Consider the following 230686-nt stretch of genomic DNA (forward strand, 5'->3'; position numbering starts at 1 on the left):
GTACAGAAAACATTAGTTCAATTGCCGGCTTTGCTGAAGCTGTAAAAATCGCTCAGCAACAAATGGAAGAGAAACAGAAAGTATATCGTGATTTTAAAATAAAGTTTATAGATATATTAACGGCACAACATGTTGATTTTCATATTAATGGATTTACTGATCATCATTCATTGCCCCATGTATTAAATATTAGCTTACCAGGTACTGATGTAGAAGCGATGCTCGTTAATTTGGACATAGCGGGAATTGCTGCTTCAAGTGGTTCTGCATGTACAGCAGGTTCAATTGAGCCATCACATGTTCTTGTAGCAATGTTTGGGAAAGAGTCGGAACGATTAAGAAATTCCATTCGATTTAGTTTTGGTTTAAATAATACGTGTGAAGAAATAGAAAAAGCTGCGAATGAAGTGGCAAAAATTGTTCAGCGTTTGAACAAGGTAAATAGAAAGTAGGGAAATGGTATGAAGAAAGCACCTCAAGATACGAGAGTTGTTGTAGGGATGTCAGGTGGTGTAGATTCATCTGTTGCTGCACTTTTATTAAAAGAGCAAGGGTATGATGTCATCGGTATTTTTATGAAAAATTGGGATGATACAGATGAATTTGGTGTATGTACAGCAACTGAAGACTATAATGATGTCATTCGTGTTTGTAATCAAATTGGTATCCCGTATTATGCAGTAAATTTCGAAAAACAATATTGGGATAAAGTATTTACTTATTTTCTTGATGAATATAAAGCAGGACGGACACCGAATCCTGATGTAATGTGTAATAAAGAAATTAAATTTAAAGCCTTTTTGGAGCATGCCATGAATCTTGGAGCAGATTATTTAGCAACAGGTCACTATGCTAGAGTTGCCTTTCAAGACGAGGAATACAAAATGTTACGTGGGTTAGATGAGAATAAAGATCAAACGTATTTCTTAAATCAGCTTACTCATGAGCAATTGGAAAAAGTTATGTTCCCAATAGGAGACATAGATAAAAAGCGCGTAAGAGAAATAGCACTTGAAGCAGGACTTGCTACCGCAAAGAAAAAAGACAGCACAGGTATTTGTTTTATTGGCGAAAGAAATTTCAAAGAATTTCTCAGCAATTATCTACCTGCTCAAAAAGGGGTAATGAAAACATTATCAGGTGAAAAAATGGGCGAGCATGATGGGTTAATGTATTATACAATTGGTCAACGCCATGGACTAGGAATTGGTGGATCAGGAGAACCGTGGTTTGTTGTCGGTAAAGATTTGAAAGAGAATGTTTTATTCGTTGAACAAGGATTTGATCATGATTCTCTTTATTCAAATTCCATCACTGCTGTGAATACGAGTTGGGTACAAAAACGCGAAATCAAAAATGAATTTACATGTACAGCTAAATTTCGTTATCGCCAGCCAGATAATAAAGTAACTGTTAGAGTATTAGACAATAATGAAGTAGAAGTTATTTTTGACGAGCCGATTCGTGCGGTCACACCTGGACAAGCAGTCGTCTTTTATGATGGAGAAGTATGTTTAGGAGGAGCAACAATCGATAAAGTTTTCAAAAATGATGAACAACTAATGTATGTTGGCTAATTAAAGCACCTCATCCCAAATATTATAGGGATGGGGTTTTTACTTTACAGCTAAAAAGGGAATAACTTATGTTATAATTTCGGTAGAAAATAATTGAGTTTTTGAGGTGTCATATTTTGGATAAAAACAAAAAAGGAATCGAATGTTTACAGGAAGGCAAATTTGAAGAGGCTATTAAATTTTTCTCGGAGGCGATTGAGGAAAATCCGAGCGACCCTGTTGCCTATATAAATTTTGGAAATGTTTTAATTGCAGTAAACGAAATGGAGCGAGCAGTGAAATTTTTTGAAAAAGCCATTGATCTGGATGACCAAGCATCTGCAGCTTATTATTGTTTAGGTAATTTATATTATGAACAAGAACAATATGAACAGGCAGTCACTTATTTTGAGAAAGCAAAGAACACAGGATTAAATAATAACGATATTTATTTCATGATTGGAATGTGCTTTGTGCAACTTGGAAACCCCAAATTAGCCATGCCCTATTTACAAAGAAGTGTAGAACTAAATGCGGAGGATGTAGAAGCTAGATTTCAATATGCATTAGTTTTGGCACAGTCTGAAGTATATGAAGAAGCCATTCAGCAATTCATCTCAGTTGTCAATCAAGATCCACAGCATGCCGACGCTTATTACAATTTAGGCGTAGCGTATCTTGGATATTATGAAGATTCAGAGAAGGCGGCAGAGTTTTTTAATCAAGCACTTGAGATTCAACCGGATCATGTATTATCAGGATATGGGATTAAAATGATTGAAAAAATGAGGGAAACGAACGAATAATATCCCGCTTTATAAGGGGGGCTCATGTTGGAGCAGCAAAATACACTTAATTTATTTGAAAATGATGAGAAATATGTAAAAGGCCGACATCTTGTCACGATTTTCCATAATGAACAAAACTTATATTCAGTTATTCGAATAAGAATTGATGAAACCAATTTAGAAACAGAAGAGAAAGAGGCAGTCATTACTGGACATTTCCCGAAAATACATGAGCAGGAAACCTATATTTTTTATGGGGATATGCAAGAACATCCTAAGTTCGGACCTCAATTTCAAGCCAAACATTTTAAAAAAGAAATCCCACAAACGAAACAAGGAATTATTACTTATCTTTCAAGTGAAATGTTCAGTGGAATCGGAAAAAAAACAGCAGAACGTATTGTAGATGTATTAGGAGAAAATGCAATAAGTAAAATTTTGGACCAACCATCCTTGCTTGATTCGATTCCCAAATTACCTCCTGAAAAAGCAAAAACATTATATGATAAATTAATTGAACATCAAGGACTAGAGCGAGTAATGATTGGTTTAAATCAATTAGGGTTTGGTCCCCAAATTTCAATGAAAATTTATCAAGTATATCAGGAACAATCATTAGACATTATTCAAAAGAATCCGTATCAATTAGTCGAATCAGTGGAAGGCATTGGATTTGGTCGTGCTGATGAAATAGGAAAGCAATTAGGTATTGTTGGGAATCATCCAGACAGAATAAAAGCGGGTTGTATGTATACGCTTGAGGTAGAATGTTTGCAAAATGGCCATGTCTATATGGAATCAAAAGAACTTTTGCCCCAAGTAAAATTATTGTTAGAGGAATCCCAACCTATTTCCATTGAATACTCAGATATTTCTAATGAGATTATCAAACTTGGCGAAGAGAGCAAAATTGTTGTAGAAAACAATAATGTATATATCCCTTCTTTATATTTTTCTGAAAAAGGTATTGTATCAAATATCCAGCGCATTTTGGCGCAGGAGGACTATAAGGATCAATTTCCAGAATCCGAATTTTTACTTGCCTTAGGGGAACTTGAAGACCGAATCGGTGTTCAATATGCCGCCTCGCAAAAGGAGGCAATTCAAACCGCATTAATGTCTCCAATGATGCTCCTAACGGGTGGACCGGGTACAGGGAAGACAACAGTAATCAAAGGAATTGTTGAATTGTATGCAGAGCTAAATGGTTGTTCATTAGAGCCGAAAGATTATAGTAAGGATAACCCTTTCCCGATTATTTTAACTGCCCCTACAGGTAGGGCAGCGAAAAGAATGTCTGAATCGACAGGGTTACCGGCCATGACGATTCACCGCCTTTTAGGTATGACTGGACAGGATGATGTTGGCGTAGATGAGGACAAACAAATTGATGGAAAAATTGTCATCGTCGATGAAATGTCGATGGTCGATACATGGCTGGCACATCAATTACTTAAAGCAATGCCAGAACAAATCCAAGTCATTTTAGTTGGAGATGAAGATCAACTTCCATCTGTTGGACCAGGTCAAGTGTTAAAAGATCTTTTACGATCAAAAGTGATTCCAACGGTTCAATTAACAGATATTTATCGTCAAGAAGGCGGTTCATCAATCATCGAATTAGCCCATGATATTAAAAATGGACGAATCCCGCAAGATGTGACAAAACAACAAAAGGATCGATCATTCATCCGCTGCACCACTCAGCAAATTCCGGAAGTAATTGAAAAAATTGTATCAAGTGCAAAGCGAAAAGGGTATACACAGAAGGATGTACAAGTATTAGCACCAATGTACAGAGGAGCAGCTGGTATTGATCGTTTGAATGTTTTATTACAGGAAATTTTTAACCCAAATGAAACGGGCGAGAGAAAAGAATTAAGTTTCGGGGATATTAAGTATCGTATTGGTGATAAAGTATTACAGCTTGTTAATCAACCGGAACAACATGTTTTCAATGGTGATATTGGTGAAATTGTATCGATTTTTTATGCGAAAGAAAATACTGAAAAACAAGATTTAATACTTATTTCATTTGATGGTATAGAAGTAACATATACACGACAGGATTTTAACCAGTTTACACATGCATACTGTTGTTCAATCCATAAATCACAAGGAAGCGAATTTCCGATCGTTATTCTGCCTGTTGTAAAAAGTTATTATAGGATGCTCAGAAGAAATTTATTATATACAGCAATCACGAGAAGCAAACAATCATTAATTATTTGTGGTGAACAAGAAGCTTTTCGATTAGGAATAGAACGGGTAGATGACCAATTAAGAAAAACAAATCTCTACGATAAATTGAAAATTTTAGCAGAAGTTACTGATGTTGAAAAGTTCATCGAATTATCAAGTGAAACCATTATGCAAATTGACCCAATGATAGGAATGGAAAACGTTACACCTTATGATTTTATGTAAATAACAGACACTATAAATGTTCGAAAAAGGTGGGGATGCTTTTTGAGAACATTGTCGCTTCTAAAGGGAATACCTGTTTATAATGCAGAGGGCCAAAAAAAGGGAGAGGTTTGCGACCTAGGTATTTCCGATACGGGGAAAATAAGTTGTCTGCTAATTAAATCGAAAAATTTATTTAGTACACTATACCGTTTGCCTATAACTGAAGTAGATGAATTTGGGGAGCAGGGGATCATTTTACGAAAAAGCAACAAGCTTCAAAAATACAAGGCAATAGACGAAGAATATACAATTTGTCATTCAAAGCCCCTATTAAAAAAATTAACAATTTCACGTAGTGGTGATCAGTTAGGGTTATTGGAAGACGTATATTTTTCAGAAGAAGTGGGCACAATCATAGGGTACGAACTAACAGATGGCTTCTTTACAGATATTATGGAAGGAAAGAAGATTGTCCATTCAGTTGGGCCCCCTAGGTTTGGAAAAGATGCCATCATCGTTTCGGTAAATCAAACGCGAGGTGGCGAAACCTATGATGAAGTGCCCCAATTGCCAAAGTAAAGATCTTGGTAAAATTGGTATCAACCAATATTATTGCTGGAACTGTTTTATCGAACTTTCGATTGGCAAAGATACAATTTTTACTCATCAAGTAGAAGAAGATGGAACATTAAGTTCATTAGATGATTTATTTGATGAAGAGTCGCGAAGATTAAGTTAAATGGAAGGGGTGCATTGTTTTGAATAAAACATTCGTCTCCTTGCTAGGCTTCGGAGCAGGGATAGCAGCAACAGCAATCTCTCAACGACAAGGATATTTTGATAATAAACAAATGAAAAAAATGACGAAACGTTTACGTAAGGCATTTCGTTAAATTATGGCTATCCCATTGTGGGATAGCTTTTTTTGTCGGATAAAAAACCGCATAATTCGAATACTAGAAAAAGGAGGGATGTATGTTGCAGAAACCCCGTTGGCATTGGCTTTTAAATCTTGGTATTCTATTACTTTTGATGATCATTTTGTATTTTTTTCTTCTTTTAAAACCATTTTGGATGCCTATACTAAAAATATTTTTATCTGCATTTATACCTTTGTTTATTGCTGCCTTCTTTACGTACTTATTACATCCTCTTGTGGAAAAACTACATGAGCTGGGTATACATAGAGGATTAGCAACCTTTTTAATTTATATCGTTTTTTTTGGCGGAATCGGATACATGATCTATTTAGGCATCCCTATCTTGATTGAACAGATTAAAGATTTATCAGACCATATTCCAGAATTTGCGAATCAATACCGTACGTGGGTAGAAAATTTACACGATTCAACCTCGAGATGGCCGGATGGAATCCAAGATCAGATTGAACAGCGAATCAATAAGTTTGAAGCTTGGTTAAGCGGTTTTCTTTCAAAAGCAATAAATTCGTTAATGAAAATTGTAAATTTCATATTTATTCTAGCAATTATCCCTTTTCTCTCTTTTTATTTACTAAAAGATATAGAAAAGGTAAAGCAAACAGCATGGTATTTTACTCCGAAGAGATGGCGCAACCAGGCGAAACTTATGGTAAAAGATGCGGATGAATCAATCGGGGGATATATAAGGGGTCAACTTTTAGTTTGTCTATTAGTTGGGACAATTTCTACAATAGCATTTTGGTTAATCGATATAAAATATCCCGTTCTATTAGGTTTAATTGTTGGAATTACGGATATTATTCCTTACTTTGGTCCAATTATCGGTGCAGTACCGGTGGCAATTATTGCAGCGACCATGTCAGTAAAATATTTAATTTATGTTCTTATCATAATTGTAGTATTACAATTTCTTGAAGGAAATATATTATCCCCTTTAATCGTTGGCAAGTCCTTACATATGCATCCGTTATTTATTATTCTTGCATTGACAATCGGAGGGGAAATCGGAGGAGTAGTCGGATTAATTATTGCTGTCCCTTCTTTAGCCATATTAAAAGTTATTTTAATTCATGTGAAAAATCATATTTCAACAAATATACATTCACAAGATTGACAAAGTATAATAAAGTTTTTTATAATTCGACTATAGAAGAAAAACAATGAAAATGTTGAAGGATCAAGTATGTTATAGTCCATCTAAGAGTAATTTACTCAATTAGAGAGGAATTTCCGCGGCTGAAAGAAATTCTAGATGAAGGATAACAGAAAGCTAATCCGGAGTGCAGGTAAAAACTGCCGTCTTGCCCCGTTATAGGCACCCAAGAGAAAGATAATAGGAATATTATCTTTAATCAGGGTGGTACCGCGAGTAAGTCTCTCGTCCCTGTCCAGGGATGGAGGCTTTTTTTATTTCTCAAAAATAATTTGGAGGTTTTAATATGAAAAATTTAACAGGCGAACAAATTCGCCAAATGTTTTTAGATTTTTTCCAAGAAAAAGGGCATAAGGTGGAACCCAGTGCTTCACTTGTTCCACATGATGACCCATCATTACTATGGATCAATAGTGGGGTAGCGACATTAAAAAAATATTTTGATGGACGTGTTATTCCAGAAAATCCACGTATTACGAATGCTCAAAAGGCGATACGTACAAATGATATTGAAAACGTTGGAAAAACAGCAAGACATCATACATTCTTTGAAATGCTCGGGAATTTTTCAATTGGCGATTATTTTAAAGAAGAAGCAATTGATTGGGCTTGGGAATTTCTTACTAGTCCGAAATGGATTGGCTTTGACCCTGATAAATTGTCCGTAACTATTCATCCTGAGGATGATGAAGCACATGAATTATGGAATAAAAAAATTGGTTTACCAGAAGAAAGAATTATTCGATTAGAAGAAAACTTTTGGGATATCGGAGAAGGGCCAAGTGGTCCAAATACGGAGATTTTCTATGACCGTGGACCAGAGTTTGGCAATGATGAAAATGATCCGGAATTATATCCCGGTGGCGAGAATGAAAGATATTTAGAAGTATGGAACCTTGTTTTTTCTCAGTTTAATCACAACCCTGATGGAACATACACTCCACTGCCAAAGAAAAATATTGATACTGGTATGGGATTAGAACGAATGGCGTCTGTTATTCAAGAAGTGCCAACGAATTTTGATACAGATTTGTTTATGCCAATTATTGGGGAAACAGAAAAGCTTTCAGGTGAGAAGTATCGTGTTGACACTGAAAAAGATGTTGCCTTTAAAGTGATCGCAGACCATATCCGTACCGTTTCATTCGCTGTAAGTGATGGGGCATTGCCGTCAAATGAAGGGCGTGGCTATGTTTTACGAAGACTTTTACGCAGGGCAGTAAGATATGCAAAAACAATTAATATTAACGAACCATTTATGTATAAATTAGTTCCCGTAGTAGCGGAAATCATGGTCGATTTTTACCCTCAAGTAAAAGAAAATACTGAATTCATACAAAAAGTAGTGAAAAATGAAGAAGAACGATTCCATGAAACTTTACACGAAGGTTTGGCTATTCTATCATCTGTTATGAATAAAGCAAAAGAAGAAGGTACAGGTATCATTGCAGGTGAAGATGTTTTCCGGTTATATGATACGTATGGTTTCCCAGTTGAACTTACTGAAGAGTACGCGGCTGAACAAGGATTAAAAATTGATCTTGAAGGTTTTGAAAGAGAAATGGAAAATCAACGTGAGCGTGCGCGTAATGCAAGACAAGACGTGGGTTCAATGCAGGTTCAAGGCGGAATACTAGGGGATATTAAAGAACCAAGTAAATTTGTTGGTTATGACATGTTAACTAAATCAACGAAAGTATCAGTCATCATTAAAGATGGTAAATTAGTTGATCAAGCAGTTAGTGGTGATGAAATTCAATTTATCCTTGAAGAAACACCTTTCTACGCTGAAAGTGGTGGTCAAATAGCTGATGAAGGGAAATTAGAAGCAGAAGGACTTCTCGTAATTGTTGCCGATGTTATAAAAGCGCCAAATGGCCAACATTTACAACGAGGAATCATTAAAGAAGGTACGCTAAAAACAGGTAATGAAGTAGTTGCATCAGTTAATGAAATAAGCAGAAACAAAACAATCAAAAATCACTCAGCTACCCATCTGCTTCATCAAGCATTAAAGGACGTATTAGGAACACATGTCAATCAGGCAGGGTCATTAGTAGAACCGAATAGACTACGTTTCGACTTCTCGCATTTCGGTCAAATTACTTCCGAGGAATTAGAAAAGATCGAAGAAATTGTAAACGAAAAGATTTGGGCTAGTATACCGGTCGTTATTCAAAATAAAAATATAGATGAAGCAAAAGCGATGGGGGCTATGGCATTATTCGGTGAAAAATATGGTCAAATCGTTCGCGTCGTTTCGATGGGCGATTATAGTTTAGAGTTATGTGGTGGTTGCCATGTTTCAAACACTTCATCGATTGGGATTTTTAAAATTGTTTCGGAAAGCGGCATTGGTGCAGGAACAAGACGGATTGAAGCAGTAACTGGGGAAGCTGCATATCATTTAATGAATGAACATATCCATCGTTTAAATGAGGCAGCAGCTAAGCTTAAAGCAAATCCAAAAGATTTAAGTACAAGAATCGACAATGTACTACAAGAACTTAAAGATTTACAAAAAGAAAATGAATCATTATCTGCAAAATTGTCGAATATTGAAGCAGGGAGCTTAGTCGACAATACAGTTATTGTAGAAGGAATAAATGTAATAGCGAGTAAAGTTCAAGGTGTAGACATGAATAATTTACGTAGTATGGTAGATGATCTGAAACAAAAATTAGAATCAGGTATTGTTGTACTAGGTTCTGTACAAGATGATAAAGTAAATATTATTGCTGGTGTCACGAAAGATTTAATTGAAAAAGGATACCATGCAGGAAAACTAGTAAAAGAAGTAGCATCCCGTTGCGGCGGCGGTGGCGGTGGCCGTCCCGATATGGCTCAAGCTGGCGGTAAAGATCCAGATAAACTAGATTCTGCACTAGAATTTGTGAGTGATTGGGTAAAATCCATTTGATTCAAACAAAAAGTGTTGTACAATAAAGAAAGGAAATAGTGCCTTGAAGGAAAAATGATAGATCCTATCATTTTTTCCTTCCTCCTAATGATCAACAACATATTATTTCTACGTCCGATTTCTTCTTATTTTAAGAAGGATTTATGTATGAATATTTATACGGAGGTTATTTTGAACGGGATTGCTATTGGTTGAGCTTTTGAATAGGTGCTAAGCAAAATAATGCTTGTTTAATTAGGACAAGCGGTTAAAGAGAGGTGCTGTATAATGAGCTCTTTTGACAAAACGATGCGATTTAATTTTTCGGAAGAACCTCTAGAGCATGATGTGAAAGAAGTAATATTGCAAGTATTTGAAGCATTGCAGGAAAAAGGGTATAATCCGATTAATCAAATCGTCGGTTACCTTCTATCTGGTGATCCGGCATATATTCCTCGCCATCAGGATGCACGTAACATCATCCGAAAGCTAGAACGTGATGAAATCATTGAAGTATTAGTGAAATCTTATTTGAAACAGCATCGTGGAGGCTATTAATTTGAGAGTTATGGGTCTTGATGTTGGTTCTAAAACAGTCGGAGTGGCCGTTAGTGATGAGCTTGGCTGGACAGCCCAAGGAATTGAAACCATTTCGATTGATGAAGAAAAAGAAAAATTTGGATTCGAACGTGTAGCAGAAATTGTTGGACTTTATGAAGTCCAAAAAATCATCGTCGGGTTTCCTAAAAATATGAATAACACAATAGGTCCGCGAGGAGAAGCATCAAAAGCATACGCAGACAAGCTAAAGGAACTTCTAGGTTTGCCTGTTATTATGTGGGACGAGCGATTAAGTACGATGGCAGCTGAAAGGGTTCTTTTGGAAGCAGATGTAAGTCGAAAAAAACGTAAAAAAGTTATTGATAAAATGGCTGCTAGTATGATCTTGCAAGGTTATCTTGATAGTCAAAATTAATGAGGTGAAGAGATGGAACATGGTGAAAAGCATATTACAGTAATTGACGAAGATGGAAATGAACAGCTTTTTGAGGTGTTATTTACATTCGATTCAGAGGAATTTGGAAAGTCTTATGTCTTATATTTCCCAGTAGGTGCGGAAGAAGATGAAAATGAAGAAATTGAAATTCATGCGTCTTCATTTATTCAAAAAGAAGATGGAGAAGAAGGCGATCTTCAACCAATCGAAACCGAATCAGAATGGGATATGATTGAGGAAATGTTAAATACATTCCTTGATGAACAAGAAGAAGAATAAGATTACTCCCTATAATCTACAATTATTACCTTTCCTGGTAACCGGGAAAGGTTTTTTTCTTAATTTAGCTAATCCACGTATTTTTTATTGCTTTTTTAAACAACATTAAGCGCACAGAGTGGATTGGAGCGGAAGGAGCTTGACTCCTGTGGGTTGAGCTGGACAGAGACCCAGCATGGAGCGAAGCGACGAGGTGTTAGAAAAGTAGAGGCGGCTTGTTTATCGACGTACAAACTGGAGGGCAGCGACTAAGATAAAGGAATCACGATGAACCCAAAGGGTGAATCGATGATGACTTATCGTAGGGAGGTGACCGGAAGTTTGCTAGTCGATAGCCGCCGGAACTAGACAGGCTCATCGCCAGCCCCACGGAAAGCAAGCTCCTGCAGCGGAAAGGAACGGACATCGTAATTCCCAAAACTACAAACTCCGCGAATCCTTTAATGATTCGAAGAAAAATAAGTAATAATAAAGAAAATATAGTATAATGTACTGGATAAAATGGACTACCCCATTTTGCTATTGGATTTATTGGTTGAAAGGGTGATGGATCAATTGACTGATCAAAAAGATAAGAAGAAAAACAAGGATGATGTATATAAAAAGTTGTTAGTTAAAAGTGATGAGGCAAAAACCATTCGTAAAATAGTTGCAATTATCTGTTTAACAATCGTATTAATTATTGCAGGAGGTATATTAGCTGCTTATTTATATATTCAATCAGCATTAAAGCCAGTTGACCCAAAAAGTACGAAAACAAAAGCAGTAGAAATTCCTATAGGATCTACTGTATCAACGATTGGCACAATTTTAGAAGATGACGGAATGATTAAAAATAAATTAATCTTCAAATACTATGTAAAATTAAATAACGAAACTGGCTTTCAAGCAGGTACATATAAATTATCGCCATCAATGGATTTAAAACAGATTATTACACAATTGAAAACGGGAACGGTGCTAAAAGAAGCAAAAGTAAAATTTACAATACCTGAAGGATTACAATTGAGCCAAATTACAACGATTATTGCAAAACATTCGGGAATTGATAAAAAAGAAATAGATAAAAAGCTTGATGACCCTAAGTATATTAAAAAACTTATTAAAAAATACCCATCACTGATCTCAAAAAAGGTGCTCGAAAAAGATGTACTACATCCACTAGAAGGATATTTATTCCCTGCAACATATTCATTCTATGAAAGTAAACCGACACTGGATCAAATGATAAACAAAATGCTAATAAAAACCAACTCAGTAATAGAAAAATATAGGGATCAAATCCAGAAGTCTAAATTTGACCTCTATGATATTCTAACGATGGCTTCATTAATCGAAGAAGAGGCTACAGAAAAGGCAGACCGACATAAAATCTCAAGTGTATTTTATAATCGTATAAAGGTAAATATGCCTTTACAAACTGACCCAACCGTTCTTTACTCCTTAGGAAAACATAAAAAACGAGTTACTTATGAAGACCTTAAAGTAGATTCACCATATAACACATATAAAATTCAAGGATTACCGCCAAGCCCTATAGCAAGTGCTGGAGAGATGTCTATAGAAGCAGCTATTAATCCGGCGAAAACGGAATATTTGTATTTTCTTGCAGCATCGAAAACAGGAACGATTTATTATTCAAAAACTCTAGCAGAACATAATGAGTTAAAAGAAAAATATATCACAAGTTCCAAAAAGTAATTAAGACCAAAATTAGCGTTTCATTTAAAATTATGCTAAAATAAACAACGTGTTTTTTACATTAACGAATCGATAACAACATAAAGAGTAGAAAGCGTATGTGTAAGCTTTCTACTTTTCATGTTAGCTCCTTTTCGCTAGGAGGAAAAAAATGAAAGAGGAAATTCATTCTTATATTGAATCCTTAATAAAAGAAAGAGATCCACTATTTCAAGAGATGGAGCAATTCGCTATTCAACACAATGTACCGATAATGGAGTTGGCCGGTATAGAAGTGCTGCTTCAGCTTCTACAAATGCAACGGCCAGCAAAAATATTAGAAATTGGTACTGCAATCGGGTATTCAGCTATGAGAATGGCGGCAGCTCTCCCTGAGGCGAAAATTGTCACGATTGAAAGAGATGATGAAAGATATGAGCAAGCTCTTTCAAATATCTCCAAATCTGAATATCTACATCAAATAAATATTCTAAAAGGCGATGCACTTGAAATAGTGAATGAAGTAAATGAGTTTGGTTCATTTGATGCAATATTTATTGATGCAGCAAAAGGTCAATATATGAAATTTTTCGAATTATATACTCCCTTACTTTCAAAAAATGGTTATGTATATACAGATAATGTCTTATTTAAGGGTCTGGTTGTTAATGATCATATTGAAAATAAACGAATTCGAAACCTTGTTAAGAAAATTAAAAATTATAATGAATGGTTAATGAATCATGATCAATATTCAACAACCATCATACCAGTCGGTGATGGCTTAGCCATCAGTCGAAAACAAAACTAATATTTAAACTTTTTTCTCATTTTTTGTAAACAGATTTGAAAGGGGAACAACCAGTCAATGAGAAGTAAGCCAGCAGTCATTGGTGTCGCAGGTGGATCAGGATCAGGAAAGACGAGTGTTACCAATGCAATATACGACCATTTTAAAGGGCATTCCATTCTTGTATTAGAACAAGATTATTACTATAAAGATCAGAGCAGTTTACCATTTGAAGAGAGATTAAAAACTAATTATGATCATCCACTTGCATTTGATAATGATTTATTAATTGAGCATATCGAGCAGCTTTTAAATTATCAATCGATTGAAAAGCCTGTGTATGACTATACAATACATACACGTTCCGACAAAACCATTATTGTGGATCCTAAGGATGTCATAATTTTAGAAGGAATATTAGTATTAGAAGATGAAAGATTGCGCAATTTAATGGATATCAAACTTTTTGTTGATACAGATGCCGATTTAAGAATCATCCGACGCATGTTAAGAGACATTGAAGATCGAGGCAGAACAATGAATTCTGTTATTGAACAATATACCAATGTTGTACGACCGATGCATAACCAATTTATTGAACCAACAAAACGCTATGCAGATGTAATTATTCCAGAAGGTGGCCAAAATCATGTAGCAATCGATTTAGTGGTTACCAAAATTCAAACAATTCTTGAACAAAAATCATTTTTGTAATACGATAGTCTAGATAATAAATATATTTCTAAGCGCGCGCCCTATTTATAGGACGCGCTATGATGTATTTTCTAACACCTTATACAAATAGAAAATTAGGAGTGAAGGGAATTGGCAGTAGAAAAAGTATTTCCTATGACACAAGCAGGAAAAGAAAAATTAGAACAAGAGCTTGAATATTTGAAAACGGTTAAACGTAAAGAAGTGGTTGAACGTATAAAAATTGCTCGTAGTTTCGGCGACTTATCCGAGAACTCTGAATATGACTCAGCGAAAGAGGAACAAGCTTTCGTTGAAGGACGTGTAACTACATTAGAGAATATGATTCGAAATGCAAAGATTATTGAAGATGATGGGTCAAATTCCGATACAGTATCACTTGGTAAATCAGTAACATTTATTGAATTACCAGATGGGGACGAAGAGACTTACGCAATTGTTGGAAGTGCTGAAGCCGATCCGTTTGAAGGGAAAATTTCAAACGATTCTCCAATTGCAAAAAGCCTGTTAGGCAAGAAAATAAATGAAGAGGTTACCGTACAAACTCCCGGTGGAGAAATGAAAGTGAAAATTATCTCAATTAAATAATAGATACCATCCAAAAAAGTCGAATTCCTTTGGAGAATTCGACTTTTTTAATTCGGATTTTGGGAAAATGGTTATGAATGACTATTTCCGTCAAGAATGAAAGAGTGAACGTGTGAGAATCGAGGTGAGCATATGCGAAGAAAAAGGTATGTTATTTTAGCCAGTTGTATTTTTTTGATTTTTAGCCTGCTAATAGCAAGACTTGTTCAACTTCAATTAGTAGATACAGAATCTTTTTCTAAACATCACATTAATCTTCTTGAAGATAGTGTAAGCCAAAGGACTCAAGAAATTATTATTGACGACGGACGAGGGCAATTTACTGATCGGAATGGAAACCCGTTAACTTATAAAGAAAAATCAGTATTGGTTCTTTTTCCTTTTTTAAAAACAATACAATGGAATTCTGAAAAAGTAGCAAGCATATTAAATATTTCGGAGGATCAACTTTTAGCAGAATTAGAAACTGCGAAAGCTCCATTCATATTTCATGGGAAAACTCCATATATATTATCGGACAAACAGTTAGATGAGATAAATATGTTGAAAATACCTGGCGTGTTTGCCGTGAGAAAAAAATATACCGAATCTGACATATCTGCTGCGCAGTTAATTGGAATAATTGGAGAAGATGCTGATAACTTTCTAAAGAGATACCCCGATAAAAAAGGAATGCAAAATCAAAAAATCGGAATTACAGGTTTACAAAGGCAATTTGACGAATTTTTATTACCTGAAGGCGAGTCAAAACTAGTCTTTCATGTAGATGCCATGGGTGGTCCTCTTTTTGGAATTAACGTTAAATATACAGGTTCCGGTAATTCAAACTACCCTGTTAATATACAAACAACTTTAAATAAAAATTTACAAGAACAAATTGACAAAAAAGTTGACGAGTATGAGATTAAAAAAGGTGGGGTTTTATTATTAGATATCGAAACCAATGAAATTCTAGCAAATATTTCACGTCCGAAAATGAATGTTAAGGACCCTTATAAAAACAATAGTGTGGAAAATGCCATGTTATCACAGCAAATCCCGGGATCAATTTTCAAAACCGTAGTTGCAGCAGCATCTATTGAAACGTCTATTGTAAATGATAATGAAAAATTCCCGTGTAACGAAGATTTGTATGGGAAGAAAGCTGAAAGGCAGCTTGGTGATCTTACATTTGATGAAAGTTTTGCCCAAAGTTGTAATCGGACATTTAGTGAACTAGCAAAAAGATTAAAAAATGAAAATCCTAATTTATTAGAGGAGTATGCTCGTAAGTTAGGCCTTATTGGACAAATTGGCTGGCATGGAGACGTTTTTCATTTTAAAGATTTTAAACAATTAAAGGAAGACGAGGGGCAAATTTTTGCTAAATTAGAAAGTAAGAAAGATGATAATTTAGTTTCTCAAACGGGAATAGGTCAACAAGAAGTACGGCTTACGCCTTTAGGAATTGCAAATATGATGGCTACTATCGCTAGAGGAGGAAAATTACAATCGGTCCAAGCTGTGTCCTCGATTAAATATCACGATGGGACAACAATGATTGATTTTTCAAGCCACGACCTACCTTATCAACCGATTTCAAAAATTACCGCAATGAAACTTCAAAAAATGCTAAGACATGTTGTAACAAATGAAAACGGTACTGGAAGATGGTTTAGGGATCTTCCTTATGAAGTGGCGGGAAAATCAGGTACCGCGGAAACTGGAATATATGCAAATAAAATACAATTACATAATAAATGGTTTGCCGGATATTTTCCATTTAACAATCCTAAATATGCATTAGTTGTTGTAAATTTAGGAGTCCCCGAAGATAAAGGCGGAATCAATCAACTATTTAGCGATATCGTTCAATTGATTCACGAAAATGACACAAACCAAAATAGTATCAACTAACAAATTATTTGCTTCATCTTTTCCTACGTTTAAAGTCATGTTATGATAGAGTCAATGTCTAAAAAGAGAAATCATTTGCATGGATACATTGATTAAACTTTTTGTTTTTAAAAAGGGGGATTTGAACATGGCAAATAATTTTGACAATCAATTTCGTTCCCGATCCGATCAAAGATCAAAACGTCGAAAAACAAACTTAATTTTAAATTCATTAATAGTAATCGTAGTCGTATTGATTATTGTTGTTGCTAGCACGATCTTTTATGGTGGTCGAAACGATGAGAAAAATGCTTCTGCAGCAAAAAACAAAGTATCTCAGCATACAAAAAATAATGATAAATCAACAACAAAAAATAATGATAGTCAAGATAATAAAGTAACAGATGAATCAACGAATGATAGTAATCAAGAAACCAATGAAGAAGCAAATGATGAAACTAAGCAAGACCTTGAAAGCAAAGATACTGTTGTTGAAGATAGCAATGAACCTAATGTCAAAAAATCGTATACGAACCCTAATTGGAAAAGCGTTGGAACTGAACAAACGAATGGTCATCAATATTCTTCCGATCAAAACTCTACTGATTGGAAAGAAAAAGAAATAGCCCTTTCCTATGCAACAGGTATTCCTGTTGATAATATGACTATTTGGTATTTAAGCCGAAATGGAACCGATAATGAAGTAGTTGGAACGATTACTCCAAAAGATCAATCAAAAGTTTATCGAGTATACCTTAGTTGGATCGATGGTCAAGGATGGAAGCCAACAAAAGTATTAGAACTGAAAGAAAATGATATGCGATAGAGAATAGCTATCTGTTCATTGAACAGATAGCTTTTTTTGTGGCAAGTGTATTTTTTTAGTACTTTATTTTATAATAAGATAGAAAAATTAAACGAAAGAGGTTTAGATTATATGAAAATTGCTATTATTGGTGCTATGGAAGAGGAAGTAGCCATATTAAGAGAAAATATAATCGATAGAGAAGTCGAAACAATTGCTGGATATGAGTTTACCACTGGGAAAATGAATGATAAAGAAGTAGTGCTTCTTCGTTCAGGAATTGGAAAAGTGAATGCTGCATTGTCTACTTCGATACTCTTACATCATTACAAACCGGATGCAGTTATTAATACCGGTTCTGCAGGAGGATTTAATCCTAACTTAACAGTTGGTGATGTTGTTATTTCTTCAGAAGTTCGTCATCATGATGTAGATGCAACGATTTTTGGCTATGAGTATGGACAAGTACCACAAATGCCCCCAGCATTTATTGCAAATGAGGAATTAATTAAGGTGGCAGAGGAATGTGCAAAAAATATAAAAGAGATTCAGGTAATAAAAGGATTAATTGCAACAGGTGATTCGTTTATGAATGATCCGGAAAGAGTTGAATTTGTACGTGGGAAGTTCCCGCAACTTCAAGCAGCCGAAATGGAGGCAGCAGCAATTGCACAAGTTGCTTACCAATTTAATATCCCATTTGTAATTATTCGTTCTTTATCAGATATTGCCGGGAAGGAATCGAATATTTCTTTTGATCAATTTTTAGAAACTGCTGCATTACATTCAGCCTCATTTGTTATGGATATCGTTAAACATATCAATTGATTAATTTTCTTCTTTTCCATATTTCCCTGTTATTACATGATAAAACACCTAATAATCTATGATAAAGTATTAATAGATTCATAGAGAAAGTTAGGTGTTACCATGGATAAAGCGAAATCACTTTTTGGAAAAATGAATGATTATAAAAGGTTTGGATTTTCTCTTATCGCATTATCAACTTTCTTATATTTAGGTGTCGTAATGCCTATTGCTGGAAAAACGGTTATGAAAGCATATATATTAATGGGTGGAACGCTCATCCTGTTACTAATAGCTACTATTTTCCTTTTCATTTCAATACGTTGTAAAAAGCTTCTTCTTGAATTAGAAGAAGGAAAAGAATAGTGCATATTTAAGAATAACGCAAAAAATGCGTTATTTTTTTGTTGACAAAAATATGTGTAAGTATGATATTATATTGTACGTTCATTTATTTCGTATACGAAATATTAAGTGAAGTAAATATTCCTTTAGTTAAAGATTGGATAAAAATTTGAAAGGGGAGGAAAATTATTGAGGAAGGTTTTTACCAATGGGTGCTAAAATCATTTTCTCAAATAAAGAATCCGATTGTATGGGCAATAAAAGGTTTAAGTATTTAAATAAAACAAGTTTTGTTGAAAAGTTACAAAAGGTTTGATGATTCATAAGCAAATTATTAATTAACTAGTTAGGGAGGAAAAAGTCATCTATGAATGCAAAACGAATGATTTTAGTTAACGTTATTTTACTAATTATTTTGGTTGGTGGGGGATTTACTGGTTATTACTTTTATAACCGCTCTGTAACTTACTTAAGTACAGATAATGCTCAAATTGCTGGACAACAAGTAAACATCGCTTCACCTGTGAGTGGAAAATTAGTTGATTGGAATGCAAAAAATGGGGATACATTTTCAAAAAATGATAAAATCGCAACTGTACAAACGGTAGGAGATAACGGTCCAGTTAATATGGACATTAAAGCGCCAGCAGATGGAACAATTGTACAAACTAGTGCAGTGAAAAATACAATCGTAGGTGCAGGTTCACCGCTTGCCATTTCTTATGATTTAAAAAAATTATGGGTAACAGCAAATATTGAGGAAACAAAAATTGATGATGTTGAAATTGGTCAAGATGTAGATATTTATGTTGATGCATTTCCTAATACGACAGTAAAAGGAAAAGTTCAAGAAATCGGTTTAGCAACAGCAGGAACTTTCTCATTATTACCAAGTAATAATGCTTCAGGGAATTATACGAAGGAAGTACAAGTAATTCCTGTCAAGATATCAATTGATAGCAATCTTGATTTAGTTCCTGGTATGAATGTGACTGTGCGAATTCATAAGTAGGTGATGACATGTCAATATATATCGCAGGTTATATTCTAATTTCAGTGATTGTATTGTTTGTGGCCAATTTCTTATTACGTAAGAAAAAAGCAAAGCCACAATTACCTGATCCACAAACAGTACGAACTGATATAGCGGAGAACCACCAATTACGAGAAGAGAATAAGAACAATAAAGTAACAGAAACCGATGAAATAATTAATGAAACCCTTCATTCATCTGCTAATACTGAACCAGCTTTAGAATATGTTACAGATCCGGACGGATTAGTAGATGATGAAGAAATTGAAGAAATTGAAGAAATAGTTGAAGATGAAGTTGAAGAAAAAACGGTTAAAAAACAAGAACAGCGTTCAGACCATGGGAGTACGCAGGCAAATCAATTTGAAGGTGTAAGAGGGAAAATTATTGCTGCAGTTATGCTCGGTGCATTTGTCGCCATTCTTAATCAAACACTTTTAAATGTTGCTATTCCGCATATAATGAATGATTTGAATGTTTCTGCAAATACAGTTCAATGGTTATCAACTGGCTACATGCTTACTAACGGAATTTTTATACCGATAACCGCTTTCTTAATTGCCAAGTTAGGAACCAAGAAATTATTGATTTTTGCCATGTTGGCATTTACCATTGGTTCGTTTGTTTGCTCGATCTCCACTAGTTTTTCTTTACTAATGGTTGGCCGTGTAATACAAGCAGCTGGAGCAGGTGTCATTATGCCATTATTAATGACCGTTATGCTGACTATTTTTCCGCCAGAAAAGCGGGGAGCAGCAATGGGAATCATGGGTGTAGCGATGATTTTTGCACCTGCCATTGGGCCGACACTTTCGGGGTGGTTGATTGGACACTACTCATGGCGCGTATTGTTTGATATAGTTGTTCCATTTGGTATTCTCGATCTAATCATTGCAACTGTATGGATGAAGGATGTTACGAAAGTAACTAATCCTAAATTTGATACAGCTGGGTTTATCTTTTCAGCAATCGGATTAGGTTTCCTTTTATACGGATTTAGTGAAGCAGGTAATGATGGTTGGGGCAGCGTTACGGTAATTGTTTCATTACTTGTTGGTATCATTGGCTTAATATTGTTTGTATGGAGAGAATTGACTACGGATAAACCGATGCTAGATCTTCGAGTGTTTAAATATGATATCTTTGCACTAACAACAGTAATTAGTATGGTCATCAATATGGCCATGTTTGCAGCGATGATTTTATTGCCGATCTATTTACAAAACATTCGTGGTTTCACAGCATTAGAATCAGGAATACTTATGTTGCCGGGTGCTATTGTAATGGGGATCATGTCTCCAATATCCGGTATGCTATTTGACCGTGTTGGCTCAAGACCCTTGGCCATTATTGGCTTAATTATTACGGTTCTTACAACATGGCAATTTACGCAATTAACGATGCAAACATCGTATGGACATATTATGCTTCTTTATGTTTTACGATCATTTGGGATGTCGTTCTTAATGACAACTGTAATGACAGAAGGGATGAATCAAATCCCATTACACTTAGCAAGCCATGGAACAGCGGCCTCCAACACTGCTAGGACGGTTGCAGGTAGTATTGGGACTGCCTTTTTAGTCACAGTGATGTCCACTCGTTCTTCTTATCACGAAGCTAATTTTGGAAATATTATTAGCAGTTCTAATGGATTTATAGCGAATAAGTTGAATGAGCTTGGTCAAGGATTAGCAAGTGTGAGTGGATTGCCTTCGCAGGTTGGTCATAGTTTAGCGACAAGTACCATTTATGGAAAGGTAATGCAGCTTTCGACTATAAGTGGAATCAATGACGCGTTTGTCGTGGCAACTGGAATTGCTGCTGTTGCATTAATACTTGCATTCTTTATTAAACGATCAAAACCATCTACAGGTAAATAAATAGAAAAAACCAAAGAAGACCTTTCTTTGGTTTTTTTATTTATTTTTTAAAATTTTAAAAATAATGTTTACAAGACCATTCATTTTGGATATACTTACCTATGTAAGAAAAATTTATTAAAAAGGGAGGTCGACTACTGTGAAAAAATTAGTTGCATTATTTGTTAGCAAAAACTTAATACGTTTAATTCATTCGACCTTGCCGAAATTAGTTGTGCAATAATTTAACTGATATTTTATGCCGCAGGATGAATGAATCCTGCGGCTTTTTGTTGCCATTTATTAGCTATTACCGCAGGAGATCATGTCTTCCTGTGGTTTTTTTATTTAATTAGTATCCCTTTAAAGGAGGTGAAAAGTTATGACATTGAATCTAATATTTATTACTGTAACGATTAAAAAGAGAAATAAAACAATTCAAGAGTGTCTTAATGAAGAAAGAGTTAATAAAATCATTGAACAAAACAAAATGAAGCATATTGAAATTTTTACAAGGGTTCTTTAATTTAAAAAAATATAAATAAGAAGGGAGAGTATGACGATGGTCACTTTTCAAATGACACTGGTCATTTTTCAAATTAAACGATTAAATTCTTTGTGGGTGGAGAAAGATTCCGCCTAGATAAAAATGATTAGGGGTGAATCAGTTGTTTCTGCAAATCATGCTATTAACGATATCATTTCATAAACGGAAAGAAAAAGTTGATCTATAATGGATCAGCTTTTTTTATCATCCACACAGGAATATATTTCCTAATAATTTTCTAAATGGGACAGACACGAACAACTAATGACTTACATAAGCATTAGTTATAGGCACTAGCCTAACGGAGGTGAGAAAAATGTCCGGAATCTTAACAGCTATAGGCTATCTCTTTAAAGAGCTCGTATTTCTTGTGTCTTATGTGAAAAATAATGCTTTTCCACAGCCACTCTCAGCCAGCGAAGAACGGAAATACTTAAAACAAATGGCTGGTGGAGATGAAGAAGCCCGGAACATTTTGATTGAGCACAATCTTCGACTCGTCGCCCATATTGTCAAAAAATTTGAAAATACAGGAGAGGATGTCGAGGATTTAATTTCAATTGGGACGATTGGGCTTATTAAAGCGATTGAAAGTTATTCGGAGGGAAAAGGAACCAAACTAGCCACATATGCCGCAAGATGTATTGAAAACGAAATACTCATGCATTTACGAGCTCTGAAAAAAACAAAAAAAGATGTGTCACTTCACGATCCAATTGGCCAGGACAAAGAAGGAAATGAAATTTCATTAATTGATGTACTAAAATCAGACACAGAAGATGTTTTCGATACGATTCAATTAAGTATGGAATTAGAAAAAGTAAAAGAATATATTGATGTTCTTGATATAAGGGAGAAAGAGGTTATTATCGGCAGATTTGGACTTGATTTACAAAAGGAAAAAACACAACGCGAGATAGCGAAGGAATTAGGTATCTCAAGGAGCTATGTGTCAAGGATCGAAAAAAGGGCATTGATGAAAATGTTTCATGAATTCTATCGTGCTGAAAAGGAAAAGAAGAAGAAACAACAAGAGTGAAGCAAGGCTGCTTTTTCGACAGCCTTGCTTCACTCTTTGTGAATTTAAGAGGGTGACTAATCACCCTTCCATTTCAACGGTGACTTCAGCACTAATAACTAAGGCAACAGCAGTACAAAGGACAAGACCGATAACGACAGCAAACATGTTTTTCACTCCTTCTTAAGTGATCCTTATTTAACTTAAATGTAACATACAAGGTCTTTTTTGGATGAGATAATATTGAACAGATCTTTTCGAATCGATGGCAAAATTGTGAATATTACATTTCGGTTATTGTGTCATTTCAAATATTAGAAAAATTCGGGTTTTTCGTTTATAATAGGAAGGTACGAATATACATACAAGGAGGAAATACTTTGACAACTACGGCATATTCATTAACTTGGGATTTAGATGTTTTCTTTAAGGGTGGAAGTCATTCTGTGGAATTTCAGAGTTTTTTAGATGAAATAAATGATTCTATGAAAGCATTTGAAGCAGAGGTAAAAAAATGGGACGTTTCAAACATATTACAAGAAAAAAATGATTTTCTTAAGCTTTTAAATTCTTTACAAACAAATTCCCAAATGTTGAGGCAAGCAGGGGCTTTTGTTAGCTGTTTGCAAGCTCAAAATATGCAAGATACGAAAGCTAACGAACTTCGAGGAAAGGTTTCGAATTATCTCGCACAACTAAATACCATATTAACGATTTTCGATGATAAATTAAAAACGATTAGTGAAGAAAGTTGGGTTCAGCTTCTTGAGACGGAGGAATTGAAAGATTTACACTTTGTTTTAAATGAGCGCAGAGAAATTGCCAAAGAAATGCTTCCAAAAGAACAAGAAGCGTTAATTAATGCTTTAAGTGTAGATGGGTATCACGGATGGGGCGAAATGTACGATACATTAGTTAGCCAAGTGAAAATACCTTATGAGGAAAATGGTGAGGTTTTCGAACTATCTGTAGGTCAAGCACATAATAAATTTTCACATCCAGATCGAAATGTGCGTGCAAAAATATTTGAAAGCTGGGAGAAAGCATGGGATGAAAAAGCTGAACTTTTTGCCGCTACCTTAAATCATTTAGCTGGTTTCCGTCTTTCCATATACGAAAGCAGGAATTGGGAAGAAGTTTTGAAAGAACCATTAAGCTATAACAGGATGCAGAAAGAAACATTAGAAAGTATGTGGAATGTCATTAGTGACTTTAAAAAGCCACTGACGGAGTATTTAAAAAGAAAGGCAGAGTTATTAGGTGTTCAAAAGCTCAGCTGGTATGATCTTGATGCTCCAATTGGAGATGTAAATAGTCATTTTAGTTATCAAGAAGGAGCAGAATTTATTATTCAGCATTTCAGTGAATTTGGAGACCAATTAGCTGAGTTTACGAAAAAAGCTTTTGAAGATCGCTGGATTGAAGCCGAAGATCGTTCAGGAAAACGCCCTGGTGGTTTTTGTACCTCATTCCCTGTAAGTGGCCAATCAAGAATATTTATGACCTATTCAGGTACGCCTTCCAATGTTTCAACACTTGCACATGAGCTTGGGCATGCATTTCATTCGTATGCATTAAAGAATGTTCATCCTTTAAATAGAAATTACGCAATGAACGTCGCTGAAACAGCATCTACTTTCGCTGAAATGATTGTTTCTGATGCTTCGGTTAAAAACGCTAAGAACGATGCAGAAAAACTAGCACTATTAGAAGATAAAGTTCAGCGAACAGTTGCTTTACTCATGAATATTCATGCCCGTTTCCTATTCGAAACTAAATTTTACGAAGAGCGTAAAAAAGGGATCGTTGGGAAAGACAGACTAAACGAGTTAATGTTAGAAGCGCAAAAAGAGGCATATGGCGATTGTCTTGAGGAATATCATCCATTATTTTGGGCCTCAAAACTTCATTTCTTTATAACTGGGGTCCCTTTTTATAATTTCCCATATACATTTGGCTATTTATTCTCATTAGGTATTTATGCGCAAGCACAAAAAGAAGGAAAGGGATATGAGGAAAAGTATATGGCGTTACTAAGAGATACTGGCTCGATGAAAGTTGAGGATCTCGCAAAGAAACATTTGAATGTTGACCTTTCTAAACGTGATTTTTGGGAAGAAGGAGTACAGCTTTGTATAAAAGATATTGAGGAATTTTTAGAAGCGACAAAAAACTAACAAAAAGCCGGCACTCACTGCCGGCTTTAAATTTGTCATTCTTAAAACTTTTTTAATTTGAATGAAGCAATCATAAAAAGTGCTAAAATAAGAATAATAAATAGGTATAAATGCGATGGAAGGATTGGTAATGCAAGATAACTTAATGTTGCAAGACAGCCTGCCGCTGTAATAGGTAGTCCAGTAAAATATCCATTGCTTTCAGTAATGTTAAAACGTGCTAAACGGAAAGCGCCACAGCCGATATAAAAAACTGTAAAAAATAAACCTGGATAGCCAAATGAATGCAATATTCCTTGATATAATAAAATAGCGGGAGCTACACCAAACGAAACAATATCACTCATGGAGTCTAATTGTTTACCTAAATCGGATTCTATATTTAATTTTCTTGCGATTAAACCATCAAAACGATCGGCAAGTGCTGCAGTAAATATTAAAATAACACTTAAATTTAATTGTCCATTTATGGCAACTAATGTTGCAAATCCACCTAATCCTAAATTTAATAGAGTTAGTAAATTTGCGGTTTGAGATCTTAGTTTTTTAATTGTTTGATCAATTACATTAGAATGAAACATTGTTTTCACCTCCTGTACAAATTAAAGGATTAACATTTTTCTATTTTATTATATAATAATATTTTATTATATAGTGAAAAGACCTTAAAGTTAAGAGGATATTTTAAAAAGTGGAGGAAAAGTTTTGAAAAAATGGATTTATCGTTCCTTGATTGAATTAACAAACCACCAATTTTTGTCAAATCTAATAAAGAATTTTACACAATCGAAAATAAGCAAGCCGTTCATTAAATCATATGCTAAATTGTATCAATTAAATCAAGATGAAATGATGGATGAATTACATACATATTCATCATTACATGATTTATTTACACGAAAATTAAAATTACATGCACGTGAAATTATTAAAGACACAAATGCTGTTACCAGTCCTGTAGACGGAGTAATCGAGGATTTTGGTGCCATAACAGCCAACAAAGAAATGATCGTAAAAGGAAAACCCTATTCTATACAGGAAATGATCGGTGAACATACAAATATTGATAAATATATTGATGGGATTTTTATCATCCTATATCTAAGTCCTAAACATTATCACCGGATACATAGTCCAGTGACAGGAGAACTTATTAAGCAATATGCTTTAGGGACGAAATCTTATCCAGTAAATAGGCTAGGGTTGAAATATGGACGATCTCCACTAGCCAAAAATTATCGGGTAGTATCTGAAGTAGAACATAATAAGGGAACCGTGCTTGTCGTTAAAGTTGGGGCGATGTTTATTAATTCTGTAGAATGCACCGCATTGTCGAATACATGGGTTAAAGGTGAGGAAATTGCTTATTTTTCCTTTGGTTCAACCGTTGTCCTATTATTTGAAAAGAACACATTTTCATTAAATAATGAAATTCAAACGCCTAAAGATGTGAAAATGGGTGAGCTTTTAGGGTATTTAACGGATAAATAATAGAAGTGATTTACATGAAAATATCCCTACATCATATGTAGGGATACATATTTACGAAGATATTTTCATGCGATTCGTTAAGGAACGTCGATGAATTTCTGTTTCAATGAGGCGTATAAAATCCTGGCTTAACTTTAATTCTTTTGCTTTAAAGTAGGATTCAATTAATAATTCATCTGATAATTTTCTCATTATAAGCCATCACCTCCAAAAAATTAGTTCTAAAATTAAATCCTTTTACATAAACTAGTATGTTTAACATGTTGTACCCTAACTCTAACAAAGATAAACGGATAGAACAAGCGTTCTTTTTATCCACAAATAAGAGTGGATAACCTGTGATTAACTTGTATATAAATCTTCTTAAGCTAGAAAAAACAATGTGAGTTTTGTGTATAAAGTTATCCACAATGTTGGGAATTGATGGATTTTGTCGAAATTTTTTAGTAATAAGTTTTCATATTTTATTTTTATTTTGAATCAGGAACCAAAATTGGTATGATAAAGTGTAATATAAATTGCTTTTTGTAGGACGTATGTTCGTTGACTATAGATTGGAGTGTCTATGATTGTTGTTGAAAAAATTTTTACCAAATGAGCATGTTAAAAATGTGTTTTTTATTAAGCCAGAATCGCTAAAAGAAAAAGGGATCAAAGCGATAATTACCGATTTAGATAATACATTAGTAGAATGGGACAGGCCGAATGCAACACCTAAGCTCATTCACTGGTTTGAAGAAATGAAAAAGCATAATATCCAAGTAACGATTGTATCGAATAATAATGAAAAACGAGTAAAGGAATTTGCGGACCCATTAGGGATTCCTTTTATCTTTTTAGCGAGAAAACCATTAACAAAAGCTTTTAATCGAGCAATAAAATTGATGGAAGTTAAAAAGGAAGAAACTGTCGTAATTGGAGATCAACTTCTTACAGACGTGCTTGGTGGGAATCGCAGTGGATTTTATACTATCCTTGTCATTCCTGTGGCACAATCAGATGGATTCATGACTCGTTTTAATCGGAAAATAGAAAGACGAATCATGTCATCTTTTAAGCGAAAAGGATTAATTAATTGGGAGGATTAACATTGACAGAATATATTTGTATTGGGTGCGGAGTAGCCGTTCAAACAGAAAATCCGAATGGACTTGGCTACGCTCCACCATCCAGCTTAAATAAGGAAACATTAATTTGCCAACGGTGTTTCCGTTTAAAACATTATAATGAGGTACAGGATGTATCGCTTACCGACGACGATTTTTTGAAAATATTAAATGGACTCGGAAAAGTGGACGGGTTAATTGTAAAAATTGTCGATATCTTCGATTTTAATGGCAGCTGGTTACCTGGACTTCATCGTTTTGTTGGAAAAAATCCTATCCTTCTTATAGGAAATAAAGAAGATTTATTGCCTAAATCTGTTAAGCGTGCTAAGCTTACAAACTGGATGAAACAGCAGGCGAAACAATTAGGTCTTCAACCATTGGATGTTCTCCTTGTCAGTGCAACAAAAGGCCACTCCATTGATGAAGCAATGGAGGCAATCGATACCTATCGAGAAGGTAAGGATGTCTATGTTGTTGGGTGTACAAACGTCGGGAAATCCACGTTTATTAATCGAATAATAAAAAATGTTACTGGAGAAAATGAAGTGATTACAACATCTCATTTCCCGGGAACAACTCTCGATATGATCGAAATTCCACTAAGCGACGGCAGTGCATTGATTGATACACCGGGGATTATTAATCACCATCAAATGGCACATTTCGTTGATAAGAGAGACTTAAAGGTCATTACACCGAAAAAGGAAATTAAGCCAACCATTTTTCAATTAAATGAGGAACAGACATTATTTTTTGGTGGACTTGCCCGCTTAGACTATATAAGTGGTGGAAGAAGGTCACTCGTTTGTTATGTATCTAATGAATTAAAAATTCACCGGACGAAAGTAGAAAATGCTGATCAACTATATGAAAAACATGCCGGAGAAATGCTGCAGCCTCCAAGAAAAAATGACATGGATGAATTTCCTCAGTTAGTCCGTCATGAATTTATGATTAAAGAGGGGAAAACTGATATTGTCTTTTCAGGACTTGGGTGGGTAACCATCAATGAACCTGGAGCAAAGGTTGCTGCATACGTACCAAAAGGTGTTAACGTTATGCTCAGGCCTTCACTTATATAGATAAAAAATAAACTTAAAGGGAGTAATGGCTATGGGAAACTTGTATGGGGTTATCGGGGATCCAATTGCACATTCTTTGTCACCACTTATGCATAATGATGCATTTCGATCTTTACAATTAGATCATAATTATTATCCTTTTCATGTGACTCCTAGTCATTTACCGGATGCAGTAAAAGGAATGAAAGCACTTGGAGTGAATGGATTTAATGTGACAATTCCTCATAAAGTTACTATTCTTCCTTTACTAGACAAAATTGATTCATTAGCAAATGCGATTGGTGCAGTAAATACCGTTGTCCGAGAAAATAATGAATTAGTTGGTTATAACTCTGATGGACTAGGATTTATTCGTGCATTAAAAGAAGAATGGAAAGCTGATCTTGAAAATGAAAAGGTATTAATTATTGGGGCAGGAGGGGCAGCAAAAGCGATTTATTACTCGCTTGTTTATGATGGTGTGCAAACAATCGATATTTGTAATCGCACGCCTGAACGAGCTGTACAACTGGTTCAGTCCTGCCCTTATCCTTCGCAATCAAATGTGTTGCTGATGGAGGAAGCAGAAGAAAATTTGGGGGAATATACTTTACTAATCCAGACGACATCCATCGGGATGATTCCGAATATTACTGATTCACCTATTTCTGTACAAAATATAAAACCAGGTACACATGTCGTTGATATTATCTATAATCCTTTTGAAACAATGATTTTAAAGGAAGCAAAGCAAAAGGGTGCTACAACTAGTAATGGACTGGGAATGTTTATTTACCAGGGTGCAATCGCCTTTGAAAAATGGACTGGCCAAACACCAAATATTAATAGAATGAAAAATATAGTCGCAAATCATTTAGGAGGAAATTCTATATGCTAACAGGAAAACAAAAACGCTTTTTACGTTCAAAAGCTCATCATTTAAATCCAATTTTTCAAGTAGGAAAAGGCGGAGTGAATGATAATATGATTAAACAAATTTCAGAGGCACTTGAGGCCCGCGAATTAATCAAAATAAGTATTTTACAAAATTGTGATGAAGACCGAGATACTGTAGCAAAAAGTTTATCAGTGGGATCAAAAGCAGAGCTAGTTCAAATTATCGGAAACATGATTGTCCTTTATAAAGAATCAAAAGAAAACAAGCAAATAACGCTTCCGTAGGTCGTAAATATTATGAAGAAACGAGTCGGAATTTTAGGAGGCACTTTTGATCCACCGCATCTCGGGCATTTAATTGTTGCTAATGAAGTATGGCAGGCTTTAAAGTTAGATGAAGTACGATTTATGCCAAATCAAGAACCACCTCATAAAGATCGGAAAAGTAATGTGACCAATAAAGATCGAGAAATGATGCTATCAATGTCAATAAATGATCACCCCCATTTTTCAATTGAACTTATTGAATATGAAAGGGCAGGACGTTCATATACATACGATACGATGAAGCTGTTAAAGACACGTGAAAGCGATGTAGAATTTTTCTTTATTATTGGTGCGGATATGATTGAATATTTACCAAAATGGTACAATATTGAAAAGCTAAACGAGATAGTCCAATTTGTTGGAGTAAATAGACCTGGACACTCAGAAAAAACCCAATATCCAGTAATAAACGTTAGAATTCCAGATATTAATATATCCTCGACGATTATTCGTAATAAAATTCAAATGAAACAATCTATCAAATATTTAGTCAAAGATGAAGTCGTGGAATATATAAAGGAGCACGAATTATATGGAAAGGAATAAAGCTTTAGAATTAGTAGCGAAACAACTGACTGAAAAACGCTATATCCATACGTTGGGAGTGACAGAAACAGCGGTTCACTTAGCTGAAAAATATCGAGTGGACGAAAAAAAGGCTGAATTAGCGGCAATTTTTCATGATTATGCAAAATTTCGGCCACTCAATGAAATGAAACAAATTATTGTTCAGGAAAAATTTGATGAACTTTTACTACATTATAATCCTGAATTATGGCATGCACCTGTTGGGGCTTATTTAGTTCAACAAGAAGCTGGAATTCAAGATATAGAAATATTGGATGCCATTCGTTACCATACATCGGGCAGAAAAAATATGACTGATCTTGAAAAGGTCATTTATATTGCCGATTACATTGAACCTGGTCGAAGTTTTCCAGGAGTAGAGGAAGCAAGAAAAATAGCTGAAAAAGATTTGGATGAGGCATTATTGTTCTCAGTACGTAATACAATCCAATTTTTGATGGATAAACAACAAGCTGTATATCCAGATACGTTTGAATTATATAATGATATCGTAATGAAAAAGGAGAGATACATGCATGGAAAAAAATGAACTACTATTGACAGCAGTAAAAGCAGCAGATGATAAACGAGCAGAGGACATTGTTGTTCTAAATATGAATGGAATCTCACTAATTGCCGATTATTTTTTAATTTGTCATGGGAATTCAGATAAGCAAGTACAAGCAATTGCAAATGAGCTAAAAGACAAAGCTGAAGAAACAGGTTATCATGTAAGAAGAATGGAAGGCTATGATGAAGGGAAATGGGTATTAATCGATCTTGGAGATATAGTAGCCCATGTCTTCCATCGTGATGAACGTGCATACTATAATTTAGAACGCCTTTGGGGTGATGCACCAACAGTAGATATTCAAAGTGAGCTAACACCATGAGTTATGGGGACTTTGCTTATGTGTACGATTTTCTCATGCAAGATGTCCCATATGATAGATGGTTAGAATTCTTTCAAAGGAAGGCAGACGCATATAAATCTTCAGGGGAAAAAGTAATGGATTTGGCATGTGGTACAGGTGAATTGTCAATAAGATTGGCCAAATTAGGATATCAAGTTACCGGTGTTGATTTGTCTGAAGATATGTTAATGGTTTCCAGTGAAAAAGCAAATAAGGAAAACGTTCAACTAAGCTTATTTCAGCAAAATATGAGTCAGTTAGAGGGCCTGGGATTATATGATGTCATTACTGTTTTTTGTGATTCCTTAAACTACTTATCTTCTCCTCAAGAAGTACAAGAAACATTTAAAAGAATTCATGACCATTTACAGGAGAATGGATTGTTTTTATTTGACGTACATTCTATTTATAAGATGGAACATATTTTTTCTAATCAAACGTTTACGGAAATCGAGGATGAAGTTTCATACATATGGAATTGTTTTGAAGGGGAACATCAATATTCTGTTGAACATGAATTAACTTTTTTCGTATTGGATGAAAAAACTAGTCAATATTCACGATTTGATGAACTTCATAAACAAAGAACCTTTACTGAAAATGATTATCTTTTATGGTTGAATGAAGCGGGTTTTGATGTTCTTGAAGTCTCGGCAGACTTTTCAAATGAAAAGCCAAAAGAGGAATCGGAAAGAATTTTTTTTGTGTGTAAGAAAAAATAAACATGATTAAAAGTCGGTTTTCAAAATATTTATTGAAAACCGACTTTTTTTGAAGGAATTTCTCAATGATTGTCGAAAGTATTATTTAGTAAATTGTTTATTTACTATTTCTAAATCCTCTTTAAATTTCTCATGCGTCGCTTCAAAGAGTTTTTCGAATACATCGCCAAGCTCCGTTTCAAGAACTTTAATACCTTCTCCAGTAATTCCGCCTTTTACACAAACTTTTTCTTGTAAGGTTGGCAATGAATAGTACCCTTTTTTAAGTAATTCACCTAGCCCTACTAACATTTCACCCGTTAAGATTGTTGCTGTTGATTGATCAATATCCGTTTTTGCAACTGCACCATCAATAAACCGTTGACTAATGTAACTAAAAAAAGCTGGTCCGCAACTAACGATGTCTGATGACACCCTTGTAATCTTTTGGTCAATTTCTATAGGCGTAGAAATGAAGGAAAATAATTCTTGAATGTTTCTTTTCCAAAGATCATCGCATTTTTCACTATAAGTAAGTAAGGATACTCCCGATAACGCTCGATTAGTAATACTAGGTATTGCTCTTGCGCATGCTGTATCTAAAACGGAATCTAATTGTTCGACAGATATTGGACTCGTAATTGAAACAACACATTTATTAGCAGTAAATAATGGCTGATTTTGTTTTATTAATGGATAAATGTCATGCGGTTTAACACAAATAAAGATTAATTCTGCATGTTTAATAACATCGGCTGGATTTTCGCAAACATGTATCGTTGGATACTTATCATTAAGTGCCTCCGCTTTAGACCGAGTTCGATTAGTTATATAGAAATTGGAAGGTGAAATTGCCTTGCCATCTATAAATGATTCGACAAGTATACTCCCCATATTTCCAGTTCCAATGATACCTACTTTCATATTCAACACTCCTTGAGAGTTCTATAACCTATATCCTATAACCATCCAATTTAGTTATCTATTCATAAAACTTTATGTTTCCAAGGTCGTCTGTATTCATGAAATTAAAAATAGAGGTGATTAGTTTGAAAAAAATTGTTGTACAATATAAGTTTCCCCTTATTGTGATTGGAATTCTAGTTGTTGCATTTTATCTGTTTGTTCAGTCAAATGATGAGATAAACGACAGCAATGAATTTTCAAATTCACTTGTAGAAAAAGATAGTGAAAAGTCTCAAGAAGAAAATGGAACCAACAATGAAATTACTAGAATGGTTGTTGACGTTAAAGGAGAAGTAATGAATCCGGGAATATACGAAGCAAGTACTGATGAACGGATTCAAGATTTAATAACAAGAGCAGGCGGATTTAGGAAAAAAGCCGATCAATCGAAAGTGAATTTAGCACAAAAAATAAAGGACGAGATGGTAATTTATGTTCCGAAAATCGGTGATAAAACATCGGATATTTCTATAAATCCTACATCAGATTCAAGTAATGATACGGGAAAAGTGAACATAAATAATGCAACGAGTGAACAACTTCAAACGATATCGGGGATTGGTCCATCTAAAGCAGCCGCGATTATTGAGTATCGAGAAAAGCAAGGTTTATTTAAAGGAATAGAGGACATTAAAAATGTAACTGGCATAGGGGATAAAACATTTGAAAAGTTAAAAGATAGTATTACTGTCGATTAAGCCATTTCTTACCCATTATTTATTGTTTGACTATGAAAGATAGATGCCGCACACTATAGGTTATAGAGGAAATTTGTCGAATACTGACTTGAAAGGAAGGGAAATATGGAAAGAATTTCATGGCATCAATATTTTATGGCGCAAAGTCATCTATTATCCTATCGAAGTACATGTACTAGATTAACCGTAGGTGCGACAATTGTTCGTGATAAACGAATTATTGCGGGTGGCTATAATGGTTCAATTGCTGGCGGTGAGCATTGTATTGATGAGGGGTGTTATGTGATAGATAACCATTGTGTAAGAACGATTCATGCAGAAACAAATGCAATCTTGCAATGTGCAAAATTCGGTGTTCCTACTAATAATGCCGAAATTTATGTAACACATTATCCATGCTTGCAATGTTGTAAATCGATTATTCAAGCTGGGATTAAATCTGTCTATTATGCAGAGGATTACAAAAATCACCCATATGCAAGTGAATTATATGAAAAAGCGGGTGTACATGTCGAACAGGTTCCATTTGATAAATCTGTCTTTGCTAATATTGTGGCAAAATAAATCAACCTATCCTAAAAATAGGAGGTATTATGAGAGGTTATTGGGTGTTCTTGGCGATTGTAGCTCTTTGTGGTTGTTCTATTTCATTAGACATTCATTGGGGGCTCGTTATCCTTTTTCATTTAGTTTGGATTCGTATTTTCTTCCTTAGAAAACGATATTTAATTTATTCTTCAATTATTATTTATGTACTATTTATTTCTATTAGCTATTGGTTTAACGACCATCGAAAAACAGTTTTAAATCCCACCCAAACAATGTTTATCGTTTCATTTAATGAATCACCCTTAGTAGATGGTAATCAATTAAAATCAATAGTCAAAACGATACAAAATGAAAAAATTGTATTAAAATATAAAATTCAAACAGAAGAAGAAAAGGAAAGAATCTTAAATACAATAAAAAATGGACAATATTGTACGATATCAGGCGAGTTAATCCGACCTGATGTTAACAGAAATGAAAACCTATTTAATTATAAGGAATATTTATTTAGAAACAATATCCACTGGATATTAAATGGATCTATGATAACGGAATGTAAAGATTCGAATAAACATTTTATTACGAAGTTAAAACAACTGCGAGAACAAGGATTAAAAAATATAGATCGTTCATTCTCCGATGAAATTGCCCCTTATGCGAAGGCACTAATATTTGGTGATAGTAGCAGTTTTAGTGATGAAATCTATTCTTTATATCAGCGATTGGGGATTGTCCATTTATTGGCTATTTCCGGCCTTCACGTAGGAATAATCTCGGCAGCGATTTTTTACCTTCTTATTCGAATTGGGTTTTCACGAGAGTTTTCAAGCTATGTTTTACTTGCTCTTCTTCCTATTTATGCATTACTTACCGGTGTGAATCCTCCAGTAGTCCGAGCAGCATGTATGTCAATGCTAGTCATCGTTTCAATCCAAAAGAAATTCCCGTTCTCCTCTTTAGATGCACTTTCCATAAGCTTTATATTATTTCTTATAAGAGATCCTTTTATCCTTTTTAATATTGGCTTTCAATTATCATATACTGTTTGTTCCTCAATTATTTTAGCTTCTAAATCTATCCTTCCAATATATAAACATTATTTAGCAAAAACAATGATGGTTTCTTTCGTTTCTCAACTGGCTGCTATTCCGATTTTGTCCGTCCACTTTTTTGAGTTTTCGATTATAAGTATAATCAGCAATGTTCTTTATGTTCCCTTTTATACATTTATCGTCTTGCCATTATTAATCATCACGTACTTTTTTACATTTACACATAATGCCGTTTTCACTATTTTTGAAAGAGCATCCGGATGGATGATATTTCTATCGGAGAAGATAGGGCAAATGATTGATGTAAAAGGTACGGTTTTAGTTATTGGAAAGCCGGGTATAATCGTTTTAATATTATTTATCGTTGCAACACAATGGGTATTCTTTATGCTAGAAAAAGGCAATTCCGTCATAAAATCATTAGTTCCTCTCGTACTACTAATAGGGTTTATTAAAGTTTTCCAAATATATTCTCCGCAAGGGGAAGTGACATTTATAGATGTTGGTCAAGGAGATAGTATTCTAATTCGACTACCGTTTAATCGAGGAACTTACTTAATTGATACAGGTGGACAACTGGATTTTCAACAAGATGAATGGAAGAAGAAAATAAAGAAATTTGAAATCGGAAATGATATTATTATTCCTTTATTAAAAAGTAAAGGAATAACTGCGATTGACAAGATGGTATTAACTCATAGTGATGCAGATCATATTGGCGCTGCGAGTGAAGTAATGAAAAATCTTTCTGTAAAACAAATCCTTTTATCTCCTAACTCTTGGGAGAAGCCATTAATGAGTAATACATTAGATGTTGCGAAAAGTCTCGACGTCCCATTACGGGTCGTAAAAGCTGGAACCAAATGGACGAATTCGTCAGGAGTTTTTCAATTTGTCTCGCCATTTGATGATACGTATGAAGGGAATAATGATTCATTGGTGCTTTACGCGGAATTCGGAGGAAAACGATGGTTATTTACGGGAGACTTAGAGGAACAAGGTGAAACGGAACTTTTAAACAAATACCAATTTGAAATTGATGTGTTAAAAGTAGGACATCATGGAAGTATAAGCTCATCGTCCGAAAAATTTATTAATGTATTAAAACCTAAATATGCAATCATCTCTGCTGGTAAAAATAATCGATATGGCCACCCACGACCGGAAGTTCTGGACCTGTTGGCAATTCATCGTATCCAAATTTTTCGTACAGATCAACAAGGGGCAATTCAATATAAATTTTATCAAAATAATGGAACCTTTCATACCACTCTTCCATAGAATAAAGTACTTAAACATACTTAAAGGATACAACAATCAAGGTTCGTTAAATGAATGAGGGAGTTTGCAAAAGCAAACTCCCTCACAAATTCATCTTATTCGCCGACAAATTTGATGACAGTTGCGATGATGAACATAACAGCAAAAAGTGCAAATGAAACACCAAAGCCAACTCCTGAATCGATTGCATCGTTACGCTTTGACTGTACATTTTTTTCGAATTGGTTCACAACTACCCCTCCTATTTCCACTTTAGTATAGACTATTTGATTAAAAAAATCTATATATCAATCAAATGCCTACATTGACAAGAGTTAACACATATACTTTTTAAGTATTTCGGCGAAAATAGTATAAATAAAGGCTACCGTTGATAAAGAAGTTTCCTAGGCCTTTTTTATCAGCGTTAACTATAGATTTGGGGATTTGACTTCAGGATGGAGCGAGTCCCCTTTAATTTGTTCTCCCATAATACTTGTCAAAATCCATTTCCTTTTTTACGATAGTATATATAATTCCTTTTAGAAAGAAGGATTCAAAAGATGATTGACATATGGAAACAGATTGAGAAAATGCAATTTTCACCGATATATCTATTATATGGAATAGAAAGCTATTTAATCAATGAGACAAAGCAAAAATTAGTGAAGAATGTGTTAACAGATGAGGAAATGGACTTTAATTTAGCTAATTATGACCTTGAAGAGACCTCCATTGAAGTAGCGTTAGAGGATGCTGAAACGTTTCCATTTATGGGTGAAAAAAGATTAATTTTCTTACATAACGCTTTTTTTCTCACCTCAGAAAAAGGAAAACAACGCGTGGAACACAATTTATCAAAACTAGAGGAGTATATACAAAACCCGCCTCCCTACACGATTTTAGTTATTATTGCTCCTTATGAAAAACTTGATGAACGAAAAAAAATAACGAAACAATTAAAAAAACATGCATCCATACTAGAAGCTAAGAAATTAAATGAAATTGATCTGAAAAAATGGGTGCTACAAAAAGTGGCGGAAAATGAAGTTCATATAGATGACGATGCTGTTGACTTATTAATAACTTTGGCGGGAACAAATTTAATGATGCTTTCAGCTGAAATAGATAAACTCTCATTATTTGTAGGTGTTTCTAATTCAATTAAGGGCGAAACCGTAGAAAATCTTACCTCTCGCTCATTGGAACAAAATATTTTTTCTTTAGTAGACAAGGTAGTCCATCGAAAAATTAGTGAAGCGCTAAGAATTTATTATGATCTTTTAAAACAAAATGAAGAACCGATTAAAATATTATCGATATTAGCCAATCAATTTCGCCTTCTTTATCAAACGAAGGAACTCCAAAGAAGGGGATATGGACAACAACAAATGGCCACCTATCTAAAAGTCCATCCATTTAGAATAAAACTTGCCGCGGGACAAGCCAAACTATTTTCGGAGGAAGAGTTAAAAAGAATAATGTTATTATGCGCGGACAGTGATTATCAAATGAAGACAAGCGGCATGAATAAGATCATGATTATTGAAATGCTTCTTTTTAAACTGAGTAAAAGTGCATAAAAAAACGATCCTCGTTTAGGATCGTTTTTTTTGTTAGTTACAGACTAATTTATTATGCATTTACAGTGTTTAATTTTTTCATTAAACGTGCTTTTTGTCTGTCCGCAGTGTTTTTATGGATAAGACCTTTTGATGCTGCTTTATCAAGTTGACTAACAGCGGTAACTAATAGGTCTTTTGCGTTTTCATCTTTATTTACAACAGCAGCTTCGAATTTCTTCACAGCAGTACGCATAGTTGATTTCATAGCAGAGTTGTGTGCATTGCTTTCAGTGCTAGTTTTTACACGTTTGATTGCAGATTTGATATTTGGCATTTCTTTCACCTCCTACGAGTAACAAAACCATTACTCGACTTTCACAATCCTTAACAATAAGAACAAGTGATATTTTATCAAACGAACCTTGATAATGCAATACTTACAGCTGAAAAAAGAATTTCTAAAATGAAATCGCCATGAGATTTAATAGTGGCAATCACACAATAAATGAATGAATTTTTTTCGAATAGGAGAAGATAGACAGTATGTAAAAAATATTCCACCAATTGTTTATGTTTACATAGGGAGGTTATTTCAAATGGCAAAAGATCATCAACTTGATTTAAGTTTATATTCCGTACGAACCGATTTAGCTGTTGAAGCGAATGATTTGGCAGTTGAAGAGAAAGCAAAAAGAAATGAAGAAGGGACGGAAATTGAAGGTGTAATTATTAAGGAAAGGAATGAAGGAGGAATTAAAATCTCTAATGTTGAGATTACAAAACAAGGAGAACAAACAATTGGCAAAAAAGCAGGGAATTATTTAACAATAGAAGTGCAAGGAATCCGTCAACAAGACGCCGATCTGCAGCAACAAGTGGAAGAGGTATTTGCTAACGAATTTAGCCGTTTTTTACAATCTTCGAATATTCCCAGTGATGCAAGTTGTTTAATTGTAGGTTTAGGAAATTGGAACGTTACTCCCGACGCATTAGGTCCACTTGTTTGTGAAAATGTTATCGTAACTCGTCATTTATTCGCGTTACAGCCTGAGAATGTCGAAGAGGGCTATCGTTCGGTTAGCGCAATCGCACCCGGAGTAATGGGGTTAACAGGGATAGAAACGAGCGATATTATTTTTGGGGTAGTTGAAAAATCAAAACCTGACTTTATTATTGCCATTGATGCACTTGCATCTCGTTCAATCGAAAGAGTAAATGCAACAATTCAAATCTCTGATACTGGAATTCATCCTGGATCAGGTGTAGGAAATAAAAGGAAAGAACTAAGTAAAGAAACATTGGGAGTACCCGTCATTGCTATCGGTGTTCCGACAGTGGTAGATGCAGTCTCTATTACAAGTGATACGATTGACTATTTGTTAAAACATTTTGGCAGAGAAATGAAAGAAGGGAATCGGCCGTCTAGTTCATTAGCGCCATCGGGGATGACATTTGGAGAAAAACGTGTATTAACGGATGATGATCTACCTGGGGAACAGCATCGAAAAATGTTTATGGGGATCATTGGCACACTTGGTGAGGATGAAAAACGAACATTAATTCAAGAGGTGTTAGCCCCCCTCGGTCATAACTTAATGGTAACCCCAAAGGAAGTAGATGTTTTTATAGAGGATATGGCAAATCTATTAGCTACAGGCTTAAATTCAAGTCTCCACCATGCGGTGAATCAAGAAAATGTTGGCTATAAAACGAGATAGGAGTCTCGTAAGATTCATTATTTATTAGTATAAATATACTTCAAATTTGTTCTACTTTTCCTAGTAAAAACATACATTACTTATAAAATTACTAGAAAGGGTGGAACAATGAAATCCTATAAAAATCGTAGCTATGTGTTTACCGTTAATATTTCTACTGTTATTAAAGCGGGATTTATTTGTTTATTAACATTCCTTATCATGTTTTCTTTATCTGGCATTATCTCCTCGTTAAAACCGGGATTTCAGGTAAATTCGGCCATCATTCACAAAGCAACAAAGAACATATCGAGTAAACTATTATTTCAATTCTTGGCTGCAGATACTCAAATGATCAATGCGACAATTTTGTCAAGAGAGAAGCCCCCAAGCATTTTTACTATTTTGTTAAATTCAGCAACAAATATTAGCTTTAAGGATCCAAGAAGTTTTTTGGGCAGGGAGCTTCCTGGATTCACCTTTTTTGATAGCGAAATATTAGTTGCAGGCGAGGGGACAAATTTTACTAATCTTCCAATTGAATCGGTGCCATCGGACAAAGTTTTTAAATCAAAAAAAGATCCAAAATTAAAAAATACTTTAAATTTAGATGAAAAAGATCATAAACAAGACAATAAAGTTTTATCTAAAAGTGAGAAGCCTTCAGTGTTTATTTATTTTACACATACGCGTGAATCCTTCTTACCATATTTAGATGGAGTAGACGATCCAGATGCAGCACAACACTCCGTAGTTAACGTTACAAAATTGGGGAAAAAGTTAAAAGAACAATTAGAAGATCGAGGAATCGGAACGACGGTGGATAGTACGGATGTTCAAACTGAATTATTGGCAAAAGGATGGAAATATCCTCAATCCTATCAAGAATCTCGTGAATTAGTACAAACAGCGATGACTAATAACAGAAATCTTCATTATTTTATCGATATTCATCGGGATTCTCGCCGGAAAAAGGATACAACGATCACTATTAACGGTAAATCATATGCAAAAATCGCATTCGTAATTGGTGGAAATAACCCAAACTATGAAAAAAATGCACGATTAGCGAAACAATTAGATACTCGATTAAAGAAAAATTATAAGGGCTTATCCCGAGGGGTTATCAAAAAAGAAGGCGCATTAACGAATGGAAGGTTTAATCAGGACTTATCAGGCAATGCTTTCCTAATAGAGGTTGGTGGTGTGGACAACACTTTTGATGAGATGTACCGCACAACTGCTGCACTTGCAGATGTATTTAGTGAATATTATTGGCAAGCCGAAAAGGTTAATGGGAACCAGTCTGATCCTCCAGCAGCACAATAACGAAGAAATGAATATCTATCAAAGGGGTGATTTGCAAGTGAAACGTTTTATGCTGAAATGTGTGCTAATATGCGGAGCTTTATTTATTGGTGTGTTAATGGGAATGCAAAAAGCGAATGTTGGTATGGTTGAAATGAAAGGGTACCATGATGACAGCTTCAAATCACCCCTGACAATTGAAGAAAAAGGGGACGGGGAGGTAGAAGCATCTGTATTAGGGAAAAATATTTCTTCACATGATCTAGATAAGAAAAATGAAAAAATAAAAGAGATACAAGCTTTTAATTTTTTCTCATCCCTAGGAAAATCGATGGCAAATATTATTTCTAGTATTACCGAAAAGGTAATTCAACTGATTTCCTCTTTCATATAGTTTATTAAAGTGTATTCGAAAAGGAATACACTTTTTTATTTTCTTGATTCTCCAACATATAATTTCAATTGAATCTTATAATTCCTACTGATATAATCAAAAATAGTTTACATGTGGCGTTTAACAGGAGTGAATAAAACAATGAATAATGAAGATAGATTAAAAAGGCAGGAACGGATTCGAAACTTTTCTATTATTGCCCATATTGACCATGGTAAATCAACCTTGGCCGATCGTATATTAGAAAAAACGAATGCTCTGACTTCTCGTGAAATGAAAGCACAGTTGCTAGATTCTATGGATTTAGAACGGGAACGCGGGATTACAATAAAATTAAATGCAGTTCAATTAAAATATAAAGCAAAAGATGGAAATGAATATATATTACATTTAATCGATACACCTGGACATGTCGATTTTACGTACGAAGTTTCTCGAAGTCTTGCCGCTTGTGAAGGGGCAATCTTGGTTGTTGACGCTGCTCAAGGAATTGAAGCACAAACATTAGCAAATGTTTATCTTGCATTAGACAATAATCTAGAAATATTACCAGTAATTAATAAAATTGACTTGCCTGCTGCAGACCCTGAACGGGTACGTCAGGAGGTTGAAGATGTAATTGGCCTCGATGCATCTGATGCAGTATTAGCATCTGCTAAGGCGGGGATTGGGATTGAAGAAATATTAGAGCAGATTGTTGAAAAAGTCCCAGCCCCAACGGGTAATCCAGAAGCTCCATTAAAAGCATTGATATTTGATTCCTTATATGATGCATATCGAGGAGTAGTAGCCTATATTCGTGTTGTTGAAGGCACGGTTAAAGTCGGCGACAAAATAAAAATGATGGCTACAGGCAAGGAATTTGAAGTAACAGAAGTTGGGGTACATGATCCGAAACAAGTTCAATGTAAGGAACTAACTGTAGGTGATGTAGGATATTTAACTGCTTCGATTAAAAATGTTGGCGATACGCGAGTAGGGGATACAATTACAAGTGCGAAGAATCCGGCAACTGAAGCATTACCTGGTTATCGAAAACTTAATCCGATGGTATATTGCGGACTTTATCCAATTGATTCCGCTAAATTTAATGATTTAAGGGATGCGTTAGAAAAACTAGAATTGAATGATTCTGCCCTGCAATTTGAACCGGAAACATCACAAGCATTAGGGTTTGGTTTCCGCTGTGGTTTCCTTGGACTTCTCCATATGGAAATTATCCAAGAACGAATTGAACGTGAATTTAAAATCGATTTAATCACAACAGCACCGAGTGTTATTTATAAGGTTGCATTAACCGATGGTGAGGAAATTAATGTGGACAATCCGTCCAATATGCCTGATCCACAAAAAATTGAAAAAGTAGAAGAACCATATGTGCGAGCTTCAATTATGGTACCTAATGACTATGTCGGGGCAGTAATGGAGTTATCACAAGCAAAACGCGGAACATTTATCGATATGAAATACTTAGATGATATTCGCGTCAATGTCATCTACGAAATACCATTATCAGAAATTGTATATGACTTTTTTGATCAATTGAAATCTAGTACGAAGGGATATGCATCATTTGATTATGAGCTTATCGGATATAAACCTTCAAAATTGGTGAAAATGGATATATTATTAAATGCTGAGAAGGTAGATGCCTTAAGCTTTATCGTTCACCGTGATTTTGCCTATGAGCGCGGTAAGGTAATAGTAGAAAAGTTAAAGGAAATCATTCCAAGACAGCAATTTGAAGTTCCGGTTCAAGCTGCTATCGGACAAAAAATAGTTGCCCGTTCAACGATCAAAGCGATGCGGAAAAATGTCCTTGCTAAATGTTATGGCGGAGATATTTCACGTAAAAGAAAACTTCTTGAAAAACAAAAAGAAGGTAAAAAACGCATGAAGCAGGTTGGATCTGTAGAGGTTCCGCAGGAAGCATTCATGGCCGTTCTTAAAATGGATGATACAAACACGAAATAGAAAATACGAGGGAGTAAGCCTGATTAAGGTCATGCAAGCTCCCTCTTTTTCTTTCATTCTTAATAAACCAGGAGATGATTTCAATGCAGGTAGCATCTGCCTATATTCATATTCCTTTTTGCGAACATATTTGTTATTACTGTGACTTTAACAAAGTATTCTTAAAAGGACAGCCAGTCGATGATTACGTGGATATGCTGGTAGAAGAAATGAAATACACAATTGACCAATATCCAACCAATCAACTTAAGACAATTTTTGTAGGTGGTGGAACCCCTACTGTATTAAATGAAAATCAATTAAAAAAATTATGTGAAGGCATTCGTGCGAATCTTCCATTTGTTGATGGTGAATTTACCTTTGAAGCAAATCCAGGGGACCTTTCTATGGATAAGCTGAATATTTTAAAAGAATATGGTGTTAATCGATTAAGTTTTGGGGTCCAATCTTTTAATGATGATTTATTAAAGAAAATAGGGAGGACCCATACTTCTAAGGATGTTTATCAAACCATTCATAAAGCTCAAAGCGCGGGATTTACGAATATCAGTATCGATTTAATTTATAGTTTGCCTGGCCAAACAGAAGAAGACTTTAAAGAAACATTAAACAAAGCATTTGAATTAGAGCTTCCACATTATTCAAGTTATTCATTAATCGTCGAGCCGAAGACAATTTTTTATAACTTGATGAAAAAAGGGAAATTACATCTTCCTTCTGAAGAATCAGAAGCGAATATGTATAGCTTATTAATGAATGAAATGGAAAAACACGGATACGCACAATACGAAATTAGTAATTTTTCAAAGCCGGGGTATGAAAGTAAGCATAATCTCGTTTACTGGGATAATGAAGAATATTTTGGCTTTGGAGCAGGTGCCCATAGCTATTTAAGCGGTACCCGAAAATCAAATATTGGTCCAATAAAAAAATATATAGAAAAGATTCAGGATAAACAATTACCTATATTTGAAGAAAACGTTTTATCATCTGCTGAAAAGATGGAAGAGCATATGTTTTTAGGTCTCAGAAAAAACGAGGGTATAAGCATTGCTCAGTTCAATAATAGATATGATAAGCCCTTATTAACGGTCTTTGAAAAACCAATAAAAGCAATGGTTGAAAAAGGATGGTTAGAAATTAAAGAAGGATATGTACGTCTTACAAAAGAAGGTAGATTTTTTGGAAATGAAGTTTTTCAGTCATTTTTAGTATTGTGATATGTTTCTTTTGTCTTTTCTTAAATAAAAACTATTTCTAGGATAATAGAAACATGTGATAAGGGTAAAAATAATTGACACCGAAGTGTAGTTTTGATAATTTATTAATAGTATTAGCACTCGATGCTGATGAGTGCTAACAATTAGCACTCGGAATTATGAGTGCTAACAGAGGTGATGAAACTTGCTATCGGATCGTCAGCTTCTTATTTTACAAGTAATAATCGATGACTTTATTCGATCTGCACAACCTGTCGGCTCAAGAACACTTTCAAAAAAAGATGAGATTTCCTTAAGTTCTGCAACCATACGCAATGAGATGGCAGACTTGGAAGAATTAGGCTATATTGAAAAAACCCATACTTCTTCAGGTAGAATACCTTCTGAAAAAGGGTATAGATATTATGTTGATCATATATTAGCTCCTCAAAAGCTAAATTCAATAGAAATATCACGGATCCATTCCATTTTCGCAGAAAGAATTTATGAACTGGAGAAAATTGTTCAAAAATCGGCGAAAATTCTTTCTGAGTTAACGAATTATACAGCTATTTTATTGGGTCCGCGGGTAAAGGAAACAAAGCTTAAACGCCTTCAAATTGTGCCATTAAATAATGAAACAGCCGTAGCAATAATGATAACTGATACGGGACATGTTGAGAATCGGATATTTTCCATTCCGCTTGGATTTAATCTAAATGATTTTGAGAAAATGGTAAATATTTTGAATGAAAGACTAACCAATGTTCCTATTTCGGATTTGAAAGGCAAAATATATAAAGAAGTTGCTGTGTTGTTAAAACAGCATATTCAAAATTATGATGCCTTGCTTTATACACTTTTAGAAACAATTAGTGTAAAAGATCAAGAAAAATTATTTTTTGGTGGTAAAGCCAATATCTTAAATCAGCCAGAATTTCGTGACATCCAAAAAATACATTCCTTGATGGACATGATTGAACGTGAACACGGATTTTATGATTTAGTTAAACAAATACCACATGGGATCCATGTGAAAATTGGAAAAGAAAATGAAAGATCTGAAATGGAAAACTGTAGTTTAATAACTGCAACATATTCTATAGGAAATGAGCCTGTGGGCACCATTGCCATTTTAGGCCCGACGAGAATGGAATATTCAAGAGTCATTAGTTTATTGGATTTTTTAAGTACGGATATGTCAAAGGCATTGACCAATCTGTATCATAGTTAATGGAAGTGGATATATTGTTAATGGAGAACAACTGGAAATTAGCAATAAAATCTGCTGATTTCTAGTCTTTTTTCGTTAATAGATTATTTGGGTTATTGTACATGGTGTTACTTTAAGGGAGGTGAAAACAATGGCAGAAGAGAATAAACAGGCAAATCAACAGGAAGCAATTTTTGCTGAAGAAGAAACAACTTCTAATGAGCAAGTTGATTCGGTTGAAACAGAACATAATGAGAAAAATCCTGAAAATGAAATGATAAATGAACTTCAAGCTAAACTTGATGAATCAGAAAATCGTTACTTACGTTTGCGTGCTGATTTTGATAATTTCCGCAGAAGAGTTCAAATTGATAAAGAAGCAAATGAAAAATATAGAGCGCAAAATCTTGCGACCAATTTATTACCAGCCATTGATAATTTTGAACGTGCAATGCAAATAACACCTGAAAATGAACAAACAAAGCAATTAATGCAAGGTGTTGAGATGGTATATCGTAATATTATCGATGCATTGAAACAAGAAGGAATTGAAATTATCGAAGCGGTAGGAAAAGAATTTGATCCGAATTTTCATCAAGCAATCATGCAGGGTGAAGATGAAAACTACGGTTCCAATATTATCATCGAAGAATTCCAAAAAGGATATATTTTGAAGGATCGCGTCATTCGTCCTTCAATGGTGAAAGTGAATCAATAATAATATTTTGACTTTTTTTTCGTGTGAAAATAGAATTTACTTACATATGATAGTGGGAGGTTAATTAGTATGAGCAAAATCATTGGTATCGATTTAGGGACAACTAACTCATGTGTCGCTGTCCTTGAAGGTGGGGAACCAAAGGTCATTCCAAATCCGGAAGGTAACCGAACAACTCCTTCAGTAGTATCATTTAAAAACGGTGAACGACAAGTTGGGGAAGTAGCGAAACGTCAAGCAATTACAAATCCTAATACAATTATTTCAATTAAACGCCATATGGGGACGAACCATAAAGAAACAATTGAAGGAAAAGAATATACTCCACAAGAAGTATCGGCAATGATTCTTCAATATATTAAATCATATGCTGAAGAATATTTAGGTGAAACTGTTGATAAAGCGGTTATTACAGTACCAGCGTATTTTAATGATGCTGAACGTCAAGCAACAAAAGATGCCGGTAAAATTGCTGGATTAGAAGTTGAACGAATTATCAATGAACCAACTGCTGCTGCATTAGCATACGGTCTTGATAAAATGGATCAAGATCAAACAATCCTAGTATACGACCTTGGTGGTGGAACATTTGATGTGTCAATCCTTGAGTTAGGAGATGGCGTGTTTGAAGTTCGTGCTACTGCAGGGGATAATAAACTTGGCGGAGACGATTTTGACCAAGTGATTATTGATTATTTAGTAGCTGAATTCAAGAAAGAAAATGGCATTGATTTATCAAAAGATAAAATGGCAATGCAACGTCTTAAAGATGCTGCTGAAAAAGCGAAGAAGGATCTTTCTGGTGTTACATCAACACAAATTTCATTGCCATTCATCACAGCGGGAGAAGCTGGTCCATTACATTTAGAAGTAAACCTAACTCGTGCGAAATTTGATGAAATATCGGCAGATCTAGTTGAAAGAACAATGGGACCTACAAGACGCGCAATGCAAGATGCTGGATTATCACCAAGTGAAATCGATAAAGTAATTCTTGTGGGCGGTTCAACTCGTATTCCAGCTGTACAAGAAGCGATTCGTAAAGAAACAGGTAAAGATCCACATAAAGGGGTAAACCCAGACGAAGTTGTTGCAATGGGTGCTGCTATCCAAGGTGGAGTTCTAACTGGTGACGTAAAAGATGTAGTTTTATTAGACGTAACACCACTTTCTTTAGGTATTGAAACAATGGGTGGGGTATTCACAAAACTTATTGATCGTAACACAACTATTCCAACTTCTAAGTCACAAGTATTCTCTACTGCTGCGGATAACCAAACAGCTGTAGATATACACGTACTTCAAGGTGAACGACCAATGGCTGCAGATAACAAAACACTAGGTCGTTTCCAATTATCTGATATTCCACCGGCACCACGTGGAATTCCACAAATTGAAGTAAGCTTTGATATTGATAAAAACGGTATCGTAAATGTAAGTGCAAAAGATCTAGGAACCGGTAAACAACAAAATATTACAATTAAATCTTCTTCAGGATTATCTGATGATGAAATTGATCGCATGGTTAAAGAAGCCGAAGAAAATGCGGATGCGGATAAACAACGTAAAGAAGAAGTTGAATTACGCAACGAAGCGGATCAGCTAGTTTTCACTACTGAAAAGACGTTAAAGGATCTTGAAGGTAAAGTTGACGAAGCAGAAGTGAAAAAAGCGGAAGAAGCGAAAGATGCATTAAAGGCAGCAATTGAGAAAAACGAATTAGCTGAAATCCGTGAAAAGAAAGAAGCACTACAAGAAATCGTCCAAAACCTTTCAATGAAACTTTATGAAGAAGCTGCAAAGCAAGCACAAGCAGGGCAGCCAAATGCTGAAGGACAAGACGGAAAAAAAGACGATGATGTCGTAGATGCGGAATTCGAAGAAGTAAAAGACGATAAATAATAATTTACAGTAAAGATTTAATTTGAAAAAGTCAAAGTCAGGTACATTCTTGGCTTTGGCTTTTTGTCTTTTAGAATTGTTTCATTGTCTTTTTATTGATTGTTCCTGGTGTCAATGTTAAAATAACCTTTATGCGAAAGGATTCGGGAGTGTGGATGAATGAGTAAAAGGGACTATTATGAAGTATTAGGTCTGGAAAAAAATGCTTCAAAAGAAGAGATTAAAAAAGCATATCGAAAACTATCTAAAAAATACCATCCGGATATTAATAAAGAAGCGGATGCAGCTGATAAATTTAAAGAGGTAAAAGAAGCATACGAAGTTCTATCAGACGATCAAAAACGTGATCAATATGATCGTTTCGGCCATACTGATCCAAATCAAGGATTTGGTGGTTTTGGTGGGGACGGAGATTTCGGAGGATTTGGCGGCTTTGAAGATATCTTCAGTACGTTCTTTGGTGGTGGATCATCAAGAAGACGTGATCCAAATGCCCCTCGACAAGGCGCAGATCTTCAATACACGATGACATTAACATTCAAAGAAGCAGTGTTCGGAAAAGAAACTGAAATCGAAATTCCAAGAGAAGAAACATGTGACACATGTCATGGTTCAGGAGCGAAACCTGGAACACAACCAGAAACATGTTCACATTGTCATGGTTCCGGACAATTAAATACGGAGCAAAATACTCCGTTCGGAAAAATTGTTAATCGCCGTGTGTGCCATTATTGTAATGGTACAGGTAAGATGATAAAAAATAAATGTAAAACATGCGGCGGTACTGGAAAAGTGAAAAAACGTCGCAGAATCAATGTGAAAATTCCAGCTGGAGTAGATGATGGACAACAATTACGGGTTTCCGGTCAAGGTGAGCCGGGGGTAAATGGTGGACCTGCTGGAGATCTTTATGTAGTTTTCCACGTTAGAGAGCATGAATTCTTTGAACGTGATGGGGACGATATTTATTGTGAAATGCCAATCACATTCGCTCAAGCTGCATTAGGAGACGAGATCGAAGTACCAACCTTACATGGTAAAGTAAAATTAAAGGTTCCCGCTGGAACGCAAACGGGAACTAAGTTTAGACTTCGAGGCAAAGGTGTGCCAAATGTTAGGGGATATGGTACGGGAGATCAGCATATCCATGTGAAAGTGATTACACCAACAAAGTTAACAGATAAGCAAAAACAACTATTAAGGGAATTTTCAGAGACAGAAGGGTCGGCTCCAGATGAGCAGAACGAATCCTTCATCGATAAAATGAAGAAGGCTTTCAAAGGGGAATAATTTAAAATGGAGTTGGTAGAAAATGAAATGGTCTGAAATTATGATCCATACGACAAATGAAGCAATCGAACCAATCTCAAATATATTGCATGAGGCAGGTGCTAGCGGGGTTGTAATAGAAGACCCGTTTGATTTAGTAAAAGAAAGAGAAGATCAATTCGGTGAAATCTACCAACTCAATCCAGATGACTACCCTGAAGAAGGGGTAATTATTAAAGCTTATTTATCCGTTAACAGCTTTTTAGGTGAAACAGTTGAAGAGATTAAGCAAGCTATAAATAATCTAGCACTCTTCAATATAGACATTGGCCAAAATCATGTAACAATAAGTGAAGTGAATGAGGAAGAATGGGCAACAGCATGGAAAAAGTATTATAATCCCGTGAAAATATCAGAGAAATTCACTATAGTTCCAACATGGGAAAAATATGAAGCTGTTAGTAGCGATGAATTAATTATTGAATTGGATCCTGGGATGGCATTTGGAACAGGGACCCATCCTACTACGGTGATGTGTATCCAAGCGCTGGAAAGAACAGTGAAGCAAAATGACACCGTAATAGACGTAGGTACTGGTTCGGGAGTGCTTAGTATCGCTGCAGCACTTTTAGGAGCAGTACAAGTTACCGCTTTAGACTTAGATGAAGTTGCAGTGCAATCAGCCAAACTTAATGTGAAACTAAATAAAGTTCAAGATCAAGTTACCGTATCGAAAAATGATCTATTAAATGGGATGAATGGGCAGGTTGATGTTGTCGTATCGAATATTCTAGCCGAGGTTATCATGAGCTTTACCGATGATGTTGCTAAAGCTGTCAAACCGAATGGCTATTTTATCGCATCGGGGATTATTCAACAGAAGAAGGACCAAGTGAAAGAAGCGATTATTTCATCTGGGTTTAGCATTGAAGAAACTATCGTGATGGAAGACTGGATAGCTTTTATTGCAAAGCGTGGGTGATGAATAATGCAAAGATACTTCATTGGCAGTTCATATGAGGGAGAAGATGAAATTCGTTTAAAGGGTGATGTGTTTCATCATATATCCCATGTTATGCGGATGAAACGTAATGACGAATTTTACGTCGTTTTTACAGATAACAAAGCTGGAATTGCCAAAATAGAGGATATTACCAATGAAGAAATCATAGCTCATATTGTAAAATGGGAAGAAGCAAATAGAGAATTACCGGTTAAAGTGGCGATTGCAAGCGGACTGCCTAAAGGGGATAAATTGGAATATATTATTCAAAAGGGTACAGAGCTTGGAGCATATGAATTTGTCCCTTTTATTGCGGATCGCTCGATTGTGAAATGGGATTCAAAGAAAGAAAAGAAGAAACTTGATCGATGGCAAAAAATTGCTTTAGAAGCTGCTGAACAATCCCATCGACAGCATATGCCGATTATTCACGCCCCCCATACATTTAAATCTTTAATAGTCTTTAGTAATTCATTTAATCATAAAATCGTTGCATTTGAAGAAAGTGCTAAAAACGGGGAGACTTCCAATTTTGTGAGGACGATCAATCATTTTTCTCCGGGAGATTCTGTATTGATCGTATTTGGTCCGGAAGGTGGTCTTTCAGTTGATGAAGTTCGTCGTATGGAAGAAAGCGGATTTCAACTATGTGGACTAGGTCCTAGAATATTAAGAACTGAAACAGCGCCTTTATATGCTTTATCCGCGATATCTTACCAATTAGAATTAATGAGGTGATTGTAATGTCACAAGTGGCATTTCATACTTTAGGATGTAAAGTTAATCATTATGAAACAGAAGCCATCTGGCAGTTATTTAAAGCACAAGGTTATGAACGTGTCGATTTTGAATCGACAGCAGATGTGTACGTCATTAATACATGTACAGTTACGAACACGGGAGACAAAAAAAGTCGTCAAGTAATTAGACGAGCAGTCAGAAAAAATCCAGATGCAGTTATTTGTGTAACTGGTTGTTATGCGCAAACATCACCTGCAGAAATCATGGCTATACCGGGTGTTGACATCGTTGTAGGTACACAGGATCGTGTGAAAATGCTTGGGTACATTGAGCAATTTAAACAGGAACGTCAGCCAATTAATGGTGTTGGAAACATTATGAAGAATCGTGTATATGAAGAGTTAGATGTTCCTGCTTTTACCGATAGAACACGCGCTTCCTTAAAAATTCAAGAAGGTTGCAATAATTTTTGTACATTTTGTATCATTCCATGGGCGCGTGGGTTAATGCGTTCCCGTGATCCTAAGGAAGTTATCCGCCAAGCACAGCAATTAGTGGATGCCGGCTATAAAGAAATTGTATTGACAGGGATTCACACAGGCGGTTATGGACAAGATATGAAGGACTATAATTTGGCAATGCTCCTTAGTGATATGGAAGCACAAGTTAAAGGTTTAAAACGCATTCGTATTTCATCAATTGAAGCCAGTCAATTGACTGATGAAGTAATTGAAGTAATAAATAAATCAAAATTAATCGTTCGCCATATGCACATTCCTCTTCAATCTGGTTCGGATACCGTTCTAAAAAGAATGAGACGTAAGTACACGATGGCTGAATATGCTGAAAGACTAGTGAAATTGAAAAAAGCCTTACCTGGGCTTGCAGTAACATCTGATGTAATCGTTGGCTTCCCTGGTGAAACTGAAGAAGAATTTATGGAAACGTATAATTTTATTAAAGATCATAAGTTTTCTGAACTTCATGTTTTCCCGTATTCGAAACGTACAGGAACACCTGCTGCACGGATGGAAGATCAAATTGATGAAAATATAAAAAATGAACGTGTTCATCGGTTGATTTCATTATCAGATCAATTAGCAAAAGAATACGCTTCACGCTTTGAAAATGAAGTACTAGAAGTGATTCCGGAAGAAAAATATAAAGAAGATCCGTCTAGCGGTTTATATGAAGGATACACGGATAATTATTTGAAAGTCGTATTCCCTGCAACAGAAGATATGGTTGGTAAATTAGTGAAAGTAAAAATCACAAAATCTGGTTATCCATATAATGAGGGACAATTTGTCCGAGTCATCGACGATATTGAAGAAATTCAACAAGAAGCCATATAAAACTGCAGCTAAGCTGCAGTTTTTTTATTAATTGGAAATACTAAAATGACAATGGTATAGTATTAGAGGTACGTACAACATACATAAAAGGAGAATAAAAATGACAAATAATATTGCAAAAATGATTGATCATACATTACTTAAACCCGAAGCCACTCAACAACAAATTCAAACTTTATGCGAAGAAGCAAAGGAATATTCATTTGCGTCAGTTTGTGTTAATCCAGCATGGGTTGCATTAGCGGCTGAGAAATTAAAAGGAACAGATGTGAAAGTTTGTACCGTAATTGGTTTTCCTCTCGGGGCAACAACTTCTGAAACAAAAGCGTTTGAAACAAAAAATGCCATTGACAATGGAGCAACAGAAGTAGATATGGTCATCAATATAGGCGCCCTAAAAAGCGGGGATTATGACCTGGTAGAAAAAGATATCCGTGCTGTTACATCTGCTGCCCAAGGTAAAGCCCTAACAAAGGTTATTATTGAGACATGTCTTTTAACAGAAGAAGAAAAAGTTCGTGCATGTGAACTTTCTGTCAAAGCAGGGGCTGATTATGTAAAAACATCTACTGGCTTTTCTACGGGTGGTGCCACTGTCGAAGATATCGCCCTCATGAGGAAAACAGTTGGACCAGATAAGGGTGTAAAGGCTTCAGGTGGTGTCCGTAGTCCAGAGGATGCACAAAATATGATTAATGCGGGCGCAACACGTATTGGAGCAAGTTCAGGAGTGAAAATTGTTCAAGGATTATCAAGCGATAGTGATTATTAAACAAACGCAGTAAGCCCGGGGAGTATCCCGGGCTTTTTAAATCCTTTTTTTTCCGTGAAACCGAATGATAAAACGGCCGAATTTTGTTGCAAATGGTAGAACAAGTAAAGAGCAAACGACATTAAATACAACACTTGCATGTGCCAACTGGGTTTCGAGACTTGCTGTTAAAGCTTGGCTGACATCAGCTAGATAAGGAATGCAGGGAATAAAAAAAATTGCTCCTACTACATTGAGCCAAATATGAGCATATGCTGTTAATCTGGCTTCCTCTCCTGCACCAATACTTGCTAATAAGCCTGTAATGCACGTTCCAATATTTGCTCCTAACATAATGACTATTCCTGTTTCCAAAGGGAATATCCCAGCACTTAAAAAGCTCATGGCAATCCCGGTCATCACCGTACTTGATTGAATACAGGCAGTTAAAAGGATTGAAAATAAAAACCCGAAAAAAATATGATCATTCATTAGATAAAGAACCTTTTGGACAACATCTAATTGAGTTAAAGGTGCAGCTAACCACTCAAAAGCGCGCATTGCACTAATGATAATGGCAAAACCGGTTAAAATATATCCTAAACTTTTTAATTTTTCTTGTTTAAATAGTAAACAAAGTAAACCTAAAAAAAGAAACGGAATGATTATACTGGATAAATCATAGGATAAGAATTCTAAAGTAAAGGTTGTCCCGATATTGGTACCCAAAATAATTCCAATTGTTTGGGGAAATGATAATATTCTTGCAGCGACCAACCCGACAGTTATGACCATTACGGCTGAACTACTCTGCAATATTGCTGTCATAATTATACCGACGATCATCCCTTTAATCGGTGTATTAGTAACCTTTTTTAACCATTGTTCCATTGCCTTACCAGAAATATTAAACAAACCAACCCGCAACCAAGTCATTCCGATAAGAAAACTTCCTACTAATCCTACAAATAATCCAAAATAAAGCATGTCCCCACCTCTTAATTCATCATATGGTAAAAATGATGTAAAAATGACGAGAACATGTAAAATAACGTAAAGTTTATTGACCTGCTCATAAGTATATATTATAATTGCAAGGTACAGGTTTTCATGTGTCATCATGATACCGTAGTGTGTGTTCGGAGGGAGGGAAAGAGAGATGTCAAAAACAGTTGTTCGTAAAAACGAATCGCTTGAAGATGCTCTTCGCCGCTTCAAACGTACAGTTTCTAAAACGGGAACTTTACAAGAATATAGAAAGCGCGAATTTTATGAAAAACCAAGCGTAAAACGTAAGAAAAAATCTGAAGCTGCTAGAAAGCGTAAGTTCTAAGAGAGGGTGGAAGAATGGGTCTTCTCGAGCGTTTAAATGAAGATATGAAACAAGCGATGAAAAACAAAGAAAAAGAAAAACTCTCTGTTATCCGCATGCTTAAAGCTTCTTTACAAAATGAGGCGATTAGGCTTGGTAAGGATCAATTGTCAGAAGAAGAAGAACTGACAATCCTTTCTCGCGAAGTGAAGCAACGCAAAGACTCCCTCCAGGAATTTCAAAATGCAGGTCGTGAAGATCTCGTTGAAAAAATTCAGACGGAATTAACTTTTGTAGATATATATTTACCCGAACAGTTAACAGAAGAAGAACTAACAAAAATTGTTATAGAAACAATTAATGAAGTTGGTGCAACTTCAAAAGCTGAAATGGGAAAAGTGATGAGTGCCATCATGCCAAAAGTAAAAGTAAAAGGAAAAGCAGATGGTTCAACTGTAAATAATATCGTTAAGCAGCAACTATCCTAATAAAAGCCGGGAAGTATTTTACTTCCCGGCTTTTTTCATAGCAAGATAATACTACAAAAATAATGAAACTTTTGTTCTACTCAATCGTAAAATAATAAACAACATCTAAATTAGAAAGGGGTGAGAATTTGAAAAAGGGCCTGTTCTTTATTGGATGTTTCATATTAGTAGTTTTTTTCTCAATCCTCCCTGTTACAGCGAGTAATAATGAAAATACGGTAATCATTATTCCTATTGAAGAAGATGTAGAAAAAGGGTTACACGCTTTTTTAAAGAGAGCTGTCAAAACGGCAGAGGAAAAACACGCAGATATCATCATTTTTGATATTAATACACCAGGTGGTGCAGTGGATGCGGCAAGTGAGATTGGAAAACTGCTAAATAGTACTAAAATAAAGAAAATAGCTTTCGTCAATAATAAAGCTTTGTCTGCAGGTGCATATATTTCTCTATTTGCTGACCAAATTTATATGGTGCCAGATGGGACAATGGGCGCAGCGGCAATTATCGATCAAAAGGGAAACACTGCGGGAAAAAAGGCGGAAAGCTATTGGCGGTCTGCCATGAACGCAGCTGCTAGCCAACATGGACGTAATCCAATATACGCAGAAGCGATGGCTGTTGAAAACATTAATCTACCTGATTTAAAAGTTGAAAAGGGTGGGTTGCTGACACTTACTGCTGACCAAGCTGTTGAAGTTGGCTATTCCGAAGGAACCGTAAAAAATATTGATGAACTACTCGCGAAGATAGGTTATGAACATGCGAATATTGAACATATTAATAGTAGTTTTGCTGAAAAGGTTGCGAGATTTTTAACAAATCCTATTGTTGTACCTATATTGTTATCTATTGCCAGCCTTGGTTTAGTGATAGAATTGTATTCCCCTGGGTTCGGTATACCAGGTACAATGGGAATCATGGCACTTCTATTGTTTTTTTATGGACATTTAGTCGCAGGATTAGCGGGGTATGAATCTCTTATTTTGTTTATTATTGGTATTGTTCTTATTATTGCGGAGTTCTTCTTACCTGGAGCAATTGCAGGAATACTTGGTACTGCTGCGATAGTAGGTAGCTTACTAATGGCGGGTGGGAACATTTTTTACATGGGTATTTCCATCATCATTGCTATTTTAGTAGCAATAATTGGTATGATTATAATGGTAAAGGTGTTAGGAAAACGTATGAAACTATTTAAAAAGATTATCTTATCCGATTCTACTAGTACAGAAAAAGGTTATGTTTCAAATGTTAATCGTTTGGAGTTAGTAGGGAAAAATGGGGTTACAATGACACCGCTTCGACCTGCCGGTACAATGACAATCAATGATGAACGTTTAGACGTCGTAAGTGAAGGCGGGTACATCGATAAGGGAGTGAAAGTGAAGATAATCAAGGTAGAAGGATCGCGTATTGTAGTTAGAGAAGATAATTAGTCTTATTAAAGGGGGAAATAAAATGGCATTAGATCCAGGTACAATTCTCGTTTTATTGGCGATTGTTGCTGGTATTATTGTTCTAGCAATCTTATTAACTTTTGTTCCGGTTATGCTTTGGATATCTGCTCTTGCAGCAGGAGTTAAAATTGGAATTTTCACATTAATTGGAATGAGGCTTCGTCGAGTTATTCCGAGCCGTATTATTAATCCATTAATTAAAGCTCGGAAAGCGGGTATTGATGTAGGAATTAATCAACTTGAAAGTCACTATTTAGCTGGTGGTAATGTTGACCGTGTCGTAAATGCGTTAATCGCAGCGCATCGTGCGAATATTGAGCTAACATTCGAGCGCTGTGCAGCTATCGATTTAGCTGGCCGTAATGTGTTAGAAGCGGTTCAAATGAGTGTAAATCCAAAAGTAATTGAAACACCGTTTATTGCCGGTGTTGCAATGAATGGGATTGAGGTTAAGGCAAAAGCAAGAATTACAGTTCGTGCCAATATCGAAAGATTAGTCGGTGGAGCTGGTGAGGAGACAATTATTGCTCGTGTAGGTGAAGGAATTGTTAGTACAATTGGTTCATCAGACCATCACAAAAAAGTATTGGAAAATCCAGATCTTATATCCCAAACGGTATTAGCAAAGGGCTTAGATGCTGGTACAGCATTTGAAATTCTGTCCATCGATATTGCGGATGTTGATATCGGCAAAAACATCGGTGCGGAACTGCAAACAGAGCAAGCGGAAGCTGATAAAAAAATTGCTCAAGCAAAAGCGGAAGAACGCCGTGCAATGGCTGTAGCCTCTGAACAGGAAATGAAAGCCCGTGTACAAGAAATGAGAGCGAAAGTTGTAGAAGCAGAGGCAGATGTACCATTAGCGATGGCTGAAGCACTTCGTACAGGCAATATTGGTGTAATGGACTATATGAATTTTAAAAACATCGAATCTGATACAGATATGCGAGGCTCCATTGGAAAAATGACTACAGATAAAAAAGATCAACAAAAGCCAGAATAAAACCAAAGGTAAGGAGGAATTCCTTTGGAACTCATTATAGCAATAGTTGTAGGGATAATCGGCTTTATCGTAAAAAGGAAGACAGAAGGACAAGAAGCTGAAAAGAAATCAGCTTCTAGACCAGTTTTTTCGCCTGCAAAGCCTTCGGTTACAACGCAGCAAAAGGTGAAAAAAGTTGTTTCAACTATAGAGACATCTTATAAAAATGAAAAAGCTCCATTGCTTGAAAAAATGGAGAAAAATATAGAACGGACGAATGAAGCACAAATCATAAAAAAATACGAAGAAGTGACATCCTTTCAAAAAGATTATCATGAAGAAACGAAGAAAATTGATATTGATGAAAGCGATCTTTTAAAAGGAATCATATTAGCGGAAGTTCTTGGCCCTCCAAGAGCAAAAAAACCATTTAAAAGTAAATAATTTGTTATGAAACCGTATCATAAAAAAATGATACGGTTTTTCTTAATAATAAAGAAAGTATAATTTTTTATGTGTCTTCAGTCTTACTAAGTATCCTGCAATGTCCAGCTCCAGCGCCTATCGACTAGAAAACTTCAGGACTTTTCCCTACGATAAGTCAACATCGATTCGCCTTTCAGGCTCATCGTGTTTCCTTTATCTCCGTCGATGAGCAAGGCGCTTCCGCTTTTCTTATAAAAAAGTGTGCTGAATCCCCATTCTTGTTCATAAATATGAGATGAAAGGGGGTTCTTTTTTATGGCAAAAAATTGGAGCCGAATACTTCGAAGTTGGATGACGAATAAAATGGAGCTGCCTCAGGATGTCATGATGGATCTCCCTCGAATTACCATGATCGGACAAATTCATATTTATATAGAAAATCATCGCGGGTTGTTAACCTTTTCAGATCGTGAAGTGCGTTTATTACTTAAACAAGGGCAACTACTTATTAAAGGTCAATCCTTTGTTATTAAAACGATTTTACCAGAAGAGATCTTACTTGAAGGGAAAATTGATGAAGTAATTTATTTAAATGAGAAGGAGTGACTACTTTTGAAAAACCATTGGTTTACATTTTTTGGTGGAACGATTCTTGTTAAGGTTGAAGGAAAGGGGGTTGAGCGATTTATTAACCAGCTTACCCGTTCCAGTTTGATTGTATGGAATGTGAAACGACAAGGTTCTTCCGCTATTACATTTTATATTCGTCTCAAAGATGTGCATAAATTAAGACACCAAGTCCGCAAATTTGATTGTAAAATATCTTTTTTAAGTGGACAAGGGGCCCCTTTTTTATGGAAAAGAACATTAAAAAATGCAGGGTTTTTCGCAGGATTTCTACTTTTCTTTGTTGTTATTACGCTATTATCAAATATTGTATGGGGGATAAATATAAAAGGGGCGAGCCCGCAAATTGAGCATCAAATTCGAAAGGAATTAGATAATCTTGGTGTTCATGTAGGGAAACTCCAATTTTTTATTGATGATGTTGAAACCATTCAACGAAAATTAGAAGATCGTATTCCGAATATTACCTGGGTGGGTGTTGATTTAAACGGGACAACCTACCACTTTCAAGTTGTTGAAAAAAATATACCAGAGCAAGCTGAGAAGCAATCGCCACAAAATCTTGTAGCAAATAAAAAAGCGGTCATTGTTGACATGTTTGTCGAAAATGGGCAACCGGTGGTAAAGGTTAATCAGTATGTAAAAAAAGGACAACTTTTAGTTTCGGGAACAATTGGAAATGAACACAATGAAAAGAAAGTTGCGGCTATAGGAAAGGTAATAGGGAAAACGTGGTATAAAGTAGATGTGAATATGCCTTTTAAATCTGAATTCCAAGTATATACAGGGAATGAAAAGCGAAAATATTCTTTGGAAATTGGTTCTGTTAGTATTCCATTATGGGGATTTGGAAAAATAGAATATAAGGACTTTGATAAGGAAACCCAGTCGCACAATATCAAGTTTCTTAAATGGCAACTTCCGATAAAATATGAAAATACAACGATTAGAGAAAATGAAAAAGTGGAAAGGAATTATACAAAAAATGAAGCTATAAATGCTGCAAAAGAAATTGCTAAAAGTGATTTAAAAGCAAAGATTCCATCAGATGCAAAGATTATTGATGAATATGTTTTGCATCAAAAAGTTGAGAATGGTAAAGTGGATTTATCAATATATTTCCAAGTAACCGAAAATATTGCGAAAGCAAAACCAATTATTCAAGGAGACGCTGAATGACTGAAGATTCAATAACATCAAACCTTCAATTACAAAATACAAATGAAGCAATTGCTTTATTTGGTATATCAGATGTGAATTTGAAATTACTGGAACAAGAATACGAAGTATCAATCGTTACCCGTGGAGAAACGATAGATGTTTCGGGAAATGAAAGCAATGTGGAGAAAGTTTACCATATTTTGTTTCAACTGCTAAAAATAATTCGGCAATCTATCAATATTAGTCAACGTGATGTTGTCTATGCTATCCAAATGGAAAAGCAAGGAATACTCGAGTATTTTGCAGAAATATATGAAGAAGAAATCACTAAAAATGCAAAGGGCAAACCGATCCGAGTAAAAACATTAGGACAAAGACAATATATTGCTGCAATTAAAAAGAACGATTTAGTATTTGGAATTGGCCCCGCAGGCACAGGGAAGACATATTTAGCCGTTGTCATGGCAGTAAGTGCGTTAAAAAGCGGCCATGTCAAACGGATCATACTAACGAGACCTGCTGTAGAAGCGGGAGAAAGTTTGGGCTTCTTACCGGGTGATTTAAAGGAGAAAGTGGATCCCTACTTACGTCCACTGTACGATGCATTAAATGATGTATTGGGCAGTGAACATACAAACCGTTTAATTGAACGAGAAACAATTGAAATTGCGCCTCTCGCCTATATGAGAGGAAGAACATTAGACGATGCCTTTGTCATTCTTGATGAGGCACAGAACACAACACAAGCGCAAATGAAAATGTTTTTAACACGCTTAGGTTTTAATTCAAAGATGGTAATTACCGGGGATCGAACGCAGGTAGATTTACCAAAAGGAGTTCAATCCGGCCTCGTCGCCGCGGAAAAGATATTGGACAATGTCCAAGGCATCTCGTTTACGCATTTAGAACAAAGTGATGTTGTTAGACACCCGCTTGTTGCAAAAATTATTGATGCTTATAATCACCATTCCATTTAACCCGACCAAAAAATCGGGTTATTTTTTATTATTAATATTTATGAGTGCAATTTTGTACAAAAACTGATATGATTTTACATAATTAGGGAAGGAAACACCGCAAAACATAAAATTGGTGGTGGGAGTTTAATGAATCTTCAAGATTATATTAGCAAGATCCGCACTTTTTTAAGTTACAAAGTGTTTACAATCATTTGTTTTTTGTTATTAGCTATTGTTCTTTATGGTGTCCTTTTTTATAATGTAAAGCCGCAAACGTATGATGTAGAACTGTTTTCCGTTTCGGATAAAACGATTCGTTCCCCAAAAACAATTGTGGATGAGGAGAAAACGAAAGAAGAACAACAAAAAGCTGCTGATGCTGTTGAAAAGGTATATACGTTTAAAAAGGAAAAACAACAAAATCGTGTTTCTTTAATTGATTCCATTTTTGAATTTGTTCAGGATATTAATAAAGAAAACTTAATAGGTAAAGAAAAAACAGATGGAAAACCCGAAAGAAAGTCATTTGAAGAAAAACTTGAATTGTTGAAATCAAACTTGACAGCAAATGTTAATGAGGATGTTACAAAATCAATTCCGGATGAAGTATTCATGGCGTTATTAAAATCAAATCAAAATGATTTAGAACGTGCACGAACGATTGTAGTCGGACAAGTAGAGACGTTAATGAGTGAAAAGATTCGTGAAGAAAATGTTCCGCATTATAAAAATTTAATCTCCGATCGAATTGGACTTACAAGTTTACAAAGTAGTTTAAAAGATGCAAGTGTTGAACTTGGAAAATATGCAATTGTAGCAAATGATATTTATGATCCCGAACAAACAGAAGAAAGAAAAAAACAAGCAATCCAAAGTGTGGAACCGGTAAAGATTCTACAAGGACAGGTTATTGCGCAAGAAGGCCATCTTATCGATCATGAAACATATCATCAATTAGAACTACTCGGTTTACTAAAAAGTAATCCAAGTATAAAACCATACATAGGTCTCGGTATTTTTGTATTTTTAATTATCGGTTCTTTATATTTATACTTTGCAACTTTTCGGGTAAAAGAGGAAAAAAAGCAAAATTATTTAATTCTTTTAAGTTTTATTTTTATTATAAGTTTAATATTAATGGAAATTGTGGGAATTATTTCTGAGCTGGAATTGAATAATATTGGTTATATCTTTCCAGCTGCCATGGCTCCAATGCTTATAAGAATTATGCTCAATGAACGATTTGCATTTATATTAACCATTATTCTTGCTGCTTGTGGGAGTATAATTTTCCATGATGAAATCGCAGGATCAATCAATGTGGAAATCGCAATATATATTTTGTTCAGTGGGACTGCGGGTATTTTGCTATTAACCAACCGTAATCGCAGATCTAATATTTTGCAAACTGGTTTTTATGTATCGATTATTAATGTGTTAATTATTTTCTTTTTACTATTTCTTGGTAATGGACAATTAACTAAAATGGAGTATGTCTATTATTTAACTTTTGCTTTTGTTTCCGGATTATTATCTGCAATTTTAACAATTGGTTTATTGCCTTTCTTTGAGGCAGGTTTTGGGATTTTATCGACTTTAAAACTAATTGAACTCTCAAACCCTAATCATCCGTTACTGAAAAAGATATTAATGGAAGCTCCGGGAACATATCATCATAGTGTCATGGTTGCGAATTTAGCGGAATCTGCTTGTGAGGCGGTTGGTGCGAATGGTCTTTTAGCACGTGTGGGATGTTATTACCATGATATTGGTAAAACGAGAAGACCACAGTTTTTTATTGAGAATCAAATTAATATAGAGAATCCCCATAACCATATTTCACCTGAAACAAGTAGAGATATTATTATTGCCCACGCCAAGGATGGAGCTGAGATGCTTAAAAAGCACAAGCTTCCAAGAGAAATTGTAGATATAGCTGAACAACATCATGGGACAACTTTATTAAAATATTTTTATTATAAGGCTAAAGAAGAGGATGAAGAACTAAACGAATCAGACTTCCGCTATCCCGGACCGAAACCGCAAACAAAAGAAGCAGCAATTATTAGTATTGCGGATAGTGTGGAAGCCGCGGTTCGCTCGATGGCACGTCCAACACCGGAGCAAATTAAAGATGTCATCCAGTCCATTGTTCAAGACCGATTGCAGGATGATCAATTGAATGAATGTGATATTACTCTTAAAGAGTTAGAAGTAATTAAGAAAACGTTTTGTGAAACACTTAACGGGATTTTTCATTCTAGAATTGAATACCCAAATACAAAGTAAAGTAAAAAAGGATGTAATAATATGTTAATAATTGATTTTATTGATGAAACAAATGAGATTACCGAACAAAATAAAGAACTAATTGAAGATTTATTGAATTTTGCCTCCAAAAAATTAGAAATTGAAGACGGAAGTGAAATATCAGTAACCTTTGTAACCAATGAAAAAATCCAAGAAATCAATCGTGATTATCGTGGAAAAGATCAACCAACCGATGTTATTTCTTTCGCGATGGAAGAATTGGGAGAGGATGAACTAGTCATTCAAGGGATAGAAATGCCTAGAGTACTTGGTGATATTATCATTTCTGTGCCAAAAACGAAGGAGCAAGCTACTGAGTTTGGTCATTCGTTTGTGAGGGAATTAGGCTTTTTGGCGGTGCATTCATTATTGCATTTGATTGGATATGATCATATGACGGAAGAAGACGAAAAAGAAATGTTTGGATTACAAAGGGATATTCTTGATGAATACGGACTTAAAAGATAGAAGTAGTTTTTGGAGATCATTTACATTTGCCTTTCGTGGAATTTATCATGGATTCACGACAGAAAAAAATTTGCGTTTTCATTTTGCCGCTTCCATTGTAGTAATCATCTTTGGAATTGCATTAAATTTACGTTTAGTTGAATGGTTATTTGTGATAATATGTATTTTCGGTGTGATTTCATTAGAGTTAATAAATACAGCAATAGAAAGAATTGTTGATTTAGTTTCACCAACTTACCATCCATTAGCGAAACAAGCTAAAGACGTTGCTGCAGCAGCCGTCCTTTGTTTTTCTTTTATGGCAATAATCATTGGATGTCTCATATTTATTCCTAAGATTATTAATATTATAAGGCTATATTTAGGCTAGTAGCATTTTAATGCTACTAGCCTTTTCATACAAAAAAGTAAAGCATTTCATGTCTGTCCGGCCGCAGTAACTAGACCCTCGAGGTTAAATAAACTTCGCAATTAAAGTACTTGTCCGGGCTGATCAAGTCGCTTTCCGCTTTTCTAAGTTTGCAGAGAAATTCTCTTTACGGTAAAATATTTTCAAAGCTTGTTTAGTTCAAAGTTTAATTTTGAACTTTTAAAATTTTCTAAACAAAATAAAAATATTCCATAACTTTATGGTGAATTTGTAGTAAAATATAATTAAAGGGGAAGGCATAATGAAAATAGAGCAATTAATTAAGGAAGCCCAAGCTGCAAGAAATAAGGCGTACGTTCCATACTCAAAGTTCCCAGTAGGAGCTGCATTATTAACGGAGGATGGGAAGGTATACCATGGATGTAATATTGAAAATGCTGCTTATAGTGTAGGAAATTGTGCTGAACGTACAGCACTTTTTAAAGCGTATTCAGAAGGAGATACGAAGTTTTCAGCTTTAGTTGTAACAGCGAATACTGATAGACCTGTTCCACCATGTGGTGCTTGTCGTCAAGTTATCTCTGAATTATGTCCGAAAGATATGAAAGTAATCTTAACTAATCTAAATGGAGACATCAAGGAAATGACAGTAGAAGAGTTACTACCAGGAGCCTTTTCACCGGAGGATTTACATGCATAATCAGACCTCTGAACAACAGTTTAAATCTGGATTTGTCTCAATCATTGGCCGACCGAATGTCGGTAAATCCACTTATATTAATCAAGTGATCGGTCAAAAGATTGCTATTATGAGTGACAAACCGCAAACGACTAGAAACAAAGTACAAGGAGTATTGACAACAAATGATGCTCAATTAATACTGATTGATACTCCCGGGATTCATAAGCCAAAACATAAATTAGGCGATTTTATGATGCGTGTAGCTACTAATACATTAAGAGAAGTTGATTTAATTTTATTTATGATAAATGCAGTAGAAGGATACGGCAGAGGAGACGAATTTATCATTGAAAAACTTAAAGGCGTCCATACTCCAGTGTTCCTAGTTATAAATAAGATTGATCAAATTCATCCGGATCAATTACTGTCAATAATTGAACAATATAAAGGTTTATACGATTTTGCGGAAATTGTTCCAATTTCTGCATTAGAAGGTCAAAATACTGATCGTCTGCTTCAACAAATTAAAGAATATCTTCCAGAGGGGCCACAGTATTACCCCGCTGATCAAGTAACCGACCATCCGGAAAGATTTATTGTATCCGAGTTAATAAGGGAAAAAGTGTTGCATTTGACAAGGGAGGAAGTCCCTCATTCCATTGCAGTTGTTATTGAAAAAATGCAAACAAAGGAAGATAGTGGAAAAATCCATGTGATGGCAGCTATTATAGTAGAACGTTCCTCTCAAAAAGGCATAATCATTGGTAAGCAAGGTAGTATGTTAAAAGAAGTGGGGAAAAGAGCTAGGATAGACATAGAGAATTTACTAGGTTCGAAAGTGTATTTAGAACTTTGGGTGAAGGTCCAAAAAGATTGGAGAAATAAAATTACACAACTTCGTGATTTTGGCTTTAGAGAAGATGAATATTAAGTTTTTTGTTCATGAAAGATGATTATGCATCCTTTTTGATTAGCAATATTTACGTCACATGTTCCAAGAAGTCCTGGTAAAGCTATTTATTAAAGGCTTTACAAAATTATTTCATGATTTTTTTCAACATGAAAGGCGGGAATAATTATTATGATTGAATTTACCTGGAAAGTCTTTGCGGAAACTGGAAGTATTGATACGTATTTGCTATTTAAAGAGTTAGAAAAAGATCGTCAAGATGAGCCGTTAAAAACAGATCATGAATTTTCTGAATTGGATTTTCCCATTTCATAAACTTGGTTTGTTTTCACCCAAAGTATTTAGTGCTTTGGAAGGATGGAAATCATGCTGCAAAAATGTGAAGGCATTGTCATTAGGTCAACAGATTATGGTGAAACAAATAAAATAGTAACATTATATACACGTGAATTTGGGAAAATAGGAGTTATAGCAAGGGGGGCGAAAAAACCTAATAGTCGCCTCTCCGCTGTTTCTCAAATTTTTACATACGGTTATTTTTTAATTCAGACTAGTACTGGATTAGGTGTGATGCAACAGGGAGAAATGATCTCATCGATGCGCTCAATTCGTGAAGACATTTTTAGAACTGGTTATGCAGCATATATTGTTGATCTCTTAGATAAAGGTGCAGACGATAAAAATCCCAATCCCTTTCTTTTCGAGCTTTTACTGCAAACATTAAATTATATTAACGAAGATTATGATAACGAAATCATAACTAATATTTTTGAAATGAAGATGTTAAATGTTTTAGGTTTATATCCAGTAATGGATCAATGTACAATTTGCGGTAATCAAGATGGAAGATTTGCTTTTTCGATTCGGGAGAATGGACTTATTTGTCATCGCTGCTTTGCACGAGATCCTTATCGTATTACAATTTCCCAAAGTGCACTCAAATTGTTACGACTATTTTATTATTTTGATTTATCACGACTTGGACAAATTTCGGTAAAGGAAGAAACGAAAAAAGAATTACGCACAATTATTTCAATGTATTATGATGAATATTCAGGTTTACACTTGAAATCCAAAAAGTTTTTAGAGCAAATTGATAAATTTAAAGACATGTTTTGATAATCAAACTCTCGCTTAAACACAGTGTCGAGGGTTTTCTTTTTGGAATTTTAGCAAAAATCTTTTCAATATGTCTAAATAGTATATAATAATTAAAGTATAAGTATAACTCTTTAACGATTTTTATATGTTAGGTGGTGTAGAAAATAGAACTAAATAAAAGGCAGGAGACAATATTACAAATTGTTAAAGATAACGGTCCTATAACCGGCGAACATATTGCTGAGAAGTTAAATTTAACGAGAGCAACTCTAAGGCCGGATTTAGCGATCTTAACGATGGCAGGATATTTGGATGCAAGACCTAGAGTTGGTTATTTCTATACAGGAAAATCAAGTGCACAACTACTAACGGAAAATTTAAAGAAAATCATTGTGAAAGACTATCAGTCTATGCCGGTTGTTGTGAACGAAAATATTTCGGTTTATGATGCAATCGTTACGGTTTTTTTGGAAGACGTTGGTACACTATTTGTCGTTGATGAAAAGCTTTTATTAGTCGGAGTTCTTTCTCGAAAAGATTTGTTGCGGGCAAGTATCGGTAAACAAGAACTCTCTTCTTTACCAGTGAATATTATAATGACAAGAATGCCGAATATTACAATGTGCAAAAAAGATGATTTATTAATCGATGTTGCAAAAAAATTAATTGAAAAGCAAATCGATTCTATTCCAGTTGTAAAGGAAACGACCACTAATGGTTACGAGGTAATTGGCAGAATAACAAAAACAAATATAACAAAAGCATTTGTAGCACTTGCAGATGAAGATTTATAGTAAAGGATGGTGATCTTTAAATGACAAGACCAATTATATATGTAGTTTCTGATTCAGTCGGTGAAACAGCTGAATTAGTTACAAAGGCCGCCATTAGTCAATTTAATGGGAAAGATGCAGAAATTAAACGTTTTCCATATGTAGAGGATTACCAGCATATTGATGAGGTGGTTTCGTTAGCTAAGCTAAATCATGGAGTAATTATCCATACTTTAGTTAAGCCGCAAATGAGAGCATATCTAAAAAAACAAGCTATCGGTCAAAAAGTAAATGAAGTGGATATTATTGGTCCGTTAATGGATAAATTCCAAGAATTATATCATAAAGAACCGTTGTGTGAACCTGGATTAGTTAGAAAATTGGACGATGATTATTTTAAAAAGGTTGAAGCGATTGAATTTGCTGTAAAATATGATGATGGTAGAGATCCGAGAGGAATACTCCGTGCAGATATCGTTTTGGTAGGTGTTTCGAGAACATCTAAAACCCCATTATCGCAATATCTCGCACATAAACGCTTTAAAGTGGCTAATGTTCCGCTTGTTCCTGAAGTCGATCCGCCTGAAGAGCTTTTTCAAGTATCTCCTGAAAAATGCTTCGGGCTCAAAATTAGCCCGGAGAAACTTAATTTTATTCGAAAAGAACGACTTTTAGCTCTTGGTTTAAATGATGAGGCAAGTTATGCAAATATAAACCGGATTAAAACTGAAATAGATTATTTTGATTCAATTGTTTCTAAAATGGGCTGCAAAGTAATTGATGTAACGAATAAAGCGGTTGAAGAAACAGCAAATATTATTATAAATATGAAGCGGCTATAGAATTAGGAGGATGTCTTTAGAGTATTTCAATATGCTTTTGGACATCCTCGTAATTTTATAGCCGTCCAAAACAGAAGCTTTTAATACATCGACTAATAAAATAAAAGATATAAGTAAAAATATATGGTCAAGAAAGAGAAAATATACTATAATAAAAAATTGTGATAAAAATGTATTTAAAATAGGTTTAGAGTCATGAATAAAGGAATAAACTAACTATTGGGATATGTCAAGTTTCTAAGCCTAGAAAAATTCGACAAAAGTAAAAAAATACAATCAGAGTTTGGAAAAGAAAGAAGGATTCTGTGGAGTGATGTAGAATAGTTACTAATACAGAAAGAAATGGAACAACTATTTTTGTTGATGCGGATGCGTGTCCTGTAAAACAAGAAATCATATCTGCCGCAATGAAATATAGCTTGCCCTATATATTTATCGCTTCTTATGCGCATAAATCAAGTAAACATGATGAACGATGGATTTATGTAGATCCGGATAAAGAATCTGCAGATCTTTTTATAATGAATCATGTTCAAAAAAATGACATAGTTGTCACACAGGATATCGGGTTAGCAAGTCTCGTACTTCCTAAGCATGTATTCGCTATTTCTCCTAGAGGCAAGGAATATAAGGAAGAAGCGATTCAAACAGCACTTGACTTTCGGTATTTAGCTGCCAAAGCTAGACGCAGAGGGAAATATGAAAAAGGACCAAAACCCTTTACAGAACATGATAGGCAGTCCTTTATTAATAATTTTGAGGAGATTTTGTCGAATATTGTAATAAAGTAGAAATATTAAATTTAATTGGGGATGTTTTCGTGGTTGGAATTATTCCTGAGGATAAAATCAATGAAATACGTCAATCAATAGATATAGTAGATATTATCGGGGAATATGTACATCTAAAAAAACAGGGCAGAAATTATTTTGGCCTATGTCCCTTCCATGGTGAAAATACTCCATCCTTTTCGGTTTCAACCGATAAGCAAATATACCATTGTTTTGGTTGTGGTGCAGGTGGGAATGTTATTTCATTTTTAATGGATATTGATGGATTGAATTTTCAAGAAGCTGTAATTAAGCTTGCAGGAAAGGGAAACGTACATTTAGAACTTGAAAAAGGGCTAAATGACCATATTTCCAAATCAAAAGATACTTCAGAAGAGAAACAAATGAAAGAAGCATATGAGCTTCTTCAAAAGTTTTATCATCATTTATTGGTGAATACTACTGAAGGTCAACATGCATTAGAATATCTTATTGGGCGTGGTTTTTCAAAAAGCAGTATCGAAAAATTTCAAATAGGTTATTCTCTTCCAAGTTGGGACTTTACCGTGAAATGGTTAAACAAGCGTGGGTTCCAATTACCTCTATTAGAAAAAGCTGGTCTCATAATTCAAAGAGAAAATGATGATACATATTTTGATCGTTTTCGAAATAGAATTATGTTTCCAATCCAAAATTCAAAAGGGGAAACCATTGCTTTTGCCGGTAGAGCAATTGCAAAAGAAGATCAACCTAAATATTTAAACAGTCCTGAAACGATCCTTTTTAATAAAAGTAATATTTTATACAACTATTACCGTGCAAAAGGATTCATTAAGAAACAGCAGCAGGCAATTTTATTTGAAGGTTTTGCTGATGTAATATCTGCTGATTCAGCCGAAATATTTAATGGAATAGCTACAATGGGTACATCTTTAACCGAACAGCATGTTCAGCTAATTAGAAGAATGACAGATGCTGTAACGATTTGTTATGACTCAGATTTTGCAGGGATTGAAGCAGCTTATAGAGCCGGAAAAATGCTTACTGAGCAAAACTGCAATATTCGAATAGCAAGGATGCCCGAAGGATTAGACCCCGATGACTACATAAAAAAATACGGAGCTGAAAAGTTTCGTAAGGATGTAATAGGGGCAAGTTTAACGTTTATGTCCTTCAAAATGGAATATTTCCGATTAGGAAAAAATCTTCAAAATGAAGGAGAAAAACTACAATATATAGAAAAGATTATAGAAGAAATTACAAATCTCGATAGAGCAGTAGAAAGAGATCATTACTTAAGACAGCTGGCTGATGAGTTTTCAATATCTTTAGATGCGTTAAAGCAACAGCAGAAACAAATGTTTTATGCGACTAAAAAGAATCGGCATCAGCAAAAAGAGGTAAAAACGAGTAGATTTTATTCTGAACAAAAAAATCGTTTATTACCAGCTAATCAGACCGCAGAAAGACGTTTACTTGCCCACATGCTGCAAGATGCTGATGTAGCATTTAAAATAAAGGATCTATTAAATGGAATTATTCTATATTATGATGAACATCAAGCAATACTGACCTATTTACTTGGTTTTTATGAAGATGGAAATGAACCTGATACAAGTAAATTTTTACTAATTCTCCCAGATGAACAATTGCGGGGGATTGTAACTGAACTAGAAATGATGCCTTTAAATAGTGAAGTTACTGATCGAGAAATTGAAGACTATGTATATCAAGTGTTGAAACATCAAAAGATGTTAAAAATAAAGGAAAAAGAAAACTTGCAAAAGAAAGCAGAACAAGAAAATGATTGGAAAAAGGCGTTAAGCCTTGCAGTTGAAATCTTACAACTCCGGAAATCCTTATAAATTCTGCAGTTGCATGAAATACTTGGAAGGAGGGGGACATATGGCTGAAAAATCAGCTCGTTCCAAAGAAATTGAATCCGAATTAACTCTTGATCAAGCTAAAGAACAATTAGTTGAGCGTGGTAAAAAAAGAGGTATTTTGACATATGAAATAATCTCAGGTAAATTAAGTCATTTTGAATTAGATTCTGAGCAAATGGATGAGTTTTATGAATATTTAGGTGACCAAGGTATTGAAATAACAGAGGAAAATGATGATGAAGATGAGGATGCTCCAAACATTCATGAACTAGAGAAAGATGATGAAGAGTTTGACCTAAATGATTTAAGTGTTCCTCCAGGTGTAAAAATAAATGACCCTGTCAGAATGTATTTAAAGGAAATTGGCCGAGTAGACCTACTATCTGCTGAAGAAGAGATCTCCCTTGCAAAACGTATTGAACAAGGCGACGAAGAAGCGAAAAGAAGACTTGCAGAAGCCAATTTGCGATTAGTAGTTAGTATAGCAAAAAGATATGTTGGGCGTGGCATGCTTTTCTTGGATTTAATTCAAGAAGGTAATATGGGATTAATCAAAGCAGTTGAAAAATTTGATTATGATAAAGGCTTTAAATTTAGTACGTATGCAACTTGGTGGATTCGTCAAGCGATTACACGTGCGATTGCTGACCAAGCTCGTACCATTCGTATTCCGGTTCATATGGTTGAAACCATAAATAAACTTATCCGTGTTCAAAGACAGCTATTACAAGACTTAGGTCGTGAGCCTTCGCCCGAAGAAATAGCGGAAGAAATGGATTTAACTCCAGAAAAGGTTCGAGAAATCTTAAAAATCGCTCAAGAACCAGTTTCATTAGAAACTCCGATAGGTGAAGAGGATGATTCACATCTTGGTGATTTTATCGAAGATCAGGATGCAACTTCACCATCTGAACATGCAGCGTATGAATTATTAAAGGAACAATTAGAAGATGTTTTAGACACGTTAACTGATCGTGAAGAAAATGTTCTTCGACTTCGTTTTGGACTTGATGATGGCCGTACAAGAACCCTTGAGGAAGTAGGCAAAGTATTTGGTGTTACGCGAGAAAGAATACGTCAAATTGAAGCCAAAGCATTACGCAAACTTCGTCATCCAAGTAGAAGTAAACGATTAAAAGATTTCTTAGAATAATACTAAATTTGAAATAGTTTGCTTCCTTGGAGGTAAACTATTTTTTTTGAAAAGAAAAAAGGATTTTTTATTCTCTTTATCGAAAGATTTTAACAGGATGTGTTGCATATTGGACTCTTCACGAAAAGAAGTAATAATTAAAGAAATCATGTATTGGAAAGACCATAAAATGCTCCCAGACCATTATTGCGATTATTTACTTGCGTTGTATAGTGAGGGTGAGCTGAATAATGAACTAAGTAACGTAAACAAAAGAAAGCACGGAAAAAAATTTGGTATTTTTCTTTTCATTCTTTGTTTACTTGTCATCATATCATTCTTTGTCATTTATTTTACTGAATTAGCTTTTATTTTGCAAACGATGATTTTGACATGTTTTGTCGTATTTTTACTTATTTTAGGTTTTTATTATTCTAAAAAAGAATTTTGGTATCCTATTTTTTATATTGGTGCTGCCTTTTTATTTTTACTTTTATCTGTCCATATTATTGATAAGGAATTTAATAATAATCCATTAGCCCTTTATACTACGCTTTTTTTTAATTGTTTTATTTGGTTATTAACGGGCTGGCGGTTGAGACTGCTCTATTTTGTTATCTCGGGTGTATTAGGTCTTTTATTATTAATTATTTATATCGTAATATAACAGAGTAATTTTTAAAAACTTTAAAAAGTTGAGAATATTCCTCTATTTACATTATAATGGTTAATGTAAGCGTCTTCAAGAATAAAGGGGGATATGTACAATGGATTTTAGTCTTACAGCAGAACAAGCAATGATTCAGCGAACAATAAAAGAGTTTGCTGTGGAGGAAGTAGAAAAAGGGGCATTGGAAAGAGATAATAATAAAGAGTTCCCTAGGGAAATATTTAATAAATTATCGAATTTAGGGATGATGGGTCTTCCATTTCCTGAAGAATATGGCGGTGCAGGAGCAGATACGATAAGTTTTGCCATTGTGGTGGAGGAATTAAGTAAAGCTTGCGGATCAACAGGTATTACATACTCCGCTCATATATCTTTAGGTGGAGCACCGATTAATATGTTTGGCACAACAGCACAGAAGGAGAAATACTTAGTTCCAATTTGTTCAGGCGAATCGCTTGGTGCCTTTGGATTGACTGAACCAAGTGCTGGATCGGATGCTGGGGGAACACAAACCTCAGCAGTAGAGGACGGAGAAAACTTTGTAATTAATGGAAATAAGTGTTTTATTACAAATGCAAGCTATGCCAAATACTTGGCGTTAACTGCTATTACAGGAATGGAAAATAATAAAAAAGAAATAAGCGCGATTATTGTTCCGACTGATTCTGAAGGTTTTTCAGTAATAAATAATTATGAAAAAATGGGGCTTCATGCTTCAAATACAACAGAATTAGTTTTGGAAGAAGTTAGAGTACCTAAAGAAAACCTATTGGGTGAACGAGGACAGGGTTTTAAGCAATTTTTGGCTACGTTAGATGGTGGAAGAATAGGGATTGGTGCAATGGCAGTTGGTATTGCTCAAGCGGCTTATGAAAAAGCATTGCAATACGCAAAAGAAAGAAGGCAATTTGGGCGTTCTTTATCACAATTTCAAGTGACACAATTTAAAATTGCTGATATGGCTATGAAAATTGAACTTGCTAGAAATATGGTTTATAAGGCTGCTTGGCTTAAAGATCAAGGTAAACCGTATTCCAAAGAAGCTGCAATGTGTAAATTATATGCTTCGGAAATATGTATGGAGATAACTAATCAAGCGGTACAAATACATGGTGGTAACGGGTACATGAAAGATTATCATGTAGAGCGATTTATGAGAGATGCAAAACTTCTCGAAATTGGAGAAGGAACATCTGAAGTACAAAGAATGGTAATTTCGCGAGAGATTGGTTGTTATTGACAAAATTATTTCTTACCGGTCAAAAAATATCGATGTAAATAATATTTTTGCACATACTAAATAATGAAAAAGTTCAAAACTTCATCTAAATTTGATGGAGTTTTTGTCTAATTTCCGAAAAAATACGGAATCTTTCTCCTTAGGGCTTTCCCTCCCAATGTTTTTCGAGTAAAATAAAGTTGTTTGTATAATGTATTTATTTATTAGGTTTCTTACATAAGGAGGTATATCATGAAACGTAATCCAATAATTCCTTATCTTTTGATTTGTGTATTGGGAATTGTACTTGTTTTCTTTTTATCTGTTAAAGGATTAGGCGATGCAAAAGAAATCGCAAAAGAAAAAGAAAATGGGGGAAAAGAAAAGGTAACAGAAAAATTTGAACCAGAGGCATTTGCTAAACAAACATGTATTGGTTGCCATGGTAACAACTTAGAAGGTGGAGCTGGTCCGAATTTACACGGTCTTGGAGCAAAGCTTGGTAAAGATAAGGTGAAAGATGTTTTAACTAACGGTACTTCCGGCGGAATGCCTGGTGGACTAGTTAAACCTGAAAATATTGATGCAATGGCAGATTGGCTTGTAAAGCTTAAATAATTTGCCAATTGGCCAAGTTTGTTTGTAAAAAGAGTTCTTTGCATTGTGCAAGGAGCTTTTTTTTGTATATTATAGAAAGTGAATTTGATACATTTAATAAATAATTAAAGTGGTGAAAAGATGAATATAGACAAGCTTTCCAAAAGACTGGAGACGGTAAGTAATTACATAATTAGTAATTCTACTTTTGCTGACATTGGATCTGATCATGCATATCTTCCTTGTTATGCAATTAAAAATGGCCTAGCAAAGTCAGCAATTGCGGGTGAAATTGTCGAAGGACCCTATCAATCCGCGCTTCAACAAGTAAAAGAAGCGAAACTAGAAAACAATATTTCCGTTCGCAAAGGTGACGGACTTGAAGTAATTGAAGCTAATGAGGTTGATTGTATTACTATTGCTGGGATGGGTGGCGGACTGATTACTTCCATTCTTCAGAAAGGTGCAGATCGTTTAGAAGGAGTAAAGAGATTAATTCTTCAACCAAATATTGGTGCACATCATATCCGTAATTGGTGCGTACAAAATAATTGGGAACTGATAGCTGAGGTCATAATTGAAGAGGACGAAAAAATATATGAAATATTAGTTGCTAGCAAAATCCAAACGAATGAATTTTATAAACTTACTGATGCAAGTTTATTATTAGGACCGTTTCTTATGAAGGAAAAAAATAACGTGTTTAAAAAGAAATGGACAGAGGAATTAAAGCAATGGAAGACGATTTTAGAAAAAATGAACAAAGCCGAGAATCCTGATAAAATTTCTGAAAGAAAAGAGCAGTTAGAGAAAAACATACTGCTAGTGGAAGAGGTATTGAAATGAAAACAGCAAATGGTTATGAAATCATTCAATTGTTCGAAAGCTTTTCTCCGAAAAAGTATGCCATGGAAGGGGATCCAATTGGATTGCAAATTGGCAAATTAAATAAACCGGTTAAAAATGTAATGATAGCCCTAGATATATTGGAAGAGGTAGTCGATGAAGCGATTAAAAATGATGTCGATTTAATTATCGCACATCACCCAATCATCTTTCGTCCTTTGAAAAACTTGTTAACTGAGCGGACACAAGGGAAAATAATTGAAAAATTGATCAAACACGATATTGCTGTTTATGCTGCCCATACAAATTTAGATGTTGCGATTGGGGGTGTAAATGATTTGCTTGCGGAAGCCCTTCAATTGGAAAATACGGAAGTATTAGATCCTACATACGAGGACAAATTAAAAAAATTAGTTGTTTATGTCCCAGTGGATTATGAAGAAGAGGTACGGAATGCAATAGGTAAAGCAGGTGCGGGTGCGATCGGGCAATATAGCCATTGTTCGTTCTCTTCAGAAGGGACAGGACGTTTTCTGCCGAGTGAACATTCAACACCTTTTATAGGGGCGAGAGGAAAGTTAGAGTCTGTAAAAGAAAACAAAATTGAAACGATCATCCCTGAATCGATTGAAAAAAAAGTGATTACGGCGATGATAAAAGCACATCCATATGAAGAAGTAGCATATGATATATACCCAATAGAAAATAAGGGACAAATTTTAGGGTTAGGAAGAATTGGTATGTTAAAGGAAGAAATGTCACTTGAACAATTTGCAGAACATGTGAAGAAAACGTTAGAAGTGAGTACTGTAAGGGTTGTTGGTGATTTAAACGATCAAATTAATAAAGTAGCTGTATTAGGCGGCGATGGCAATAAATACTTTTCGAAGGCAAAGTTTAAAGGTGCGGATGTCTTTGTTACAGGTGACTTTTATTATCATAATGCACATGATGCGATGCAAATCGGACTCAATATTGTCGACCCCGGGCATAATGTTGAAAAGGTAATGAAAAAAGGGGTTGCTGAGAGATTAAGCAAAATGTGTGAGGATAAAGGTTATAGTGTTCAATTTATTCCGTCAACGATTCATACAGATCCATTTACATTTATATAAAAAAATAAAAATCCCAATAGGGATTTTTATTTTTGGGTTAATTTTTTTACCTTTGGCAGTATTTTATTTAAAGGTACCTTTTTTTCATGATGCCAAGTTTCTTCATCAGCTGGATCGAATTGATCGATAAAGGCGATTACTTCACGGACAATTGGTGTAGGAGTAGATGCACCGGCAGTGACAGCAACCTTTTTTGCATCTTTAATCCAATCAATTTGTATTTCAGATATATCGGCAATACGATATGCCTTCGTATGGGCAATTTGTTCGGAAACTTGTGCCAAACGGTTTGAATTATTGCTTTTTGGATCACCAACAACAATGAGAACATCCGCTTCTCCAGCTTGTTCGGCAACTGCTTCTTGTCTAACTTGAGTAGCCAGACAAATCTCTTTATGCTGCTCAACATGTGGGTATTTCTCTTGAACTTTCTCCATAATATCGAGAACATCCCATTGGCTCATTGTTGTTTGATTTGTAACAATCAATTTTTCGTTTTGAATATCTAACTGCGCTACATCCTCAAGAGTCTCAACTAAATGAACTATTTCAGGTGCAACTCCAACTGCTCCCTCTGGTTCCGGGTGTCCTTTTTTGCCAATATAGATCACATCATAGCCTTCAGCTTTTTTTTGACGGATAAGGTCATGTGTTTTCGTTACGTCTGGACATGTTGCATCAATGGTAACGAGTCCTTTTTTCTTGGCTATTTCTCTTACTTCCGGTGAAACACCGTGTGCAGTGAATATAACAGTACCTTTTTCTACTTTTTCAAGAATTTCTTTGCGATTTTTCCCATCTAACGTAATAATTCCTTCTTCTGCAAATGCATCTGTTACATGTTTATTATGAACTATCATACCCAATATATAGATTGGGCGTGGTAAAGTCTTATCTAAAGCAGCATTTCGTGCAATGACCATTGCATCGACAACACCATAGCAATATCCACGGGGTGAAATTTTCATTACCTCCATGTTTCATCCTCCTGACTAAAGGTATGTCATGTTTAACTAATACTATTTATCTAGTACATCCTTTACATTATATTAAAATTCCTTTGATATTACAAAAGAAAGTTAGAAAACAGCTGGAAATGAGAAAACCGCTACGAAAAAACTTCATTAGCGGCTGTAAAATAGATTAAATATATAATTTAGGTACTGATTCACCTGATGTATTTTTTTTAGGTATAGAAGTAGTCTTCGATTTAATTTTAATTGTTTGTGAATTAGTTTTTTTCTTCTTCCCTGTTTTACTTGATTTTGATTTTGACTCTTTTGCTACGAGGGTACTAGATTCTTCGTTAGATTCATTTTTATTTGTACTTTCATTTGTACTTTCATTTATTTCATCTTCAACATCATCAGCATCATCTTCTGTATCTGTACTATTTAGACCTTTGTACATTTTCCACATTGCAGGTAAATTTCTAACTAATGGTCCATATTGTTGTACCATAGGACCGATTTGCTGAGCCGTTCTGAGCACGTTTTGGGTATTATTTAAAAAAGTACCGATCTTACCCGGATTAGCAATACTCCCTATATTACTAAGAAGGCCTCCTCCACTGCCAGCACGTTGAAAACCCGCGGCTGCATTGGCTATATTGCCTGCTTGGGACGTTGCTCCGCGTTGAAACAAGCGTGAAAGTAATCCACCACCACTTGCAGGATTGGGACTACCACCGGGAAATCCCCCCATACCAAATGGAGATGAACGACCTATTGACTGCATGGGACCTTGAAACATACCGCCCAAATTCATTGGGGGTCGCGGCATGTTGCCTCCAAAAAATCCTGGTATTGGAGCATTATTCATCTGAGGAAATATACTTGGCGGCGGCAAAAGTTTTCCTCCTTTCTTATTAAATTTACTTCTATATTACAATATGCACGTTTTTATAAAACGTCTTTTACTTTTGTAGGAGTGGAAGTTTTAGTTATTGTCGATTATAATAACAAAATGGACTTTTATTTGTACGGTAGAGAAAAATGTCCTTTATAAAGGAGAGTGTAATATGAACGAAAATAAATTTTCGATGTTTAAGTTTAATCTCTATATAGATAAGGCGATAAATGAGTTAGGCTTTTATGAACCAACAGAAATTCAAAAAAAGATGATACCAACTATCTTACGTGGGGAAAGTGCGATTGGACAATCCCAAACAGGGACAGGAAAAACACATGCATACTTACTACCAATCATCCAATCGATTAATCCGGAAGAACAGGAGGTACAAGCAGTCATAACAGCTCCTACACGGGAGCTTGCTAATCAAATTTATCATGAAATTTTAAAGATAACGAAATTTTACGAGGACCAGTCGATTGTTTCCCGCTGTTTTATTGGTGGGACGGATAAACAACGTACGATCGAAAAGTTAAAAAACCAGCCACAAATTGTTGTAGGAACTCCTGGGAGAATTAATGACTTAATTCGAGAGCAGGCATTATTTGTCCATACAGCTAAAACACTCGTAGTAGATGAAGCTGATTTGATGTTAGATATGGGTTTCCTTTATGATGTCGATCAAATTGCGGGCCGTATGCCTAAAGAATTGCAAATTCTTGTTTTCTCAGCAACGATTCCGGAAAAACTTAAACCATTTCTTAAAAAGTATATGGAAAACCCAATATATGAACATGTTCAGCCGAAACATATATCTGCAGAAAATATTGAACATCTTTTAGTTCCCTTGCGCAGCAGAGAAAAAATCGATTTATTAACGGATATGTTAAAAACATATAATCCTTATTTGGCAATTGTATTTACGAATACGAAATCAATGGCAGATGAAGTGGCTGATAAATTAATAGAAAAAGGATTAAAAGTTGGTAGAATTCATGGAGATTTATCTCCGCGTGAACGGACCAAAATGATGAAACAGATAAGAAACCTTGATTATCAATATATCGTAGCAACAGATCTAGCAGCGCGTGGAATCGATATTGAAGGTGTTAGTCATGTAATTAATTATGAGCTTCCGCAAGACCTTGATTTTTATGTACACCGTGCCGGACGAACAGCAAGAGCAGGACATTCGGGTATATCAGCAACGATATATACACCTTCTGATGAAGATGCATTAAATAGGTTGGAAAAAATGGGAATCATTTTTGATAATAAAGATTTACAGAAAGGTGAATGGGTGACCATTACTGAAAGAAATAAAAGAAAGAATCGGAAAAAACAATCCGATGAAATTGATAATAAAGCAAGAAATTTAGTAAGGAAACCGAAAAAGGTAAAACCAGGATATAAAAAGAAAATTAATCAGCAGGTCGAGCAAATTAAAAAGCGAGAAAGAAAACTTCAAAAGCGCAAATAGTTTATTTTTAGGGAGTGTGGAGAATGTTAAAACTTGGATCACATGTATCAATGAGTGGTAAGAAAATGTTGCTTGGAGCAAGTGAAGAGGCTGTTTCTTATGGTGCAAATACGTTTATGATTTATACAGGAGCTCCACAAAATACACGGCGTAAAAAAATAGAAGATCTTAATATTGAAGCGGGAACTACTCATATGAAAGAAAACGGTATTGATGAAATTATTGTACATGCTCCATATATCATTAATATCGGTAATTCAGTAAATCCTTCTACTTATGAACTTGGAGTAAATTTCTTACGTTCTGAAATTGAAAGAACTGAAGCTATTGGTGCTAGACAAATTGTTCTTCATCCCGGTGCACATGTCGGTGAAGGAGCAGAAAAGGGCATTGAACAAATAATTAAAGGCCTAAATGAAGTTCTTACCGCCGACCAAAAAGTTCAAATTGCGCTTGAAACAATGGCTGGCAAAGGTTCGGAATGCGGTAGATCTTTTGAGGAACTCGCTACAATTATTGACGGTGTTCATTTTAATGATAAGTTATCTATTTGTTTTGATACCTGCCATACACATGATGCCGGATATGATATTATAAATAATTTTGATGGCGTCCTCGAAGAGTTTGATCGATTAATTGGGATTGATCGAATTAAAGTATTACACATAAACGACAGTAAAAATGTGACAGGGGCTAGAAAAGATAGACATGAGAATATTGGATTTGGACATATTGGATTCACGGCTTTAAACAATATTGTACACCATCCACAACTAGCTGATGTGCCGAAAATATTAGAAACTCCTTTTGTAGGAGAAGATAAGACAAATAAAAAAGCCCCATATAAGTATGAAATTGCAATGTTAAGAAATAAGCAGTTTAATGAGAATTTGCTTGAAGAAATTAATAATCAATAGAATTTAGCATTTACGCAATAAAGCATTGAGGGATTTCCCCCCTCAATGCTTTATTACTTTGTGAATTGGACAAATATTCGGTTGATTTCTTTGGCTGTTTCCGGCCCCGTAATTTTCGCCACTTCTTTTATCAGTTTGGTTCGTTGTTTATCGTCAAATATGTTATAAGATTTTCCTCGTAAATATGCAGCAATCTTATTTGCATCACTTTTAGATAGCCGGACATTAAATTGTTTTGCATATTTTAATAATTCTTCACCTGTGATTATGTTAATTTTGTAATTAATCACATTTTGTAGTAATTTCATCTGCACATCACTCCTCTTTTGATACATATGAAGTGGACAAACGAAATGTTCCAATCATTTGTGTTTTTTAGTTATATACAAGAGGGGGGTGTAAGTTTACATAAAGGAAAATCTCATGTATAATTTTTTTATGGAATAAATCGTAATCATTCTTAATAGCATTCATTAAAGTAGGTGTTATATAAAATGCATGTTACTAGTGCGATTCAAACATTGAAGGACAAAGGGTTTAAGCACACTGGAAAACGGGAACAAATGCTAGAATTATTTGCTGCTAATAACAAGTATTTAACAGCAAGGGACGTTCTAGAATATATGAAAGATGATTATCCAGGATTGAGCTTTGACACTATATATAGAAATTTATCTTTATTTGTTGAATTAGGGATTCTTGAAGCAACGGAATTATCGGGGGAAAAGAATTTTCGTTTTAGTTGTTCAACAACAAATCACCATCATCATTTTATCTGTCTGGAATGCGGGAAAACGAAAGAAATTCAAACGTGTCCGATGAATATTTTGGACGAAGATTTGGTAGGATATAATGTTTCGGGCCATAAATTTGAAATTTATGGAAAGTGCCCGGATTGTATGTAATAAAAAATCATAAGACCGGATCTTATGATTTTTTATTTGTTGTATTATTTAATATGTTGTGCATAGTTTGCTGCTTTACTTTGCGTCTTTAACCATTTATTTACCCATATTTCAGCCTCATGCCAATTCTTTACCCGAACGACTCCATCAGGAATAGGATCTTGATTATAAGGAGTATCGAATAAAATTACTGGTATTTGTAATTCTTCATGGATCATAACTGCATTGTCATGTTTATCCTCAAAAAAGAGATCTACCTGATATTTTTTAGCTGTTTCGACTTTGTTATGTGATCCGATTAATTCAATATGGTGGTAAAATAAATCATTGGTATTAAACCAATTTTCCGTAACGGTAATTAAATTCGAACTTCTTGCACTTATGAAATATAGTTGAAATTTTTCTTTCCACTCTGTTAAAACTTCTTTTGCTCCTTCAGCAAGCGGTGATTCACCATACATCTTAGGTTCGGTTCTAACAAACCACTCGTAAAAAACTTTTGGATCTACATCAATAACATTTGTAAGTTCATATTCCGTAATATCATCTAAAGTTAATTGTAGTTTAAACTCATCATTTATATAGGGAAGTAAAGAATTTGGATGGGTTACAGTTCCATCAATATCAATTCCAAATCTCATTTTCATAAAAAACTACTCCTTTTAAGCACAATAAAAATTTTCACTATAAAAAGTGTACCATACTATTATAAAACTGAACAAAAATTACATCATTCATTGTTGGAAAAGATTGTTATGATGAAACAATAACAATCGGCACACAATAATAATGCTCCTGCTCTTACGATTCGAAAGTGAGGGATATTATGAATGATGAAACACGTTATGACAAGCTAGAAGAAAATCATCATGATGAAAAAGATAATCATGATTATCACGAAGAAACGGCTGCTGAAATAGCTGCTCCTGTCTCGTGGGATCGTAGCCGCGATAACGATCGTGGTGAAGATAAGGATCATGAACATGCTCATGTAAGTGGTAAAGTTATCGGCTGGTCTGCTTTAGTGTTATCAGTTCTATCTCTATTTTTCTTACCTGTAGTATTAGGGGCTGTAGGGATCATTCTTGGTTTTGTTGCGAGAAGAAGGCATGCGACAACATTAGGGGCATGGAGCATAGGGATAGGTGTTGTTTCTCTTATAATTGGGATATTTGTACTACCATTTTTTTAATGGAAATATCTTAATCACTGTCATATGTGGGAGCTGTTATAAAAAGAAAAGTGCGGATCAAGTCCGCACTTTTCTATGCTTTTTGTTCACTCTGTTTTTGATAATATTCCTCAGCAATTAAATCAATTTCTTTTTTCAGTTCTTCTACCATTGTTTCCTCTGGAACTTTTCTTACGATTTTTCCTTTACGGAAGAGTAATCCTTCACCACGAGCCCCGGCGATGCCAATATCAGCTTCACGGGCTTCACCAGGACCGTTTACGGCACAGCCTAATACAGATACCTTAATCGGTGCTTTAATCGTTGAAATATATTCTTCAATCTCATTGGCAATACTAATTAAATCAATTTCGATTCTTCCGCAAGTAGGGCATGAAATCAATGTCGCTGCATTGGAGGATAAACCGAACACTTTTAACAATTCTCTAGCTACTTTTACCTCTTCAACTGGATCGGCACTTAAAGAAATACGTAAAGTATTACCGATACCTTTACTTAAGATTGCACCTAGACCAGCAGCACTTTTTACAGTACCGGAAAATAATGTTCCAGATTCGGTAATTCCCAAGTGTAATGGATAATCAAAAGCTCGAGCAGCCTTTTCATACGCCTCGATTGCAAGATTTACATCGGACGCTTTCATCGAGACGATGATATCATGGAAGTCAAGGTCTTCTAAAATTTTTATATGATGCAAAGCACTTTCAACCATACCATCAGCGGTTGGATATCCATACTTTTGTAAAAATTGTTTTTCAAGACTTCCTGCATTTACGCCAATGCGTATAGGTATACCTTTTGCTTTAGCAGCTTTAACAACCGCTTCTACTTTCTCGCGTTTCCCAATATTTCCCGGGTTAATGCGAATTTTATCTGCTCCCCCTTCAATTGCTTTTAAGGCGAGACGATAATCAAAATGAATATCAACGACTAATGGAATATTGATACGCTTTTTTATTTCGGGAATTGCTTCAGCAGCACGTTCGTCAGGACATGCAACCCGGACAACTTGGCAACCTGCTTCTTCCAAACGTTTAATTTGGTTTACTGTTGCTTCTACGTCATGTGTTTTTGTCGTTGTCATACTCTGAATAAAAAGTTCATTGCTTCCCCCGATAGTTAAATTTCCAACCTTAACGGGACGTGTTTTTGAACGATGTATAATTTCACCCAAGGGTAATTCGCTCCTTTATTAAGTACAAATGAGTTTTGTAATTTAATTATAACAAATGTATTGTATCAGTATTTGAAGGGAATTGACAAGGAAATGAGGTTAGTCATTATTATTTATATATTGGAAATTTATAAACCTGACCAATTTGAATTTCCTCCGGTGTGATATTATGATTAAATTTTTTGAAGTCGATGATTACTTGTTTTATAGGGATGGACAATGGAGATTTATTAATTTTTTCTACAATGGACAAAACGGTATCACCAGGAATCACTTTCTTATTTACATATGGGGCAGGCTTTTCTATCGTTACGTTCTTTTCTGATTTTACTGTTACTTGTGAAACTGCAGGGATTGTTCCAAAGTTGATATCAATATAGACACTATAAATAATGATAATTACTGCGACGAATGCTAGAAATTTTTTCAAGATTAGCGCCTCCTTTTTGTCATATTTATGCTTGTCCTTAAATGAATATGACTAAAAAGAAAAAAAACTGACATGTTTGCCAGTTTTTCGATTTAAATAGTTTATGCTATGTCTAGCCCAGCGTCTATCGACTAGCGTACTTCAGGACTTCTCCCTACGATAAGTCAACATCGATTCGCCTTGCAGGCTTATCGTGTTTCCTTTATCTCAGTCGAAGTCCCTCCAGTCTAGTACGTCGATGAGCAAGGCGCTTACGCTTTTCTATTAGGTTTCGGAATTTCTCTAATGGTTAAATAAAGAAAGATTAAACAAATAATCCAATTGATTAAAAGTCCGCCTGGAACGGCTGTTTTTAATGCATCCATTAATACGAAAAATACTGTCGGTAAGGTGATGCAGTGGGCAGCTATCCTCCAGCTGTTTCTGTATTGCAGGTTTCTATCAAATGTCCTTGCGAATAATATTCCAATGCCTGCGAAAATGGAAATTTTAATAAATCCCATTGCAGAAGTAAATAAATACATAATAATAAATACTATAGGTAAAACAATCCAAAGTACTCCGTGGATGGAGGACAAAAACTTATCAATATCCTTATTTTGTAATTTCATCCCTTCTAGTGCGGAATAAGGAAAGTTTTGTGTATTTCGATCTGCTATGACAACGAATTCGTTTTTAAGCAATGCGACTGCATTTCCTTCTTTTTCGATATCTTGTGTAGTAATCTTACCAGTTGGATCAAGTATGATATGAAAATCGGACTTTTCCAATGTAAAGGGTTCCTTAATATCTGATGTAAGGGTGCCATTTTCAATTTGAAAAGGAGGCAGTTCTTCCATAAAGATTTGTTTACCTTCATTTAGTGCAGTAATTGTCATTTTTGAAAAATGAAATAATCCAGGTAAGGTGGATAAAAACATAAGTAAAAAAACATACAATATGGTTTTGCCGATTCCTAAAAATCGATATTTTGCAATATCTTTAGGGGAATAAAGACTTTTAATAAAACGTTGAAAAATATTCAAAACTATCATCACTTCCTTTTATGCATTTTCCTTAATATGTACAACTATTTATCATTGTAGGTTTTTTTTCACTGAATGTCATTTGAAAATACTAAAAATCGTTGAGAAATAATGCATAATCTTTTTTCTCACGTCTATTCTTATAAGAAGAGGTGTTAATTATGGACTGGTTATACTGGACAATCATAATTTTAATGATGCTTGTTGCTTTTATTGGTTTAATTTATCCAGTGATTCCTAGTGTTCTTTTTCTATTTGGTTCCTTTTTATTATACGGCTTATTTTTTTCCTTTCATTCATTTAATTGGTTATTTTGGACGATTCAAATCTTATTTGTTATTTTACTTTTCGGAGCAGATTATTTGACCAATTTAATTGGAGTGAAAAAATTCGGAGGATCGAAAGCAGGGGTGTGGGGGAGTACAATTGGGTTGTTAATTGGGCCTTTTGTTATCCCGGTTATTGGAATTTTGATTGGCCCATTTTTAGGTGCTGTAATTGGAGAGTTAATTGTAAACCGTACATCATTTATCAAGGCGATGAAAATTGGATTGGGATCATTAATCGGCTTCATTAGCAGTGTGGTCGTAAAAGGGTTAATTCAAGTTATAATGGTTATTTACTTTTTTATTAGTATTAGGGGGTGAAATATTTTTAGAAAAACTAGGCAATTTATTTGCCTGCTACTTATAACTTTGGTAATCTTAAATTGAAATTACATGAATCACTTTGATTCAAACATTTACATAGGGAGGAATTTACCATGGCATTTGAATTACCACAATTACCTTATGCATATGATGCTCTTGAGCCTCATATTGACAAAGAAACAATGAATATCCATCACACAAAACATCATAACACATATGTAACGAACTTAAATGCAGCTCTTGAAGGAAATGAAGAACTTCTTAGTAAATCTGTTGAAGAAGTCATTGCGAATCTTGATGCAGTTCCTGAAGCAAAACGTACTGCTGTTCGTAATAATGGTGGCGGACATGCAAACCACTCATTATTCTGGAAACTTCTTTCACCAAATGGTGGAGGAGAACCAACAGGTGAATTAGCAGAAGCTATTAATAAAAAATTTGGCAGCCTAGACAAATTCAAAGAAGAATTTGCTGCTGCAGGTGCAAGTCGCTTTGGATCAGGTTGGGCTTGGTTAGTAGTTAATAATGGCGAACTAGAAGTAACTAGCACTCCAAACCAAGATAATCCATTAATGGAAGGAAAAACACCTATTCTTGGATTAGATGTATGGGAACATGCTTACTACTTAAACTATCAAAATCGTCGTCCTGACTACATTAAAGCTTTCTGGAATGTAGTAAACTGGGATGAAGTTGCAAAATTATACGCTGCAGCAAAATAATAGCAAACAAAAAGCATCGGGATATTCCGGTGCTTTTTTTGATTTAATTGCTGTCCATCTCTCAACATCTAACACCACGAGGTTTGCATATCTGGGCTGATGCGCTTTTAGCTTTTCATATAACAAAATAGAAATATGTATAATGTCACTCCTTTTTCAAAAGATATAAAGGATGAAAAAGGGGAGTTTATCATGATATTTCGAAAATTGTTAGGTGAAATTGAATTAACAAAAGACTTATCGTTATTATTGTATATTGGTGGAATTTATTCGCTTAGTGTGGCGTTATCGAATACATTTGTTAATATTTATTTATGGAAACAATCTGGCGAATTTATTGATTTAGCTATATACAATTTATCTGTCGTTGTTTTTCAGCCACTCACATTTATTATAGCCGGGAGATGGGCGAAAAAGGTTGACAGGGTCATTGTCCTGCGAATCGGGGTTATTTTTTTAGCATTGTTTTATTTATCTGTACTGTTTTTCGGTAGTCATGCATCACATTATTTAGTTGTATTAGGTGGTCTTTTAGGGATTGGATATGGTTTTTATTGGCTTGCATTTAATGTACTTACATTTGAAATAACTGAACCTGAAACGAGAGACTTTTTTAATGGGTTTTTAGGAAGTCTTACTTCATGTGGCGGTATGATCGGTCCGATTTTGGCCGGGTTTATTATTTCCCGTTTTACATCCAATATTGGATATACAATTGTTTTTGGGTTTTCCCTTACACTTTTTGCCTTAGCAGTTGTACTAAGCTTTTTTATTAAAAGGCGTCCTGCTCACGGAAGATATTTGCTTGCTCGGATTTTAGAAGAGAGAAAAAATAATCGAAATTGGCGATTAATAACGAATGCCCATTTTTTTCAAGGATTACGTGATGGAACATTTGCATTTATCATTTCTGTATTTGTATTTGTTTCAACTGGCAGTGAATTTGCATTGGGAACGTTTGGGCTGATTAATTCGGGTATATCATTTTTAGGATATTCTTTAGTTACACGACTAATTAAAAGTAAATATCGAAAAAGAGCGATTCTGTTAGGAGGACTTCTTTTATATGCGGGGATATTTATTATTGTATTTGACTTTAGTTATTCGAGATTATTGATTTATGCAGCCGTAATTGCGATTGCATATCCGATTATTCTAGTGCCGTATATTTCGATGACCTACGATGTCATTGGGAGAGGGTGGCAGGCTGCTGAAGCTAGAATTGAATATATTGTTGTACGTGAATTATTTTTAAATACTGGTCGAATTGTTTCAATTTTAGCTTTTATAGGAGCGATTACTTTTTTTCATGATAAGCAGAGCATTCCTTATTTGCTCATGATATTAGGTGCAGGGTATATTTGTGTTTCCTATCTTTTAAGGAAAGTGTCTACATAAATATTGTTTCGTAAAAAGGCATTGGTTAATGCCTTTTTTCTTCTTTTTTAAATTTTTGTACAATTCAACAGACTTTTCCTATACAATGAAAGAAAGGTAAATAGAGGAAAAGGGGAATATGTAATGAAAAAGAAGAAAAAAAGGCTAGTTGTTCCTTTTAGAATGAATATTATCTTTTTTGTTGTCTTTCTCTTATTTTCATCACTTATTTTTAGATTAGGTATTGTTCAAATCGTGCATGGAGAAAAGTATACAAATGAGATAAAGAGGACAAGTGATGTGACGGTTCAGATACCAGTTCCGCGGGGGAAGATAGTAGATAGAAACGGAAATTTAATCGTTGGAAATAAAGCATTAAAGGCGATTACATATACAAGGCCAACATCCATTAAACCTGATGAGATGCTAGAAATTGCTGAGCAATTGGCAAAATACATCAAAAAAGATACTAAAGAAGATATTAAAGCAATTACTGAAAGAGATCGGAAAGATTTTTGGATTTTGCATCATCAAAACAAAGCAAAAAGCAAAATTACAAAGGAAGATGAAAAAATATTAAAGCGCAAAAAATTAGCTGAAAAAGATTATGATAAGGAAATTTATCATCTCATGTTAGATAGAATTACTGAAAAAGAGTTGAATTCCTTTTCGAAGAATGATCTTGAAGTACTGGCCATTTATCGGGAAATGTTAAGCGGATATCCGCTGACACCACAAATTATTAAAAATAAAAATGTGACAAAAGAAGAAATAGCTATAATTGGAGAAAACTTAGATGTATTACCTGGGGTTGATATAACAACTGATTGGGATCGATATAATAGTTATAAGATTGATGGATTCGCCCCACTTGCATCCATTTTAGGGAAAATTACAACAGCTAAAGAAGGTTTGCCAAGTGAAAAAGCTGAATATTACACTGCTTTGGGCTATAGCCGAAATGATCGAGTTGGAAAAAGTTACTTAGAGTATCAATATGAAGATGTTCTTAGAGGGAAAAAAGAAAAAGTCGAAAATATAATGGATAAATCCGGGAAAGTGGTTGATTCGGTTGTTGTAAGAAAAGGACAACGTGGAAATGATTTAGTATTATCTGTTGATATGGAATTTCAGCAAAAGGTCGAAGAAATTATTACCAATAAATTATCCCATTTATCTCAACCTTATTTGGATCGAACATTTGTCACAGTAATGAATCCCAATACAGGTGAAATATTAGCGATGGCAGGAAAACTACGAGAAAAAAATGAAGAAACGGGTGTAAGAGAATATAATGATTTTGCTTTAGGAAATATGATTACCTCTTATGCGATGGGTTCGGCCGTAAAGGGAGCTATGGTTTTGACAGGCTACCAAACTGGGGCAATTACAATGAATAATAGGGTCATAAGAGATGAGCCATTAGTGTTTAAAGATACGAAATCAAAAAGTTCTTGGAGCACATCAGCTTTTGGAAATATTGATGACTTATATGCGTTAAAGAGATCTTCAAATGTTTATATGTTTAAATTAGCAATGAGAATTGGCGGCCAGCAATATTATATTCCTAATGGGCCACTTAGTATCGATAAGGTAAAAGCGATAGATACATTAAGGTATAATTTTGCGCAATTCGGATTAGGAGTCAAGACTGGCATCGATCTTCCTGGTGAGCAAGTCGGATTTGGTGGAAGAATCCCAGATTTCGCAGGTAATGTATTAGACTTCGGCATCGGACAATTTGATACGTATACACCATTACAATTAGTTCAATACATTTCTACGATTGCTAATGGCGGAAGTCGAATCAGGCCTCATTTAGTTAAAGAAATACGTGAGCCAAGTGATGATATCCATGAACTTGGTCCGGTAGCCCACGAACTTGGATCGAATGTATTAAATAAAATAGCGGCGAAAGAAGAGGAAATCGATCGTGTAAAAGAAGGTTTACGATTAGTTGTCTATGATCCGAACGGAACCGGTAAATCAATCAGGAATAAGCAATTAAAGATCGCAGGAAAAACAGGAACAGCGGAAGCCCTTTATGATGGTCCCGTTCCCCATAGTCCGGGGTTGATGCTTTGGAACTTGACATTTGCCGGCTATGCACCGTATGACAATCCTGAAGTCGCCCTCTCTGTTGTTGTTCCTTGGTCTACGACAGATAAAATGCACCCAAATTTAGACGTAGCAGATGCAGTGTTTAAAGCATATTTTGATTTAAAAAAGAAACGTGAGAAAAAGGATACGAATACTATTAATAAAAAAATAAATATAAAAAAGACTGAAAAACAACAAAATGAAGCAAATGATACAAATTCAGAATGAACCTATAACCCTTTTTAAGAGCTTATTTTTTCTAAGCTCTTTTCTTTTTAAATTATGAAACTTAAAATCTCTCTCTTTCCTTATATTTCTGCATTTAATTTATAGAAATTCTCTTCCTTTTCCGTTAAAATGTAGAGTGATGTAAAAAGTGGGAGGGTTTTGTCATTTGAAGAAAACGAAAAAGAAAAAAAGAGCGTTTGTCTCCTTACGAATGAATATATTATTTTTTGTTGTCTTTTTACTCTTCTCTTCCTTAATTCTTCGACTTGGAATTGTCCAAATTGTTTACGGTGATGATTACAAGCGGGAGATAGATAGAAAAGAGAATGTAACGGTTAACACATCTGTTCCAAGAGGGAAAATTTTAGACCGAAATGGTAAGTTAGTTGTTGGGAATAAACCGTTAGATGCAATTACGTATACTAGACCACAAAATATAAAATCAGAAGACATATTAAAAATTGCGGAAGATTTAGCAAAACTAATCAAAAAAGATACAAAGGCAGATTTCAAAGCAATAACAGAACGAGACAAAAAGGATTTTTGGATTTTAAAACATCCTGATGAAGCAGCAGCAAAAGTTTCAAAAGCAGAAATAAAAAAGTTGAAAAATGATAATTCAAAAATTTATCAATTAACACTTGATCGTATTACTGAGAAGGAGTACAATTCTTTCTCAAAAAAAGAGATGGAAGTGTTAGCAATATACCGAGAAATGATTGGTGGCTATCCATTATCGCCTCAAGTCATAAAAAATAAAAATGTAACACCAGAGGAATTTGCGGTTGTCAGTGAAAATCTTGATAAACTTCCTGGAGTAGATACGACTACTGACTGGGATCGATATAACGTCTATAAGGATAAAGAAGGCAATGCAACATTGGGGTCTGTAATTGGGAAGATATCATCCTCAAAAGAAGGCTTACCGAAGGATTTGGTTGACTATTATTTATCACGAGATTATAGCAGAAATGACCGTGTGGGTAAAAGTTATATTGAATACCAATATGAAGATATTTTGCAAGGACAAAAGGAAAAAGTTAAAAATGTAACGGATAAGGCTGGAAACGTCCTGGATTCCGAAGTTGTTAGAGAAGGTAAAAGAGGGGACGATTTAGTCCTATCAATTGATATTGATTTACAACGTAAGGTTGAAAAAATTATTAAAGAAAAATTAGGCAGTTCGAGAATTGGACAACCATATATGGACCGAGCATTTGTTTCCGTTATGAATCCATATACAGGGGAAGTCTTATCGATGGCAGGTAAACAATATGAACATAATAAAAAGACGGGAAAAACAGATATTAATGATTATGCATTAGGAAATATGACTACGTCGTATTCAATGGGATCTGTAGTTAAGGGAGCAACAGTTTTAACAGGTTATCAAACTGGTGCAATTTCTCCTGGAGAGGTATTAAATGATAGACCTTTGCAATTCTTGCATACAAAGGTGAAAAAATCTTGGAATACGTCCGGATTCGGTCCAATAAATGACCTATATGCATTGAAAAGATCCTCAAACGTATATATGTTTTTAACGGCAATGAAATTAGGTGGACAACAAACTTATGTTCCTAATGGACCTTTAAGTATTGATAAAGTAGCTGCAATTGAAAAATTCAGAAAGAACTTTTCTCAATTTGGTTTAGGTGTGAAAACGGGAATTGATTTACCGGGGGAACAAACTGGTTTTGGTGGCGGACAAATTCCACCTGAAGCGGGGAAAGTTTTGGACTTTGCTATTGGCCAATATGACACGTATACACCATTACAACTTGTACAATATATGTCCACAATTGCAAATGGTGGTTATCGCGTGCAGCCTCATATTGCAAAAGAAATTCGTGAACCAAATAGCAAAATGGATGAGATGGGTCCGGTCATTCAAGAAATTAAACCTAAAGTTCTAAATAAAGTTGATATGAAAGAAGAGTGGATTGATCGTGTGAAACTTGGATTAGAACAAGTAGTGAATGATCCACTTGGGACAGGATACGGAACAATCAAAGCTAAACAATATAAAATTGCCGGGAAAACAGGTACAGCCCAAGCTCTTTATGATGGACCGGTTTCACACAATCCAGGCCTAATGCTTTGGAATGTAACCTTTGCTGGCTATGCACCGTATGATCATCCGGAAATAGCGGTATCAGTTGTAGTGCCATGGTCAACAACTGACCAAACGCATGTGAACTTAGAAATTGCGAATGATGTGTTTAAAGCATACTTCGAATTAAAGGAAAAACGTGAAAAAGATGGATTAAATGATTCAACATCAACTAAAAAAGTTGAAAACTTGGACGAAGCAAAAAAACAACAATAAAATTTTGATTTAGAATGAGAATAACAAAAAGCCACTTCAAGTGTGAAGTGGCTTTTTGTGATTTGTATTTTTTACATGTATTATAACTATTCGTTATTTACCTTTAGTAATAACTACCGCTATTTTTTCGAAATTCATCTTATTATTTAAGTTAAATTTCCCAAGTTGAATTTTCTCATGATATTTATGTTTAATTAGGAATTGGACAAATTTATCATCGTCTTTAATAATTTTTGCCGCTTTTAAATTTTCACCAATTTCATATGGTGTCATTCCAGACTTAATGGTTAAGCGATATTTAATCATTTCGTTGTTTTGAGTTGATCCGGTTTTAGCAGTTGTTTGAGTTTTTTCTTTATTTGTTGTCTGATCATTTTTTTGTGCCGCAAGCGTATGGTATTTTTCTTCCCATTGCGCTTTTTCTTGTTGTAATTGTTTTAGGTCTGTTTTTTTAATTTGTTCGTAGCCTTCTTTAACGGTACTTACCTTATGTACGGTATCAAATGGTTTAAATACAAGGATCAGGATGGCCGAAAGTAAAAGTCCTAGTGCGAAGGCTCTAGTTGTTTGTTTGCTCATTCATTTTCACCCACTTCCATTACTGATCTAAAAAGTCAGCAATGACATTTTTTACTTCTGACTGAGCTAATGCTGACTGTTTAGCTATTTGCTCCACTGTTAAACCTTGTTTAAATAATGCAATTACTTGGTTTTTTAAAATTTCATTAACAACCGGTTTAGCAGATTTGGACAACTCTTTTTTCATAAGTTGATCATCTACTAGCAATTCTTCTTCCAAAACCTTCATCCGTTTATTTATTTGATAGGTTTCTTGGTAAAGATTCATAGAGAGATCTTCAACCTCTTTTTTTAAGTTCGTGGAATGATCCTTTTGAAAAAAGGAAATAATAAACAACAAGATAGATAAAATGAGCAACAATATTATTAGTGTACTCATAACCTCACCCTTTCAATTTTGCTCTTTTCATTTATAGCATAAACGGGCCGTTACTTCCATCAATATGATGAATTATTATTATGGAAGGTTTCCCCATTAGTATAATTAGTGAACATTTCATGTCATAAAAACGATAAGAAAAAATCATACTAGCAATTCAACTAGAAAAATGATATTATAGAAAAGTCGTATGAATAGTAATGAATGCAATGAAGTTTGGAGGGATAAACATGCGTGTAAATATAACATTAGCTTGCACAGATTGCGGTGAGCGTAACTATATTTCAACAAAAAATAAGCGTAATAATCCAGACCGTATTGAGCTTAAAAAATACTGTCCGAGAGAAAAACGTGCAACTGTACATCGCGAAACAAAGTAAGCAGCAGGGGATTCCCGCTGCTTTTTTTTATCATTTTTTCTTTTGGGGGGAAAGTAGTGGAGAAAAAAGAGCTAAGAGAACATCTAAAAAAAGAATTATCATTAATTGATCGGTGTACATATGAACAAAACTCCTACTTAATTGCAAAACAATTATTTGGGCTTCAACAATTTAATGCAGCATCAACCGTTGCTATCACTTTATCCCGATTCCCTGAAGTCGATACTTGGCAAATTATTCGTAAAGGTTGGGAAGTAGGGAAACGAATGGTTGTACCTAAATGTTTGCCCAAAACAAAAGAAATGGTGTTTAGAGAAATTACCTCGTTTAAACAATTAGAAAGCGTGTATTTTGGTCTTTTTGAACCAATTGATTGTCAGACAATTGAGGTTAAGAAAGATGAGTTGGATTTAATTATCGTTCCGGGGATCACCTTTACTCGTAATGGATATCGGATTGGCTTTGGTGGTGGTTATTATGATCGCTTCTTGAGTGATTATCAAGGAAAAACAATTTCATTAGCCTTTTCAGCCCAAATAAAATTAGACATCCCTATTGAAAAACATGATATTCCTGTTCAGCGGATAATTACTGAAAATGAAACAATTCATTGCACTGAATAAAGAATATTTTTAAAGACAAACTATAAACATATTCATATTGAGTTTTGTTAATTGGTATGAAATGGGAGGGTATGTCATAATGAATAGTATTTTTAAATGGTTAATATCAGGATTAGTTATTTATAGTGCGTTTAAATATCGTTACAAATTATTGAACTTTTTACTGGGAAGCTACTGGATAAGGAAAATGGGTATAAAAATTGCAATGAATATTCCGGGATTTAAAACAAGGATCCTACAGAGTACATTTAAATAATTTGTAAAAAAACGGACGAACTGTTAAGCAATGAAATACTTTACAGTACGTCTGTTTTTTCGTTATAGTTATTACAATGACCTATTTTCATAAGGGAAAGCGAGGAGTATTGTTGAGCAATAGAGAAGATTACTTATTTTGGAAATTAGCCCAAATATTAATTACAGATAAAGGCTATTCCTTAATGCATATAAGTGAGGATCATAATGAATTATGGCTTGAGGATACAGCAAATAAACACGCCCAAGTAATAAGACTATTGCGCAATGATTTGGATTGGGGGAAGAAACTCCAGCGTGATGTCCATCATACTGCTGTACAAGCGGAAAATATACGAAAACATTTAATGAAACGACAGTTAAATGTTCTAAACATATATGTCAGTATGCATTTACCGGTAGATGAGTTTGAATCTTATATTCAGCGTCCCATACAAGTAAATAAGAAAACTTTATTACATAGTGCAATTATCGACCAAGAAAATGTTAACACTGGTATAACATATTTAGAGAAATTACTAAATGATGAAATTATTATACATTTAAATGATGAATATGAAGACCAAGATGTTGCGGAATTGAAATCAGCAGTAATAACAAATGTGGTTTCAAAGACAAAACAAGAACAGCAGTTTTTTGATAATGGCAAACCATTTTTCACCTATGTGTTTCTAGCGATTCAAATTGCCATGTTTATTTTGTTGGAAATGACAGGTGGAAGTAATAATCAAGAAAATTTGATTCGGTACGGTGCGAAATTCAATCCTTTAATTTTAGAAGGTGAATGGTGGCGGTTTATTACGCCTATTTTTCTTCACATTGGTTTTCTACATATCCTTATGAATTCATTAGCCTTATTTTATTTAGGACCGACGGTAGAGAAAATTTTTGGACGGATTAGATTTGTTTGGATCTATCTTTTTTCGGGATTTGCTGGAGTACTAGCTAGTTTCTTATTTAGTAGTCATTTATCTGCTGGGGCAAGTGGTGCAATATTCGGTTGTTTTGGTGCCTTGTTATATATTGGTGCAGCAAACCCGAAATTATTTTTCCGAACAATGGGTATGAATGTGATCATAGTCATTATCATCAATCTTGTGTTTGGCTTTAGTGTGTCAGGGATTGATAATTATGGCCATCTTGGCGGACTTGTCGGAGGCTTCCTTGCAGCTGCAGTTGTTCATTTTCCAAAGCAACACAGATGGTTTACTCAAATCGGAGCATTTTTACTGACTGCAATTGTTACTGGAAGCCTACTATTTATGGGTTTTAATAATGAATCGCCTGAAGTTATACATGGCCTGGCTCAACAAAAGTTAAATGATGAAAACTATGAAGAAGCTTACAAATTGTTTAATCAGTTAGTCGAAAAAGGCAAAGGTGATGCAGTTACCTATTTTCAGCTTTCATATACTGAAATCCAACTTCAGAAATTAGAAAAAGCAAAAGAACATCTTCAAAAAACAATCGAGCTTGATCCAAAATTTCATCAGGCATACTATAATTTAGCATTATTGTATGCAAACGAGGGAGACCTTACAAAGGCGAAAGAACTTGTTCAAAAAGCATTAAAACTCTCAAATGATAAAAAATATGAAGACCTGCTGAATAAAATGAATGATGCTAGTTAATGATTTGTTTTAACAGGTAAGGTTCGTCGGATTTTGTGATTAAAATAATTAATAGTTCTTTGTTATTTTTATTAAATAGTAAGAGTGGGACAGTACTTCCAATCAAAGTTTCGGAGGTTCCGTCCTCTTTTTTTATTCCAAGTAAATAACTTTTATATAATCCTTCCCAAAGTTTCCCAATAATCTCTTGTGATTTATTTTTAGTGAAGCCAGGAAGGGAATTGTCATTATAGTTTGGTAGAGAGGTTAAAGGGATGGTGCGATAACGATTAGGATTAATTCCTAGCTTGGAAAAGGATTGTTTCCATAATTGCTTTAAATGCTTATCATTCATTTGATTAAATGTTTCCTCCCACTCTTTTTCTTCTTCTGTTGCGGCCGAATGGAAAGATAGTAAGTTTGGTGAAAATTTTGTATCAACCACATAAAGTTTATCAAACGACATTCTTTGTACACTGCTAATCATGTCCTTTTCTTGAATCTCACCGTAATGGAAAGAAATTGCTTCATAAAGGCCACTGTCTCTTTCGTTCACTTTTCCACTCAATGCTAATGCGGAGGAATGTTGCTGCCATTTTTTTATCCCAATTGGTTGCTGTAATCTTCCGTTTTTAAATAACAAGCTTACATCTTGCCTTAAATATGCCTTTCGATCTAATTTTGAATGAATCTCATATTCGATTTTATATTTTGATTTGGTTTGTTTATTGGGTATGAGGGTAAGCATCGTTTCGGTATTAATGAATTGAGCGTTTTTATGAAGTGGAAAAAAGGTGATTGTCTCTTGAACGTGTTGTTTAGTAATTTTTATGATTAGGAATAGAATAACGATTAAAATGCTCATAACGATTATGTATTTCTTTTTCATGTTTTTTCATCCTTTGGTTGTCCATTTTAATTTCAATATACGTGAACATTTTATATATATGCTTACTAAATTTTTTATTAAGTTTGGAACTTGTTCATTATCTAAATATATTTTATACTGTTTTATAATTGGGGAGTCTATGCAAGTGCAAGGATGTGGAGTTTTGAAAACGTTTTATGATGTCCAACAATTATTAAAAAAGTATGGAATTATTATTTATGTAGGGGATCGTTTAGGAGATATAAAATTAATGGAAATAGAAATTAGAGAATTATATAAATTGCACTTAATCGACAGTGAAGTATTTACGACAGCTATTTTAGTATTGCGTCAGGAAATGCTAAACTGCAAAAAAATGTAAGGGGGAAGAGAAATGACAGAGAAATGGATTGCAGGAATTGATTTAGGAGGAACAACAACAAAATTAGCCTTTATAAATGAAAATGGCGAGATTATTCAAAAATGGGAAATTGCTACGGATAATTCAGAAAAGGGGAAAAATATTTTAAAGAATATTTCTGATTCAATTAACCAAGAATTAGAAAGACTAGGGAAGGGGAAAGAAATCCTTCTTGGAATTGGAATCGGTGTTCCGGGAGCAGTTGATTTAAAAGAGGGTATTATTTACGAAGCTGTAAATCTCGGATGGGAGGATAATTTTCCGGTTGTTCAATCTTTAGGTGAATTGACTGGTTTACCTGTTGTTATCGATAATGATGCTAACTGTGCAGCACTAGGAGAAATGTGGAAAGGTGCAGGACAAGGTGCTAACGATCTTCTATGTGTGACACTTGGAACAGGTGTTGGTGGCGGAGTCATCATTAAGAAACAGATTGTCCATGGGGTGAAAGGGGCAGCGGGTGAAATAGGACATATAACGGTTATACCTGAAAACGGATCACCATGTAATTGTGGGAAAACTGGATGCTTGGAAACAGTTGCTTCAGCAACAGGCATTTCACGAATAGCAACAGAAAGCTTACATACATATGAGAATAATTCCCGTATCAAAGACATATTTGCGAGTCATGGAAGTCTAAGCGCAAAAGATGTATTTGATTGTGCAAAAGAGAATGATCAGCTAGCGAAGAAAATAGTTAATCAAGTTGCATTTTATTTAGGGTTGACACTTGCGAATATAGGAAATAGTTTAAATCCTGAGAAAATCGTTATCGGTGGGGGCGTTTCAAAAGCTGGAGACATATTGCTTTCGCCAATTACCTCTTATTTTCAAAAATATGCTTTCTCTACGGTAGCTCAATCAACTACGCTTCACTTAGCAACATTAGGTAATGATGCTGGAGTAATTGGTGCAGCTTGGTTAATAAAAAGCAAATAAGTCTTCATAAATTCGGACAAACATGCAACTTTTTCTTTGTTTAGGACGTCTATTATACGGGGTAAATAAATTTCGGAAATGAATTTTTTTCATTAAATAACATTTTTCTTACTTGATTTTCACTTAACTTCAAGTAAGAAGGAGGTTTTCATTTTTACATGTTAAACTCAAAAAAAATAACGTTTTTATTCCCCATTGTCGCGGCTATTTTTCTATGGATTAAAACATATATTGTCTATAAGACTGGATTCCATATGAAAATTGAAAACTGGATGCAGGAGTTTATTTTATTTATTAATCCGGCGAGTTTTTTATTTTTTATTTTTGGTCTATCACTGTTTTTTAAGTCGGAAAAAATTCGAAACATCTACATTTTTGTTATTAGCTTTCTTTTATCCTTTATTATCTATGCAAATGTTGTATTTTATCGATTTTTCTCAGACTTTTTAACATTGCCAGTTTTGTTCCAAACAAATAACTTTTCTGATTTAGGTGATAGTGCGTTAGCCGAAATTAATTGGTGGGATTTTGTCTATTTTATCGATCTATTCCTTTTATTGGTTATCATTAAACAGAAACCTGCTTGGATAAACTTCTTTTCACCTTCTCGTGTCAATCGAAGAGCTTATTTTCTTGTAACAGCTGCAATTCTTTTTTTAAACTTGGGCCTTTCTGAAGCAGAACGACCTCAACTACTTTCTCGAACATTTGATCGAGAAATTTTAGTGAAAAATATTGGCTCATTTAATTATCATATTTATGATATTTTCCTGCAGTCGAAAACATCGGCGCAAAAAGCATTAGCTGATGGAAGTAATCTAGTGGAAGTTGAAAATTATGTAAGAGCGAATTATGTGAAACCAAATAAAGATTTATTTGGTATAGCAAAAGATAAAAATGTCATACTCATATCACTTGAATCAACCCAAAGTTTTGTCATCAATTCAAAGGTAAACGGCCAAGTCATTACACCTTATTTAAATAAGTTGATAAAAGATAGTTATTATTTTAATAACTTTTACCACCAAACGGGTCAAGGGAAAACATCTGATGCTGAATTTTTAGTAGAGAATTCACTTTATCCTTTAAATAGAGGGGCCGTATTCTTTACTCATGCAGGGAATGTATATAACTCAATGGCCGAGAGATTAAATGAGAATGGCTATTATACAGCAGGTATGCATGCGAATAATAAGAGTTTTTGGAATCGAGATTTAATGTATAGATCATTGGGTTATCAACAATTCTATTCGTCAAGTTCATACAACATCACAGATGATAATTCAGTTGGATGGGGCATGAAAGACATTCCGTTCTTTGAGCAATCGGTAGATTTAATGAAGGATATGCCAAAGCCATTTTACGTAAAGATGTTAACATTAACGAATCACCACCCATTTACACTAGGAGATTCAGATAAACTAATCAATGAATATACATCGAATGACAAAACCGTTAATCGTTATTTCACAACTGTCCGTTACCAAGATGAAGCAATAAAAGTATTCATTAATAAATTAAAAGAAGAAGGGTTATATAATAATTCAATAATCATAATGTACGGTGATCATTATGGAATTTCAGATAATCACACGACGGCAATGAGTCAATATTTAGGAAAAGAAATCACCCCTCTAGTAAATGTTGACCTTCAAAAAGTCCCTTTTATTATTCATATTCCTGGCGTAACAGATAAAGGAAGAGGAAGAGTTTTGACGGAAGTAGCGGGACAAATCGATATTAGACCGACTATTCTTCATCTATTAGGGATTAATACAAAAAAGGATTTGCAATTTGGAGAGGACCTTTTCTCACCGGAACATCGAAACTTCTCCGTTTTTCGGGACGGTCAAATTGTAACGGATCAGTATGTATGGTCAGGTAATGCGTGTTACTCAAAAAAAACGGAGGAACATGTAGATAATGATGCTTGTCAAAAATTCGTGGAAAAAGCCAATAACGAGCTTGATTTTTCCGATCAAATTATTTATGGTGATTTGCTCAGATTTTATGAGAAAAAAGACAAATAATCAGTAAGAGTAAATAGAAAATAAGAAAACTCGCATGTGCGGGTTTTCTTATTTTCGGAACTACTACGAAAGAAGAGGTAAGTGCGATGAAGAAAAAACAAAAACTGCATACTTCTTTTTTTATTATATTTTTTTTGTTTCTAATTGCTTCCATCTTATCCGGGTGCCACCAACAAAAATCTAATCAGTCTCCTAAACAAAAGGAATTGTATACAAATCAACTCATTCCGTTAACGGTAAATGAAAAACAATTTGAAAAAATAGTAGGATGGTTAAATAATAAAACAATCGTGTACATAAAACATCTAAAGGAAGAAAGTTATGTTTATTCGTACCAACTTGAAACAGGAGCGAGTTCCTTGCTGTTTAAATGTAACGATGCTATTAAAAATGTAATTATTAGTCCGGATCGTAAGAAAATCTTAGTTCAAACAGCCCCTTCAACGTATTTGGCAAAATTATATCTTATGGATAGTAAAGGGAAAATACTGTTTTCGAAAGAAGTAAAGTCTTATGATTTATCTTATGATTGGAATGAAAATGATCCTAATATTTTAGCCATTTCGGTCTTTTATGAGGATTGGACATTTGATGTTTTTACTTTAGACGTGAATGATGTATCCTTAACAAAGCATCATTTTTCAGACCCTTTTATTAAGTGGTTTGGTAAAGATGTAGTACTCTTTCAAAAGTGGGATAAACGAGCTGACCAAGTGGATGCTCCTCTTGTATCCTATCCTATGAACAATCCAAAAGGGCAAAAAATTTTACTGAATAATATCTACCAATTTGATACATTTGATGATTTTCTTTTAACGATTACATTAGATCCAAAGGAAAATGCTACATATCATTTTTACAATAAATCAATGGATGAACAATCTTCTTTTCAAGTTCCCCAATTCAGTCAACTTAAGGATGGGCTTATACCATATCATGATTTTGAAATGAAGGAGAATACATTCATTACCTTCGTTCCATCTGAAAATGAATCCGTAGATCTTGATGAGGGGCATTTTAAGTTAGTTCAGTATAATACACTCAAAAAAGCTGAAAATGTCGTGTTCAATCAATTGCCAAACGAACCATTATCTTGCTCGCCTAATGGTAAAGTTTGTTTATACGGATTTCAATTTGAAAAATTAGTAGACTTACAAAATAAAAAGATTATTCCGTTAGTAAAAATGGCAAAGAAAAAAGAGCAGTAAAGTATATACTGCTCTTTCATGAAAAATAAGGTTAAATTGTTGCCGGGTATCCTGAATGAATAACTGTCATAACAGTGAACCAGCCAAATACACCAAGTGTAATTAGTCCAAAAACGATTCCAAATGGATTTTTATTTTTGAATGCACTAACTGTACCAAATAATGCAAGTAATGTTACTAATGTGAAAATGATAACTGTACCCATTTGTAACAGACCCCTTCCTTAATTAAAAATGTTCTTTTTTACGTATGTAAATTAATAATAGCACTCATACATATTTTACAATTATAAGCTGGTTTTGTCGAGGTGAAAAAGTGAAAGTTATTTGACTTGTAAAAATCATTGCTTGGTAATAGTATAACCAAAACGGGAAAAGATACATTCTATTTTTTCTATCATCAGATTAATGATAAGATAAAATAAAGAGAAGTTATAAAAATATTGGAGGAATAGTATGAAATGGCAACGAATTCCTTTAGGGATTTTACAAACGAATTGTTATTTGCTATCAGATGAAAATAAAGAATGCATTGTGATTGATCCAGGTGAGGAAGGAGAAAAGCTGTTATCAATAATCAATGCACAAAAATTAAAACCAATTGCTATTTTTTTAACGCATGCTCATTTTGATCATATTGGCGCAGTCGATAGTATTAGGGATACATTTCATATTCCTGTTTATGTCCATAAGAAGGAAGCAGCCTGGCTCTCTGACCCGGTTCTTAATGGTTCTGAAATATTTATGATGGGAAAGGCTGTGCGGCAAAAGCCAGCTGATCAACTAATTACCCAAGAATCGCACCTATCCATTGGATCGTTTAATTTTGATGTTTTTGAAACTCCGGGACATTCACCTGGAAGTATTTCCTTCTATGTAAAAGAATTAAATGTAGTTTTTGCAGGGGATGCTTTATTTCAAAATAGTGTAGGGCGGACAGATCTGCCTGCGGGAAATCATCAGCAGTTGATCAGCAGTATTAAAAGTAAATTATTCACCTTACCAGATGTGACGATGGTGTTATCTGGTCATGGACCAGAAACAATTATTGATCACGAAAAACGAAACAACCCATTTTTATGATCCATGTAAACAAAAAAACTCTTGAACACGTTCAAGAGTTTTTTTGTAAAGCTTAGTGTTCTACACCAGGCACTAGTATGAATGTAGTATAGTATGTAAAGCCCGCGAAGAAGATAGTTAGGTACGCTCCAAAAATATACATATACATACGTTCAGATAATTTCAAATAGCTTAGTAAAACAAAAAATGCAGTTTGTCCTAGGAATAATAATGCAAGACTTTTTAAGTCACCAAGATAAAGCATAACTGTAAAGATACCAGTCCAAAATCCTAATACCCTGTACATGCGATCCATATGTATCCCTCCTTTTGTACCTTTACTCCATCAATTTATTATTATAAATGAAAAGTATAGCTAATGTAAATAACCTCATATTTTAGTTTGTGACATTTACGTGATAAATAACCAAATAATATGAATAAAAATTTTTAGCAAAAATAATCTTATTTTTTGCAGGAAAATAAAAGTATTTGTCGAAACAATATACAAACAGTAAAGGTGGTGGCTTATGGTATATGACAATAGAAAAAATAGTAGACTTATTGCTAAATCAGGCGTTGAAATTAAACGCAACGGATGTGCATATTATTCCGAGAAAAGATGATTATCACGTCCAACTTCGTTTTAACGGAAGACTAACCCCGTACCGAGAACTATCCGTTGAAATTGGTGAAAGACTCATATCCCATTTTAAATTTATGTCTTCCATGGATATTAGTGAAAAAAGAAAACCTCAAAGTGGCTCCTTCCATTTATTTGTCCATCAAAAGAAAACGTCTTTACGAATTTCTACCTTACCAACAGCATTATTAAAAGAAAGTTTAGTTATACGGATTTTACCTCAAAATCAATCGGTAACCATCAATGAAATTTCCCTATTTCCCACATTCACAAAAAAACTAAAAGCTTTGTTAATGCACTCGCACGGAATGATCATTTTCACTGGTCCAACTGGCAGCGGTAAATCAACGACGATGTATACGCTTGTAGAGCATTGTTCTAATCAATTGAGGAGGAATGTGATAACACTCGAAGATCCTGTGGAACAGCAGAATGGGTCATTTTTACAAGTTCAAGTGAATGAAAAAGCAGGTATAACGTATAGCACCGGATTGAAAGCTATTTTAAGACATGATCCCGATATTATTATGGTAGGCGAAATCCGTGATAGTGAAACGGCGAAAATTGCTATAAGAGCGGCATTAACAGGACATTTAGTACTTAGTACATTGCATACAAGAGATGCGAAAGGAGCAATTTATCGATTATTAGAATTTGGGGTGCAATGGCACGAAATTGAACAAACATTAATTGCTGTAACCGCGCAAAGGCTAGTAAAATTGAAATGCCCATTTTGTGGTAACATGTGTTCAACATATTGTGTGAATTATTTTAAGAAAAACAGAACAGCCGTATATGAGATGATTTCAGGAAAGACATTGAAAAATGTATTAAGTGAAGCGAATGGAAATCAGACAACGACTAAATATAAAACATTGAAAGAGATCATTCGAAAGGGGATTGCACTTGGATATATTTCAACAAATGAATACTATCGGTGGGTTTTTGATGAAGAAGAATCGAATCCCTATCAAAACCCAAGGAATGTTTTTGAGTAGAGTCGGGGAAATGCTTGAAAATGGTTTTACTTTAGCGGAGGCTATTGATTTTTTAGACCATCTCAATACAACAGCATCATGGCACTCACAACAAATGATTAAGGACTTACAAAATGGCATTCCGATTTATGAAGTGTTGAGTGAAAGAAATTTTGATAAAAAGGCTTGTACTCAAATTTACTTTGCTGATAAGCATGGGAATTTACCAGATGTTTTGATAGAAGCGGGTGGGTATTTAATAAAAAAACATCAAGATCGTCTGATGTTTTTGAAATTACTTCAATATCCAATTATCTTAATATTTCTCCTGATATTTGTCTTATTGCTGCTTAAAAATTTTTTACTTCCTCAATTCGAAGTACTATACTCTTCAATGAACTATCGCCCAACAAAAACTGTAAGTATTTTTATCTACTTCATGAAAAATGCACAATTTTTTATTGGCTACATCCTCTGCTTTTTCATCATCTCCAGTTTTCTTATCTATTTTTCCTTAAACAAAAAAACTTCTCTTCAAAGAGCAAATTTGTTTTCCAAAATACCGATTGTCCGATTTTATTTTAAATTATTTACGTGTCAATTTTTGGCCCGTGAATGGAGTTATTTACTCCAAGGAGGATTTTCCATTATTGAAATACTGGAAATGATGAGATCGCAAAGCTTTCGTCCGCTTATTAGAGAAATGGCAGAAAAAATTCGAATTGATTTAACAAAAGGACTATCTTTTTCTCACTCTCTTTCGGAATTGGATTTTCTAGATGAGCAATTTATTACAGTTACCATACATGGTGAAAAAAACGGTCGATTGGATCATGAGTTGTTATTTTATAGCAAATTTTGTTTACTGCAGATTGAGGAAAACATACAAAAAGTATTTCGGATATTGCAGCCGATCATGTTTCTTTTTATTGGATGTATGATCATTGCGGTTTATTTATCCATTTTATTACCGATGTTTGAGATGATTGATTCAATTTAATGGGGTGAAATGTAATGAAAAATAATAAAGGTTTTACATTAATTGAAATGTTAATAGTACTGCTTATCATTACGATTTTAATATTCGTTGCTATTCCTAATATTACGAAGCATAGTACATCAATAAACAATAAAGGCTGTGAAGCGTATATTACGATGGTTCAAGGGCAAGTAGAAGCCTATGAAATGGAATACCACCAATTTCCTAAAGATACAGCAGAGCTAGTGTCGAAAGAATATCTTGCATCTGGCAAAACAAAATGTCCAAATGGAAATGAAATATCCATTGATGGAAACGGTAAAGTTGCAGAAGTTAAGAGTCCAAAGTAATGATTATCAAGGATAACAGGGGATTTACTCTGATTGAAGTTCTTGTTGTATTAATCGTGCTCTCTATTTTTATCGGACTTGGATTTACAAGAATGAAACCGATATGGAGGTCATTGGAAAAAGGGATGTTTATTTCTCAAATGGAAGCAGATCTTTATTTTGTACAAGCATATGCTGTGAACCGGCATGAGTCCGTCGTTGTTCAATTCTATCCATTTAATGATCGTTATATCGCAACTTCGGTAACTTCAAATAGCAAAATACTTGATAGAACATTGCCAACTTCAATTGATATGATGAATGGTTCATTCACATCTTATACGATTACTCCAGACGGAAATATTAATAAATTTGGCACGTTGAAATTTAAACACAGTGAAAAGGAACTAAAGCTTATTTTCAATATTGGGAGGGGAAGATTCCGTATTGAAGAACAGTAAAGGTTTTATTGTTGCGGAGGGGCTTGTTTCATTGGGTGCAATCTTTTTAATAACGACTAGCCTGTTTCCTCTAATGTTTTTAATTATTCAAAAACAGGAGGAAGGTAAACACGATTTAATTGCGGCAAGCTTAATGTACGAAAGAACAGAAGCGAATGTAATGACTGGCCAGTCGAAAGATCAATTATACATCATTGATGGAATGCAATATAAGATTACGTTTCAAAAAGGCAATGAGTTCGAATGGAAGGTTTGTGTTCATTATGCTAAGAAACAACGATGTATTTTCCAAGAGAATAAACGAGAAGGGATTCTCATTGATTGAATGTATTCTTTCCTTACTCATTTTATCGACTATTCTTTGCTTTTTCCCACTTTTAATAAAAGCATATGAACGGATTGATCATGCAATCTCAACAGAAAAAGATTTTGAGTGGAATCTCTTTCTAATGGAATTAAGGAAAGAGTTAAGAACGAGTAATGGATGGGAAGTTACCAAAAACGGTCTTTATTTAAAAAGTGGTCAAGAAATAGTCGTCTATGAAAAATATAATAATTTGATTCGAAGAAGGGTAGATGGGAAAGGACATGAAGTTGTATTACAAAAGATAAAGCAGATTAATTTCAGTAGTAATAAAAATGAAATTATTCTGCATGTACAATTTACGAATAATCACACACGAGAAGCTCACTTATTCTTTCCTTTACGAGAAAATGAGGAATAAGAAATGAATAATGAAAAAGGGTATATTTTTCCGTTAACTTTAGGGGTTGTAGTAACCTGTCTTTTAGTGTTAACAACCTCTATTGGGATCTTTCTATCAGAAAAAAGATATTTGAAGGAAATGGAGGAATATTATTTTGCAAATAGTATGAGCGCATTAGCTGTTACAAAAATCGTAGATTCATTAAATAAAGATGATTTTATGGCTACAGGGCGATTTTCCTATAATAGAGGAACTGTGAAATTTACCATTCATGAAAAGGAGAAAAAAGTGTATTCCATAATTTTGGCGATAAATTTAGACGATAGATTAATTACAAAAAGCGAAGTAATTTATAATCAACAAGAAAAACGTATATTAAGATGGGAAGAGAAATAATTTTGTATTAATAAGAATAAATAATTTCCTTGGCGGGCAAAATAGATATGATGAGGGTGGTGTATAGTTTATGTCCACAAATGATTATATCAAATTCATTACACAAACCTTTGTAAAGCATTTTGATACGCCAAAATTGGATAGAAAACAGCATAGAATCCAAAGGAAAGAAGAAAAGGCTCCTTTTCTTTATCGGTGGTTCGGGATACTACCATATTCAATATTAATGGTATTTAAACGGAAATAGGAGAGAGCAAAAGGCTCTCCTATTTTTCGTTGTATTTACAACCAAGTTTAAATTTGATTATTTACTAAATAGAAAAGACCGCCGTTAATTATTTCAATCGAAATAGTTGGTTCGTACTGGTCTTGCAAAGCCTGTTTTTCGGTTAAATATGCCTCTGGTTTTTCATCTAAATCTTCATAAAAATGATTTAATAATGTCAAATCTTCATCCCATCGTTTTTTTGCTTGTTCAGCCCATGTATGATCGTCCTTCATTATTTCTTGATTTAGAAATGTTTCAATTCTTGTCAATCCACTTTTAGGCATAATGATTGGAGTTAACGTAAAAAATAAATCCGGAATTTTGGGAGATAATGTTCGTTTTTTTACTTTCTCATGAAAATCTTCGACTAATGTGCCATTGATTAAATTCAATCCGAAAGAACGGAAGACATCTCTTTTCCGATCACATTGATAGGAAACTTTTATATTTACTCCTAGCCAGGGATATAGTGGAGTTTGTTGGCTTACTTTTGGCATTATTTTTTCATATAATCGAATGTATTTAGCGAATTTTTTAGTTGATTGAAATATTTGATGCAATCGTGGTGCACCAAAATGAATGGATTCCCCTTTAATATGATCAGGACATCGCTCCTGATCGGTAATAATCGTTAATTTTGACGGGTTTGGTATTCCTCCCGTTTTCTCTAAATAATGCCAATAAAAGGGACGGTTCATTAGTTCTTTATCTAAATCAATCGTTAATTGAACAGTCAAATACCCGTCCCCATTCTCTAGTAATTCACACTCATTCGCTTCAAAATATCGGTTAAGATATTCATGTATTTCCTGCTGCTGCATTGAAACTATCTCCTTCATTTTCTTTTATGCTCTCTGCGAATTGAATCATTTCCGTTAAATTATCCATTTTAATTTTCATCTCACCTTCAGTTCTAGAAAGCTGAAAGATATCAAGTAAATGATCTTCTAATTTTCCAAATTCTAATCGTGTTAATATATCATCTAATTCTCCAATAACTCTTTCAAATAAATTAATCTTTTCATACAATAATTTTAAAATATGATCCTCTATCGTATTTTTCGTTGCGAAATTATAGATATAGACATCTTCTTGTTGACCAAGACGGTGCACTCTTCCGATTCGTTGTTCAAGTCTCATTGGATTCCATGGCAAATCAAAATTAATCATATGATGGCAAAATTGAAGGTTTATTCCTTCCCCTCCTGCTTCAGTTGCAATTAATACTTGGGCTTGTTTCTGGAACAATTCTCGCATCCAATCTTTTTTTCCGCGTTTAAATCCTCCCCGGAACGGTACTGAACTGATTCCATGTTGTTTCAAAAACCACTGTAAGTAAAGCTGGGTGGCTCGATATTCGGTGAAAATGATCACTTTATCGTTAATTTGTTTGATTAATTTTACCGCTTCTTCCGCCTTTGAATTTTGTTTGACGGCTTCAATTTTTTTAATCATCAATTGAATGTTTTGTTCGAGTATAGGGGATGGGTTCTCAGCTTTTTTTAACATGTTTTTTAATGTATAGTACACTGATTCCCTGCTGCTACATGCCTCACGCTGTAATGTCATCATTGAAAAACCACTATTGCCAAATGAATGGGAACCATTTTTAAAGATTTGGATCGAATCGTATAACTCCCTTTCCTCATTGGAAAATTCAATTAAAATGGTTTTGACATGACGCTTAGTCCATTCAATTCCAGTATCTGTTCTGCGGTTGCGAATCATTACTTTATTTACTAATTCACGTAGTCGCTCATCATCTTTCGCCGATCGATCACTGCTTTTATATTTTTCAATAAATCCAGTTTGGCTGCCAAGATGCCCAGGCTTCAATAGGGATACTAAATGAAAAATTTCGTCTACACGATTTTGTATAGGTGTAGCAGTTAATAATAGGCAAAACTTTTTCTTTAAATTTTGAACAAATTCATAGTTTTTAGTTTTATGATTTTTTAGTTTATGTGCTTCATCAATAATTACTAAGTCATAATTTTGTTCGTAAATTTTTTCGCGGTGTGGACTCCGTTTCGCTGTATCAATAGACGAAATAACACAATCAAATTGATCCCACACATAACTTTTTTTCTGTGCAACGGCAGGAATGTGAAACTTTGTATTTAATTCAAATGCCCATTGTGATACTAATGATGCAGGTACGAGAATTAATACCTTTTTCACGAGACGACGTATCATATATTCTTTTAAAATGAGTCCAGCCTCAATTGTTTTTCCAAGCCCAACTTCATCTGCCAAAATAGCTTTTCCATTCATGTTTTCAACGACCTGCTGGGCTACTTCAAGCTGATGTGGCAATGGTTTTAAGTTTGCCAAATGTTTTGGAGCTTGTAATCCCTCGAATTCTGGAATGATTTGATGATTCTCCATTTCGATGGCTAACTGATACAACTGCCAATTTCCCCAAGGTCCATCTTTATGAAATCTTTCTGTCAACCCTTCTCCCCAAGTGTGATCAAAATGAATATTAATCGACATAATTCCACTCCTTATGAAATAGAATCGCATGCAAATATAAGTATTTACGTATAATAAGTGGCTCTTATTCATCAATTGTTCGCCTTTTGTTATATTTAAGTTGATGAATACCCTTACAACAGAATGATAAAATGCAAAAGGTGATTATTTTATTCAAAATTGCTCGAAAAATGATTGATGAAAAAGCTGAATAATGTTAGGATGTAGTTAGCTTTATAAGGGTGTTAGCACAAATAAATCTTTTATGCTAGTATATCCATTTTTCAATTAAATATAGGCGAATGATTTCAGGGGGAGAGACTGCTTAAATGCGGAGCCGAAGGAGCAAGTAATGGATCATTATGAATCTCTCAGGCAAAAAGACTTCTGATTGACGCATCTCTGGAGAGTGCTTCGAATTACTGAAGCCACCCAAGGGGACAGCCATTTAGGTAAACTTTCAGGTGCCAGGACAGAGACCAACTGTATTATTAAAATTGGTTTTCTCTGTCTTTTTTTGTGCTCCGAGTTTTTTGTATGGATTGAAAGAAGGAATTAGAATATTGATTGGAGGATCATCAATGTCAGAGTTAAAAAGAACACCACTTTTTGAGATTTATAAGGAATATGGTGGTAAGACGATTGATTTCGGTGGATGGGAGTTGCCTGTTCAATTTTCTAGTATAAAAGAAGAACATGAAGCAGTTCGTACAAAAGCAGGATTATTTGATGTTTCCCATATGGGGGAAATTACTGTAAAAGGAAAAGATAGTATTTTGTATTTACAGAAAATGATGACAAATGATATTTCAAAAGTTCAGAATGGCGGTGCGCAATACACAGCGATGTGTTATCCAAATGGTGGTACCGTCGATGATCTTTTAGTTTATAAAATTGCAGATGATAATTATTTACTCGTAGTAAACGCGGGAAACATTGAAAAAGATTTTTCTTGGCTCCAAGAGCATTTAGAGGGCGATGTGGAAGTAGAAAATATATCCGCAAATATTGGACAGCTTGCTATTCAAGGGCCGATTGCAGAACAAATTCTTCAAAAGTTAACAGATAAAAATTTAGAGGAGATTAAATTTTTTAAATTTGATGCAAATGTAAATGTAAAAGGTGTAAAAGCTTTCGTTTCGAGAACAGGATATACCGGTGAAGATGGATTTGAAATCTATTGTAAAGCTGAAGATACCGCATATTTATGGAGGGAACTATTAGCGGCGGGAAAAGATGAAGGTCTTCTTCCTTGTGGACTTGGTGCGAGGGACACCCTTCGTTTTGAAGCAACCCTTCCGCTTTACGGACAAGAACTTTCAGCTGATATCAACCCTTTAGAGGCAGGGATTGGTTTTGCTGTTAAGGTTGCAAAAGATGCCGATTTCATTGGGAAAGACAAATTAAAAGAGCAAAAAGAAAACGGCTTAGCGAGAAAAATTGTTGGAATAGAAATGATTGATCGCGGAATCCCTCGTCATGGATATAAAATTTTTTCCGGCGATGAAGAAATTGGTTTCATCACAACGGGAACACAGTCACCAACTTTAAAGAAAAATATCGGTCTAGGGATTGTTGATAATAAGTTTACTGATATTGATCAAATGGTCGATATCGAAATACGCAACAAACGTTTGAAAGCAAAGGTAATTTCAACGCCATTTTATAAACGACCTAAAAAGTAGGATGGGAGAGAGAATTATGACAAAGCATCGTTATCTACCGATGACAGATCAAGACCAGCAGGAAATGCTAGAAACCATTGGGGTATCTTCTGTCGATGACCTTTTCAGTGATATTCCGGAAAAAGTACGTTTTAAGGGCTTATATAATATTAAAAAAGCAAAATCGGAAACAGCTTTGTTAAAAGAGTTAAGCCAAATGGCAGCTAAAAATGCAGATGTTAAACAGAATGTTTCGTTTTTAGGCGCTGGTGTCTATGATCATTACATTCCAACGATTGTTGATCATGTTATTAGTCGATCCGAATTTTATACTGCCTATACACCTTATCAACCCGAAATCTCCCAAGGGGAACTACAAGCGATATTTGAATATCAAACGATGATCTGTGAGTTAACCGGAATGGATGTAGCTAATTCTTCGATGTATGACGGAGGTACAGCTTTAGCCGAAGCCGCTATGTTGAGCTGCGGTCAAACGCGTAGAAAAAAAATACTTATTTCTGAAACTGTTCATCCGGAATCACGTGAAGTATTAAAAACATATGCAAAAGGGCAGTTCATTGATGTGGTTGAAATTCCCCATAAAAATGGTGTAACAGATTTACAGGCTTTACAACAGGAGTTAACCGAAGAAGTTGCCGCTGTTGTCGTTCAATACCCAAATTTCTTCGGCCAAATTGAACCGTTAAAGGAAATTGAGCCACTGGCACATCAGCATAAAGGATTATTTATTGTTTCAAGTAATCCACTTGCGCTTGGTGCGATCACACCTCCAGGAAAATTCGGAGCAGATATTGTTGTTGGTGATGCACAAGTTTTCGGAATCCCTCAAAGCTTTGGTGGACCACATTGTGGTTATTTTGCAGTAACAACGAAATTAATGAGAAAAGTTCCTGGGCGATTAGTTGGCGAAACGGTTGATGAAAATGGAAAAAGGGGATTTGTTTTAACCCTCCAAGCCCGTGAACAGCATATACGTCGCGATAAAGCAACATCCAATATTTGTTCTAACCAAGCCCTAAATGCTTTAGCTGCATCAGTCGCGATGACAGCTCTAGGTAAAAAAGGTGTAAAGGAAGTTGCGATTCAAAATATTCAAAAATCCTATTATGCAAAAAAGGCATTTAAGCAAGAAGGATTTAAAATCGAATTTGAGGGTCCAAGTTTTAATGAATTTGTTATTCAATTAAATAAACCTGTAAAAGAGTTTAATAAACATCTATTGAGTAAAGGAATTATTGGTGGCTACGATTTAAGTAGAGATTACCCTCAAATGGACAATTGTATGCTTGTAGCTGTTACGGAATTACGTACGAAAGATGAAATCGATCAATTGATTAAAGAATTGAGGGATAGCCATGAATAAGGAGAATCAACCATTAATTTTTGAAATCACGAAACCAGGCAGAATTGGTTATAGCCTTCCTGACCTTGACGTTCCTGAGATTGACATTAACGATTATCTCCCATCTGATTATATTCGTGATGAAGAAGCACTTTTACCTGAGGTTTCTGAACTTGATATTATGCGTCATTATACGGCTTTATCTAGGAAGAACCATGGAGTGGATTCCGGTTTCTATCCACTTGGATCATGTACAATGAAATATAATCCTAAAATTAATGAATCGGTTGCCCGTTTCCCAGGTTTTGCCCATATACATCCACTACAAGATGAAAGCTCTGTTCAAGGTGCGCTGGAATTAATGTATGATTTGCAACAACATTTAATTGAGATCACTGGAATGGATGAAGTGACTCTCCAACCGGCGGCGGGAGCTCACGGTGAATGGACAGGTTTAATGATGATTCGTGCCTATCATGAAGCAAATGGTGAACATAATCGGACAAAGGTAATAGTTCCCGATTCTGCCCATGGAACAAACCCAGCATCTGCTAGTGTAGCAGGACTTGAGACGGTAACGGTTAAATCAGACGAAAATGGCCTTGTTGATTTGGATGATTTAAGAAGGTTAGTGGATTCAGATACAGCAGCTTTAATGCTAACAAACCCCAATACTTTAGGATTATTTGAAGAAAATATTTTGGAAATGGCAGAAATCGTTCACGGTGCAGGCGGTAAACTTTACTATGACGGTGCTAATTTAAACGCGGTACTATCAAAAGCTCGTCCGGGGGATATGGGATTTGATGTTGTTCATTTAAATCTTCATAAAACATTTACAGGCCCACATGGCGGCGGTGGACCGGGTTCCGGTCCAGTAGGGGTGAAAAAAGATTTAATCCCATATTTACCAAAACCAGTGCTCGTAAAAGAAAACGATGTTTATAAGTTCGACTATGAACGACCGCATTCCATTGGCCGAGTGAAACCATACTATGGTAATTTCGGGATAAATGTAAGAGCATATACGTATATCCGAACAATGGGACCAGATGGATTAAAAGCTGTAACCGAAAATGCAGTACTAAATGCAAATTATATGATGAGAAGATTGGCAGAATACTATGATCTACCATATGACCGTCACTGTAAGCATGAATTTGTTTTAAGTGCAAAACGTCAAAAGAAATTAGGTGTTCGTGCATTAGATATTGCTAAACGTCTGTTAGACTTTGGATATCATCCACCTACTATTTACTTCCCATTAAATGTGGAGGAATGTATGATGATTGAGCCTACTGAAACGGAATCGAAAGAAACGTTGGATTCATTTATCGATTGCATGATACAAATTGCAAAAGAAACTGAAGAAAATCCTGAAATCGTTCAAGAAGCTCCACATACAACCATTATTAAACGTTTAGATGAAGCGCAAGCAGCCCGCAAACCAGTTTTGCGTTATATTAATAAATAATAGATATAAAAAGCCTCTTCCAATTGGAAGAGGCTTTAAACATGGTATCAGTTATTTAGATTTAATTTTACCAGTCCATTTTTTAAAACCGCCTTGTAAATGGTAAAGATCTTTATAACCTTTACGATAAAGCATTTGTGCAGCACGACCACTGCGCATACCGCTTTGGCAATATAAGTATACTGGTTTATCAGGACGGATTTCTTTCATTCTCATTTTCATTTGTGATAATGGAATATTTCTTGAACCTAATATATGTCCTCCATCGAACTCATTCGCTTCTCGAACGTCGATTAATTGTGCCTTCCGATAGCCCGCTTTAAATTCTTCTTCAGTTAATGTTTTAACCGCTCTCTTTTGAGAAAAATAATTAAAGAGCGTGTAGGCGAAGACTGCTACTATGACGATAATAAGAAAATATAAACTACCCACTAAACTTTCTCCTTTCTTCGGTGTACCACTATCTTCTATTATATTCATCAATGGTTGAGGAATCAAAACTTTTTGCTATAAAAAAATTATTTATTTTTGAAAGAAGGGGTTGTATCTTTGGTATTCCTATCTTTGATATGCTTTAAAAATATGCAACCGTAGAATTTATTAAATTTGTCCTTAATTTAATTCTATAACTCTCTTTTTCTTCTCTTTTCTCTATTTTTTATTTATTTTCCAATTTGACAAAAAGAAACAAACTTTAACATTTTCGCAATATGTAGTATTCGTGTTAATGGAAGTAACACTATATATTGTATTAATTTATTGATTTTCTATAAGTGAATATGATAACTTATAGAAGAATACAACGAGAATACTCAAGCCAGATTTTATGCTAGAAAGATAGAAGGAGTTGTCAAAATGTCTGTTGCGTTTACAAATGAATTAAAGATTAATGAGGAACAATTGAACAAAGATATCAAATTGTTTCCACAGGTCCACCCTGTTACACCAGATATGAAAATAACACATAAAGGTGTATCACGTTTAGTAATGATTGACCGCTATGCATTCAAAGATACCGAAAAGCTTACATTATCGAATGGTGATTTTGTCGTTTTGACCATCAAGGAAGATCCAAAATTTCCTGCAAGAGGACTAGGATTCATCCAAAATATTGATTGGGAAAAGAAACTGGCAGATGTACTAGTTGACGAAGAATATCGGAGTGCATTAGAAGATCCGAAAGAAATTGAAACAGGAGTTATTACTAGACCACTAGATATTATCGAAAAACCATTGGAAGTTTATTATGAGCAAATTGCCAAAAGGAACGCAACAGGTTTGGCTTCAGTTGAAACAACCGAGGAAAAACGTCAAGAATGGTACGAAAAGTTTTATCAAGAACTTGTAAACTTGAATTTTGTACCCGCTGGACGTGTATTGTACGGAGCAGGTGCAGATACAGATGTAACCTATTTTAACTGTTACGTTATGCCGTTCGTACCAGATTCGCGTGAAGGGATATCGGAACATAGAAAACAAGTAATGGAAATTATGAGTCGTGGTGGCGGGGTAGGTACAAATGGTTCTACATTACGCCCTAGAAACACATTAGCTCGCGGTGTAAACGGCAAGTCATCGGGTTCCGTATCGTGGCTTGATGATATTGCGAAATTGACACATTTGGTTGAGCAAGGGGGATCCCGTTAAATACTCCAACGGCGGGATTAAAATCTCGTGAATTGCTGGAACACCCTTAGAGCTTTATCAACCACAACGTGACTGGTAACGGTGAGCGTGAAGGTTTAAAAATGATAAGGATTGGGCAATCAGCAGCGAAGCATTTCTGGAAACGGAGATGAACGTTCAACGACTATTGAAACTCCCTAATTCTAACTAAAAACATAAAAAGAGTGTGAATTAAATGTAAGAAATGGGAGGAGTAAATCATATGGTATGGAGACGACCTTATGAGGCGCGAGACAAGGAAGAGTTAATTGGAAAAATTATATATCTCCATAAACAAGGGGTTAGCAAGGTGGATATTGCTTCGAATCTTTCTTCCTTGATAAGATAGTCTGATCTCATGTGAAAGCATGAGAGCTAGGCAGAAATGACCTGGCCACTCTTAGCCAGAGTGTAACAAACAAGCGTGGAGCTCAAATGATAATGCTAGCGGATTAAAAAGATGCACTAGTCCGCGTCGTTCAGAAAATGAACGACTAGAAAATCGGGTGAATTGCGGGGAAATCCTCAGAGACTTACAAGCTACAACGTGACTGGAAACGGTGGGCGTGAATGCTATAAAAATTGTGAGTATTGGACAATCTGCAGCCAAGCGTCATAGGGCACAGGTAATGGCGAAGGTTCAACGACTAGAGGTTGAGTCCCAACAATAAAACCTCATAAGCGCCCGGCCCCTAACGGTTCATGCTGAGGGTGATGATATAGTCTAGTCCGTTTTGCAAAAGCAGAGTAAATATCCTGAAAGGGACGGTAATGTACGTGGCATCCGGACATCATTGAATTTATTATTTCGAAGATGCAAAATCCAAGAATTTTACGATTCTTAATTGAAAATACAAAAGATGAAACGATTAAAAAACTAGCGAAAAACAAATTGAAGTTTACGCCTTTGTCCATGCAAGAAATTGCGATGTACCAAGGAATTATAAACTATAAAAATATTCCTGGGTACGGCGGTTTTAGTGAAGGAATTTTAGCCGATGCAGAAGAAAAATTATGTGAAGGTGGAACATATTCGGTTCATAATCCTGAATTTTTGACAGGTGCAAATATTTCTGTTTGTTTAACAAAAGACTTTATGGACGCTGTTGAAAATAATGAAGACTATGAATTACGTTTCCCTGATGTAGAAAATTATAATGCGGAACAAATGGAAATTTATAATACTGAATGGCAAAACATTGGCGATGTTCGTGAATGGGAAAAACTTGGACATAAAGTAAGAACATATCGCAAAATTAAAGCACAAGAATTATGGAATTTAATTAATATTTGTGCAACCTATTCAGCAGAACCTGGAATTTTCTTCATCGACAATGCTAACGAAATGACAAATGCAGTCAGTTATGGTCAAAAAGTAGTAGCGACAAATCCATGTGGAGAACAAGTGCGAAAGGTAGCATAAAAATCATTACCTAAAAGAGGTGAGAGATTAGGATAACATCTCTCTGGACAGCCGACTTACTTGGATGGAGAAATACCACCGGGGACAATAGCATGTCGGAAAAGCGGAAGAAGGAAGTAAACTGCGAGAAGCCTTCGTTCTGCGAGTCCAAGTTCTATATGGCTAAAGCTAAACTGCCTTAATCCTAGATTCTTCGCTCGAACCGCAGAGAGTCTCATACTTCGCAGTTAAAATGAGATTGTGCTTGAGTTACCATGATTGGTTGTTCGTCAAGGTAAATATCCTCCTAAGCACCGGAGCGCGATAAGTGTGATAAGAATCGAACGGGAAGCCTAAGTAGAACCAGTGATTATTATAGTGAACCTTTGATTCTTCGCTAGGAACGTCGAAAGACTATGGAATACATGTTACACCCTAAAAGTGAAACCTCTGTGATTCCTGAATATCTATTAGCGGAGAACGGAGCTGTCATAGTAGTCCGAGGAACCTGAGATAACAGGTATTGCCGTAAATCGGAAGCGGGAAAGCCGCCCACACATATATGGAAGCATATATGACACCCGACCTAATCAGTCATTATGGGTGCTGGCGAAGGACAGCAGGTTAAAGTAGATACAAAACATTGGGGAGGTATGCGAAATGCAAAAAGCTGAAACAGTGTTAGGTATCGTCGAGAGTAAATCAAAATCTGACAAACATTATAAATTCGATAGACTATATCGAAACTTATTTAACCCAGACTTTTACCTTCAAGCATATGGAAAGATATATGCAAAAGAAGGGAACATGACTAAAGGCACTGACGAAGAAACAATAGATGGTTTTGGAATGAAGAAAGTAAATGAAGTTATTGAACTCATGAAAAACGAACAATATCATTTCAAACCAGTAAGACGAGTTTACATTCCTAAAAGGGATGGTTCAAAAAGACCTTTAGGAATTCCTAGCTTTTATGACAAATTGATTCAAGAAATTAGCCGAAGTATTCTCGAAGCCATTTACGAACCGAAATTTAGTAAAAGCTCACATGGATTTAGACCTAACAGAAGTTGTCACACAGCTTTAAAACAGGTAAAAAGAGAGTGGACAGGTATCAAATGGGTCATCGAAGGAGACATTAAAGGATTTTTCGATAACATTAACCATGAAACCTTACTAAATATCCTAAATGAGAATATACATGATGGACGGTTCTTAGAACTAATTAAACGTATGTTAGAAGCAGGGTATATGGAGGATTGGGTATTTCAGAAAACATACTCAGGAACACCCCAAGGCGGAATAATAAGCCCTATACTGGCTAACATTTATTTAAATAAACTGGATGAGTTCGTAGAGAATGTTCTGATACCTAAATACGAAACGAACAAAAAGAAGCGGAAAATGAATCCAATATACAATCGCATTAACGGAAAAATGGTAAGACTCTCGAAGAAAATAGACGACCTTAAAAGTTCCGACCCTATAAGGCAAGAACTTATCAATGAGTATCAGCTATTAGAAATCGAAAGACGTAACCATAAAGTTCTTGATGAAATGGATTCAGATTTCGTTAGAGTAAAATATGTTCGTTACGCAGATGACTTTATCATAGGAGTTATAGGAAGCAAGGAATTAACAGAGCAAATAAAGAGGGAAGTTGCGGAATTTCTAACAACTGAACTAAAGCTCACCTTAAGCGAAGAAAAAACGCTTATCACAAACTTCAAAAATCCAGTAAAATTCCTTGGATATGAAATGTATATACATGACTCCAACACATACCTTGTCAAGAAATCAAATGGACGCATCTCGAGAGCGGTAAACGGAATACCAAGGCTAATGGTACCGAGAGAAGCAATAACGAGAAAGCTAGAGAGATTTACTCGAAATGGCAAAGCGGTTCATCGGAAAGAATTAACGAATCTAGACATAGCGGAAATCGTTAGTATTTACGCTTCAGAAGTAAGAGGGTTATATAATTACTACCGAATGGCAGATAATGTTGCTAACCAAATGAATCGATTCAAACATTATCACCGAACCAGCTTAGTCAAAACAATTGCAGTTAAAATGCGAAAGTCAGTCGCTAAAGTCAGACAAAAATATGAGGTTGATGGAACAATCGGGATTGTCATCAAACGCAAAGCACCAAAAGACGACTTAATCTATAAATACTACAACGATGGTTTTAGTAAAAACGATTATGTCGGAAACGCCAATGATTCAGACGACCAACTTCCAAATGTAAACAAATATAGCGGAAGAAATGGTATAGTCAAAAGGTTAATGGCTAATAAGTGTGAAATTTGCGAAACTGATGATACAGACGAAAGTTACGAAGTCCATCACGTGAGAAAATTAAAAGACCTCAAAAAGAAATACAAAGACAAGAAACCTCCATTCTGGGTGGAGATGATGATATCAAGAAATCGTAAAACACTTGTTTTGTGCAAATCATGTCATATTAAACTGCACAAAAACAAGCTGTAAAGTTAAGAGTTTGTCAGAACTCGATGAAATTTAACTGAGAGAGCCGTATGCGGGGAAACTTGCACGTACGGTTCGTAGGGGGAGGTCGGAAAAAGTGGTAGCTATACCAACTCGTCCGTCTTCTACCCGACCCTCTTGCACCATATTCTGTCTGTAATTTAGCTGCTATAAACTTAGCGCAAATGGCAGATAAGGAAAATAAAACAGTTGATTTAGAAAAATTAAAACGTACAGTTGAAATCGGTGTACGCCTTCAGGACAATGTTATAAATGCCACTCCATATTTCTTAGAAGAAAATAAAAAGCAAGCACTTGGCGAGCGTCGAGTTGGTCTCGGGGTCATGGGCCTTGCAGATTTACTGATCTATTGTGAGAAAGAATATGGTTCAGAAGAAGGCAACCAATTAGTTGATAAAGTAATGGAGACGATCGCGACAACTGCTTATCGTACATCAATCGAATTAGCAAAGGAAAAAGGTAGCTTCCCATTTTTACAAGGGGAGACTGAAGAAGAGACAATTCGTTTGCGTGAAGCGTTTATCCGAACTGGATTTATGAAAAAAATGCCGGAGGATATCCGTCAATCGATAGTAGAAAACGGTATTAGAAATTCTCATTTGCTAACTGTTGCTCCAACGGGTAAACATATTGCCCCCAGTGTTCGTAAGGATGCTGCGTAAACTTAGCTATATGCGGGAAACTCTGGCGAATCTCTTACTACCTAGTCTTGCCAACGATTATTTAGGTAAAAAGGTAAGAGTGTTGGTTTTATAACCTACCAGACAATCCGCAGGGAAGTCGTGGCTGACCCCTCAACGACTACATGCTAGGCAACCATTTTAATTATGGAAACTTCATTCTATATTAAAATAAAGGAAACAAAAATGGTTGATGATATAGTCTGACCCATATGGCGACATATGGAGCGGGTACTAATAATCCCGCCCTCTATATTGATATAGAGAGTAACAAAAGTGAGTACAGGAACAATGGTTGGCGTTTCAACAGGACTCGAGCCTTACTATTCATTCTCCTATTTCCGCAGCGGTCGACTCGGAAAGTTTATTGAGGTGAAGGCCGATATCGTTCAAGAATATTTAGATCAGCATCCAGAAGCAAATCCGGACAATCTGCCAAACTGGTTTATTGCTGCAATGGATCTTGCCCCTGAAGCACATGCTGACGTTCAATGTGTTATTCAACGTTGGATTGACAGTTCGATAAGTAAAACGGTTAATGCCCCTAAGGGATATAGTGTAGACCAGGTTGAAAAAGTCTACGAGCGCCTTTACCGTGGTGGTGCAAAGGGCGGTACCGTCTATGTAGATGGTTCCCGCGATACACAAGTACTAACTTTAAAGGCGGAAGAAAATACAACTGAGCAATTATCGATGTTTGATGATGAAAAAGAAAAACAGCATGTAGTACTTGTTGACACAATTAGTGACCTTCGTTCTACTAGTGTTACTATTGGATCCGAAGTTGGTAACACTTGCCCGGTATGTCGTAAAGGTCAAGTTGAAGAAATCGGTGGTTGCAATACATGTACTAACTGCGGAGCACAACTAAGGTGCGGTTTGTAGACTTAAAATAAAGTTTGTTTTGATCGTTTGTAAAAAAGTTGCACCGTTTTATCCCTTTGGATATGTATTGTCCAAAGGGTTTTTTTATCGTAAAAATAACAAATGATCTTTCCGTAACAGACTCAATTCTGTAGCAAGAAATATGCCCATATTAATGTATTGGGCTTGATTAACGGAACTTCACATAGTTAAACTTTGGAAGAGATTGTGAAATGAAGGGAAATAAGATTTCAATATTGGGAATCTGCCATTTTCGTTTCAATCTTCCATAAAGAATAGTTTCCTGCCGGAAAAAATCCATTGTTGTAAACTTCCATCTGTTTGCGTAATTTTTTGGTGTTATTTCGCAGCTTTAACTCCCATTTTTTTGTCTTTCATAATTTTTGGTAGAAAACCCACGGCTTTAACTCCCATTTTTTCTTCTTTCGTATATTTTGGTAGAAAACCCACGGCTTTAACTAAGATACAAAAACCCGATCACTTTTTCATTTTCTGTTCTAATTTCCATGTTTCCATCTTAAAAATATAACATGAGGATCGACATCAAAGGAGATGCGAACATGGATATAGATGGAGTGTTTTCAGGAGGTGGCATAAAAGGTTTAGCACTAATTGGTGCTTATGAAGAATTAGAATCACAAGGTTTTACATTTAATCGTGTAGCAGGGACAAGTGCGGGATCAATTATAGCTGGTTTCATTGCAGCTGGTTACTCTAGCCAAGAAATGAAAAGTTTATTTTCACACGTTCCATATGAAAATTTATTGGATTCATGGAAAACGTGGATACCTATTCCAAAACAAATTTCAAAATGGATTTTTCTGTATTGGCGTTTAGGTCTGTACAAAGGGAAGGCGTTAGAGGATTGGTTGCGTGAGATGTTAGCGGCAAAAGGAGTTTATACGTTTGCAGACTTGCCGAAAGATTCATTAAAAGTTGTTGCATCCGATTTAAGTAATGGACGTCTGCTTGTTCTTCCTGATGATCTTATTCAATATGGCATACCAATTGAAAGTTTTCCTGTTGCAAGAGCAATCCGGATGAGCTGCAGCATTCCGTATTTTTTTGAACCTGTGAAATTAAAAAGTTTAGAAGGAATAAGTGTCATAGCAGATGGGGGTGTTTTAAGTAATTTTCCAATGTGGATTTTCGTAAATAATGAAACAAAAAAAATACGGCCAGTTGTTGGCGTATCTCTAAGTTATGATTTAAAAGAGCACCCAAAACATAAGATAAAAAACGGAATACAATTATTTAATGCATTATTTGAAACGATGAAGGAAGCGCATGATTCAAGATATATATCAAGAAAACATGAAAATGATATTATTTTTATACCTGCAAGAAACTATATCTCTACAGACTTTCAAATATCCGAAGAAAAAAAAGACGCCCTTATCGAGCTAGGGCGAATAAAAACCAAGGAATTTTTAAAAACATGGACGTACTGATCAATTAAGAAGAATCGGGGCTAGTATATCGCTCGATTTTTCTTTTTGCCTTTTTTTCCTTCAATCACTGTTAATTTCGCTTGAGACTTTTTTCGTATTGGCTTTTTTAAAGCATTAATCTGACTACTTGCAGTAGCTTGTCGATTTTTTATTCGTTTTTTCGATCGTCTTGCGGCTTTTAGAAAAGCCCTTTTATTTCGATGAGAAGGACGTTTCCCAGACCATAATCGATAAATTAGATAAATACAACAAATAATAACAGCCCAAATAAGTAATTGTTTAAATAATGCTCCGGGCTGTTGAAATACTTTTGATCCAAGCCCTATTAAAGCAAGTAGAAAAACTAATCCGATCAACCATTTTTTTGCAACCAAGAAAGCCACCTCCTTACGAGCATCATAAGCATTTTGTCCGCAAATTCATCCTTTTATACCATTTTTTTCACATAATTATTGGATTTCAAACATGCGAATAAAGATTTAGATAAATTCTAAGTTTAAAATGCTTCATGTTACATTTGCAAAGACTGTGAATCCTCTTTAGAAATTGTTTGATTTTCTTCTATTTTCAAAAGCTCATTAAAAGATGCTATCGCCACTTCAACTTGATCATCAGAAGGTTCTTTTGTTGTAAGTAACTGTAACCACAGACCAGGGTATCCTAAATAACGGAGAACGGGTACTTCTCTCAATTTGTTTGTAAATTGAAGAACTTCAAAGGAAATTCCTAATACAACAGGTATTAATGCAATACGATCAACTAAACGTAGCCATAATGGATCAATTGGTACCAACATATAAACAAAGACACCAACGAATACGGTAAAAAGAATAAAGCTGCTTCCACAACGATAATGAAGTCTTGACTGAGATTGGACATTTTCTACAGTAAGTTCTAAATTATTTTCAAATGTATTGATGACTTTATGCTCTGCACCATGATATTGAAACACACGCTTAATAAGAGGTGTTAACGATACAAAGTAAATATAAACCAATAATAGGATTAGTTTTATTAATCCTTCAATAAGTACCTGGGCTATATCGCTTGAAAAGATTGGCTTTGTGAATGATGCTAATATTGCAGGTACAAGTGTAAAAACAAATTTCCCAAAAAGAAATGATAGGACGCCAAGTGTAGCAACCCCTAAAATCATCGTCGTTTTAGAAACTTTTTCTTCTGCTAAATTTTCATCATTTTCAGGATCCCGATCATACCGTTCACTTGAAAAATTTAAATGTTGTGATCCATTTGCGCTCGCTTCAAGTATTGCAACAATCCCTCTTAAAAAAGGAATTTTTTTTAGCTTTTGCAATGTGGGGTGTGATTTTCTTGGTAAATAAAAATAATCAATTGTTTGATCTTTTCTACGAATTGCGGTAACAGTCTGGCTTTTTCCGCCAAACATTACTCCTTCTATTACAGCTTGCCCACCATATGAGGGCTTTTTTTGACTTTCCACTAATTTTTCACCAACCATTTCTTTGAATGCAAGACTTATTAAGTTTATTTTACTAAAAAAACAAAATTACGACTAGCTACATTACTTGTGGTTATTCTATAAATATTACATGTATTTGGGGGTGCGTTATGTCAAATCATAAAGATGAGGTAGAATTTCCAAAAATGTCTTTTCTGTTAATGGCTGTCACAACTGGGTTTGTCGGTGGAATATTATGGAGTTTAATTGGTTATTTATGTTATTATTTTAACTATTCTACAATCGAACCCAATATTTTATTAGAACCATTTACTGTAGGTACTTGGAGAGAAAGTTGGATAGGGATCATTCTTACAATCATTTTGTATGGAATTATTTCAATCGGTGTAGCCTTAGTGTATTATATTCTATTAAAAAAATTGAATACAATGTGGGTCGGAATCGGTTATGGTTTCGTTCTATTTTTAGTTGTTTTTTTGATTTTAAATCCGATATTTCCTAGTATGAAGCCTTTTTTGCAAAATGATATAAATACTTTAATTGCGGCTGCATGTGTTTACATCCTATATGGTCTTTTTATTGGATATTCAATTTCCTATGAACATAATGAAATAAAATATTTTAAAGAAAAAGAATTGAAGCGATAATATTTGTGATAAAATGTGTTGTGTAGAAAATTCATAACAATTTCTACAAATACCATTTTTAAAGGTGCGTTTGATTATGAAAATTTTATTATTAAATGGACCTAATTTAAATTTATTAGGTAAAAGAGAACCAAATGTTTATGGGAAGAATACGCTAAAAACTTTGTATCAACGCTTTAGTGAATTGGAAAAAGAATATAATGTTGAAGTAGTTTCGTTTCAATCCAATCATGAGGGTGAACTTATTGACAAATTACATGAAACAAGTGATGGAAACTTTTTAGGGGTTATTTTCAATCCCGGCGCTTTTACCCATTATAGTTACGCAATTCGCGATGCCATTGCTTCAATTGATGTACCTGTAATTGAAGTGCATATTTCAAATGTGCATAATCGAGAGGAATTCCGAAGGGAATCGGTCATTTCACCTGTGACTGCAGGACAAATTGTCGGATTAGGACTATTTGGTTATGAATTAGCGTTAAAAGCATTAGTAGAATACATAGGTAAGGGAGAGTAAAGAATGCAAAAACTAGAGAAACTACGCAATCAATTTTCTAAGCAAGGAATTGATGGAATTTTAATTACAAGTCCATACAATCGGCGATATATGACTAATTTTACAGGAACAGCTGGTGTTGTACTAATTTCTGAAACACAAGCACTTTTTATTACTGATTTTCGTTACGTAGAACAAGCCTCAAAACAAGCCCAAGGTTTTGAAATTATTCAACATAAAGGAATTATCCATGAGGAAATTGCACAGCAGCTTGTTGCACTGGGAATTAAAAAACTTGGATTTGAACAGGACTACGTGAACTATTCCGATTATACTCTTTATGAGAAAGCTTTTTCTGTAGATTTAGTTCCGGTTTCGCGTTTAATTGAAAATTTACGCTTGATTAAGACTGAATCAGAGATTAAGATATTAAAGGAAGCAGCCGACATTGCTGATGCTGCATTTAAACATATATTAGATTATATTAAGCCTGGTGTTACGGAGCTTGAAGTATCCAATGAACTTGAGTTTTTCATGAGAAAAGCAGGTGCAACTTCTTCATCTTTCGATACTATTGTTGCTTCTGGAACAAGATCTGCACTTCCGCATGGGGTTGCCTCCGATAAAGTAATTGAAAAAGGCGATTTTGTTACTTTGGACTACGGTGCCCTTCATAAAGGATATGTTTCTGATATTACTCGTACTGTCGCGGTAGGCGAACCATCAGATAAGTTGAAAGAAATTTACGATGTTGTTTTAGAATCACAATTGCTCGCTATGGAAAAAATTAAACCAGGAATGACAGGTATTGAAGCTGATGCTATTGCCAGAAATTATATTTCTGAAAAAGGGTACGGTGAATACTTTGGTCATTCCCTTGGACATGGAATTGGTCTAGAAGTTCATGAAGGACCTGCATTATCAGTAAGATCTGATATTGTCCTGCAACCTGGTATGGTTGTGACTGTTGAACCAGGGATTTATTTACCTGGTGTTGGTGGAGTTCGCATTGAAGATGACACTTTAATAACAGAGGATTCGAATGAAAAGTTAACTCATTCAACTAAAGACTTAATTATTCTTTAATATGATTTTGAACCTCAGTACATTAAGGAACGATTCCTTAATTCTGAATAAATAGGAGGAAGAAACAACATGATATCAGTTAATGATTTTCGAACTGGTTTAACAATCGAAGTAGATGGCGGAATATGGAGAGTAATGGACTTCCAACATGTTAAACCTGGTAAAGGTGCAGCGTTCGTTCGCTCTAAATTACGTAACTTAAGAACCGGTGCCATTCAAGAAAAAACTTTCCGTGCGGGAGAAAAAGTAGGAAAGGCACAAATTGATAATCGCAGAATGCAATATCTTTATGCAAGCGGAGATCAACACGTATTTATGGACAACGAATCATACGAACAAATTGAATTAAGTTCGGCAGCAATTGATTATGAATTGAAGTTTCTTAAAGAAAATATGGAAGTACACATTATGATGTACCAAGGGGAAACGCTTGGGGTTGAACTTCCAAACACAGTAGAACTTACAGTAACTGAAACAGAACCAGGAATTAAAGGAGATACTGCTTCAGGCGGTTCGAAACCTGCAACAGTTGAAACTGGTTTAATTGTTCAAGTTCCTTTCTTCGTGAACGAAGGAGATAAATTAATTGTTAATACAACAGACGGTTCGTACGTTTCACGTGCATAAACGGAAGTGTAAAGCTGTTCAAAAGGTTTAAATAACCTTTTGAACAGCTTTTTTTTATTCTATTTTAGTCATACTCCTTTGTAGTGTGAATACATATTAATATTGGGAGATATGTACAAGCATTTGAAAAAAATTATAAGAGCAGCAACATAAGGAGGAACGAACGTTGGAAAATATTCTTGCATTCTTACCAAAACCAATTTCAGAAAAAATCCGCGAATTGCCAGCTCCCATTTTAAATACAATGGAGGAAATAAGAATCCGAATAAGCCGGCCACTGGAAGTTTCGACAAGAGGGAAACCGTATTTCCTTCCATACCTGGTTTCTGAACAAGATGCAGAGCAATTAATTAATAAGCTAGCTAATTATTCGTTTTATACATTAGAAGAGGAATTACAAAAAGGGTACATCACAATTCCGGGTGGTCATCGGGTTGGATTAGCAGGAAAGGTCATTCTTGAAAATGGATCAGTGAAAGCAATTAGAAATTTAGCATCCTTTAATTTTAGAATTGCAAGAGAAAAAATCGGCATTTCAGAACCTTTCCTTCCATTTCTTTATCAGGGTAAATGGAAACATACGATGATCATTGGCGCCCCACAAACAGGGAAAACAACCTTGTTACGAGATATTGCTAGATTGATTTCAACCGGAAGTAAAGAAAAAGAAATTCCTCCATTAAAAGTAGGAATAGTCGATGAGCGCTCCGAAATCGCCGGTTGTGTACGTGGGATTCCTCAATTAACCTTCGGTCCGAGGATTGACATTTTAGACGCTTGTCCAAAAGCGGAAGGAATGATGATGCTTATTCGTTCGATGAGTCCGGATGTTCTCGTTGTGGATGAAATAGGCAGGGAAGAAGATAGCGTCGCGATTATGGAAGCGATTAATGCGGGAATTACATTGATTATGACTACACATGGAAATTCATTCGAAGAGATAAAAAAACGGCCAATATTAAGGGGAATTTTGGATCAGCATGTATTTGAAAATTACCTTGAACTTTCCAGAAGAAATGGCCCTGGAACAATTAAAAAGTTTCTTGATGGGTATGGCAATGAAAAGAAAATTAAAGCTGGTGTTATGAGTGGTTAGTGTGATTGGAGCTATATTTATTATTCTATCTACAACATGGGTAGGGTTTGAACTTTCAAGACATTTAAGTGAGAGACCGAAGCAGTTAAGGATGCTACGCACAGCTTTACAATCATTAGAAGCGGAAATCATGTATGGTCACACACCTCTACACGAGGCGTCAAGAAAATTAGCTGCACAATTACCTAGACCAATCTCCATTATTTTTGAGAGATTCTCACAAAAATTAACGACTATGGAAACGACGGTTAAAAAAGCTTGGGAAGAAAGCTTACAGGAAATTTGGAAAATTACTGCATTAAAAAAAAGTGAATACGAAATCCTCATTCAATTTGGTGAAACATTAGGAAAGCATGATCGTGTAACTGAACAAAAGCAAATTATTCTCACATTAACACATTTGGAACGTGAGGAGTCAGAGGCACGGGATAGACAACAAAAATATGAAAAAATGATGAAAAGCTTAGGTTTTCTTTCGGGTCTTTTAATCGTAATTTTGCTTTTGTAGGAGGAATAAGTTGTGGGGATAGATGTAGATGTAATCTTTAAAATAGCTGGAGTCGGTATTGTCGTTGCATTTTTGCACACGATTTTAGATCAAGTTGGAAAAAAGGAATATGCTCAATGGGTTACATTATTTGGGTTTTTATATATTTTATTTTTAGTAGCTTCAATCGTCGATGATTTATTTCAAAAAATAAAGTCGGTCTTCCTATTTCAAGGCTAGAGGAGGGATTAAGGATTGAAATCTTAAAAATAGTAGGGATTGCCTTAATCACAACTTTTCTTGCATTAATCATTAAAGAACAGAAACCTAATTTTGCATTTTTATTAGTGTTATTTGTCGGTTGTGCGATTTTTATTTATTTAGTAGATCAAGTTTACGCGATTATACAGATGGTAGAACGAATTGCTGCCAATGCGAACGTCAATACGATCTATGTAAAAACAATCCTAAAAATTATTGGCATAGCATATATTGCTGAATTTGCTTCACATATTTCAAAAGATGCTGGGCAAGGGGCTATGGCTGCAAAGGTTGAACTAGCAGGGAAAATATTAATCTTAGCAATGGCAATACCCATTTTGACGGTGTTAATCGAAACTGTCATTAATTTAGTTCCGAAAGGATAGACCGAGTGATGAGGTGAAAAAATTTGCGGCAATGGTTCCCGATTTTCACTATACTACTGATTTTTTTTATTGGACAAGATACCGTTCATGCGGCCACTTCGAGCGAAAACAATTCTACCATTCAGGACGAGCTTGTTGAAAAACAGATGAACGATTTAGGTGTAAATGAATTAAAACAGTATTGGGAAAAAATCATCGATGAATATGGTGGTTATTTACCCGATAGCCAAAAAGGAAGTTTAATTGATTTTATTAAAGGTGAAAAAGACTTTTCATTAAATCAATGGTTTCATGGAATCTTAAAATTTTTCTTCCATGAACTGATAGCCAATGGTAAATTGCTGGGATCGTTAATTATTTTAACTATTTTTAGTATGTTTCTTCAGTCACTTCATAATGCATTTGAACAGGGGACAATAAGTAAGGTTGCCTATGCGATCGTATTTATTGTAATTATTATTTTAGCTTTAAATAGTTTTCATGTAGCAATTGATTACGCCAAAAATGCCATAACGATGATGATTAACTTTATTGTAGCGATTATTCCTCTTTTATTGGCATTAATATCAACCTCTGGCGGTGTTACTTCAGCGGCATTTTTTCATCCAGTTATTCTCTTTCTCATGAATACTAGCGGTATTCTCGTACAGTATATCGTCCTACCATTATTATTATTGTCTACTGTTCTAAGTATCGTTAGCACATTATCAGAATATAAAGCAACACAATTAGCGCAATTATTAAGAAACTGTAGCATTGGATTACTTGGAATCTTTATGACGATATTTTTAGGAGTTATATCCGTCCAAGGAACAGCATCTGCAGTTGCAGATGGAATTACAATACGAACAGCTAAATTCGTTACCGGAAATTTTATCCCAGTCGTGGGAAGGATGTTTACGGACGCTGCTGATACAGTCATCAGTGCTTCTGTATTATTGAAAAATACTTTAGGAATCGCGGGGGTAGCGATCGTTCTTATTATCGCAGCATTTCCTGCAATTAAAATTTTAGTCCTTGCCTTTATGTTTAAATTTACAGCGGCAATTATACAGCCGATTGGCAATGGTCCTGTCATACGTTGTCTGGATACAATCAGCAAAAATATGGTCTTTGTTTTTGCAGCATTAGCCATTGTCGCGTTTATGTTTTTTTTAAGTATCACAATTATTATTACAGCCGGAAATATTACAATCATGATGCGCTAAATTAAAGTAAATACTTGTCATTTGGGGAGGGGTGACGTTTTTGTCTTTTATTACTGAATGGATTATGAATATTGTTGTATTCATCTTACTAGCGATGATTGTCGATATGCTCCTACCAAACTCGGCAATGAAAAAATATACAAAAATGGTTACCGGTCTGTTGTTAATTGCCATTATTTTAACCCCTCTTCTAAAAGTGGTAGCGAAAGATTTTGATCAGGTTGTTGCATCGTTTTCAAACAAAAAAATAATAGACAATAATAAAATAGAAAATTTAATAGAATCGAAAAAAAAAGAAATACAAGCGGGACAAGTTGAATATACATTAGAACAAGTGGGTGAAAAAATGAAAAATGATGTCAAAGAGGAGTTGATAGACAGATTTGATAAGGATATTCAACAAATAAAGATAGATTCTAAAGATCAAGTTGCAGAAAACGAAAATCCGATAGAAAAAGTGATTGTTTATTTAGGAGAAGCAAAGAAAGAAGATTCCGTTCCAATCATTAAACCAGTTGATATCAGCATAGGGGAAGAAGAGCCGAAAGTAGGGGTGGATAGTAGAGAAAATGAAAGCATATTATCAATGCTATCCGAACGCTGGGGAATAACTCCCGACCAAATTGAACTCCATAATGGAGAGGGGGTTCTAAATCAAAATGAGCAATAATAAAGGTCCGATCGATTGGATTAAAGAAAAACTTTTTCAGTCAAATGGAAAAGATACGAGTAAAAAAAGCAAAAAATATCAATATTTTTTAATTGTATTAGTATGCGGAATTGCTTTCATGCTCATCAGTGATATATGGAAAAGCGGAAATAAAGAAACATCCACATCTGTTTATAGTGCGCCAAATAATCAAAAAGAAGTTGAAACATTTGGATCAGGTAATAAAAATCAAAATAAATCCATGAAAGATTATGAAATGCAGTTTGAAACAGAGTTAAAGGATGCGTTAGAACAAATATCAGGGGTTGGAAAGGTGCGAGTGATTGTAAATCTAGAAGCCACAGAGAGTAAAGTGTATGAAAAAAATACAGTCATTCAAAATCAAACAACGACAGAAACGGATCCAAACGGTGGTGAGCGTAAGATTGAAGATTTATCGAAAGATGAGAAGCTCGTTGTGATTAGGGATGGAGATAAAGAAGTACCATTAGTTACAGAAACAAAAAAACCAGCTATTCGAGGCGTTCTTGTTATAGCTGATGGGGCCAAAAATGTATTCATTAAAAGCACCATCATTGAAGCAGTATCAAGAGTTTTAGATGTTCCGAGCCATCGTGTATCTGTTCAACCTAAAAAAAGCTAAGGGGGATATATCTATGTTATTAAAAAAACAAACAGTATGGTTATTAACAATGCTAAGTTTAGTCGTCGTTTTATCAGTTTACTATGTCACTTCCGAACCAAAACAATCGGATATGGCAGCAGTTGAGAGCAAAGATGGTAAAGAGGCGACAAAGAGTAAAGAAACTTCCAAAAAAGCAAGTAATAAAAGTGTTGTAACTGAATCCGCAGATGATCAAGTATTTGAACAAATCCGTCTTCAAATTAACGATGCTAGAAGTAAGCTTAGAGAAGATTTAACAACAAAGGCAGCTTCCACCGATTTATCCGCCGATGAAAGAAGTCAAGCACTTGATGAAATGAAAAAATTAACAGAAATTGCACAAACGGAAAAGGTGCTAGAAAATTTAATTAAATCAAAAGGGTATGAGGATGTCTTGGTTAATGCAGATGGAGATGAAATGAAAATCACAGTCAAAGCAAAAGACCATGATAAAAAAGCAGCAAACCAAATTGTGCGCCTGGTGACTGAACAATTAGGTAATTTACAAAATGTTGCCGTAAATTTTCAACCTTAAAAAGAAATAAAGTCCCTTTTTGACAAGGGACTTTATTTCTTTTTATAGACATTGATAGAGTAGGATATTCGTTTGTTGTTATTCAGATATTGAATTTTTACTAACTATTATCGTATGATATTAGTAGCAAGTCATAAGCTAGCAAAATCTAAATTTATAGATGTTTGACATTGATGGTGTTTCAGCGGGATAATAATCATAGCTGACAAATTCAAAAAGAGGTGTAATTTATTATGAAAATACAAGAAATTCGTGAATTAATCAAACTTGTGGATCAATCAAGTATTGATGAAATTGAAATTGAAAATGATGGTTCAATTATTAAAATGAAAAAACAATCCGGGGTAACATTGGTTGAAACACCACTTGTTACGAATGTTCCAACTCAGCAAGTTGTACAGGCACCAGTAGCTCAACCTGTTGTAGCGGAAGTGAAACAAGAAGCTGAACAAGTTCAACCACAAGCTATTGCTGACGAAAATTTACATAAAATTGTTTCTCCAATGGTAGGTACTTTCTATCAATCGCCTTCACCAGATAGTGGTGCATATGTTAAGGTTGGTTCAAAAGTTCAACCAGATTCAGTTGTTTGTATTGTCGAAGCAATGAAACTATTTAATGAAATTGAAGCGGAAGTTGAAGGAGAAATCGTCGAAATCCTAGTAAATGACGGTCAACTGGTTGAATATGGACAACCTTTATTCTTGGTGAAGTCTAAGTAAGGAGCGAACTTCAATGATAAAAAAAGTTTTAATCGCAAATCGCGGTGAGATAGCTGTGCGTATTATTCGTGCTTGTCGTGATTTAGGAATCGAAGCAGTTGCCGTTTATTCAGAGGCCGATAAAGACGCGTTGCATGTACAACTAGCTGACGAAGCCTATTGCATAGGTCCTAAATCTTCAAAAGACAGCTATTTAAACGTAACAAATATTATAAGTGTTGCGAAATTAACTGAATGTGATGCAATCCATCCGGGATATGGTTTTCTTGCGGAAAATGCTGATTTTGCGGAACTATGCAGAGAGTGTAATATTATCTTTATCGGACCAAGTCCAGAAGCAATTTCGAAAATGGGAACAAAGGATATTGCCAGAGAAACGATGAAGGAAGCTGGTGTACCGATTGTTCCAGGGTCACAAGGAATTATCAATGACACAAATGAAGCCATTGAACTAGCTAATTCAATGGGGTATCCTGTTATTATAAAAGCAACGGCTGGCGGTGGCGGTAAAGGAATCCGCATTGCGAATAATGAAGAAGAGCTAGTTAAAGGAATTAATATTACTCAACAGGAGGCTGCTACTGCATTTGGTAATCCAGGTGTTTATATTGAAAAATATATCCAAGACTTCCGCCATGTTGAGATACAAGTAATGGCAGATCAACATGGAAATGTGATCCACTTAGGCGAAAGAGATTGTTCGATACAAAGAAGATTACAAAAATTATTAGAAGAGTCACCATCCCCAGCACTCACGCCAGAAATACGTGAAAAAATGGGAGAAGCAGCTGTTAAAGCAGCAAAAGCAGTTGATTATACAGGTGCCGGAACAATTGAATTTATTTATGATTATCGAAAACAAATTTTCTATTTCATGGAAATGAATACGAGAATTCAAGTAGAACACCCAGTTACTGAATTAGTTACTGGTGTAGACCTAGTTAAAGAGCAAATACTTGTTGCATCCGGTAAACCGTTATCCATTAAACAGGAAGATGTGACATTTACAGGATGGGCAATTGAATGTCGAATAAATGCTGAAAACCCTGCTAAGAACTTCATGCCATCTGCAGGGAAAATTGAAATGTATTTACCGCCAGGTGGGTTAGGCATTCGAATCGATTCTGCTGCATATCCTGGATATGAGATCCCTCCATATTATGATTCCATGATTGCTAAGGTGATATCATATGGCGCAACGAGGGAAGAAGCCATTGCAAGAATGAAACGGGCTTTAAGTGAATTTGCGGTTGAAGGTGTTTATACTACAATTCCATTTCACTTAAGATTGTTAGAACATGAAACCTTTGTAAAAGGTGACTTTAATACGAAGTTTTTAGAGATATACGATCTAATGAAATAATTAATCGTACGGAGGTGCTTGATCATATGGTTGAGACAAATTCAATGCTAGAAATGGACTACGGAAACGATGGATTAGGTAAAGTAGAAATCGCACCAGAGGTCATCGAGGTTATTGCTGGAATCGCTGCTTCCGAGGTTGAGGGAGTTGCACAGATGCGTGGGAATTTTGCTTCTGGTGTTGCTGAAAAACTCGGTAGAAAAAATCATGGAAAAGGTGTTAAAGTAGATTTAACAGACGAAGGAATTGTTATAGACGTATATTGCACAATGAATTTTGGTGTTTCGATCCCAACAGTTGCACAAAAGATACAAGATAATATTAGGCAAGCATTATTGAATATGACGGCTTTAGAAGCGAAAGAAATAAATATTCATATAGTAGGGGTTCAATTTGAAACCCAAAAACCTGAAACTGATTTCGAAACGGAAATAATATAATTGGAAAGGGTAATCCAATCTCTCTTTTGGATTACCTTTTTTATTTGTTCAACTTGTTCAAGTTCAATGTTAATTTTGCAAGTAAGTTGATTGGAGCGGAAGGTGCGAGACTCCTGCGGGATATGTGGTTTCGTAAGACCCCACAGACGCGTTAGCGTCGAGGAGGCTCACGGGCCGCCTCGCGGAAAGCGAGTACCTGCAGCGGAAATCAACAGCCAAGTTTGAACGGGAAAGTAAATGTATTTGTATGATCTTCTTATGATAAATGTGCTTTCTTTGTTGTTTTTGTGATATTATCTTTTTAGGAAATGTGTAATTTTACAATGTAACTGGCGATAATGATATTATTCATGACTAGTTTAAAAGGAGTTTTATGTAAAAATGAAAAGAAGAACTGCTAGAGAAAAAGCACTCCAAGCTTTATTTCAAATAGATATAAACGAGGCTGCTCCAGAGGAAGCAATTAAGAATATCTTAAGAGATGAACAAAATGATGATTACTTAAACACTTTGGTAAATGGGACATACGGACATATTAAAGAAATAGACGACACGATTTCACGACATTTAGAAAAGTGGACAATTGAACGTTTAGCTAAAGTAGATTTAAATATTTTACGTCTAGGTGTATATGAACTTGTTTATGTACCTGAAGTCCCGGCGAATGTAGCGATCAATGAGGCATTAGAGGTTTCTAAACGGTTTGGTGATGAACGTTCCAGTAAATTTATTAATGGTGTGCTTTCAAAAATAAAAGATTCGTTAGAAAATTAATACATTTGAATCGATTAATATTTTAACATCGTAAATACGGTAATTAAGTTGTATAATGTAAACAAAAAGCTGTCTTCCATGGAAGCAGCTTTTGTTTTGTAAAGTAATTTTTGAGGTTATGGACATAAAGCTTATTATATTTTTTATTATAAAAGGATGTTTTTGAATGACAACAAAACCCTATCTTACAGTCCATGCATTAACAAAGTACATAAAAAGAAAATTTGATGTTGATCCACATTTAATTAATATTCATGTAAAAGGTGAAATTTCCAATTATAAGCAACATTCTAGTGGTCATATGTATTTTACATTAAAGGATGACAAAGCTAGAATATTAGCAGTAATGTTTTCGAAATCAAACAAAGGATTAAAATTTCAACCTGAAAACGGAATGAATGTTCTTATTCAAGGCCAAATTACCGTATACGAAGGTAGTGGACAATATCAACTATATGTGAAGCAAATGCAACCTGATGGAGTTGGCGAATTATATTTAGCCTATGAACAACTTAAAACTAGACTTAGTCAGGAAGGCTTATTTGCAGCGGAAAGAAAAAGAAAATTACCGCCCTATCCAAAAAATATTGGTGTTATTACCTCTCCAACCGGTGCTGCAGTTAGAGATATAATCTCTACAATAAAACGGCGGTATCCAATCGGAAAAATTAAATTAATACCTGCATTAGTTCAGGGGGAAAATGCAGCAAAATCAATTTCAGATGCGATTAAAAAGATGAATGAAATGAGAGAAATAGATGTATTGATCGTTGGTCGTGGGGGGGGATCAATAGAGGAGTTATGGGCATTTAATGAAGAAATAGTCGCCCGGGCGATTTTTGAATCAAAGATCCCTATTATATCTGCTGTAGGACATGAAACAGATTTTACAATTGCGGATTTTGTCGCCGACTTAAGGGCTCCAACCCCAACTGGTGCTGCTGAGATAGCTGTACCACATATCGAAGAAATTATGGAAAAATTATTAAATCGAAAGTCTAGACTAATTAGAGGATTTTCCGAAATCGTCCAACATCAACGAAAAAGACTTCAATTTATTAATCGATCCTATGTTTTTCGAAACCCTAATCGATTGTATGAGCAAAAAATGGAATATTTGGATTACCTAGCAGAGCGATTGACACGGCAAATGAATAAAACGGTGCAACACGAATCGACAGGTTATGAACAACTAGCAAAAAGGCTTCAAAGAAATCAGCCTCATCAATTACTTGAACGCGGAAAAGAAAAACATGTACAGTTAAATAAAGAATTAAAAAATGGTTTACAAGCGATATTACAATCAAAACAACAAGCGTTTTCGAAAGCGATTACTGCATTGGAGGCGTTAAGCCCCCTAAAAGTAATGGAACGAGGTTATAGCTTGGCGTACACTTCAGAAAAAGAAATTATAAAAAGTATCGAACAAACCTCAAAGGGTGAAGAAATTCAAGTAATGGTTTCGGACGGAAAAATCATTTGTTCGGTTGAAAATATTGAAAAGGGATGAGTGAAAAATGGAAACGCAATTATCTTTTGAAGAAGCAATGGAACAGTTAGAAGTTATTGTCCAGCGGTTAGAAGAGGGGGATGTACCCTTAGAAGAAGCACTAACGATTTATAAAAAAGGAATGGGGCTTTCGAAGCTTTGTCATGATAAACTAAAAATGGTAGAAGAACAATTAACTAGTGTAATTACCGAAAATGGAGAAGAGGAGTTTACAATTAAAGAGGAGGAGTAGAATTGGATTTACATAATTTAAAATCATTTATGGGGAATGTGAACGACCTACTGGAAACAGAACTTTCCCAGGCTATTCTGAAATTATATGCTCCTCAAAAAATAAAGGATGCCATGGATTATTCGCTTCAAGCAGGAGGAAAACGAATTCGACCGACATTGCTTTTGGCTACTTTAAAAGCGTTTGGAAAAGAAGTGGAAAATGGACTGAAAACTGCTTGCGCATTAGAAATGGTTCATACATATTCACTTATTCATGATGACTTACCTGCGATGGATAACGATGATCTACGACGTGGAAAACCAACTAATCATAAAGTGTTTGGTGAAGCTTATTCTATTTTAGCGGGAGATGGATTACTTACATATAGTTTTCAAATGATTGCACAGGATTCGAGTTTATCAAGCGAACAAAAGGTGAAAATCATTGAACTATTGGCGATTGCTGCTGGTCCTGAAGGCATGGTCGGTGGACAAGTAGCAGACATGCTTGGTGAAAAACGACTGTTATCAATTGAGGAATTAGAATATATTCACAAAAATAAGACAGGAAAACTTCTAACATTCAGTGCGATTGCAGGTGCAATCATAGCTGGTGCATCGAATGAACAAATTGATATGTTAGAAAAGTATGCAGAAAATATTGGTTTGGCCTTTCAAATCCGTGACGATATTTTAGATATCGAAGGAAAAGAAGAAATCATTGGTAAGCCGGTGGGAAGCGATGAGGGGAATGTTAAAAGCACATATCCATCATTATTAACGTTAGATGGTGCGAAGGAACGACTCCATTATCATACGAATCTTGCAAAAGATATGCTTCAAAATCTGAATCTTGATACTAAGCTTCTAGAAGAACTTGCTGAATTAATTGAAGTAAGAAATCATTAAAATAGGGTATAGAATGAGTATGTATGTAAAATATGTTATAATACAGTAATCTTATCATCCGACAATTATCGTACTCAGGATATCTAAAGTAAAATCTATGAAATGAAAGTGAGTGATCCATTTTGGATCTATTATCAATTAAGGACCCTTCCTTTCTAAAAGAAATGAATATTGATCAATTAAAAGAATTAAGTAGTGATATTCGTCATTTCTTAATTGAAAATCTATCTAAAACAGGCGGACATATTGGACCAAATTTGGGTGTGGTAGAATTAACGATTGCCCTTCATAAATGTTTTGATAGTCCGAAGGATAAATTTATTTGGGATGTTGGTCATCAATCTTATGTGCACAAAATATTAACAGGTCGTGCAGATCAATTTTCTACGTTAAGACAGTATCAGGGATTATCTGGATTCCCGAAAATGTGTGAAAGTGAACATGATGTGTGGGAAACCGGACACTCATCCACGTCCTTATCTGCTGCAATGGGAATGGCTATTGCCCGGGATTTAAAAGGTGAAAAGTCATTTATTGTACCAATCATTGGGGATGGAGCCCTTACAGGCGGAATGGCCTTAGAAGCATTAAATCATATCGGACACGAAAAAAAGGATTTACTTGTTGTCTTAAATGATAACGAAATGTCCATTGCTCCTAATGTGGGTGCTTTGCATAATATTTTGGGACGACTACGTACGGCAAATAAATATCAATGGGCAAAAGACGAACTAGAGAATTTGCTGAAAAAAATTCCTGCGGTTGGCGGAAAACTTGCTGCTACTGCCGAAAGACTTAAAGATAGTATGAAGTATTTTCTTGTTTCAGGAATGTTTTTTGAGGAATTAGGGTTCACCTATTTAGGTCCTGTAGATGGACATAATTACGAAGCTCTATTTGAGCAATTACAATATGCAAAGAAAACGAAGGGGCCAATTCTATTACATGTAATCACGAAAAAAGGAAAAGGATATAAGCCTGCTGAAAATGATACGATTGGTACATGGCATGGTACCGGCCAATATAAAATTGAAACCGGTGACTTAATTAAACCGGTCAATGCACCACCGGCATGGAGTAAACTTGTTAGTGATACGGTTTTAAAACTCGCTAAAAAGGATGAGCGTATTGTTGCAATAACACCTGCTATGCCTGTAGGATCAAAGCTTGAAAAATTTGCTGAAGAATTTCCTAATCGTATGTACGATGTAGGGATTGCTGAACAACATGCTGCTACGGTAGCAGCTGGATTAGCCACACAGGACATGAAACCATTTTTAGCTATTTACTCTACATTTTTACAAAGGGCTTATGATCAAGTAGTTCACGATATCTGCCGTCAAAATCTTAATGTTTTCATAGGAATTGATCGTGCAGGATTAGTCGGAGCAGATGGAGAAACACATCAGGGTGTATTTGATATTGCATTTCTTCGTCATATACCAAATATGGTTCTTATGATGCCTAAAGATGAAAACGAAGGACAACATATGGTTAATACTGCGATTAAATACAATGATGGTCCGATTGCAATGAGATTTCCACGTGGAAATGGATATGGCGTACCAATGGATGAGGCATTAAGAACGATTCCGATTGGTACATGGGAAACTCTTCGAGAAGGAAAGGATGCAGCCATTTTGACGTTTGGTACGACAATCCCTATGGCACTTGAAGCTGCTAATCTCCTTCAAAAACAAGGTTTATCCATCAAAGTAATCAATGCACGTTTTATTAAACCATTAGATGAAAAGATGTTAAAAGAATTATTAGAAACAAATATGCCTATTTTAACAATCGAAGAAGCAGTTTTACAAGGTGGATTCGGCAGTGCAGTACTTGAATTTGCACATAGTCAAAAATTCACAAATGTTATTGATTGCATGGGCATTCCTGATAAATTTATTGAACACGGAAGTGTCAATGAATTACTTAGAGAAATTGGCTTAACAAAGGAAGAGGTTGTAAAAGAATTCAAGCCTTTTCACCTAAAATACAAAAAAGGGCATGACATATGAAAAGCAAAAAACAACGAATTGATACTCTTTTAGTTGAAAGAGGATTAATTGAAACGAGAGAAAAAGCAAAACGTGCAATAATGGCGGGATTAGTTTATTCAAATGAAGAGCGTCTCGATAAACCCGGTGAGAAAGTAAATGAAGATATCCCATTAACGATAAAAGGAAAAATGATTCCTTATGTAAGTAGGGGTGGACTCAAGCTTGAAAAAGCATTACGTATTTTTGATATATCTGTTAAAGACAAAATCTTATTAGATATAGGAGCATCGACGGGTGGATTTACGGATTGTGCACTACAAAATGGTGCTAAAATGTCATATGCATTAGATGTTGGATATAATCAATTAGCTTGGAAACTTAGGCAGGATGAACGTGTAGTCGTCATGGAGAGAACGAATTTTCGTTATGTTACCCCTCAAGATTTAGCTCGTGAAATGCCTAATTTCGCTACAATTGATGTTTCGTTTATATCTTTATCGCTCATTTTACCGGTTTTAAAAACATTATTGGTTCCATCGAGTGATGTTATTGCGCTAATTAAACCACAATTTGAAGCAGGAAAAGAACAGGTAGGAAAAAAGGGGATCGTAAGGGATAAAAAGGTTCACGAAGCCGTTATTGGAAAAATTGTCCAGTTATCCCTTAATGAAGGTTATGATGTAGTAAATTTATCCTTCTCTCCAATAACGGGAGGAGAAGGAAACATTGAATTTTTAATCCATTTAAAATGGACTGGTTTAAGTATGGAAATGAATGGATCAAATGCACTTGATTTCACAATTAGGGAAGTAGTAAACGAAGCACATAACGAGTTAACAGGAAGATCAGATCAATAGGATCTGTTCTTTTTTCTTGTGTATTTGCCACCATTCGTGTTTATTATGTACATTTTGACAAAAATAGGCTAACATTGTAGTAAAAAGTATGTGGGATATGTCAGTGTTATTTTTAACGAAACTGTCAGTGTAACTTTGTAAAGGTGGATGAGGATGAATAAAGGACAAAGGCTCATTAGAATTAGGGAAATTATCGCAAATTTTGACATTGAAACACAAGATGAACTTGTTGATCATTTGAAAAATGCCGGTTTCAATGTTACACAGGCAACGATTTCCCGTGATATAAAGGAATTACATTTAGTAAAGGTACCTTTAATGGATGGCAGATATAAATATAGTTTGCCGGCAGATCAGCGTTTTAACCCGATGCAAAAATTAAAAAGAACCTTAACCGATGCTTTTATTAGCATAGATTTTGCTGGCCATTTAATTGTTTTAAAAACATTACCGGGTAATGCCCATGCATTAGGTGCATTAATTGATATCCTTGAATGGGAAGAAATTATTGGTACTCTATGTGGGGATGATACGTGCTTAATCATATGTAAAGATCAAGAAAAATCGGAAATGGTCTCTCAACGTTTTTTGGATATGTTATAAAATAAAAGAAATAAGCGGATAGTAGAAAAAATGGGGTGAAGTTTTCATTGTTACAAGAATTATCGATCAAAAATTTTGCCATCATTGATGAACTATATTTGTCTATAGAAAAAGGATTAACGGTGTTAACAGGAGAAACCGGTGCGGGAAAATCTATTATCATTGATGCAGTTAATTTATTAGTTGGTGGAAGAGGATCATCAGAATTCGTTCGCCACGGTGAAAAAAAGGCAGAAATCGAAGGCCTTTTTATATTAAATGACGAATCACATCCATGTTATAATCGAGCAAATGAATTTGGAATTGACATTGAAGAAGGAATGATTATCCTTCATCGTGATATTTCAATTACCGGAAAAAGCGTTTGCAGAATTAATGGGAAATTAGTAACCATTTCGATTTTACGTGAAATTGGTAGCACTCTAATTGATATACACGGTCAGCATGAACACCAAGAATTAATGAATGAAACTCATCATTTAAGGCTTCTTGATCAATATGGAGGCAGGGAAATTAAGACTGCACTTGATAATTATCGTGTAATATACAAACAATATGAGCAAATTGCTTCTAAGCTTAAAGGATTGAGTGAAAATGAACAGCAAATGGCTCACCGATTAGATCTTATTCAATTTCAACTGCAAGAAATCCAAAAAGCAAATCTTCAAATAGACGAAGACATCATCCTCATGGAAGAAAAGAAAAAATTAATGAATTTTGAACGGCTTTTCGATTCATTAAAAACAAGTTACGGCGCATTACAAGGCGAACAAAAGGGGCTTGATTGGATAGGTCTCGTTATGAGTCAGTTAGAAACGACTGCCGAAATTGAGCCGGATTATGAGCCATTATTAGAATCCGTTTCAAATTGTTTTTATATACTTGAAGATGCGGCAAGTACAATCCGCAATGATTTAGATAGTTTAGAGTTTAACCCTGAACGTTTAAATGAAATTGAAAGCCGCCTTAACGAAATGAACCAATTAAAAAGAAAATATGGCGGCACACTGCAAGATATATTGGAATACAGTTCAAAGATCGAGGAAGAAATTGAAACGATTATTAACCGTGAAAGCCATATTGATAAATTACAAATAACGTTAGCTCAACTTCAAAAAGATTTATATTTAGAAGCCAAACAATTAAGTGATTTAAGAAAAAAATGGTCTAAAAAATTAATGAATGCAATTCATAGTGAATTAAAGCAATTATATATGGATAAAACAGTATTTGAAGTGAAATTCATTCATTCTGTTGAGGAATATAAAAATGAAATGGACCCTCCATTTCGAAAAGATGGGTTGGATTTCGTTGAATTTTATATATCAACCAACCCTGGTGAACCTTTAAAACCATTAAATAAAGTTGCTTCCGGTGGTGAATTATCGAGAATGATGCTTGCGCTGAAAACGATTTTTTCAAAACATCAGGGCATTACTTCAATCATTTTCGATGAGGTAGATACAGGTGTAAGCGGCCGAGTTGCTCAAGCAATTGGTGAAAAGATATATCAAGTTTCTGAGCATTCGCAAGTCCTATGTATTTCCCATCTACCACAAGTTGCAGCTATGGCAGATACACATTTGTTTATCATGAAAGAAACCATTGATGGACGAACACGGACAAAGGTGAAAACTTTGAAATTGGAAGAAAAAATTAATGAAGTTAGTCGCATGATTGCAGGTGTCGAAATAACCGATAAAGCTTTAGAACACGCTCAAGAATTGTTGCAACTTGCCTATGCAAAAAAATTTACTTGAAAAGCTATCCATCAATGGGTAGCTTTTTTCTTAATCCCTTGTTATATTTCCACCTTATCAAGGCTAAATTAAAATTGTAACCAAAAAAAATAAAAAAGGTTATTCTTTTAAAACAGTGGACTAGAAGCGAGGAGAGTGAAAAGATTTGAAATTGGATTATCTAAGAAAAATAATTGGTGGATTTCTCCTTGTTTCACTTTGTTTATTAGGATTTTCAAAACCGTTTCAAAATTATCTTCATATACCAACAAAAATAACATTATTTGAAGGTGACGTTTTTAATATTGCGAAAGCTGCAAATGTATCTGCTAAAGTAACATCTCATGGTGAAAGTGTTGATGTGTTTGCCCAAAAGAAATCCTTGGACATAAAAGGTAATTTAGCAGGACATGACGAAGTTTTTTTTGAATTAGCAGGACTGCCAATAAAAAAGGTAGATGTAAAAGTAATTAAGGATTTCAAAGTAATACCTGGTGGTCAATCAATTGGTGTTAAATTAAACACGCTTGGGGTATTAGTTGTAGGACATCATCTTGTTGAAACAAAATCAGGTAAGTTTTCTCCAGGGGAAAAGGCTGGAATTAAAGTTGGGGATATTATCACACAAATTAATGGGGAAAAAGTAGAAAATTTATCAGATGTAGCTCCATTAGTAGAAAAAGCGGGCAAAGATGGAAGTGCATTAAATATCATCATCCAAAGAGAACAGCAAGAAATAAAAACTTCCTTAAATCCACAAAAGGATCAATCAGAACAAACATATAAACTTGGCTTATATATAAGGGATTCGGCGGCTGGAATTGGAACAATGACCTTTATAGATCCAAAATCAAAAAAATACGGAGCACTCGGTCATGTAATCTCTGATATGGACACAAAAAAAGCCATTATGGTTGAAAAAGGACAAATATTAAATTCGACCGTTACCTCAATTGAAAAAGGCAGCGATGGAAAACCTGGAGAAAAGCTTGCACGATTTTCTTCGGACCATGAGGTAATTGGGAATATTACGCGAAATAGTTCCTTTGGTATCTTTGGAAAGTTAGAGAAGCAAATAAAAAATGACCGATATGACCAACCAATGCCTATCGCATTATCCTATCAGGTAAAAGAAGGTCCAGCTAAAATTTTAACGGTCGTTGAAGGAAATAAAGTGGAAGAATATGATATTGAGGTCATTAATGCAATTCCTCAAAAGTTTCCTGCTACAAAAGGGATGATAATAAAAATTACGGATCCGAAATTATTGAAAAAAACAGGTGGAATTGTCCAAGGAATGAGTGGGAGCCCGATTATTCAAAATGGAAAAATCATAGGTGCGGTTACTCATGTCTTCGTAAATGATCCGACATCAGGATATGGTGTTCATATTGAATGGATGCTAAAAGAAGCAGGAATAAATATATATCAAAGTAGTAAAGAAAAAGCAAGCTGAATGAGAATATCTCTTCAGCTTGCTTTTTTGCATTTTTAGTATTAGTGAAATATGTTATGATGAAAATAAAGATAATTCGACAAATAGATTTTGAAAAATCGAAAGAGGTCGAAAAGAGGAGAATTAAAGAGGAAATTAGAGAAAATATTGTTTTTTTAAGAAATTTTCAATTATAAGGAGGAATTTAAAAGGCATTGTCGAAAATGTCATAAGAGAATAAGATATGTAAAAAATCGTGGTTAGTAATTGAGGAGGAAACAGGGAGTGAACAACAAAATTAAAGTTTGTATTGTGGACGACAATCGAGAGTTAGTAGGTTTATTAGAGGAGTTTATTTCTTCCCAAGATGATATGGAAATTAGCGGTGTTGCGTATAATGGGCAAGAGTGTTTAGAAATGTTACAAGATGCTTCACCAAATGTTTTAATATTGGATATTATTATGCCCCATCTAGATGGTTTAGGAGTCCTTGAAAAGTTAAGACTAAAAGGCGAAATGCCAAATGTAATAATGCTGACTGCCTTTGGACAAGAGGACGTTACGAAAAAGGCGGTTGAACTTGGAGCTTCTTATTTTATTTTAAAACCATTTGATATGGATAATCTTGCTAACCAAATCCGGCAAGTTAGCGGTAAGGCAAGTCCGATATTGAAAAAGGAAAACCATTCATTTATTAGATCGAATCATGAAGAGAAACCAAAAAACTTAGATGCAAGTATTACAAGTATTATCCATGAAATTGGTGTGCCGGCACATATTAAAGGATATTTATATTTAAGAGAAGCTATCTCTATGGTTTATAATGATATTGAGCTACTGGGATCAATTACTAAAGTATTATATCCGGATATCGCAAAAAAATATAATACGACGGCAAGTCGTGTTGAGCGAGCAATCCGTCATGCGATTGAAGTTGCTTGGAGTCGCGGAAATATCGATTCTATCTCCTCGTTATTTGGTTATACAGTGAGCATGTCTAAAGCAAAGCCTACAAATAGTGAATTCATTGCGATGGTTGCTGATAAACTGCGTTTGGAACATAAAGCGTCCTAATCATTTAAATTTTTTATCTTAATGGACTTATATTTCGAAGGGTTCTAATGTTTTTTCACTTCATTAAGAACCCTTTTTTGTTGATTATCATTTTCTTCTTATATCTATTAAATCGTGATTTTTATATTTAATTTTTACTTTTTCCCCAATCGAATATTGTACATATGTGTCACAATCCATTTCTAGGATTTTTCCGTTATCAAATTCCATCAAGCAAGCTGCTTCCCCGCTTGGAGTTGAAATAACCGGTATACTTTTCTTAGTTTTAACACCTTTTGCTTTTCCTTTTGATTGTGGAGTGTAATATTTTTCAACAATTACTACTTTTTTGTAGCTGTTTGAAGGGCGGGATAGTAAAAAGAAAAGTACGATCAATAATAGACATAGTACAACGACTTTTAACAGAACCTTCTTCATCATGCACTCCTTATGACAAGTATTTAATTTATACTATGTATATTGATTGGAATGCGGAATATGCATGATCAATTAACAAGTTAAAGGTAAATTAAGCAATCAAACCCCATTTTTTCTTCATATAGTGTATGAGACTAGAAATAAAAAATTAGTAAGGACGTGACAACATGACCCTTATATTTGCACACCGTGGATCAGCAGGAACACATCCCGAAAATACGATGGAATCGTTTATTGCTGCTGAAAGGTCAGGTGCAGACGGAATTGAACTGGATGTTCATTTATCTAAAGATGGAGAGATTGTCGTTATTCACGATGAAACGGTGGATCGTACTACTAACGGAAAAGGGTTTGTTCATCAATTGTCCATCGCGGAACTTAAAGAATTGAATGCAAGCTATAAATTTAAAACCTTTCAGTCATTTATAAGAAGCCCCAAAATACCTACTTTAAAAGAAGTGTTTGAATGGATGAGAGGAAACGATCTTCAATGTAATATAGAAATGAAAAATGGAAAAATCATGTATCCATTATTAGAAGAAAAAATGATCCAATTAATAAGGGATTATCAGTATGAGGAACGAATCATTATTTCTTCCTTTAATCACTATTCTCTTGTGCATTGTTATCAATTGGCTCCGGAATTAGAAACTGCACCACTTTATTCTGATGGCCTATATATGCCATGGGTATACGCACATGCTATTCATGCGAAAGGATTGCATCCAAACTTAAAAGCGGCGCCAGATATGATCATACAAGGAGCGATGGCTGATGGGATTGCCGTTCGTCCTTATACGGTGAATAAAGAAAGTGATATGGAAAGATTAATGAACATACAATGTTCGGCTATAATTACTGACTATCCAGCAAAGGCAGTTAAACTAAGGAGGAAATTTTTCAAATAAAAAAATCCGCGTTAATGAGCAGATTTTTTTCTGTCTAGCTCCTGTGCATAGCCCTCGAGATCAAAAAAACTTCGACAATAAAAGTCAAAGAGCAGACTTTTTTTGCCGAAGTTTTTTTGCTTGTCGGGGGTGAACAGTGCACATCCGCTTTTCTTATTTTGCACTTTTCCTAAATCGTTTTTGGACTTTGTTTCGTTTTCGATCACGATAAAATACGAATCCTGCAATAAATCCTAATCCTCCGATAAATAAAATGAGGCCAACAAGAAATTGGAGCCAAAAATATGGAAATGGGGGCTGAAGGATTCCAAACAACATATCCCGCATTAACTTAATACCAAGCGCGGCAAAACATCCCGGTATTACCATAATCAATAGAGCAATAAAACGTATCATAAAAGGTTCTCCTTCAGGAATTGAACTTAGTTAATTGTTTTATCCAACAAAAAAATCATATAACAACGAAATTATTTGTCAAGCAAATGAACCGCTATTAGACTTGAATATAAAGTAAACTATTCATAAAATAAGAGTATGAAATATATTGCATTGTTAGGGGGCGTGAGGAACGTGCAAAATGTATTATTAGTCGGTGGTGGTAAGGGTGGTGCCGCCATTTTAAAAATGCTCGTGGGCAGCAGTATGTTTAAAGTGATAGCGGTTACTGATCCAAATAACAATGCAGAAGGAATTCAATTGGCCAAAACAAAAGGAATTCAAACGGGGAAGGACTGGAAAGTTTTCTTAGATGATTCCATTCATATCATCATCGAAGTTACTGGAGACGAAACTGTCTTTCAAGAAATTCTACAAGTTCGTAATAAACATACCGTTCTAATTCCCGGGAGTGTAGCTTATTTAATCGCCACACTGATGGAGGAAAAAGAAAAACTGATATCAACTTTACAAGATGAAACTTATAAGCATAATCTAATATTTAATTCAACAGATGAAGCAATGGTAGTAATAGACACGGAAGAAAAGATTATATTTTTTAACAAAAGCGCCGAAAGAATGACGGAAGTTCCAATCACAAAAGCGATAGGAAAACATATTATTGATGTCATTCCAAAAAGTCAGTTACCTAGAGTAATTTCAACTAGAAGAATTGAAATAAATCAAGAAACAATCCTTGATAATGGATTAAAAATTATAACGACTCGAATTCCAATTATTAATGAAAAAAATATTGTTATTGGTGCCATCGCGGTTTTTAAGGATATCACGGAAGTAGTTAATTTAGCCGAAGAAATAACAAATTTAAAAGAAATTCAAACGATGTTAGAAGCAATTATTCATTCAAGCGATGATGCAATATCTGTAGTCGACGAAAATGGACGAGGGATATTAATTAATCCAGCCTACACCCGAATCACTGGATTGACGAAGGACCAAGTAATCGGAAAACCGGCAACGACTGATATTTCCGAAGGAGAAAGCATGCATTTAAAGGTCATACAAACGAGAAGAGCGATTCGTGGAACAAAAATGAGGGTTGGACCCATGAAAAAAGAGGTAATTGTAAATGTCGCCCCGATTATTGTTGATGGAATTTTAAAGGGAAGTGTCGGAGTTATTCACGATGTGACAGAAATTCAATCGCTGACAAAGGAATTGGATCGAGCAAGACAAATTATTAGAAACTTAGAAGCTAAATATACATTTGAGGATATTATCTCCAATTCCGAAGAAATGAATATTGCAGTTGAGCAAGCAAAATTAGGGGCAAAAACCCCTGTAACGATTTTGCTTAGAGGAGAGTCAGGAACTGGTAAAGAACTTTTTGCCCATGCGATACATAATGGAAGTGATCGAAAGTATAATAAATTCATTCGCGTGAATTGTGCAGCGATCGCGGAATCACTTTTGGAAAGTGAGTTATTTGGTTACGAAGAAGGAGCATTTTCTGGAGCAAAAAGAGGCGGCAAAAGGGGATTGTTTGAAGAAGCGAATAATGGAAGTATCTTTTTAGATGAAATTGGTGAATTAAGTGCTAATACGCAAGCAAAATTACTAAGAGTATTGCAGGAAAATGAGATAGTCCGCGTTGGAGGGACTAAGCCAATCCCCATCAATGTTAGAATTATTGCTGCAACTCATGTTAATTTAGAAAAGGCGATTGCAGATAAATCATTTCGTGAAGATCTTTATTACCGATTAAATAGAATGCCAATTCAAATTCCTCCTTTACGAAATAGGAAAGCAGAAATACCTCTTTTATGCCAAAAGTTAATTCAAAAGCTTAATCAGGACTATGGAAGAAATGTAGAAGGGATTACGAAAGAAGCTTTAGTAAAACTAATGGGTTACGATTGGCCGGGAAATGTGCGGGAGTTGGAGAATATCCTAAGTCGGGCAATTATTTTTATGAGCTATAATGAAGCGCAAATTGAACAGCAGCATATTCTCGTACTATCCAATAATAAAGATATTCAACAAGATTCTTCTTACTCCGCAACAATGACAGGTGAACACGATTTAACTACTCTTGTAGAGAACTATGAAAGAAATGTCATCCAACAAGTATTGGAAAAAAACAATGGAAATAAGACAGCGACAGCCAAGCAACTAGGTGTTTCAATTAGAAATTTATATTATAAGTTAGATAAATTTAAACTTGCAAATAATAACATGCAATAATTTGCGTGGTTTGAAAAAAATTGCACGCATTTCGATGGTTAAAATTTTATTAATACTGGTTTAAATGCTATAATTTAATTGGCATAAAAATTGCATCAATAAATAGAGTACGGATTTTTATATAAAGGGGTTGAGGCAACACATATGGATTTAGACACAGTACTTAAACGTGCAACCCAACAAAATAAAGTAAAAGTGGCGATTGCAGCTGCAGAAGATTACGAGGTATTGGAAGCGGTTTCATTCGCGGTTGAAAAAAATTTAGCAAGTTTTTATCTTTTTGGTGACGAGCAGAAAATTGTCCAGCTATTGCAAGACCATTTTTCTGCGCTTTTAAAAAGTAAGGATATAGAAATTATACACATTCCAACCGTACAAGAAGCAGCAAATCGAGCAGTTCAAGCTGTAAGCAATGGTGTTGCACAAGTATTGATGAAAGGGAATCTAGCTACATCGATTCTTTTAAAAGCAGTACTAAACAAAGAATTTGGACTGAGAACTGAGAATGTTCTCTCACATGTTGCTGTTTTTGAAATTCCCGATTTTAATCGACTAATTCTTATCACGGATGCGGGAATGAATATTGAACCTGATTTGCAGCAAAAAGTGCAAATTATTGATAATGCTGTGCAAATTGCAAGGTCGATTAATATAGACATGCCTAAGGTAGCAATTTTGTCAGCAGTGGAAGTCGTGAATCCGGCAATGAAATCCACAATAGACGGGGCAATATTGACACAAATGAATCAAAGAGGACAGATTGCCAATTGTATTGTTGACGGTCCACTGGCACTTGATAATGCAATTTCGATGGAAAGTGCAGAACATAAAGGAATAAAGAGCAATGTAGCAGGAGCTGCCGATATTCTTGTAGTCCCGAATATTGAAACTGGGAATACATTTTATAAATCATTAATTTATTTTGCGAAAGCAAAGGTCGGTTCAGTAATAGCAGGCGCCAAAGCACCTATCGTATTAACTTCAAGATCTGACCGTGCTGAGGATAAATTATATTCATTAGCCCTTGCTATTTGTTCTGCTAAATTATAAAGAGATGGAGAGATTGACATGAAAATTTTTGAATATATGGGAAAATACGATTATGAGCAATTATTATTTTGCCAAGATGAACAATCTGGCTTGAAAGCAATTATTGCAATTCATGATACTACTTTAGGGCCTGCTTTAGGTGGTACAAGAATGTGGACATATGCTTCTGAGGACGCAGCAATTGAGGATGCATTACGTTTAGCAAGAGGGATGACATACAAAAACGCTGCAGCTGGCCTAAACTTAGGAGGAGGAAAAACGGTTATTATCGGTGATCCTCGCAAAGATAAAAATGAAGAAATGTTTCGGGCATTTGGTCGTTTCATCCAAGGATTAAATGGGCGTTACATTACTGCGGAAGATGTAGGTACAACTGTTGCCGATATGGATTTAATTCATGAGGAAACAAATTTCGTTACTGGTATTTCACCAGCGTTCGGATCTTCCGGAAACCCATCACCAGTAACTGCATATGGATGTTATGTTGGTATGAAAGCTGCGGCAAATGAAGCATTTGGAACTGATTCATTAGAAGGATTAACGGTTTCTGTTCAAGGAGTAGGAAACGTTGCTTTTGAACTTTGCCGTTATTTACATGAAGAAGGCGCGAAATTAATCGTAACAGATATCAACAAAGAAGCGGTGCAAAGAGCTGTGGAACAATTTGGAGCAGAAGCTGTGGATCCTAATGATATTTATGGTGTAAACAGTGATATTTTCGCACCATGTGCACTAGGAGCAATTATTAATGATGAAACTATTCCTCAATTAAAAGCAAAGGTAATTGCAGGTTCAGCTAATAATCAATTAAAAGAAACACGTCATGGTGACCAAATACATGAAATGGGAATTGTTTATGCACCTGATTACGTTATAAATGCTGGTGGAGTAATCAATGTAGCAGATGAATTATACGGATATAATCCTGAGCGAGCTATGAAAAAAGTGGAAGGAATTTATAATAATGTTGCGAAAGTAATCGAAATTTCAAAACGCGATGGAATTCCTACGTACGTAGCAGCAGATAGAATGGCAGAAGAGCGAATTGCTAAAGTGTCTAAGTCTAGAAGCCAATTTTTACTAAATAATCGCCATATTTTAAGTTATCGTGCTTAACCATTAGGATAGATATCAATGAATCAGCGCGGCTGATTCATTGATATATTATTCTCTTTTCCAGGCATAAGGTAAATGGAGGTAACAGCTTTGTTGGAAAACGAACATAGAATTCTTGTTATTAATCCTGGATCTACTTCAACTAAAATTGGGGTATTTATTAATGATAAACCAATCCTTGAGAAAACTATTCGACATGATTTACAGTTTATCCAGAAATTTAATCTAATTACCGATCAATATGATTTTCGCAAAAAGTCCATACTTGAAACATTAGACGAAGAAGGAATTAATTTATCTAAATTAAATGCTGTATGTGGCAGAGGTGGATTATTACGCCCCATTGAAGGTGGTACATACACTGTTAATGAGAAACTATGCTCAATGATTTACGAACGGGTTATGCGGGACAACATGCCTCTAATTTAGGTGGTATAATCGCATATGAAATAGCTGAGGGTTTAAATATTCCTGCATTTATCGTAGATCCTGTTGTTGTTGATGAATTAGAGCCAATTGCAAGAATATCCGGTTTTTCTTTAATCGAACGAAAGAGTATATTTCACGCATTAAACCAAAAAGCTGTGGCTAGAAGGGTTTCTAAAAAACTTGGAAAAGAGTACGAACAATTACAGTTAATAGTTGTTCATATGGGTGGCGGAATAACTGTAGGAGTACATAAGAATGGAAGAGTCGTTGATGTAAATAATGGTTTACATGGTGAAGGACCATTCAGTCCAGAAAGAGCAGGTACTGTTCCAGTAGGTGATCTCATCGATCTTTGTTTTTCTGGTATGTATTATCGGGAAGAAATTACGAAGAAATTAGTAGGTCAAGGTGGTCTTGTCGGTTACTTAGGAACAAATGATGCAATTGAAGTAGAAAAGATGATCGCAAACGGCAATGACCAAGCGAAACTTATCTATGATGCAATGGCCTATCAAGTTGCTAAAGAGATTGGGGCAGCTAGTGCAATCTTAAAAGGAAAGATCGATGCAATCATTCTGACAGGTGGTCTCGCTTACGGAAAAGATTTTGTTGCAAAAATATGTGAATATGTAAATTGGATTGCCGATTGCATTATCGAACCTGGAGAAGATGAACTGCGCGCATTAGCAGAAGGAACATTAAGGGTTCTTACAGGGGTGGAAAGTGTGAAGGTATACCCAAACGAAATGGAAAAAATGAATATAAAATAAAGTGTTTTATAAGAATGGAGGAATAAGATTGGCACAAGAATATGATTTAGTCGTTCTGGGTGGAGGCACAGGTGGTTATGTAGCTGCAATTCGTGCATCTCAATTAGGCCTTAAAACAGCAATCGTTGAAAAAGGACTTTTGGGCGGAACATGTTTACATAAAGGATGTATACCTAGTAAAGCCTTACTACGCAGCGCGGAAGTATATGCGACAGCGAAAAAAAGTGAGGAATATGGCATTTCAATTGGTGACATCCAACTTAATTTCTCACGTGTGCAAGAACGAAAAGAAAAGATAGTGGAACAATTACATCGTGGTGTTCAACATTTAATGAAACAGGGCAAAATCGATGTTTATGAAGGAATCGGTAGAATATTAGGCCCATCCATCTTTTCTCCCATGCCTGGAACGATATCTGTTGAAATGAATAATGGAGAAGAAAATGAGATGCTCATTCCCAAAAACGTGATTATTGCAACTGGGTCCCGTCCAAGATCACTTCCGGGATTAGAAATTGATGGTTCTCTTGTTCTTTCATCAGATGAAGCCCTGCAACTAAAGGAATTACCTAAGTCAATGATTATCGTTGGCGGGGGTGTGATTGGGATTGAATGGGCTTCCATGTTAAATGATTTCGGTGTCGATATAACTGTTATTGAATATGCTGATCGTATTGTACCAACAGAAGATCATGAAATATCAAAAGAAGCAGCGAGAATTCTTAAAAAGAAAGGCATTAAAATTGTAACTTCTGCTAAAGTATTACCAGAAACTTTAGTTAAGGAAGATGACAAAGTGTCAATATCAGCTGAAATAAAAGGAGAAAACCAAACGTTTACTGGAGAAAAGATTTTAGTTTCCGTTGGAAGAATCGCTAACACCGAAAATATTGGTTTGCAAAATACGGAAATCAAAGTGGAAAAAGGCTTTATCCAAGTAAACGAATTTTTCCAAACAAAGGAATCCCATATTTATGCAATCGGCGATGTTATTGGTGGTCTACAGCTTGCACATGTAGCTTCACATGAAGGAATTGTGGCAGTTGAGCATATAGCAGCTAAGAAGCCAACTCCTATCGATTATTCGTTAGTTTCCAAATGTATTTATAGTAGTCCAGAAATGGCAAGTGTAGGATTAACTGAAAACGAGGCAAAAGAAAAAGGATATAATGTTAAGATTGGGAAATTCTCATTTAAAGCGATTGGAAAAGCATTGGTATACGGTGAATCAGATGGTTTTGTGAAAATTATTGCTGACAAAGATACAGATGATATACTTGGTGTTCATATGATTGGCCCACATGTGACAGATATGATATCTGAGGCAGGTTTGGCAAGAGTATTAGATGCAACGCCATGGGAAATCGGACATACGATACACCCACATCCATCTCTTAGTGAAGCGATTGGTGAAGCTGCATTAGCTGTTGACGGAAATGCAATCCATTCTTAGGATGAAAAAAATGAGAAATTTAGGAGGTAAAAGAAGATGGCTGAAAACCGACATAAAGAATTAGGTTTAAGTGATGAAACCGTATTAGAAATGTATGAAACTATGTTGATGGCACGCCGTATCGATGAAAGGATGTGGCTTTTAAACCGTTCAGGGAAAATTCCATTTGTTATTTCTTGTCAAGGTCAAGAAGCTGCGCAAGTGGGTGCTGCCTTTGCTTTAGATCGTGATAAGGATTATGTTTTGCCATATTATCGTGATCTTGGCGTCGTTTTAACCTTTGGTATGACTCCAAAGGAATTAATGTTATCTGGGTTTGCTAAAGCTGAGGATCCGAACTCTGGTGGTCGTCAAATGCCAGGACATTTTGGCCAAAAGAAAAATCGAATCGTAACTGGATCATCTCCGGTTACAACCCAAGTGCCACATGCGGTTGGTATTGCGTTAGCGGGGAAAATGGAAAATAAAGATTTAGTTACATTTGTGACTTTCGGTGAAGGCTCATCAAACCAAGGCGACTTCCATGAAGGAGCAAATTTTGCAGGTGTACATAAGCTGCCGGTAATTTTTTTGTGTGAAAACAATAAATATGCCATTTCGGTACCAATCGAAAGACAGTTAGCATGTGAGAAAGTATCCGATCGTGCAATTGGATATGGAATGCCAGGGGTTACTGTTGATGGTAATAATCCATTAGAAGTGTATAAAGCGGTTAAGGAAGCTGCAGAAAGAGGGCGACGTGGTGAAGGCCCAACACTTATCGAAGCAGTGTCCTACCGTTTAACTGCACATTCTTCAGATGATGACGATCGTACTTATCGCTCCCCTGATGAAGTGGCAGAAGCAAAAACAAAAGATTCTATTATTACATTTGGTGCCTATTTAAAAGAAACTGGTATTATGAATGATGAACTTGAAAAGGAAATCAATGATCGTGTAATGAAAATGGTCAACGAAGCTACTGACTATGCCGAAAACGCTCCTTATGCGGAAGCAGAGGAAGCCTTAAAATATGTATACGGGAACGGGCAATAAATAACGTAAGAACAGGAGGGAAATAAAATGCCAGTTATGTCATATATTGATGCGGTAACGACTGCAATACGTGAAGAAATGGAAAGGGACCCAAAGGTTTTCGTACTAGGTGAAGACGTTGGGAAAAAGGGTGGAGTGTTTAAAGCCACACACGGTTTATATGATCAATTCGGTGAAGATCGTGTACTTGATACGCCATTAGCTGAATCAGCGATAGCGGGAGTTGGAATTGGAGCAGCAATGTACGGAATGAGACCGATAGCAGAAATGCAATTTGCTGATTTTATTATGCCGGCAGTCAACCAAATAATTTCTGAAGCAGCAAAAATTAGGTATCGTTCGAACAATGATTGGAATTGCCCAATCGTTATTCGTGCCCCATATGGTGGCGGTGTCCATGGAGCATTGTATCACTCTCAGTCGGTCGAAGCGGTATTTGCTAATCAACCCGGCTTAAAAATTGTGATGCCTTCCACTCCTTATGATGTAAAAGGATTATTAAAAGCTGCAATTCGAGATGAAGATCCCGTTCTATTCTTTGAACATAAACGTGCCTATCGCTTAATTAAAGGAGAAGTTCCAGAGGATGACTATGTCCTGCCGATTGGGAAAGCGGATGTAAAACGTCAGGGTGAGGACATCACAGTTATTACATATGGTTTATCCGTTCATTTCGCACTGCAAGCAGCTGAACGTCTATCACAAGATGGAATAGAAGCCCATATTTTGGATCTTCGTACAGTCTATCCTCTCGATAAAGAAGCGATCATCGAGGCTGCATCTAAAACAGGAAAAGTGCTACTTGTAACAGAAGACAATAAAGAAGGCAGCATTATGAGTGAGGTATCTGCTATTATTGCTGAAAATTGTTTATTTGACCTTGACGCACCAATTATGAGATTGGCAGGTCCAGATGTGCCAGCAATGCCATATGCGCCAACGATGGAAAAATATTTTATGATCAATCCTGATAAAGTTGAAAAAGCGATGAGAGAATTGGCTGAATATTAATCCAATATCACAAAAGGAGGTTACTTAAATTGCCAATAGAAAAGATAACGATGCCTCAATTAGGTGAAAGTGTAACAGAAGGTACCATTAGCAAATGGTTAGTCTCCCCAGGGGACCACGTTAACAAATATGATCCAATCGCAGAAGTGATGACAGATAAAGTGAATGCAGAAGTACCTTCTTCGTTTACTGGGGTAATAAAAGAATTAATCGCCGGTGAAGGAGATACATTGGAAGTCGGTGAAGTTATTTGCATGATGGATGTAGAAGGCAGTGATGAAGCGCCAGCCGAAGACACAGACAAACCTACTGAGGATAGTGTTGATCATTCCTTACAAGATAAAAACGAAACTACTGTGATGAAAAACGACAAAGGAAAAGTTCGCTATTCTCCAGCCGTTCTTAAACTATCGCAGGAGCATGATATTGACCTTTCTTTAGTAAATGGCACTGGGAAAGAAGGAAGAATTACACGTAAGGATTTACTTAAAATTATTGAATCAGGTAATATCCCAACTGCAAAAACAATATCTGAGAAAGTGGTATCTGAAGTAAAGCAAAAGCAACCAGCTTCAACGCAAGCTGCTCCAGCAAAACCAGCTGCACAAGCAGTAAACATTCCTACATTGCCAGGTGATATTGAAATTCCAGTCAGTGGTGTAAGAAAAGCGATTGCAAGTAATATGCTAAGAAGCAAACATGAAGCACCACATGCTTGGACGATGATGGAAGTGGATGTAACGAATCTTGTTGAATATCGTGATTCGATTAAAGGTGATTTTAAAAAGCGAGAGGGCTTTAATATTACCTATTTTGCTTTCTTTGTAAAAGCAGTTGCACAAGCATTGAAAGAATTCCCACAAATTAATTCTATGTGGGCAGGCGACAAAATTATTCAAAAGAAGGATATCAATATATCAATCGCCGTTGCAACTGATGATGCCTTATTCGTACCTGTAATAAAAAATGCGGATGATAAGTCTGTTAAAGGAATTGCTCGTGACATTTTTGAACTTGCCAATAAAGTTCGTACAGGGTCATTGAAGGCAGATGAAATGCAAGGTGGCACTTTTACAGTAAATAATACGGGCTCGTTTGGTTCTGTTCAATCGATGGGTATTATTAACTATCCACAAGCTGCGATCCTTCAAGTAGAATCGATTGTCAAGCGTCCAGTAGTTATGAACAACGGAATGATTGCTGTTCGTGATATGGTGAATATATGTATGTCACTCGATCACCGTATACTCGATGGATTAATTTGTGGTCGATTCCTACAACGAGTTAAGCAAATACTTGAAAATATATCAAAAGAAACATCAGTCTATTAATCCAAGTGTCCCATAGGCATTGAATGCTTTTGGGACATTTTTTTATTTAAAGAAAGAGTGTTTTTTTGATGATTTCAAAATATCTCCCATCCAACCTTTCATTTTTAAATAAAAATAAAGGATAAGTGTAGTAACAGCAATCACTATAATCGAGTAAATATAGCCAAATTTTAAATCTAATTCCGGCATAAATTTAAAATTCATCCCCCAAAGAGCACCCCATGCAGCAATTGGGGTAAATAAAGTTGTTAATACGGTTAAGGTTTTCATTATTTCGTTTCCACGATGGGACGAAACCACTACTTCAAAGTCAACTAAAGCATCGATTTCTTGCTGGTATTCTTTTAATAAATGCAATGTCCTTTCAATTCTTTTGTTCGTTCGTTTACAAGCAATAAATGAAGTTAGTTCCTCACCAAATACTTCATCCATCCCTATTTGTATTTCTTTAATTGGAATCATTAAATTTTTCCAAATAAGAATTTCATGCCGTGCATGATGGATCCTTTCCAATATTTCAATATTATTTTTTTCTTTTATGTCCCAAAGTAGTTGATTAAGTCTTAACTCGAAGTCATCAATTTTTGCTAAATAATTTTTGATCATTTCCCCTACTAGAATAAAAAAACCTTCTATCGCTGTAGAGGTATGTTCCATTTCCATTAACATATCTGAGACAATTGTTTCGGGTAACTTTGAAAATTGTAAATCAACCGTGATAAAATAATCCTTCGTAATAAAAAAATGAAACAAATCATTTTCATTTTGTACTTTACTATTTTGCAGATATATAATCGACCCACTTAAATGCAAATATTCGGGATTACAAGTGGAAACTTCAAGGTAATTAGATTCGTTATTGTCGATTCGATTAATCCAATGATTACAAAACTGAGTATTGTCCACGAACTTTTTTATTTCAGATATATTATCACTTTCCATGCGAAACCATTTCCAGTTTGATGTCGAATATATTTTCTTCATCCATATATTCACCTCACAATGCTATATCTACTTAAATTTCCCTAAATAATTGAAATCAAAACAATTCCTAATCGTTTTTTTATAGTAAAAGATGGGTAGTAAAATGAAAACGATAGATTATGATGTGAGGGGATACATTTGGGTATATTTTTTATCTTCATCTATTTAACAATAGTTATGGTAGTAATAGAAATTAACGTTGTACTTTTTACATTAACAGGGCTAGATAGTAATATTTCTAGATTTCAAGTTATTTCTATGTTGACCGGCACCGGATTTACGACGAGTGAATCCGAATTAATCATTGAGCATCCACTTCGCAGAAAGCTAGGAGCTTTTTTAATTTTATTTGGTGCATTTTCATTAGCGGTTATCATTTCTGTTGTAAGCAGTATCCTTTCCGACGATTTTCGAACGAAGGAAATCTCCTATGCAGCCGTAGTTTTAATCGTTTTCTTTTATATTTTAAAAGTTCCTGCTCTCCAAAAAATACTTTCGAAGCATTTAAAGAAAAATATTAAACATATGTATCAAATTAATGAACTCCCGATAAAAGACGTATTGTTAAAAAATGAGGAAGATGCTTTTTTAGAAGTGAAATTGAATAAATCATCCCCATATCTCGCTCAAACTTGTGCTGAAGTAATGAACGATAGCGATGATTATATGTTAATTGTCATTAAAAGAGGAGAAGTTTTAATACGAAAAGATTGTATGAAAGAAAAGCTGCGTGCAGGGGATCACCTCTATTTATTTGGAAATAAAAAGGCTATTCAGTCAACCTTTCAAGAAGATTTATGTGACGAGTAATAAAGAAAACATAAACGAGAAATCATGTAAATCTAGATAGATTGTCATTTTTATATTAAAATAATAATAGTTAATTCCTAATATAAATTATTTTATAAAAATTGAAATCGGTTACACGGTCGATAGGGGGAAAAGTCATGGGTGAAAATGTAAAGGAATTAAAAAATCAAACGTTTCAAGTCTATTCGGTTATGGACTGGGAGGACGCAGCAAATCAAACATTAAAAAATAGAAATATAGATTCGCTATCCAGAAGCACATACGAAAATATTATGCTTAAACCTTTGTATACAAAGGAAGATATCGAGCATTTATCAATCGAGCAATACCCTCATTCTGGGTTAAATACAAGGGGATTTGACAAGTTCGGAAACAGTGCAAATAAGTGGAAAATCGCTCAAAAGCTTACAAAAAGAAAATGGGCAGAATTGCATCCCCTTTTGACAGATGTATTAAAACGAGGTCAGGAAGTATTATCTATAGATATAGATAAGCTAGATGACTTTGATCAAGTGAACCTAATGGATATAGAAGAACTTGATTTATCCCAAACTCCCATCTTTCTTCAAACAAAAGCTCATTTTAAGGGGATATTATCAAAATTAAGGGAAATTCCAAATAAAGAACAAATAAAAGGGGGATTTGGATCGGATATTATTTCAAATGGAATGGAAAATGGGGATATTCTGAATTCATTAGATAATGAAATGAATACTTGGTTGCAGCATGTTAAACTAGCAGATCAAGAATTTAATGCCCTGAAAACGGTTTTTATTGACACTACGCCTTATCATAATAGGGGAGCGAATGCAGTTCAGGAAATCGCGATTGCACTATCCGAAGCTGTTTATTATATCGAGCGGTTAAGGGAAGAAAATTGGGAACCAGGAAAGGCAGCAAGAAAACTACTATTTCATTTTTCAATTGGCGGTAATTTCTTTATGGAAATTGCTAAGTTACGAGCCTTTCGAAAACTTTGGTCGACGATAGGGAATGCATATGAGATTACATTGGACGAGCAAGCCGTACCGATAAGTGCTGAAACCTCCATGATGACAAAGTCGAAATTAGATTCTTATGTAAATTTACTTCGTGCAGGGAATGAAGCATTTTCGGCAATATTGGGAGGAGTCAATTTATTACATGTGTCCGCTTTTGATGAAATTTATGAGGAAACAAATGAATTTTCAGCAAGAATCTCTAGGAATATTCAGTTGCTTCTCAGGGAAGAAGCACATTTAAATAAAGTAAATGATCCGGTCGGTGGGTCTTACTATATTGAAACATTAACGAATGAATTAGCGAAGAAATCTTGGGAGCTTTTCCAATTGATTGATCGAAAGGGAGGTATCGTTGAAGTACTTAAAACTGGGTGGATTCAACAAGAAATTAAGAATATCTATGATAAGAGAATAATAGATATTGCTACAAGAAAGCAATCGCTTATTGGAACGAATGTATATGCAAACCTAGCAGAAGAAGTGCCGGGTGAGAATAAACGTCAATCAGTTAATATAAGTTCGAATAAATTATTACCTTCAGTAAGATTGGCAGAAGCTTTCGAAAATCTTAGAGATTATGCAAAAGAATTGGAGGAAACAGGTCGAGCTCCGGTAGCAGGCTTAATTTGCTTAGATAAATTAAAACACCATAAAGCAAGAGCGGATTTCGTAACAGGATTTTTAGCCACAGGGGGAATAAAATCGGTATGGAGTCCTGAGTGTTCAAAATTAGAGGATATAATAAAGTTTGTTGAAGAAACGAATTTTTCTTATTATTGCCTTTGCGGAAATGATGAATCCTATGAAGGGGTAGATGAGAAAATTATTGAATGGTTTCAAAGAAATACTTCACACTTTGTACTACATATTGCTGGTAAGATTTCGGATGAAAAATGGCCAAACATGAAAGCAAGCGGAATATCTGATTCAATATATATAAACCAAAATGCAATTGAAAAGCTAACATCATTATTATCGTTGTGGGAGGTGAAATAAATGAAAAATAAACCGAATTTTCAAATGATCCAACCTTGTGAAGACAGCACAAATCTTGAACAAGTAAGTAAAAATGATGAGTGCCAATCAAATTTGTTTGAAACAAATGAGAAAATTATGGTTAAACCACTTTATACAAAAAAGGATATCGAGTTGCTTGAACATCTGGATGATAAGCCAGGACTAGAGCCTTATACAAGAGGTCCTTACCCAACGATGTATGTTAATCGCCCATGGACAGTTAGGCAATATGCCGGGTTTTCAACAGCTGAGGAAAGTAATGCGTTCTATCGGAGAAATTTAGCGATGGGACAAAAAGGGCTATCAGTTGCTTTTGATTTGGCTACACATCGAGGATATGATTCAGATCATCCACGTGTCGTCGGTGATGTTGGGAAAGCGGGAGTGGCGATTGATTCAATTTTAGACATGAAAATATTATTTGAAGGAATTCCTTTAGATCAAATGTCCGTTTCCATGACAATGAATGGAGCAGTATTACCAATTCTAGCATTCTATATCGTTACTGCAGAGGAGCAAGGAGTTCCACCGGAAAAATTATCGGGAACGATTCAAAATGATATTTTAAAAGAATACATGGTTCGTAATACGTATATTTACCCACCGGAAATGTCAATGAAAATTATTGCTGATATATTTGAATATACATCCAAAAAGATGCCAAAATTTAACAGTATTTCAATCTCAGGTTATCATATGCAAGAAGCAGGTGCTCCAGCTGATCTCGAACTTGCTTATACATTGGCAGATGGTCTGGAGTATGTGCGTACAGGACTTAAAGCGGGGATAAATATCGATGCTTTTGCTCCAAGACTATCATTTTTCTGGGCAATAGGGATGAATTATTTTATGGAAGTGGCAAAAATGCGTGCTGCACGAAAGGTGTGGGCACAGTTGATGAAGCCATTTAACCCGCAAAACCCAAAATCACTTGCATTGCGAACGCATTCACAAACTTCTGGATGGAGTTTAACCGAACAAGATCCATTTAATAATGTAACAAGAACACTTATTGAGGCACACGCAGCTGCGATGGGGCACACGCAGTCATTACATACAAATGCCCTCGATGAAGCGATAGCTCTACCTACTGATTTCTCGGCAAGGATTGCTCGAAATACTCAGCTATACTTACAGGAGGAGACTGGAATTACAAATGTAATTGATCCTTGGGGAGGGTCCTATTATGTTGAATCTCTTACTAATGAATTAATGAAGAAAGCATGGGAACATATTGAAGAGATTGAAAGTTTAGGAGGAATGACAAAAGCGATTGAAACAGGCTTACCAAAGATGAGAATTGAGGAAGCTTCCGCTCGAAGACAAGCACATATTGATTCGGGAACAGAAACGATAATAGGTGTGAATCGTTATCGTCTAGAGAAGGAAGAACCATTAGATATATTAAATATTGATAATACCGTTGTTAGAAAGAAGCAAATTGAACGTTTGCAAAAGCTTAAAGCTTCTCGTAATGAGGAAGAAGTTCAAAGTAGGCTTCAGGAGATTACAACTGCAGCAAGAACAGGGAAGGGCAATCTATTAGAACTTGCTGTTTGTGCTGCTCGTGCAAGGGCATCATTAGGTGAGATATCAGATGCAATCGAAGCAGTTTCCGGAAGACATAAAGCAGTTATTCGCTCTGTGAGTGGTGTATACAGCTCTCATTTTTCAAATGATGAAGAAATAAAAGAAATACAAGAGATGGCAGAACAATTTATGGAAAACGAGGGAAGAAGACCGCGGATATTAATTGCGAAGATGGGACAGGATGGTCATGATCGCGGGGCAAAAATTATTGCTACTGCATTTGCAGATTTAGGCTTTGATGTTGATATCGGTCCTTTATTCCAAACACCAGATGAAACGGCTAAACAAGCTGCAGAGAATGATGTCCATGTCATTGGAGTGAGCTCTTTAGCTGCTGGACATAAAACATTATTGCCACAGCTAATTTCTGAACTGGAGAAAATCGGCAGAGGTGATATTGTAGTCGTGATTGGAGGCGTAATACCAGCCCAAGATTATGAATTTTTAAAAGAAAACGGTGCAGCTGCTATCTTCGGTCCCGGGACTGTTATTCCAATAGCTGCAGGTAAGGTGATTGAAGAAATATATCATCGTTTAGGCTATGAGGAAGTGAATGATTAAATGATGGATTCGAGGCGTCCAGAATGGTCCGATTCAAAGAATGATACATCATCTTATATACCAGGTATACCTTCCACACATGATGGAGTTCAAAAGTCGTCAAAAAAGTCATTTCAAAAGCGTAAAATTGATGAGACTTCAGTAGAGGTTTTAGTAAACAAGGTTCTTAATGGGGATCGAATGATGCTCGCAAAAGCAATTACACTAATTGAAAGTAATGCACCGCATCATTTTACTCTAGCACAACAAATGCTGGGGAAATTGCTTCCCCATACAGGTAAATCAATTCGTATCGGAATTACAGGTGTACCTGGAGCAGGAAAGAGTACCTTTATTGAACAATTTGGTTTACTATTATCTGAGCAAGGGCATCGTGTGGCGGTACTTGCGATTGATCCAAGTTCTACTATTAGTGGTGGAAGTATTTTAGGGGATAAAACGAGGATGGAGAAGCTCGTCCGGAATGAAAATGCGTTTATTAGGCCATCGCCATCATCAGGAACGTTAGGTGGGGTTCATCGGAAAACGAGGGAAACCATTTTAGCATGTGAAGCCGCGGGCTATGATATTATTATTGTTGAAACAGTTGGAGTAGGTCAAAGTGAAGTCATTGTTAGAGGGATGGTTGACTTTTTTATGCTCCTTACAATTACAGGTGCTGGTGACCAGTTACAAGGGATGAAAAAAGGGATTATGGAGTTAGCTGACGTAATTGTGGTGAACAAAGCCGATGGCGATAATAAGCCATTAGCGGAAAAAACACGTCGGGAATATAATCAGATTTTACATTTTTTAATGCCCCCAACAAAAGGTTGGGAAACAAAGGCATATACATCTTCATCTATTAATGGAGATGGAATTGAAGAAATTTGGGCTGTCATAACGAAATTTAAAGAGATTACGGAACATAGTGGTGTTTTTATAGAAAGAAGAAAAGGACAAGCGAAGGAATGGATGTCCTCACAAATAACCGAGCGACTCCATTATGCGTTTTATCAGCACCCGGAAATAAAAAAATTACTCCCTTATTTCCAAAATGCGGTCATTAACGGAGATACTACCGTTTCACTTGCTGTTGACACCTTATTTGACAATTATTTGAAGAAATAAATGTAAATCACCTATATTAAAAAAGGACAGCGATACTCGCTATCCAAAAACATCTAGGGAGTTTAGGGGTATGGATCTAGATGTATTATTAATATACCCGTTTTCGAAATACGTAAACTTATTTTTTATAAAGTTGCTATCAATTTAACTATTTTCCTACTGCGGGATTTGATTATTTGTATAATTAAAAGAAAACCTGCTATTATGGGAAGGTAGATATTGTATGGAGGGAAGCGATAATATGAGTATGGATTTTAATTTATTCATGAATGATGTAGTACGACAAGCTCGAGAAGAGGCGGCTGCATCTGGTTATAAAGAACTCAAAACAGTAGAAGAAGTAGACGAGGCATTGGCGAATAAAGGGACTACATTAGTGCTTGTGAATTCTGTATGCGGCTGTGCCGGTGGAATTGCGCGTCCTGCAGCCGCACATGCTATTCATCACGACAAGCGACCAGATCAATTAGTAACGGTATTTGCGGGGCAAGATAAGGAAGCAACAGCAAAAGCAAGAAGTTATTTTGAAGGCTACCCGCCTTCCTCACCATCATTTGCTTTATTAAAAGATGGCAAGCTGTTGACAATGGTTGAACGCCATGAAATCGAAGGCCATGACCCAATGTCAGTTGTTAATAAGCTCCAAGAATATTTTGATCAATATTGTGAAGAAATTTAATTGGCAAAAAATCCGGTTCATAACCGGATTTTTTTGTGACAATCTAAATATATACAAAAGAGTAAATAGCGGGAGTCAAATGAATGTTTAAAATCGGATATCGTACCATGAAAACTGCTATCGCTACACCAGTCGCCATCTATATTGCACAAGTTTTACACTTGCAAAATTATTTTTCTGCTGGAATATTAGCCATCCTTTGCATCCAAAGCACGAAGAAAAAATCGGTAAAAGCGGCATGGAGCAGATTTTCTGCATGTGTAATCGCGATGCTTTTATCAACTTTATTCTTCACCATACTTGGGCAGCATCCATTTGTAATTGGTCTGGTATTGCTTATATTTATTCCTGTCACGGTAATGTTTAAAATAAATGAAGGGGTTGTATCAAGTAGTGTCATTATCTTACATTTTCTTGCAGCCCCATTAATTGATACACATCTTTTTATCAATGAATTTGCGATTATCCTTATCGGAATTGGTGTTGCGTTAGCGATGAATTTATACATGCCAAGTCTTGACCGTCAATTATTAATATATCAGGAGAAAATCGAAGGGAATTTCCGATTAATCTTTGAAGAAATTATTCAATATTTGCGGACAAATAAAAATACATGGGATGGAAAAGAAATAACAGAAACCGCTGAAATTATAGAAAAGGCAAAAATTCTTGCTTTCCGTGATGTGGAAAATCGTTTTACTACTAACGAATCCTTTTATTATTCCTATTTTAAAATGCGAGAAAAGCAATTTGAGATTATCGAGAGGACGCTTCCTATTATCACATCAATTTCATCGATGGTAGAACAAAGAATGATGATGGCGGATTTTGTGGAGGATTTAAAGGAAAATATTAAACCGAAAAATACAGCTTTGGAGAGATTAAAAAAGCTTTACTCTATGCAAAAACAGATTCGACAAATGGATTTGCCAAATACGAGAGAAGAATTTGAAGCAAGAGCCACTCTATTTCAATTTATGCGAGAAATAGAGCAATACTTAATGATTAAAAGCAATTTTAAAGTGGATAAAAATGAACAAAAAAAGTCCCTAGCTAACATTAAAATGTACCCTATAGAGTAGACACATAAAAAAGTCTACCTATAGGGTGCTTTTTTGTATAATTAATAAATACAACTAGAGAATTAACTTGGAGACGGGGAAATTATGAGTAAAAAGACTTTCACGGAGAAAGAGATCAAGCAGCTAAAAACCAATAAATACGTTAAATCTGTAAGTTCAAAGGGGATCACTTATACAGATGAATTTAAGCATATTTTTATTGAAGGAAAAGAGAAAGGAAAATTTGCTAGAGAAATATTTGAACAATGCGGTTTTGATGTAGAAATTTTGGGGACGAATAGAGTTAAGTCGGCGAGTAAAAGATGGCAGAAAGCCTACAAGGAGAATGGGATTATTGGTTTGCGCGACACTAGGGCAGAAAACTCAGGGCGGTTACTGAAAAGTGAACTTACCCTAGAGGAGAAAAATGCTCGCTTAGAAGCACAAATTAACTTACTGAAGGCGGAAAATGAACTATTAAAAAAGATACGATTTGCAGAAAGGGGGATGAGGAAATAGAACTTCCCCCTAGCCAAAAGTATGTCCTCATTCATGCGGTGATTGAAAAATACCATTTAAAACATATGGTGAAATATCTATGTGAAATCGCTGGAGTTTCAAGAAGTGGGTACTATAATTACTTCTCGATAAGGTCACAAGAACAAAGAAAACAAAAAGATGAAAAGGATGAGGTTGTAAAGGAGATAATTTTAAAAGCCTTTAATTTTAAAGGCCGTAAGAAAGGGGCACGTCAAATCAAAATGACCTTGGCGGGTCAATTTAATGTTGTCTACAATTTGAAACGTATTAGACGAATTATGAAGAAATACGGTATTCTTTGCCCCATCAGAAAGGCAAATCCGTATAGACGAATGATGAAGGCTACCAAAGAACATAGAGTGGTGCCAAACCTTTTAAACCGGGAATTTAAGCAAGGTATCCCATTCAAAGTTCTTCTAACTGATATTACTTATTTATTTTACGGTAATGGCAAAAGAGCTTATTTATCAACCATAAAGGATGGATCAACGGGTGAATTATTAGCCCATCATATGTCGGAACGGATGACTATTGATTTAGCCACAGACACCCTTAAAAAGCTAGAGAAGAACAGAAACTTTAAGAAATCGAAAGATGCCCTAATTCACTCAGACCAAGGAGTACATTATACTCATCCGGTATTTCAAAAAGCAGTAAAGAAACTAGGTCTACGCCAATCTATGTCAAGAAGAGGAAACTGTTGGGACAACGCTCCTCAAGAATCTTTCTTTGGCCATCTTAAAGATGAAGCCTCTATTAAAGCATGTACAACTTTTGATGAAATAAGAAAAGAAATAAAACAATACATGATTTATTACAATCACTATAGATATCAATGGAATTTAAAAAAGATGACCCCTGTTCAATACAGAGATCATCTTCTTAAAACTGCCTAGGTCTTTTTTAAAATGTCCTTTACAAAGGGTACACTTTACATTAACTAGGGACGTTTTTTTATAATAACCATGCTAGTCCAGCAAGTACGGTTGAAGCAAGCATTGCAAATAACATCAAATAAACAACAATCTTTTGTGCCTTTTTTGACATAATCATCTTCACTCCTTGTAACCCTTATTACTATTCTATTAATTTATAGACGAGAAGACAACCATTATACCTAATTAAATAAGGCATTTTTATTAATTATTGCAGGATTTTCGACACTTTATGTATAAGTATATAATGGTACAACTTGGGGAGGGATTAAGAAATGAAAAAGGTTGACCACATAGGGATTGCCGTTCATTCAATTAATGAAGTATTGCCGTTTTTTACGGAAACGCTTCCATTTCGTTGTTTACATATTGAAGAGGTTCCATCAGAAAGTATTCGCGTTGCCTTTATTGATGCAGGAAATGTGAAATTAGAATTACTGGAGCCAATTGATGAATCAAGTACGATTGCAAAGTTTTTAGATAAACGTGGACAAGGGATCCATCATGTCGCATTTACTGTAGACGATATTCAAACGCGGATAAGAGAGCTTAAAGACAAAGGTGTGAAAATGATACAAGACACCCCAAAACAAGGGGCTGGCGGTGCTCAAGTCGCATTTCTTCATCCGAAATCAGGACATGGTGTTTTATATGAACTATGTGAGAAGAACCAGAAGTAGTTATTTGATTTGATTACTTTACATCAAGGAGAGATCAAAGTGACAGATATATATGAAAAAATTAATGAATTATATGACAGGAAACGAGAAATTGAGCTCGGTGGCGGAGATGAAAAAATTGATAAACAGCATCAAAAAGGTAAATTAACAGCACGAGAAAGAATTGATCTATTGGTTGATCCGGGTTCTTTTGTGGAATTGCAGCCATTTATTGAGCATCGCAGTCATGATTTTGGTTTAGATGAGGTTAAAGGGCCTGGTGATGGTGTGGTCACTGGATACGCAAAAGTAAATGGTCGACCTATTTATTTATTTTCACAAGACTTTACTGTATTTGGCGGTGCACTTGGCGAGATGCATGCAGAGAAAATTGCAAATGTAATGGATTTAGCAGCAAAAAACGGTGCACCATTTATTGGCCTAAATGATTCCGGCGGAGCAAGAATCCAGGAAGGTGTCGTATCATTGGATGGGTACGGACATGTTTTTTATCGAAATGCGATATACTCCGGTGTCATTCCACAAATATCCGTTATTATGGGACCTTGTGCCGGTGGGGCCGTCTATTCTCCAGCTATTACAGATTTTGTCTTTATGGTTGATGAATCAAGTCAAATGTTTATTACCGGTCCAAAAGTGATTGAGACTGTGACTGGTGAAAAGATCTCTTCAGAAGATTTAGGCGGCTCAAAAGTTCATAATACAATCAGTGGAAATGCTCATTTTCGTGGTAACAATGAAGAAGAAACATTAGAAATGGTACGTACACTTTTAACTTATTTGCCACAGAATAATGAAGAAAAAGCACCTAAACTAGAAGTTGATGAATCGGATCATTATCGACCACATTTAACAGATATCATTCCATTTGATGCAATCCGACCTTATGATATTAGAAAGGTTATTGATCAAGTGGTCGATGAAGGATCATTTTTTGAAGTCCAAAAAGAATTTGCGAAAAATATTGTCGTTGGATTTGCTCGGTTAAATGGGGAATCAGTTGGACTTGTTTGTAATCAACCGAAGTTTATGGCTGGTGGGCTAGATATTGATTCATCAGATAAAGCAGCCCGCTTTATCCGATTCTGTGATTCCTTTAATATACCAATTATTACTTTTGAGGATGTAACCGGCTTTTTTCCTGGAATTAAACAAGAGCATGGTGGAATTATTCGTCATGGTGCAAAAATCTTATATGCATATTCTGAAGCAACCGTTCCGAAAATAACCGTTATTCTTAGAAAAGCTTTTGGTGGAGCGTATGTCGCCTTAAATAGTAAATCGATTGGTGCTGATTTAGTATACGCATGGCCTAATGCGGAGATTGCCGTAATGGGACCTGAAGGTGCGGCAAATATTATTTTTGCTAAGGAAATTCAAAATAGTCCAAATCCGGAAGAAACGAGAAAACAAAAAATTGACGAATATCGAGAAAAATTTGCAAATCCATATGTTGCTGCCTCAAGAGGAATGGTAGACGATGTCATTGATCCAAGGGAAACAAGAATTAAATTAATTCAAGCATTAGATATGATGCGTCATAAAAAAGAGGAAAGACCTAACAAAAAACACGGAAATATTCCACTATAATTGTCCGTATTAAAAAATAGGGATATACTTATAGGGAAGCGTACATATTTTTTATTGGAGGTCTTTATAGATGGCTAATCAAGAACGTTTACTTAATGAGTTTTTAGAATTAGTTCAAATTGATTCAGAAACAAAAAATGAAGGAAATATTTCTAAAGTTTTAAAGAAAAAATTTGAAGATTTAGGCGTAGAAGTGTTTGAAGATGATACAATGTCCCAAACAGGTCACGGTGCAGGAAATTTAATTTGTACATTACAAGGAACAAAGCAAGGTGCCGATACAATTTACTTTACTTCGCATATGGATACGGTAGTTCCGGGAAACGGTGTTAAACCGTCTATTAAAGATGGGTATGTCGTTACTGATGGAACGACAATTCTTGGTGCGGATGACAAAGCAGGACTTGCTGCCATGTTCGAAGCGTTACGTGTATTAAAAGAGGAAAACATTGAACACGGTACAATCCAGTTCATTATAACAGTCGGAGAAGAGTCTGGTCTTGTTGGGGCAAAAGTGTTAGATCCGTCATTGTTGAAAGCTAAATATGGTTTTGCTTTAGATAGCGATGGGAAAGTGGGAAATATCGTTGTTGCTGCACCAACACAGGCAAAAGTAAAAGCAATTATTCATGGGAAAACAGCTCATGCAGGCGTGGCACCGGAAAAAGGTGTTTCAGCTATTTCTATCGCTGCAAAAGCAGTTTCTAGAATGCCGCTTGGTCGAATTGATGAAGAAACGACCGCAAATATCGGAAGATTCGAAGGTGGCCAAGCAACGAATATTGTTTGTGATCGTGTGGATATATTGGCCGAAGCTCGTTCGTTGGTCCCTGATAAAATGGAGAAACAAGTTGCCAAAATGAAAGAAGCATTCGAACAAGCCGCTGTTGAAATGGGCGGTAAGGCAGATGTAGAAGTTCAGGTTATGTATCCAGGATTTAAATTCGCTGATGGCGACCAAGTCGTTGAAATCGCGAAAAAAGCTGCAGCTAAAATAGGCAGAGACTGCAAGCTTGAGCAAAGTGGTGGAGGCAGTGATGCGAACGTGATCGCTGGCTTTGGTATTCCTACCGTCAATTTAGCAGTTGGTTACGAAGAAATTCATACGACAAACGAACGTATGCCTGTTGAGGAACTTGTTAAATTGACAGAAATGGTGGTTGCCATTGTTCAAGAAGTTGCAAATGCATAATTAATAAGAGGAAGCTAGACCATGTAAAATGGTCTAGTTTCTAAATTGACAGTGGAGGATATGGGTGTGGTTGTAAATGAAAAAGCAATTATCTTTCAAATTGGTAACGAAGAATACGGTATATCTGTTGACTATGTCATTTCAATAGAAAAATTCGAAAATATTACACCGATTCCGAATCTACCCGCATTTGTTAGGGGAATAGTGAAGTCAAGAGGAGAACTGATTCCGGTTATCGATTTCGAACATGTATTATACGGTCATCTCCTGCAACATAATGAACAATCACGATTAATTGTATTAAATACGGAAGAATTATCTATCGGCTTATTAGTAAAAGAAGCAAAAGAAATACTAGATATTCCAAATGACGCATTAACACAAATCGGATTGGTCGCTTATCAAAAAACGAAATATATGAGTAGTGTAGCAAATTTAGAATCTCGTCTAATTACGATGATTGACCCTAATCTTTTAGTACATTCACTAGAAGGTATTAAGGATATACTCGAATATATGCAACAACAGCAAGTCAACTAAATGCATGTGCAAACATGCATTTTTGCTTGTTCCAATTTAATATGAATGGAAAAAGCTACCTTCTTTAAAAAAGGAAATGATTTAGGTGAAACAATATTATCCAAAAAACGGACGTGTCATTTTACATGTTGATATGAATAGCTTTTTTGCCTCTGTTGAAATGGCCTACGATGCTTCACTAAAGGGGAAGCCGATTGCTGTAGCTGGAAATCCAGAGGAGAGAAAAGGAATTGTTGTTACATGCAGTTATGAAGCACGTAAATTTGGTGTAAAAACAACGATGACTGTTTGGGAAGCAAAAAAACGATGCCCGCAATTAATTATATTGAGACCTAATTTTATCAGATACAGAGAAGCATCTGAAGCCATGTTTCACATTTTGCGTCAATATTCTGAGCTTGTTGAACCGGTATCTATTGATGAAGGGTATATTGATATTACAGAAAGTTATGATTTAGGAACCCCTTATGAAATAGCTATAATGATCCAGCGACAATTGGTGAATGAATTAGATTTGCCCTGCAGTATCGGTATAGCACCGAATAAATTTTTGGCTAAAATGGCCTCAGATATGAAAAAACCAATGGGAATTACCATTTTGAGAAAACGTGACATCCCCGAAAAAATTTGGCCGCTTCCCTTAATCGAAATGCATGGCATTGGCAAAAAGACTGCGGACAAACTAGTTGATGCAGGGATACAAACAATTAAAGATCTAGCTAATACAAATGTTTTGCAGCTTGAAAAATTACTAGGGATCAGAGGGGTGAAATTAAAAGAAAAGGCGAATGGTATTGATTTACGAGTAGTTGATCCAAATGCCGCGAATGATTATAAAAGTGTAGGAAGTTCTACAACTTTACCAAAGGATTCAACCAATCAACAAGAATTATTAAAGGTATTAGGTCGTCTATCTTCGGAAACGGCTGAGCGTATGAAAAAGAAGGGCTACTTAACAAATAATGTTTCGATTACGATTAAATATAAAAATCGCAGCACTATAACGAGGAGCCGAAAGCTAAACAATCCGATTGTTCAGCAGAAAGATATATATAGCGCCGCGAAGATGTTGTTCCTTAAACATTGGAATGGAAACCCTGTTCGATTACTAGGAGTAACTGGACAAGATTTAGTAGAACAACAAGATGCCGTTGAACAATTAAACTTATTTTCGTATGAAAAAGTAGCTATGAAAGAACCATTGTATCAAGCGATTGACAAAATACGTGAGAAATACGGCGAAAAGGCTGTGCAAAAAGGGGTGAATAAAAATAAGAATTAAGAATTACTTTTTTTTAATAAACACCCCTTTTAAGGAGGACCAAAGCCCTTCTTTTTTTATTGTCTCTTTTTCTTGATGAGTTTTTTCAGTTTCTTTTGTTATATAGATATTTTCCTTATTAATCGCATAATCAAGTGCTAGTACTAAACCAATTGGGGTATTGGAATCTTTATTTGTAACAATGGAATATGGGTGATTATGTTTTTTTGCCAATTGAATATATTTTGTTAAAAAAGTGTAAGTTAAATCGCCATTTAATAAGACCTTTGCCTTTGGATTCTTTTTCATTAAATCCTCTACTTCAGAATATATTTGACTTTCCATTACTTGACTTTTTTCTAAAGCGATTACGACACGTTCTCGAAACGTTCCAAGATATTTTCTTTTTTCATCCGGTTTTAATTGTTTTTCGCCATACATTCCTTTTTGTAAATAATCCTCCAAATTTGGTTGTTGTGGCATCTTTTTAACCTCCTCTAAAAAAAATATACCTTATTACAAAGTAAGCATGAGTATGAAATATGTTCCATAAAAAAAGAAACCCATGAAATAACATGGGTGTAATATGAATATATATTTTTAGTCGCAATTTTCTACATCGAGATCGTCAAGATTCCACCAGAAGAAGCCATCGTTTTGGACAAGTGTTTCTGCTTCATTTGGTCCCATCGTTCCAGAAGCATATTTTGGAATCTCAGAACTCGTTTGCTCCCACACTTCTGAAATTTTGTCGACAAATTTCCAAGATAATGCTACTTCGTCCCAATGGGTAAAGTTTGTTGCATCGCCATTTAAGCAGTCGTAAAGTAATTTTTCATATGCTTCGGGTGTATTAATTCCATTGGAACCTTCATTTGAAAAATTCAATTTAACAGGATTCGTCTGCATGTTTTGTCCCGATTTTTTCGCATTAAGATGCAATGTAATTCCTTCGTCGGGTTGAATATGAATGACAAGTAAATTTGGCTTCAGCTGCTCATCATTATTATAAAGATTCATCGGAATATCTTTAAATTGGATGACAATTTTGGTAGATTTGGTTGTCATCCGCTTTCCTGTTCGAATATAGAAGGGTACACCAGCCCATCTAAAATTATCAATCATTAATTTACCTGCTACAAATGTTTCAGTTTGTGAATCCGGATTAACATTCAATTCATCGCGATAACCGACAACTTCATTACTGTCAATCGTACCAGAACCATATTGTCCGCGAACAAAATACTTATCCACTTCGTTTCCTTCTATTGCTCGCAAAGCACGAAATACTTTGACTTTTTCACTTCGAATTTCATCGGTTGTTAAGCGAATCGGAGGTTCCATTGCTAATAATGCCAGCATTTGCAACATATGATTTTGCACCATATCTCTTAGAGCGCCGCTGGTTTCATAATATCTTGCGCGTTCTTCGACTCCTAGTTTTTCACTTGAGGTAATTTGGATATTTGAAATGTAGCGATTATTCCAAAGAGGTTCAAAAAATGCATTCGCAAATCGAATAACCTCAATATTTTGTACCATCGCTTTTCCTAAGTAGTGATCGATACGGTAAATTTCTTCTTCAGGAAAAGATTGACGAATTTGAGTATTTAACTGTTCAGCAGATTCTAAATCGTGACCGAAAGGCTTTTCAATAACAAGACGTTTAAATCCAGTTGTATTGGTTAATCCATCCGCTTTTAAATGATCAGCAATCGTCCCAAAAAATTCCGGTGCCATCGCAAGATAGAAGATTCGGTTTCCTTGTAAAGAGTACTTTGTATCCAATTCTTCCGCTAAATTCTTTAATTGTATGTATGAGTCTGAGTCAGTGACATCATGTGGCTGATAATAGAAATGGGAGCTGAAATCATCAATTTGTTCATCTGCTCCAACGAATGAATGAATCGAGTCTTTAATATTTTCTCGAAATTCTTCGTGTGACCATGGTCGTCTAGCCGTTCCGATCACTGCAAAATGTGTTGCTAATTTTCCTTTTTTGTAGAGATGGTAAAGAGAAGGGTAGAGTTTTCTTTTCGCTAAATCGCCAGTTGCACCAAATATCATGATTAATGAAGTTGAGGATTCATTTGAATTCATTGTTGTTCATTCTCTCCTTTTTTCTTGCTATTTATAGGATACCAATTATTATCGTTAATACTTAATAATGAAAAAAATTTTTTTCATATGTGTATAACACATCCAAATATTAAATTTACTCTATTTATAGTTGAAATGGCAAATGATATGCAATTAACGTACTAAAGGCTATTTTCAAAAATTTATGGTAAAATAAGCAGATAGTAATATATGGGAGGGTTCCTCTTTGGATCTTTTATTTTTAGGAACAGGTGCTGGAATACCTGCAAAGTTACGAAATGTAACTTCAATTGCATTGAAAATGTTGGAGGAAAGAAAAACGATATGGTTGTTTGATTGTGGAGAAGCCACACAACATCAGATTTTACATACATCACTTAAGCCGCGGAAAATCGAAAAAATATTTATCACTCATTTACATGGTGACCATATATACGGTTTACCGGGACTGCTTGGCAGCCGTTCTTTTCAAGCTGGTCATTCTGAACTAATTGTATATGGCCCAAAGGGGATAAAAGAATTTATCGAAGTATCACTTAAGGTGAGTGAAACACATTTGCAATACCCGCTTGTCATTGAAGAAATCAACGAGGGAATTGTTTTTGAAGATGATCAATTCGTTGTAGAGGCTTCTGTTTTAGAACATGGAGTTAAAAGTTTTGGTTACCGCATTACCGAAAAAGATCGGAAGGGTACGTTGGATGCCGATAAGCTTCGAAACGATGGGATTATGCCAGGCCCAATTTATGCAAAACTAAAAAACGGTGAGGCCGTCCAATTAGAAGACGGACGGATCATTAATGGAAAAGATTATGTAGGCCCTGACCAAAAGGGTAAAATTGTTACGATCCTAGGTGATACAAGACTCTGTGAGAATTCGCGTAAATTAGCTCAAAATGCGGATATTCTTGTTCATGAGGCTACTTTTTCAGCTGAGAATGAAGAACTCGCATTTGATTACTATCATTCTACTGCAAAACAAGCGGCAGCTATTGCTTCTCAAGCCAATGTAGGAACTTTATGTTTAACACATATTAGTTCAAGATATGGAAAAGATGACTGGCCGCAGCTAGTGAAGGAAGCAAAAGAAATATTTCCTAATAGTGTGATTGCACATGATTTTATGGAAATGAATATTAAATAGCAGTTAATAAAAAAATAAGCCGTTTAGGCTTATTTTTTAATTCCATCCACGTTCATACTGTATTGGACTTTCAATCTTGGCACCAAGCTCTTTCGCAGCACGGCGCGGCCAGTATGGATCTCGTAATAGTTCGCGAGCTAATAAAACTAAATCAGCACGTTCATTTTGCAGAATTTCCTCTGCTTGTAGTGGTGAAGTAATTAGACCAACTGCTCCCGTATCAATAGCTGCTTCCTCTTTAATTTTTTGGGCAAATGGAACTTGGTAGCTAGGGAATACGGAGATTCTTGCCGGTACAACAGCTCCTGAGCTTACATCAATTAAATCGACTCCTTGATCTTTCATCCATTTACCAAATTGAACATAATCTTCTGGAGCAAGACCTTCCGGATGATAGTCATTTGCCGAAACACGCACCATTAACGGGCCATCCCATATTGATCTCACTTCTTTTATGATTTCTTTTAAGAAACGGTAGCGATTTTCCGCAGAACCGCCGTACTCATCTGTTCTTTGATTAGAAAGTGGGGATAAGAATTCATTAATTAAATAGCCATGTGCTCCATGAAGTTCGATAACCTCGAAGCCAGCTTTTTTTGCTCGCAGAACTCCTTGTTTAAATGCTTCCACTGTTTCTTTGATCTCTTCTTTACTCATTTCTTTCGGTGTCTTACTTTTTTCATTGAAAGCAATGGCTGAAGGAGCTACAATTTCACCCTCAAGTTCAGCTTTTCTTCCTGCATGGGCAATTTGAATACCAGCAACAGATCCATGAGATTTGATCATTCGAACTAAATCTGCCAAGCCTTCAATATGTTCATCGCTCCAAATTCCTAAATCCTGAGGACTTATTCTTCCTTGTGGTGTTACAGCTGTCGCTTCAAGAATAATTAATCCTACTTGGCCGACTGCACGACTTGTATAATGTGTCCGGTGCCAGTCATTAACGATGCCATCTTCATTTTCGCAAGAATACATACACATCGGTGACATGACAATTCTATTTTTTAACGTAACATTTTTTATTGTATATGGTTCAAATAATTTTACAGTCAACTTAATCCCTCCTTAATCTTTCTTGAATACAAATTATAGCAATGTGAGTTGGTTAAGGAAAGAAACTTGCTTGCAAAATTATAGCTGATTTTTACTGTTTATTTGTGCGAGTCTCTTTGATTGTGTTGTCGCTTCCTTTATGCAATGAATAAATGCTTCTTTTACATTACTGTTATCCAAAACACGAATTCCCGCTTCTGTTGTCCCTCCCGGACTTGTTACCGATTTCCGTAAATCGGCAGGTGATTTTCCCGATAACTCTAACATTTCCGCTGCACCTAATAATGTTTGGATAATTAGTTTTTTTGCTTCTGTATGTTCTAAACCTATTTCTTGAGCTGATTGCTCCATTGCTTCTGCGATATAGTATATATAAGCTGGCCCACTACCTGACAATCCTGTTATTGCATCAAGTTTTTCTTCCTCAACAATTGTAGTCTTACCAATGGATGATAATAAATTTATGGTGATATTTAGCTGTTCAGCTGATACTTTATCATTGAAAGCAATGGCTGTTGCAGACTTTCCGATTGCGGCAGATGTGTTTGGCATAGCACGGATTATCGGTCCATTTAGTATAGATTCAATATAAGTGATTGATATGCCTGCCAAAACCGAAATGACCAATGTCTTTGAATCAAGATACGGGTGAATAGCAAGTAGTGCATCTTTAGCATCCTTCGGTTTAACAGCAAGGAAGACAATGTCTGTTTGCTCTAAAAGATTTTTCATATTATATGTTGTTTGTATTTTATATTTTTCCTTTAATGTAGATAGCTTTATATCGTCTGAACGATTTGTTACATAAATATTTTTATGATCGATCAATTTCTTTTGAGTCATGCCGCTAATAATTGCTTCTGCCATAGATCCAGCACCGATAAATGAGATTTTCATCTATATCCCTCCAAAATTTTGATCTAAAATTAAAAACCCTCTCATCCGAAAAGGACGAAAGGGTTTTTCGCGGTACCACCTTTATTAAATGTAAAAAAGGATCTTTACATTTATCTCATACCGTTAACGCCGGAGACGTATTGGTTTGCCAATAAGCTCTCAAGGTAGGTTCAATAAAAAAGCGGATGGTGAAGTCTTTCAGCCGATGAACTTCACTCTCTTTCACCATTTTTTATTTAATAGCCTTGGTCATTGCGATTATTTTTTAAATTATATAGATTATGCAAAAGAAATAGCTTGTCTGTCAAGTACATTTTTATAATTTTCTGTATTTTTATATTAATATAATGACATTTTTGATTCTTATAGGTACAATATATGTATTAATCATTTAGAATATTATAGAAATATAAAATAAGGGGATGCAGAGAATGGTATCTTGGATTGGTAATATAGCAAAAATCTCACTGCCTACGCCCTTTGCTGTAGGCGACGTCAATGTGTATATTATTAAAGGGGATGTATTAACACTAATCGATGCAGGGGTAAAAACAAACGAAGCATGGGAATCTTTTACATATCAATTATCACAATTAGGGTATACACCGAATGATATTGAGCAAGTGATTTTGACCCATCATCATCCTGATCATGTTGGTCTGCTTGAATGGCTTCCTAATGAGATTAAGATTTTCGGACATCAATATTGCAAACCGTATCTTACTTTTGATGAAGAGTTCTTTAGTGCACACGATCAATTTTATTTAACCCTATTTCATGAATTTGGTGTACATGGTGAATTTGCTCAGCTATTAAAAAAATGGAAATCCCCATTAAGGTTTTCTGCTAGTCGTTCGTTAACTGATATAATAAATGAAGGGGATCGTATCCCAGGGTTTGAAGATTGGAACATACTTGAAACACTTGGACACGCGCAAAGTCATTTATCTTTTTATCGTGAAAAGGATGGCACGATGATTGCCGGTGACCATATACTTGCAAAAATCTCTTCGAATCCATTATTGGAACCGCCATTATCAACAGAGAGCGAACGTCCAAAACCTCAATTGCAATACAATGCTTCCTTAAAGAAGCTTTTTAATTATGATATTTCCATAGCTTTTACCGGACATGGAGCAGAAGTAAAAGATGTCCACGCTCTAGTTGAACGCAGGCTGCAAAGACAGCATGACCGTGCGATGCAAGTAAGAGAAATGATCAAAGAGAAATCTTTAACGACATTTGAAATCTGTCAAAGGCTCTTCCCGGCCGTCTATCAAAAAGAATTAGGACTGACTTTATCGGAAACAACTGCTCAATTAGACTTTTTGCTCTCAAAAGATGCAATCAAGAAAGTGGTGAATGAAGAAGGTATCGCTTATTTTAGTATGTAATAGGAGTGAACGATATGACGAATCATCGTCTTCATAACAAAACTATTGTTATTACAGGTGCATCGGGGGGGCTAGGTGAACAGATTGCCTACAAATGTGCAAAAAATGGGGCCAATCTCGTCCTTCTTGCCCGCAATATTGAAAAATTGAAGGTGATGAAACGTAACATAGTAGAAAAGTATTCGGTGAGATGTAGCATTCAATTTTTAGATGTTTCCTCCCATGAACAGATTCCAGGTGTTTTTCAAAACATTCGGGAGGAAGTTGGAAACATTGATGTATTAGTCAATAATGCGGGGTACGGTGTTTTTGAAGAGGCACATTCAGCCTCTATGACCGATATTAAAGGAATGTTTGATGTGAATGTTGTTGGACTAATGGCCTGTACGAAAGAGGTCCTCACATCGATGCGAACGAACAAATCTGGACATATCATTAATATCGCCTCCCAAGCTGGGAAAATGGCCACTCCCAAATCAAGTGTCTATGCTGCAACAAAGTTCGCTGTTATTGGATATTCTAATAGCATAAGGATGGAATTGTCCCCATATAACGTCTTTGTGACAACGGTCAATCCCGGCCCAATTGCTACTAATTTTTTTCATGTAGCTGATAAATCTGGAACTTACGCAAAAAGTGTTGAAAAATTTATGCTGGATCCGGAAAAGTTAGCGAAGAACATTGTTGACAGCATGCTGACAAAACGCAGGGAAATCAATGCGCCCGGTTGGATGAATGTAGGGAGTATTTTCTATACTTTATTTCCCCGAACGGTAGAACGGTTAGGGAGAAAGGCGTTTTTCAAAAAGTAAGGATGTAACCCGGATTACTATTCGGGTTTTTTATGTGAGTAGAAATAAATATGGAAATAGAAAAACTTTTTTAGAGGTTCAAATGTCTAAATCACAGACCAAATTAAATAGCAAATCACATAAACTTCACAGTCAAAAAGGCTTAGAGATAATACATCTCTAAGCCTTTTTTTCACAAAACCATAAGTGCATTAAGATGCCAAAACGAGTTTGATAAATAGGCGGAGAAATTTCCCTTAAATAGAAAATAGCACTGACAATAGGTTAAATAGACGGAAGTTTTCCGACTATTGATTATAAAAATGTGAAAATGGGTAATATTGCTTTGCTTAATCGGAGATTCTCCGCTTATATTCCCTAAATCAAGCTCTATTCTGCAGTATAGCCGGAGAAGTTCCGCTTATTTTAAATAATCCATGTCAGCTATGAATGACGGACTTTTTTCCTAATTTCCAAAAACTGATGATTGAACACGAACGTATATTCGAATAAAATAATACATATAATAAGAACGAACGTTCCTGTTTGCAGGGAGATTATATAGTTGAAAAAAGGTTCTAAAATAAATCATTGTAAAGAACCATAGAAAAGGGGCTTAGTAATGATTGATTACGATGAACTCCCGCAGAATCAAATACTGTGTATCGATATGAAAAGTTTTTATGCAAGTTGCAGTGCGGTTATGCGGGGATTAGACCCTATGGAATGCTATTTAGCGGTGGTTGGAAACAAAGAGCAATCAGGAAGTATTGTGCTCGCTGCTTCGCCGAAATTAAAAAAGGAATTTGGCATTAAACCAGCATCTTCTCGTATGTTTGATATTCCCGATGACAATAGAATCCAAGTTGTTGAAGCTCAAATGTCAACATATTTACAAATTTCCACTGAATTAATAAAAATTTTTAATAAGTATGCACCTATGGAAGATATCCATATCTATAGTGTAGATGAATCATTTATTAAAGTAGATGGACTGAAAAAATTATTCGGTGACTCGAAAACAATTGCGCATATGATCAAAAAGCAAATCCTCGACACCTTTGGGCTTCCTTGCACGATTGGCATTGGACCTAATATGCTTATGGCAAAACTAGCGCTAGATTTGGAATCTAAAAAAGTAAAGGATGGAATAGCGGAATGGACTTATGAGGATATTCCAACCAAACTTTGGACAGTATCCCCTTTACGGAAAATGTGGGGGATAGGAAGAAGAATTGAAAATAGGCTAAATAGAATGGGGATTTTTTCTGTCGGTCATTTGGCAAAATATGATTTAAAGTTATTGGAAAAGGAATTTGGCATTATGGGAAATCAGCTTTACCATCATGCTTGGGGAATCGATTTATCTGAATTAGGAGCTCCTATCATCGAAGGGCAAATTAGTTTTGCGAAAGGTCAAATCCTACTGCGTGACTATAAGGAGGAACATGAAATCAAAATAGTACTATTAGAAATGTGCGAGGAAGTCGCACGTAGAGCTCGGACCTCAAAAAAAGCGGGGAGAACCATTAGTTTAGGCATTGGATATAGTGATGCTGATTTTGGCGGTGGCTTTCATCGGTCTTATACTGTCGATGAACCAACGAACGTAACGATGACCATTTATAAAGTATGTTTAATGTTATTCCATAAATTTTATTCCGGAAAGAACGTTCGCCAAATATCTATATCTCTTTCTAATATTGTTGATGATTCAACATTACAATTAAATTTGTTTGAGCCTAACAAAACAAAATTACATGATTTAGGATATGTTGTAGATAAGATCAGAGATAAGTTTGGTTCAGCAGCGGTCTTGAGGGCGGTTTCTTTCACTGAAGCCGGGACCGCTTTAAAACGTTCAGCACTTGTGGGGGGACATAAAGCATGATTCGTGACAGAGGGAATAAAAAATGGGTCTCACTAATGCTACCAGAGCATGTAAAAATGTTAAAAGATATGTCTGTAGATCTAAAACGGCTAGACAAACCATTACTTGACGAATACCAGATTCAGGAGTTTGAGGAAAAAATAAAGTACGCACAGAAATTTAAATTACCTGTAGAGTTTTCTATTTTTGAACATGGATTTATAAGGGGAATTGTTGGAAAAATAATTAAAATGGATTCTTTAGAAAAAAAAATTAAGATTGAAGCAATGAATGAAGACATTGAATATATAGAGTTTAATCAGGTAACAAATGTACAAATTAAAGATTAAACCGTAGGTACTGAATGAGGTTTATCATACAATAAAGAAGCTTTTCCCTCATTTTTAATATTAAGATAAACCCAAAGAGAGGAGAAAAGTACGTGAAGATTGAAATGAAAGAAATAATTTCTAAAAAAATCCTTACAGAAGCAAAAGGTTATTTAGATGTCGGATTTACACATTCATTGAATCCTTATAGTGGGTGTGCCTTTTCTTGCAGATACTGCTATGTAAGGGAAATGCCGATTCAGAGATTCAAAGAAATTCCTTGGGGGGAGTGGCTGGACATAAAAACAAATGCGGCTGAAAATTACCGGAATGAAATCATAAAACTTCGTAAGAAGAACAAACCCGTAAATATATTTATGTCCTCTGCAACGGACCCTTATCAACCAATAGAACGTAAAGCAAATATTACAAGAGCGATCTTAGCAGAAATGATTGAGAACCCTCCTGATTTTCTTCAAATTCAAACACGAAGCCCACTTGTCACAAGGGATATTGATTTGCTAGTAAGATTGAAAGAGAAATGTGAAGTTTTGGTATCTATGACAATCGAAACCGACAGAGAAGAGATTAAGCAAATATTTGCACCGTATGCACCGGGAATTAAAATTCGGCTAAAAGCCTTAAAAGAAATTCATGACGCCGGAATACCTACACAAGCTTCAATTTCCCCGGTGTTACCTTTTACACCTGATTTTCCAGAAGAATTGAAAGGAATCGTAAATTATATTTGGATTGATACTCTAAGTATTGGTGATGGATCAATGGGGAAGCGATCAGAGAGATTAGGAATGCCAAAAGTATTTGAGGAACATGGTTTATCCAAGTGGTATCGTAAAGATATACATGTAATGGTGGAAAAATATTTTCATAAATACTTTCCTAGTGAAATGATAAGGGTTTCTAAAAATGAAGCATTTCCAAAATAAAAAGCTTAGATCACGAAGCGAACCCCCTAAGTTGGACTAAGAATCAACTTAAGGGGTTTTTACATCATAAAAAGTTATATACAGGATTACCTGCTAGTAAAATCAACAAAACTACTCTGCACGAACCACAGACTCAAATTTACCTTTATGGGATCCATCACAAAATGGCTTTTTATTCGATAAGCCACAGCGGCATAATGAAAAAGAAGGTTTCGTTTCAAATACATTTCCTTCCGCATCAACTAGTTCCACGTCGCCTGTTACACGGTAAGATCCATTATCATTCACTTTAATTTGTACTTTAGACATCATCATCATCCTTTCTAAAATTAGACAATCTATTATGATGGTATAAGGAAAAATATAAAAAAGCAACAACAGTTATGGAAAGGATTTCAATTAGACTAATTTAAGGGCTTTAAAATTATTTTCTTGGACGAGCCAATTTTGTGGAAAAGGGTTTCCAAGTACCCAATAGCTAATTCCTCTAAGACGGTAGTTTTTGACGACATCACACTTTGCTTGGGCACTTCTTGCATCTTCAAACCAAACTTCATGCTGTTGACCAGTTTCGTCAGTATAGCGAAAGAAGGGAGATTGGTAGGTTGTATTGTATTCGATGCTTGCACCATATTTCTGCGCTAATTGAATCGCTTTTTGGGGACTAACGGTTTTTGCAATACTACCTTCCTGCCAAGGAATTTTCCAATCGCGGCCATATAACGGTGCCCCCATCATTATTTTATTTCGTGGAATCACTGTCACAGCATAATCTAGAACTTTTTTCACTTCATTAATTGGTGCGATGGCCCATGGTTTGCCACCTGCCCAGCCCCATTCGTATGTCATTAAAATAATAAAATCAACAATCTTTCCCTGTGCTGCATAATCATGTGCCTCATAAAGAACCCCTTTTTGTTCAGATGTAAGTTTCGGTGCTAAAGCCGTTGAAACTAAAAAGCCTTTCGGATGAAGCTGTGACACGACACGTCTTAGAAAAGAATTATAATTTTCACGATCTTCGGGATAGATGTATTCAAAGTCAAAATTAACGGCATTATATCCTTTTTCTTGCATTATTGCTAGGAGGTTCTTAATAAACAGCTCTTGAACCGATTGGTTTCTTAAAAGGCTTGCAGCCAGATCGGAATTAAAATCTTGATTAACAAAATTTGTTACGACTAATAAAGGGGAGACATGTTCAGAACGGGCTGCGCTGATGACAGCAGTGTCATTCAATTCTGTGAGGCTCCCGTCCTCTTTTATCGAATAAGTGAATGGTGATAAGTAAGTAAGATATCTTCCAAGCTGATGAATGTTTTCGAAAGCACTCGAACCTAGCGTTGTTATATACGCATTTACTTCTTTGGATGGCCGGGCTATTTCTGGGATTCGCAGTACTTGACCAATATAAAGAGTGTATGGGCTTGTTATGTGGTTTACTTTAGCAATATTTGCGGGATTGACATTATATTGCTGTGCAATTGTCCAAAGTGATTCACCTGAGCGAACAGTATGATAGTTGATAGGAATGAAGAGTACTTGACCAGCGGAAATATCATTCGGGTTTGATAGTTGATTGGCTGAAGTGATTGCTTGCACTGATATTCCAAACCGTTGCGCAATCGCCCATAGATTATCCCCGGGCTGAATAATGTATTCGCGACCGGGTGAAGGAATAACAAGTGCTTGGCCGATCACTAATGCATTCGGATTTTTCAACTGGTTAGCCGTTGAAATTTGTTCTATGTTCACCCCGTATCGTTTGGAAATAGTCCACAGACTTTCTCCTTTCTGTACAACATGAATATTCATTCGGATCTCTCCCTAGTTATTTTCCCTATAAATACTGTATTCATATACAAGTATAAATGTTTAAAAAAATCACTAGAAAGAGAAACTTTTTATGCATTTTGCTTAGAAAAACCTTTATCTTTCACATACTTCATAAGAAATTCATCCACTGTTCTTTCATAATCTTCACGATTTTCATTAAAAGATTGAGCATGCACACCATTAATAGCAAGATAGAGCATTTTTCCACCTTTCTTTTTTTCAAATAAAGCTTTCGTCATCCCTGGTAATATATAGTCATCTTTTTCACTATGTACAAATAATATCGGTTTTTTAATATTTTCAATAACATTGATCGGAGAAACGTTCTTTAAAGAGTATCCATCGCGAAATTTAATAAATAGGTTGGCAAGAGGTAGGAGCCATTTTCCAGGTAATTTAATTTCACATGAGATTTGATAAGCTAAAAGCTCACGAAAATCAGAAAAAGGGCAGTCGACAATATAAAAATTAGCCCGATCTTCAAGACTTCCCGCATATAAAAGGGTTGTCGCTGCCCCCATTGATTCCCCGTGAATGCCAAAAAAGACATTCTCTCCTTCAACAGAAAGAAGGTAATCAACTACAGCTTTTAAATCATGCTTTTCATAATAACCATAGCTAGTCGTTTTTCCGCCGCTAGCACCGTGTCTTCGATGATCATAAATAATCGCATTATAGCCTCTTTCAATAAATATGTTCATATATTTGATAGAATTTATTTTATTTTCGGTGACGCCATGACAAAAAATCATGTATTTCTTCTCCTCGGGATATGGACGAACGAATATAGCCTTTATGTTATATCCGAAAGGGGAAGGGATCCACATCTCCTGTTTTGGCAAGGTTTCAAACGAGAGAGGATCGAGACGCTTTGCATGGACTTCTCGATCGAATACAAATTGTTCATCCTTTCTTGCCATATGCATAATTCTTTCCGAAAGATATAGTCCTAACCCAGTTGTTGCAAGGAGCGTTGCACCACCGAGAATGGAAAGCTGTTTTTTCATTTTGCCCGCCTCCATCGTTTTTTTTGATTATTTTACCATAAAGATAAAAAAGGAAACTGACGAATTAAGTCAGCTTCCATTTAGTAATTACTGTTCTGAATTTTGTCGGTTAGTAGGGTGGATTGCTTTATTTAATTCTTCTGCAGCGATCGTTTGTTTTGTCGTATCCGCAGTCGGTTTCCCTTTTTGACTATATCCTTTTTCACGTTGTTTTGTCATTTGCAGTCATCCTCCTTAAACATTCGATAACATTAAAATGAGCAAAACGGGAAAAATTATACTTATTTTTTAGAAAGCTGATAATAGCCACTATTAATTTTTCGCGATAGAACGGGTGAAATAGTATCAATCGCTTCGACAAGCTTATCTAAATTGATACCTGTATCAATTCCCATTCTTTCGAGCATATAAACGACATCTTCCGTTGCTACATTTCCATTTGCACCAGGTGCAAATGGACAACCGCCAAGACCGCCAGCAGAAGTATCAAAACGATCAATGCCAGCCTGTAAAGCGGCAAAGATATTGGCGAGAGCCATTTTTCTCGTATCGTGAAAATGGGCAGTTAAAAGAACATTCGGAAGACGTTCTTTTAAGGAAGAAAACAATGAGAAAGATTCCGATGGAGTTGCCATTCCGATTGTATCTGCCACACTTAACTCGTCAACTCCAGCAGCAACGAATTCTTCACACAAATGAAGTGTGTCACTTTCCGAGATTTTTCCATCAAACGGGCAATAAAAAGCAGTGGAAATACATGCTCTCACAAAAATGTCTTTTTTCTTTAATTCAGCGATAATCGGTTTTAATTCTTCTAAACTTTCCATTGTGCTCTTATTAATATTTTTTTTATTAAAGCTGTTACTTACACCTACGAAAACAGCGATTGAATGGCACCCTAGTTCTAAAGCTCGATCAATACCCTTACGATTCGGGGCTAAAACGATATTTCTAAAGATATTAGGGTGAGAAGCAACGATTTCCGAAGCATCCTTCATTTGCGGCACCCACTTAGGAGAAACGAAAGAAGTTAATTCCATTTCCTTAATCCCAGCGCTAGTAAGTTTATTGATAAACATTAATTTTGTCTCTGTTGGAACAAAATTCTTTTCATTTTGTAATCCGTCACGTGGACCAACTTCAATAATAGAAATTTTCTTTGGTAATGACAACATAAATTTCTCCCTCCCAATTCTATTGTAGTGAGAGTTAATGTTAAATTGCAAGAATAATGTGAAATGAAAGAAAGCGGGGAGTAGTCAGCACAAAAAAACGGCAAAGATATGTGTCCTTTACCGTTTTTTCGAATTACGATTTTAAATTTAATAGCTTTTGTTTTAACTCGTTTTCCATCGTCATTAATTCTTGTTCTGCTTGGTAGCGTTTTGCTCGACCTTCTTGTTGAATACGGAGTGTTTCTTCTAACGTAGAAACGAGATTTTCTTGTGTTTTCTTTAATGTTTCAATATCAACGAGCCCACGCTCATTTTCCCGAGCTGTTTCTAATGTGTTTTGTTTCAGCATTTCAGCATTCTTAAGCAAAAGATCATTCGTAGTTTTTGATACCTGCTTTTGTGCTTCAACGGCACTTCGCTGGCGGATTAATGTTAAGGCAATAGCAATTTGATTTTTCCATAATGGAATTGCCGTCATGATGGAGGACTGAATCTTTTCAGCAAGCGCCTGATTTGTGTTTTGAATTAAACGAATTTGCGGGGCACTTTGAATCGTTATTTGTCTGCTTAGTTTCAAATCATGAAGTCTTTTTTCAAGACGATCCGCAAACTGTATCATGTCATTGACATCTTGAACGGCCATTTGATCTCCTGTCGCAGCCGCTTTATTTTTTAATTCTGGAATTGTTTTAGTTTGCAATTCCTCAAGCTTAATTTCACCGGCAGCAATATAAATGTTTAACGCATGAAAATAATCTTTATTTTTTTCATATAACTGCTCTAGCATTTGCACGTCGGCTAATAATGTTTTTTTCGAATGGTCGAGCTTTACACTTATACGATCAATTTGGGCACCTGTTTTTTGATATTTTGAAAGTACTTCTTGTATCGAATTGGAGATTTTTCCAAACATTCGAGAGAAAAGACCTTTCTTCTCAGGGGATAGTTCATCAGGATTCACATCGTGCAATTTTTTCATTAAGTCACTTAAAATATCCCCAATTTCACCAATGTCCTTCTTTTGAACATGATCGAGCATCGAATGGGAAAAATTCAACAGCTTAGATTGTGCTTGCGTCCCGTATAAAATGATGGATTGATGGTTTTTCGGGTCAATTTGTTCGGCTAATTGAACCGCTTTTTGCCGGTTTTCTTCCGGTAATACATCTATTAATCGGGTCGGTCTATCCGTTTGATTTTGTGTAGGTGTGTCATTAATGACCAGCTCCTTATCTCCAAATGGATTTGAGAGGAGGTCATCCATGCCCGTACTTGTATCTTCTTGCCACAAGGTGTCTTTTGTTTCACTCATTTGATTGTTCTCCTTTCATCGTCTTTTGTCAGTGGATTTTTTAATGTTTTTAATGAGTGTTTAGCTACGTCCAGTTCCATTTCAAGATGATCAATATCACTTGACAGTACTTCATATAAATCTTTCTCGATGGATCTCTTTAAATCCTTTAAAGTGTCTCGTGTTTCATTTAAAGAATAGGAGAGTTTATCATTTTTTGCTGGTTGAGAAGCTAAAAATGTATATTTTTCAGAAAGCTCAACAATCGAATCTAAATGATAGAAATAGAACTTCTCAGCTTTGAAAAAGCGCCCAGGTTCTTTTTTGATAATCGTTTGGATTCGTTTTGTGAGTCGAATAATTTCAAACATTTGTTTAAATGCACCGATATTACGCATACTGAAAAACAATTTTTGCAATCGTTGTATTTTCTTTTGTGCTTCTTTTAAATTTTTGACAATATAAGCATACTCTTTTCTTGTTAAGCGATGTTTTTTCAAATAGTGGTGGCTTGTATTCCATTTGATTACCGAATAAACAATTGCACCACCGCCTAATGCAAAGAGAGAAGACAGCCAATAGGTTTGGGAATATACAAAGAAACTAATCAACCAGATGGCCACAGTAGTAGGCAGTGCGATAATCAATCGCAACAAAAATGCTAAGAATGGATGCATTCCAATCGACTCCTGTCTAAAGAACTATTACATTAATTCATACGGTTATCGTAAAAAAAAGATTCATTGCATATTATTATAAAGCAGAATGCGTATGAAATAAATACATCTTGAGGTGTAGAGAATGCTACTTCGCAAGAATCAGGACACTTTTTTAAAGAGAATTTTTAAAAAAATTAGAGGAATTTCGCATTTTTTATCGAAGAAGTAGTTGAGTAACGTCATTTTTTGACGAAAGAAGGTAGACATATAACTACAGCTGGGAGGAGAACGATGGGAAATCAAGAGGTAGTCATAGTAAGTGCCGTACGGACGGCAATTGGCAGTTTCAATGGAACATTAAAAAATACACCAGCAACGGAACTCGGTGCGATTGTTATTAAACAGGCATTAGCAAAAGCGGGAGTAAATGGTGATCAAGTAGATGAAATTATTATGGGGAATGTTTTGCAAGCAGGATTAGGACAAAATCCAGCGCGTCAGGCGGCCATTAAAGCTGGTGTCCCTGAAAGCGTTTCCTCAATGACGATAAATAAAGTGTGTGGATCAGGATTGAAGGCGGTTCACTTGGCAACCCAGGCGATATTAGCGGGTGATGCCGATATAATTGTAGCCGGTGGCATGGAAAATATGAGCAGGGCCCCATACCTTTTAAATAATGCAAGAGATGGTTTCAAAATGGGGGATCAAAAACTTATCGACAGCATGATCCAAGATGGACTTTGGTGCGCGTTTAACGATTATCATATGGGCATTACAGCTGAAAATCTCTGTGACCAATATCAAATAAGCCGTGAGGAACAAGATCAATTTTCCGCAAATAGTCAAACAAAAGCAGTAAAGGCAATAGAAGATGGAAAGTTTAAAGAGGAAATTGTACCAGTAGAAATCCCGCAAAGAAAAGGGGACCCGGTCATTTTTGATACGGATGAATATCCGAAAAAAGGTACATCAGAAGAAAAATTAGCAGGTTTGAGACCAGCCTTTAAAAAGGACGGATCTGTTACAGCTGGTAATGCATCGGGGATTAATGATGGGGCAGCAGCTGTTGTTGTCATGTCCAGAAAAAAAGCTGATGAATTAGGAATAACTCCCCTTGTTTCGATTAAAGCCAATGCAAATGCAGGAGTTGATCCAAGTATTATGGGAATAGGACCTGTTACAGCCGTGAAAAAGGCGCTTGAAAAAGCGAATGTATCATTAGAAGAAATTGAACTGATTGAAGCAAACGAAGCGTTTGCAGCCCAATCATTAGCTGTTGATCGCGAACTTCATTTCAACAAAGAGATTTTAAATGTAAATGGCGGGGCAATTGCTTTAGGACATCCCATTGGGGCAAGCGGAGCAAGAATTCTCGTGACGTTGATTCATGAAATGAAAAAAAGACAAGCAAAGAAAGGGCTAGCCACTCTATGTATTGGTGGGGGCCAAGGCGTTGCTACAATTGTCGAACTAGTTTAATTGATTAGGAGGTAAGGGGAAAATGAAACAAGTGTACACATCCTTTCAGGAAGCTGTTGCCGATATTCATGATGGAGCTACATTAATGGTTGGCGGCTTTGGACTTTGTGGGATTCCCGAAAATTTAATTCAAGCATTAGTTGAAAAAGGGGTTAAGGATTTGACGGTCATATCCAATAACTGCGGAATTGATGATTGGGGATTAGGCCCATTATTGAAAAATAAGCAAATTAAGAAAATGATTGGATCCTATGTGGGAGAAAATAAAGAATTTGAGCGCCAAGTATTGGCCGGAGAATTAGAGGTCGAATTAACCCCACAAGGAACATTAGCTGAAAAGATCCGTGCAGGTGGTTCCGGTATTCCAGCGTTCTATACACCAGCAGGAGTAGGGACGCCGATTGCAGAGGGGAAAGAAACACGGGAATTTTATGGGAAGGAATACTTATTAGAAGAGAGCTTAACAGCCGATTTTAGTCTAATTCGAGCATGGAAAGGCGATAAAATGGGCAATTTAGTGTATAACAAAACGGCCCGTAACTTCAATCCGATGATTGCTGCAGCTGGCAAGGTAACAATAGCTGAAGTAGAGGAACTCTATGAAACAGGCGAACTAGATGCAAATTTCATCCATACACCAAGTATTTATGTTCAAAGGGTTATCCAAGGAGACCAGGAAAAACGGATTGAAAGAAGAACCATTTCTAAATAAATAGATACATAGGGAAAGGAGTGTTCCTAAATGGCAGAAGATAAATTTTTAGTACGGGAAAAGATAGCGAAGAGAGCTGAAAAGGAAATAGAAGATGGGTTCTATGTGAATCTTGGGATTGGCATGCCTACGTTAGTAGCTAATTATATTTCCGATAATAAACAAGTAGTTTTGCAATCAGAAAATGGGCTTCTCGGAATTGGTCCATATCCAACAGAAGACAATATTGATGCTGATTTAATAAATGCTGGCAAAGAAACGGTAACGGCCATCCCTGGATCATCCTATTTTGATAGTGCAGAATCCTTCGCGATGATCCGTGGCGGACATATTAATATCGCTATTTTAGGTGGAATGGAAGTTTCAGAAAATGGCGATTTAGCGAACTGGATGATTCCAGGAAAAATGATTAAAGGCATGGGCGGAGCAATGGACCTTGTTCACGGCGCTCAAAAAATTATCGTTATTATGGATCATGTCAATAAAAATGGTGATGCAAAAATATTAAAAAAATGCAGCTTACCACTGACCGGTAAAGGTGTTGTCAACCGGATTATTACGGATCGGGCAGTGATTGATGTTACTGATCAAGGTCTTGTATTAAAAGAAGTGGCAAAAGGGTATTCGGTTGAAGATGTTCTTACTTCAACAGAGCCAGAGCTACATGTTTTCGAAGATGTGAAACTAGAGGCTTATTAATATTTGTAGTAAAATAGGGAGGAATTAGCGATAATAAGCTAATCCTCTTTCTTATTATTATAAAGGAGTATTTCTAATGGCTAAGAAAAATACTAAACAACCCAAAACGAAGAAAACAGATGATCATTTGACATTGCAAGATACATTAAATCAAGATATTCTCTTAAAATTAAAGCAAGCACAACAACAATTAAAAGATGAAGAAGAAACTAAAAAGCTTAAGGAAGCGGAACGAAAACGTGAGGAGCGAAGACAAAAGGAAAAAAATAAATCATTTGAAGAATTATTAAATGAAAGTTCAATGGATTGGAAGAAATATAAACAATAATAGGGTGCAAAAAGCTGCACACTATTATTGTTTTGGAGATAGTTGGACAGGTAATGCCGTAATAATATAGCGATTTGGCGCATCACCGATATAAGAAAAGGGATAGCAAGTTGTTACTGTCAACACTTCATTAGGTGCTGTTGATTGAATAACACTGCGATCATCAGCATCAACTATTTTTGTCGCTTTAATTTCATAGGAAAATGTCCCATAGGGGAGTTTAATCGTTAAAATGTCTCCTACACGTAGTTCACCCATTTTCCGAAACACTGTATCCCGATGGCCGGATAGAACAATTTGGTCATTGTCCATAGGATATGCGGTCCCTTTATAATGTCCTACCCCTTTTTCTAAATCATCTTCATCCGTTCCTTCAACTATTGGTAACTCTGCACTGATTTGTGGGATGGACAGTATCCCTACAACGTCATTTTGCTTTGGTTTAAAATCAGTTTTTTGTTGGGGTGTTTGCTTTTTTACATCATTTGTTTGTTTTAATAATTGCTGAGCCTTTTCGATGCTTTTGCTTTGAGCATGTTGTGTTTTGAAAAATTGATACCCACCAATTCCGATAAACAGCAGGCCAAATAAAATAATAATGAAAGACAATGGCTTTATCATCTGTTTTTATATAAATCTTGTAATAACTCCGGATTGGTTGTTTTCATAATTTCAAGGAAATGACGAATTTCATTTGGAGTAATTCCCAAATTCCTTGCTTCCTCTAGTAATATTCTCCATTCTTGTTGATCAATCGATTCATTTTTTTCTTTTAGACCCATCCCCATTTTCTGATCCCCCTAGTCTTTTTTCGTTTCTTTCCAATGTTTAAAGATGAAAAATTCCTGAAGTGTTTGAAAATCCTCTTTATTTAATCCGTTATTTATCGCATGATTCAACAGCTTCCGCCATTCCTCATCAATATGATTCCCTTCACTTTCATTCTCTATATTTTCATGAAGAAGAAATTCTATTGTTGTATCAAGTGGTTTAGCGATCTTGCCAAGGAACTCGAGTGAAGGATTATTTCGCAAATCCCGTTCGATATAGCTTAAATAGGATTTTGAAATTCCAGCAAGTGCCGCTAACTGTGTAATGGAAAATCCCTTTTCAATCCGCAATTTCTTTATTCGTTCACCAATCATCTCTCTCTCCTCAAATCGTCATGGAATTAAACAGTAATATGATTCTCTTTTTGTTCATTATAAAAAACATTACGTTCTTTATAAAGTTGTAAAATAGTACGCAAGACAGAGAATAAAAGAGAAAACAAATGAAAAGTGTTCTTTATACCGAAAAATAGGTGAATTTTATGATTTTTATAAATAGTTAGAATGTCCTACACTTATATTAAGTGTTCTTAATTAGAAACAAACTTGAATTTGCAAGTGATCACTAGAAACGATTAAGAACTCAACTATGAGAAGGGGAGGTACTTTTTGATGAGTATTAAAAAGAAGTTAGGAATGGGGATGGCTACAGCTGCACTTGGTTTATCATTAATAGGTGGCGGGACATATGCTTATTTTAGTGATACCACTGAGGCAAAGGGAAGTTTTACAAATGGTACACTGGATTTAGGAATAAATAAAACAACGATTGTGGATATTAAAAATTTAAAGCCAGGAGATTATATGTTTAGGGATTTCCAGTTATCTAATGATGGATCTCTTGATATGAAACAAGTCTTATTAAATTCCTCCTATGAGGTTACTGATGTAAACGGAGATAATGGCACGGAAGACTTTGGAGATCATATAATGGTCGAGTACCTTTATAAAGTAGAAGGAAAAGAAAATGTAGTTTTTAGAAAAACATTATCAGAATTAAACAATAACCCTATAGAAGTTTTGAAGAATGTTCCTGCAGGGAAAAAACAAATCAAATTTACCGTTCAATTTAAGTTTATTGATAATGAAAAGGACCAAAATATATTCCAAGGTGATTCATTGAAACTGAAATGGAATTTTGAAGCGAAACAAAAGGATGGAGAATCTAAATAAAACAAAAGGTGTAAAAGCTTAGCTTTTACGCCTTTTTGTTGTTCTTTATAAAAAAGTAATTTTATAAAGAAATACAAAAAAGTAAGGAAACAAGAGGTAAAACGTGATAAAGAACAAAAAACGTTCGTTTTAAAGAAAATATGATGATTTTCACGATTTTTCAAACTAATCTAAATGTCCTATACTCAAAATAGTTATTCGTTAAAACGAACAAAAGAGAACGTTTATGAGGAACAAAAAAGTTTGCAACTCCTTATGTTCATCATAAGGGTTCAAAATAAAAAATTTTTAAGGGAAAAAGAGGAGGAAACAAAATGAGTCTTAAAAAGAAACTAGGTATGGGCGTAGCATCAGCTGCACTAGGATTAGCACTAATCGGGGGAGGTACATACGCGTATTTCAGTGATACAGCAGAAGCAACAGGCAACTTTGCAGCTGGAACATTGCAATTAAGTACAAATCCAACAGAAATTATTAATGTAACAAATATTAAACCAGGCGATACAATGCTTCGTTCTTTTGATTTAAATAATGATGGTTCATTGGATATTGCGAAGATTCTTTTGAAAACTAGTTACACAGTTACTGATGCAAAAGGCGGTAATACTGAAGATTTCGGTAAACATATTCGCGTAAATTTCCTATATAACGGAGATAAGGTCGATGATGTCATTTGGAATACTACATTAGACAAATTACAATCCTTGTCTCCAGATGTTATTGCAGGAAATATCTTCTCTCCATGGTTAGGTGAAAGAGGAGGTAAACTAGCTGCAGGAACTCATGATAAACTTTGGGTTCAATTTGAATTTGTAGACAATAAAGAAGATCAAAATCAATTCCAAGGCGATTCCCTACAACTTAAATGGACATTTGAAGGTAAACAAGGTGCTGGGGTAGCAAAATAATAAATAATTTTATGAGGAGGGTAGACTCATTCTACCTTCCTTAATCGATTAATATAAATGAATATCGATTTGTTTTTTTTAACGAATCGAACGTATACATATTTATGTAGGGTTGGTTAAAAAAAATAAAAAATATTCCATAAACACTTGGAAGGGGGAGTAACTATTAGAAACTCACGTCTTCGTAAGTTTAAAGGTAAAAATAGAAAAATAACTAATATAGTGAAAATCGTAGCTATTTGGTACATCGCCATATTTACCTGTTCCTATCTAACTTCAAACACCGGAGCCTATTTCAATGATGAAGATCATGTAAACGGTACAATCACAGCAGGTACATGGGAAGTTGAAGAACCTGATGATGGAAAATGGGATAAAAGTTCACTCAAATTTACTAATAATGATCAAAAAATCGCAAGTTGTGTTAAAACTACAATTACTACAACTATAAAGAACACTGGAAAAGAGATGAAGGGTACTTCAACGTTTGAAGTGTACTACGCAGAAAATGGAAATCCGAAAAAGGGATCGAAGATTGGTGAAGGTTCAATCGGTAAAATGGCCTCAGAAGAATCGAGTGATCTTTCATTTGATGTAAGTAAACCTGGGAATTATAAATTTAAGGCATTACAAAGAACAGGTCACCCAGGTAAGGGTGAATTATGGAGTGAAACAATTACTATCACATGTAATGAAGTGAAAACTTCAGACCCTGTAAATAATGATGATGATAAATCAAAATCAGATGAAACACTGAAAGACGATCAGAAAAATGAAACAACAAAACCTGATGATAAAAACGGAAATGATGAAACCAAGAAAGACAATCAAGATAAAAAAGAAGATTCCGATGATGATGCAAATAAAGATAAAAATGAAAAACAGGATCCTAAAGATTCAACAGAAAATACAGACCAAAAACAAGATCCAAATAAAAAAGATCAAACGACAACTACGGAACCAAAAGAACCGGAACCGAAAGATGGGGAATCAAATACAAAAACGGATGGTGACAAGTAATGAAAACAAAAAAAATCACAAAATGGATTAGTTCAATTATCACAACAATCTTATTTCTAGTCTTAGTTTTTATGCTATTCGTTGTGATATCCTCTAAAGCATCGGGCGGTGAACCACAATTTTTAGGTTATCAGTTAAAGACAGTATTATCTGGATCAATGGAACCGGGCATCAAAACCGGATCAATTATCGCCGTAAAACCTGCAGAAGATAAAACACATTTTAAAAAAGGCGATGTCATTACATTTAAAGCAGATGAAAAAACAATAGTGACTCATCGAATTATCGAAGTAAATGAAAATGGCAAAGACGTAATATATAGAACAAAAGGCGATAATAATAAAACGGCAGATATGGAACCGGTCCTGTCGCAAAATATATTAGCTAAATATACTGGATTTACCTTACCGTACGTAGGCTATTTCATTAATTTTTCACAATCAAAAAATGGAAGTGCCTTGCTGCTCATCCTACCGGGATTATTATTGCTCGGCTATTCAATTATTTCTATTTGGAGAGCGATTGCCCAAATTGATGACAAAAAGACTCCTCCGGAAAACATTGAAAAATCAGCATAATCGATTAGACGGGAGGTTCCCGTCTAATACATTTTTTTTACGAGGGTGGAGAGTGAATGAAAAAAATTCGAAAATGGGTCCCTCTAGTTTTATTGGTTTTTCTGCTAATGCCGTTCAGTCAAATTGCGGCAGCAACAACCGATGATGAAATTAATATTGAAACATCCCCGCATAAAATCTTATTTGATGTCGATAATATGAAACCAGGTGATTGGGCTGTAAGGGAATATACTATTCTTAATAATGGAAAACAAGATTTTGAATACACAGCCTCTGCTCATTTTAAGTCGGGGTCAAAAAAATTGTTTAAACAGTTGAAAATTGAAATATCTGATAAACATAGCGTATTATATAGTGGGAAACTTACCGATTTTGATGGCTTTGATTACCGAAAATTGGCCAAATCAGATAAAGAAACTCTTACCTTCAAAGTAGATTTTCCTGCAGAACTAGGAAATGAATATCAAGGATTAACGAGTAAATTTACAATTAAGCTCTATGTTAGAGGTACATTAGGCGGACTGTTACCAGCTGATGGAGGAGTATTGCCGAATACAGGAAGTAATATATTTAACCTTATCATTGGAGGCATGGTTTTGGTTATAGGCGGTGCGACACTGTATCTGTACCAACGAAAAAAATCCATCGATTTAAAAAAGATATAATAAGATGCGTATTCATTGAATACGCTATTTTTATAAATTGTATTTAAGAAAAAGAGGGAACTTAGATGAAGCAAATCATAACGTTAGTGATAACAATTTCCATAATCATATTTGCCTATACACAAAAAGAAGGAATGCTTCATCTGATTGAATCAGGGGAGAGCATGGCCATAATCATTAGCCTGCTTTTTGTAGCTTTGCTTGTTTTTTTTCCTGTTATGCCGTTTGCACTTGTTGCAGGGATAATAGGTTCTGTATTTGGTGTTTGGTTGGGAGCCATCATTTCTTTATGCGGCAGTGTTTTCGGATCAATGATTATGTTCTTTATGGCAAGATACGGATTCCAGCAATGGGTACAAAAAGTACTTGATAAATATCCGAAGGCGAGAGAATATGAAAGTATTTTTCAAAAAAATGCATTTCTCGGCATTCTGCTTTTACGTTTGGCTCCAATAATACCGGCACCATTACTGAATGTACTTTGTGGTGTCAGTGTGATTAGGTGGCCAATTTTCTTTATAGCCACCTTAATAGGAAAGTTTCCCGCAATTATTATTTTTACGTTTGCGGGTAGTTTATTTGCTAATAATAAGTTACTGTCAATCGCAATTTACGGGGCTTATTTTGTCATCATTACAGTCATCGCAACTATTCATATCCAAAAAAGAAAAATACAAGTGTAAATGGGGAGGTTCTATGATTGTTGCCAGTCAAGTCCTTAATATTGTGTAAAATCCTATACAATGTTTTCAACCTGTTATGATATTTGGGGTTAATCCTTCCCCTTTACATTTTTTGAGCGAAACTTCCATGCGTCTTTTACTCCATATCCAGTCAAGGGTGTCAAAGGTGGTTTTCCTTTGATAGCCTTGACTGGATATGGAATAATCCAAGAATGGAAGTTACCTTAAAAATGAAACATAGCTATCTCTTAATAGATTTTTGTTTTGAATATACGGTCTCTTGATAATGCATTAAAACAGCTCCAACTAAACGAAAAGCAGACTGTGTATTTGGAAAGATACGGATAACTCTTTCTCTTCGACGTACTTCTTGGTTTAAACGTTCAAGAGAATTTGTACTACGAATGTGGCATCGTATATCTTCCGGGTACTCCATGTATTGAATGGTATCTTCGAACCCTTCATCTAAAATAGAGAGTGCCTGTTTATACTTAGAATTTTCACCAAACTGATCCATCAGCTCCTCTTTACATTTCCGGGTGTCTTCGATAGTGACCGCTTCAAAAATACGCTTTATCATCATTCGAATATCGGCGGAGTCTTTTTAGGTAGTCTTTCAATGATATTTCGTTTAAAATGTACGTTACACCTTTGCCAGCTAGTTCCAATGAATTCTCGTTGAATGGCTTTTTGTAGTCCTTGATGAGCATCTGAAATCACTAACTTTGGAGATTGAAGACCTCGTGATTTAAGTTGTTTAAAAAAATGGCTCCAACTCTCAAAACTTTCAGCGTGATCTACACTTAGACCAAGTATTTCACGCTTTTTGTGATCCGTAATAGCTGTGGCAATATAAACAGCTTTAGAGACTACACGGTTATGTTCTCTAACTTTTATATACATTGCATCCAAAAAAACAAATGGATAGTATGTTATATTTAAAGGCCGTTTGGCCCAATCATTGACGATAGGATCAAGCTTCTGAGTAAGGGAAGAAACGAATGACTTCGAGATATTTTCGCCACAAAGTTGTTCTACTATGTGCGTAACCTTACGGGTAGAAACCCCATTGATAACCATCTCCAGCATAGAGAGAACTAAAGCCTGGTCGCACCGAGAATATTTTTCAAAAACGGAAGATGAAAACTCCCCATTTCGAGTTCTAGGCACTCTTAGTTTTATTTTACCGATACTCATGGTTAGTTCTCTTTCATAGTAGCCATTGCGGTAATCTAGACGTTCAGGAGAGCGTTCATAAGCGTCCGCATGTAAATAATCATCTCTTTCCTTTTCCATGTACTCATTTAAAACTAAAACAATCGCTGATTTAATAACTGCGTCAATATTGGAATTCAAAACAGATTCTTTTAAAAGATCCATATCTAGGTTAAACTGTAATTGGGTCATTTTATATTCCTCTTTTCATTGTTTATCGTCGTTGAAAACATTGTTTCCAAGAGGGATTAAAATGACTCTTTTCTTTTTACACAATTATATGGACTTAATCTTGTTGCCTTTCATTGTTTGGCAGCATTAAATATCATCGACGCAGTCATATCGTTTATTGGTCTAAAATTAGATTTGATACAAGAGGCAAACCCGTTAATGGGCTATATTTACAATCAACACCCATTCTTGTTCTTACTAGTGAAATTGTCGTTTTCCTTCCTATTATATAGTTTTCTTTATGCAAACAAAATACCTACAAAAAACATAGTGAAATACACGACGTATACGGCCGTTGTAGTCTATTCATTTGTTTTTTCACTTCATATATATTGGATTGTAAAAATATAAAAAGCGTTCATCTGAATGAACGCTTTTATTTATGATTATTTAATTTCCATTTATTAAATTCTAAAAACTCACGGAATTCATCTTTCGATACACCTGAATTCATTGCTTCCCGGACGAGAAGTTCCCAGTCTGAGTCAAGTTCGATTGCATCAGTCGCTTCGATTTCCTCATGTAATAAGGAATTAACGGAAATTCCTAAAACAGCAGCAATTTTTTCAAGAAATTGAACAGAAGGATTGGATTGGATATTTCGCTCAATGGAGCTTAAATATGATTTTGCAACTCCAGCCTTTTCTGCAAGTTCTGATAAAGATAATTGTTTTTGAAGTCGAAAATTTTTAATACGTTGACCAATCATACACATCTCACCTTCCTTCGATTTATTATAACATATAGCGAAGGAATTGTTTCATATTTAGAACAAAAAAAACGTGCACGATATGAACTATGTATCAATTTTTAAAATTTAACCTCCAGTTTATTTTTTGAAAAGTATTCTTTAATATCGGAAATACTCATCCCCATGTCAATTGCATCCAAAATTAAGTTCACCCATTCTTGATCTAACGACAATCCATCAACCTTTTGATTTTCCATTTTTATCCCCCTAAAATACGATAGTATTTAGGTAGTCCAGCCACCATAGCTGGGACAAAGGGTTTCTCTATGTCCCAATCCTTAGATCTGTGACTTTGCGTCCCCATTTTTCAATAGGTTTGCCCTTTTCTGATAAGAATTGCTTTCATTTTTACTATTACTTATAGTCTACTCCCTACAAATGTGAGTATATAGGATTAGAAAATAAGATACTCGTATAATTTGTCGATGTCGAAAATGCGTTTATTTGCGGCGTATGGAATAAAAAAATTGTAGAAAATCAAATAATTTTGTATTTTGATGTAAATAAAAGTCGATTAACTAGATTTTTTAGGTAGTTTTAAAGACTATTACTCATAAAAATAATACTCGAAAGTAATATATTTTGTCGAAAATCACATAAAGTTGTTGAAATGTTTTTTGAGATTATTCTGTTTATTTATAAAAACGTCTTTTTGAGAATGTCTCTAATCATCTATGGGCGGTGTATTTCTGTTGTTTAGTCAATTTAACCAATAATTCGCGTTCTTCTTTTGTTAGGGGGTTTTTCTGAACCGCTTTGGCATTTTCTCTAATTTGCTCAATATTGCTGGCACCGGTAATCACAGAAGCTACAGAACTATTCGATAAATTGTATTGTAGAGCAAGTTCAGTCATATTGCGGTTTCCCATCAATAATTTATTTTTGATTTCTTTCATTATTTCAACTAATTCATGATACGAATAATCTAAATACCCTTTGTCCGAAATCTTTTCAAAGCTTCTTTCACTTAATATCCCTTTCGCAACAGGTCCTCTAGTCACAGCACTAACAGCGTGTTCTTTTAAAAGAGGGAGTATGTCTTCCTCTGGACGACGATCTAATAAACTATATTGGACCATAACACTTACAATACTCGATTTTTGCACGTATTCACGGATGACATTTGGGCGAATGGAGGAGATGCCGTAATATCTGATTAATCCTTCCTTTTTGAGTTCTTCGAATGCTTCGATAGTTTCATCAATAGGATCCTCAATTGTGCCACCGTGCAATTGATATAAATCGATATAATCCGTCTGCAGACGGTGAAGACTATTTTTCACCGCTTCTTTAATATAAGCTTTGGAAGGATCCCAATTCCAACTTGTTTTATCATCAGTCCAGCAATTTCCTACCTTTGTTGCAATAATGACTTGATCACGAACAGATTTTAATGATTTTCCAACAATTTCTTCATTTAATCCAAAGTCATATAAATCGGCAGTATCAAAATAATTAATTCCTTCATCAATAGCTGCTTTCACAATCTCCTTTGCGGTTCGTTCATTGGTCCCTAAGGACATACAACCGAGCCCTAACTCTGATACAAATAATTCGGAAGTTCCTAATTGATTTTTATTCATGAAAAATTAGTCCTTTCTTTCACTAGTAGAACTTATTCTATCGAAAAAAAGTGCGGAAAACCACTAATTGTTACTGTCCTGTTTTTTTTATCCAATCACTAACATACTTATGCTTTTTCGCATAAAATTTAAGACTCTCTCTAATTTCCCAAGCTTTACCGCTCAAAATTACCCCTTTTGGTTGAATATAAATCTTCATTCGTATCCGCTCCTTGAAGAATTTTCGGTAGATTTTTTCGCATTTTTCTTTTTGTGTTAAAATGTATGAATAATGTCCAAGATTAGAACAGGGAGCAGATAAAATGCATAAATTCACCGAAAAAACATTGAAGACCGAAAAAATATTTGAAGGAAAAGTGGTTCATTTACAAGTTGATGAAGTTGAACTTCCAAACGGAAAAACATCAAAACGTGAAATCATTAAACATCCAGGAGCAGTTGCTGTCCTAGCTGTCACCAATCAAAATAAAATTATTTTAGTTGAACAATTTCGAAAACCAATGGATAAGGCAATAATTGAGATTCCTGCTGGTAAATTAGAGCCGGGAGAGGAGCCGATTATCACTGCAGCAAGAGAATTAGAAGAAGAAACAGGCTATGAGTGTGAAGCTTTAGAACACATCATCTCCTTTTACACAGCACCGGGATTTGCCGATGAAATATTACATCTCTATTTTGCAAAAGGGTTAAAAAAGAAAGAGCATCCAAAAAGTGCAGATGAAGACGAATTTGTGGAGTTGATGGAGGTTACCTTGGAAGAAGCAGTCAAATTAGTCGAACAACAAAAGATTTGTGATGCGAAAACAGCATATGCAATCCAATATTTACAATTAAAAGAGGCGAAAAAGAATTGAATAAGTACTTTGTTGATCTGCATATTCATATCGGACGAACAAAAACAGGGAAACCTGTTAAAATAACAGCTTCAAAAACATTGACACTTACCAATATTTTACGCGCGGCAAAACTTCCTAAAGGACTTGATTTGATAGGTGTCATTGATTGTCATTCACCTGAAGTGATTGCTGAAATTGAAGATTTACTACAAAACGGAGAACTAGTTGAAATGGAGGATGGCGGTTTTCGATTTCAAGATTCGGTCACACTCATTCCAGGGGTAGAGATTGAAGTAAATGATGAGAATTGTAAAGGACCACTCCATGTACTAGGTTATTTTCCTTCTCTTAAGAAAATAAAAGAATTTTCTAATTGGTATACAGGAAAAGTGAAAAATAATCAATTGAGCACCCAACGAATACGTGAAGATGCACGGACTTTGCAGAAAAAAATTAAAGAGTTGGATGGGATTTTTATTCCAGCTCATGTGTTTACGCCATTTAAAAGCCTTTATGGGAAAGGTGTAGAATCATCTTTAGCAGAAGTCTTAGATCCCAATTTAATTGATGCTATTGAGCTTGGTCTTAGTTCCAATACGGAAATGGCAGATCATATTGAAGAATTACATAATTATACATTTGTCAGTAATTCTGATGCACATTCACTGGCAAAAATCGCACGCGAGTACCAAGTAATGAAATTGGAGGAACCGACCTTTCTTGCATTGAAAAAAGCACTACACCATGAAGATGGTAATGAAATTGTCGCGAATTATGGATTAAATCCTTATTTAGGAAAATACCATGAAACTACTTGTGCGAAATGTTATGCGAAAAAGATTGGTGATAAATGTGAACAGTGTGGATCTACCCAGTTTACTAAAGGGGTGGCGGATCGTATTAAAGAATTAACTACGGCAATTTCGGTACCAGACCGGCCACCATATATTCACCAAGTTCCACTAGATTTCTTGCCGGGTTTAGGACCAAAAACGATGGCAAAATTACTAGATCATTTCGGAACAGAAATGAATATCCTTCATAATGTCCCGAAAAAGGAAATCGAAAAACTAGTGAAAATGGACCTAGCTGAATTAATTATCAAAGCAAGAAATGGTGACTTACAGTTATCTGCTGGTGGCGGCGGGCAGTACGGGAAAGTGTCTAAGAAATAATAAATATTTAGACACAATTTTAGTCCGCCTTGTGAAATAACGGAGGGTATTATGGAAGATAAGTATTATTTACAATTAATTAAGGAAATCGCAGTACGTTTTGATGAAGAAAAAATTCCATATCATTTTATCGATTCCACGTCATTATGGTTGCAAGATGTGGAAGTGGATCATTTGCAAACGGTATTCGTTCAAGTTCAGTGGGATCTTTTTGACACTTCCTATCAGATTTTCCATCATTTCGAGCAAATAGGCAAGGGAAGAAATGAGACATCCGCTTTTTATAAAGTAAAGTCGGAAGATTACTCGATCCATGTACATTGTGTTTTTAATACGACGATTAAAACAGATCCTTATCGAATCGAAATAATGAAGGAAAATCAATTGTTTTACTGTATATCTTTGTATAAATATCTCTATTTTGACTCAAAAAAGATCAATACGTTGGAAATAGAAGCATATTTAGCGAGAGAACAAGATAAGGTAACCAAGCAAAATGAAGTAGCATGGAATCAAAATAATTATACAGCACTTCTAAAACGTTATGGTGCACCCGAAGAAGTAGTCAAAAAAATAATTGAAAATCCGAAATGGAGACTTCATCCTTTTTATAAATATCTTGAACCTTTAGCTAATAAAAAGGTGCTTCATTTATTAGGATCAAACGGGATAAAGGGCGTGGCTATGTCATTACTTGGGGCGGATGTTACGGTAGTTGATTTTTCAAAAGAAAATAAAATGTTCGCAATGGAACTAAGTGATGCGGCAGAAACAAAGCTTTCATATGTAGTTTCAGATGTATTGTCATTACCGATTGAGGAATTTCATAATCAATTCGATATTGTTTTAATGGAGCTAGGGGTGCTTCATTACTTTATTGATTTGAATAAGTTAATGCAAAAAATTCATCAACTATTACGGAAAAAAGGTCATTTTATTTTACATGAGTTCCATCCAATTTCAACAAAACTAATTACTTCAACGGGGAAGAAACATAAAGTTACTGGCAATTATTTTGATCCAACTATTGAAAATAACCATGTTGCCTTTACAAAACATATGCCAGATGAAGAAAAAGCAAATTTACAACATGTTCTCCAACGAAAATGGACGTTAAGTGAAATAATAACCTCTACAGCACAAGCACAACTTATGATTGAAACATTAGAGGAAGAACCCAATCATAAAATTTCAGACATTGGATTGCCAAAAACATATACATTAGTTGCAAAAAAGCTGTAGCCGTTTTTAGCTACAGCTTTTATTTACAGATAAGAAAGTAAATTTTGTAGGATTAATGTTTCTAATAAATATCTGCTTTGTCTAGCAAGGCGCTTGCGCTTTTCTTATTGTCTAGCTCCAGCGCCTATCGACTAGAAAACTTCCGAACTTTTCCTTACGATAAGTCAACATCGATTCGCCTTGCAGGCTTATCGTGTTTCCTTTATCTCAGTCAAAGTCCTTCCAGTTTTTACGTCGATGAGCAAGGCGCTTGCGCTTTTCTATTTGTCTAGCTCCAGCGCCTATCGACTAGAAAACTTCCGAACTTTTCCTTACGATAAGTCAACATCGATTCGCCTTGCAGGCTTATCGTGTTTCCTTTATCTCAGTCAAAGTCCTTCCAGTTTTTACGTCGATGAGCAAGGCGCTTGCGCTTTTCTTATTGCCACTCATTCTTTAACATTGAAAAAATACATGTACTCCGAAGTGTTGTTCCATCTACGCTTGTTTCGTTATTGCGAAGAATGCCTTCTAAAGTAAATGATAAACGTTCGGCAACTTTACGCGAACGGATATTTAATGAATCACAGCGAATTTCGATTCTTTCAGCTTCTAAATGATTAAAGGCAAAACTCGTAAGCCCCTTTACTGCCTCTGTAATGTAACCATTATTCGACTGACGACTATCTTGCCAGTAACCAATTTCAAATCGTTTTGCTTCCCAATTTATTCGGTGTAAACCAGTCGATCCTATAAATACATTATCTCGTTTTCGGTAAATATGGAGTCTAAAATCATTCCGTTTAATAAATTCCGCATATGAAGTTCGTATTCCCTCCTCAATATCGTCTAACTGTTGATCTCGGTTAGCAAATGGAAGCCATTTTTTTAATTCTTCACGTGAATAATTAATTGCATCAAAAAGAATTTTTCCATCACCTGGTAAACAAGGTCGAATATATAGTCGTTCGGTTTCAATTCTATCGGGAAAATCTATTAATATTGGTTTCATTACAATCCCCCTAAAATTATTTACAAAATTATAACTCTTCAAAAAGTAAATATGCAAGAGAAAAATAATAGACAAGATAGGCATATCAAAAGAAATTGCGCATAAGGTGATAATAAGAGATTTTTTATCTAATATAGTAGGAGGAAGTAAAATGCGGAAAAACCAGTCGTTCTCTAATCCTATCATTCGTCATGTACAAGAATATTCCTCAATTTACTCATTTATCATTGTCCTTTTTTTAATGGGAGTCGTTTTTGGTGCGGTTATTGTTAATAGTTTATCTTTTGATCAGAAAGATGATCTATATTATTATTTAAATCAATTTTTCGGACAAGTATCAGATGGGAAAGTTGCTGCACCTTCTGATTTATTTCGATTAAGCTTTCTTCATAATGTTAAGTTTCTAGGATTAATGTGGATATTAGGAATATCGATTATTGGTTTACCAATTATTCTTATATTATTATTTATTAAAGGGATTGTCGTTGGATTTTCCGTTGGTTTTCTTGTAAATCAAATGGGTTGGGGGGGCTTTTTGCTTTCATTTGTAACAGTTCTTCCTCAAAACTTTTTTATTATTCCGATGTTTATTTTTATCGCAGTAATGGCTGTCGGTGTTTCTTTAAAATTAATTCGTAAAATCTTTATCAAACAAAATATAGGTTTTCATATTTTTCCTATGTTGGCCCAGTATGTCATTGCTTTTGTTTTCGCTGTAGGTATCATTTCATTAGCTGCAGGTGTAGAAGCCTATCTTTCGCCGACACTGATGAAAAGCGTTATGTCATATGTTAATAAATAATAATTATTAAATGATAAAAGCTACTTTTTAAATGTGATAATAATTTTATTTTGCATCTTTTCTCTCGCTTCTGTTATAATTATATCGATAGTGGCGAGGGAGGATACTTCAATGGAAAGTCGTGTCGATAGAATAAAAAAACAATTACATTCTGCAAGTTATAAACTAACGCCGCAACGTGAAGCAACCGTTAGAGTGTTGTTGGAAAACGAAGAAGATCATTTGAGTGCAGAAGATGTTTACCTCCTTGTTAAAGAAAAGTCGCCAGAGATTGGGTTAGCAACCGTTTATCGTACACTAGAACTTTTAACAGAACTAAAGGTTGTAGATAAGATTAATTTTGGTGATGGTGTATCACGATATGATTTAAGACAAGAGGGAGCTGCACACTTTCATCATCATTTGGTTTGTATTGAATGTGGTGCGGTGGATGAAATCCAAGAAGATTTACTTGAAGATGTTGAAGCAATTGTTGAAAAACGCTGGAATTTTAAAATTAAAGACCATCGCTTAACCTTTCACGGGATATGCTGGCGCTGTCAAGATAAAGAAAATAACGAAGACGAATCTTAGAAAAACCTTTTCATTAGTGAAAAGGTTTTTTAGGTATAATTTTTTGTTCCTTTGGCATAGCTTGTATTAGAATAGTTCAAATTATTAGCGAAGGGAACGGACAATTTCATGTCTTGGATTAAAATGATTGTACGCACATTAAAGGTTTTTATTTTGTTTACCGGATGCACTTTACTCTTTTATTATGGTATTATGTGGGTAAATCAAGAATATGAAGATTATCATCGATATGATGAACCAAAAGGTACAGCGGTAAAGGTAAATTCGGTAAATCAAGAAGATTCCAATTGGTTTAACCGCCTATTATTGTTTTATTTAGATGGGGAGTAATAAAATGCTTGATCGTTTAAGAGATTTTATACATTTTATGATAGTAGAAAAAGGATTATCTAAAAATACGGTTGTATCCTATGAAAGAGATTTAAAAAGTTATATAAACTACATGCAAAAAGTGGAACAAATTGAAACATTAAACGGAATCACTCGTGTGCATATCGTCCACTTTTTAAATCATTTAAAACAACAAGGAAAGTCGGCTAAAACACTTGCGCGCCATGTTGCATCTGTCAGATCATTTCACCAATTTCTTTTAAGAGAAAAAGCAACAGACAGTGATCCGTCCGTTCATATAGAAACCCCGCAAACGGAGAGAAATTTACCAAAGGTTTTAAGTTTATCAGAAGTCGAAGCCTTATTAGATGCTCCATCAGAAACAGGGGCATTGCCGTTAAGGGACAAGTCTATGTTAGAGTTATTATATGCAACAGGAATGCGCGTGAGTGAACTGATAAATCTTAATTTAGATGATCTTCATTTAACAATGGGGTTTGTAAGGTGTCTAGGAAAAGGAAATAAAGAAAGAATCATTCCAATTGGTAAGACAGCTTCTACAATATTAGAAACCTATTTAAAAGATAGTAGACCAAAGCTTCGGTCGAAACAATATCAAACGGAAGCCCTCTTTTTAAATCACCTTGGCAATCGCTTAACAAGGCAAGGTTTTTGGAAAATATTGAAAGGCTTAGCTAGAAAGGCGAATATCCAAAAAGAGCTTACGCCACATACATTGCGCCATTCGTTTGCGACGCACTTGTTGGAAAATGGAGCTGATTTAAGAGCAGTACAAGAAATGCTTGGACATGCAGATATATCTACGACACAAATATATACACACGTATCGAAAACAAGATTAAAAGATGTATATTCGAAACACCATCCCCGAGCATAATAGATTGCGAGAACCACTATTTTTTTAGTGGTTTTTTCAATTGAAGGATTTAGTTGTAGATTTGCTCATTCCTTTGGTAAAATAGAGTTGTCAGACCTCTTACCTTGAAAAGTGGTCTACTGAATCACTGGTTAACTTTTCGCATGGAGGGTAAGATATTTTTGTTAGAATGTAACCGTTTTAAATATTATTTGAAAGGAATGAATTGAGTTGAGTAATTATACATATAAGCGAGTTCATCTTATTGTAATGGACTCTGTAGGAATTGGTGAAGCACCGGATGCAGAAAAATTTAATGATTTAGGTTCGGATACATTCGGACATATTGCTGAAAAAATGAATGGACTTCATATGCCGAATATGGAGAAACTAGGTCTTTCTAATATTCGTGAGATTCAAGGGATTAAAAAAGCCGATAAACCACTTGCCTATTATACTAAAATGCAAGAAGCATCAAATGGGAAAGATACAATGACTGGCCACTGGGAAATTATGGGATTGAATATTTCTACCCCATTCCAGGTCTTTCCGAATGGCTTTCCAGATGAATTAATTTCTGAATTAGAGGAAAAATCCGGTCGTAAAATCATCGGAAATAAACCCGCCAGTGGGACAGAAATTTTAGACGAATTAGGAAAAGAACATATGGAAACAGGTGCACTAATTGTTTATACATCGGCAGACTCGGTATTACAAATCGCTGCTCATGAAGAAGTAGTTCCACTAGAAGAACTTTATAAAATATGTGAGATTGCCAGAAAATTAACATTAGACCCTAAATATATGGTAGGTCGTATTATTGCTCGTCCATTTATTGGTGAGCCGGGCAAGTTCACGAGAACACCAAACCGTCACGATTACGCATTAAAGCCATTTGATCGTACTGTAATGAATGAATTGAAGGATAATGAATATGATGTCATTGCTTTAGGAAAGATTTCTGACATTTATGATGGTGAAGGTGTAACAGAAGCAATACGTACAAAATCAAATATGGATGGAATGGATAAATTTATTCAAACATTTGATAAGGAATTTACTGGATTAAGCTTTATAAATTTAGTTGATTTCGATGCATTATATGGGCACCGTCGTGATCCAATTGGATACGGCAAAGCATTAGAGGAATATGATGCTCGGTTACCTGAGGTTTTTGAAAAAATGTCTGATGATGATCTCCTTATTATTACGGCCGATCATGGGAACGATCCTGTTCATCATGGGACTGATCATACGCGTGAATATGTCCCTTTATTAATTTATTCAAAACGTTTTAACGGTGGGACAGAACTACCACTGAGAAAGACATTTGCAGATATAGGGGCAACGATAGCAGATAATTTCAATGTAAAGTTACCTGAATTTGGAACGAGTTTCTTAAAGGATATTAAAGAATAGAGGGGGAAAACCGGGTGGAATACAAATTAATTGAACAAGCGTCATTATTTTTAAAAGAAAAGTATAGCAAAAAACCAAAGATAGGTCTTATTTTAGGTTCTGGTCTTGGGGTACTCGCAGATGAAATTGAAAACCCGTTAAAAATTCAATATAAAGACATTCCTAATTTTCCGATTTCAACCGTTGAAGGGCATGCAGGTCAATTAGTATTTGGAAAATTAAGCGGTAAAGATGTTGTTGCGATGCAAGGAAGATTCCATTATTACGAAGGATATTCATTTGATCAAGTAACATTTCCGGTTCGAGTCATGAAAGAACTTGGTGTTGAAGTGTTAGTTGTGACCAATGCTGCAGGTGGTGTGAACAAGGATTACGAACCGGGGGATCTCATGATTATTTCTGATCATATTAATAATATGGGCAGTAACCCTCTTATCGGACCAAATGACTCAAGGTTTGGTGCGCGATTCCCTGATATGTCTGAGGCATATAATAAAGAATTACGTTCACAAGCTAAAGAAATAGCAAGTCAACTTAACATTAAAATTCAAGAAGGAGTATATGTAGGAAATACAGGTCCAACCTATGAAACTCCGGCAGAGGTTCGGATGATTCGGACATTAGGGGGAGATGCAGTAGGGATGTCGACGGTCCCTGAAGTTATTATCGCTAGACATGCTGGTTTAAAAGTTCTAGGAATATCCTGTATTTCCAATATGGCCTCTGGGATATTAGATCAGCCATTAACACATGATGAAGTCATAGAAACGACGGAAAAAGTCCGAGCGGATTTTCTTACATTTGTGAAAGAGATTGTCAAAAACATACAAGTTGGTGAAGAATAATGAGAATGGTCGATTTAATAGAAAAAAAACGAGATGGAAAAGAGCTTACATCCGAGGAAATTCAATTTATTATAGAAGGTTACACGAATAATACGATACCGGATTATCAAATGAGTGCATTAACGATGGCTATTTATTTTCAAGGAATGAATGAACGTGAGCGAGCAGATTTAACGATGGCAATGGTTCATTCCGGAGATACCATTGATTTATCCGCGATTGAAGGGGTAAAAGTAGATAAACACTCCACCGGAGGTGTTGGCGATACAACAACATTGGTTTTGGGACCTTTGGTAGCAGCTTTAGGAGTACCAGTAGCAAAAATGAGCGGTAGAGGCCTGGGACATACGGGCGGTACAATTGATAAACTAGAAGCAGTTAAAGGATTTCACGTTGAAATCGAAAATGATGAATTTATTCGGCTTGTTAATGAAAATAAACTTGCCGTTATTGGTCAAAGTGGCAATCTAACACCGGCAGATAAAAAATTATATGCACTAAGAGATGTAACCGGAACAGTAAATAGCATTCCATTAATCGCTAGTTCAATTATGAGCAAAAAAATTGCAGCAGGTGCTGATGCCATTTGTTTAGACGTGAAAACCGGTGCTGGCGCATTTATGAAAACAATCGAGGATTCACGCGAGTTAGCTAAGGCGATGGTGAATATAGGGAATAATGTTGGTAGAAAAACGATGGCAGTTATCTCAGATATGAGCCAACCACTTGGTTATGCGATTGGAAATGCACTTGAAGTGAAAGAAGCGATTGATACATTGCGTGGGGAAGGGCCAGATGATTTAACTGAATTATGTTTAACACTTGGAAGTCATATGGTTTATCTTGCTGGAAAGGCAACGACTCTTGAAGAAGCACGTGAAAAACTTTTAGAAGTCATCTCGAATGGTAAAGCCCTTGAATCATTTAAAACATTTTTACAATCTCAAGGTGGGGATCCTGAGGTAGTTGATAATCCTTCGAAATTACCACAGGCAAAATATACATTTGATTTACCTTCACTAGAAGATGGATATATTTCTGAAATTATTGCAGACGAAATCGGCACGGCAGCAATGATGTTAGGTGCGGGACGTGCAACGAAAGAATCAATCATTGATTTAGCGGTGGGAATTGTTCTTCATAAAAAAATTGGAGACGAAGTGAAAAAAGGTGAATCTTTACTAACAATATATTCTAATCAAGAAGAAATTGAAGATGTAAAACAAAAGCTGTATGACAATATTATAATGTCAAAACAAAAAGTTACCGCTCCGATCTTGATTCATGAAGAGATTGGCAAGGATTAATTTTTACTACTACTAAAATCGAAATGGGTCAGTTCATTTATGAACTGACCCATTTTTATTTTTAACTGTATAAAAAAGCTAGAGATGGAAAAAATGGTGCTATGTATCTTGTTTAAAAAGAAAATCTTCGGAGGGGTCCAAATGAAAAAAGGTATAAGTATTCTAGTTATTTATTTTTTAATGGCATCCATCATCACTTCTCAAGTGAAAGCTGCCGAAAAAACGACCGAATTAGCTTCGGATGCGAAATCAGCTATTTTAATTGAACGGGACACAGGCTCAGTTTTATATGATAAAAATAGTCATGAAAAGCTTCCACCCGCATCGATGACAAAAGTGATGACCATGATATTGATAATGGAAGCCCTTGAGCAAAAAAAGATTACTTTAAATGAAAAAGTACGTACAAGTGAATTTGCTGCATCAATGGGAGGATCTCAAATATTCCTTGAACCGGGCGAAGAAATGACAGTTGAAGAAATGTTAAGAGGAATTTCGATTGGTTCAGCTAACGATGCATCTGTTGCTATGGCTGAAAAGATAGCTGGCAGTGAAGAAGAATTTGTAGAAATGATGAACAAAAAAGCAGCAGAACTAGGACTTAAAGATACAAAATTTCAAAATGCTACAGGACTTCCTGAAAAAGACCATTATAGCTCAGCTTATGACATGGCTTTAATGGCGAAAGACCTATTAAGACACGAAAATATTACAAATTTCACAGGTAAATATGAGTCCTATTTACGCGAAAATACGGATAAAAAGTTTTGGCTGGTGAATACGAACAAACTTGTAAAATTTTATCCTGGGGTAGATGGTCTTAAAACAGGTTTTACAAATGAGGCGAAATTTTGCTTAACAGCTACTGCCAAGAAAAACGGAATGCGCGTTATTGCCGTTGTATTTGGAGCACCTTCGACAAAGATTAGAAATGCTCAAGTAACTAAAATGCTAGATTATGCTTTTGCTATGTATTCAACTCACCCGTTATTTAAAAAAGGTCAATCATTAGGGAATTTAAAGGTTAGTAAGGGAGATACAAAACAAATACAAGCTATTACGAGTGAACCGATTTCTGTTTTAACTAAAAAGGGTGAAAAAATCGATCACCTTAAAAAATCGATAAAATTGAATGAAAAGTTAAAAGCACCAATCAAAAAAGGTGATCAAATAGGTACAATAACAGTGAAAAAAGACGGAAAAATCCTTGTTCAATCAAAACTTGTTGCAAATAAGGATGTAAAACAAGCCGGATGGTGGAAATTATTCAAACGTTCCTTTGGTATGTTTACTAAAAGCTAATTAATCTAGAGAGGTAATCAAGGTAAATATCGCCTTTCTATAGTCGAACGAAGACTAATTATGACGATATTCTTCTAGTTTTGTCGGGAAGAAGGAGAATTACAATAAAAAATCGAATTGACTCATTATAAAGCTAAAAGGAGGCTTTGAAATTGAGTCTATCGATTGATTTAGAAGTGAAAAAAGATGTACTTTGCATTCGTTTAAAAGGAGAATTAGACCATCATACAGCTGAAACATTAAGGGAAAATGTATCAGGAGCGATTGAAAAATTTCATATCCAACACCTTGTCTTAAATCTTGAGCAATTATCATTTATGGATAGCTCTGGTCTAGGAGTCATTCTAGGAAGATATAAACAAATCAAACAAAAAAATGGCGAAATGGTCGTTTGTGCAATCTCACCAGCTGTAAAACGTCTTTTTGAGATGTCTGGACTATTTAAGATTATACGTTTAGATGAATCAGAACAGTTTGCACTGGAAAGATTGGGGGTTGCGTAATAGATGAGAAATGAAATGCAAATTCAATTCACAGCATTAAGTCAAAATGAGTCATTTGCCAGAGTCACTGTGGCAGCATTTATTGCCCAATTGGATCCTACAATTGATGAACTAACTGAAATAAAAACAGTTGTCTCAGAAGCAGTAACAAATTCTATTATTCATGGATATGAAGGGAATCCTGCGGGAATGGTCTATATTTCAGCAGCCATTGAAGATGGTGTGGTTGAATTGGTGATACGTGATGAGGGAATTGGTATTCCTGATATTGAGGAAGCAAGACAACCTTTATTCACTACTAAGCCGGAATTGGAACGTTCAGGAATGGGATTTACCATTATGGAAAACTTTATGGACGACATAGAAATAGAATCACAACCTAGAGTAGGCACCATTATTCGTTTAAAAAAGCATATGGCCTTCAAAAAAGCCTTATGTAATTAAGGAGTCGTGCCTATGGATGTGGAACTTAAGAAAGAGAAAACTCAAAGCTTTCTGAAGGATCATGAAGTAAAAGACTTAATTCAAAAAAGCCAGGATGGAGATCAAGTAGCGCGTGACCAACTCGTTGAAAAGAATATTCGACTCGTATGGTCAGTCGTGCAACGTTTTTTAAATCGTGGCTATGATCCTGATGATTTATTTCAAATAGGCTGCATTGGATTATTGAAATCTGTTGATAAATTTGATTTATCGTATGATGTTAAGTTTTCGACATATGCTGTTCCGATGATTATCGGAGAAATACAACGATTTTTACGTGATGATGGAACAGTGAAGGTGAGCAGGTCATTAAAGGAAATTGGTAACCGTATCCGCAAAGCCAAAGATGAATTAACAAAAAGTTTTGGAAGAGTACCTACTGTAAACGAAATTGCTGATTTTCTTGAAATTTCGCCTGAAGATGTCATTATGGCACAAGAGGCTAGCAGAACCCCATCCTCAATTCATGAAACGGTCTACGAAAATGATGGAGATCCTATAACGTTATTGGATCAAATCGCTGATCAAAATGATCAGAAATGGTTCGACAAAATTGCTTTAAAGGAAGCCATTAGAGGACTGGATGAACGGGAACGATTAATTGTTTATTTGCGGTACTATAAGGACCAAACACAATCCGAGGTTGCGGAACGATTAGGGATTTCGCAAGTACAGGTATCTAGATTAGAGAAAAAAATATTAGAGCAAATGAAAGATCGCATGGGTTCATAACCTATGCGATTTTTTCATGAATGAAAATAATGTTTTTCCACATACTACTATGTATCAAACACAAACTATTTAGGGGTTGAAGGAAATGGAAAGTTTGATTTATTTGCGTCTTCGTCATCGTGTAGAAGTGAGACCTGATAGCATAATTAAACTTTCAGATATCGCACAGGTTATTGCACCGGAAAATGATCTGGCAGATTTAAATAACCTGCCCGTTTATCAAGTGACAAAAATAGATAAGAGTTCCGCAGTAATCGATATTATGGAGGTAATCAATGTTATTACAAAAAATTATGGTGCAGTTGATATACAAACCGTTGGTCCCACTCAGACAATTATTGAAATTATTTATAAGAAAAAAAACGTGTCAATTCCGTTTTTCATAGTGATCTGGATTCTCCTTTTTATAGGCTCTGCGTTGGCAATTATGAATTTTCATGAAGATGTTAGCATGAGAATAGTCCATCAGAAAATTTACCGTATGATCACTGGAAATGAGGTATCAAAACCGTTAATCCTTCAAATTCCCTACTCAATCGGCCTAGGTTTGGGGATGATTATTTTCTTTAATCATATTTTTAAAAAACGCTTCAATGAAGAACCTAGTCCGTTGGAAGTAGAAATTTTTAATTATCAGCAGGATGTCGACAATTATGTCACTTTAAATGAAAACAAAGAAAGCATTAAGCGACTTGACGATGATAAATAGCATTCTTTTTTTCATTATTGGTCTTTCAGGCGGGTTAATCGTAGGCTGCGGCTTAGTAGCGTTTTTATCAGTACTTGGGATTATTCCAAGATTAGTACAAATATCAAAAACAGCAAAAATGGTGTATTTGTACGAATGGGCGTTCGTATTAGGTTCAATCTTAGGAGGCTGGGCTCAATTAAGGGATGTTACTTTCCATTTAACAGTTCTGTTACTTATTCCTATCGGATTGGGGTGTGGTGTGTTTGTTGGAATGCTTGCTGCAGCTTTAACGGAAGTAATCAATGTGATTCCGATATTAACTAAGCGAATAGGAATTGATGGGCATTTAATTATCGCTTTAATGGCAATTGTTTTTGGGAAAGTATGTGGTTCATTATTTCATTGGATCTATTTCGTCGATCATTAAAAATATTTCACAATAATATCTATGTAAAAAACTTTAAATGGAAAGGATTTTCGTATGAATAGTAAACGAAAGGTGATATTAATTACAGATGGTGATGATTATGCCAGAAAAGCGATTGAAACGATTGCAAAAGATATCGGCGGCAGATGTATTTCACAGTCATACGGAAACCCTTCTCATTTATCTGGACTAGAAATCGTTAACCAAATTAAAAAAGCACCAATTGATCCAGTGTTAGTTATGTTTGATGATAGCGGTTTTATAGGTGAGGGAAAAGGGGAGGAGTCATTAATGTTCGTGGCAACACATCCCGATATTGAAGTGCTAGGTGTTATCGCTGTTGCTTCAAAAACCCATCAAGCGGAATGGGCAAAAGTCGATATTTGTATTGACAGAGAAGGCAACTTAACCCCATACGGTGTCGATAAATATGGTATTCCAGAAATGGAATTAAAAAAAATTAATGGGGACACCGTTTATTGCCTTGATCAATTAAATGTACCAATTATTGTGGGCATTGGAGATATAGGAAAGATGGGAAAAATTGATCATTATACGAATGGATCTCCGATTACGAGAAAAGCGGTTGATTTAGTATTAGAAAGGAGTGGGTATTATGGCGACAAATGACCTAAATAGGAAAGAACCAATACCCAAAAATATCGAGGAACTTGAGAAGATATTTGAAAAAAGAATGGGGTTAGGCGTAAGTTTTGATCTAGGTGTCCGACATATAAAAGTGTTAAAAAAGAATATTCAAATTTATTACATTAATGGTTTAACTGATACGATATTTATCATCCATATTTTACGGGAATTAGTAGATTTAAATGATACAGAACGCCTATCTAGTCGAATATACGATATAATCCAAAATCGAATAGTAAATCAATCAGTAGAAATAGTGAAAACGATTGATGAAATGACTGATCAAGTATTATCTGGATTGATTGCCATTGTTGTAGAGGGTGAAAGCGAAGCAATTATTGTCGATGTGAGAAGTTATCCAGGAAGACAACCAATGGAACCTGATACAGAAAAGGTTGTTCGTGGATCGCGCGATGGTTATGTCGAAAATATTATCGTCAATACGGCTCTTACAAGAAGAAGAATTCGTGACGAGCGCCTGCGATTTGAAATTATGAAGGTAGGGGAACGTTCGAAAACGGACATAGCTATTGGCTATATTGAAGGTGTAGCAAACCCTGATTTAGTAAAAACGGTTAAAAAGGAATTACAAACAATTGATGTTGATGGAATTACAATGGCAGATAAAACGATTGAAGAGTTTCTTTTAAAACAAGGATATAATCCTTATCCACTCGTCAGATATACCGAGAGAGCTGATGTCGGTTCCATTCATCTTCTTGAGGGGCATGTGTTAATTTTTATTGATACTTCTCCTAGTGTTATGGTTACACCTGCAACCTTTTTTCACCATCTTCAGCATGCTGAGGAGTACAGGCAAGCAGCAGCAGTTGGAACCTTTATTCGTTGGATTCGCTTCTTGGGAGTACTTGCTTCACTTTTCTTACTTCCCGTATGGTATTTATTTGCAATTGAACCTAGTTTATTGCCTGAGCATTTGGAATTCATTGGACCAAATAAACAAACGAATATTCCGTTAATCTTACAATTATTTATTGCTGATATGGGTATTGAATTTTTAAGAATTGCTGCCATACATACACCAACCCCTTTGGCTACAGCGATGGGATTAATTGCTGCGGTATTAATTGGCCAAATTGCTGTTGATGTTGGTTTATTTGTACCTGAAGTCATTCTATATGTTTCTGTTGCTGCCATTGGAACCTATGCAACCCCAAGTTATGAATTAAGTGTCGCAAATAAAATTAGTAGAGTATTTTTGTTATTGATAGTTGCCTTTTTTAAACTTCCAGGTTTATTAATTGGCGGAACACTATTTATTATTTATTTGGCACATATTCGCGCATTAAATGCACCATATTTATGGCCATTTATCCCGTTTAATCCACAAGCAATTACCCATATTCTAATTCGGAGAACGGTTCCGGGATCCAAAATCAGACCAAGTATTGTTCATCCGCGCGATCGTTTTCGCCAACCAGCTGATGAGTAAATCCATTGCGAAAATGAACGTTTTATGATAAAGTTTAGCTAATTTATTTTAAATATTGAATAAATAGACAGTTTGTCCTATTTGACAACTGTCTTTTATTCTTAAAAGGATTTTAGATAGAAATGAGGAAAGTCAATGTATTTTCACGGTACTTCAAAGGTAAACGAAAAAAATCATCTCGAAATTGGCGGAGTAGATACAGTTGAATTAGTTCAAAAATATGGAACACCTGTATATGTTTACGATGTCGCTTTAATACGTGACCGTGCCAGAGGATTCAAACAAACCTTTGACAATCTAGGAATAAAATCACAGGTAGCATATGCAAGTAAAGCTTTTTCTTCAATTGCTATGCTAAATTTAGCACAAGAAGAAGGATTATCTTTGGATGTTGTTTCAGGTGGAGAACTATATACAGCAATTGCGGCGAAGTTTCCAGTAGAACGCATCCATTTTCATGGTAATAACAAAAGCAAAGAAGAATTAGAATTAGCTCTAGATTACAATATTGGTTGTATTGTAGTAGATAATTTTTATGAATTAGAACTGCTTGAGCAGCTCACACTTGAAAGAAATACACAAATCGCAATATTGCTTCGCGTAACACCTGGAATTGAGGCACATACCCATGATTATATTTTGACAGGTCAAGAAGACTCGAAATTCGGGTTCGATTTACAAAATGGCCAAGCAGAAGAAGCTCTTAAAAAATCGATGGAATCTAAAAACTTTAAGGTGTTGGGTCTTCATTGTCATATTGGTTCACAAATTTTTGAGACGACAGGATTTATTCTTGCTGCAAAAAAAATTCTTGAAAAGTTAGTTGAGTGGAATGAAAAGTATGCATATTTTCCATCTGTTTTAAATTTAGGTGGAGGATTTGGAGTACGTTACACAAGTGAAGATGCGCCTTTATCCCCAGATAGTTACGTAAAGGAAATCATTATGGAAGTACAGAAACAAACCAAATCTCATCATCTACCTATGCCGGAAATATGGATTGAACCTGGAAGATCACTAGTAGGTGAGGCAGGTACAACATTATATACGATTGGATCCAACAAAGACGTACCGAATGTAAGGAAATATATAGCGGTCGACGGTGGGATGAGTGATAACATTAGACCAGCACTCTATGAAGCAAAATATGAAGCTACATTAGCTAATCGACCTTTAGATAAAATAGAAGAGACATATTCTATTGCTGGGAAATGCTGTGAATCAGGGGATATGCTCATTTGGGATCTTCCATTACCCAATACAAAATGTAATGATATTTTAGCAGTATTTTGCACGGGTGCCTACGGATATTCAATGGCTAATAATTATAATCGAATACCGAGACCCCCAGTAGTATTTGTTGAAAATGGCGAAGATCAGCTTGTCGTAAAACGAGAAACATATGAAGATATTATCAGATTAGATTTGCCTCTCCACAGTAAGATTAATTTATAATTTTTTTCGGCCCATTTGCTTATTTTTCATAACGACAACTGGGCCGAAAGAATATCCTCTGCCCTTATTACTAAAGTTTGAATATTTCACATCATTTTTTTGTGATTGCGTAAAGCGCTTAAAATCGATACAATAGAGGGCGAATGACTTAATACATATAAAAGATATTTATAAAAGTAGGAGTGTACTCTTTGAAAAAAAATAATATTTTGCTATTTATTCTAATCCTTATTTTAGCTGTTGGGTGGGGACTCTATTATTGGTTGTACATCGTTTAATCATTGGGTTTAATACTGCCCGCCGATGTTTATAATGATAGAAAAGTATTCATAATATGTAGAAGGATAACGAGGGATATTCATGCTAATTCGATATAAAAAAGCTTTTGAAAAAATCGCTATGGGACTTCTGTCTTTTATGCCAAATGAAAAGGATATTAAAAAGCTGCAACAAACAATAAAGCAATATGAAAATGAGGATAATTGGCAGCTTTTTTTATGGAAAATTGAAGACGATGTAATTGGATTAATTGGTGTTCATTTAAAAGATCATTTTGTTGAAATTCAACATATATCAGTGAACCCATCCCACCGTAATCAAGGTGTTGGAAAGAATATGCTGAAATCTATTAAGCAGATTTATGAAGGTAAAACAATTTTGCCAAATGAATACACAGCAGCATTTTGTGAAAACTGTAATGATGAAGAATTATAGGGCTGATTAATAAGCGGTTGGATATTGGGAATATAAAAGGGTAACCTCTGGATTCATTTTTTGTCAGCCCACTTTTATTTTTTTAGTTGTAATTTTCGTTCTCTCTCCAAACTTTTTGTTATGGACGAGAGATACCTTTCAATTTCGATACTTGTCCGATCCCGTAATTTATGCCGATGAATAATTGAGTAGTCATCTATTACACGCAGTTCTCCCCATCTAAACCCTAGCTCCTTACATTTACTCTTACAAATAGTAAGTAACCCTTCATCATTAATTTTTATATTGATATTTACGTAGTCTTCCTTCTCTTTCATTCTGGTCAGTTGTGTATTCATTTTATTTAATAGATCATTTGCGTCTATCTTTAATGTAAGGAGAACTTTTTTATTAAGCATTAAATTATTTAATGCTTTTTTCATTAAACGGGTGCTGCCAACGATGTTTGAGCGTCGGTAATGGTATTGTGAAACGGCTAACTGAATTAATCCAACCCACACGGAATGGCGGTTTTTGATATCAGTTTGTTTCCAATGCTCTTCTAGAACTTCGTGGCACTCGAAAAAATCTCTATCTCCATGAAAATGGACCAAATATTCGATATAGGCTTTCGGAAATTTCATTACATAACTCACTCACTTTCAACTTATGTAAGTGTAACATAAATTCTTCTTAATTTTATATATAGAAAGAGGAAACCTTTTTCCAGTATGGAAAAATTTTTATTGGACTACAGAAGATATTCCACTATACTTATAATGTTAGGGCATTTTTACTAGAGGTATGAAATTGGTGATATGATGGAATATAATGTGAAAATAGATGCATTTGAAGGACCTTTGGATTTACTTCTGCATTTAATTAATCGGTTAGAAATAGACATTTATGATATACCTATGGCTGAAATCTCTGAACAATACTTATTATTTATTCATGCCATGAAGGAATTGGAATTGGATATTGCCAGTGAATATTTAGTTATGGCAGCAACATTGCTGGCGATTAAAAGTAAAATGTTACTTCCTAAACATGAAGATGAATTGGAAGATGAGTTCGAATATGAAGAAGATCCTAGGGATGATTTAGTTGAAAAACTAATAGAATATCGAAAATATAAGGAAGCAGCTGTCGAGCTTAAACAAATGGAGCAAGAACGTGGACAAATGTTTACGAAACCACCAAGTGATTTATCTGAATACATGAAGGATATCCATTCAGATCAATTTCAAGGTGATGTATCGATATACGATATGATCGGGGCATTGAATAAATTATTACGCAGAAAAAAGTTGCAAAAGCCTTTATCAACGAAAATTACAAGACAGGAAATATCAATTGAAAGCCGTATGGAAGAAATTTTAAAAGACCTTACGATTGAGAAGGGCAAGCAAAACTTTAATTCACTCTTTCCCGTGCCAGAAAAAAATCATGTAGTAATTACATTTCTTGCAATTTTAGAATTAATGAAAAGAAATGAAATTTATGTAGAGCAAGATGGGAATTTTAAAGATATTTTCGTAGCAAGGAAGGAAGTGAGTGTCATTGGATAACATTAATTGGAAAGGCATTTTAGAAAGCTTGCTTTTTGCTGCTGGAGATGAAGGACTATCATTAAAACAAATAATGACGGTCATGGAACTTGAAGAATTTCAAGCGGTTGAACTAGTTGAACAATTAAAACAGGATTATGAAATGGATAATGGCCGTGGTATTGCCATTGTAGAGTTGGCAGGGACTTATCAATTAGCAACAAAAAAAGATAACTCACTTTATTTGAAAAGACTTGTTGAATCTCCTGGTATGAGCACACTTTCACAAGCAGCACTTGAAACACTTGCAATTATTTCTTATAAACAACCGATTACAAGAATAGAGATCGAAGAGATACGCGGAGTGAAAACAGAACGTCCGTTGCAAACTCTTACTTCGAAAGGCTTGATAAAAGAAGTAGGTCGTGCAAATGGAGCGGGTAGGGCCAGATTATATGGGACAACCAAAGAATTTTTAGATTATTTTGGTCTAAAAGATATTAAAGAGTTGCCGCCTCTTCCAGAATCAACAGACAATGATTTTGAACAGGACGATGCGGATCTATTTTTTGAAAAATTCCAGGAAACAATGGAAACAAGCTTAGATATTGAATAGAAGAGGTTCAAAGGCTATTTGCAAACGCAAATAGCCTTTTTTTATTCATATCTATCCTTGTCCATTCATAAACTTGTACAAAATACATGTTCACAATAGAGAAGAGGAGCAACTGTATGAAACGTTTTTTTCTATTCATTATTTTACTTATGCTTATATTTGCTAGTCCCGGAAAGTCTTTTGCTGCTGCACCTTCAGTCACAGCTGCAAGTGCTATTTTAATGGACCAAGATAGTGGAAGGATTTTATACGAAAAAAATGCAAATGATGTACGAAGAATAGCCTCTATTACAAAAATAATGACGGCAATCTTAGCGATAGAGTCTGGAAAATTACAGGAAAATACCAAAATTAGTGAAACAGCTGTTCGTACGGAAGGCTCATCGATTTATTTAAAACCAGGAGATACGGTGAAACTAGAGGATTTAGTGTACGGCTTAATGCTACGATCGGGAAATGATGCTGCCAATGCGATTGCTGAGTGTGTTGGGGGCAGTATTGAGGGGTTTGTCTTTTTAATGAATCAGAAAGCGAAAGAGATTGGGATGTTAAATACACATTTTGCGAATCCCAATGGTCTAGATAACAAAGAGGATCATTTCTCAACTGCATATGATATGGCACTTTTGACGAGATATGCAATGCAAAATAAAACCTACAGAGTGATTTCTGGAACAAAGTCCTACAAAGGGTGGGGAAATAAAAATCGATTATTAACTGAAAAGTATAAATACACGACAGGTGGGAAAACCGGTTTTACAAAACGTGCGAAAAGAACTTTAGTTACAACAGCATCAAAAGACCACCAAAATCTAATTGCAGTCACATTGAATGGTCCAGATGATTGGAATGATCATATTAATATGTTTGAGTACGGATTTATGAATTATGATACAACCATTGTATTGGATGCAGGTTTAATTAAAGATATTAATAAAAAGTATTTGAAAAATCATGTTTACATTAAAAATCCCGTCGTATATGCACTTACAAACAAAGAAAAAAAAGAGGTTTCAATAGAAATGAAATTTTTACACTCCCAAAAAAGTTGGAAGGATGTAAGGAATATTCCGGAAATAGTTGGAAAAGCAGTCGTTTATAAGGGAAACGATGAAATTAAATCAGTACCCATTTACTACAAACATGAACATATAGAAAAAAGGAAAGGATGGTTCGAGTATTTTTATAAATTGTTTTCGATCCATTTAGGTGTAAAGGAAAATGGTTAATTATATCTGGATTGGCATGACATTAATCGGTTTGGTTTTCGCAGCTATTAATGGAAAAATGAAAGATGTCAATGAAGCTATTTTTCAATCAGCAAATGAAGCGGTTACCCTTTGCATTGGCCTAATTAGCATACTAGTTTTCTGGCTTGGAATCATGAGAATTGCCCAAGATTCCGGACTTTTAGATAAGTTCTCTCGTTTGTTTCGTCCGATTATTAAACGATTATTTCCTGAGGTACCCGAAAATCACCCTGCGATGGGGTATATTTTATCTAACATAATTGCTAATATGTTCGGACTTGGCAATGCTGCTACACCATTAGGAATAAAGGCGATGGAGCAATTGAAGGAGTTAAATGGCGGAAGACCTGTAGCCAGTCGATCGATGATTACTTTTTTGGCATTAAATACATCTGGACTTACATTAATACCGACAACAGTTATTGCTATTCGAATGAATTATCATTCCGCATCACCAACCGAAATTGTTGGCCCAACGTTATTGGCGACGACGATTGCTACGATTGCTGCTATTCTGATCGATCGATACTATTACTATAAAAGAACCCGCAATGGGGTGAAATAAAATGTATATACTGTCTATCGTATCCATTTGGATAATTCCATTACTTATTGGTTTTATATTAATATATAGTGTTATGAAAAAAACTCCTGCATATGAGAGTTTTGTAGATGGTGGGAAAGAAGGAATAAAGATAGCGGTGTCTATTATTCCATTTCTTGTTGGAATGTTGGTCGCAATTACGGTATTTCGAGCTTCTGGAGCTCTAGACTTTTTTGTCCATTTACTTAGACCTGTATTAGATTTTTTGGGAGTTCCATCAGAAATTGTTCCTTTAGCACTAATACGCCCAATATCGGGAAATGCTGCATTAGGGATTATGAGTGATATTCTTAAAGTGCATGGTCCAGATACGTTTATTGGAAAGTTGGCTTCAACTATCCAAGGGAGTACAGATACAACCCTATATGTGTTAACCGTATACTTCGGTGCAGTTGGTATTAAAAAAATGGGGGATGCACTAAAAGTCGGTCTGCTAGCTGATTTAGTAGGAATAAGTGCAGCTATAATCATCATAACTTGGATGTTTGGTTAAAATAGCCGAATATCCGAGTTTTTTTATTTCACTGAGATTACTCATTTCTTTGCTTTTTTAACTTGATATGTAATAATTCATAAAGAATATGCTTTGAAAAAATAGATGAGGTGGAAAATAGAATGGAACGTCTTCAAAAGGTTATTGCACAAGCAGGAATTGCCTCCCGACGGAAGGCAGAAGAATTAATTGTGGAAGGAAAAGTGAAAGTTAACGGAAAAATCATACGTGAGCTCGGCACGAAAGTTTCTGTAAATGATAAAGTGGAAGTTAATGAAATACCACTAGAGAGAGAAGAAAAAGTATATATATTAATGTACAAGCCTAGAGGTGTCATTTCTGCTGTTAAGGACGATAAGAATAGAAAAGTCGTAATCGATTTTCTGCCGGAAATAAAAGAAAGAGTGTATCCTATTGGTCGATTAGATTATGAAACTTCAGGATTGTTACTATTAACGAATGATGGTGAGTTTGCCAACTTACTTATGCATCCACGATATGAAATAAACAAAACATATGTTGCTAAAATCAAAGGTATACCATCTAGACAATCGTTAAAACAATTAGAAAAAGGAATTAAGTTGGAGGATGGATTGACAGCTCCGGCAAAAGTAAAATTAGTTTCCGCTGATAAAAAAACACAAAAATCTATCGTGGAATTAACCATTCATGAAGGGAAAAATCGACAAGTACGTAGAATGCTTGAAGCGATAGGCCATCCGGTTCAAAAGCTTAAGAGAGAACGGTATGCATTTTTAAACTTACATAGTTTAAATGCAGGTGAAAGCCGTGAACTTACCCCACATGAAGTGAAACAACTCAGGGCACTAGCAGAAACGGGGTCAGGAATGCAGTAAAGATTCACATAACCTTCAAATTATGCTAATTAGCATGTTTTAGGGTAATGCTATAATAAGACATATTATGTGACGAATTTTCGATTGGAGGTTTACGAAATGTCACAAAAGAAAAAACAAAGATTAATTATTAGAACGATCATTTTAATAATATTAATCTCTGCTGTTGCTTACACATTATATGCAAATCTAACGAAAGAAAGTCGTGGAGAAATAAAAGTAGGAGATAAGGCGTCAGATTTTGTTTTACAAGATATGTCTGGAACAAAACATAGATTATCAGACTATCGTGGCAAAGGAGTATTTTTAAATTTTTGGGGCACATGGTGTGAACCGTGTAAGGAAGAAATGCCGTATATGGTCGACCTATATAAAGGGTTTAAGAAACAAGGTGTCGAGATTTTAGCCGTAAATGTTGGTGAATCTAATTACCTGGTAAATAAGTTTATTAAAAATTACGATCTGAATTTTCCTGTACTAATAGATAAAAGCAGGGACGTTCAAAATGCATACGGTATAGATCCCATTCCTACTTCCTTTTTTATTGATTCCAGCGGTAAAGTAAAGGAAATTGTTATTAAAACAATGACAAAAAAAGAAATTCAACACTTAATGGAGAGTATTAAACCTTAAGGAGTTTTATGTATGAAGGAAATAAAATGTGAGTGTGGTCACGTAAATCCAATTGGAACCGTACTTTGCGAATCTTGTGGAAGAGCCTTAACCGAAGAAGCAAAACAAGATAAACTTCATGATATGCGCTATGAAGGAAGTGCTCGTCGATCACAAACATATAACAAAACAATCATTGATAAAATTTGGAACTTTTTCTCATCTGTAAAAGTTGGAGTTTGGCTAATCGTTATCACATTAATAGCTAGTGCTTTAGGGACTATTCTTCCGCAAAAAGAATACATACAGCAAAATATTCCACCCGAACAATACTATAAAGAAGAGTACGGATGGGTTGGACAGCTATGGTATAACCTAGGATTCCAAGATCTTTATAGCTCTTGGTGGTATTTACTTTTAATTGCTAGTATCGGAATATCATTGGTTATCTGTAGTCTTGATCGTTTTATTCCACTTCATCGTGCATTGAAAAATCAAAAAGTATCTCGCCATGAAGGATTTTTAAAACGTCAACGATTATTTTCTCGATCTAATATAGAAGTATCTGATGAAGTCTTTGATACCATTAAACAAAAATTGAAATCAAAGAGATACAAAATTCGCGAAGAAAATGGGAATATTTTAGCGGAAAAAGGACGTTTTTCAAGATGGGGTCCTTACGTTAACCATATTGGTTTAATCATATTTCTTATCGGAGGAATGCTCCGTTTTGTTCCCGGAATGTATGTAGATGATACTTTATCTATTCGTGAGGGTGAGAAAAAAGTTATTCCAGGTACCCATTCACAGTATGTATTAGAGAATAAAAAATTCATTTTGGAGAAATATGACAATAGAAAAGATAAAAAAACATTTAATGAAGCAATTAGCCGTGTTGGAAATGTAGCAAAGAATTTCCAAACAAATGTCACCTTATATGAACGGGTAGATGGCGGGATAGCCGGAGAATCCGATAAACTAAAAAAGGTAAAAGATTTTTCAATTAAAGTAAATGAACCATTAAAAATGCATCATTATGCACTTTATCAAATGTCATACCAATTAGATGAGTTAAAGGCAATGTCATTTGAATTACAAAATAAGTCCAATGGAAAATCAATGGGGAACCTTAAAGTAGATTTATTTGATCCAAAAGATGTTTATGATTTGAAAAATGGGTACAAAGTAGAGTTAGTAGGATATTATCCTGATTTTTCGGGATTTGCTAAAAATGGTGAACCCCAAACAAAAACATCCGTACCAAATAATCCAGCATTTTTGTTTAAAATGTATTCACCTGAACATCCAAAAGGTGAAGTAAGCTTTGTTGCTATTAAACAAAATGTTGAGCCATTAGGTGAAAATGACTATAAAATAGCGTTTAAATCAATCGACACTAGAAATATTTCCGTATTAACAGTACGTAAAGATTTAACATTATGGATACTTGCTGTTGGAGGTTTCATCTTTATGATTGGTGTAATCCAAGGTATGTA

General features: G+C 35.2%; 242 protein-coding genes, 7 pseudogenes, 2 riboswitches and 2 other annotated features (2 of these 253 running past the window's edge). Of the genes and pseudogenes, 201 read left to right on the forward strand and 48 right to left on the reverse strand.

From position 1 onward, the window contains the following. The 25 genes from I5776_RS07685 to I5776_RS07805 form a co-directional block, all read left to right on the forward strand. Nucleotides 1-452, forward strand: partial view of a cysteine desulfurase family protein gene (locus tag I5776_RS07685; protein ID WP_202779977.1) — the 3' portion only. Its footprint begins 706 nt before the window's first position; the window shows 452 of its 1158 coding nt (coding positions 707-1158); the start codon falls outside the window, past its left edge; its stop codon occupies nucleotides 450-452. Nucleotides 453-461: 9 nt separating this feature from the next. Beyond that, a complete protein-coding gene (gene mnmA / locus I5776_RS07690; protein WP_202779978.1) occupies nucleotides 462-1577 on the forward strand; it encodes a tRNA 2-thiouridine(34) synthase MnmA in 1116 nt (371 codons plus the stop codon). A 116-nt stretch (nucleotides 1578-1693) separates the two neighbouring features. Beyond that, nucleotides 1694-2362, forward strand: a complete 669-nt coding sequence (locus I5776_RS07695) for a tetratricopeptide repeat protein (protein WP_202779979.1) — start codon at nucleotides 1694-1696, stop codon at nucleotides 2360-2362. Between the two features lie 24 nt (nucleotides 2363-2386). Continuing rightward, complete coding sequence (recD2, locus tag I5776_RS07700) at nucleotides 2387-4771, forward strand: SF1B family DNA helicase RecD2 (RefSeq protein ID WP_246483950.1); 2385 nt, start codon at nucleotides 2387-2389, stop codon at nucleotides 4769-4771. A 42-nt stretch (nucleotides 4772-4813) separates the two neighbouring features. Then, nucleotides 4814-5332, forward strand: a complete 519-nt coding sequence (locus tag I5776_RS07705) for a PRC-barrel domain-containing protein (RefSeq protein WP_202779984.1) — start codon at nucleotides 4814-4816, stop codon at nucleotides 5330-5332. After that, the gene (locus I5776_RS07710; protein WP_202779985.1) at nucleotides 5304-5492 is read left to right on the forward strand and encodes a hypothetical protein; all 189 of its coding nucleotides are present in this window, start codon (nucleotides 5304-5306) and stop codon (nucleotides 5490-5492) included. The genes I5776_RS07705 and I5776_RS07710 overlap by 29 nt, the downstream gene beginning before the upstream one ends. Nucleotides 5493-5511: 19 nt before the next feature. After that, nucleotides 5512-5646 carry a YrzQ family protein gene (locus I5776_RS07715; protein WP_202779986.1) on the forward strand — a complete coding sequence of 45 codons (135 nt, stop codon included), beginning with the start codon at nucleotides 5512-5514 and terminating at the stop codon, nucleotides 5644-5646. A gap of 85 nt (nucleotides 5647-5731) precedes the next feature. After that, nucleotides 5732-6808 carry an AI-2E family transporter gene (locus I5776_RS07720; protein WP_425490375.1) on the forward strand — a complete coding sequence of 359 codons (1077 nt, stop codon included), beginning with the start codon at nucleotides 5732-5734 and terminating at the stop codon, nucleotides 6806-6808. Between the two features lie 46 nt (nucleotides 6809-6854). Beyond that, nucleotides 6855-7083, forward strand: a binding site (T-box leader). Between the two features lie 50 nt (nucleotides 7084-7133). After that, nucleotides 7134-9767 (forward strand): alanine--tRNA ligase, encoded by a 2634-nt coding sequence (gene alaS, locus I5776_RS07725; RefSeq protein WP_202779989.1) that lies wholly within the window; start codon nucleotides 7134-7136, stop codon nucleotides 9765-9767. A 267-nt stretch (nucleotides 9768-10034) separates the two neighbouring features. Then, nucleotides 10035-10304, forward strand: a complete 270-nt coding sequence (locus tag I5776_RS07730; RefSeq protein WP_202779993.1) for an IreB family regulatory phosphoprotein — start codon at nucleotides 10035-10037, stop codon at nucleotides 10302-10304. A gap of 1 nt (nucleotide 10305) precedes the next feature. After that, on the forward strand, nucleotides 10306-10722 hold the full coding sequence (gene ruvX, locus I5776_RS07735) for a Holliday junction resolvase RuvX (protein ID WP_202779995.1): 417 nt from the start codon (nucleotides 10306-10308) through the stop codon (nucleotides 10720-10722). A gap of 12 nt (nucleotides 10723-10734) precedes the next feature. Continuing rightward, nucleotides 10735-11022 (forward strand): DUF1292 domain-containing protein, encoded by a 288-nt coding sequence (locus I5776_RS07740; RefSeq protein WP_202779997.1) that lies wholly within the window; start codon nucleotides 10735-10737, stop codon nucleotides 11020-11022. A gap of 546 nt (nucleotides 11023-11568) precedes the next feature. Continuing rightward, nucleotides 11569-12723 carry an endolytic transglycosylase MltG gene (mltG, locus tag I5776_RS07745; protein WP_202779999.1) on the forward strand — a complete coding sequence of 385 codons (1155 nt, stop codon included), beginning with the start codon at nucleotides 11569-11571 and terminating at the stop codon, nucleotides 12721-12723. Between the two features lie 151 nt (nucleotides 12724-12874). Beyond that, nucleotides 12875-13513 (forward strand): O-methyltransferase, encoded by a 639-nt coding sequence (locus I5776_RS07750; protein WP_202780000.1) that lies wholly within the window; start codon nucleotides 12875-12877, stop codon nucleotides 13511-13513. A gap of 57 nt (nucleotides 13514-13570) precedes the next feature. Continuing rightward, the gene (gene udk / locus I5776_RS07755) at nucleotides 13571-14206 is read left to right on the forward strand and encodes a uridine kinase (RefSeq protein WP_202780001.1); all 636 of its coding nucleotides are present in this window, start codon (nucleotides 13571-13573) and stop codon (nucleotides 14204-14206) included. A 111-nt stretch (nucleotides 14207-14317) separates the two neighbouring features. Then, nucleotides 14318-14794 carry a transcription elongation factor GreA gene (greA, locus tag I5776_RS07760; protein WP_202780002.1) on the forward strand — a complete coding sequence of 159 codons (477 nt, stop codon included), beginning with the start codon at nucleotides 14318-14320 and terminating at the stop codon, nucleotides 14792-14794. Between the two features lie 174 nt (nucleotides 14795-14968). Continuing rightward, nucleotides 14969-16690: a peptidoglycan D,D-transpeptidase FtsI family protein gene (locus I5776_RS07765; protein WP_343066446.1), complete on the forward strand. Its 1722-nt coding sequence runs from the start codon at nucleotides 14969-14971 to the stop codon at nucleotides 16688-16690. 127 nt (nucleotides 16691-16817) lie between these two features. Then, on the forward strand, nucleotides 16818-17495 hold the full coding sequence (locus tag I5776_RS07770) for a YrrS family protein (RefSeq protein ID WP_202780004.1): 678 nt from the start codon (nucleotides 16818-16820) through the stop codon (nucleotides 17493-17495). Nucleotides 17496-17606: 111 nt separating this feature from the next. Further along, nucleotides 17607-18302 carry a 5'-methylthioadenosine/S-adenosylhomocysteine nucleosidase gene (gene mtnN / locus I5776_RS07775; RefSeq protein ID WP_202780006.1) on the forward strand — a complete coding sequence of 232 codons (696 nt, stop codon included), beginning with the start codon at nucleotides 17607-17609 and terminating at the stop codon, nucleotides 18300-18302. 102 nt (nucleotides 18303-18404) lie between these two features. Beyond that, a complete protein-coding gene (locus tag I5776_RS07780; RefSeq protein ID WP_202780007.1) occupies nucleotides 18405-18647 on the forward strand; it encodes a YrhC family protein in 243 nt (80 codons plus the stop codon). 346 nt (nucleotides 18648-18993) lie between these two features. Then, nucleotides 18994-19638, forward strand: a complete 645-nt coding sequence (locus tag I5776_RS07785; protein ID WP_202780008.1) for a beta-barrel domain-containing protein — start codon at nucleotides 18994-18996, stop codon at nucleotides 19636-19638. 8 nt (nucleotides 19639-19646) lie between these two features. Then, complete coding sequence (locus I5776_RS07790) at nucleotides 19647-21542, forward strand: DHA2 family efflux MFS transporter permease subunit (RefSeq protein WP_202780015.1); 1896 nt, start codon at nucleotides 19647-19649, stop codon at nucleotides 21540-21542. Between the two features lie 361 nt (nucleotides 21543-21903). Then, nucleotides 21904-22047 (forward strand): YrzI family small protein, encoded by a 144-nt coding sequence (locus tag I5776_RS07795; RefSeq protein ID WP_202780016.1) that lies wholly within the window; start codon nucleotides 21904-21906, stop codon nucleotides 22045-22047. A gap of 337 nt (nucleotides 22048-22384) precedes the next feature. Continuing rightward, a complete protein-coding gene (gene sigK / locus I5776_RS07800) occupies nucleotides 22385-23107 on the forward strand; it encodes an RNA polymerase sporulation sigma factor SigK (protein WP_202780017.1) in 723 nt (240 codons plus the stop codon). A 359-nt stretch (nucleotides 23108-23466) separates the two neighbouring features. Beyond that, nucleotides 23467-25263: a M3 family oligoendopeptidase gene (locus I5776_RS07805; RefSeq protein WP_202780018.1), complete on the forward strand. Its 1797-nt coding sequence runs from the start codon at nucleotides 23467-23469 to the stop codon at nucleotides 25261-25263. A 41-nt stretch (nucleotides 25264-25304) separates the two neighbouring features. Here I5776_RS07805 and pssA read toward each other — a convergent pair whose 3' ends face one another. After that, nucleotides 25305-25844 (reverse strand): CDP-diacylglycerol--serine O-phosphatidyltransferase, encoded by a 540-nt coding sequence (gene pssA / locus I5776_RS07810; RefSeq protein ID WP_202780019.1) that lies wholly within the window; start codon nucleotides 25842-25844, stop codon nucleotides 25305-25307. Between the two features lie 124 nt (nucleotides 25845-25968). On the opposite strand from pssA, the gene I5776_RS07815 reads away from it, so the two are divergent. Next, nucleotides 25969-26754, forward strand: a complete 786-nt coding sequence (locus tag I5776_RS07815) for a phosphatidylserine decarboxylase (RefSeq protein WP_202780020.1) — start codon at nucleotides 25969-25971, stop codon at nucleotides 26752-26754. Nucleotides 26755-26805: 51 nt separating this feature from the next. Here the strand turns inward: I5776_RS07815 and sda are convergent, their stop codons facing one another. Continuing rightward, a complete protein-coding gene (gene sda, locus I5776_RS07820; protein ID WP_202780022.1) occupies nucleotides 26806-26946 on the reverse strand; it encodes a sporulation histidine kinase inhibitor Sda in 141 nt (46 codons plus the stop codon). A 377-nt stretch (nucleotides 26947-27323) separates the two neighbouring features. Here sda and I5776_RS07825 point away from each other — a divergent pair, with 377 nt between their 5' ends. From I5776_RS07825 to I5776_RS07860, 8 genes are read left to right on the forward strand one after another with little or no spacing between them, the layout of a single operon-like run. Next, a complete protein-coding gene (locus I5776_RS07825) occupies nucleotides 27324-27842 on the forward strand; it encodes a YqeG family HAD IIIA-type phosphatase (RefSeq protein WP_202780024.1) in 519 nt (172 codons plus the stop codon). A 2-nt stretch (nucleotides 27843-27844) separates the two neighbouring features. Then, the gene (yqeH, locus tag I5776_RS07830) at nucleotides 27845-28945 is read left to right on the forward strand and encodes a ribosome biogenesis GTPase YqeH (protein ID WP_246483951.1); all 1101 of its coding nucleotides are present in this window, start codon (nucleotides 27845-27847) and stop codon (nucleotides 28943-28945) included. 31 nt (nucleotides 28946-28976) lie between these two features. Continuing rightward, nucleotides 28977-29822 (forward strand): shikimate dehydrogenase, encoded by an 846-nt coding sequence (gene aroE, locus I5776_RS07835; RefSeq protein ID WP_202780028.1) that lies wholly within the window; start codon nucleotides 28977-28979, stop codon nucleotides 29820-29822. Beyond that, nucleotides 29816-30106: a ribosome assembly RNA-binding protein YhbY gene (gene yhbY, locus I5776_RS07840; protein ID WP_202780030.1), complete on the forward strand. Its 291-nt coding sequence runs from the start codon at nucleotides 29816-29818 to the stop codon at nucleotides 30104-30106. The genes aroE and yhbY overlap by 7 nt, the downstream gene beginning before the upstream one ends. A gap of 12 nt (nucleotides 30107-30118) precedes the next feature. Further along, nucleotides 30119-30694: a nicotinate-nucleotide adenylyltransferase gene (locus I5776_RS07845; protein ID WP_202780032.1), complete on the forward strand. Its 576-nt coding sequence runs from the start codon at nucleotides 30119-30121 to the stop codon at nucleotides 30692-30694. Continuing rightward, a complete protein-coding gene (yqeK, locus tag I5776_RS07850; RefSeq protein WP_202780038.1) occupies nucleotides 30681-31265 on the forward strand; it encodes a bis(5'-nucleosyl)-tetraphosphatase (symmetrical) YqeK in 585 nt (194 codons plus the stop codon). The genes I5776_RS07845 and yqeK overlap by 14 nt, the downstream gene beginning before the upstream one ends. After that, a complete protein-coding gene (gene rsfS / locus I5776_RS07855) occupies nucleotides 31252-31608 on the forward strand; it encodes a ribosome silencing factor (RefSeq protein ID WP_202780041.1) in 357 nt (118 codons plus the stop codon). The genes yqeK and rsfS overlap by 14 nt, the downstream gene beginning before the upstream one ends. Further along, on the forward strand, nucleotides 31605-32351 hold the full coding sequence (locus I5776_RS07860) for a class I SAM-dependent DNA methyltransferase (protein ID WP_202780042.1): 747 nt from the start codon (nucleotides 31605-31607) through the stop codon (nucleotides 32349-32351). Before rsfS ends, I5776_RS07860 begins: the two co-directional genes overlap by 4 nt. 81 nt (nucleotides 32352-32432) lie before the next feature. On the opposite strand, the gene comER is transcribed toward I5776_RS07860, so the two are convergent. Next, nucleotides 32433-33254, reverse strand: coding sequence for a late competence protein ComER (comER, locus tag I5776_RS07865; RefSeq protein WP_202780043.1), 822 nt, complete (start codon nucleotides 33252-33254; stop codon nucleotides 32433-32435). A gap of 98 nt (nucleotides 33255-33352) precedes the next feature. Here comER and I5776_RS07870 point away from each other — a divergent pair, with 98 nt between their 5' ends. From I5776_RS07870 to I5776_RS07880, 3 genes are all read left to right on the forward strand, one after another. Further along, entirely contained in the window at nucleotides 33353-33994 is a 642-nt protein-coding gene (locus tag I5776_RS07870) for a helix-hairpin-helix domain-containing protein (protein ID WP_202780049.1), read from the forward strand. A gap of 105 nt (nucleotides 33995-34099) precedes the next feature. Beyond that, nucleotides 34100-34558, forward strand: a complete 459-nt coding sequence (locus I5776_RS07875; RefSeq protein ID WP_202780051.1) for a ComE operon protein 2 — start codon at nucleotides 34100-34102, stop codon at nucleotides 34556-34558. A gap of 29 nt (nucleotides 34559-34587) precedes the next feature. Continuing rightward, the gene (locus I5776_RS07880) at nucleotides 34588-36876 is read left to right on the forward strand and encodes a DNA internalization-related competence protein ComEC/Rec2 (RefSeq protein WP_202780053.1); all 2289 of its coding nucleotides are present in this window, start codon (nucleotides 34588-34590) and stop codon (nucleotides 36874-36876) included. A gap of 95 nt (nucleotides 36877-36971) precedes the next feature. Here the strand turns inward: I5776_RS07880 and I5776_RS07885 are convergent, their stop codons facing one another. After that, complete coding sequence (locus I5776_RS07885; RefSeq protein ID WP_202780055.1) at nucleotides 36972-37106, reverse strand: YqzM family protein; 135 nt, start codon at nucleotides 37104-37106, stop codon at nucleotides 36972-36974. Between the two features lie 312 nt (nucleotides 37107-37418). On the opposite strand from I5776_RS07885, the gene holA reads away from it, so the two are divergent. Beyond that, entirely contained in the window at nucleotides 37419-38438 is a 1020-nt protein-coding gene (gene holA / locus I5776_RS07890; RefSeq protein ID WP_202780057.1) for a DNA polymerase III subunit delta, read from the forward strand. A gap of 52 nt (nucleotides 38439-38490) precedes the next feature. On the opposite strand, the gene rpsT is transcribed toward holA, so the two are convergent. Next, complete coding sequence (gene rpsT, locus I5776_RS07895; RefSeq protein ID WP_202780059.1) at nucleotides 38491-38754, reverse strand: 30S ribosomal protein S20; 264 nt, start codon at nucleotides 38752-38754, stop codon at nucleotides 38491-38493. Nucleotides 38755-39016: 262 nt separating this feature from the next. Here rpsT and gpr point away from each other — a divergent pair, with 262 nt between their 5' ends. The 13 genes from gpr to deoC all read left to right on the forward strand — a co-directional run bounded on the left by gpr (nucleotide 39017) and on the right by deoC (nucleotide 53965). Next, on the forward strand, nucleotides 39017-40138 hold the full coding sequence (gpr, locus tag I5776_RS07900) for a GPR endopeptidase (RefSeq protein ID WP_202780060.1): 1122 nt from the start codon (nucleotides 39017-39019) through the stop codon (nucleotides 40136-40138). 108 nt (nucleotides 40139-40246) lie between these two features. Beyond that, nucleotides 40247-41446 carry a stage II sporulation protein P gene (spoIIP, locus tag I5776_RS07905; RefSeq protein ID WP_202780061.1) on the forward strand — a complete coding sequence of 400 codons (1200 nt, stop codon included), beginning with the start codon at nucleotides 40247-40249 and terminating at the stop codon, nucleotides 41444-41446. 37 nt (nucleotides 41447-41483) lie between these two features. Beyond that, nucleotides 41484-41819, forward strand: a complete 336-nt coding sequence (locus I5776_RS07910) for a YqxA family protein (protein WP_202780063.1) — start codon at nucleotides 41484-41486, stop codon at nucleotides 41817-41819. 141 nt (nucleotides 41820-41960) lie between these two features. Continuing rightward, nucleotides 41961-43793 (forward strand): translation elongation factor 4, encoded by a 1833-nt coding sequence (gene lepA / locus I5776_RS07915; RefSeq protein WP_202780065.1) that lies wholly within the window; start codon nucleotides 41961-41963, stop codon nucleotides 43791-43793. Nucleotides 43794-43876: 83 nt separating this feature from the next. Further along, nucleotides 43877-45013, forward strand: coding sequence for a radical SAM family heme chaperone HemW (gene hemW / locus I5776_RS07920; RefSeq protein ID WP_202780067.1), 1137 nt, complete (start codon nucleotides 43877-43879; stop codon nucleotides 45011-45013). A gap of 184 nt (nucleotides 45014-45197) precedes the next feature. Continuing rightward, the gene (hrcA, locus tag I5776_RS07925) at nucleotides 45198-46226 is read left to right on the forward strand and encodes a heat-inducible transcriptional repressor HrcA (RefSeq protein WP_202780069.1); all 1029 of its coding nucleotides are present in this window, start codon (nucleotides 45198-45200) and stop codon (nucleotides 46224-46226) included. 130 nt (nucleotides 46227-46356) lie between these two features. Beyond that, nucleotides 46357-46923, forward strand: coding sequence for a nucleotide exchange factor GrpE (gene grpE, locus I5776_RS07930; RefSeq protein WP_202780070.1), 567 nt, complete (start codon nucleotides 46357-46359; stop codon nucleotides 46921-46923). A gap of 69 nt (nucleotides 46924-46992) precedes the next feature. Continuing rightward, complete coding sequence (dnaK, locus tag I5776_RS07935) at nucleotides 46993-48825, forward strand: molecular chaperone DnaK (protein ID WP_202780072.1); 1833 nt, start codon at nucleotides 46993-46995, stop codon at nucleotides 48823-48825. A 159-nt stretch (nucleotides 48826-48984) separates the two neighbouring features. Beyond that, on the forward strand, nucleotides 48985-50115 hold the full coding sequence (gene dnaJ, locus I5776_RS07940; RefSeq protein ID WP_202780074.1) for a molecular chaperone DnaJ: 1131 nt from the start codon (nucleotides 48985-48987) through the stop codon (nucleotides 50113-50115). 22 nt (nucleotides 50116-50137) lie between these two features. Next, nucleotides 50138-51076, forward strand: coding sequence for a 50S ribosomal protein L11 methyltransferase (gene prmA, locus I5776_RS07945; RefSeq protein ID WP_202780076.1), 939 nt, complete (start codon nucleotides 50138-50140; stop codon nucleotides 51074-51076). 6 nt (nucleotides 51077-51082) lie between these two features. Continuing rightward, nucleotides 51083-51835 (forward strand): 16S rRNA (uracil(1498)-N(3))-methyltransferase, encoded by a 753-nt coding sequence (locus tag I5776_RS07950; protein WP_202780078.1) that lies wholly within the window; start codon nucleotides 51083-51085, stop codon nucleotides 51833-51835. Nucleotides 51836-51840: 5 nt separating this feature from the next. After that, nucleotides 51841-53193 carry a tRNA (N(6)-L-threonylcarbamoyladenosine(37)-C(2))-methylthiotransferase MtaB gene (gene mtaB / locus I5776_RS07955; RefSeq protein WP_202780083.1) on the forward strand — a complete coding sequence of 451 codons (1353 nt, stop codon included), beginning with the start codon at nucleotides 51841-51843 and terminating at the stop codon, nucleotides 53191-53193. 100 nt (nucleotides 53194-53293) lie between these two features. Next, on the forward strand, nucleotides 53294-53965 hold the full coding sequence (gene deoC, locus I5776_RS07960; RefSeq protein ID WP_202780084.1) for a deoxyribose-phosphate aldolase: 672 nt from the start codon (nucleotides 53294-53296) through the stop codon (nucleotides 53963-53965). Between the two features lie 36 nt (nucleotides 53966-54001). On the opposite strand, the gene I5776_RS07965 is transcribed toward deoC, so the two are convergent. Continuing rightward, nucleotides 54002-54931, reverse strand: a complete 930-nt coding sequence (locus I5776_RS07965; protein WP_202780730.1) for a Na/Pi symporter — start codon at nucleotides 54929-54931, stop codon at nucleotides 54002-54004. Between the two features lie 172 nt (nucleotides 54932-55103). Here I5776_RS07965 and rpsU point away from each other — a divergent pair, with 172 nt between their 5' ends. The 25 genes from rpsU to I5776_RS08090 all read left to right on the forward strand — a co-directional run bounded on the left by rpsU (nucleotide 55104) and on the right by I5776_RS08090 (nucleotide 77050). Continuing rightward, nucleotides 55104-55277: a 30S ribosomal protein S21 gene (gene rpsU / locus I5776_RS07970; protein WP_039238310.1), complete on the forward strand. Its 174-nt coding sequence runs from the start codon at nucleotides 55104-55106 to the stop codon at nucleotides 55275-55277. A gap of 14 nt (nucleotides 55278-55291) precedes the next feature. Next, complete coding sequence (locus I5776_RS07975; protein ID WP_202780086.1) at nucleotides 55292-55744, forward strand: GatB/YqeY domain-containing protein; 453 nt, start codon at nucleotides 55292-55294, stop codon at nucleotides 55742-55744. Between the two features lie 128 nt (nucleotides 55745-55872). Next, the gene (locus I5776_RS07980) at nucleotides 55873-57183 is read left to right on the forward strand and encodes an NfeD family protein (protein ID WP_202780088.1); all 1311 of its coding nucleotides are present in this window, start codon (nucleotides 55873-55875) and stop codon (nucleotides 57181-57183) included. A gap of 22 nt (nucleotides 57184-57205) precedes the next feature. After that, nucleotides 57206-58207: a flotillin-like protein FloA gene (gene floA / locus I5776_RS07985; RefSeq protein ID WP_202780097.1), complete on the forward strand. Its 1002-nt coding sequence runs from the start codon at nucleotides 57206-57208 to the stop codon at nucleotides 58205-58207. 24 nt (nucleotides 58208-58231) lie between these two features. Beyond that, the gene (locus I5776_RS07990; protein WP_202780098.1) at nucleotides 58232-58630 is read left to right on the forward strand and encodes a hypothetical protein; all 399 of its coding nucleotides are present in this window, start codon (nucleotides 58232-58234) and stop codon (nucleotides 58628-58630) included. A 297-nt stretch (nucleotides 58631-58927) separates the two neighbouring features. After that, the gene (gene yqfC / locus I5776_RS07995) at nucleotides 58928-59218 is read left to right on the forward strand and encodes a sporulation protein YqfC (RefSeq protein WP_202780108.1); all 291 of its coding nucleotides are present in this window, start codon (nucleotides 58928-58930) and stop codon (nucleotides 59216-59218) included. A 6-nt stretch (nucleotides 59219-59224) separates the two neighbouring features. Continuing rightward, nucleotides 59225-60418: a sporulation protein YqfD gene (gene yqfD / locus I5776_RS08000; protein WP_202780110.1), complete on the forward strand. Its 1194-nt coding sequence runs from the start codon at nucleotides 59225-59227 to the stop codon at nucleotides 60416-60418. Beyond that, on the forward strand, nucleotides 60415-61377 hold the full coding sequence (locus I5776_RS08005; RefSeq protein WP_202780111.1) for a PhoH family protein: 963 nt from the start codon (nucleotides 60415-60417) through the stop codon (nucleotides 61375-61377). Before yqfD ends, I5776_RS08005 begins: the two co-directional genes overlap by 4 nt. 129 nt (nucleotides 61378-61506) lie before the next feature. After that, a complete protein-coding gene (locus I5776_RS08010) occupies nucleotides 61507-63648 on the forward strand; it encodes an HD family phosphohydrolase (RefSeq protein WP_202780112.1) in 2142 nt (713 codons plus the stop codon). Between the two features lie 21 nt (nucleotides 63649-63669). Beyond that, entirely contained in the window at nucleotides 63670-64137 is a 468-nt protein-coding gene (ybeY, locus tag I5776_RS08015; RefSeq protein WP_202780113.1) for an rRNA maturation RNase YbeY, read from the forward strand. Then, nucleotides 64115-64507 (forward strand): diacylglycerol kinase family protein, encoded by a 393-nt coding sequence (locus I5776_RS08020; protein ID WP_202780114.1) that lies wholly within the window; start codon nucleotides 64115-64117, stop codon nucleotides 64505-64507. Before ybeY ends, I5776_RS08020 begins: the two co-directional genes overlap by 23 nt. Nucleotides 64508-64808: 301 nt before the next feature. Further along, nucleotides 64809-65207, forward strand: coding sequence for a cytidine deaminase (locus I5776_RS08025; RefSeq protein ID WP_202780115.1), 399 nt, complete (start codon nucleotides 64809-64811; stop codon nucleotides 65205-65207). Further along, entirely contained in the window at nucleotides 65200-66120 is a 921-nt protein-coding gene (era, locus tag I5776_RS08030) for a GTPase Era (RefSeq protein WP_202780116.1), read from the forward strand. The genes I5776_RS08025 and era overlap by 8 nt, the downstream gene beginning before the upstream one ends. A gap of 150 nt (nucleotides 66121-66270) precedes the next feature. Continuing rightward, complete coding sequence (locus tag I5776_RS08035) at nucleotides 66271-66414, forward strand: YqzL family protein (RefSeq protein ID WP_202780117.1); 144 nt, start codon at nucleotides 66271-66273, stop codon at nucleotides 66412-66414. A gap of 51 nt (nucleotides 66415-66465) precedes the next feature. Next, the gene (gene recO / locus I5776_RS08040) at nucleotides 66466-67218 is read left to right on the forward strand and encodes a DNA repair protein RecO (RefSeq protein ID WP_202780731.1); all 753 of its coding nucleotides are present in this window, start codon (nucleotides 66466-66468) and stop codon (nucleotides 67216-67218) included. Between the two features lie 146 nt (nucleotides 67219-67364). Then, nucleotides 67365-67994, forward strand: coding sequence for a transcriptional regulator CcpN (gene ccpN / locus I5776_RS08045; RefSeq protein ID WP_202780732.1), 630 nt, complete (start codon nucleotides 67365-67367; stop codon nucleotides 67992-67994). 20 nt (nucleotides 67995-68014) lie between these two features. After that, nucleotides 68015-68815 carry a pyruvate, water dikinase regulatory protein gene (locus tag I5776_RS08050; RefSeq protein ID WP_202780118.1) on the forward strand — a complete coding sequence of 267 codons (801 nt, stop codon included), beginning with the start codon at nucleotides 68015-68017 and terminating at the stop codon, nucleotides 68813-68815. 407 nt (nucleotides 68816-69222) lie between these two features. Continuing rightward, a complete protein-coding gene (locus I5776_RS08055; protein ID WP_246483952.1) occupies nucleotides 69223-69606 on the forward strand; it encodes a YaiI/YqxD family protein in 384 nt (127 codons plus the stop codon). 29 nt (nucleotides 69607-69635) lie between these two features. Then, nucleotides 69636-71450 carry a DNA primase gene (gene dnaG / locus I5776_RS08060; protein WP_202780119.1) on the forward strand — a complete coding sequence of 605 codons (1815 nt, stop codon included), beginning with the start codon at nucleotides 69636-69638 and terminating at the stop codon, nucleotides 71448-71450. A gap of 40 nt (nucleotides 71451-71490) precedes the next feature. Further along, the gene (rpoD, locus tag I5776_RS08065) at nucleotides 71491-72624 is read left to right on the forward strand and encodes an RNA polymerase sigma factor RpoD (protein WP_202780120.1); all 1134 of its coding nucleotides are present in this window, start codon (nucleotides 71491-71493) and stop codon (nucleotides 72622-72624) included. A gap of 109 nt (nucleotides 72625-72733) precedes the next feature. Beyond that, nucleotides 72734-73270, forward strand: coding sequence for a hypothetical protein (locus tag I5776_RS08070; protein WP_202780121.1), 537 nt, complete (start codon nucleotides 72734-72736; stop codon nucleotides 73268-73270). Between the two features lie 100 nt (nucleotides 73271-73370). After that, nucleotides 73371-74513, forward strand: coding sequence for an acyl-CoA dehydrogenase family protein (locus tag I5776_RS08075; protein WP_202780122.1), 1143 nt, complete (start codon nucleotides 73371-73373; stop codon nucleotides 74511-74513). Nucleotides 74514-74744: 231 nt separating this feature from the next. Continuing rightward, nucleotides 74745-75110 (forward strand): cytochrome c550, encoded by a 366-nt coding sequence (cccA, locus tag I5776_RS08080; protein WP_202780123.1) that lies wholly within the window; start codon nucleotides 74745-74747, stop codon nucleotides 75108-75110. A 120-nt stretch (nucleotides 75111-75230) separates the two neighbouring features. Continuing rightward, nucleotides 75231-75935, forward strand: coding sequence for a tRNA (adenine(22)-N(1))-methyltransferase (locus I5776_RS08085; RefSeq protein WP_202780124.1), 705 nt, complete (start codon nucleotides 75231-75233; stop codon nucleotides 75933-75935). Then, the gene (locus I5776_RS08090) at nucleotides 75932-77050 is read left to right on the forward strand and encodes a Nif3-like dinuclear metal center hexameric protein (RefSeq protein ID WP_202780125.1); all 1119 of its coding nucleotides are present in this window, start codon (nucleotides 75932-75934) and stop codon (nucleotides 77048-77050) included. Before I5776_RS08085 ends, I5776_RS08090 begins: the two co-directional genes overlap by 4 nt. 26 nt (nucleotides 77051-77076) lie before the next feature. On the opposite strand, the gene I5776_RS08095 is transcribed toward I5776_RS08090, so the two are convergent. Beyond that, nucleotides 77077-78027, reverse strand: a complete 951-nt coding sequence (locus tag I5776_RS08095) for a 4-hydroxy-3-methylbut-2-enyl diphosphate reductase (protein WP_202780126.1) — start codon at nucleotides 78025-78027, stop codon at nucleotides 77077-77079. Between the two features lie 166 nt (nucleotides 78028-78193). Next, nucleotides 78194-78817, reverse strand: coding sequence for a VrrA/YqfQ family protein (vrrA, locus tag I5776_RS08100; protein ID WP_202780127.1), 624 nt, complete (start codon nucleotides 78815-78817; stop codon nucleotides 78194-78196). A 253-nt stretch (nucleotides 78818-79070) separates the two neighbouring features. On the opposite strand from vrrA, the gene I5776_RS08105 reads away from it, so the two are divergent. Both I5776_RS08105 and I5776_RS08110 read left to right on the forward strand, forming a co-directional pair. Next, a complete protein-coding gene (locus tag I5776_RS08105; RefSeq protein ID WP_202780128.1) occupies nucleotides 79071-80381 on the forward strand; it encodes a DEAD/DEAH box helicase in 1311 nt (436 codons plus the stop codon). A 23-nt stretch (nucleotides 80382-80404) separates the two neighbouring features. After that, nucleotides 80405-81298 (forward strand): deoxyribonuclease IV, encoded by an 894-nt coding sequence (locus I5776_RS08110; RefSeq protein WP_202780129.1) that lies wholly within the window; start codon nucleotides 80405-80407, stop codon nucleotides 81296-81298. A 53-nt stretch (nucleotides 81299-81351) separates the two neighbouring features. On the opposite strand, the gene I5776_RS08115 is transcribed toward I5776_RS08110, so the two are convergent. Further along, nucleotides 81352-81606, reverse strand: a complete 255-nt coding sequence (locus tag I5776_RS08115; RefSeq protein ID WP_066225927.1) for a DUF2624 domain-containing protein — start codon at nucleotides 81604-81606, stop codon at nucleotides 81352-81354. A gap of 186 nt (nucleotides 81607-81792) precedes the next feature. Here I5776_RS08115 and zur point away from each other — a divergent pair, with 186 nt between their 5' ends. Then, the gene (gene zur / locus I5776_RS08120; protein WP_202780130.1) at nucleotides 81793-82203 is read left to right on the forward strand and encodes a zinc uptake transcriptional repressor Zur; all 411 of its coding nucleotides are present in this window, start codon (nucleotides 81793-81795) and stop codon (nucleotides 82201-82203) included. Nucleotides 82204-82247: 44 nt separating this feature from the next. Here the strand turns inward: zur and I5776_RS08125 are convergent, their stop codons facing one another. Next, nucleotides 82248-82850: a hypothetical protein gene (locus I5776_RS08125; RefSeq protein WP_202780131.1), complete on the reverse strand. Its 603-nt coding sequence runs from the start codon at nucleotides 82848-82850 to the stop codon at nucleotides 82248-82250. Nucleotides 82851-83029: 179 nt separating this feature from the next. Between I5776_RS08125 and I5776_RS08130 the strand changes: the two genes are divergently transcribed. Next, nucleotides 83030-83395, forward strand: coding sequence for a DUF4190 domain-containing protein (locus tag I5776_RS08130; RefSeq protein WP_202780132.1), 366 nt, complete (start codon nucleotides 83030-83032; stop codon nucleotides 83393-83395). A gap of 73 nt (nucleotides 83396-83468) precedes the next feature. Here the strand turns inward: I5776_RS08130 and ispG are convergent, their stop codons facing one another. The 3 genes from ispG to I5776_RS08145 all read right to left on the reverse strand — a co-directional run bounded on the left by ispG (nucleotide 83469) and on the right by I5776_RS08145 (nucleotide 86024). After that, nucleotides 83469-84560: a flavodoxin-dependent (E)-4-hydroxy-3-methylbut-2-enyl-diphosphate synthase gene (gene ispG, locus I5776_RS08135; protein ID WP_202780734.1), complete on the reverse strand. Its 1092-nt coding sequence runs from the start codon at nucleotides 84558-84560 to the stop codon at nucleotides 83469-83471. 118 nt (nucleotides 84561-84678) lie between these two features. Beyond that, entirely contained in the window at nucleotides 84679-84999 is a 321-nt protein-coding gene (locus I5776_RS08140; RefSeq protein WP_246483953.1) for a hypothetical protein, read from the reverse strand. A gap of 251 nt (nucleotides 85000-85250) precedes the next feature. Continuing rightward, nucleotides 85251-86024, reverse strand: a complete 774-nt coding sequence (locus I5776_RS08145; RefSeq protein WP_202780133.1) for a DUF1189 domain-containing protein — start codon at nucleotides 86022-86024, stop codon at nucleotides 85251-85253. Nucleotides 86025-86185: 161 nt separating this feature from the next. On the opposite strand from I5776_RS08145, the gene I5776_RS08150 reads away from it, so the two are divergent. From I5776_RS08150 to I5776_RS08170, 5 genes are all read left to right on the forward strand, one after another. Next, nucleotides 86186-86671: a DUF456 domain-containing protein gene (locus I5776_RS08150; protein ID WP_202780134.1), complete on the forward strand. Its 486-nt coding sequence runs from the start codon at nucleotides 86186-86188 to the stop codon at nucleotides 86669-86671. Nucleotides 86672-86787: 116 nt separating this feature from the next. Further along, complete coding sequence (sodA, locus tag I5776_RS08155; protein WP_202780135.1) at nucleotides 86788-87396, forward strand: superoxide dismutase SodA; 609 nt, start codon at nucleotides 86788-86790, stop codon at nucleotides 87394-87396. A 192-nt stretch (nucleotides 87397-87588) separates the two neighbouring features. Further along, a complete protein-coding gene (locus I5776_RS08160; RefSeq protein ID WP_202780136.1) occupies nucleotides 87589-88794 on the forward strand; it encodes an MFS transporter in 1206 nt (401 codons plus the stop codon). 123 nt (nucleotides 88795-88917) lie between these two features. After that, on the forward strand, nucleotides 88918-91101 hold the full coding sequence (locus I5776_RS08165) for a peptidoglycan D,D-transpeptidase FtsI family protein (protein WP_202780137.1): 2184 nt from the start codon (nucleotides 88918-88920) through the stop codon (nucleotides 91099-91101). A 166-nt stretch (nucleotides 91102-91267) separates the two neighbouring features. Continuing rightward, the gene (locus I5776_RS08170) at nucleotides 91268-93430 is read left to right on the forward strand and encodes a peptidoglycan D,D-transpeptidase FtsI family protein (RefSeq protein WP_202780138.1); all 2163 of its coding nucleotides are present in this window, start codon (nucleotides 91268-91270) and stop codon (nucleotides 93428-93430) included. A gap of 93 nt (nucleotides 93431-93523) precedes the next feature. On the opposite strand, the gene I5776_RS08175 is transcribed toward I5776_RS08170, so the two are convergent. Continuing rightward, nucleotides 93524-94009, reverse strand: coding sequence for an endolytic transglycosylase MltG (locus I5776_RS08175; protein ID WP_202780139.1), 486 nt, complete (start codon nucleotides 94007-94009; stop codon nucleotides 93524-93526). 19 nt (nucleotides 94010-94028) lie between these two features. Further along, nucleotides 94029-94388 carry a helix-turn-helix domain-containing protein gene (locus tag I5776_RS08180; RefSeq protein ID WP_202780140.1) on the reverse strand — a complete coding sequence of 120 codons (360 nt, stop codon included), beginning with the start codon at nucleotides 94386-94388 and terminating at the stop codon, nucleotides 94029-94031. A 230-nt stretch (nucleotides 94389-94618) separates the two neighbouring features. On the opposite strand from I5776_RS08180, the gene rpmG reads away from it, so the two are divergent. The 3 genes from rpmG (at nucleotide 94619) to I5776_RS08195 (ending at nucleotide 97277) form a co-directional block, all read left to right on the forward strand. Continuing rightward, nucleotides 94619-94768 (forward strand): 50S ribosomal protein L33, encoded by a 150-nt coding sequence (gene rpmG, locus I5776_RS08185; RefSeq protein ID WP_066234353.1) that lies wholly within the window; start codon nucleotides 94619-94621, stop codon nucleotides 94766-94768. Between the two features lie 56 nt (nucleotides 94769-94824). Further along, complete coding sequence (locus I5776_RS08190) at nucleotides 94825-95391, forward strand: 5-formyltetrahydrofolate cyclo-ligase (protein ID WP_202780141.1); 567 nt, start codon at nucleotides 94825-94827, stop codon at nucleotides 95389-95391. A gap of 368 nt (nucleotides 95392-95759) precedes the next feature. After that, nucleotides 95760-97277, forward strand: coding sequence for a rhomboid family intramembrane serine protease (locus tag I5776_RS08195; protein WP_202780142.1), 1518 nt, complete (start codon nucleotides 95760-95762; stop codon nucleotides 97275-97277). On the opposite strand, the gene I5776_RS08200 is transcribed toward I5776_RS08195, so the two are convergent. After that, nucleotides 97270-98145 carry a hypothetical protein gene (locus I5776_RS08200; RefSeq protein WP_202780143.1) on the reverse strand — a complete coding sequence of 292 codons (876 nt, stop codon included), beginning with the start codon at nucleotides 98143-98145 and terminating at the stop codon, nucleotides 97270-97272. The two genes, I5776_RS08195 and I5776_RS08200, sit on opposite strands and share 8 nt — an antisense overlap. Nucleotides 98146-98308: 163 nt before the next feature. On the opposite strand from I5776_RS08200, the gene I5776_RS08205 reads away from it, so the two are divergent. From I5776_RS08205 to I5776_RS08220, 4 genes are all read left to right on the forward strand, one after another. Beyond that, nucleotides 98309-98506, forward strand: coding sequence for a YqgQ family protein (locus tag I5776_RS08205; protein WP_202780144.1), 198 nt, complete (start codon nucleotides 98309-98311; stop codon nucleotides 98504-98506). Between the two features lie 12 nt (nucleotides 98507-98518). Beyond that, the gene (locus I5776_RS08210) at nucleotides 98519-99484 is read left to right on the forward strand and encodes an ROK family glucokinase (RefSeq protein ID WP_202780145.1); all 966 of its coding nucleotides are present in this window, start codon (nucleotides 98519-98521) and stop codon (nucleotides 99482-99484) included. Nucleotides 99485-99642: 158 nt separating this feature from the next. Further along, nucleotides 99643-101514, forward strand: a complete 1872-nt coding sequence (locus tag I5776_RS08215) for an LTA synthase family protein (protein ID WP_202780146.1) — start codon at nucleotides 99643-99645, stop codon at nucleotides 101512-101514. 86 nt (nucleotides 101515-101600) lie between these two features. Next, nucleotides 101601-102722, forward strand: a complete 1122-nt coding sequence (locus I5776_RS08220) for a YqgU-like beta propeller domain-containing protein (protein WP_202780147.1) — start codon at nucleotides 101601-101603, stop codon at nucleotides 102720-102722. Nucleotides 102723-102753: 31 nt separating this feature from the next. On the opposite strand, the gene I5776_RS08225 is transcribed toward I5776_RS08220, so the two are convergent. Next, nucleotides 102754-102927 carry a DUF2759 domain-containing protein gene (locus I5776_RS08225; RefSeq protein WP_202780148.1) on the reverse strand — a complete coding sequence of 58 codons (174 nt, stop codon included), beginning with the start codon at nucleotides 102925-102927 and terminating at the stop codon, nucleotides 102754-102756. Nucleotides 102928-103177: 250 nt separating this feature from the next. Here I5776_RS08225 and I5776_RS08230 point away from each other — a divergent pair, with 250 nt between their 5' ends. Beyond that, entirely contained in the window at nucleotides 103178-103804 is a 627-nt protein-coding gene (locus tag I5776_RS08230; protein ID WP_202780149.1) for an MBL fold metallo-hydrolase, read from the forward strand. 52 nt (nucleotides 103805-103856) lie between these two features. Here I5776_RS08230 and I5776_RS08235 read toward each other — a convergent pair whose 3' ends face one another. Next, nucleotides 103857-104099, reverse strand: a complete 243-nt coding sequence (locus tag I5776_RS08235) for a DUF2626 domain-containing protein (RefSeq protein WP_202780150.1) — start codon at nucleotides 104097-104099, stop codon at nucleotides 103857-103859. Nucleotides 104100-104320: 221 nt separating this feature from the next. On the opposite strand from I5776_RS08235, the gene comGA reads away from it, so the two are divergent. From comGA to I5776_RS08275, 8 genes are all read left to right on the forward strand, one after another. Next, nucleotides 104321-105424: a competence type IV pilus ATPase ComGA gene (gene comGA / locus I5776_RS08240; protein ID WP_202780151.1), complete on the forward strand. Its 1104-nt coding sequence runs from the start codon at nucleotides 104321-104323 to the stop codon at nucleotides 105422-105424. Continuing rightward, nucleotides 105375-106403 carry a competence type IV pilus assembly protein ComGB gene (gene comGB, locus I5776_RS08245; RefSeq protein WP_202780152.1) on the forward strand — a complete coding sequence of 343 codons (1029 nt, stop codon included), beginning with the start codon at nucleotides 105375-105377 and terminating at the stop codon, nucleotides 106401-106403. The genes comGA and comGB overlap by 50 nt, the downstream gene beginning before the upstream one ends. 14 nt (nucleotides 106404-106417) lie before the next feature. Further along, a complete protein-coding gene (gene comGC / locus I5776_RS08250) occupies nucleotides 106418-106732 on the forward strand; it encodes a competence type IV pilus major pilin ComGC (protein ID WP_202780153.1) in 315 nt (104 codons plus the stop codon). Further along, complete coding sequence (gene comGD / locus I5776_RS08255) at nucleotides 106732-107172, forward strand: competence type IV pilus minor pilin ComGD (RefSeq protein WP_202780154.1); 441 nt, start codon at nucleotides 106732-106734, stop codon at nucleotides 107170-107172. Before comGC ends, comGD begins: the two co-directional genes overlap by 1 nt. Continuing rightward, on the forward strand, nucleotides 107159-107497 hold the full coding sequence (locus I5776_RS08260) for a hypothetical protein (protein WP_202780155.1): 339 nt from the start codon (nucleotides 107159-107161) through the stop codon (nucleotides 107495-107497). The genes comGD and I5776_RS08260 overlap by 14 nt, the downstream gene beginning before the upstream one ends. Next, nucleotides 107490-107897, forward strand: a complete 408-nt coding sequence (gene comGF / locus I5776_RS08265; protein ID WP_202780736.1) for a competence type IV pilus minor pilin ComGF — start codon at nucleotides 107490-107492, stop codon at nucleotides 107895-107897. The genes I5776_RS08260 and comGF overlap by 8 nt, the downstream gene beginning before the upstream one ends. A gap of 3 nt (nucleotides 107898-107900) precedes the next feature. Then, nucleotides 107901-108275 carry a competence type IV pilus minor pilin ComGG gene (comGG, locus tag I5776_RS08270; RefSeq protein WP_202780156.1) on the forward strand — a complete coding sequence of 125 codons (375 nt, stop codon included), beginning with the start codon at nucleotides 107901-107903 and terminating at the stop codon, nucleotides 108273-108275. A gap of 70 nt (nucleotides 108276-108345) precedes the next feature. Beyond that, nucleotides 108346-108522, forward strand: a complete 177-nt coding sequence (locus I5776_RS08275) for a YqzE family protein (protein WP_202780157.1) — start codon at nucleotides 108346-108348, stop codon at nucleotides 108520-108522. Nucleotides 108523-108569: 47 nt separating this feature from the next. On the opposite strand, the gene I5776_RS08280 is transcribed toward I5776_RS08275, so the two are convergent. Further along, nucleotides 108570-109364 carry a YqhG family protein gene (locus I5776_RS08280; protein WP_202780158.1) on the reverse strand — a complete coding sequence of 265 codons (795 nt, stop codon included), beginning with the start codon at nucleotides 109362-109364 and terminating at the stop codon, nucleotides 108570-108572. Beyond that, a complete protein-coding gene (locus I5776_RS08285; RefSeq protein WP_202780159.1) occupies nucleotides 109342-111039 on the reverse strand; it encodes a DEAD/DEAH box helicase in 1698 nt (565 codons plus the stop codon). Before I5776_RS08285 ends, I5776_RS08280 begins: the two co-directional genes overlap by 23 nt. 281 nt (nucleotides 111040-111320) lie before the next feature. Next, a riboswitch (glycine riboswitch) is annotated at nucleotides 111321-111415 on the forward strand. Nucleotides 111416-111599: 184 nt separating this feature from the next. Between I5776_RS08285 and gcvT the strand changes: the two genes are divergently transcribed. From gcvT to gcvPB, 3 genes are read left to right on the forward strand one after another with little or no spacing between them, the layout of a single operon-like run. Then, a complete protein-coding gene (gene gcvT / locus I5776_RS08290) occupies nucleotides 111600-112703 on the forward strand; it encodes a glycine cleavage system aminomethyltransferase GcvT (protein WP_202780160.1) in 1104 nt (367 codons plus the stop codon). A 16-nt stretch (nucleotides 112704-112719) separates the two neighbouring features. Beyond that, the gene (gene gcvPA, locus I5776_RS08295; protein ID WP_202780161.1) at nucleotides 112720-114069 is read left to right on the forward strand and encodes an aminomethyl-transferring glycine dehydrogenase subunit GcvPA; all 1350 of its coding nucleotides are present in this window, start codon (nucleotides 112720-112722) and stop codon (nucleotides 114067-114069) included. Beyond that, a complete protein-coding gene (gcvPB, locus tag I5776_RS08300; RefSeq protein WP_202780162.1) occupies nucleotides 114062-115522 on the forward strand; it encodes an aminomethyl-transferring glycine dehydrogenase subunit GcvPB in 1461 nt (486 codons plus the stop codon). Before gcvPA ends, gcvPB begins: the two co-directional genes overlap by 8 nt. A gap of 51 nt (nucleotides 115523-115573) precedes the next feature. Here gcvPB and I5776_RS08305 read toward each other — a convergent pair whose 3' ends face one another. Further along, nucleotides 115574-115954 carry a rhodanese-like domain-containing protein gene (locus I5776_RS08305; RefSeq protein WP_202780737.1) on the reverse strand — a complete coding sequence of 127 codons (381 nt, stop codon included), beginning with the start codon at nucleotides 115952-115954 and terminating at the stop codon, nucleotides 115574-115576. Nucleotides 115955-116377: 423 nt separating this feature from the next. Between I5776_RS08305 and I5776_RS08310 the strand changes: the two are divergent. The 6 genes and pseudogenes from I5776_RS08310 to I5776_RS08335 all read left to right on the forward strand — a co-directional run. Beyond that, a pseudogene (locus I5776_RS08310) lies at nucleotides 116378-117166 on the forward strand (ribonucleotide reductase N-terminal alpha domain-containing protein); the annotation flags it as partial. 799 nt (nucleotides 117167-117965) lie between these two features. Continuing rightward, a pseudogene (locus I5776_RS08315) lies at nucleotides 117966-118592 on the forward strand (vitamin B12-dependent ribonucleotide reductase); the annotation flags it as partial. A gap of 657 nt (nucleotides 118593-119249) precedes the next feature. Further along, nucleotides 119250-121082 (forward strand): group II intron reverse transcriptase/maturase, encoded by a 1833-nt coding sequence (ltrA, locus tag I5776_RS08320; protein ID WP_202780163.1) that lies wholly within the window; start codon nucleotides 119250-119252, stop codon nucleotides 121080-121082. Nucleotides 121083-121213: 131 nt separating this feature from the next. Then, a pseudogene (locus I5776_RS08325) lies at nucleotides 121214-121762 on the forward strand (vitamin B12-dependent ribonucleotide reductase); the annotation flags it as partial. 297 nt (nucleotides 121763-122059) lie between these two features. After that, a pseudogene (locus tag I5776_RS08330) lies at nucleotides 122060-122665 on the forward strand (hypothetical protein); the annotation flags it as partial. Nucleotides 122666-123225: 560 nt separating this feature from the next. Then, nucleotides 123226-124116 carry a patatin-like phospholipase family protein gene (locus I5776_RS08335; protein ID WP_202780164.1) on the forward strand — a complete coding sequence of 297 codons (891 nt, stop codon included), beginning with the start codon at nucleotides 123226-123228 and terminating at the stop codon, nucleotides 124114-124116. A gap of 20 nt (nucleotides 124117-124136) precedes the next feature. On the opposite strand, the gene I5776_RS08340 is transcribed toward I5776_RS08335, so the two are convergent. Together I5776_RS08340 and I5776_RS08345 are read right to left on the reverse strand one after the other, a co-directional pair. Then, the gene (locus tag I5776_RS08340; protein WP_202780165.1) at nucleotides 124137-124490 is read right to left on the reverse strand and encodes an SA1362 family protein; all 354 of its coding nucleotides are present in this window, start codon (nucleotides 124488-124490) and stop codon (nucleotides 124137-124139) included. 137 nt (nucleotides 124491-124627) lie between these two features. After that, nucleotides 124628-125524, reverse strand: a complete 897-nt coding sequence (locus I5776_RS08345) for a DUF1385 domain-containing protein (protein ID WP_425490376.1) — start codon at nucleotides 125522-125524, stop codon at nucleotides 124628-124630. Nucleotides 125525-125706: 182 nt separating this feature from the next. On the opposite strand from I5776_RS08345, the gene I5776_RS08350 reads away from it, so the two are divergent. The 25 genes and pseudogenes from I5776_RS08350 (at nucleotide 125707) to spo0A (ending at nucleotide 147362) form a co-directional block, all read left to right on the forward strand. Further along, entirely contained in the window at nucleotides 125707-126204 is a 498-nt protein-coding gene (locus I5776_RS08350) for a YqhR family membrane protein (RefSeq protein WP_202780167.1), read from the forward strand. Nucleotides 126205-126277: 73 nt separating this feature from the next. After that, the gene (aroQ, locus tag I5776_RS08355) at nucleotides 126278-126724 is read left to right on the forward strand and encodes a type II 3-dehydroquinate dehydratase (RefSeq protein ID WP_202780738.1); all 447 of its coding nucleotides are present in this window, start codon (nucleotides 126278-126280) and stop codon (nucleotides 126722-126724) included. A 3-nt stretch (nucleotides 126725-126727) separates the two neighbouring features. Beyond that, a complete protein-coding gene (locus I5776_RS08360) occupies nucleotides 126728-127789 on the forward strand; it encodes a M24 family metallopeptidase (RefSeq protein WP_202780168.1) in 1062 nt (353 codons plus the stop codon). Nucleotides 127790-127858: 69 nt separating this feature from the next. Continuing rightward, nucleotides 127859-128416 carry an elongation factor P gene (gene efp / locus I5776_RS08365; RefSeq protein WP_202780169.1) on the forward strand — a complete coding sequence of 186 codons (558 nt, stop codon included), beginning with the start codon at nucleotides 127859-127861 and terminating at the stop codon, nucleotides 128414-128416. A 166-nt stretch (nucleotides 128417-128582) separates the two neighbouring features. Then, on the forward strand, nucleotides 128583-129512 hold the full coding sequence (gene spoIIIAA / locus I5776_RS08370; protein ID WP_202780170.1) for a stage III sporulation protein AA: 930 nt from the start codon (nucleotides 128583-128585) through the stop codon (nucleotides 129510-129512). Beyond that, entirely contained in the window at nucleotides 129505-130020 is a 516-nt protein-coding gene (spoIIIAB, locus tag I5776_RS08375) for a stage III sporulation protein SpoIIIAB (RefSeq protein WP_202780171.1), read from the forward strand. Before spoIIIAA ends, spoIIIAB begins: the two co-directional genes overlap by 8 nt. Nucleotides 130021-130032: 12 nt before the next feature. Next, the gene (gene spoIIIAC / locus I5776_RS08380; protein WP_066234458.1) at nucleotides 130033-130239 is read left to right on the forward strand and encodes a stage III sporulation protein AC; all 207 of its coding nucleotides are present in this window, start codon (nucleotides 130033-130035) and stop codon (nucleotides 130237-130239) included. A gap of 20 nt (nucleotides 130240-130259) precedes the next feature. Continuing rightward, complete coding sequence (gene spoIIIAD / locus I5776_RS08385) at nucleotides 130260-130646, forward strand: stage III sporulation protein AD (protein ID WP_202780739.1); 387 nt, start codon at nucleotides 130260-130262, stop codon at nucleotides 130644-130646. 23 nt (nucleotides 130647-130669) lie between these two features. Next, on the forward strand, nucleotides 130670-131854 hold the full coding sequence (spoIIIAE, locus tag I5776_RS08390) for a stage III sporulation protein AE (protein WP_202780172.1): 1185 nt from the start codon (nucleotides 130670-130672) through the stop codon (nucleotides 131852-131854). A 40-nt stretch (nucleotides 131855-131894) separates the two neighbouring features. Further along, nucleotides 131895-132524: a stage III sporulation protein AF gene (spoIIIAF, locus tag I5776_RS08395; protein WP_202780173.1), complete on the forward strand. Its 630-nt coding sequence runs from the start codon at nucleotides 131895-131897 to the stop codon at nucleotides 132522-132524. Further along, nucleotides 132514-133167, forward strand: a complete 654-nt coding sequence (gene spoIIIAG, locus I5776_RS08400) for a stage III sporulation protein AG (protein WP_202780174.1) — start codon at nucleotides 132514-132516, stop codon at nucleotides 133165-133167. The genes spoIIIAF and spoIIIAG overlap by 11 nt, the downstream gene beginning before the upstream one ends. Nucleotides 133168-133180: 13 nt before the next feature. Further along, the gene (locus tag I5776_RS08405) at nucleotides 133181-133723 is read left to right on the forward strand and encodes a SpoIIIAH-like family protein (RefSeq protein WP_202780175.1); all 543 of its coding nucleotides are present in this window, start codon (nucleotides 133181-133183) and stop codon (nucleotides 133721-133723) included. Nucleotides 133724-133953: 230 nt separating this feature from the next. Next, nucleotides 133954-134445: an acetyl-CoA carboxylase biotin carboxyl carrier protein gene (gene accB, locus I5776_RS08410; protein ID WP_202780740.1), complete on the forward strand. Its 492-nt coding sequence runs from the start codon at nucleotides 133954-133956 to the stop codon at nucleotides 134443-134445. A gap of 13 nt (nucleotides 134446-134458) precedes the next feature. Beyond that, nucleotides 134459-135808 carry an acetyl-CoA carboxylase biotin carboxylase subunit gene (accC, locus tag I5776_RS08415; protein WP_202780176.1) on the forward strand — a complete coding sequence of 450 codons (1350 nt, stop codon included), beginning with the start codon at nucleotides 134459-134461 and terminating at the stop codon, nucleotides 135806-135808. Between the two features lie 26 nt (nucleotides 135809-135834). Next, nucleotides 135835-136248, forward strand: a complete 414-nt coding sequence (locus tag I5776_RS08420; protein ID WP_202780177.1) for an Asp23/Gls24 family envelope stress response protein — start codon at nucleotides 135835-135837, stop codon at nucleotides 136246-136248. A 381-nt stretch (nucleotides 136249-136629) separates the two neighbouring features. Continuing rightward, on the forward strand, nucleotides 136630-137022 hold the full coding sequence (nusB, locus tag I5776_RS08425) for a transcription antitermination factor NusB (RefSeq protein ID WP_202780178.1): 393 nt from the start codon (nucleotides 136630-136632) through the stop codon (nucleotides 137020-137022). 166 nt (nucleotides 137023-137188) lie between these two features. After that, entirely contained in the window at nucleotides 137189-138532 is a 1344-nt protein-coding gene (gene xseA / locus I5776_RS08430; RefSeq protein ID WP_202780179.1) for an exodeoxyribonuclease VII large subunit, read from the forward strand. A 7-nt stretch (nucleotides 138533-138539) separates the two neighbouring features. Further along, nucleotides 138540-138764, forward strand: a complete 225-nt coding sequence (xseB, locus tag I5776_RS08435) for an exodeoxyribonuclease VII small subunit (RefSeq protein WP_202780180.1) — start codon at nucleotides 138540-138542, stop codon at nucleotides 138762-138764. Between the two features lie 29 nt (nucleotides 138765-138793). Next, on the forward strand, nucleotides 138794-139654 hold the full coding sequence (locus I5776_RS08440) for a polyprenyl synthetase family protein (RefSeq protein ID WP_202780741.1): 861 nt from the start codon (nucleotides 138794-138796) through the stop codon (nucleotides 139652-139654). A gap of 122 nt (nucleotides 139655-139776) precedes the next feature. Beyond that, a pseudogene (gene dxs / locus I5776_RS08445) lies at nucleotides 139777-141665 on the forward strand (1-deoxy-D-xylulose-5-phosphate synthase). Between the two features lie 3 nt (nucleotides 141666-141668). Continuing rightward, nucleotides 141669-142511: a TlyA family RNA methyltransferase gene (locus tag I5776_RS08450; RefSeq protein WP_202780182.1), complete on the forward strand. Its 843-nt coding sequence runs from the start codon at nucleotides 141669-141671 to the stop codon at nucleotides 142509-142511. A 153-nt stretch (nucleotides 142512-142664) separates the two neighbouring features. Beyond that, complete coding sequence (gene ahrC, locus I5776_RS08455; protein ID WP_202780183.1) at nucleotides 142665-143114, forward strand: transcriptional regulator AhrC/ArgR; 450 nt, start codon at nucleotides 142665-142667, stop codon at nucleotides 143112-143114. A 47-nt stretch (nucleotides 143115-143161) separates the two neighbouring features. Further along, on the forward strand, nucleotides 143162-144874 hold the full coding sequence (gene recN / locus I5776_RS08460; RefSeq protein ID WP_202780184.1) for a DNA repair protein RecN: 1713 nt from the start codon (nucleotides 143162-143164) through the stop codon (nucleotides 144872-144874). Between the two features lie 145 nt (nucleotides 144875-145019). Beyond that, nucleotides 145020-146309: a SpoIVB peptidase gene (gene spoIVB / locus I5776_RS08465; protein ID WP_202780185.1), complete on the forward strand. Its 1290-nt coding sequence runs from the start codon at nucleotides 145020-145022 to the stop codon at nucleotides 146307-146309. A gap of 264 nt (nucleotides 146310-146573) precedes the next feature. Then, on the forward strand, nucleotides 146574-147362 hold the full coding sequence (gene spo0A, locus I5776_RS08470; RefSeq protein ID WP_202780186.1) for a sporulation transcription factor Spo0A: 789 nt from the start codon (nucleotides 146574-146576) through the stop codon (nucleotides 147360-147362). A gap of 87 nt (nucleotides 147363-147449) precedes the next feature. Here the strand turns inward: spo0A and I5776_RS08475 are convergent, their stop codons facing one another. Then, the gene (locus I5776_RS08475) at nucleotides 147450-147779 is read right to left on the reverse strand and encodes a hypothetical protein (protein ID WP_202780187.1); all 330 of its coding nucleotides are present in this window, start codon (nucleotides 147777-147779) and stop codon (nucleotides 147450-147452) included. 167 nt (nucleotides 147780-147946) lie between these two features. On the opposite strand from I5776_RS08475, the gene I5776_RS08480 reads away from it, so the two are divergent. Continuing rightward, a complete protein-coding gene (locus I5776_RS08480; protein WP_202780188.1) occupies nucleotides 147947-148687 on the forward strand; it encodes a glycerophosphodiester phosphodiesterase in 741 nt (246 codons plus the stop codon). A gap of 153 nt (nucleotides 148688-148840) precedes the next feature. Here I5776_RS08480 and I5776_RS08485 read toward each other — a convergent pair whose 3' ends face one another. Continuing rightward, complete coding sequence (locus tag I5776_RS08485; protein ID WP_202780189.1) at nucleotides 148841-149083, reverse strand: DUF2627 domain-containing protein; 243 nt, start codon at nucleotides 149081-149083, stop codon at nucleotides 148841-148843. A gap of 174 nt (nucleotides 149084-149257) precedes the next feature. On the opposite strand from I5776_RS08485, the gene I5776_RS08490 reads away from it, so the two are divergent. The 8 genes and pseudogenes from I5776_RS08490 (at nucleotide 149258) to I5776_RS08525 (ending at nucleotide 159522) form a co-directional block, all read left to right on the forward strand. Next, entirely contained in the window at nucleotides 149258-151327 is a 2070-nt protein-coding gene (locus I5776_RS08490) for a sigma-54 interaction domain-containing protein (protein WP_202780190.1), read from the forward strand. A 144-nt stretch (nucleotides 151328-151471) separates the two neighbouring features. Next, nucleotides 151472-152377 carry a phosphate butyryltransferase gene (gene yqiS, locus I5776_RS08495; protein ID WP_202780191.1) on the forward strand — a complete coding sequence of 302 codons (906 nt, stop codon included), beginning with the start codon at nucleotides 151472-151474 and terminating at the stop codon, nucleotides 152375-152377. An 18-nt stretch (nucleotides 152378-152395) separates the two neighbouring features. Then, nucleotides 152396-153493, forward strand: a complete 1098-nt coding sequence (gene bcd, locus I5776_RS08500; RefSeq protein ID WP_066234532.1) for a branched-chain amino acid dehydrogenase — start codon at nucleotides 152396-152398, stop codon at nucleotides 153491-153493. Between the two features lie 75 nt (nucleotides 153494-153568). Beyond that, nucleotides 153569-154692, forward strand: a pseudogene (buk, locus tag I5776_RS08505) (butyrate kinase). A 28-nt stretch (nucleotides 154693-154720) separates the two neighbouring features. Further along, a complete protein-coding gene (lpdA, locus tag I5776_RS08510; RefSeq protein ID WP_202780192.1) occupies nucleotides 154721-156145 on the forward strand; it encodes a dihydrolipoyl dehydrogenase in 1425 nt (474 codons plus the stop codon). Nucleotides 156146-156181: 36 nt separating this feature from the next. Next, a complete protein-coding gene (locus tag I5776_RS08515; RefSeq protein ID WP_202780193.1) occupies nucleotides 156182-157180 on the forward strand; it encodes a thiamine pyrophosphate-dependent dehydrogenase E1 component subunit alpha in 999 nt (332 codons plus the stop codon). 27 nt (nucleotides 157181-157207) lie between these two features. After that, nucleotides 157208-158191 (forward strand): alpha-ketoacid dehydrogenase subunit beta, encoded by a 984-nt coding sequence (locus tag I5776_RS08520; protein ID WP_202780194.1) that lies wholly within the window; start codon nucleotides 157208-157210, stop codon nucleotides 158189-158191. Nucleotides 158192-158220: 29 nt separating this feature from the next. Continuing rightward, nucleotides 158221-159522 (forward strand): dihydrolipoamide acetyltransferase family protein, encoded by a 1302-nt coding sequence (locus I5776_RS08525; RefSeq protein ID WP_202780195.1) that lies wholly within the window; start codon nucleotides 158221-158223, stop codon nucleotides 159520-159522. Nucleotides 159523-159564: 42 nt separating this feature from the next. Here I5776_RS08525 and I5776_RS08530 read toward each other — a convergent pair whose 3' ends face one another. Next, nucleotides 159565-160506: a magnesium transporter CorA family protein gene (locus I5776_RS08530; protein ID WP_202780196.1), complete on the reverse strand. Its 942-nt coding sequence runs from the start codon at nucleotides 160504-160506 to the stop codon at nucleotides 159565-159567. Between the two features lie 138 nt (nucleotides 160507-160644). Here I5776_RS08530 and I5776_RS08535 point away from each other — a divergent pair, with 138 nt between their 5' ends. From I5776_RS08535 to I5776_RS08565, 7 genes are all read left to right on the forward strand, one after another. Next, entirely contained in the window at nucleotides 160645-161316 is a 672-nt protein-coding gene (locus I5776_RS08535) for a TrkA C-terminal domain-containing protein (protein ID WP_202780197.1), read from the forward strand. Nucleotides 161317-161453: 137 nt separating this feature from the next. Next, nucleotides 161454-163313 carry a methylmalonyl-CoA mutase family protein gene (locus I5776_RS08540; protein WP_202780198.1) on the forward strand — a complete coding sequence of 620 codons (1860 nt, stop codon included), beginning with the start codon at nucleotides 161454-161456 and terminating at the stop codon, nucleotides 163311-163313. Beyond that, on the forward strand, nucleotides 163314-165485 hold the full coding sequence (gene scpA / locus I5776_RS08545) for a methylmalonyl-CoA mutase (RefSeq protein ID WP_202780199.1): 2172 nt from the start codon (nucleotides 163314-163316) through the stop codon (nucleotides 165483-165485). Then, nucleotides 165486-166595 (forward strand): methylmalonyl Co-A mutase-associated GTPase MeaB, encoded by a 1110-nt coding sequence (gene meaB / locus I5776_RS08550; RefSeq protein WP_202780200.1) that lies wholly within the window; start codon nucleotides 165486-165488, stop codon nucleotides 166593-166595. 241 nt (nucleotides 166596-166836) lie between these two features. Next, the gene (locus tag I5776_RS08555) at nucleotides 166837-167274 is read left to right on the forward strand and encodes a BrxA/BrxB family bacilliredoxin (RefSeq protein WP_202780201.1); all 438 of its coding nucleotides are present in this window, start codon (nucleotides 166837-166839) and stop codon (nucleotides 167272-167274) included. A gap of 83 nt (nucleotides 167275-167357) precedes the next feature. Further along, complete coding sequence (locus I5776_RS08560) at nucleotides 167358-168356, forward strand: aromatic acid exporter family protein (protein ID WP_202780202.1); 999 nt, start codon at nucleotides 167358-167360, stop codon at nucleotides 168354-168356. An 84-nt stretch (nucleotides 168357-168440) separates the two neighbouring features. Then, a protein-coding gene (locus I5776_RS08565; RefSeq protein ID WP_246483954.1) for an IS3 family transposase occupies nucleotides 168441-169771 on the forward strand; the annotation gives its coding sequence in 2 pieces (ribosomal slippage) (nucleotides 168441-168813 and nucleotides 168813-169771; 1332 coding nt in all). A 58-nt stretch (nucleotides 169772-169829) separates the two neighbouring features. Here the strand turns inward: I5776_RS08565 and prli42 are convergent. Then, nucleotides 169830-169922 (reverse strand): stressosome-associated protein Prli42, encoded by a 93-nt coding sequence (gene prli42 / locus I5776_RS08570; protein WP_343066447.1) that lies wholly within the window; start codon nucleotides 169920-169922, stop codon nucleotides 169830-169832. A 163-nt stretch (nucleotides 169923-170085) separates the two neighbouring features. Between prli42 and mce the strand changes: the two genes are divergently transcribed. The 5 genes from mce (at nucleotide 170086) to I5776_RS08595 (ending at nucleotide 175094) form a co-directional block, all read left to right on the forward strand. After that, entirely contained in the window at nucleotides 170086-170490 is a 405-nt protein-coding gene (gene mce, locus I5776_RS08575) for a methylmalonyl-CoA epimerase (RefSeq protein WP_202780203.1), read from the forward strand. A 39-nt stretch (nucleotides 170491-170529) separates the two neighbouring features. Beyond that, entirely contained in the window at nucleotides 170530-172080 is a 1551-nt protein-coding gene (locus I5776_RS08580) for an acyl-CoA carboxylase subunit beta (protein ID WP_202780204.1), read from the forward strand. A gap of 70 nt (nucleotides 172081-172150) precedes the next feature. Next, on the forward strand, nucleotides 172151-173272 hold the full coding sequence (locus tag I5776_RS08585) for a tripeptidase T (protein ID WP_202780205.1): 1122 nt from the start codon (nucleotides 172151-172153) through the stop codon (nucleotides 173270-173272). Nucleotides 173273-173338: 66 nt separating this feature from the next. Then, the gene (locus tag I5776_RS08590; RefSeq protein ID WP_425490364.1) at nucleotides 173339-173812 is read left to right on the forward strand and encodes a chemotaxis protein CheW; all 474 of its coding nucleotides are present in this window, start codon (nucleotides 173339-173341) and stop codon (nucleotides 173810-173812) included. 85 nt (nucleotides 173813-173897) lie between these two features. Beyond that, nucleotides 173898-175094: a DNA polymerase IV gene (locus tag I5776_RS08595; RefSeq protein ID WP_202780206.1), complete on the forward strand. Its 1197-nt coding sequence runs from the start codon at nucleotides 173898-173900 to the stop codon at nucleotides 175092-175094. A gap of 3 nt (nucleotides 175095-175097) precedes the next feature. Here the strand turns inward: I5776_RS08595 and I5776_RS08600 are convergent, their stop codons facing one another. Beyond that, nucleotides 175098-175556, reverse strand: a complete 459-nt coding sequence (locus tag I5776_RS08600) for a YueI family protein (RefSeq protein ID WP_202780207.1) — start codon at nucleotides 175554-175556, stop codon at nucleotides 175098-175100. Nucleotides 175557-175673: 117 nt separating this feature from the next. Further along, entirely contained in the window at nucleotides 175674-177173 is a 1500-nt protein-coding gene (zwf, locus tag I5776_RS08605; RefSeq protein WP_202780208.1) for a glucose-6-phosphate dehydrogenase, read from the reverse strand. Nucleotides 177174-177399: 226 nt separating this feature from the next. Between zwf and rnz the strand changes: the two genes are divergently transcribed. Continuing rightward, complete coding sequence (rnz, locus tag I5776_RS08610) at nucleotides 177400-178317, forward strand: ribonuclease Z (protein WP_202780209.1); 918 nt, start codon at nucleotides 177400-177402, stop codon at nucleotides 178315-178317. A 36-nt stretch (nucleotides 178318-178353) separates the two neighbouring features. Here the strand turns inward: rnz and namA are convergent, their stop codons facing one another. Both namA and proC read right to left on the reverse strand, forming a co-directional pair. Next, nucleotides 178354-179373 carry an NADPH dehydrogenase NamA gene (gene namA, locus I5776_RS08615; protein WP_202780210.1) on the reverse strand — a complete coding sequence of 340 codons (1020 nt, stop codon included), beginning with the start codon at nucleotides 179371-179373 and terminating at the stop codon, nucleotides 178354-178356. A gap of 78 nt (nucleotides 179374-179451) precedes the next feature. Further along, a complete protein-coding gene (gene proC, locus I5776_RS08620; RefSeq protein WP_202780211.1) occupies nucleotides 179452-180270 on the reverse strand; it encodes a pyrroline-5-carboxylate reductase in 819 nt (272 codons plus the stop codon). A 47-nt stretch (nucleotides 180271-180317) separates the two neighbouring features. Next, nucleotides 180318-180532, reverse strand: a binding site (T-box leader). Nucleotides 180533-180701: 169 nt separating this feature from the next. On the opposite strand from proC, the gene I5776_RS08625 reads away from it, so the two are divergent. The 5 genes from I5776_RS08625 to I5776_RS08645 all read left to right on the forward strand — a co-directional run bounded on the left by I5776_RS08625 (nucleotide 180702) and on the right by I5776_RS08645 (nucleotide 185601). Continuing rightward, nucleotides 180702-181664 carry an MBL fold metallo-hydrolase gene (locus I5776_RS08625; RefSeq protein ID WP_202780212.1) on the forward strand — a complete coding sequence of 321 codons (963 nt, stop codon included), beginning with the start codon at nucleotides 180702-180704 and terminating at the stop codon, nucleotides 181662-181664. Between the two features lie 14 nt (nucleotides 181665-181678). Further along, a complete protein-coding gene (locus I5776_RS08630) occupies nucleotides 181679-182476 on the forward strand; it encodes an SDR family NAD(P)-dependent oxidoreductase (RefSeq protein WP_202780213.1) in 798 nt (265 codons plus the stop codon). Nucleotides 182477-183077: 601 nt separating this feature from the next. After that, on the forward strand, nucleotides 183078-184346 hold the full coding sequence (locus I5776_RS08635; RefSeq protein ID WP_202780214.1) for a Y-family DNA polymerase: 1269 nt from the start codon (nucleotides 183078-183080) through the stop codon (nucleotides 184344-184346). Next, a complete protein-coding gene (locus tag I5776_RS08640; RefSeq protein ID WP_202780215.1) occupies nucleotides 184343-184675 on the forward strand; it encodes a YolD-like family protein in 333 nt (110 codons plus the stop codon). Before I5776_RS08635 ends, I5776_RS08640 begins: the two co-directional genes overlap by 4 nt. 92 nt (nucleotides 184676-184767) lie before the next feature. Next, entirely contained in the window at nucleotides 184768-185601 is an 834-nt protein-coding gene (locus I5776_RS08645) for an SPL family radical SAM protein (protein ID WP_202780216.1), read from the forward strand. 111 nt (nucleotides 185602-185712) lie between these two features. Here I5776_RS08645 and I5776_RS08650 read toward each other — a convergent pair whose 3' ends face one another. The 7 genes from I5776_RS08650 to I5776_RS08675 all read right to left on the reverse strand — a co-directional run bounded on the left by I5776_RS08650 (nucleotide 185713) and on the right by I5776_RS08675 (nucleotide 191587). After that, nucleotides 185713-185910: a CDGSH iron-sulfur domain-containing protein gene (locus tag I5776_RS08650; protein ID WP_202780217.1), complete on the reverse strand. Its 198-nt coding sequence runs from the start codon at nucleotides 185908-185910 to the stop codon at nucleotides 185713-185715. A 90-nt stretch (nucleotides 185911-186000) separates the two neighbouring features. Then, nucleotides 186001-187416, reverse strand: a complete 1416-nt coding sequence (locus I5776_RS08655; RefSeq protein ID WP_202780218.1) for a glycoside hydrolase family 18 protein — start codon at nucleotides 187414-187416, stop codon at nucleotides 186001-186003. A gap of 89 nt (nucleotides 187417-187505) precedes the next feature. Then, nucleotides 187506-188444 carry an alpha/beta hydrolase gene (locus tag I5776_RS08660; protein WP_202780219.1) on the reverse strand — a complete coding sequence of 313 codons (939 nt, stop codon included), beginning with the start codon at nucleotides 188442-188444 and terminating at the stop codon, nucleotides 187506-187508. A gap of 87 nt (nucleotides 188445-188531) precedes the next feature. Continuing rightward, a complete protein-coding gene (locus I5776_RS21580; protein ID WP_258223510.1) occupies nucleotides 188532-188663 on the reverse strand; it encodes a hypothetical protein in 132 nt (43 codons plus the stop codon). A gap of 62 nt (nucleotides 188664-188725) precedes the next feature. Further along, nucleotides 188726-189619, reverse strand: coding sequence for a hydroxymethylglutaryl-CoA lyase (locus tag I5776_RS08665; RefSeq protein ID WP_202780220.1), 894 nt, complete (start codon nucleotides 189617-189619; stop codon nucleotides 188726-188728). 133 nt (nucleotides 189620-189752) lie between these two features. Next, nucleotides 189753-190931, reverse strand: coding sequence for a toxic anion resistance protein (locus tag I5776_RS08670; protein WP_202780221.1), 1179 nt, complete (start codon nucleotides 190929-190931; stop codon nucleotides 189753-189755). Then, nucleotides 190928-191587 carry a 5-bromo-4-chloroindolyl phosphate hydrolysis family protein gene (locus I5776_RS08675; RefSeq protein WP_202780222.1) on the reverse strand — a complete coding sequence of 220 codons (660 nt, stop codon included), beginning with the start codon at nucleotides 191585-191587 and terminating at the stop codon, nucleotides 190928-190930. The genes I5776_RS08670 and I5776_RS08675 overlap by 4 nt, the downstream gene beginning before the upstream one ends. A 273-nt stretch (nucleotides 191588-191860) precedes the next feature. Here I5776_RS08675 and I5776_RS08680 point away from each other — a divergent pair, with 273 nt between their 5' ends. The 4 genes from I5776_RS08680 (at nucleotide 191861) to I5776_RS08695 (ending at nucleotide 194787) form a co-directional block, all read left to right on the forward strand. Then, nucleotides 191861-193048: an acetyl-CoA C-acetyltransferase gene (locus I5776_RS08680; protein ID WP_202780223.1), complete on the forward strand. Its 1188-nt coding sequence runs from the start codon at nucleotides 191861-191863 to the stop codon at nucleotides 193046-193048. Between the two features lie 22 nt (nucleotides 193049-193070). Continuing rightward, the gene (locus I5776_RS08685) at nucleotides 193071-193760 is read left to right on the forward strand and encodes a CoA transferase subunit A (protein ID WP_202780224.1); all 690 of its coding nucleotides are present in this window, start codon (nucleotides 193071-193073) and stop codon (nucleotides 193758-193760) included. Nucleotides 193761-193790: 30 nt separating this feature from the next. Next, nucleotides 193791-194459, forward strand: a complete 669-nt coding sequence (locus I5776_RS08690; protein WP_202780225.1) for a CoA transferase subunit B — start codon at nucleotides 193791-193793, stop codon at nucleotides 194457-194459. A 76-nt stretch (nucleotides 194460-194535) separates the two neighbouring features. Further along, a complete protein-coding gene (locus I5776_RS08695; RefSeq protein ID WP_202780226.1) occupies nucleotides 194536-194787 on the forward strand; it encodes a YqkE family protein in 252 nt (83 codons plus the stop codon). Nucleotides 194788-194811: 24 nt separating this feature from the next. On the opposite strand, the gene I5776_RS08700 is transcribed toward I5776_RS08695, so the two are convergent. The 3 genes from I5776_RS08700 to I5776_RS08710 are packed head-to-tail and all read right to left on the reverse strand — an operon-like array spanning nucleotide 194812 to nucleotide 195932. Further along, a complete protein-coding gene (locus tag I5776_RS08700; protein ID WP_202780227.1) occupies nucleotides 194812-195408 on the reverse strand; it encodes a class D sortase in 597 nt (198 codons plus the stop codon). Further along, entirely contained in the window at nucleotides 195405-195575 is a 171-nt protein-coding gene (sinI, locus tag I5776_RS08705; protein WP_246483955.1) for a DNA-binding anti-repressor SinI, read from the reverse strand. Before sinI ends, I5776_RS08700 begins: the two co-directional genes overlap by 4 nt. Before the next feature lie 12 nt (nucleotides 195576-195587). Continuing rightward, the gene (locus I5776_RS08710) at nucleotides 195588-195932 is read right to left on the reverse strand and encodes a helix-turn-helix domain-containing protein (RefSeq protein WP_202780228.1); all 345 of its coding nucleotides are present in this window, start codon (nucleotides 195930-195932) and stop codon (nucleotides 195588-195590) included. A gap of 297 nt (nucleotides 195933-196229) precedes the next feature. On the opposite strand from I5776_RS08710, the gene I5776_RS08715 reads away from it, so the two are divergent. The 6 genes from I5776_RS08715 to I5776_RS08740 all read left to right on the forward strand — a co-directional run bounded on the left by I5776_RS08715 (nucleotide 196230) and on the right by I5776_RS08740 (nucleotide 200644). Beyond that, entirely contained in the window at nucleotides 196230-196790 is a 561-nt protein-coding gene (locus I5776_RS08715; RefSeq protein ID WP_202780229.1) for a TasA family protein, read from the forward strand. Nucleotides 196791-197104: 314 nt separating this feature from the next. Further along, nucleotides 197105-197698: a CalY family protein gene (locus I5776_RS08720; protein ID WP_202780230.1), complete on the forward strand. Its 594-nt coding sequence runs from the start codon at nucleotides 197105-197107 to the stop codon at nucleotides 197696-197698. 222 nt (nucleotides 197699-197920) lie between these two features. Beyond that, complete coding sequence (gene tapA / locus I5776_RS08725; RefSeq protein ID WP_246483956.1) at nucleotides 197921-198718, forward strand: amyloid fiber anchoring/assembly protein TapA; 798 nt, start codon at nucleotides 197921-197923, stop codon at nucleotides 198716-198718. After that, nucleotides 198718-199296, forward strand: a complete 579-nt coding sequence (sipW, locus tag I5776_RS08730; RefSeq protein ID WP_202780232.1) for a signal peptidase I SipW — start codon at nucleotides 198718-198720, stop codon at nucleotides 199294-199296. The genes tapA and sipW overlap by 1 nt, the downstream gene beginning before the upstream one ends. A gap of 56 nt (nucleotides 199297-199352) precedes the next feature. Beyond that, the gene (locus I5776_RS08735) at nucleotides 199353-199961 is read left to right on the forward strand and encodes a TasA family protein (RefSeq protein WP_202780233.1); all 609 of its coding nucleotides are present in this window, start codon (nucleotides 199353-199355) and stop codon (nucleotides 199959-199961) included. Between the two features lie 65 nt (nucleotides 199962-200026). Beyond that, a complete protein-coding gene (locus I5776_RS08740; protein ID WP_202780234.1) occupies nucleotides 200027-200644 on the forward strand; it encodes a TVP38/TMEM64 family protein in 618 nt (205 codons plus the stop codon). 241 nt (nucleotides 200645-200885) lie between these two features. Here the strand turns inward: I5776_RS08740 and I5776_RS08745 are convergent. Next, nucleotides 200886-202051 (reverse strand): annotated as a pseudogene (locus I5776_RS08745) (IS256 family transposase). Nucleotides 202052-202168: 117 nt separating this feature from the next. On the opposite strand from I5776_RS08745, the gene I5776_RS08750 reads away from it, so the two are divergent. After that, nucleotides 202169-202441 (forward strand): DUF5658 family protein, encoded by a 273-nt coding sequence (locus I5776_RS08750; RefSeq protein ID WP_202780235.1) that lies wholly within the window; start codon nucleotides 202169-202171, stop codon nucleotides 202439-202441. A gap of 25 nt (nucleotides 202442-202466) precedes the next feature. Here I5776_RS08750 and I5776_RS08755 read toward each other — a convergent pair whose 3' ends face one another. The 4 genes from I5776_RS08755 to mciZ form a co-directional block, all read right to left on the reverse strand. Further along, nucleotides 202467-202799 carry a helix-turn-helix domain-containing protein gene (locus I5776_RS08755; protein ID WP_202780236.1) on the reverse strand — a complete coding sequence of 111 codons (333 nt, stop codon included), beginning with the start codon at nucleotides 202797-202799 and terminating at the stop codon, nucleotides 202467-202469. A 101-nt stretch (nucleotides 202800-202900) separates the two neighbouring features. Then, nucleotides 202901-203038, reverse strand: a complete 138-nt coding sequence (locus I5776_RS08760; protein WP_202780237.1) for an anti-repressor SinI family protein — start codon at nucleotides 203036-203038, stop codon at nucleotides 202901-202903. Between the two features lie 27 nt (nucleotides 203039-203065). Further along, nucleotides 203066-203172, reverse strand: a riboswitch (cyclic di-GMP riboswitch). Nucleotides 203173-203509: 337 nt separating this feature from the next. Next, on the reverse strand, nucleotides 203510-204424 hold the full coding sequence (locus I5776_RS08765; RefSeq protein WP_202780238.1) for an aldo/keto reductase: 915 nt from the start codon (nucleotides 204422-204424) through the stop codon (nucleotides 203510-203512). Nucleotides 204425-204494: 70 nt separating this feature from the next. After that, complete coding sequence (gene mciZ / locus I5776_RS08770; protein WP_202780239.1) at nucleotides 204495-204623, reverse strand: Z-ring formation inhibitor MciZ; 129 nt, start codon at nucleotides 204621-204623, stop codon at nucleotides 204495-204497. 103 nt (nucleotides 204624-204726) lie between these two features. Here mciZ and I5776_RS08775 point away from each other — a divergent pair, with 103 nt between their 5' ends. From I5776_RS08775 to I5776_RS08785, 3 genes are read left to right on the forward strand one after another with little or no spacing between them, the layout of a single operon-like run. Beyond that, nucleotides 204727-205278, forward strand: coding sequence for an NUDIX hydrolase (locus I5776_RS08775; RefSeq protein ID WP_202780240.1), 552 nt, complete (start codon nucleotides 204727-204729; stop codon nucleotides 205276-205278). Continuing rightward, complete coding sequence (locus tag I5776_RS08780; protein ID WP_202780241.1) at nucleotides 205275-206435, forward strand: endonuclease Q family protein; 1161 nt, start codon at nucleotides 205275-205277, stop codon at nucleotides 206433-206435. The genes I5776_RS08775 and I5776_RS08780 overlap by 4 nt, the downstream gene beginning before the upstream one ends. Before the next feature lie 51 nt (nucleotides 206436-206486). Further along, a complete protein-coding gene (locus I5776_RS08785; protein ID WP_246483957.1) occupies nucleotides 206487-207677 on the forward strand; it encodes a class I SAM-dependent methyltransferase in 1191 nt (396 codons plus the stop codon). A 418-nt stretch (nucleotides 207678-208095) separates the two neighbouring features. On the opposite strand, the gene I5776_RS08790 is transcribed toward I5776_RS08785, so the two are convergent. After that, on the reverse strand, nucleotides 208096-208668 hold the full coding sequence (locus tag I5776_RS08790) for a GNAT family N-acetyltransferase (protein WP_202780242.1): 573 nt from the start codon (nucleotides 208666-208668) through the stop codon (nucleotides 208096-208098). A 151-nt stretch (nucleotides 208669-208819) separates the two neighbouring features. On the opposite strand from I5776_RS08790, the gene spoIIM reads away from it, so the two are divergent. The 17 genes from spoIIM to I5776_RS08875 all read left to right on the forward strand — a co-directional run bounded on the left by spoIIM (nucleotide 208820) and on the right by I5776_RS08875 (nucleotide 223229). After that, complete coding sequence (gene spoIIM / locus I5776_RS08795) at nucleotides 208820-209470, forward strand: stage II sporulation protein M (RefSeq protein WP_202780243.1); 651 nt, start codon at nucleotides 208820-208822, stop codon at nucleotides 209468-209470. A gap of 111 nt (nucleotides 209471-209581) precedes the next feature. Then, nucleotides 209582-210043 carry a ferric iron uptake transcriptional regulator gene (gene fur / locus I5776_RS08800; RefSeq protein WP_202780244.1) on the forward strand — a complete coding sequence of 154 codons (462 nt, stop codon included), beginning with the start codon at nucleotides 209582-209584 and terminating at the stop codon, nucleotides 210041-210043. A gap of 123 nt (nucleotides 210044-210166) precedes the next feature. Next, nucleotides 210167-210373, forward strand: coding sequence for a YqzK family protein (locus I5776_RS08805; RefSeq protein WP_246483958.1), 207 nt, complete (start codon nucleotides 210167-210169; stop codon nucleotides 210371-210373). A 4-nt stretch (nucleotides 210374-210377) separates the two neighbouring features. Beyond that, nucleotides 210378-211271 carry a site-specific tyrosine recombinase XerD gene (gene xerD, locus I5776_RS08810; RefSeq protein ID WP_202780246.1) on the forward strand — a complete coding sequence of 298 codons (894 nt, stop codon included), beginning with the start codon at nucleotides 210378-210380 and terminating at the stop codon, nucleotides 211269-211271. A 249-nt stretch (nucleotides 211272-211520) separates the two neighbouring features. Then, nucleotides 211521-212669 carry a phosphopentomutase gene (gene deoB, locus I5776_RS08815; RefSeq protein ID WP_246483996.1) on the forward strand — a complete coding sequence of 383 codons (1149 nt, stop codon included), beginning with the start codon at nucleotides 211521-211523 and terminating at the stop codon, nucleotides 212667-212669. Between the two features lie 14 nt (nucleotides 212670-212683). After that, nucleotides 212684-213514: a purine-nucleoside phosphorylase gene (locus tag I5776_RS08820; protein WP_202780248.1), complete on the forward strand. Its 831-nt coding sequence runs from the start codon at nucleotides 212684-212686 to the stop codon at nucleotides 213512-213514. Next, nucleotides 213514-214821: a pyrimidine-nucleoside phosphorylase gene (locus I5776_RS08825; protein ID WP_202780249.1), complete on the forward strand. Its 1308-nt coding sequence runs from the start codon at nucleotides 213514-213516 to the stop codon at nucleotides 214819-214821. The genes I5776_RS08820 and I5776_RS08825 overlap by 1 nt, the downstream gene beginning before the upstream one ends. Nucleotides 214822-214962: 141 nt before the next feature. Continuing rightward, on the forward strand, nucleotides 214963-216123 hold the full coding sequence (locus tag I5776_RS08830; protein WP_202780250.1) for a D-alanyl-D-alanine carboxypeptidase family protein: 1161 nt from the start codon (nucleotides 214963-214965) through the stop codon (nucleotides 216121-216123). Nucleotides 216124-216275: 152 nt separating this feature from the next. Next, nucleotides 216276-216626 (forward strand): anti-sigma F factor antagonist, encoded by a 351-nt coding sequence (spoIIAA, locus tag I5776_RS08835; protein ID WP_202780251.1) that lies wholly within the window; start codon nucleotides 216276-216278, stop codon nucleotides 216624-216626. 3 nt (nucleotides 216627-216629) lie between these two features. Then, nucleotides 216630-217070: an anti-sigma F factor gene (gene spoIIAB / locus I5776_RS08840; RefSeq protein WP_202780252.1), complete on the forward strand. Its 441-nt coding sequence runs from the start codon at nucleotides 216630-216632 to the stop codon at nucleotides 217068-217070. 12 nt (nucleotides 217071-217082) lie between these two features. Then, nucleotides 217083-217841, forward strand: coding sequence for an RNA polymerase sporulation sigma factor SigF (gene sigF / locus I5776_RS08845; protein WP_202780253.1), 759 nt, complete (start codon nucleotides 217083-217085; stop codon nucleotides 217839-217841). An 85-nt stretch (nucleotides 217842-217926) separates the two neighbouring features. After that, entirely contained in the window at nucleotides 217927-218550 is a 624-nt protein-coding gene (locus tag I5776_RS08850; protein ID WP_202780254.1) for a stage V sporulation protein AA, read from the forward strand. Further along, nucleotides 218507-218959, forward strand: a complete 453-nt coding sequence (locus I5776_RS08855; RefSeq protein WP_281397296.1) for a stage V sporulation protein AB — start codon at nucleotides 218507-218509, stop codon at nucleotides 218957-218959. Before I5776_RS08850 ends, I5776_RS08855 begins: the two co-directional genes overlap by 44 nt. A gap of 54 nt (nucleotides 218960-219013) precedes the next feature. Beyond that, nucleotides 219014-219589: a stage V sporulation protein SpoVABEA gene (gene spoVAEA / locus I5776_RS08860; RefSeq protein WP_202780255.1), complete on the forward strand. Its 576-nt coding sequence runs from the start codon at nucleotides 219014-219016 to the stop codon at nucleotides 219587-219589. Further along, nucleotides 219576-221060, forward strand: a complete 1485-nt coding sequence (locus I5776_RS08865; protein WP_202780256.1) for a spore germination protein — start codon at nucleotides 219576-219578, stop codon at nucleotides 221058-221060. Before spoVAEA ends, I5776_RS08865 begins: the two co-directional genes overlap by 14 nt. A gap of 135 nt (nucleotides 221061-221195) precedes the next feature. Further along, nucleotides 221196-222515: a diaminopimelate decarboxylase gene (gene lysA / locus I5776_RS08870; protein ID WP_202780257.1), complete on the forward strand. Its 1320-nt coding sequence runs from the start codon at nucleotides 221196-221198 to the stop codon at nucleotides 222513-222515. A 360-nt stretch (nucleotides 222516-222875) separates the two neighbouring features. Beyond that, nucleotides 222876-223229 carry a GNAT family N-acetyltransferase gene (locus tag I5776_RS08875; protein ID WP_202780258.1) on the forward strand — a complete coding sequence of 118 codons (354 nt, stop codon included), beginning with the start codon at nucleotides 222876-222878 and terminating at the stop codon, nucleotides 223227-223229. Between the two features lie 74 nt (nucleotides 223230-223303). Here I5776_RS08875 and I5776_RS08880 read toward each other — a convergent pair whose 3' ends face one another. Continuing rightward, complete coding sequence (locus I5776_RS08880; RefSeq protein WP_202780259.1) at nucleotides 223304-223852, reverse strand: DUF309 domain-containing protein; 549 nt, start codon at nucleotides 223850-223852, stop codon at nucleotides 223304-223306. A 177-nt stretch (nucleotides 223853-224029) separates the two neighbouring features. On the opposite strand from I5776_RS08880, the gene I5776_RS08885 reads away from it, so the two are divergent. The 8 genes from I5776_RS08885 to resB all read left to right on the forward strand — a co-directional run. Further along, entirely contained in the window at nucleotides 224030-224779 is a 750-nt protein-coding gene (locus I5776_RS08885) for a segregation/condensation protein A (protein WP_281397307.1), read from the forward strand. Then, nucleotides 224772-225374, forward strand: coding sequence for an SMC-Scp complex subunit ScpB (gene scpB / locus I5776_RS08890; protein ID WP_202780747.1), 603 nt, complete (start codon nucleotides 224772-224774; stop codon nucleotides 225372-225374). The genes I5776_RS08885 and scpB overlap by 8 nt, the downstream gene beginning before the upstream one ends. Nucleotides 225375-225490: 116 nt before the next feature. Next, nucleotides 225491-226603 (forward strand): D-alanyl-D-alanine carboxypeptidase family protein, encoded by a 1113-nt coding sequence (locus I5776_RS08895; protein ID WP_202780261.1) that lies wholly within the window; start codon nucleotides 225491-225493, stop codon nucleotides 226601-226603. Continuing rightward, nucleotides 226596-227189: a nucleoside recognition domain-containing protein gene (locus I5776_RS08900; RefSeq protein WP_107921204.1), complete on the forward strand. Its 594-nt coding sequence runs from the start codon at nucleotides 226596-226598 to the stop codon at nucleotides 227187-227189. The genes I5776_RS08895 and I5776_RS08900 overlap by 8 nt, the downstream gene beginning before the upstream one ends. 1 nt (nucleotide 227190) lies before the next feature. After that, nucleotides 227191-227721 (forward strand): spore maturation protein, encoded by a 531-nt coding sequence (locus tag I5776_RS08905; RefSeq protein WP_202780262.1) that lies wholly within the window; start codon nucleotides 227191-227193, stop codon nucleotides 227719-227721. A gap of 122 nt (nucleotides 227722-227843) precedes the next feature. Continuing rightward, nucleotides 227844-228578 (forward strand): pseudouridine synthase, encoded by a 735-nt coding sequence (locus I5776_RS08910; RefSeq protein ID WP_202780263.1) that lies wholly within the window; start codon nucleotides 227844-227846, stop codon nucleotides 228576-228578. A gap of 99 nt (nucleotides 228579-228677) precedes the next feature. Further along, nucleotides 228678-229211, forward strand: a complete 534-nt coding sequence (gene resA, locus I5776_RS08915) for a thiol-disulfide oxidoreductase ResA (RefSeq protein ID WP_202780264.1) — start codon at nucleotides 228678-228680, stop codon at nucleotides 229209-229211. A gap of 12 nt (nucleotides 229212-229223) precedes the next feature. Then, nucleotides 229224-230686 carry the 5' portion of a cytochrome c biogenesis protein ResB gene (gene resB, locus I5776_RS08920; RefSeq protein WP_202780265.1) on the forward strand. The gene runs 169 nt beyond the window's last position, so only the first 1463 of its 1632 coding nucleotides appear in the window; it begins with the start codon at nucleotides 229224-229226; its stop codon lies off the right edge, out of view.

The sequence above is a fragment of the Heyndrickxia vini genome, assembly GCF_016772275.1.
Classification (GTDB): Bacteria; Bacillota; Bacilli; order Bacillales; family Bacillaceae_C; genus Heyndrickxia; species Heyndrickxia vini.

Coding starts and splice junctions, on each gene's coding strand:
- mnmA (WP_202779978.1), top strand. CDS start 462: ATGAAGAAAGCACCTCAAGATACGAGAGTTGTTGTAGGGATGTCAGGT.
- recD2 (WP_246483950.1), top strand. CDS start 2,387: ATGTTGGAGCAGCAAAATACACTTAATTTATTTGAAAATGATGAGAAA.
- I5776_RS07710 (WP_202779985.1), top strand. CDS start 5,304: ATGATGAAGTGCCCCAATTGCCAAAGTAAAGATCTTGGTAAAATTGGT.
- alaS (WP_202779989.1), top strand. CDS start 7,134: ATGAAAAATTTAACAGGCGAACAAATTCGCCAAATGTTTTTAGATTTT.
- I5776_RS07730 (WP_202779993.1), top strand. CDS start 10,035: ATGAGCTCTTTTGACAAAACGATGCGATTTAATTTTTCGGAAGAACCT.
- I5776_RS07740 (WP_202779997.1), top strand. CDS start 10,735: ATGGAACATGGTGAAAAGCATATTACAGTAATTGACGAAGATGGAAAT.
- mltG (WP_202779999.1), top strand. CDS start 11,569: ATGGATCAATTGACTGATCAAAAAGATAAGAAGAAAAACAAGGATGAT.
- I5776_RS07750 (WP_202780000.1), top strand. CDS start 12,875: ATGAAAGAGGAAATTCATTCTTATATTGAATCCTTAATAAAAGAAAGA.
- udk (WP_202780001.1), top strand. CDS start 13,571: ATGAGAAGTAAGCCAGCAGTCATTGGTGTCGCAGGTGGATCAGGATCA.
- I5776_RS07770 (WP_202780004.1), top strand. CDS start 16,818: ATGGCAAATAATTTTGACAATCAATTTCGTTCCCGATCCGATCAAAGA.
- mtnN (WP_202780006.1), top strand. CDS start 17,607: ATGAAAATTGCTATTATTGGTGCTATGGAAGAGGAAGTAGCCATATTA.
- I5776_RS07780 (WP_202780007.1), top strand. CDS start 18,405: ATGGATAAAGCGAAATCACTTTTTGGAAAAATGAATGATTATAAAAGG.
- I5776_RS07785 (WP_202780008.1), top strand. CDS start 18,994: ATGAATGCAAAACGAATGATTTTAGTTAACGTTATTTTACTAATTATT.
- I5776_RS07790 (WP_202780015.1), top strand. CDS start 19,647: ATGTCAATATATATCGCAGGTTATATTCTAATTTCAGTGATTGTATTG.
- I5776_RS07795 (WP_202780016.1), top strand. CDS start 21,904: ATGACATTGAATCTAATATTTATTACTGTAACGATTAAAAAGAGAAAT.
- sigK (WP_202780017.1), top strand. CDS start 22,385: ATGTCCGGAATCTTAACAGCTATAGGCTATCTCTTTAAAGAGCTCGTA.
- pssA (WP_202780019.1), bottom strand. CDS start 25,844: ATGTTTCATTCTAATGTAATTGATCAAACAATTAAAAAACTAAGATCT.
- sda (WP_202780022.1), bottom strand. CDS start 26,946: ATGAGAAAATTATCAGATGAATTATTAATTGAATCCTACTTTAAAGCA.
- aroE (WP_202780028.1), top strand. CDS start 28,977: ATGGGAAACTTGTATGGGGTTATCGGGGATCCAATTGCACATTCTTTG.
- yhbY (WP_202780030.1), top strand. CDS start 29,816: ATGCTAACAGGAAAACAAAAACGCTTTTTACGTTCAAAAGCTCATCAT.
- I5776_RS07845 (WP_202780032.1), top strand. CDS start 30,119: ATGAAGAAACGAGTCGGAATTTTAGGAGGCACTTTTGATCCACCGCAT.
- yqeK (WP_202780038.1), top strand. CDS start 30,681: ATGGAAAGGAATAAAGCTTTAGAATTAGTAGCGAAACAACTGACTGAA.
- rsfS (WP_202780041.1), top strand. CDS start 31,252: ATGGAAAAAAATGAACTACTATTGACAGCAGTAAAAGCAGCAGATGAT.
- I5776_RS07860 (WP_202780042.1), top strand. CDS start 31,605: ATGAGTTATGGGGACTTTGCTTATGTGTACGATTTTCTCATGCAAGAT.
- comER (WP_202780043.1), bottom strand. CDS start 33,254: ATGAAAGTAGGTATCATTGGAACTGGAAATATGGGGAGTATACTTGTC.
- I5776_RS07870 (WP_202780049.1), top strand. CDS start 33,353: ATGAAATTAAAAATAGAGGTGATTAGTTTGAAAAAAATTGTTGTACAA.
- I5776_RS07875 (WP_202780051.1), top strand. CDS start 34,100: ATGGAAAGAATTTCATGGCATCAATATTTTATGGCGCAAAGTCATCTA.
- I5776_RS07880 (WP_202780053.1), top strand. CDS start 34,588: ATGAGAGGTTATTGGGTGTTCTTGGCGATTGTAGCTCTTTGTGGTTGT.
- holA (WP_202780057.1), top strand. CDS start 37,419: ATGATTGACATATGGAAACAGATTGAGAAAATGCAATTTTCACCGATA.
- rpsT (WP_202780059.1), bottom strand. CDS start 38,754: ATGCCAAATATCAAATCTGCAATCAAACGTGTAAAAACTAGCACTGAA.
- gpr (WP_202780060.1), top strand. CDS start 39,017: ATGGCAAAAGATCATCAACTTGATTTAAGTTTATATTCCGTACGAACC.
- spoIIP (WP_202780061.1), top strand. CDS start 40,247: ATGAAATCCTATAAAAATCGTAGCTATGTGTTTACCGTTAATATTTCT.
- lepA (WP_202780065.1), top strand. CDS start 41,961: ATGAATAATGAAGATAGATTAAAAAGGCAGGAACGGATTCGAAACTTT.
- hemW (WP_202780067.1), top strand. CDS start 43,877: ATGCAGGTAGCATCTGCCTATATTCATATTCCTTTTTGCGAACATATT.
- grpE (WP_202780070.1), top strand. CDS start 46,357: ATGGCAGAAGAGAATAAACAGGCAAATCAACAGGAAGCAATTTTTGCT.
- dnaK (WP_202780072.1), top strand. CDS start 46,993: ATGAGCAAAATCATTGGTATCGATTTAGGGACAACTAACTCATGTGTC.
- dnaJ (WP_202780074.1), top strand. CDS start 48,985: ATGAGTAAAAGGGACTATTATGAAGTATTAGGTCTGGAAAAAAATGCT.
- prmA (WP_202780076.1), top strand. CDS start 50,138: ATGAAATGGTCTGAAATTATGATCCATACGACAAATGAAGCAATCGAA.
- I5776_RS07950 (WP_202780078.1), top strand. CDS start 51,083: ATGCAAAGATACTTCATTGGCAGTTCATATGAGGGAGAAGATGAAATT.
- mtaB (WP_202780083.1), top strand. CDS start 51,841: ATGTCACAAGTGGCATTTCATACTTTAGGATGTAAAGTTAATCATTAT.
- deoC (WP_202780084.1), top strand. CDS start 53,294: ATGACAAATAATATTGCAAAAATGATTGATCATACATTACTTAAACCC.
- I5776_RS07965 (WP_202780730.1), bottom strand. CDS start 54,931: ATGCTTTATTTTGGATTATTTGTAGGATTAGTAGGAAGTTTTCTTATC.
- rpsU (WP_039238310.1), top strand. CDS start 55,104: ATGTCAAAAACAGTTGTTCGTAAAAACGAATCGCTTGAAGATGCTCTT.
- I5776_RS07975 (WP_202780086.1), top strand. CDS start 55,292: ATGGGTCTTCTCGAGCGTTTAAATGAAGATATGAAACAAGCGATGAAA.
- floA (WP_202780097.1), top strand. CDS start 57,206: ATGGCATTAGATCCAGGTACAATTCTCGTTTTATTGGCGATTGTTGCT.
- yqfC (WP_202780108.1), top strand. CDS start 58,928: ATGGCAAAAAATTGGAGCCGAATACTTCGAAGTTGGATGACGAATAAA.
- I5776_RS08005 (WP_202780111.1), top strand. CDS start 60,415: ATGACTGAAGATTCAATAACATCAAACCTTCAATTACAAAATACAAAT.
- I5776_RS08010 (WP_202780112.1), top strand. CDS start 61,507: ATGAATCTTCAAGATTATATTAGCAAGATCCGCACTTTTTTAAGTTAC.
- ybeY (WP_202780113.1), top strand. CDS start 63,670: ATGTTAATAATTGATTTTATTGATGAAACAAATGAGATTACCGAACAA.
- I5776_RS08020 (WP_202780114.1), top strand. CDS start 64,115: ATGAATACGGACTTAAAAGATAGAAGTAGTTTTTGGAGATCATTTACA.
- I5776_RS08025 (WP_202780115.1), top strand. CDS start 64,809: ATGAAAATAGAGCAATTAATTAAGGAAGCCCAAGCTGCAAGAAATAAG.
- era (WP_202780116.1), top strand. CDS start 65,200: ATGCATAATCAGACCTCTGAACAACAGTTTAAATCTGGATTTGTCTCA.
- I5776_RS08035 (WP_202780117.1), top strand. CDS start 66,271: ATGATTGAATTTACCTGGAAAGTCTTTGCGGAAACTGGAAGTATTGAT.
- recO (WP_202780731.1), top strand. CDS start 66,466: ATGCTGCAAAAATGTGAAGGCATTGTCATTAGGTCAACAGATTATGGT.
- I5776_RS08050 (WP_202780118.1), top strand. CDS start 68,015: ATGACAAGACCAATTATATATGTAGTTTCTGATTCAGTCGGTGAAACA.
- I5776_RS08055 (WP_246483952.1), top strand. CDS start 69,223: ATGAAATATAGCTTGCCCTATATATTTATCGCTTCTTATGCGCATAAA.
- rpoD (WP_202780120.1), top strand. CDS start 71,491: ATGGCTGAAAAATCAGCTCGTTCCAAAGAAATTGAATCCGAATTAACT.
- I5776_RS08075 (WP_202780122.1), top strand. CDS start 73,371: ATGGATTTTAGTCTTACAGCAGAACAAGCAATGATTCAGCGAACAATA.
- cccA (WP_202780123.1), top strand. CDS start 74,745: ATGAAACGTAATCCAATAATTCCTTATCTTTTGATTTGTGTATTGGGA.
- I5776_RS08085 (WP_202780124.1), top strand. CDS start 75,231: ATGAATATAGACAAGCTTTCCAAAAGACTGGAGACGGTAAGTAATTAC.
- I5776_RS08090 (WP_202780125.1), top strand. CDS start 75,932: ATGAAAACAGCAAATGGTTATGAAATCATTCAATTGTTCGAAAGCTTT.
- I5776_RS08095 (WP_202780126.1), bottom strand. CDS start 78,027: ATGGAGGTAATGAAAATTTCACCCCGTGGATATTGCTATGGTGTTGTC.
- vrrA (WP_202780127.1), bottom strand. CDS start 78,817: ATGAATTTGGGCGGTATGTTTCAAGGTCCCATGCAGTCAATAGGTCGT.
- I5776_RS08105 (WP_202780128.1), top strand. CDS start 79,071: ATGAACGAAAATAAATTTTCGATGTTTAAGTTTAATCTCTATATAGAT.
- I5776_RS08110 (WP_202780129.1), top strand. CDS start 80,405: ATGTTAAAACTTGGATCACATGTATCAATGAGTGGTAAGAAAATGTTG.
- I5776_RS08115 (WP_066225927.1), bottom strand. CDS start 81,606: ATGAAATTACTACAAAATGTGATTAATTACAAAATTAACATAATCACA.
- zur (WP_202780130.1), top strand. CDS start 81,793: ATGCATGTTACTAGTGCGATTCAAACATTGAAGGACAAAGGGTTTAAG.
- I5776_RS08125 (WP_202780131.1), bottom strand. CDS start 82,850: ATGAAAATGAGATTTGGAATTGATATTGATGGAACTGTAACCCATCCA.
- I5776_RS08130 (WP_202780132.1), top strand. CDS start 83,030: ATGAATGATGAAACACGTTATGACAAGCTAGAAGAAAATCATCATGAT.
- I5776_RS08150 (WP_202780134.1), top strand. CDS start 86,186: ATGGACTGGTTATACTGGACAATCATAATTTTAATGATGCTTGTTGCT.
- sodA (WP_202780135.1), top strand. CDS start 86,788: ATGGCATTTGAATTACCACAATTACCTTATGCATATGATGCTCTTGAG.
- I5776_RS08160 (WP_202780136.1), top strand. CDS start 87,589: ATGATATTTCGAAAATTGTTAGGTGAAATTGAATTAACAAAAGACTTA.
- I5776_RS08165 (WP_202780137.1), top strand. CDS start 88,918: ATGAAAAAGAAGAAAAAAAGGCTAGTTGTTCCTTTTAGAATGAATATT.
- I5776_RS08175 (WP_202780139.1), bottom strand. CDS start 94,009: ATGAGCAAACAAACAACTAGAGCCTTCGCACTAGGACTTTTACTTTCG.
- I5776_RS08180 (WP_202780140.1), bottom strand. CDS start 94,388: ATGAGTACACTAATAATATTGTTGCTCATTTTATCTATCTTGTTGTTT.
- rpmG (WP_066234353.1), top strand. CDS start 94,619: ATGCGTGTAAATATAACATTAGCTTGCACAGATTGCGGTGAGCGTAAC.
- I5776_RS08200 (WP_202780143.1), bottom strand. CDS start 98,145: ATGAAAAAGAAATACATAATCGTTATGAGCATTTTAATCGTTATTCTA.
- I5776_RS08210 (WP_202780145.1), top strand. CDS start 98,519: ATGACAGAGAAATGGATTGCAGGAATTGATTTAGGAGGAACAACAACA.
- I5776_RS08215 (WP_202780146.1), top strand. CDS start 99,643: ATGTTAAACTCAAAAAAAATAACGTTTTTATTCCCCATTGTCGCGGCT.
- I5776_RS08220 (WP_202780147.1), top strand. CDS start 101,601: ATGAAGAAAAAACAAAAACTGCATACTTCTTTTTTTATTATATTTTTT.
- I5776_RS08225 (WP_202780148.1), bottom strand. CDS start 102,927: ATGGGTACAGTTATCATTTTCACATTAGTAACATTACTTGCATTATTT.
- I5776_RS08230 (WP_202780149.1), top strand. CDS start 103,178: ATGAAATGGCAACGAATTCCTTTAGGGATTTTACAAACGAATTGTTAT.
- I5776_RS08235 (WP_202780150.1), bottom strand. CDS start 104,099: ATGGATCGCATGTACAGGGTATTAGGATTTTGGACTGGTATCTTTACA.
- comGA (WP_202780151.1), top strand. CDS start 104,321: ATGACAATAGAAAAAATAGTAGACTTATTGCTAAATCAGGCGTTGAAA.
- comGB (WP_202780152.1), top strand. CDS start 105,375: ATGAAGAAGAATCGAATCCCTATCAAAACCCAAGGAATGTTTTTGAGT.
- comGC (WP_202780153.1), top strand. CDS start 106,418: ATGAAAAATAATAAAGGTTTTACATTAATTGAAATGTTAATAGTACTG.
- comGD (WP_202780154.1), top strand. CDS start 106,732: ATGATTATCAAGGATAACAGGGGATTTACTCTGATTGAAGTTCTTGTT.
- comGG (WP_202780156.1), top strand. CDS start 107,901: ATGAATAATGAAAAAGGGTATATTTTTCCGTTAACTTTAGGGGTTGTA.
- I5776_RS08275 (WP_202780157.1), top strand. CDS start 108,346: ATGTCCACAAATGATTATATCAAATTCATTACACAAACCTTTGTAAAG.
- I5776_RS08280 (WP_202780158.1), bottom strand. CDS start 109,364: ATGCAGCAGCAGGAAATACATGAATATCTTAACCGATATTTTGAAGCG.
- I5776_RS08285 (WP_202780159.1), bottom strand. CDS start 111,039: ATGTCGATTAATATTCATTTTGATCACACTTGGGGAGAAGGGTTGACA.
- gcvT (WP_202780160.1), top strand. CDS start 111,600: ATGTCAGAGTTAAAAAGAACACCACTTTTTGAGATTTATAAGGAATAT.
- gcvPA (WP_202780161.1), top strand. CDS start 112,720: ATGACAAAGCATCGTTATCTACCGATGACAGATCAAGACCAGCAGGAA.
- gcvPB (WP_202780162.1), top strand. CDS start 114,062: ATGAATAAGGAGAATCAACCATTAATTTTTGAAATCACGAAACCAGGC.
- ltrA (WP_202780163.1), top strand. CDS start 119,250: ATGCAAAAAGCTGAAACAGTGTTAGGTATCGTCGAGAGTAAATCAAAA.
- I5776_RS08335 (WP_202780164.1), top strand. CDS start 123,226: ATGGATATAGATGGAGTGTTTTCAGGAGGTGGCATAAAAGGTTTAGCA.
- I5776_RS08345 (WP_425490376.1), bottom strand. CDS start 125,524: ATGTTTGGCGGAAAAAGCCAGACTGTTACCGCAATTCGTAGAAAAGAT.
- I5776_RS08350 (WP_202780167.1), top strand. CDS start 125,707: ATGTCAAATCATAAAGATGAGGTAGAATTTCCAAAAATGTCTTTTCTG.
- I5776_RS08360 (WP_202780168.1), top strand. CDS start 126,728: ATGCAAAAACTAGAGAAACTACGCAATCAATTTTCTAAGCAAGGAATT.
- efp (WP_202780169.1), top strand. CDS start 127,859: ATGATATCAGTTAATGATTTTCGAACTGGTTTAACAATCGAAGTAGAT.
- spoIIIAG (WP_202780174.1), top strand. CDS start 132,514: ATGAGCAATAATAAAGGTCCGATCGATTGGATTAAAGAAAAACTTTTT.
- I5776_RS08405 (WP_202780175.1), top strand. CDS start 133,181: ATGTTATTAAAAAAACAAACAGTATGGTTATTAACAATGCTAAGTTTA.
- accC (WP_202780176.1), top strand. CDS start 134,459: ATGATAAAAAAAGTTTTAATCGCAAATCGCGGTGAGATAGCTGTGCGT.
- I5776_RS08420 (WP_202780177.1), top strand. CDS start 135,835: ATGGTTGAGACAAATTCAATGCTAGAAATGGACTACGGAAACGATGGA.
- nusB (WP_202780178.1), top strand. CDS start 136,630: ATGAAAAGAAGAACTGCTAGAGAAAAAGCACTCCAAGCTTTATTTCAA.
- xseA (WP_202780179.1), top strand. CDS start 137,189: ATGACAACAAAACCCTATCTTACAGTCCATGCATTAACAAAGTACATA.
- xseB (WP_202780180.1), top strand. CDS start 138,540: ATGGAAACGCAATTATCTTTTGAAGAAGCAATGGAACAGTTAGAAGTT.
- I5776_RS08440 (WP_202780741.1), top strand. CDS start 138,794: ATGGGGAATGTGAACGACCTACTGGAAACAGAACTTTCCCAGGCTATT.
- I5776_RS08450 (WP_202780182.1), top strand. CDS start 141,669: ATGAAAAGCAAAAAACAACGAATTGATACTCTTTTAGTTGAAAGAGGA.
- ahrC (WP_202780183.1), top strand. CDS start 142,665: ATGAATAAAGGACAAAGGCTCATTAGAATTAGGGAAATTATCGCAAAT.
- I5776_RS08475 (WP_202780187.1), bottom strand. CDS start 147,779: ATGAAGAAGGTTCTGTTAAAAGTCGTTGTACTATGTCTATTATTGATC.
- I5776_RS08480 (WP_202780188.1), top strand. CDS start 147,947: ATGACCCTTATATTTGCACACCGTGGATCAGCAGGAACACATCCCGAA.
- I5776_RS08485 (WP_202780189.1), bottom strand. CDS start 149,083: ATGATACGTTTTATTGCTCTATTGATTATGGTAATACCGGGATGTTTT.
- yqiS (WP_202780191.1), top strand. CDS start 151,472: ATGGATTTAGACACAGTACTTAAACGTGCAACCCAACAAAATAAAGTA.
- bcd (WP_066234532.1), top strand. CDS start 152,396: ATGAAAATTTTTGAATATATGGGAAAATACGATTATGAGCAATTATTA.
- I5776_RS08515 (WP_202780193.1), top strand. CDS start 156,182: ATGGCTGAAAACCGACATAAAGAATTAGGTTTAAGTGATGAAACCGTA.
- I5776_RS08520 (WP_202780194.1), top strand. CDS start 157,208: ATGCCAGTTATGTCATATATTGATGCGGTAACGACTGCAATACGTGAA.
- I5776_RS08530 (WP_202780196.1), bottom strand. CDS start 160,506: ATGAAGAAAATATATTCGACATCAAACTGGAAATGGTTTCGCATGGAA.
- I5776_RS08540 (WP_202780198.1), top strand. CDS start 161,454: ATGGGTGAAAATGTAAAGGAATTAAAAAATCAAACGTTTCAAGTCTAT.
- scpA (WP_202780199.1), top strand. CDS start 163,314: ATGAAAAATAAACCGAATTTTCAAATGATCCAACCTTGTGAAGACAGC.
- meaB (WP_202780200.1), top strand. CDS start 165,486: ATGATGGATTCGAGGCGTCCAGAATGGTCCGATTCAAAGAATGATACA.
- I5776_RS08555 (WP_202780201.1), top strand. CDS start 166,837: ATGAGTATGGATTTTAATTTATTCATGAATGATGTAGTACGACAAGCT.
- I5776_RS08560 (WP_202780202.1), top strand. CDS start 167,358: ATGTTTAAAATCGGATATCGTACCATGAAAACTGCTATCGCTACACCA.
- prli42 (WP_343066447.1), bottom strand. CDS start 169,922: ATGTCAAAAAAGGCACAAAAGATTGTTGTTTATTTGATGTTATTTGCA.
- mce (WP_202780203.1), top strand. CDS start 170,086: ATGAAAAAGGTTGACCACATAGGGATTGCCGTTCATTCAATTAATGAA.
- I5776_RS08585 (WP_202780205.1), top strand. CDS start 172,151: ATGGCTAATCAAGAACGTTTACTTAATGAGTTTTTAGAATTAGTTCAA.
- I5776_RS08600 (WP_202780207.1), bottom strand. CDS start 175,556: ATGCCACAACAACCAAATTTGGAGGATTATTTACAAAAAGGAATGTAT.
- zwf (WP_202780208.1), bottom strand. CDS start 177,173: ATGAATTCAAATGAATCCTCAACTTCATTAATCATGATATTTGGTGCA.
- proC (WP_202780211.1), bottom strand. CDS start 180,270: ATGAAAATCTCATTTATCGGTGCTGGATCTATGGCAGAAGCAATTATT.
- I5776_RS08625 (WP_202780212.1), top strand. CDS start 180,702: ATGGTATCTTGGATTGGTAATATAGCAAAAATCTCACTGCCTACGCCC.
- I5776_RS08630 (WP_202780213.1), top strand. CDS start 181,679: ATGACGAATCATCGTCTTCATAACAAAACTATTGTTATTACAGGTGCA.
- I5776_RS08635 (WP_202780214.1), top strand. CDS start 183,078: ATGATTGATTACGATGAACTCCCGCAGAATCAAATACTGTGTATCGAT.
- I5776_RS08640 (WP_202780215.1), top strand. CDS start 184,343: ATGATTCGTGACAGAGGGAATAAAAAATGGGTCTCACTAATGCTACCA.
- I5776_RS08650 (WP_202780217.1), bottom strand. CDS start 185,910: ATGTCTAAAGTACAAATTAAAGTGAATGATAATGGATCTTACCGTGTA.
- I5776_RS08655 (WP_202780218.1), bottom strand. CDS start 187,416: ATGAATATTCATGTTGTACAGAAAGGAGAAAGTCTGTGGACTATTTCC.
- I5776_RS08660 (WP_202780219.1), bottom strand. CDS start 188,444: ATGAAAAAACAGCTTTCCATTCTCGGTGGTGCAACGCTCCTTGCAACA.
- I5776_RS21580 (WP_258223510.1), bottom strand. CDS start 188,663: ATGACAAAACAACGTGAAAAAGGATATAGTCAAAAAGGGAAACCGACT.
- I5776_RS08665 (WP_202780220.1), bottom strand. CDS start 189,619: ATGTTGTCATTACCAAAGAAAATTTCTATTATTGAAGTTGGTCCACGT.
- I5776_RS08670 (WP_202780221.1), bottom strand. CDS start 190,931: ATGAGTGAAACAAAAGACACCTTGTGGCAAGAAGATACAAGTACGGGC.
- I5776_RS08675 (WP_202780222.1), bottom strand. CDS start 191,587: ATGCATCCATTCTTAGCATTTTTGTTGCGATTGATTATCGCACTGCCT.
- I5776_RS08680 (WP_202780223.1), top strand. CDS start 191,861: ATGGGAAATCAAGAGGTAGTCATAGTAAGTGCCGTACGGACGGCAATT.
- I5776_RS08685 (WP_202780224.1), top strand. CDS start 193,071: ATGAAACAAGTGTACACATCCTTTCAGGAAGCTGTTGCCGATATTCAT.
- I5776_RS08690 (WP_202780225.1), top strand. CDS start 193,791: ATGGCAGAAGATAAATTTTTAGTACGGGAAAAGATAGCGAAGAGAGCT.
- I5776_RS08695 (WP_202780226.1), top strand. CDS start 194,536: ATGGCTAAGAAAAATACTAAACAACCCAAAACGAAGAAAACAGATGAT.
- I5776_RS08700 (WP_202780227.1), bottom strand. CDS start 195,408: ATGATAAAGCCATTGTCTTTCATTATTATTTTATTTGGCCTGCTGTTT.
- sinI (WP_246483955.1), bottom strand. CDS start 195,575: ATGGGGATGGGTCTAAAAGAAAAAAATGAATCGATTGATCAACAAGAA.
- I5776_RS08710 (WP_202780228.1), bottom strand. CDS start 195,932: ATGATTGGTGAACGAATAAAGAAATTGCGGATTGAAAAGGGATTTTCC.
- I5776_RS08715 (WP_202780229.1), top strand. CDS start 196,230: ATGAGTATTAAAAAGAAGTTAGGAATGGGGATGGCTACAGCTGCACTT.
- I5776_RS08720 (WP_202780230.1), top strand. CDS start 197,105: ATGAGTCTTAAAAAGAAACTAGGTATGGGCGTAGCATCAGCTGCACTA.
- sipW (WP_202780232.1), top strand. CDS start 198,718: ATGAAAACAAAAAAAATCACAAAATGGATTAGTTCAATTATCACAACA.
- I5776_RS08735 (WP_202780233.1), top strand. CDS start 199,353: ATGAAAAAAATTCGAAAATGGGTCCCTCTAGTTTTATTGGTTTTTCTG.
- I5776_RS08740 (WP_202780234.1), top strand. CDS start 200,027: ATGAAGCAAATCATAACGTTAGTGATAACAATTTCCATAATCATATTT.
- I5776_RS08755 (WP_202780236.1), bottom strand. CDS start 202,799: ATGATTGGTCAACGTATTAAAAATTTTCGACTTCAAAAACAATTATCT.
- I5776_RS08760 (WP_202780237.1), bottom strand. CDS start 203,038: ATGGAAAATCAAAAGGTTGATGGATTGTCGTTAGATCAAGAATGGGTG.
- I5776_RS08765 (WP_202780238.1), bottom strand. CDS start 204,424: ATGAATAAAAATCAATTAGGAACTTCCGAATTATTTGTATCAGAGTTA.
- mciZ (WP_202780239.1), bottom strand. CDS start 204,623: ATGAAGATTTATATTCAACCAAAAGGGGTAATTTTGAGCGGTAAAGCT.
- I5776_RS08775 (WP_202780240.1), top strand. CDS start 204,727: ATGCATAAATTCACCGAAAAAACATTGAAGACCGAAAAAATATTTGAA.
- I5776_RS08785 (WP_246483957.1), top strand. CDS start 206,487: ATGGAAGATAAGTATTATTTACAATTAATTAAGGAAATCGCAGTACGT.
- I5776_RS08790 (WP_202780242.1), bottom strand. CDS start 208,668: ATGAAACCAATATTAATAGATTTTCCCGATAGAATTGAAACCGAACGA.
- spoIIM (WP_202780243.1), top strand. CDS start 208,820: ATGCGGAAAAACCAGTCGTTCTCTAATCCTATCATTCGTCATGTACAA.
- fur (WP_202780244.1), top strand. CDS start 209,582: ATGGAAAGTCGTGTCGATAGAATAAAAAAACAATTACATTCTGCAAGT.
- I5776_RS08805 (WP_246483958.1), top strand. CDS start 210,167: ATGATTGTACGCACATTAAAGGTTTTTATTTTGTTTACCGGATGCACT.
- xerD (WP_202780246.1), top strand. CDS start 210,378: ATGCTTGATCGTTTAAGAGATTTTATACATTTTATGATAGTAGAAAAA.
- deoB (WP_246483996.1), top strand. CDS start 211,521: ATGGACTCTGTAGGAATTGGTGAAGCACCGGATGCAGAAAAATTTAAT.
- I5776_RS08825 (WP_202780249.1), top strand. CDS start 213,514: ATGAGAATGGTCGATTTAATAGAAAAAAAACGAGATGGAAAAGAGCTT.
- I5776_RS08830 (WP_202780250.1), top strand. CDS start 214,963: ATGAAAAAAGGTATAAGTATTCTAGTTATTTATTTTTTAATGGCATCC.
- spoIIAB (WP_202780252.1), top strand. CDS start 216,630: ATGAGAAATGAAATGCAAATTCAATTCACAGCATTAAGTCAAAATGAG.
- sigF (WP_202780253.1), top strand. CDS start 217,083: ATGGATGTGGAACTTAAGAAAGAGAAAACTCAAAGCTTTCTGAAGGAT.
- I5776_RS08850 (WP_202780254.1), top strand. CDS start 217,927: ATGGAAAGTTTGATTTATTTGCGTCTTCGTCATCGTGTAGAAGTGAGA.
- I5776_RS08855 (WP_281397296.1), top strand. CDS start 218,507: ATGAAAACAAAGAAAGCATTAAGCGACTTGACGATGATAAATAGCATT.
- spoVAEA (WP_202780255.1), top strand. CDS start 219,014: ATGAATAGTAAACGAAAGGTGATATTAATTACAGATGGTGATGATTAT.
- I5776_RS08865 (WP_202780256.1), top strand. CDS start 219,576: ATGGCGACAAATGACCTAAATAGGAAAGAACCAATACCCAAAAATATC.
- lysA (WP_202780257.1), top strand. CDS start 221,196: ATGTATTTTCACGGTACTTCAAAGGTAAACGAAAAAAATCATCTCGAA.
- I5776_RS08875 (WP_202780258.1), top strand. CDS start 222,876: ATGCTAATTCGATATAAAAAAGCTTTTGAAAAAATCGCTATGGGACTT.
- I5776_RS08880 (WP_202780259.1), bottom strand. CDS start 223,852: ATGAAATTTCCGAAAGCCTATATCGAATATTTGGTCCATTTTCATGGA.
- I5776_RS08885 (WP_281397307.1), top strand. CDS start 224,030: ATGGAATATAATGTGAAAATAGATGCATTTGAAGGACCTTTGGATTTA.
- I5776_RS08895 (WP_202780261.1), top strand. CDS start 225,491: ATGAAACGTTTTTTTCTATTCATTATTTTACTTATGCTTATATTTGCT.
- I5776_RS08900 (WP_107921204.1), top strand. CDS start 226,596: ATGGTTAATTATATCTGGATTGGCATGACATTAATCGGTTTGGTTTTC.
- I5776_RS08905 (WP_202780262.1), top strand. CDS start 227,191: ATGTATATACTGTCTATCGTATCCATTTGGATAATTCCATTACTTATT.
- I5776_RS08910 (WP_202780263.1), top strand. CDS start 227,844: ATGGAACGTCTTCAAAAGGTTATTGCACAAGCAGGAATTGCCTCCCGA.
- resA (WP_202780264.1), top strand. CDS start 228,678: ATGTCACAAAAGAAAAAACAAAGATTAATTATTAGAACGATCATTTTA.